At 58.8% G+C, this 225,843-nt stretch carries 212 protein-coding genes, 2 tRNA genes, 1 other RNA gene and 1 riboswitch; of the genes, 115 read left to right on the top strand and 100 right to left on the bottom strand.

What is annotated here, in order from left to right; all coding sequences use genetic code 11:
• Window positions 1-118 precede the first annotated feature (118 nt).
• The 8 genes from DFR37_RS09890 (at window position 119) to DFR37_RS09855 (ending at window position 10,729) form a co-directional block, all read left to right on the top strand.
• The gene (locus DFR37_RS09890) at window positions 119-415 is read left to right on the top strand and encodes a type II toxin-antitoxin system TacA family antitoxin (protein WP_113933081.1); all 297 of its coding nucleotides are present in this window, start codon (window positions 119-121) and stop codon (window positions 413-415) included.
• On the top strand, window positions 416-934 hold the full coding sequence (locus DFR37_RS09885) for a GNAT family N-acetyltransferase (RefSeq protein WP_113933080.1): 519 nt from the start codon (window positions 416-418) through the stop codon (window positions 932-934). It abuts the gene before it with no gap.
• A 148-nt stretch (window positions 935-1,082) separates the two neighbouring features.
• Entirely contained in the window at window positions 1,083-3,860 is a 2,778-nt protein-coding gene (locus DFR37_RS09880) for a class I SAM-dependent DNA methyltransferase (protein ID WP_113933079.1), read from the top strand.
• A complete protein-coding gene (locus DFR37_RS09875) occupies window positions 3,857-4,639 on the top strand; it encodes a hypothetical protein (protein WP_113933078.1) in 783 nt (260 codons plus the stop codon). The genes DFR37_RS09880 and DFR37_RS09875 overlap by 4 nt, the downstream gene beginning before the upstream one ends.
• Complete coding sequence (locus DFR37_RS09870; protein WP_218951447.1) at window positions 4,636-6,696, top strand: DEAD/DEAH box helicase; 2,061 nt, start codon at window positions 4,636-4,638, stop codon at window positions 6,694-6,696. Before DFR37_RS09875 ends, DFR37_RS09870 begins: the two co-directional genes overlap by 4 nt.
• Entirely contained in the window at window positions 6,689-7,894 is a 1,206-nt protein-coding gene (locus DFR37_RS09865; RefSeq protein WP_113933077.1) for a GIY-YIG nuclease family protein, read from the top strand. Before DFR37_RS09870 ends, DFR37_RS09865 begins: the two co-directional genes overlap by 8 nt.
• 149 nt (window positions 7,895-8,043) lie before the next feature.
• A complete protein-coding gene (locus tag DFR37_RS09860; protein WP_113933076.1) occupies window positions 8,044-9,645 on the top strand; it encodes an ATP-dependent nuclease in 1,602 nt (533 codons plus the stop codon).
• Complete coding sequence (locus tag DFR37_RS09855; protein WP_113933206.1) at window positions 9,638-10,729, top strand: UvrD-helicase domain-containing protein; 1,092 nt, start codon at window positions 9,638-9,640, stop codon at window positions 10,727-10,729. The genes DFR37_RS09860 and DFR37_RS09855 overlap by 8 nt, the downstream gene beginning before the upstream one ends.
• Window positions 10,730-11,029: 300 nt before the next feature.
• Here the strand turns inward: DFR37_RS09855 and DFR37_RS09850 are convergent, their stop codons facing one another.
• The 5 genes from DFR37_RS09850 to DFR37_RS09825 all read right to left on the bottom strand — a co-directional run bounded on the left by DFR37_RS09850 (window position 11,030) and on the right by DFR37_RS09825 (window position 15,882).
• On the bottom strand, window positions 11,030-11,512 hold the full coding sequence (locus DFR37_RS09850) for a hypothetical protein (RefSeq protein ID WP_113933075.1): 483 nt from the start codon (window positions 11,510-11,512) through the stop codon (window positions 11,030-11,032).
• 24 nt (window positions 11,513-11,536) lie between these two features.
• Complete coding sequence (locus DFR37_RS09845) at window positions 11,537-12,865, bottom strand: relaxase/mobilization nuclease domain-containing protein (RefSeq protein ID WP_113933074.1); 1,329 nt, start codon at window positions 12,863-12,865, stop codon at window positions 11,537-11,539.
• A 3-nt stretch (window positions 12,866-12,868) separates the two neighbouring features.
• Window positions 12,869-13,300, bottom strand: a complete 432-nt coding sequence (gene mobC / locus DFR37_RS09840) for a plasmid mobilization relaxosome protein MobC (protein ID WP_113933073.1) — start codon at window positions 13,298-13,300, stop codon at window positions 12,869-12,871.
• Window positions 13,301-13,544: 244 nt separating this feature from the next.
• Complete coding sequence (locus tag DFR37_RS09835; RefSeq protein WP_113933072.1) at window positions 13,545-14,567, bottom strand: MBL fold metallo-hydrolase; 1,023 nt, start codon at window positions 14,565-14,567, stop codon at window positions 13,545-13,547.
• A gap of 478 nt (window positions 14,568-15,045) precedes the next feature.
• The gene (locus DFR37_RS09825) at window positions 15,046-15,882 is read right to left on the bottom strand and encodes a bifunctional allantoicase/(S)-ureidoglycine aminohydrolase (protein WP_113933070.1); all 837 of its coding nucleotides are present in this window, start codon (window positions 15,880-15,882) and stop codon (window positions 15,046-15,048) included.
• A gap of 264 nt (window positions 15,883-16,146) precedes the next feature.
• On the opposite strand from DFR37_RS09825, the gene DFR37_RS09820 reads away from it, so the two are divergent.
• Genes DFR37_RS09820 through DFR37_RS09810 form a run of 3 tightly spaced genes read left to right on the top strand, consistent with a single transcriptional unit; the run spans window position 16,147 to window position 18,708 of the window.
• Complete coding sequence (locus DFR37_RS09820; RefSeq protein WP_113933069.1) at window positions 16,147-17,574, top strand: cytochrome ubiquinol oxidase subunit I; 1,428 nt, start codon at window positions 16,147-16,149, stop codon at window positions 17,572-17,574.
• A gap of 1 nt (window position 17,575) precedes the next feature.
• Entirely contained in the window at window positions 17,576-18,583 is a 1,008-nt protein-coding gene (cydB, locus tag DFR37_RS09815) for a cytochrome d ubiquinol oxidase subunit II (RefSeq protein WP_113933068.1), read from the top strand.
• On the top strand, window positions 18,580-18,708 hold the full coding sequence (locus tag DFR37_RS09810) for a DUF2474 domain-containing protein (RefSeq protein WP_113933067.1): 129 nt from the start codon (window positions 18,580-18,582) through the stop codon (window positions 18,706-18,708). Before cydB ends, DFR37_RS09810 begins: the two co-directional genes overlap by 4 nt.
• 51 nt (window positions 18,709-18,759) lie before the next feature.
• On the opposite strand, the gene gshA is transcribed toward DFR37_RS09810, so the two are convergent.
• Entirely contained in the window at window positions 18,760-20,331 is a 1,572-nt protein-coding gene (gene gshA, locus DFR37_RS09805; protein WP_113933066.1) for a glutamate--cysteine ligase, read from the bottom strand.
• Window positions 20,332-20,517: 186 nt separating this feature from the next.
• On the opposite strand from gshA, the gene DFR37_RS22785 reads away from it, so the two are divergent.
• Window positions 20,518-21,018, top strand: coding sequence for a hypothetical protein (locus tag DFR37_RS22785; RefSeq protein ID WP_147251603.1), 501 nt, complete (start codon window positions 20,518-20,520; stop codon window positions 21,016-21,018).
• On the opposite strand, the gene DFR37_RS09800 is transcribed toward DFR37_RS22785, so the two are convergent.
• The gene (locus DFR37_RS09800; protein ID WP_113933065.1) at window positions 20,900-21,217 is read right to left on the bottom strand and encodes a helix-turn-helix domain-containing protein; all 318 of its coding nucleotides are present in this window, start codon (window positions 21,215-21,217) and stop codon (window positions 20,900-20,902) included. The two genes, DFR37_RS22785 and DFR37_RS09800, sit on opposite strands and share 119 nt — an antisense overlap.
• A gap of 150 nt (window positions 21,218-21,367) precedes the next feature.
• Window positions 21,368-21,446, top strand: a riboswitch (SAM riboswitch).
• Between DFR37_RS09800 and metX the strand changes: the two genes are divergently transcribed.
• The 3 genes from metX to DFR37_RS09785 all read left to right on the top strand — a co-directional run bounded on the left by metX (window position 21,436) and on the right by DFR37_RS09785 (window position 24,631).
• Entirely contained in the window at window positions 21,436-22,698 is a 1,263-nt protein-coding gene (metX, locus tag DFR37_RS09795) for a homoserine O-succinyltransferase MetX (protein WP_113933064.1), read from the top strand. Its footprint overlaps the riboswitch before it by 11 nt.
• Window positions 22,695-23,333, top strand: coding sequence for a methionine biosynthesis protein MetW (gene metW / locus DFR37_RS09790; RefSeq protein WP_113933063.1), 639 nt, complete (start codon window positions 22,695-22,697; stop codon window positions 23,331-23,333). Before metX ends, metW begins: the two co-directional genes overlap by 4 nt.
• A gap of 2 nt (window positions 23,334-23,335) precedes the next feature.
• The gene (locus tag DFR37_RS09785) at window positions 23,336-24,631 is read left to right on the top strand and encodes a muropeptide transporter (protein WP_113933205.1); all 1,296 of its coding nucleotides are present in this window, start codon (window positions 23,336-23,338) and stop codon (window positions 24,629-24,631) included.
• Between the two features lie 32 nt (window positions 24,632-24,663).
• Here the strand turns inward: DFR37_RS09785 and DFR37_RS09780 are convergent, their stop codons facing one another.
• Together DFR37_RS09780 and DFR37_RS09775 are read right to left on the bottom strand one after the other, a co-directional pair.
• The gene (locus DFR37_RS09780) at window positions 24,664-24,993 is read right to left on the bottom strand and encodes a DMT family transporter (protein ID WP_113933062.1); all 330 of its coding nucleotides are present in this window, start codon (window positions 24,991-24,993) and stop codon (window positions 24,664-24,666) included.
• A 17-nt stretch (window positions 24,994-25,010) separates the two neighbouring features.
• A complete protein-coding gene (locus DFR37_RS09775; RefSeq protein ID WP_113933061.1) occupies window positions 25,011-25,793 on the bottom strand; it encodes an exodeoxyribonuclease III in 783 nt (260 codons plus the stop codon).
• Window positions 25,794-25,958: 165 nt separating this feature from the next.
• Between DFR37_RS09775 and DFR37_RS09770 the strand changes: the two genes are divergently transcribed.
• From DFR37_RS09770 to DFR37_RS09760, 3 genes are all read left to right on the top strand, one after another.
• Window positions 25,959-26,630, top strand: coding sequence for a PadR family transcriptional regulator (locus tag DFR37_RS09770; protein WP_180148060.1), 672 nt, complete (start codon window positions 25,959-25,961; stop codon window positions 26,628-26,630).
• A gap of 9 nt (window positions 26,631-26,639) precedes the next feature.
• A complete protein-coding gene (locus tag DFR37_RS09765) occupies window positions 26,640-27,467 on the top strand; it encodes a siderophore-interacting protein (RefSeq protein WP_113933059.1) in 828 nt (275 codons plus the stop codon).
• Window positions 27,468-27,767: 300 nt separating this feature from the next.
• The gene (locus DFR37_RS09760) at window positions 27,768-29,852 is read left to right on the top strand and encodes a putative bifunctional diguanylate cyclase/phosphodiesterase (protein WP_113933058.1); all 2,085 of its coding nucleotides are present in this window, start codon (window positions 27,768-27,770) and stop codon (window positions 29,850-29,852) included.
• Here DFR37_RS09760 and DFR37_RS09755 read toward each other — a convergent pair.
• Window positions 29,842-31,485 carry a diguanylate cyclase domain-containing protein gene (locus DFR37_RS09755; protein ID WP_113933057.1) on the bottom strand — a complete coding sequence of 548 codons (1,644 nt, stop codon included), beginning with the start codon at window positions 31,483-31,485 and terminating at the stop codon, window positions 29,842-29,844. The genes DFR37_RS09760 and DFR37_RS09755 overlap by 11 nt on opposite strands.
• Before the next feature lie 210 nt (window positions 31,486-31,695).
• Between DFR37_RS09755 and DFR37_RS09750 the strand changes: the two genes are divergently transcribed.
• On the top strand, window positions 31,696-32,373 hold the full coding sequence (locus tag DFR37_RS09750) for a transglutaminase-like domain-containing protein (protein WP_113933056.1): 678 nt from the start codon (window positions 31,696-31,698) through the stop codon (window positions 32,371-32,373).
• A gap of 19 nt (window positions 32,374-32,392) precedes the next feature.
• Here the strand turns inward: DFR37_RS09750 and DFR37_RS09745 are convergent, their stop codons facing one another.
• Together DFR37_RS09745 and DFR37_RS09740 are read right to left on the bottom strand one after the other, a co-directional pair.
• The gene (locus DFR37_RS09745; RefSeq protein WP_113933055.1) at window positions 32,393-33,190 is read right to left on the bottom strand and encodes a DODA-type extradiol aromatic ring-opening family dioxygenase; all 798 of its coding nucleotides are present in this window, start codon (window positions 33,188-33,190) and stop codon (window positions 32,393-32,395) included.
• Between the two features lie 33 nt (window positions 33,191-33,223).
• Window positions 33,224-33,631, bottom strand: a complete 408-nt coding sequence (locus tag DFR37_RS09740) for a DoxX family protein (protein WP_113933054.1) — start codon at window positions 33,629-33,631, stop codon at window positions 33,224-33,226.
• A gap of 142 nt (window positions 33,632-33,773) precedes the next feature.
• Between DFR37_RS09740 and pyrE the strand changes: the two genes are divergently transcribed.
• Window positions 33,774-34,457, top strand: a complete 684-nt coding sequence (gene pyrE / locus DFR37_RS09735) for an orotate phosphoribosyltransferase (protein ID WP_113933053.1) — start codon at window positions 33,774-33,776, stop codon at window positions 34,455-34,457.
• Between the two features lie 484 nt (window positions 34,458-34,941).
• On the opposite strand, the gene gatB is transcribed toward pyrE, so the two are convergent.
• From gatB to gatC, 3 genes are read right to left on the bottom strand one after another with little or no spacing between them, the layout of a single operon-like run.
• Window positions 34,942-36,411: an Asp-tRNA(Asn)/Glu-tRNA(Gln) amidotransferase subunit GatB gene (gatB, locus tag DFR37_RS09730; protein ID WP_113933052.1), complete on the bottom strand. Its 1,470-nt coding sequence runs from the start codon at window positions 36,409-36,411 to the stop codon at window positions 34,942-34,944.
• Window positions 36,411-37,943 carry an Asp-tRNA(Asn)/Glu-tRNA(Gln) amidotransferase subunit GatA gene (gene gatA / locus DFR37_RS09725; RefSeq protein ID WP_113933051.1) on the bottom strand — a complete coding sequence of 511 codons (1,533 nt, stop codon included), beginning with the start codon at window positions 37,941-37,943 and terminating at the stop codon, window positions 36,411-36,413. Before gatA ends, gatB begins: the two co-directional genes overlap by 1 nt.
• 4 nt (window positions 37,944-37,947) lie before the next feature.
• A complete protein-coding gene (gene gatC / locus DFR37_RS09720; RefSeq protein WP_113933050.1) occupies window positions 37,948-38,259 on the bottom strand; it encodes an Asp-tRNA(Asn)/Glu-tRNA(Gln) amidotransferase subunit GatC in 312 nt (103 codons plus the stop codon).
• Between the two features lie 242 nt (window positions 38,260-38,501).
• Between gatC and DFR37_RS09715 the strand changes: the two genes are divergently transcribed.
• The 5 genes from DFR37_RS09715 (at window position 38,502) to rodA (ending at window position 44,239) form a co-directional block, all read left to right on the top strand.
• The gene (locus DFR37_RS09715; RefSeq protein WP_113933049.1) at window positions 38,502-39,545 is read left to right on the top strand and encodes a rod shape-determining protein; all 1,044 of its coding nucleotides are present in this window, start codon (window positions 38,502-38,504) and stop codon (window positions 39,543-39,545) included.
• Window positions 39,546-39,606: 61 nt separating this feature from the next.
• Window positions 39,607-40,500, top strand: coding sequence for a rod shape-determining protein MreC (mreC, locus tag DFR37_RS09710; protein WP_113933048.1), 894 nt, complete (start codon window positions 39,607-39,609; stop codon window positions 40,498-40,500).
• The gene (gene mreD, locus DFR37_RS09705) at window positions 40,475-41,056 is read left to right on the top strand and encodes a rod shape-determining protein MreD (RefSeq protein ID WP_113933047.1); all 582 of its coding nucleotides are present in this window, start codon (window positions 40,475-40,477) and stop codon (window positions 41,054-41,056) included. The genes mreC and mreD overlap by 26 nt, the downstream gene beginning before the upstream one ends.
• 19 nt (window positions 41,057-41,075) lie before the next feature.
• Window positions 41,076-43,106: a penicillin-binding protein 2 gene (gene mrdA / locus DFR37_RS09700; RefSeq protein WP_113933046.1), complete on the top strand. Its 2,031-nt coding sequence runs from the start codon at window positions 41,076-41,078 to the stop codon at window positions 43,104-43,106.
• A complete protein-coding gene (rodA, locus tag DFR37_RS09695) occupies window positions 43,103-44,239 on the top strand; it encodes a rod shape-determining protein RodA (RefSeq protein ID WP_113933045.1) in 1,137 nt (378 codons plus the stop codon). The genes mrdA and rodA overlap by 4 nt, the downstream gene beginning before the upstream one ends.
• An 87-nt stretch (window positions 44,240-44,326) precedes the next feature.
• On the opposite strand, the gene mutY is transcribed toward rodA, so the two are convergent.
• Genes mutY through DFR37_RS09680 form a run of 3 tightly spaced genes read right to left on the bottom strand, consistent with a single transcriptional unit; the run spans window position 44,327 to window position 46,976 of the window.
• On the bottom strand, window positions 44,327-45,400 hold the full coding sequence (mutY, locus tag DFR37_RS09690; protein ID WP_113933044.1) for an A/G-specific adenine glycosylase: 1,074 nt from the start codon (window positions 45,398-45,400) through the stop codon (window positions 44,327-44,329).
• A complete protein-coding gene (locus tag DFR37_RS09685) occupies window positions 45,400-46,308 on the bottom strand; it encodes a cell division protein FtsX (RefSeq protein WP_113933043.1) in 909 nt (302 codons plus the stop codon). The genes mutY and DFR37_RS09685 overlap by 1 nt, the downstream gene beginning before the upstream one ends.
• Window positions 46,305-46,976, bottom strand: coding sequence for a cell division ATP-binding protein FtsE (locus DFR37_RS09680; protein WP_113933042.1), 672 nt, complete (start codon window positions 46,974-46,976; stop codon window positions 46,305-46,307). Before DFR37_RS09680 ends, DFR37_RS09685 begins: the two co-directional genes overlap by 4 nt.
• 157 nt (window positions 46,977-47,133) lie before the next feature.
• Between DFR37_RS09680 and DFR37_RS09675 the strand changes: the two genes are divergently transcribed.
• The 4 genes from DFR37_RS09675 (at window position 47,134) to DFR37_RS09660 (ending at window position 51,033) form a co-directional block, all read left to right on the top strand.
• A complete protein-coding gene (locus tag DFR37_RS09675; RefSeq protein WP_113933204.1) occupies window positions 47,134-48,324 on the top strand; it encodes an amino acid ABC transporter permease in 1,191 nt (396 codons plus the stop codon).
• Between the two features lies 1 nt (window position 48,325).
• On the top strand, window positions 48,326-49,441 hold the full coding sequence (locus tag DFR37_RS09670) for an amino acid ABC transporter permease (RefSeq protein ID WP_113933041.1): 1,116 nt from the start codon (window positions 48,326-48,328) through the stop codon (window positions 49,439-49,441).
• 63 nt (window positions 49,442-49,504) lie between these two features.
• Window positions 49,505-50,224 (top strand): amino acid ABC transporter ATP-binding protein, encoded by a 720-nt coding sequence (locus DFR37_RS09665; protein ID WP_379881343.1) that lies wholly within the window; start codon window positions 49,505-49,507, stop codon window positions 50,222-50,224.
• Window positions 50,225-50,355: 131 nt separating this feature from the next.
• Window positions 50,356-51,033: a YiaD family glycine zipper/OmpA-like lipoprotein gene (locus DFR37_RS09660; protein WP_113933040.1), complete on the top strand. Its 678-nt coding sequence runs from the start codon at window positions 50,356-50,358 to the stop codon at window positions 51,031-51,033.
• Window positions 51,034-51,119: 86 nt separating this feature from the next.
• Here DFR37_RS09660 and thiC read toward each other — a convergent pair whose 3' ends face one another.
• The 7 genes from thiC to DFR37_RS09625 all read right to left on the bottom strand — a co-directional run bounded on the left by thiC (window position 51,120) and on the right by DFR37_RS09625 (window position 58,477).
• Window positions 51,120-53,033 carry a phosphomethylpyrimidine synthase ThiC gene (gene thiC, locus DFR37_RS09655; RefSeq protein WP_113933039.1) on the bottom strand — a complete coding sequence of 638 codons (1,914 nt, stop codon included), beginning with the start codon at window positions 53,031-53,033 and terminating at the stop codon, window positions 51,120-51,122.
• A 303-nt stretch (window positions 53,034-53,336) separates the two neighbouring features.
• Window positions 53,337-54,545 (bottom strand): glutamate 5-kinase, encoded by a 1,209-nt coding sequence (gene proB, locus DFR37_RS09650; protein WP_113933038.1) that lies wholly within the window; start codon window positions 54,543-54,545, stop codon window positions 53,337-53,339.
• A 135-nt stretch (window positions 54,546-54,680) separates the two neighbouring features.
• Window positions 54,681-55,784: a GTPase ObgE gene (obgE, locus tag DFR37_RS09645; protein ID WP_113933037.1), complete on the bottom strand. Its 1,104-nt coding sequence runs from the start codon at window positions 55,782-55,784 to the stop codon at window positions 54,681-54,683.
• Between the two features lie 124 nt (window positions 55,785-55,908).
• Complete coding sequence (gene rpmA / locus DFR37_RS09640; RefSeq protein WP_113933036.1) at window positions 55,909-56,169, bottom strand: 50S ribosomal protein L27; 261 nt, start codon at window positions 56,167-56,169, stop codon at window positions 55,909-55,911.
• Window positions 56,170-56,204: 35 nt separating this feature from the next.
• Window positions 56,205-56,516 carry a 50S ribosomal protein L21 gene (rplU, locus tag DFR37_RS09635; RefSeq protein WP_113933035.1) on the bottom strand — a complete coding sequence of 104 codons (312 nt, stop codon included), beginning with the start codon at window positions 56,514-56,516 and terminating at the stop codon, window positions 56,205-56,207.
• A gap of 135 nt (window positions 56,517-56,651) precedes the next feature.
• Window positions 56,652-57,878 carry a bifunctional glutamate N-acetyltransferase/amino-acid acetyltransferase ArgJ gene (gene argJ / locus DFR37_RS09630; RefSeq protein WP_113933202.1) on the bottom strand — a complete coding sequence of 409 codons (1,227 nt, stop codon included), beginning with the start codon at window positions 57,876-57,878 and terminating at the stop codon, window positions 56,652-56,654.
• 92 nt (window positions 57,879-57,970) lie between these two features.
• Window positions 57,971-58,477, bottom strand: a complete 507-nt coding sequence (locus DFR37_RS09625) for a MarR family winged helix-turn-helix transcriptional regulator (RefSeq protein WP_113933034.1) — start codon at window positions 58,475-58,477, stop codon at window positions 57,971-57,973.
• 278 nt (window positions 58,478-58,755) lie between these two features.
• On the opposite strand from DFR37_RS09625, the gene DFR37_RS09620 reads away from it, so the two are divergent.
• From DFR37_RS09620 to DFR37_RS09595, 6 genes are all read left to right on the top strand, one after another.
• Complete coding sequence (locus DFR37_RS09620; RefSeq protein WP_113933033.1) at window positions 58,756-61,095, top strand: bifunctional salicylyl-CoA 5-hydroxylase/oxidoreductase; 2,340 nt, start codon at window positions 58,756-58,758, stop codon at window positions 61,093-61,095.
• The gene (locus tag DFR37_RS09615) at window positions 61,092-61,880 is read left to right on the top strand and encodes an SDR family NAD(P)-dependent oxidoreductase (protein ID WP_113933032.1); all 789 of its coding nucleotides are present in this window, start codon (window positions 61,092-61,094) and stop codon (window positions 61,878-61,880) included. Before DFR37_RS09620 ends, DFR37_RS09615 begins: the two co-directional genes overlap by 4 nt.
• 29 nt (window positions 61,881-61,909) lie before the next feature.
• Window positions 61,910-62,761 carry an enoyl-CoA hydratase family protein gene (locus tag DFR37_RS09610; protein ID WP_113933031.1) on the top strand — a complete coding sequence of 284 codons (852 nt, stop codon included), beginning with the start codon at window positions 61,910-61,912 and terminating at the stop codon, window positions 62,759-62,761.
• A complete protein-coding gene (locus DFR37_RS09605) occupies window positions 62,762-63,931 on the top strand; it encodes an acyl-CoA dehydrogenase family protein (protein ID WP_113933030.1) in 1,170 nt (389 codons plus the stop codon).
• A gap of 80 nt (window positions 63,932-64,011) precedes the next feature.
• Complete coding sequence (locus DFR37_RS09600) at window positions 64,012-65,661, top strand: AMP-binding protein (protein ID WP_113933029.1); 1,650 nt, start codon at window positions 64,012-64,014, stop codon at window positions 65,659-65,661.
• 122 nt (window positions 65,662-65,783) lie between these two features.
• Window positions 65,784-66,194 (top strand): RidA family protein, encoded by a 411-nt coding sequence (locus DFR37_RS09595; RefSeq protein ID WP_113933028.1) that lies wholly within the window; start codon window positions 65,784-65,786, stop codon window positions 66,192-66,194.
• A 176-nt stretch (window positions 66,195-66,370) separates the two neighbouring features.
• Here the strand turns inward: DFR37_RS09595 and hemL are convergent, their stop codons facing one another.
• Genes hemL through thiD form a run of 3 tightly spaced genes read right to left on the bottom strand, consistent with a single transcriptional unit; the run spans window position 66,371 to window position 69,158 of the window.
• Window positions 66,371-67,648, bottom strand: a complete 1,278-nt coding sequence (gene hemL, locus DFR37_RS09590; protein ID WP_113933027.1) for a glutamate-1-semialdehyde 2,1-aminomutase — start codon at window positions 67,646-67,648, stop codon at window positions 66,371-66,373.
• A gap of 59 nt (window positions 67,649-67,707) precedes the next feature.
• Window positions 67,708-68,361, bottom strand: a complete 654-nt coding sequence (gene thiE, locus DFR37_RS09585; RefSeq protein ID WP_113933026.1) for a thiamine phosphate synthase — start codon at window positions 68,359-68,361, stop codon at window positions 67,708-67,710.
• Window positions 68,358-69,158: a bifunctional hydroxymethylpyrimidine kinase/phosphomethylpyrimidine kinase gene (gene thiD, locus DFR37_RS09580; protein ID WP_113933025.1), complete on the bottom strand. Its 801-nt coding sequence runs from the start codon at window positions 69,156-69,158 to the stop codon at window positions 68,358-68,360. The genes thiE and thiD overlap by 4 nt, the downstream gene beginning before the upstream one ends.
• A gap of 147 nt (window positions 69,159-69,305) precedes the next feature.
• Here thiD and DFR37_RS09575 point away from each other — a divergent pair, with 147 nt between their 5' ends.
• From DFR37_RS09575 to DFR37_RS09560, 4 genes are all read left to right on the top strand, one after another.
• The gene (locus DFR37_RS09575) at window positions 69,306-69,470 is read left to right on the top strand and encodes a rubredoxin (RefSeq protein WP_113933024.1); all 165 of its coding nucleotides are present in this window, start codon (window positions 69,306-69,308) and stop codon (window positions 69,468-69,470) included.
• 93 nt (window positions 69,471-69,563) lie between these two features.
• The gene (locus DFR37_RS09570) at window positions 69,564-70,154 is read left to right on the top strand and encodes a YqgE/AlgH family protein (protein ID WP_113933023.1); all 591 of its coding nucleotides are present in this window, start codon (window positions 69,564-69,566) and stop codon (window positions 70,152-70,154) included.
• Window positions 70,147-70,545, top strand: a complete 399-nt coding sequence (ruvX, locus tag DFR37_RS09565; RefSeq protein WP_113933022.1) for a Holliday junction resolvase RuvX — start codon at window positions 70,147-70,149, stop codon at window positions 70,543-70,545. Before DFR37_RS09570 ends, ruvX begins: the two co-directional genes overlap by 8 nt.
• A 158-nt stretch (window positions 70,546-70,703) precedes the next feature.
• Window positions 70,704-71,465 carry a lysophospholipid acyltransferase family protein gene (locus DFR37_RS09560; protein WP_113933021.1) on the top strand — a complete coding sequence of 254 codons (762 nt, stop codon included), beginning with the start codon at window positions 70,704-70,706 and terminating at the stop codon, window positions 71,463-71,465.
• Here DFR37_RS09560 and DFR37_RS09555 read toward each other — a convergent pair.
• The 8 genes from DFR37_RS09555 to mpl all read right to left on the bottom strand — a co-directional run bounded on the left by DFR37_RS09555 (window position 71,462) and on the right by mpl (window position 80,005).
• Complete coding sequence (locus tag DFR37_RS09555; protein ID WP_113933020.1) at window positions 71,462-72,304, bottom strand: symmetrical bis(5'-nucleosyl)-tetraphosphatase; 843 nt, start codon at window positions 72,302-72,304, stop codon at window positions 71,462-71,464. The genes DFR37_RS09560 and DFR37_RS09555 overlap by 4 nt on opposite strands.
• On the bottom strand, window positions 72,301-73,479 hold the full coding sequence (gene lptG, locus DFR37_RS09550; protein WP_113933019.1) for an LPS export ABC transporter permease LptG: 1,179 nt from the start codon (window positions 73,477-73,479) through the stop codon (window positions 72,301-72,303). Before lptG ends, DFR37_RS09555 begins: the two co-directional genes overlap by 4 nt.
• A 115-nt stretch (window positions 73,480-73,594) precedes the next feature.
• The gene (mtgA, locus tag DFR37_RS09545) at window positions 73,595-74,323 is read right to left on the bottom strand and encodes a monofunctional biosynthetic peptidoglycan transglycosylase (protein ID WP_113933018.1); all 729 of its coding nucleotides are present in this window, start codon (window positions 74,321-74,323) and stop codon (window positions 73,595-73,597) included.
• A 5-nt stretch (window positions 74,324-74,328) separates the two neighbouring features.
• The gene (gene aroE, locus DFR37_RS09540) at window positions 74,329-75,177 is read right to left on the bottom strand and encodes a shikimate dehydrogenase (RefSeq protein WP_113933017.1); all 849 of its coding nucleotides are present in this window, start codon (window positions 75,175-75,177) and stop codon (window positions 74,329-74,331) included.
• The gene (locus DFR37_RS09535; RefSeq protein WP_242341801.1) at window positions 75,174-76,067 is read right to left on the bottom strand and encodes an energy transducer TonB; all 894 of its coding nucleotides are present in this window, start codon (window positions 76,065-76,067) and stop codon (window positions 75,174-75,176) included. Before DFR37_RS09535 ends, aroE begins: the two co-directional genes overlap by 4 nt.
• A gap of 36 nt (window positions 76,068-76,103) precedes the next feature.
• Window positions 76,104-77,990, bottom strand: coding sequence for a ribonuclease catalytic domain-containing protein (locus DFR37_RS09530; protein WP_113933016.1), 1,887 nt, complete (start codon window positions 77,988-77,990; stop codon window positions 76,104-76,106).
• Between the two features lie 27 nt (window positions 77,991-78,017).
• Window positions 78,018-78,626 carry a YqiA/YcfP family alpha/beta fold hydrolase gene (locus tag DFR37_RS09525; protein WP_113933015.1) on the bottom strand — a complete coding sequence of 203 codons (609 nt, stop codon included), beginning with the start codon at window positions 78,624-78,626 and terminating at the stop codon, window positions 78,018-78,020.
• A 17-nt stretch (window positions 78,627-78,643) separates the two neighbouring features.
• Window positions 78,644-80,005, bottom strand: a complete 1,362-nt coding sequence (gene mpl / locus DFR37_RS09520; RefSeq protein WP_113933014.1) for a UDP-N-acetylmuramate:L-alanyl-gamma-D-glutamyl-meso-diaminopimelate ligase — start codon at window positions 80,003-80,005, stop codon at window positions 78,644-78,646.
• 268 nt (window positions 80,006-80,273) lie between these two features.
• On the opposite strand from mpl, the gene DFR37_RS09515 reads away from it, so the two are divergent.
• The 8 genes from DFR37_RS09515 (at window position 80,274) to DFR37_RS09480 (ending at window position 86,825) form a co-directional block, all read left to right on the top strand.
• Window positions 80,274-80,786: a TlpA family protein disulfide reductase gene (locus DFR37_RS09515; RefSeq protein ID WP_113933013.1), complete on the top strand. Its 513-nt coding sequence runs from the start codon at window positions 80,274-80,276 to the stop codon at window positions 80,784-80,786.
• A 149-nt stretch (window positions 80,787-80,935) separates the two neighbouring features.
• On the top strand, window positions 80,936-81,370 hold the full coding sequence (gene aroQ / locus DFR37_RS09510) for a type II 3-dehydroquinate dehydratase (protein WP_113933012.1): 435 nt from the start codon (window positions 80,936-80,938) through the stop codon (window positions 81,368-81,370).
• 84 nt (window positions 81,371-81,454) lie between these two features.
• Window positions 81,455-81,901 (top strand): acetyl-CoA carboxylase biotin carboxyl carrier protein, encoded by a 447-nt coding sequence (gene accB / locus DFR37_RS09505; protein WP_113933011.1) that lies wholly within the window; start codon window positions 81,455-81,457, stop codon window positions 81,899-81,901.
• Between the two features lie 4 nt (window positions 81,902-81,905).
• Window positions 81,906-83,255 (top strand): acetyl-CoA carboxylase biotin carboxylase subunit, encoded by a 1,350-nt coding sequence (gene accC, locus DFR37_RS09500; protein ID WP_113933010.1) that lies wholly within the window; start codon window positions 81,906-81,908, stop codon window positions 83,253-83,255.
• Window positions 83,256-83,312: 57 nt separating this feature from the next.
• Window positions 83,313-84,236, top strand: a complete 924-nt coding sequence (gene prmA / locus DFR37_RS09495) for a 50S ribosomal protein L11 methyltransferase (RefSeq protein ID WP_113933009.1) — start codon at window positions 83,313-83,315, stop codon at window positions 84,234-84,236.
• Between the two features lie 21 nt (window positions 84,237-84,257).
• Entirely contained in the window at window positions 84,258-85,355 is a 1,098-nt protein-coding gene (locus DFR37_RS09490; RefSeq protein ID WP_113933008.1) for a zinc-ribbon and DUF3426 domain-containing protein, read from the top strand.
• A gap of 2 nt (window positions 85,356-85,357) precedes the next feature.
• Window positions 85,358-86,299, top strand: coding sequence for a carbohydrate kinase family protein (locus tag DFR37_RS09485; protein ID WP_113933007.1), 942 nt, complete (start codon window positions 85,358-85,360; stop codon window positions 86,297-86,299).
• A gap of 25 nt (window positions 86,300-86,324) precedes the next feature.
• Entirely contained in the window at window positions 86,325-86,825 is a 501-nt protein-coding gene (locus DFR37_RS09480; protein ID WP_113933006.1) for an outer membrane lipoprotein, read from the top strand.
• 115 nt (window positions 86,826-86,940) lie between these two features.
• On the opposite strand, the gene DFR37_RS09475 is transcribed toward DFR37_RS09480, so the two are convergent.
• The 5 genes from DFR37_RS09475 to DFR37_RS09455 form a co-directional block, all read right to left on the bottom strand.
• Window positions 86,941-87,504 carry a YggT family protein gene (locus DFR37_RS09475; RefSeq protein ID WP_113933005.1) on the bottom strand — a complete coding sequence of 188 codons (564 nt, stop codon included), beginning with the start codon at window positions 87,502-87,504 and terminating at the stop codon, window positions 86,941-86,943.
• 441 nt (window positions 87,505-87,945) lie between these two features.
• Entirely contained in the window at window positions 87,946-88,593 is a 648-nt protein-coding gene (locus DFR37_RS09470) for a histone H1-like DNA-binding protein (RefSeq protein ID WP_113933004.1), read from the bottom strand.
• Window positions 88,594-88,749: 156 nt separating this feature from the next.
• The gene (locus DFR37_RS09465; protein WP_113933003.1) at window positions 88,750-89,895 is read right to left on the bottom strand and encodes a ribonucleotide-diphosphate reductase subunit beta; all 1,146 of its coding nucleotides are present in this window, start codon (window positions 89,893-89,895) and stop codon (window positions 88,750-88,752) included.
• A 26-nt stretch (window positions 89,896-89,921) separates the two neighbouring features.
• Complete coding sequence (locus tag DFR37_RS09460) at window positions 89,922-92,840, bottom strand: ribonucleoside-diphosphate reductase subunit alpha (RefSeq protein WP_113933002.1); 2,919 nt, start codon at window positions 92,838-92,840, stop codon at window positions 89,922-89,924.
• A 258-nt stretch (window positions 92,841-93,098) separates the two neighbouring features.
• Window positions 93,099-93,536, bottom strand: a complete 438-nt coding sequence (locus DFR37_RS09455) for a CopD family copper resistance protein (RefSeq protein ID WP_113933001.1) — start codon at window positions 93,534-93,536, stop codon at window positions 93,099-93,101.
• A gap of 225 nt (window positions 93,537-93,761) precedes the next feature.
• On the opposite strand from DFR37_RS09455, the gene DFR37_RS09450 reads away from it, so the two are divergent.
• The gene (locus DFR37_RS09450) at window positions 93,762-94,262 is read left to right on the top strand and encodes a hypothetical protein (RefSeq protein WP_113933000.1); all 501 of its coding nucleotides are present in this window, start codon (window positions 93,762-93,764) and stop codon (window positions 94,260-94,262) included.
• A gap of 72 nt (window positions 94,263-94,334) precedes the next feature.
• Here DFR37_RS09450 and gltX read toward each other — a convergent pair whose 3' ends face one another.
• Window positions 94,335-95,744, bottom strand: coding sequence for a glutamate--tRNA ligase (gltX, locus tag DFR37_RS09445; protein ID WP_113932999.1), 1,410 nt, complete (start codon window positions 95,742-95,744; stop codon window positions 94,335-94,337).
• Window positions 95,745-95,851: 107 nt separating this feature from the next.
• On the opposite strand from gltX, the gene DFR37_RS09440 reads away from it, so the two are divergent.
• On the top strand, window positions 95,852-98,326 hold the full coding sequence (locus tag DFR37_RS09440; RefSeq protein WP_113932998.1) for a bifunctional acetate--CoA ligase family protein/GNAT family N-acetyltransferase: 2,475 nt from the start codon (window positions 95,852-95,854) through the stop codon (window positions 98,324-98,326).
• A gap of 18 nt (window positions 98,327-98,344) precedes the next feature.
• Here DFR37_RS09440 and DFR37_RS09435 read toward each other — a convergent pair whose 3' ends face one another.
• On the bottom strand, window positions 98,345-99,016 hold the full coding sequence (locus DFR37_RS09435; RefSeq protein ID WP_113932997.1) for an alpha/beta hydrolase: 672 nt from the start codon (window positions 99,014-99,016) through the stop codon (window positions 98,345-98,347).
• Entirely contained in the window at window positions 99,013-99,561 is a 549-nt protein-coding gene (yjgA, locus tag DFR37_RS09430) for a ribosome biogenesis factor YjgA (protein ID WP_113932996.1), read from the bottom strand. The genes DFR37_RS09435 and yjgA overlap by 4 nt, the downstream gene beginning before the upstream one ends.
• 63 nt (window positions 99,562-99,624) lie before the next feature.
• Here yjgA and pmbA point away from each other — a divergent pair, with 63 nt between their 5' ends.
• The 7 genes from pmbA (at window position 99,625) to erpA (ending at window position 105,814) form a co-directional block, all read left to right on the top strand.
• On the top strand, window positions 99,625-100,992 hold the full coding sequence (gene pmbA, locus DFR37_RS09425; protein ID WP_113932995.1) for a metalloprotease PmbA: 1,368 nt from the start codon (window positions 99,625-99,627) through the stop codon (window positions 100,990-100,992).
• A 103-nt stretch (window positions 100,993-101,095) separates the two neighbouring features.
• The gene (locus tag DFR37_RS09420; protein WP_113932994.1) at window positions 101,096-102,196 is read left to right on the top strand and encodes a TRAP transporter substrate-binding protein; all 1,101 of its coding nucleotides are present in this window, start codon (window positions 101,096-101,098) and stop codon (window positions 102,194-102,196) included.
• A gap of 257 nt (window positions 102,197-102,453) precedes the next feature.
• Window positions 102,454-102,882, top strand: a complete 429-nt coding sequence (gene rplM / locus DFR37_RS09415) for a 50S ribosomal protein L13 (protein WP_113933200.1) — start codon at window positions 102,454-102,456, stop codon at window positions 102,880-102,882.
• A gap of 9 nt (window positions 102,883-102,891) precedes the next feature.
• Window positions 102,892-103,284, top strand: a complete 393-nt coding sequence (gene rpsI, locus DFR37_RS09410) for a 30S ribosomal protein S9 (protein WP_113932993.1) — start codon at window positions 102,892-102,894, stop codon at window positions 103,282-103,284.
• 172 nt (window positions 103,285-103,456) lie between these two features.
• On the top strand, window positions 103,457-104,518 hold the full coding sequence (gene argC, locus DFR37_RS09405) for an N-acetyl-gamma-glutamyl-phosphate reductase (protein ID WP_170139877.1): 1,062 nt from the start codon (window positions 103,457-103,459) through the stop codon (window positions 104,516-104,518).
• Between the two features lie 55 nt (window positions 104,519-104,573).
• On the top strand, window positions 104,574-105,374 hold the full coding sequence (locus DFR37_RS09400; protein ID WP_113932991.1) for a DUF6776 family protein: 801 nt from the start codon (window positions 104,574-104,576) through the stop codon (window positions 105,372-105,374).
• 68 nt (window positions 105,375-105,442) lie between these two features.
• A complete protein-coding gene (gene erpA / locus DFR37_RS09395; RefSeq protein ID WP_113932990.1) occupies window positions 105,443-105,814 on the top strand; it encodes an iron-sulfur cluster insertion protein ErpA in 372 nt (123 codons plus the stop codon).
• A 208-nt stretch (window positions 105,815-106,022) separates the two neighbouring features.
• On the opposite strand, the gene DFR37_RS09390 is transcribed toward erpA, so the two are convergent.
• Together DFR37_RS09390 and DFR37_RS09385 are read right to left on the bottom strand one after the other, a co-directional pair.
• A complete protein-coding gene (locus DFR37_RS09390; RefSeq protein ID WP_113932989.1) occupies window positions 106,023-107,129 on the bottom strand; it encodes an anhydro-N-acetylmuramic acid kinase in 1,107 nt (368 codons plus the stop codon).
• Between the two features lie 18 nt (window positions 107,130-107,147).
• Complete coding sequence (locus tag DFR37_RS09385; RefSeq protein WP_113932988.1) at window positions 107,148-108,524, bottom strand: M23 family metallopeptidase; 1,377 nt, start codon at window positions 108,522-108,524, stop codon at window positions 107,148-107,150.
• A gap of 254 nt (window positions 108,525-108,778) precedes the next feature.
• Here DFR37_RS09385 and tyrS point away from each other — a divergent pair, with 254 nt between their 5' ends.
• The 7 genes from tyrS (at window position 108,779) to DFR37_RS09350 (ending at window position 114,712) form a co-directional block, all read left to right on the top strand.
• Window positions 108,779-110,008 carry a tyrosine--tRNA ligase gene (gene tyrS / locus DFR37_RS09380; protein WP_113932987.1) on the top strand — a complete coding sequence of 410 codons (1,230 nt, stop codon included), beginning with the start codon at window positions 108,779-108,781 and terminating at the stop codon, window positions 110,006-110,008.
• Window positions 110,009-110,021: 13 nt separating this feature from the next.
• Complete coding sequence (locus DFR37_RS09375) at window positions 110,022-110,654, top strand: YbhB/YbcL family Raf kinase inhibitor-like protein (protein WP_113932986.1); 633 nt, start codon at window positions 110,022-110,024, stop codon at window positions 110,652-110,654.
• A gap of 237 nt (window positions 110,655-110,891) precedes the next feature.
• A complete protein-coding gene (gene glyA / locus DFR37_RS09370; protein ID WP_113932985.1) occupies window positions 110,892-112,136 on the top strand; it encodes a serine hydroxymethyltransferase in 1,245 nt (414 codons plus the stop codon).
• A 21-nt stretch (window positions 112,137-112,157) separates the two neighbouring features.
• On the top strand, window positions 112,158-112,634 hold the full coding sequence (gene nrdR, locus DFR37_RS09365) for a transcriptional regulator NrdR (RefSeq protein WP_113932984.1): 477 nt from the start codon (window positions 112,158-112,160) through the stop codon (window positions 112,632-112,634).
• A gap of 3 nt (window positions 112,635-112,637) precedes the next feature.
• Window positions 112,638-113,795, top strand: coding sequence for a bifunctional diaminohydroxyphosphoribosylaminopyrimidine deaminase/5-amino-6-(5-phosphoribosylamino)uracil reductase RibD (gene ribD, locus DFR37_RS09360; RefSeq protein WP_242341789.1), 1,158 nt, complete (start codon window positions 112,638-112,640; stop codon window positions 113,793-113,795).
• Window positions 113,796-113,925: 130 nt separating this feature from the next.
• Window positions 113,926-114,555 carry a riboflavin synthase gene (locus DFR37_RS09355; protein WP_113932983.1) on the top strand — a complete coding sequence of 210 codons (630 nt, stop codon included), beginning with the start codon at window positions 113,926-113,928 and terminating at the stop codon, window positions 114,553-114,555.
• Window positions 114,556-114,621: 66 nt separating this feature from the next.
• Window positions 114,622-114,712: transfer RNA gene (locus tag DFR37_RS09350), tRNA-Ser, on the top strand.
• 70 nt (window positions 114,713-114,782) lie between these two features.
• Here DFR37_RS09350 and DFR37_RS09345 read toward each other — a convergent pair.
• From DFR37_RS09345 to DFR37_RS09315, 7 genes are all read right to left on the bottom strand, one after another.
• On the bottom strand, window positions 114,783-115,064 hold the full coding sequence (locus DFR37_RS09345) for a hypothetical protein (protein WP_211317235.1): 282 nt from the start codon (window positions 115,062-115,064) through the stop codon (window positions 114,783-114,785).
• Window positions 115,061-115,846: a DUF899 domain-containing protein gene (locus DFR37_RS09340; RefSeq protein ID WP_113932982.1), complete on the bottom strand. Its 786-nt coding sequence runs from the start codon at window positions 115,844-115,846 to the stop codon at window positions 115,061-115,063. Before DFR37_RS09340 ends, DFR37_RS09345 begins: the two co-directional genes overlap by 4 nt.
• Window positions 115,847-116,032: 186 nt before the next feature.
• A complete protein-coding gene (locus tag DFR37_RS09335) occupies window positions 116,033-116,518 on the bottom strand; it encodes a VOC family protein (RefSeq protein ID WP_113932981.1) in 486 nt (161 codons plus the stop codon).
• 188 nt (window positions 116,519-116,706) lie between these two features.
• On the bottom strand, window positions 116,707-117,090 hold the full coding sequence (locus DFR37_RS09330) for a pyrimidine dimer DNA glycosylase/endonuclease V (protein WP_113932980.1): 384 nt from the start codon (window positions 117,088-117,090) through the stop codon (window positions 116,707-116,709).
• 194 nt (window positions 117,091-117,284) lie between these two features.
• Entirely contained in the window at window positions 117,285-117,623 is a 339-nt protein-coding gene (locus DFR37_RS09325; protein WP_113932979.1) for a hypothetical protein, read from the bottom strand.
• A 4-nt stretch (window positions 117,624-117,627) separates the two neighbouring features.
• Window positions 117,628-120,156 carry a cbb3-type cytochrome c oxidase subunit I gene (locus DFR37_RS09320; protein WP_113933197.1) on the bottom strand — a complete coding sequence of 843 codons (2,529 nt, stop codon included), beginning with the start codon at window positions 120,154-120,156 and terminating at the stop codon, window positions 117,628-117,630.
• 14 nt (window positions 120,157-120,170) lie between these two features.
• On the bottom strand, window positions 120,171-121,094 hold the full coding sequence (locus tag DFR37_RS09315; protein ID WP_242341790.1) for a cytochrome c oxidase subunit II: 924 nt from the start codon (window positions 121,092-121,094) through the stop codon (window positions 120,171-120,173).
• 381 nt (window positions 121,095-121,475) lie between these two features.
• On the opposite strand from DFR37_RS09315, the gene DFR37_RS09310 reads away from it, so the two are divergent.
• The 7 genes from DFR37_RS09310 to DFR37_RS09280 all read left to right on the top strand — a co-directional run bounded on the left by DFR37_RS09310 (window position 121,476) and on the right by DFR37_RS09280 (window position 128,221).
• Window positions 121,476-121,883, top strand: coding sequence for a c-type cytochrome (locus DFR37_RS09310; RefSeq protein WP_242341791.1), 408 nt, complete (start codon window positions 121,476-121,478; stop codon window positions 121,881-121,883).
• A gap of 55 nt (window positions 121,884-121,938) precedes the next feature.
• The gene (locus DFR37_RS09305) at window positions 121,939-122,754 is read left to right on the top strand and encodes a c-type cytochrome (protein WP_242341792.1); all 816 of its coding nucleotides are present in this window, start codon (window positions 121,939-121,941) and stop codon (window positions 122,752-122,754) included.
• Window positions 122,755-122,904: 150 nt separating this feature from the next.
• Window positions 122,905-123,795, top strand: a complete 891-nt coding sequence (locus DFR37_RS09300) for a YihY/virulence factor BrkB family protein (RefSeq protein ID WP_113932976.1) — start codon at window positions 122,905-122,907, stop codon at window positions 123,793-123,795.
• A 13-nt stretch (window positions 123,796-123,808) separates the two neighbouring features.
• Window positions 123,809-125,092, top strand: coding sequence for a glycosyltransferase (locus DFR37_RS09295; protein ID WP_113932975.1), 1,284 nt, complete (start codon window positions 123,809-123,811; stop codon window positions 125,090-125,092).
• 65 nt (window positions 125,093-125,157) lie between these two features.
• Window positions 125,158-125,892 (top strand): SDR family oxidoreductase, encoded by a 735-nt coding sequence (locus tag DFR37_RS09290; protein ID WP_113932974.1) that lies wholly within the window; start codon window positions 125,158-125,160, stop codon window positions 125,890-125,892.
• Complete coding sequence (locus DFR37_RS09285; protein ID WP_113932973.1) at window positions 125,883-126,467, top strand: D-glycero-alpha-D-manno-heptose-1,7-bisphosphate 7-phosphatase; 585 nt, start codon at window positions 125,883-125,885, stop codon at window positions 126,465-126,467. Before DFR37_RS09290 ends, DFR37_RS09285 begins: the two co-directional genes overlap by 10 nt.
• 23 nt (window positions 126,468-126,490) lie before the next feature.
• Window positions 126,491-128,221, top strand: coding sequence for a carbamoyltransferase family protein (locus tag DFR37_RS09280; protein WP_113932972.1), 1,731 nt, complete (start codon window positions 126,491-126,493; stop codon window positions 128,219-128,221).
• Window positions 128,222-128,241: 20 nt separating this feature from the next.
• Here the strand turns inward: DFR37_RS09280 and DFR37_RS09275 are convergent, their stop codons facing one another.
• The 6 genes from DFR37_RS09275 to DFR37_RS09250 all read right to left on the bottom strand — a co-directional run bounded on the left by DFR37_RS09275 (window position 128,242) and on the right by DFR37_RS09250 (window position 135,148).
• Window positions 128,242-129,663: a UDP-glucose dehydrogenase family protein gene (locus DFR37_RS09275; protein ID WP_113932971.1), complete on the bottom strand. Its 1,422-nt coding sequence runs from the start codon at window positions 129,661-129,663 to the stop codon at window positions 128,242-128,244.
• Between the two features lie 128 nt (window positions 129,664-129,791).
• A complete protein-coding gene (locus DFR37_RS09270) occupies window positions 129,792-130,508 on the bottom strand; it encodes a PIG-L family deacetylase (protein WP_113932970.1) in 717 nt (238 codons plus the stop codon).
• A gap of 6 nt (window positions 130,509-130,514) precedes the next feature.
• On the bottom strand, window positions 130,515-131,090 hold the full coding sequence (locus DFR37_RS09265) for a hypothetical protein (protein ID WP_113932969.1): 576 nt from the start codon (window positions 131,088-131,090) through the stop codon (window positions 130,515-130,517).
• A 33-nt stretch (window positions 131,091-131,123) separates the two neighbouring features.
• Window positions 131,124-133,898 (bottom strand): ATP-binding cassette domain-containing protein, encoded by a 2,775-nt coding sequence (locus tag DFR37_RS09260; RefSeq protein WP_242341793.1) that lies wholly within the window; start codon window positions 133,896-133,898, stop codon window positions 131,124-131,126.
• Between the two features lie 9 nt (window positions 133,899-133,907).
• On the bottom strand, window positions 133,908-134,447 hold the full coding sequence (locus DFR37_RS09255) for a hypothetical protein (protein WP_113932968.1): 540 nt from the start codon (window positions 134,445-134,447) through the stop codon (window positions 133,908-133,910).
• Window positions 134,448-134,638: 191 nt separating this feature from the next.
• Complete coding sequence (locus DFR37_RS09250) at window positions 134,639-135,148, bottom strand: CinA family protein (RefSeq protein ID WP_113932967.1); 510 nt, start codon at window positions 135,146-135,148, stop codon at window positions 134,639-134,641.
• 174 nt (window positions 135,149-135,322) lie between these two features.
• Between DFR37_RS09250 and DFR37_RS09245 the strand changes: the two genes are divergently transcribed.
• Window positions 135,323-135,802 (top strand): hemerythrin domain-containing protein, encoded by a 480-nt coding sequence (locus DFR37_RS09245; RefSeq protein WP_242341794.1) that lies wholly within the window; start codon window positions 135,323-135,325, stop codon window positions 135,800-135,802.
• A 119-nt stretch (window positions 135,803-135,921) separates the two neighbouring features.
• On the opposite strand, the gene DFR37_RS09240 is transcribed toward DFR37_RS09245, so the two are convergent.
• From DFR37_RS09240 to DFR37_RS09230, 3 genes are all read right to left on the bottom strand, one after another.
• A complete protein-coding gene (locus DFR37_RS09240) occupies window positions 135,922-137,145 on the bottom strand; it encodes a c-type cytochrome (RefSeq protein ID WP_429866784.1) in 1,224 nt (407 codons plus the stop codon).
• 67 nt (window positions 137,146-137,212) lie between these two features.
• Window positions 137,213-138,976: a GMC family oxidoreductase gene (locus tag DFR37_RS09235; protein WP_113932965.1), complete on the bottom strand. Its 1,764-nt coding sequence runs from the start codon at window positions 138,974-138,976 to the stop codon at window positions 137,213-137,215.
• 10 nt (window positions 138,977-138,986) lie between these two features.
• A complete protein-coding gene (locus DFR37_RS09230; protein ID WP_242341795.1) occupies window positions 138,987-139,769 on the bottom strand; it encodes a gluconate 2-dehydrogenase subunit 3 family protein in 783 nt (260 codons plus the stop codon).
• Between the two features lie 291 nt (window positions 139,770-140,060).
• On the opposite strand from DFR37_RS09230, the gene DFR37_RS09225 reads away from it, so the two are divergent.
• Both DFR37_RS09225 and DFR37_RS09220 read left to right on the top strand, forming a co-directional pair.
• A complete protein-coding gene (locus DFR37_RS09225) occupies window positions 140,061-140,771 on the top strand; it encodes a class I SAM-dependent methyltransferase (RefSeq protein ID WP_346724939.1) in 711 nt (236 codons plus the stop codon).
• A gap of 165 nt (window positions 140,772-140,936) precedes the next feature.
• Window positions 140,937-142,130: an amino acid aminotransferase gene (locus tag DFR37_RS09220; RefSeq protein ID WP_113932964.1), complete on the top strand. Its 1,194-nt coding sequence runs from the start codon at window positions 140,937-140,939 to the stop codon at window positions 142,128-142,130.
• Between the two features lie 52 nt (window positions 142,131-142,182).
• On the opposite strand, the gene DFR37_RS09215 is transcribed toward DFR37_RS09220, so the two are convergent.
• Together DFR37_RS09215 and DFR37_RS09210 are read right to left on the bottom strand one after the other, a co-directional pair.
• Entirely contained in the window at window positions 142,183-143,694 is a 1,512-nt protein-coding gene (locus DFR37_RS09215) for a CoA-acylating methylmalonate-semialdehyde dehydrogenase (protein WP_113932963.1), read from the bottom strand.
• Window positions 143,695-143,696: 2 nt separating this feature from the next.
• Window positions 143,697-144,713: a D-2-hydroxyacid dehydrogenase family protein gene (locus tag DFR37_RS09210; protein ID WP_113932962.1), complete on the bottom strand. Its 1,017-nt coding sequence runs from the start codon at window positions 144,711-144,713 to the stop codon at window positions 143,697-143,699.
• A 188-nt stretch (window positions 144,714-144,901) separates the two neighbouring features.
• Between DFR37_RS09210 and DFR37_RS22985 the strand changes: the two genes are divergently transcribed.
• The 4 genes from DFR37_RS22985 to DFR37_RS09195 all read left to right on the top strand — a co-directional run bounded on the left by DFR37_RS22985 (window position 144,902) and on the right by DFR37_RS09195 (window position 147,840).
• Window positions 144,902-145,060, top strand: coding sequence for a hypothetical protein (locus DFR37_RS22985; protein ID WP_170139876.1), 159 nt, complete (start codon window positions 144,902-144,904; stop codon window positions 145,058-145,060).
• 134 nt (window positions 145,061-145,194) lie between these two features.
• Complete coding sequence (gene trhO, locus DFR37_RS09205; protein WP_113932961.1) at window positions 145,195-146,178, top strand: oxygen-dependent tRNA uridine(34) hydroxylase TrhO; 984 nt, start codon at window positions 145,195-145,197, stop codon at window positions 146,176-146,178.
• A gap of 37 nt (window positions 146,179-146,215) precedes the next feature.
• Window positions 146,216-147,184, top strand: a complete 969-nt coding sequence (locus DFR37_RS09200; protein WP_113932960.1) for an NAD(P)H-dependent flavin oxidoreductase — start codon at window positions 146,216-146,218, stop codon at window positions 147,182-147,184.
• The gene (locus DFR37_RS09195; RefSeq protein ID WP_113932959.1) at window positions 147,181-147,840 is read left to right on the top strand and encodes a glutathione S-transferase; all 660 of its coding nucleotides are present in this window, start codon (window positions 147,181-147,183) and stop codon (window positions 147,838-147,840) included. Before DFR37_RS09200 ends, DFR37_RS09195 begins: the two co-directional genes overlap by 4 nt.
• A gap of 54 nt (window positions 147,841-147,894) precedes the next feature.
• On the opposite strand, the gene fabI is transcribed toward DFR37_RS09195, so the two are convergent.
• Genes fabI through gloB form a run of 3 tightly spaced genes read right to left on the bottom strand, consistent with a single transcriptional unit; the run spans window position 147,895 to window position 150,936 of the window.
• Window positions 147,895-148,677, bottom strand: coding sequence for an enoyl-ACP reductase FabI (gene fabI, locus DFR37_RS09190; RefSeq protein WP_113932958.1), 783 nt, complete (start codon window positions 148,675-148,677; stop codon window positions 147,895-147,897).
• A 28-nt stretch (window positions 148,678-148,705) separates the two neighbouring features.
• Window positions 148,706-150,118 (bottom strand): transglycosylase SLT domain-containing protein, encoded by a 1,413-nt coding sequence (locus DFR37_RS09185; RefSeq protein WP_113932957.1) that lies wholly within the window; start codon window positions 150,116-150,118, stop codon window positions 148,706-148,708.
• Window positions 150,119-150,132: 14 nt separating this feature from the next.
• On the bottom strand, window positions 150,133-150,936 hold the full coding sequence (gloB, locus tag DFR37_RS09180; RefSeq protein WP_113932956.1) for a hydroxyacylglutathione hydrolase: 804 nt from the start codon (window positions 150,934-150,936) through the stop codon (window positions 150,133-150,135).
• A gap of 32 nt (window positions 150,937-150,968) precedes the next feature.
• Between gloB and DFR37_RS09175 the strand changes: the two genes are divergently transcribed.
• The 9 genes from DFR37_RS09175 to DFR37_RS09135 all read left to right on the top strand — a co-directional run bounded on the left by DFR37_RS09175 (window position 150,969) and on the right by DFR37_RS09135 (window position 159,948).
• Window positions 150,969-151,730 (top strand): class I SAM-dependent methyltransferase, encoded by a 762-nt coding sequence (locus tag DFR37_RS09175; RefSeq protein WP_113932955.1) that lies wholly within the window; start codon window positions 150,969-150,971, stop codon window positions 151,728-151,730.
• A 14-nt stretch (window positions 151,731-151,744) separates the two neighbouring features.
• Entirely contained in the window at window positions 151,745-152,203 is a 459-nt protein-coding gene (gene rnhA, locus DFR37_RS09170) for a ribonuclease HI (RefSeq protein ID WP_113932954.1), read from the top strand.
• 258 nt (window positions 152,204-152,461) lie between these two features.
• Window positions 152,462-153,577, top strand: a complete 1,116-nt coding sequence (locus DFR37_RS09165; RefSeq protein ID WP_113932953.1) for an efflux RND transporter periplasmic adaptor subunit — start codon at window positions 152,462-152,464, stop codon at window positions 153,575-153,577.
• Window positions 153,578-153,591: 14 nt separating this feature from the next.
• Entirely contained in the window at window positions 153,592-156,633 is a 3,042-nt protein-coding gene (locus tag DFR37_RS09160; RefSeq protein WP_113932952.1) for an efflux RND transporter permease subunit, read from the top strand.
• Between the two features lie 139 nt (window positions 156,634-156,772).
• Complete coding sequence (dnaQ, locus tag DFR37_RS09155) at window positions 156,773-157,492, top strand: DNA polymerase III subunit epsilon (RefSeq protein ID WP_113932951.1); 720 nt, start codon at window positions 156,773-156,775, stop codon at window positions 157,490-157,492.
• 84 nt (window positions 157,493-157,576) lie between these two features.
• Window positions 157,577-157,651, top strand: a tRNA-Val gene (locus DFR37_RS09150).
• Between the two features lie 94 nt (window positions 157,652-157,745).
• The gene (locus DFR37_RS09145; RefSeq protein ID WP_113932950.1) at window positions 157,746-158,642 is read left to right on the top strand and encodes a tyrosine-type recombinase/integrase; all 897 of its coding nucleotides are present in this window, start codon (window positions 157,746-157,748) and stop codon (window positions 158,640-158,642) included.
• Window positions 158,643-158,789: 147 nt separating this feature from the next.
• Window positions 158,790-159,050, top strand: coding sequence for a hypothetical protein (locus DFR37_RS09140; protein WP_147251602.1), 261 nt, complete (start codon window positions 158,790-158,792; stop codon window positions 159,048-159,050).
• A gap of 4 nt (window positions 159,051-159,054) precedes the next feature.
• Window positions 159,055-159,948 (top strand): hypothetical protein, encoded by an 894-nt coding sequence (locus DFR37_RS09135; RefSeq protein WP_113932948.1) that lies wholly within the window; start codon window positions 159,055-159,057, stop codon window positions 159,946-159,948.
• Between the two features lie 18 nt (window positions 159,949-159,966).
• Here DFR37_RS09135 and DFR37_RS09130 read toward each other — a convergent pair whose 3' ends face one another.
• The 7 genes from DFR37_RS09130 to DFR37_RS09090 form a co-directional block, all read right to left on the bottom strand.
• Window positions 159,967-160,806, bottom strand: a complete 840-nt coding sequence (locus tag DFR37_RS09130; RefSeq protein WP_113932947.1) for a DUF2971 domain-containing protein — start codon at window positions 160,804-160,806, stop codon at window positions 159,967-159,969.
• 84 nt (window positions 160,807-160,890) lie between these two features.
• Window positions 160,891-162,087 carry a GIY-YIG nuclease family protein gene (locus tag DFR37_RS09125; protein ID WP_113932946.1) on the bottom strand — a complete coding sequence of 399 codons (1,197 nt, stop codon included), beginning with the start codon at window positions 162,085-162,087 and terminating at the stop codon, window positions 160,891-160,893.
• A 7-nt stretch (window positions 162,088-162,094) separates the two neighbouring features.
• On the bottom strand, window positions 162,095-164,200 hold the full coding sequence (locus DFR37_RS09120) for a DEAD/DEAH box helicase (protein ID WP_113932945.1): 2,106 nt from the start codon (window positions 164,198-164,200) through the stop codon (window positions 162,095-162,097).
• Window positions 164,197-166,983, bottom strand: coding sequence for a class I SAM-dependent DNA methyltransferase (locus DFR37_RS09115; RefSeq protein WP_113932944.1), 2,787 nt, complete (start codon window positions 166,981-166,983; stop codon window positions 164,197-164,199). Before DFR37_RS09115 ends, DFR37_RS09120 begins: the two co-directional genes overlap by 4 nt.
• A 67-nt stretch (window positions 166,984-167,050) precedes the next feature.
• Window positions 167,051-167,971, bottom strand: a complete 921-nt coding sequence (locus DFR37_RS09110) for a restriction endonuclease (RefSeq protein WP_113932943.1) — start codon at window positions 167,969-167,971, stop codon at window positions 167,051-167,053.
• A gap of 1,246 nt (window positions 167,972-169,217) precedes the next feature.
• Window positions 169,218-170,117: a hypothetical protein gene (locus tag DFR37_RS09095; protein WP_113932941.1), complete on the bottom strand. Its 900-nt coding sequence runs from the start codon at window positions 170,115-170,117 to the stop codon at window positions 169,218-169,220.
• Window positions 170,110-171,858, bottom strand: coding sequence for an AAA family ATPase (locus DFR37_RS09090; RefSeq protein WP_113932940.1), 1,749 nt, complete (start codon window positions 171,856-171,858; stop codon window positions 170,110-170,112). The genes DFR37_RS09095 and DFR37_RS09090 overlap by 8 nt, the downstream gene beginning before the upstream one ends.
• Window positions 171,859-172,369: 511 nt before the next feature.
• Between DFR37_RS09090 and DFR37_RS09085 the strand changes: the two genes are divergently transcribed.
• Window positions 172,370-172,906 (top strand): JAB domain-containing protein, encoded by a 537-nt coding sequence (locus DFR37_RS09085; protein ID WP_113932939.1) that lies wholly within the window; start codon window positions 172,370-172,372, stop codon window positions 172,904-172,906.
• A 353-nt stretch (window positions 172,907-173,259) separates the two neighbouring features.
• Here the strand turns inward: DFR37_RS09085 and DFR37_RS09075 are convergent, their stop codons facing one another.
• Window positions 173,260-174,516 (bottom strand): type II toxin-antitoxin system HipA family toxin, encoded by a 1,257-nt coding sequence (locus tag DFR37_RS09075; RefSeq protein ID WP_170139875.1) that lies wholly within the window; start codon window positions 174,514-174,516, stop codon window positions 173,260-173,262.
• Window positions 174,517-175,246: 730 nt separating this feature from the next.
• On the opposite strand from DFR37_RS09075, the gene DFR37_RS09070 reads away from it, so the two are divergent.
• From DFR37_RS09070 to murI, 3 genes are all read left to right on the top strand, one after another.
• Complete coding sequence (locus tag DFR37_RS09070; protein ID WP_113932936.1) at window positions 175,247-175,597, top strand: GFA family protein; 351 nt, start codon at window positions 175,247-175,249, stop codon at window positions 175,595-175,597.
• Window positions 175,598-175,640: 43 nt separating this feature from the next.
• Window positions 175,641-175,826, top strand: a complete 186-nt coding sequence (locus tag DFR37_RS09065; RefSeq protein ID WP_113932935.1) for a hypothetical protein — start codon at window positions 175,641-175,643, stop codon at window positions 175,824-175,826.
• A 149-nt stretch (window positions 175,827-175,975) separates the two neighbouring features.
• Window positions 175,976-176,881 (top strand): glutamate racemase, encoded by a 906-nt coding sequence (gene murI, locus DFR37_RS09060; protein ID WP_346724938.1) that lies wholly within the window; start codon window positions 175,976-175,978, stop codon window positions 176,879-176,881.
• A 72-nt stretch (window positions 176,882-176,953) separates the two neighbouring features.
• On the opposite strand, the gene DFR37_RS09055 is transcribed toward murI, so the two are convergent.
• Window positions 176,954-177,220, bottom strand: a complete 267-nt coding sequence (locus DFR37_RS09055; RefSeq protein ID WP_113932934.1) for a DUF2164 domain-containing protein — start codon at window positions 177,218-177,220, stop codon at window positions 176,954-176,956.
• 5 nt (window positions 177,221-177,225) lie between these two features.
• Window positions 177,226-177,843 carry a TetR/AcrR family transcriptional regulator gene (locus tag DFR37_RS09050; RefSeq protein WP_170139874.1) on the bottom strand — a complete coding sequence of 206 codons (618 nt, stop codon included), beginning with the start codon at window positions 177,841-177,843 and terminating at the stop codon, window positions 177,226-177,228.
• Window positions 177,844-178,037: 194 nt separating this feature from the next.
• Between DFR37_RS09050 and DFR37_RS09045 the strand changes: the two genes are divergently transcribed.
• A complete protein-coding gene (locus tag DFR37_RS09045) occupies window positions 178,038-179,204 on the top strand; it encodes a multidrug effflux MFS transporter (RefSeq protein WP_113932932.1) in 1,167 nt (388 codons plus the stop codon).
• Window positions 179,205-179,391: 187 nt separating this feature from the next.
• Window positions 179,392-179,970 (top strand): TetR/AcrR family transcriptional regulator, encoded by a 579-nt coding sequence (locus DFR37_RS09040; RefSeq protein ID WP_113932931.1) that lies wholly within the window; start codon window positions 179,392-179,394, stop codon window positions 179,968-179,970.
• Window positions 179,971-180,020: 50 nt separating this feature from the next.
• On the opposite strand, the gene DFR37_RS09035 is transcribed toward DFR37_RS09040, so the two are convergent.
• On the bottom strand, window positions 180,021-180,851 hold the full coding sequence (locus DFR37_RS09035) for an alpha/beta hydrolase (RefSeq protein ID WP_113932930.1): 831 nt from the start codon (window positions 180,849-180,851) through the stop codon (window positions 180,021-180,023).
• Between the two features lie 2 nt (window positions 180,852-180,853).
• Window positions 180,854-181,933 (bottom strand): 2,5-dihydroxypyridine 5,6-dioxygenase NicX family protein, encoded by a 1,080-nt coding sequence (locus DFR37_RS22980; RefSeq protein ID WP_113932929.1) that lies wholly within the window; start codon window positions 181,931-181,933, stop codon window positions 180,854-180,856.
• Between the two features lie 432 nt (window positions 181,934-182,365).
• Here DFR37_RS22980 and DFR37_RS09020 point away from each other — a divergent pair, with 432 nt between their 5' ends.
• From DFR37_RS09020 to DFR37_RS09005, 4 genes are read left to right on the top strand one after another with little or no spacing between them, the layout of a single operon-like run.
• Window positions 182,366-183,532 carry an efflux RND transporter periplasmic adaptor subunit gene (locus DFR37_RS09020; RefSeq protein WP_113932927.1) on the top strand — a complete coding sequence of 389 codons (1,167 nt, stop codon included), beginning with the start codon at window positions 182,366-182,368 and terminating at the stop codon, window positions 183,530-183,532.
• The gene (locus DFR37_RS09015) at window positions 183,529-186,714 is read left to right on the top strand and encodes an efflux RND transporter permease subunit (RefSeq protein WP_113932926.1); all 3,186 of its coding nucleotides are present in this window, start codon (window positions 183,529-183,531) and stop codon (window positions 186,712-186,714) included. Before DFR37_RS09020 ends, DFR37_RS09015 begins: the two co-directional genes overlap by 4 nt.
• A 22-nt stretch (window positions 186,715-186,736) precedes the next feature.
• The gene (locus DFR37_RS09010) at window positions 186,737-187,423 is read left to right on the top strand and encodes a heavy metal response regulator transcription factor (RefSeq protein WP_113932925.1); all 687 of its coding nucleotides are present in this window, start codon (window positions 186,737-186,739) and stop codon (window positions 187,421-187,423) included.
• Complete coding sequence (locus DFR37_RS09005) at window positions 187,420-188,820, top strand: heavy metal sensor histidine kinase (protein ID WP_113932924.1); 1,401 nt, start codon at window positions 187,420-187,422, stop codon at window positions 188,818-188,820. The genes DFR37_RS09010 and DFR37_RS09005 overlap by 4 nt, the downstream gene beginning before the upstream one ends.
• On the opposite strand, the gene purT is transcribed toward DFR37_RS09005, so the two are convergent.
• Complete coding sequence (gene purT / locus DFR37_RS09000; protein ID WP_113932923.1) at window positions 188,817-190,022, bottom strand: formate-dependent phosphoribosylglycinamide formyltransferase; 1,206 nt, start codon at window positions 190,020-190,022, stop codon at window positions 188,817-188,819. The genes DFR37_RS09005 and purT overlap by 4 nt on opposite strands.
• A 289-nt stretch (window positions 190,023-190,311) precedes the next feature.
• Between purT and DFR37_RS08995 the strand changes: the two genes are divergently transcribed.
• Window positions 190,312-190,968, top strand: coding sequence for an FMN-dependent NADH-azoreductase (locus DFR37_RS08995; protein WP_113932922.1), 657 nt, complete (start codon window positions 190,312-190,314; stop codon window positions 190,966-190,968).
• Between the two features lie 75 nt (window positions 190,969-191,043).
• Here the strand turns inward: DFR37_RS08995 and DFR37_RS08990 are convergent, their stop codons facing one another.
• Complete coding sequence (locus DFR37_RS08990) at window positions 191,044-192,348, bottom strand: MFS family transporter (RefSeq protein WP_113932921.1); 1,305 nt, start codon at window positions 192,346-192,348, stop codon at window positions 191,044-191,046.
• A 396-nt stretch (window positions 192,349-192,744) separates the two neighbouring features.
• Here DFR37_RS08990 and arfB point away from each other — a divergent pair, with 396 nt between their 5' ends.
• Window positions 192,745-193,158 carry an alternative ribosome rescue aminoacyl-tRNA hydrolase ArfB gene (gene arfB, locus DFR37_RS08985; protein WP_113932920.1) on the top strand — a complete coding sequence of 138 codons (414 nt, stop codon included), beginning with the start codon at window positions 192,745-192,747 and terminating at the stop codon, window positions 193,156-193,158.
• A 19-nt stretch (window positions 193,159-193,177) separates the two neighbouring features.
• Here the strand turns inward: arfB and DFR37_RS08980 are convergent, their stop codons facing one another.
• Window positions 193,178-193,537 carry a DUF1428 domain-containing protein gene (locus tag DFR37_RS08980; protein ID WP_113932919.1) on the bottom strand — a complete coding sequence of 120 codons (360 nt, stop codon included), beginning with the start codon at window positions 193,535-193,537 and terminating at the stop codon, window positions 193,178-193,180.
• A 133-nt stretch (window positions 193,538-193,670) separates the two neighbouring features.
• On the opposite strand from DFR37_RS08980, the gene DFR37_RS08975 reads away from it, so the two are divergent.
• The 4 genes from DFR37_RS08975 (at window position 193,671) to DFR37_RS08960 (ending at window position 196,508) form a co-directional block, all read left to right on the top strand.
• Window positions 193,671-194,315 carry a TetR/AcrR family transcriptional regulator gene (locus DFR37_RS08975; RefSeq protein ID WP_113932918.1) on the top strand — a complete coding sequence of 215 codons (645 nt, stop codon included), beginning with the start codon at window positions 193,671-193,673 and terminating at the stop codon, window positions 194,313-194,315.
• Window positions 194,316-194,450: 135 nt separating this feature from the next.
• Entirely contained in the window at window positions 194,451-194,894 is a 444-nt protein-coding gene (locus DFR37_RS08970; RefSeq protein WP_113933190.1) for a carboxymuconolactone decarboxylase family protein, read from the top strand.
• Between the two features lie 4 nt (window positions 194,895-194,898).
• Window positions 194,899-195,543: a class I SAM-dependent methyltransferase gene (locus DFR37_RS08965; RefSeq protein ID WP_113932917.1), complete on the top strand. Its 645-nt coding sequence runs from the start codon at window positions 194,899-194,901 to the stop codon at window positions 195,541-195,543.
• 194 nt (window positions 195,544-195,737) lie between these two features.
• A complete protein-coding gene (locus tag DFR37_RS08960) occupies window positions 195,738-196,508 on the top strand; it encodes a TorF family putative porin (RefSeq protein ID WP_113932916.1) in 771 nt (256 codons plus the stop codon).
• Between the two features lie 59 nt (window positions 196,509-196,567).
• On the opposite strand, the gene epsC is transcribed toward DFR37_RS08960, so the two are convergent.
• A complete protein-coding gene (epsC, locus tag DFR37_RS08955; protein ID WP_113932915.1) occupies window positions 196,568-197,509 on the bottom strand; it encodes a serine O-acetyltransferase EpsC in 942 nt (313 codons plus the stop codon).
• 94 nt (window positions 197,510-197,603) lie between these two features.
• Here epsC and DFR37_RS08950 point away from each other — a divergent pair, with 94 nt between their 5' ends.
• Window positions 197,604-198,554: a 2-hydroxyacid dehydrogenase gene (locus DFR37_RS08950; protein WP_113932914.1), complete on the top strand. Its 951-nt coding sequence runs from the start codon at window positions 197,604-197,606 to the stop codon at window positions 198,552-198,554.
• Between the two features lie 63 nt (window positions 198,555-198,617).
• Here the strand turns inward: DFR37_RS08950 and DFR37_RS08945 are convergent, their stop codons facing one another.
• A complete protein-coding gene (locus DFR37_RS08945; RefSeq protein WP_242341798.1) occupies window positions 198,618-200,402 on the bottom strand; it encodes a methyl-accepting chemotaxis protein in 1,785 nt (594 codons plus the stop codon).
• A gap of 159 nt (window positions 200,403-200,561) precedes the next feature.
• Window positions 200,562-201,134 (bottom strand): DNA-3-methyladenine glycosylase I, encoded by a 573-nt coding sequence (locus DFR37_RS08940; RefSeq protein ID WP_113932912.1) that lies wholly within the window; start codon window positions 201,132-201,134, stop codon window positions 200,562-200,564.
• Between the two features lie 175 nt (window positions 201,135-201,309).
• On the opposite strand from DFR37_RS08940, the gene DFR37_RS08935 reads away from it, so the two are divergent.
• From DFR37_RS08935 to DFR37_RS08915, 5 genes are all read left to right on the top strand, one after another.
• Entirely contained in the window at window positions 201,310-202,848 is a 1,539-nt protein-coding gene (locus DFR37_RS08935) for an ABC transporter ATP-binding protein (RefSeq protein WP_113932911.1), read from the top strand.
• Entirely contained in the window at window positions 202,835-203,896 is a 1,062-nt protein-coding gene (locus tag DFR37_RS08930) for an ABC transporter permease (protein WP_113932910.1), read from the top strand. The genes DFR37_RS08935 and DFR37_RS08930 overlap by 14 nt, the downstream gene beginning before the upstream one ends.
• Entirely contained in the window at window positions 203,896-204,813 is a 918-nt protein-coding gene (locus DFR37_RS08925) for an ABC transporter permease (RefSeq protein ID WP_113932909.1), read from the top strand. The genes DFR37_RS08930 and DFR37_RS08925 overlap by 1 nt, the downstream gene beginning before the upstream one ends.
• 67 nt (window positions 204,814-204,880) lie before the next feature.
• Window positions 204,881-205,969, top strand: coding sequence for a BMP family ABC transporter substrate-binding protein (locus DFR37_RS08920; RefSeq protein WP_180148059.1), 1,089 nt, complete (start codon window positions 204,881-204,883; stop codon window positions 205,967-205,969).
• Window positions 205,970-206,154: 185 nt separating this feature from the next.
• On the top strand, window positions 206,155-206,670 hold the full coding sequence (locus tag DFR37_RS08915) for a copper chaperone PCu(A)C (RefSeq protein WP_113932908.1): 516 nt from the start codon (window positions 206,155-206,157) through the stop codon (window positions 206,668-206,670).
• Window positions 206,671-206,715: 45 nt separating this feature from the next.
• Here the strand turns inward: DFR37_RS08915 and DFR37_RS08910 are convergent, their stop codons facing one another.
• The 11 genes from DFR37_RS08910 to DFR37_RS08860 all read right to left on the bottom strand — a co-directional run bounded on the left by DFR37_RS08910 (window position 206,716) and on the right by DFR37_RS08860 (window position 216,716).
• Entirely contained in the window at window positions 206,716-207,486 is a 771-nt protein-coding gene (locus DFR37_RS08910) for an alpha/beta fold hydrolase (protein WP_245954009.1), read from the bottom strand.
• Window positions 207,487-207,548: 62 nt separating this feature from the next.
• Entirely contained in the window at window positions 207,549-208,346 is a 798-nt protein-coding gene (locus tag DFR37_RS08905) for an ABC transporter ATP-binding protein (protein WP_113932906.1), read from the bottom strand.
• Between the two features lie 3 nt (window positions 208,347-208,349).
• The gene (locus DFR37_RS08900; protein ID WP_113932905.1) at window positions 208,350-209,399 is read right to left on the bottom strand and encodes a FecCD family ABC transporter permease; all 1,050 of its coding nucleotides are present in this window, start codon (window positions 209,397-209,399) and stop codon (window positions 208,350-208,352) included.
• Complete coding sequence (ybgF, locus tag DFR37_RS08895; protein WP_113932904.1) at window positions 209,399-210,088, bottom strand: tol-pal system protein YbgF; 690 nt, start codon at window positions 210,086-210,088, stop codon at window positions 209,399-209,401. Before ybgF ends, DFR37_RS08900 begins: the two co-directional genes overlap by 1 nt.
• Before the next feature lie 75 nt (window positions 210,089-210,163).
• The gene (pal, locus tag DFR37_RS08890) at window positions 210,164-210,655 is read right to left on the bottom strand and encodes a peptidoglycan-associated lipoprotein Pal (RefSeq protein WP_113932903.1); all 492 of its coding nucleotides are present in this window, start codon (window positions 210,653-210,655) and stop codon (window positions 210,164-210,166) included.
• Window positions 210,656-210,689: 34 nt separating this feature from the next.
• The gene (tolB, locus tag DFR37_RS08885) at window positions 210,690-211,931 is read right to left on the bottom strand and encodes a Tol-Pal system beta propeller repeat protein TolB (RefSeq protein WP_113933188.1); all 1,242 of its coding nucleotides are present in this window, start codon (window positions 211,929-211,931) and stop codon (window positions 210,690-210,692) included.
• A 204-nt stretch (window positions 211,932-212,135) separates the two neighbouring features.
• Window positions 212,136-213,296, bottom strand: a complete 1,161-nt coding sequence (gene tolA, locus DFR37_RS08880; RefSeq protein WP_113932902.1) for a cell envelope integrity protein TolA — start codon at window positions 213,294-213,296, stop codon at window positions 212,136-212,138.
• Window positions 213,297-213,334: 38 nt separating this feature from the next.
• Complete coding sequence (gene tolR, locus DFR37_RS08875) at window positions 213,335-213,790, bottom strand: protein TolR (RefSeq protein WP_113932901.1); 456 nt, start codon at window positions 213,788-213,790, stop codon at window positions 213,335-213,337.
• A complete protein-coding gene (gene tolQ / locus DFR37_RS08870; RefSeq protein WP_113932900.1) occupies window positions 213,790-214,464 on the bottom strand; it encodes a protein TolQ in 675 nt (224 codons plus the stop codon). Before tolQ ends, tolR begins: the two co-directional genes overlap by 1 nt.
• Before the next feature lie 2 nt (window positions 214,465-214,466).
• Window positions 214,467-214,892: a tol-pal system-associated acyl-CoA thioesterase gene (gene ybgC, locus DFR37_RS08865; RefSeq protein ID WP_113932899.1), complete on the bottom strand. Its 426-nt coding sequence runs from the start codon at window positions 214,890-214,892 to the stop codon at window positions 214,467-214,469.
• Window positions 214,893-214,979: 87 nt separating this feature from the next.
• Complete coding sequence (locus DFR37_RS08860) at window positions 214,980-216,716, bottom strand: proline--tRNA ligase (RefSeq protein WP_113932898.1); 1,737 nt, start codon at window positions 216,714-216,716, stop codon at window positions 214,980-214,982.
• 66 nt (window positions 216,717-216,782) lie between these two features.
• Between DFR37_RS08860 and DFR37_RS08855 the strand changes: the two genes are divergently transcribed.
• Entirely contained in the window at window positions 216,783-217,334 is a 552-nt protein-coding gene (locus DFR37_RS08855) for an RNA pyrophosphohydrolase (protein WP_113932897.1), read from the top strand.
• Window positions 217,335-217,409: 75 nt separating this feature from the next.
• Here the strand turns inward: DFR37_RS08855 and DFR37_RS08850 are convergent, their stop codons facing one another.
• The 3 genes from DFR37_RS08850 to DFR37_RS08840 all read right to left on the bottom strand — a co-directional run bounded on the left by DFR37_RS08850 (window position 217,410) and on the right by DFR37_RS08840 (window position 220,430).
• Window positions 217,410-218,315 carry an NAD(P)-dependent oxidoreductase gene (locus tag DFR37_RS08850; protein ID WP_113932896.1) on the bottom strand — a complete coding sequence of 302 codons (906 nt, stop codon included), beginning with the start codon at window positions 218,313-218,315 and terminating at the stop codon, window positions 217,410-217,412.
• A 134-nt stretch (window positions 218,316-218,449) separates the two neighbouring features.
• On the bottom strand, window positions 218,450-219,955 hold the full coding sequence (locus tag DFR37_RS08845) for a tripartite tricarboxylate transporter permease (protein ID WP_113932895.1): 1,506 nt from the start codon (window positions 219,953-219,955) through the stop codon (window positions 218,450-218,452).
• A gap of 13 nt (window positions 219,956-219,968) precedes the next feature.
• On the bottom strand, window positions 219,969-220,430 hold the full coding sequence (locus tag DFR37_RS08840; protein WP_113932894.1) for a tripartite tricarboxylate transporter TctB family protein: 462 nt from the start codon (window positions 220,428-220,430) through the stop codon (window positions 219,969-219,971).
• Between the two features lie 204 nt (window positions 220,431-220,634).
• Here DFR37_RS08840 and DFR37_RS08835 point away from each other — a divergent pair, with 204 nt between their 5' ends.
• From DFR37_RS08835 to DFR37_RS08820, 4 genes are all read left to right on the top strand, one after another.
• Window positions 220,635-221,072, top strand: coding sequence for a hypothetical protein (locus tag DFR37_RS08835; protein WP_113932893.1), 438 nt, complete (start codon window positions 220,635-220,637; stop codon window positions 221,070-221,072).
• Between the two features lie 3 nt (window positions 221,073-221,075).
• Window positions 221,076-221,387 carry a cell division protein ZapA gene (locus DFR37_RS08830; RefSeq protein ID WP_113932892.1) on the top strand — a complete coding sequence of 104 codons (312 nt, stop codon included), beginning with the start codon at window positions 221,076-221,078 and terminating at the stop codon, window positions 221,385-221,387.
• 82 nt (window positions 221,388-221,469) lie between these two features.
• Window positions 221,470-221,654, top strand: a non-coding RNA gene (gene ssrS, locus DFR37_RS08825) — 6S RNA.
• Between the two features lie 303 nt (window positions 221,655-221,957).
• Complete coding sequence (locus tag DFR37_RS08820; protein ID WP_113932891.1) at window positions 221,958-222,701, top strand: SIMPL domain-containing protein; 744 nt, start codon at window positions 221,958-221,960, stop codon at window positions 222,699-222,701.
• On the opposite strand, the gene lgt is transcribed toward DFR37_RS08820, so the two are convergent.
• Window positions 222,655-223,449, bottom strand: coding sequence for a prolipoprotein diacylglyceryl transferase (lgt, locus tag DFR37_RS08815; protein WP_113932890.1), 795 nt, complete (start codon window positions 223,447-223,449; stop codon window positions 222,655-222,657). The two genes, DFR37_RS08820 and lgt, sit on opposite strands and share 47 nt — an antisense overlap.
• Before the next feature lie 321 nt (window positions 223,450-223,770).
• Here lgt and DFR37_RS08810 point away from each other — a divergent pair, with 321 nt between their 5' ends.
• Complete coding sequence (locus DFR37_RS08810) at window positions 223,771-224,085, top strand: c-type cytochrome (protein WP_113933187.1); 315 nt, start codon at window positions 223,771-223,773, stop codon at window positions 224,083-224,085.
• Window positions 224,086-224,162: 77 nt separating this feature from the next.
• On the top strand, window positions 224,163-224,705 hold the full coding sequence (gene msrA / locus DFR37_RS08805; RefSeq protein WP_113932889.1) for a peptide-methionine (S)-S-oxide reductase MsrA: 543 nt from the start codon (window positions 224,163-224,165) through the stop codon (window positions 224,703-224,705).
• Window positions 224,706-225,843 lie beyond the last annotated feature (1,138 nt).

Genomic DNA, 225,843 nt, shown 5'->3' with positions numbered 1-225,843 from the left:
GGCCGTGCAGGCGGGCGTCAGGCTGGAGGAGGCGCTGGAGCGACGTTTATCTTGACATGTACGGACGAATGACGTACATTGGAATGTAGAACGTGAACCCATCCCCGCGAGGTCAACCATGCTGCATTCACCTGAAACCCACGACAAGCCGCGCAATGCGCGTCTGGAGGCGCGCGTGTCCAGCGACCAGAAGGACTTGTTTCAGCGCGCAGCGAACCTGACCGGGCGCACCCTGAGCGAGCTTGTCATCGACAGCACGCAGGAAGCCGCCACGAAGATCGTGCAGGAGCACGAGGTCATCCGCCTGAGCCGTGAGGAGCAGGTGGCTTTCGTGACTGCGCTGCTGAATCCGTCCGAGCCGGGGCCGCGCCTTCAAAGAGCAGTACAGAAATACCGTCAACAGGCGGGACTGTGATTGGCACTCGATTTTGCCCCTGAGCATATCGGCCCACTTGAAAAGACGCATGAGCGCAAGTCATTCGATTGCGGCCATGAAGACCTTAATCGTTACCTGCGCGAACAGGCGCGGCAGGACGCTGAAAAGCGGGTGGCCGCGCCTTTTGTGTTCACGCAACCGGGCGATCCCAAGGTGCTCGGGTTCTACACCCTTTCATCCTCCATCATTTCCGCTGACGAACTTCCGGTGGAGCTGATGAAGCGGCTGCCGCGCTACGGCCAGTTGCCCGTCACGCTGCTGGGGCGGCTGGCGGTGGATCGTTCAGCCGGAGGTCAGGGCGTTGGGGAATTCTTGCTGGTCGATGCCCTGCGTCGCAGCCTGGAGACCGCGCAGCAGATCGCGGCCATGGCGGTGATCGTGGATGCGAAAAACGAGCGGGCTGAAAGCTTCTACCGGCATTTTGATTTTCAGCCGTTCCAGCAAACGCCGCTCCGGCTGTTCCTGTCGATGGCGCAAATTGCGAAATTGTTTGAATAGAGCGTCCTTGCCATAACCTTTGCGGGCTTCGTGGGTGTTACCCTCATTTACGATTGACGCCGTAATCAAGGGCCGCGTAGGCTGGCCCATGCGGCGACCGGCAGCGTCCGAGCACGAAGGTCGTCGATATATCCTAAAAGGTACTTAATTGAACGCGGTAGAAATTGAACAGGCAATCACGGATTTGGCAGAACAGCCGTTCGACGGCGCGGCTTTTCCGTATGCGTTTCTTGAGGCTTTCGGTAACAAGGCGACGACGATCCAGCGTCTGCGCAGCGGTGCGACGAACAAGTCCGACCTCGGCGGCGTTCTTCAAACGAACAATATCCATATCGCTGTCTGCGGCAACGGACAGGCCACGACGACGCTCACGGCCCTGAAAGATAGCCCGGCCACGCTCCGGGCAAAGGCGAAATTCGTCCTTGCCACCGATGGCGCGGACTTCGAGGCCGAGGATTTGACGAGCGGCGAGACTGTCGCCTGCGCCTTTACGGACTTCCCGGATCATTTCGGCTTCTTTCTGCCGCTGGCGGGCATCAGTACTGTCCGGCAGATCAGCGAGAACGCCTTCGACATTCGAGCGACCAGTCGCCTTAATCGTCTTTACGTCGAACTGCTGAAAGATAACCCTGAATGGGGCACGGCGGAGCGCCGCCACGACATGAATCACCTCATGGCGCGGCTCATCTTCTGTTTCTTCGCCGAAGACACGGACATTTTCGTCGGCAGGGGTAAATTTACCGAGATCATTGCGCAGATGAGTTCAAAAGACTCATCAAACACCCATGAGGTGATGAGCACGCTGTTCCGTGCGATGAACACTAAGAAAGAAGATCGCGCTGCCGCCAAGATTCCTCGCTGGGCGGACGACTTCCCTTATGTGAACGGTGGCTTGTTTTCCGGTAGCATGGATGTGCCGAAATTCAGCAGAATCGCGCGTTCGTATCTCCTGCACGTGGGTGGACTTGACTGGACGAAAATCAACCCGGACATTTTCGGGTCGATGATTCAGGCCGTCGCCGACGACAAGGAGCGCGGCGAACTGGGCATGCATTACACCAGCGTGCCCAACATCCTGAAAGTCTTGAATCCGCTATTCCTCGACGATTTGCGCGCGCGACTTGAGGAAGCGGGCGACAACCCGCGCACCTTGCTCAACCTGCGCAAGCGCATGGCGAAGATAAGGGTCTTCGATCCCGCCTGCGGCTCTGGCAACTTCCTTGTCATCGCCTACAAGGAGATGCGCGCGATAGAGGCCCAGATCAACGAACGGCGCGGAGAACGGGATCACCACTCGGAAATTCCGCTCACGAATTTTCGCGGGATCGAGCTGCGCGACTTCCCGGCGGAGATCGCACGCCTTGCACTGGTCATTGCGGAGTATCAGTGTGATGTCTTGTACCGGGGGCAGAGGTTGGCATTGGCTGAGTTCCTGCCCCTGCGCAACGAAAATTGGATCACCTGCGGAAATGCGCTGCGGCTGGATTGGTTGAGCATTTGTCCATCGACGGGCACGGGCGTGAAGGTGCAGGCTGATGACCTGTTCGAGATACCACTCGATCAGGCGGAGATCGACTTTGAGAACGAGGGGGGAGAGACATATATCTGTGGGAATCCACCTTATCAAGGTGCGCGAGGGCAGTTCCGGGAGCAGAAGGAAGACTTGAAGCGCGTTTTTGACGGCCATACGAATGCGTGGAAGTCAATCGACTACGTGGCTGGGTGGTTCATGAAAGCCGCTGACTATGGGGCGCGAGCCAATGCTGCCAGTGCCTTTGTCGCTACCAACTCCATTTGTCAGGGGCAGCATGTACCGATCCTCTGGCCCCTGATTCTCGCGTCGGGACACGAGATTAGCTTCGCTCATACAAGCTTCAAATGGACCAACCTGGCAAGTCACAACGCAGGTGTGACTGTTGCGGTCATCGGCATATCGAATCGGCCACCAAAGACTCGCCGATTGTTCTCCATCTCGGAAAGCGGAAATGCAATCTTGCAGGAGTCTGCAAACATTAACCCGTATCTCGTTGCCGCCCCGAACGTAATTGTCTCGAAGCTCTCCAGCCCCATTTCAGACTTGTCAGAGATGAGCTATGGCAACTATCCGGGCGACGGTAACTTTCTGACCCTTACCGCGCTTGAGGCGCAAGAATTGTGCGCCAGGCGGCCCGACTTGAAGACGATTGTCAGACCGCTCTATGGTGCTCAGGAGTTCATCAAAGGTCTAAGTCGGTTCTGCCTTTGGATAGACGACCAGATGCTCGACTTGGCATCAAGTGATCCCATGATCGCCAATCGAATTGAGTCAGTGCGTGCCACCCGGTTGGCAAGCCGGGATGCGTCTTTGAATAAACTGGCCACGCGTTCTCACCAGTACAGGGACCGCAATGTTGCTCAATCTCAGCTCGTCTTGGTACCCACTGTATCCTCAGAGCGACGTCAATACATACCGACGGAGCTGAAGGGCGCAAGCTCCGTTACTACCAATCAGGCGTTCGCGCTCTATGACGCTCCACTGTGGAATATGGCGCTCGTCGCCAGCCGCCTGCATCTCGTCTGGATCGCAACTGTGTGCGGTCAGTTGGAGACGCGATACCGCTACTCCAACACTCTCGGCTGGAACACCTTCCCGGTTCCTACCCTTACCGAAAAGAATAAGGCCGACCTGACTCGCTGCGCAGAGGACATCCTGCTGGCGCGCGAGCATCACTTTCCGGCCACCATCGCTGACCTCTATGACCCTGACGACATGCCCGATGATCTGCGGGCAGCGCACGAGCGCAATGACGAAGTGCTGGAGCGCATTTATATTGGTCGCCGCTTCAAGAACGATACCGAGCGGTTGGAAAAGCTGTTTGACCTCTATACCAAGATGGCTGCGGCGGCTGCACCAGCCAAGAAGCGAAAGGCCGGAGCAAGGGCATGAGTGACCATGTGTTGCTTCAGATGTGGGGACCGTTTCGGGAATCGCTCATAAAGGGGCATTTGTTCTATATCGAGCAGGCGCAGAAGCGTTTGCTCTCGCAGTTCGACGATATTGAAGCCGAAGCCGACCGTGCCGCCGAGGAGTGGCTGGAAAAAAGTGGCCCGCGTTTTGATCCGGATCGACACGATCCCGGCGATTTCTACGAAGCTGCCAATGATGCCGGTATTGAATTCTATGGACTCTTAAGCGAAATGCGCGAGCAAACCCGTTTGAGCGTCGTTGCAGGGATGTTCCACGAATGGGATAAGCAACTGCGCAATTGGCTGGTGCGCGAAATTCAGCACTGGCATCGTGGCGAGAATGTTAGCTTGCAGGTCTGGTCAGTCAATTTCGGGCAGATAACGGATTTGTTGGGAAATCTCGGCTGGGATGTCCGCAGCGAAGAATATTTCCGCGCGCTTGATGCGTGTCGCTTGGTTGTCAATGTTCATAAACACGGCGATGGAAAATCCTTGGATGATCTGAAGAATAGTTATCCGGAATACCTTGATGATCCTTTAGCAGGCTTCGGAGAGGGGCTTTCCGACCTGAAATATCGGGATCACACGCACCTCAAAGTGAGCGATGAACAGTTTCAAGTGTTCTCAAATGCGATTTTGAGTTTTTGGCGGGACGTTCCGGAGAATGTTTTCGAAAGCCAAGTAACTGACATACCTCAGTGGTTTGATAATGCCATGAAAAAAGACCGCGCCAACTCGCAACAGACGAACAAAAAATGATCAATCAAGCCAATAAATCCGTCCCTTCCGTATCCGTCACCTACGCCCGCAACGGTACATCGACCAAGGCCAATGCTCTGGGGATGCGGCCCATGCAGGAGCGCGTGTACGAAAAGCGCGGGGAACAATTCCTGCTCATCAAGTCGCCGCCCGCCTCGGGCAAGAGCCGCGCCTTGATGTTCGTTGCCCTCGACAAGCTCCAGAATCAGGGCTTGAAGCAGGTCATCATCGTCGTGCCGGAGAAGTCCATTGGCGCGAGCTTTAACGACGAGCCATTGTCGAAGTTCGGCTTCTGGGCCGACTGGCACGTTGAGCCCCGGTGGAATCTGTGCAACGCGCCCGGCAACGACAACGGCGGTAAGGTGAAGTCGGTCAGTGCTTTCCTTGAGAGCGATGACAAGGTGCTGGTCTGCACCCATGCCACATTTCGTTTCGCAGTCGATGCGTATGGCGTGGAGGCGTTTGACGACAGACTGATCGCCGTTGATGAATTCCACCATGTGTCAGCCAGTCCGGACAACAAGCTTGGTCTGCATCTAGGGGAGTTCATCGCACGGGGGCGCATTCACATCGTCGCCATGACGGGCTCTTACTTCCGGGGCGATGCCGAAGCTGTTCTTGCGCCGCAGGATGAATCCAAGTTCGACGCCGTGACCTACACCTATTACGAGCAGCTCAATGGGTACGAGTACCTGAAGCAGCTCGACATCGGCTATTTTTTCTACAGCGGGCCTTATGTCGATGACATCCTCAATGTTCTCGATGCTGACGAGAAGACCATCCTCCACATCCCAAATGTCAATTCGCGCGAAAGCACCAAAGACAAGATTCGGGAGGTCGAGCACATCATCGAGGCTTTGGGCGTGTGGCAAGGTATCGAAGCGGCGACGGGTTTTCAGCTTGTCAAGCGACCTGATGGTCGCGTACTCCGGATTGCCGATCTTGTGGACGACGATGGCACGAAGCGCGACCGTGTATCCGCCGCGCTGAAAGACCCGACGCAGAAGAACAACCGGGAGCATGTGGACATCATCATTGCCCTTGGCATGGCGAAAGAGGGCTTCGACTGGATTTGGTGCGAACACGCGCTCACCGTCGGCTACCGGGCCAGTCTGACCGAGATCGTGCAGATCATCGGGCGCGCGACCCGCGACGCGCCCGGCAAGACCCGCGCGCGTTTCACAAACCTGATCGCCGAGCCGGACGCCTCCGAGGAGGCTGTCGCCGAGGCCGTCAACGACACCCTGAAGGCTATTGCTGCGAGCCTGTTGATGGAGCAGGTTCTCGCGCCGCGCTTCGAGTTCAAGCCGAAGAATGCCGATAGCGGGCCTACTCCGGGCTTTGACTACGGCGAGGGCGGCTACGACCCCGACAAGTGCAACATCGGCGTCAATGAGCAGACCGGACAGTACCAGATCGAGATCAAGGGCCTTGTCGAACCCAAGAGCAAAGAAGCCGCACGCATCTGTCAAGAAGATTTGAATGAGGTGATCGCCAGCTTCATTCAGGACAAGACCGCCATTGAGCGCGGCTTGTTCGACGAGGAACTTGTGCCCGAGGAACTGACCCAGGTCCGCATGGGCAAGATCATCAAGGACAAGTACCCCGAACTTGACGCTGAGGACCAGGAGGCCGTGCGCCAGCACGCCATCGCCGCCCTCAATCTGACCCAGCAGGCAAAGCAGCTTGCCACGGGCGGCGACATTGCCGAGCCGTCGGCCAACACCGCGCTGATCGACGGCGTGCGCAAGTTTGCGATGGATGTGCGCGAGCTGGACATCGACCTGATCGACCGCATCAACCCCTTTGGTGAAGCCTACGCCATCCTTGCCAAAACCATGAGCGAGGAAAGTTTGAAGCAGGTCGCGGCGGCTATTTCCGCCAAGCGCACGACTCTGACACCCGATGAGGCCAAGGAGTTGGCGGTGCGCGCCGTGCAGTTCAAGAAGGAGCGGGGCCGCATGCCCGCGCTGGACGCGCAGGATGCGTGGGAACGCCGCATGGCCGAAGGTGCCGCGACATTCATGCGCTTCAAGAAGGAAGGACGCTATGAGTAAGACCGACCTCGACGAACTGGCCTCAGAACTTGCTGAGTTCGCAGCGCCCGAGAAAAAGGGCGGACGCTCGCCACAGGAGGAGCGCGTCATTGCCGGGTTTGAGGAAATTCAACGGTTCTACGAAAAACACAATCGCGCCCCGCAGCACGGCGAAGATCGTGACATTTTCGAGCGGCTCTATGCTGTTCGCCTCGACCGTCTGCGCGCACTTCCCGATTGCCGCGCTGTCCTTGAGCCGTTTGACCATCAGGGTTTGCTTGCGGGTTCGCCGGGTGCTGCGGTGGCGACGGAGTCTATTGACCTGGACGAGTTGGCTGCCGAGTTGGTGGGGGCGGCAGACGCTGACGACATAACTGTCCTGCGTCATGTTCGCCAGAGCGCCGAGAAGCGCGCCGCCGATGAGATCGCACAGCGCAAGCCATGTGAGAATTTTGACACGTTCAAACCGTTGTTCGAGGCCGTGCAGCGTGAACTGAAGGATGGCATCCGTGAAGCGCTTGCCGTCCACAAGCTGGACGAACTCAGGCTTAATGAGATTCAGCAGGGTGAGTTCTTCATCGTTGAGGGTCAGTTGGCCTATATCGCCGATGTCGGGGAGGAAATCAGGACGAAGTACGAACGCCGAGACAGTCGCCTGCGCGTCATTTATAACAACGGCACAGAAAGCGACGTGCTGCAACGTTCGTTCCAGCGCGCGCTCCATCGCGACGAGGCGGCACGACTTGTCACCAATCCATCCGCAGGGCCGCTGTTCGACGATGAAGCGTCAGGCGGTGATCAGGAAAGCGGCACGATCTACGTTCTGCGCAGTAAGTCCGACAATCCCGTTGTCGCGGCCCACCGCGACGTACTGCACAAGATCGGGGTGACGGGGCAAAGCAACATTGCGACCCGCTTTGCCAATGCTAGGAACGATGCCACCTTTTTGCTGGCCGATGTGGAGATTGTCGCCACTTACGACCTCTATAACATTAACCGGGTCAAACTTGAAAACCTGATCCACCGCGTATTTGATCCGGCGCGCCTCGATATTGAGATCAAGGATCGCTTCGGCAAGCCCGTTGTCCCGCGTGAGTGGTTTCTTGTGCCGGTGTTCGTCGTCGATGAAGCCGTAGCGCGCATTAAAGACGGGTCGATCACGCGATACATCTATGATCCGGGCTCGGCGCGCTTGGTTATCTCTGAACGTCACAGCTAGGGTAGGACAATGACCTTCTCTGGAGCACCGCAGGTCGGCATAGGGACGCTTCCTCGCCTGAAGAACGCAGAATGAGCCGGTCTTAATGATCAAGAGACGACATTAAGACGAATGTCTCGACACAGGGTCCCAAATACGGAGGAGAAAAGGTGATTGTTCAGGTGAAGATTGAGGGGTATCGCATCCACAAGAGTCTTGTCGTCGTCCCCAATAGAAGGTTTAACCTTCTCGTCGGGGCGAATGAGTCGGGAAAATCAACGCTCATGGAAGCGGTGGCGCTTGCACTAACAGGACGAATCAATGGTCGCAGCGCATCCGAAGAACTCAACCCTCATTGGTTCAATACCGATCTCGTTGATGACTTCATTCGGAAGCGAAAGGCGGGGACGCCCGCAGCCTTTCCAGAAATACTGATTGAACTATCGTTCGAGGACATTCCTGAACTGCAAAGCCTGTGCGGGGCAGTCAACACGTACGTCCCCACGCGCGCATGTCCCGGCGTCACGATGAAAGTCTCGATTAACTCCGAGTACGCCGACGAATTAGAAGCCTGGGCCAGGGACCCTACGCCCTTGCTCCCGGTGGAATACTACAAATGCGAGTGGCGAACTTTCGCGGACAAGGAAATCACAAGTAGGCCGAAGGCGCTGGCGACGGCCATCATTGACTCACGGACGGTTCGCGCCACTTCCGGAATCGACTACCACTTGCGCCAGATTCTCGGCGATCATCTTCAGCCAGCGGAGCGGGCAGCGATCTCTCTTGAGTACCGGAAGGTGAAGGCATCTATGTCGCAGACCGCGCTGAGTTCGGTGAATACAAGAATGAAGTCGGTGCATGCGACGTTGCATGATCAGCCGATTGAACTCGCAATGGATCAGAGCGCAAGAACATCATGGGAAGGAGTGGTCACGCCACACGTCGAAAGTGTTCCGTTTTCGATGTCCGGCCAGGGCCAGCAATCGGCCATTAAGATTTCGCTTGCCATGAACCGCAACGCGGAGCGTGCGCAGTTCGTGATGGTTGAGGAGCCAGAGAACCATCTGACGCACACTAGCCTTGTGACGTTGCTTGGCCGCATGGAGAGTCTGGCGGGCGAGCAGCAGCAGCTCTTTATCACGACGCACAGTTCGTTTGTGCTCAATCGCCTGGGGCTGGACGCATTGATCCTTATGGGCAAAGACACGGCGGCAAAACTGACGGAACTCGATCCGGAAACTGTCGCGTACTTCAAGAAGCTGCCGGGTTACGACACGCTCCGTATCGTCCTCGCTAAGAAAATAGTGCTGGTTGAAGGTCCTTCGGACGAAATTGTCTTTGAGCGTGTCTTCAGAGATGTCCATGGAAAGCCGCCGATGCAGTGTGGAATCGACGTTCTCAGCATGCGCGGGCTTTCGCTTGCACGAGGGCTGGAACTTTGCGCTGCACTCAACAAGTCGGTCTCAACGCTTCGGGACAATGATGGTATTGAGCCTGCTGATCTTCGGAGTCCGGTCGAAAAATGGCTGAAGGCTGGAGCGCGTGAACTGTTCATCGGCGAGGTGGCCGACGGTAAGACGCTCGAACCGCAGTTGATAAAGCACTGCGGTGAACCGCTACTGCGGGAGATTCTCGGTATCACACCAGCAGCCGACCTTCTCACATGGATGACACGGGAAAAAACGGAAGCGGCGCTCCGTATAAGCGAAACCACCAAGAAAATTGTCCCGCCGCCGTACATCCTCGATGCGGTCAAGTTCGCTCATGGGTAGCAACCGGCTGACGTTGGCTGTCGCTGGATCACGAAAGACGCAGGGCGTTGTCGAGCACTGCGCCTCATCGCACTCGGAACGGCGCATTCTCGTCCTGACCTATACACAGGCAAATCAAGCGGAGCTTTGTGAGCGTCTGAACCACTATGCGGGCGACCGCCATGGCGTCGAAGTGATGGGATGGTTTTCCTTCCTGCTGACGCACTTCGCAAGACCGTTTCTACCGTTTAAGTTTCCGGGCAAACGCGTCCTTGGTTTTAACTTTGAGGGTCGGCCCCATATCAAGGCCAAGGGCGAGAGCCGCTTCCTGGATAAGAAGGGGGCTGTCTACGCAAGCGAACTCGGACGCCTCGCACACGAACTGGTGGCTCAAAGCAAAGGGGCGTTACTGCGGCGGCTGGAATGCATCTACGATGAAATCCTGATCGATGAGGTACAGGACCTCAGCTCCCATGACTGGGAGATTTTTGATGTTCTCCTTCGGTCATCCATCGACATTCGTATGGTCGGCGACATCCGGCAATCGGTTTTGGCGACCAATCCACGAAGCAAGAAGAACTCCAAGTACTCCTACGCCAACTCAATCATGTGGTTTCGTGAACGGGAGACGGAGGGCCTGCTGAAGGTCGAGGAAAGTCGGACCACCTGGCGCTGCCACCCGTCCATTGCGTCCTTTTCCGACACCATATTTGATCCGTCCTGGAGTTTCCCCGCGACGGAGTCGAAGAATGAGACTGTCACCGGGCACGACGGCGTTCATCTCCTGGCGACCAAGCACGTCGAGGCTTACGTTGCCCGGTATCAACCGCAATGTCTGCGGCACAGCGTCGCCTCAGCCAAGGGCTTCGACTACGCGTTCATGAACTTCAAGGTCTCAAAAGGGATGACCTTCGAGAGGGTCTTGATCTTCCCGACGGCTCCGATCACCAAGTTCATAACCGGTGGCACTTTTCTGGAAGCAACCCCTGCATCCAGTTTCTACGTGGCAGTCACAAGGGCCAAGCAAAGCGTCGCCATCGTTCTGGACGATGCAGGTAGATCGACGCTGCCATTCTGGCGGTCCGACGAGTCCGGGGAAGATTGAACGGAGCGCGAGTTCAATGAGCCTCGCACAATCTTCGTGTGAAGCGGTCAAGCCCGACGATACGCTCTGGGTTACGGGCCTGAATACTATGGACAGTTCGGGGACGGTACGGTGGGAGGCGAAGAGTATGTTTTCTTCAAAACCGCTAGTGTTGCCGACTCCGGCTGCTCTAGCCCGGCTTGCGTCGCCAGTGATCTGCTCTTCAACAGCGCTTATGCCGTAATGCAGTATTGCAATGGCGCTGCGTGGATCGGGATCGGAAAATAGCTGATACCGGTTGTCTCCCATCGGATTGCCAGGTCAAAAATAACTGGCAAGGGCCCATCCTGGAGCCTCTACGGCGTCATCGATCAGATCGCTTCGCACCTGCTGAATCTTCACCCGGCACACCCATGCGATGGCCTGCCGCGCGGGCATGCGGCAGGCCAGCACCATAAAGGCGATGGCGTCGTCCGTCGCATAGACACCATCGCCCTTGAACCTCTCAGGATATGCAGCACGCTCTTCGCCGCGGAACGACATGAATTCGGTGTCAGTGATGCCGATCATGTCTTCATAGCGCATGTGCGCATAGACCAGCGCGTTGAGCAGACGCGGGTCGATCCCGAAGACGTCCGCCTCGCAGGCGGTAATCCGGTCCCATGTCGATTCGGCGTCGGTGAGGTCGTAGTCGCGCACGACCGCCACTGGCTCGCGATTGGCCGCTTCCACTAGCTCTCGGTAGCAGGTGAACGCGCATGGCGAGCGTTCCTCGAAAAGAATGTCAGCGCAATTCGGGTTCATGGTTCATTCTCCTTGGTGATTCAGTCAGTGACGATCCCGCGACGGACCGCGATCCGGCTGGCGGGATTTTTCAACCTGCACCGGTTTGGATGCGGGGCTGGCCGCTTCGCGGAAATGCTCCTTCAGGTTCGGACGCTCCGCCGGGTCGCGCTGCTGGTAGGCGGCGATGTCTCGGTGAAGCTGTTCAACGTCCTTGGCATGGGCTTGCTTCTGCTGGCGAGCCAGCATGTGCAGAGTTTCGCGTGCTTGCAGATGGTGCTCGATCAGACCATCTTTCTCGCGGCGGTCGCGGTGAAGGGCGGCCAGCGCCTGCTGCTCGTTCTGCTTTGTCTGCTGGGCGTGGCGACCCGTCAGGCGGTCCCACAGGCCGCGTATTCCTTTGTTCAGGCGGGCGGCACGCTCGGCGCTTTCCTGCGCCCAGCGTTTTTCTTGTGCGGCGGCAAGGTCGGTTCGTTCCTTGCGCTGTTTTTCCACGATTTGTGTCCGCTGCATGGCAAGTGTCGCGGCCAGTTTTTGGCGGGCGGTTTCGGCTTCGGCGACGAAACCGCGCAGGGCTTCCGTCATGCGGGCGGCATTCGCCGCCGTGGCCTGCTCGACGCTGGGCAGGTCCTTGAGCTGGTCCAGCTTGGCCCAGACTTCCTTGGTACGCAGGCCGGTCCATTTGGAAACGGCGTAGACCTGACCCCGGAAATCGATGGCGACGACCGCCCGCCGGTCCCCGGCGGCCAGCGTGTAGCCACGCTCCGCCAACGCCGCCTTGTAAGCTTGGCCGGAATCAGACGCCGCCCAGCATTGCTGGAACATGGCTTTCAGCGCTTTTGGGTCCTGTTTAGAGCTCTTGGCTTGCTCCCATTCGCTGCGCGTGAAATTGCGGGGATCGCGCTCCCGGCTGGCGATCAGGCCACGCGGCATGGTCCAGCCGTGCTCGCGGTACAGCTCCCGCGACACTTCCTGCAAGCGGTGCTTGAAGTGTGGCAGGTTGATGGCCTTCATCTGCTCCACGTTGATCCGCGACCACACCACATGGGCGTGGCGGCGGCCTTCTTTCTCATGAAACACGATGGCGCGGGGCTGGCCGTCGAGGCCGAGCTTGCGTTCGGCGGCGTCAACCGCCCGCTCGAATTGCTCCACCGTCACCCGTTCCCGAGGCGGCGGGTTGAGGCTCAGGGAAAACAGGAACTGTTTCGCCCGCGTCCCCCGGCTGACCGCCTCGGCTTCCCGGAGTGCGGACACCAGATCGTCAGACGCAAAGCCGCGAAGCTCATGGACTTCGACATGCTCGTTGTCACGCTCATTGAGCAAGTGGACGGCCAGTTGGCGCGCGCCGCTGCGTTGGCTTCCTTTGAGGATCATGGCTCACCACCGTAGCCCAAGTGCGACCATCAGGGTTTCGCGCATGCGGCGGATCTCCTGGCAGGCTTCGACAATGGCCTGCTCAGTCTCAGGACCGACGGACAGGGAGCCGAGATTGGCGGCCTTTGCTAACTGGTTCAGGTTGTTCGCAAGCTTGGCCTTGCCAAGTTCGCCCAGGACTCTTGCAAGGGCCTGTTCATCCTTGACGGGCTGTCTATGGGCGCGGCGCGGACTCTCCGCACCGTCCAGCAGGCAGGACCGAATATAGGCTCCGAGGGGGCGGCTTCCGGCCCGGCGCAGGAGTTCGGCCCTCTCCGCCGCGCTCAGTCGCAGGGAGAAGGGAGGTGCAGATTTGCCGGAAGTTGCGGCGCGGGACGGGCTGTGCTCGGCGGCGTTGCGGAACTCTTCGGCGATAGGTGGACGGTCGAGGCTCATGGCTTTGCCTCCTCGATCTTCCGCAGCGCGGGGGAATTTAGGCGAGTAAGCTCGGTATCCCAGTCCGTCAGCTCTTGAAATAAGGCATCATGAGGGTTCGAGATTCCTCCCTCAGGGTGCGCCAGTCACATATAAATATAAGCCTGGGCACTTTTTCCCGTACAAATCCGGCAATTCCAGGCAGCGGGCGAACAAAAGCCTGCGCGGTGGCAGGCTTCTGGGGCGCAATCGCTTGCACCGATGGTTAGTGCAACTTCACCCTGAATCCGTACTGCCCCTTGTCTCCATTGACGACGATGGCGTCGTCCCCAATCGTAAAGCGCATCAGGTCCTCGCCGACCACCACCGGCCCGTCGTAGGTTTTGCCTACTTGCTCGAGGATGACGCCCGCTGCGGGCAAATCCAGTTGTTCGCCGGCAAGGCGCACGACAAGGTGAGTAAATGCGGCAAGCGCGGGTTTTGCTTCGCTGAAGATCCTGCCTGCTTCTTCGGGGCTGGTGTGATGCGCTGCCACCGCTTTGTAGATAGGCTGCTTCTCCATCAACTGGGGCGTGATGTAGGCGACTTCGTGCAATAGCAAGTCGGCCCCTTTGGCGGCCTTGGCTACTCTTTCGTCGTAGGTGGTGTCGCCGCTGATGACCGCCTTTTTACCGTCGTACTCGATGATGTAGCCAAAATTGGGCTTGATAAGGTCGCCATGGAGTGTATCGAAAGCCGTGATCTTGACGCCGTCATGTTCGTAGGTGAATCCGCCCTGGATGTCATGAGCGTCGATCTCGATGCCCGAAAGCGGCTCTTTTTCATCCGCGTGGCGGATGCGCGTGTTTTCCGAAAACGCCATTTCAAGATGCTTGGCCATGTTTTCAGTGCCTTTTGGGCCGTACAGGACCATGGGATTGGTACGGCCGCCATAGCCCGTGCCGATCCATCCCGTCATCCAGAAGTCGGCCAGGCCGTTCAGGTGGTCGGAATGAGAGTGGGTAATGAAGCTGGCCGTGATCTTGCCCATGGGGATTCCCAACTGGGCCAGGCGGATGGTAACGCCGCGCCCCAGGTCGATCAGGTACTTGCCGGATCCCGCCTCGACCAGGATCGACTGGCTGAATCGTGTGGCGTTGGGCGCCGGGCTGCCGGTGCCCAGCAGGGTAATGGTAAGAGGCTTGGCCTGAGCCATAAACGGTGCGGCGGCGAGCGCCAGAACCGCCAGGGCGGCAAAGATCATCTTGCGCGCGGTGACGAGAAACAGGTTTGGATAAGGTGTTGACATTCTTGCTTCCTCCTGGTGTGTTTGCTTCGACTTGAATCTTATTCCGCCATTGGCGTCAAACAGGATTTTTGCCGCCGGGCCGCCCCAAGGCAAAAAGCGCCCCCCTGGGGGGCAGCAAGCCGCGTAGCGGTGCAGCGTGGGGGCATATTTTGCCGCCGGGCCGCCCCAAGGCAAAAAGCGCCCCCTGGGGGGCAGCAAGCCGCGTCAGCGGTGCAGCGTGGGGGCATCTTTTGCCGCCGGGCCGCCCCAAGGCAAAAAGCGCCCCCCTGGGGGGCAGCAAGCCGCGTCAGCGGTGCAGCGTGGGGGCATCTTTTGCCGCCGGGCCGCCCCAAGGCAAAAAGCGCCCCCCTGGGGGGCAGCAAGCCGCGTCAGCGGTGCAGCGTGGGGGCATCTTTTGCCGCCGGGCCGCCCCAAGGCAAAAAGCGCCCCCCTGGGGGGCAGCAAGCCGCGTAGCGGTGCAGCGTGGGGGCATTATTTTCTAGCGCGGACCGTTCAGCAGCAGGTTGGCGTGGCGGTTCACGTCCTTGTACAGCAGGTAGCGGAAACGGCCGGGGCCGCCGGCGTAGCAGGCTTGCGGGCAGAACGCGCGCAGCCACATGAAGTCGCCCGCTTCCACTTCGACCCAGTCCTGGTTCAGGCGATAGACCGCCTTGCCTTCCAGTACGTACAGGCCGTGTTCCATAACGTGGGTTTCAGCGAACGGAATGACGCCGCCCGGTTCGAAGGTAACGATATTGACATGCATATCGTGGCGCATGTCGCTCATGTCGACAAAGCGCGTGGTAGCCCAGCGGCCTTCGGTGTCGGGCATGACGATAGGTGCGATGTCCTGCTCGTTGGCGACGAAAGCTTCCGGGTAGGGGACGCCCTCTACTTTCTGGTAGTGCTTGCGTATCCAATGGAAGCGCGCCGCCTCGCCAGCGCCGTTGCGCACAGTCCAGTCGCATCCGGGCGGTATGAAGGCATAGCCGCCGGGTTTCAATGTGTGCTTGGCGCCCTGCAGTGACAGGTTGATTTCGCCTTCCACGACAAAGATCACGGCTTCGGCGTTAGGGTCTTGCTCGGGCTTGTCGCTGCCGCCGTCAGGGGCGACTTCGACTATATATTGCGAGAAGGTTTCCGCGAAGCCCGACAGCGGGCGCGCCAGCACCCACATGCGGGAATTTTCCCAGAAGGGCAGGTAGCTGGTGACGATGTCGCGCAGCACGCCTTTTGGAATGACCGCATAGGCCTCGGTAAACATGGCGCGGTCTGTCAGCAGCTCGGTTTGAGCCGGGTGTCCTCCGTGAGGAGCATAGTAAGTAGTCTTTCGCATAAGGTCCTGTTATTGATTCCGTTGGCTTCATGTTTTTATAGAGACGCTCTCCGGTGTTCGCGGCTGTGTCAGGCCGATGCTCTGGGCATCGACAGTGCGGAACCCGGAACAATAGTCTAGCAGGATGGCGCTTTAAAGCACGCCTTTGTTGCTCTTTGAGCGTGGCCCAGGGCCGCAGCCCCCGCCAAGGGCCGGTGAACTGGAGTACCATTCAAGGCAGGGCAAATCACCGCTCTGAATATTACTGCCCGCCAGGAGTTCCGCATGGATTTGACAGCACTGTTATTGGCCCGGCTTCAGTTCGCTTTTACGATTTCATTTCATATTATTTTTCCGGCCATCACAATAGGCCTGGCCAGCTACCTGGCCGTGCTTGAGGGCTATTGGCTCAAGACCGGAAATACAGTCTATCGCGACCTTTACCATTTTTGGATCCGGATTTTCGCGGTCAATTTCGGCATGGGCGTTGTCTCGGGCTTGGTCATGGCCTACGAGTTCGGCACCAACTGGAGCGGGTTTTCGGAGTTTGCCGGGGGCATTACCGGGCCGCTTCTGGCTTACGAAGTGCTTACCGCCTTTTTCCTCGAGGCAGGTTTTCTGGGTGTCATGTTGTTCGGCTGGACGCGCGTGGGTCCGGGTCTGCATTTTTTCTCTACCTTGATGGTGGCGGCGGGTACGCTGATATCGGCCACATGGATCTTGGCCTCCAACAGCTGGATGCAAACTCCCGCAGGCTACGAAATTCTTGACGGCCGCGTCGTGCCCGTGGATTGGCTGGCCGTCATTTTCAATCCTTCATTTCCATACCGCCTGGTGCATATGGGCATCGCCGCTTTTCTGGCCACGGCGCTGATGGTGGCCGCGTCGGCCGGCTGGCACTTGCTGCGCGGCAACGATAATCCGGCAATCCGCAAAATGCTGTCCATGGCGATGTGGATGCTGCTTATCGTCGCGCCTATCCAGGCGGTAGTCGGCGACTTCCATGGCTTGAATACTCTTAAGCACCAGCCGGCCAAGATTGCCGCGATTGAAGGGCACTGGGAAAACATCCCGGGCAAGGGAGTGCCGCTGACTCTGTTCGGATGGCCCGATATGGAAGAGGAAACCAACCACTTTGCCGTGGAAGTGCCGCATTTGGGCAGCCTTATCCTGACGCACAGCTGGGACGGCCAATTCCAGGCGCTTAAAGAGTTTCCCAGGCAGGACCGGCCCAATGTCGCGATCGTGTTCTGGTCGTTCCGTATCATGGTCGGGCTGGGGCTGCTGATGATTGCCATGGGTGTGTGGGCCGCCTGGCAGCGCTGGCGCGGCCGCCTGTATGAAACCCGGCCGTTGTTGCGATTTGCCTTGTACATGGGGCCGGCCGGCCTGGTGGCTATCCTGGCAGGGTGGATAACCACCGAGGTAGGGCGCCAGCCGTGGCTGGTGTACGGCGTCATGCGTACGGCCGACGGCGTGACGCCGCACGGCGCGCTGGAAGTGGGCATTACCCTGGCGCTGTTTGTCGTGGTGTACTTTGTGTTGTTCGGCGCCGGCATAGCCTATATTTTAAGGCTGATACGCCAGGGGCCGGTGCCCGACGAGGGCAGTGCCGCCATGGACGGCGGGCCGGGCGAGCACCGAACCCCAAGCCGGCCGATATCGGCCGCGACCGAGAATCCCGGCGCCAACGGCGTTCACACAGGAGCATGAGATGGGAATAGATCTAGCTTTGCTGTGGGCAATCATTATTTTGTTCGGCATCCTGATGTACGTCATCATGGACGGCTTCGACCTGGGCATAGGCATTCTGTATCCGTTCTTTAAAGACGAACATGATCGCGACGTCATGATGAACACGGTCGCGCCGGTCTGGGACGGCAACGAGACCTGGCTGGTGTTGGGGGGCGCCGGGCTGCTTGCCGCCTTTCCCCTGGCATACGCGCTTATTTTGCATGCGTTTATGCTGCCGCTGATCTTCATGCTGCTGGGGCTTATCTTTCGCGGGGTGGCCTTTGAATTCCGCTTCAAGGCCAGGCCTCATGGCAAGCATTTATGGGACAAGGCATTCATCGGCGGGTCATTGTTGGCGACATTTTGCCAGGGCGCGGTGCTGGGCGCGTATATCAATGGCCTGAATGTGGTCGACCGCGTATACATGGGCGGCCCGCTTGACTGGCTGAGCCCGTTTTCGGTCTTTACCGGCCTGGGCTTGATCGTAGCCTATGCCCTGTTGGGTAGCGGCTGGCTGATATACAAGACCGAAGGCGAGCTGCAGCGGCGCATGCGCCGCTTGGCGCGTCCGCTGACCTTTACCCTGTTGGGCGTGATTCTGATCATCAGCATCTGGACGCCGCTGGTTCATGCCGAAATCGCGCAGCGCTGGTTCAGCCTGCCCAATTTGTTCTTGTTTGCACCGGTACCCGTGCTGGTTCTGGTCGTGACATGGCTGCTGTTGCGTTCTTTGCAAAACGATCCGCATGCCGGCCCGTTCGTGCTTGCGCTGGTATTGATCTTCCTGGGTTATAGCGGCCTGGGCATAAGCGTGTGGCCCTATATCGTGCCGCCAAATATTACTATCTGGGATGCATCCGGCCCCCCGCAAAGCCAGGGCTTTACCTTGGTGGGCGCATTGCTGATCATACCCATGATCCTGATGTACACGGCCTGGTCCTATTACGTCTTTCGCGGCAAGACCCGGCACGGGGAGGGCTATCATTGAGCCCGAAGTGGGGGCGACGGTTTGCCTGGCTCGTCGGCATATGGCTGGCCAGCGTCGGCGCGCTGGCCGTGGCCGCCTGGCTTTTGCGCTTGTTCATGCACTGGGCGGGGATGCGGTCGGGGTAGGCCGGGCTATGGCAATGCCCGCGGCCGGCCAAGCCGCCGCGTCCACAAGCGCTAGGCCGCAACCGGCTTCTTGAGGGCCGCGTGGTAACGGGCCACATATTCCGTAAAGCTTTCCGTGTCGCTTTGTTCGATGTCTGTCTGGGCCTGCAAAGAGCTGGCTACCCCGGCCAGAAATTGCTGCTGGATGGCGTTGTCCAGCGGCTGGGCGCGCAGGGCTTCGTGGTGCGCGCGGCTTTGGCGCAGTGTGTAGTCGTGAAAGCTGAGGCGCTCGTCGCGCAGATGCCGCAAGGCCTGGGCCGATGGCGTATTTTCGGGGTCTGCCACCTTGGGGCTTTGCGCGAGCACGGCCTGGACATGGTTTTGCCCGCCATAGGCGGCATCGAGCAGGTCGGCGTAGGGAAGCACGCGTTCCAGGATTTCCCGGCCCCAATCGGCCAGAGCGATCGGCTTGTTGCTGTTGACCAGCGCCAGGCCCGGCTGACGCCCGCTTTTCGAAACCAGGGCAAAGTTGTCCTGGCTGTCGCGGCAAAACCCATTGTTTGGAAAGTATGGGCTGTCTTCCACTGCGCAAAACAGCAGGAACGCGTCCATGAAGTAGCTGGTTTGCGCCGAGATTCCGACCGGCGCCGTGGGGTCGATGTCCAGGCAGCGCACTTCTATATATTGCACGCCGCGCGCGGCCAATGCGGTAGCGGGGCGTTCGCAGCGTTCGACTGTGCGTTTGGGCCGGATGCTGGAATAGTATTCGTTTTCGATTTGAAGCAGGTTGGTGTTCAGCTGTATCCATTCGCCGTCGCGATGGGTGCCCATGGCCTCGTAGGGCGGCCATGGGGTGCTTACGGCATCGTAGACCCGCTTGAGAAAGGTCTCGATATCGTTGTAGCAGAGCTGAAGGTCAGACTGCGCCTTGTTGTTATAGCCCAGGTCGCTCATGCGCAGGCTGGTGGCATGGGGCAGGTACAGCGTGTCGTCGTCTAGCGCCAGCAGGTTGTGGGCCGTTCCTTCCAGGAAGCGGGCCGAGACGGCGGGCGAGCTTCCGAACAGATACATCAGCAGCCACGAATAGCGGGTGAAGTTGCGGATAAGCGCGAGGTAGCCCTTGGACCGCTTTTCTTCGGGCGTGGCGCCTTCGGTACCAAGGATTTCCCAGAAGTTGTCGGGGACGGAAAAATTGTAATGCACGCCGGCAATGCATTGCATGGCTTTGCCATAGCGCACGGCCAGGCCGCGCCGATAGACATGCTTGAGCATGCCGGTATTCGAGGTGCCGTACCACGCAATGGGGATGTCGGCTTCAGGCGGCAAGTGCGCCGGCATGGACTGGTTCCAGATGAGCTCGTTGTTGAGCTTGCCGGCGACGAACCGGTGCACGTTTTCGAGCTCGGCCAGCAGCGCAGGGACCGAAGTGTGCGTGCCAGTAATCAGTTCAAGCAGAGCCTCGGAATAATCGGTCGTGATTTGAGGATTGGTAAGGGCGCTGCCCAGCGCAACCGGGTGCTTTGTTGCAGCCAGCATGCCGTGGCCGTCTACACGTAGCCCTTCTTTTTCGATGCCCCGCATTATGCCGGCCAGCACTGGAAGATGCGAGCGCAAGATAGAGTGGCGTTGGGTACGTTGTGTCATGCTGGTGTCTTTTTAATTAGCTGTCGCTGCGAATTTTACCCGACCACTTAAAATACGCGGACAATTTGTTGGCCATGAGCAATTTATGCTCGGCAAGGCCGCCGTGGCGGCGGTTTCGCGCAAGGTCATTTAGTAAGGGGGCTGTAAGCTGTGTTTACTCATAAGGGGCGGGCAATGCGCGCCGGTATGCTTATTTTAATGCTGGGATTGCTGCTGGGATGTTCGCCCGAATACAACTGGCGCGAGCTTGCGGTGGCCGACGGCATGGTCCGGGCCATTTTCCCGGACAAGCCCGAAACGCAGAAGCGGACATTGAACTTTGCGGGCAGCGATATCGAGTTTTCGCTGACGGCCGCGACGGTGAAAGGCGCGGTATTTGCCGTTGGCTACGCGCCCTTGCCCGAAGCCTTGAAGAACGACGAGGCCGCCCGCTTGAACATGGGCCGAACGGTAGTTGCGTCTTTCTACCAGAACCTGGGCGTGGAGCCGCCTTCCGAGCTGCCGGCTTTCGGCCAACCGTTCGAGATAACGGGGCAGGATACGGGCAAGGGGGCTACGCGCCTGCGCGCTATTGCTTGGGTATTGCCGCACGCGCTGGTTGAAGGCATAGTGACGGCTCGTTCAGACGCGTTTCCCGATTCGCAGGCAACCGAGTTCCTGAAAGGGCTGGCGGTGGGGCAACGTTAGGCACGGGCAGCAGGCCCGCTTGCAGGGCCGCGGTAATAGCCGCCTGCCGGCTATGGACGTGCAGCTTTTTACAGGCATTATGAATGTGGAAGTTGACAGTGCGTTCGGTCAATCCAAGTATGACGCCCATTTCCCAACTGGTTTTTCCAATAGAGGCCCAGCCTAGACATGTCAACTCTCTGGCGGTTAAGGGCTTCATGGCGGCGTCTCCTGTTGATACTTTATATGTTTAAATATAAGTGAATGTATCAATTATTATTGGTTTGGTAAACCCGGCCGGGACAATTCCACCCAAGGCCCCGTGCCGGCGCTTGTCCTATAGCGCGGCGGGAAGGTGATAAAATGCCTTGAATTCCTAAGCGCCGATTTGCTTGATCTGCTTGCGGGCGCCTCATAAATCCAGCTAAAGAGGTCCTTATGGCCCAATTACAATCAGTCAGTCCTTCCGTGTCCTTGCAGGCCGCCTCCACGCCGCCCCTTACCAGCCAGAATATTGAAGTCCCCGCCGGCTCGGTTGGTGTCGTTTCCCCGCAGTTCATTACATTCGACGAGCCCTTGTCCCTGGCCAGCGGCCAAGTTCTGCCCGGCTACGAAATAGCGGTTGAAACCTACGGTACCCTTAACGCCGACTGCAGCAACGCGGTGCTGGTGTGCCACGCCCTGAATGCGTCGCATCATGTGGCCGGCATTTCGGCTTCGAACCCCAAGGATATCGGCTGGTGGGACAACATGGTGGGCCCGGGCAAGGCGGTCGACACCGAGCGTTTCTTTGTGATCGGGGTCAACAATATCGGCTCTTGCTTCGGCTCGACCGGGCCCGCCAGCATCAACCCCGCTACGGGCAAGCCCTGGGGCGCTGCGTTTCCCATGCTTACGGTAAAAGATTGGGTCGAGGCGCAGGTGCGCCTGGCCGATCATTTCGGCATACAAAGGTTTGCGGCCGTGATGGGCGGCTCGTTGGGCGGCATGCAGGCGCTGGGCTGGGCCATTACCTGCCCTGAACGCGTCGCGCATTGCATAGTCATAGCCAGCACCCCGCGCCTGACCGCGCAAAACATTGCGTTCAACGAGGTGGCGCGGCGTTCGATCATTTCCGATCCCGATTTCCATGGCGGCGACTACTACGCATACGACACCGTGCCCAAGCGCGGCTTGTCGGTGGCGCGCATGCTGGGCCATATCACCTATTTGTCCGATGACGATATGGACGAAAAATTCGGCCGCAATTTGCGCGCGCCGGCCGAGAATGGCGGATACCATTACGGCTACGATGTGGAATTCGAAGTCGAATCTTATTTGCGCTATCAGGGCGAAAAATTTTCAAGCTATTTCGACGCCAATACATATTTGCTGATTACGCGCGCGCTCGACTATTTCGACCCCTCGCAGCATTGCAATGGCGACCTGGCCCAGGCGCTAAGCGTGACGCAGGCCGACTTTCTTTTGGTCTCGTTCAGTACCGATTGGCGTTTTCCGCCGGCGCGTTCGCGCGAAATCGTCCGGGCGCTGCTCAAGAATCAACGGCCGGTCACCTATGCCGAAATCGACGCGCGCCACGGCCACGATGCTTTCCTGCAGGACGACGCCAGGTACCACGCCGTGGTGCAGGGCTATTACGATCAAATCGCCGCCAAGCTCGGGCTGGGCGAGCGGCAAACCACCGCTGGAGTCCTGGCATGAGCCAAGCTACCGATACGGGCTCGCGGGACGGCATTCGCCAGGACCTGGTGCGCATAGCAAGCTGGATCGAACCTAATACCCGTGTGCTCGACCTGGGTTGCGGCGACGGCACCTTGCTGGCTTACCTGCGCGACAAAAAAAATGTGGACGGCGCCGGCGTCGAGCTGGACGACCAGCGCGTGATCGCCTCGGTGCGACGCGGCGTGCGTGTCATTCAGCAAAACCTGGAAGAAGGCCTTGCCCTGTTCGACGGCATGCAGTTCGATTCGGTCGTGCTGTCGCAAACGCTGCAGTCCATGCACCATACCGAACACATCCTGCGCGAAATGGCCAGGGTCGCGCGTTTTGGCATTGTGTCGTTTCCCAACTTCGGGTTCTGGCCGCACGGCTGGTCGATCCTGCGCGGCCGCATGCCGGTAACAGGCGCAATGCCGTATCAATGGTATAACACGCCCAATATTCACTTATGCACGCTGAAAGATTTCCAGGACCTGGCCGAATCGCTCGACTTGCGAATTACGCACAGGGCGGCGTTTCATAACGACCGCGAAATCAAAAGCCTGCAGGGTTGGCGCAGCACCCTGGCCGTATACCGGTTCGAGTCGCCCAACTGGGCCCAACACAACAAGGGGTAGTCATCGTTTCGAAGACCAATGTTTATGCCAGCCCGCGTGTTTTTCCCTTGTTGGCCTTGGGTTTCGCCAGCGGCCTCCCGCTGGCCCTTACCACCGGAACCCTACAGGCCTGGGCCACGGTTTCCAATGTTTCGCTGCAAAGCATAGGCTTCCTGACCCTGGTGGGCACGGCGTACACGCTTAAGTTCCTCTGGGCGCCGCTGGTCGACCGTTACGCACCGCCTTTGCTTGGGCGGCGCCGAGGCTGGGTTTTCCTGTGCCAGATATTGCTGGCAATATCGATCAGCGCCATGGGTTTTTTTTCGCCTTCCACCGAGTTGGCGTGGTTGGCCTTGCTGGCGGTGATCGTGGCTTTCCTGTCCGCAACCCAGGACATTGCCTTCGACGCCTACAGCACCGACGTGCTGCATGACAGCGAAAGGGCGGCGGGCGCGGCGCTCAAGGTCATGGGTTATCGGGTTGCCATGATTGTGTCGGGCGGGCTGGCACTGGTCTTGGCCGGAACCTGGCTGGACTGGCGCTATACCTATGTGCTGATGGGCGTGCTGATGCTGCTTTGCACGCTGGCCACCATGCTGGCGCCCGAGCCCGAAGTCGTTGCCAAGGCGCCGCGTACGCTGGCCCTGGCGGTCATCGAGCCTTTGTCGGAGTTCTTTAGTCGGCGCGGTGCGGTGATGATTTTGCTGCTGATCGTGCTGTACAAGCTGGGCGACGCCTTTGCCGGTGCATTATCCACAACATTCTTGCTGCGCGGCGTCGGCTTCAGCCCTGAAGAGGTCGGCACCGTCAACAAGATATTCGGCTTGATCGCCACCATCGTGGGCGCCTTGGCCGGCGGCTCCCTCATGGCGCGTATGGGCTTGTATCGCTCGCTGATGGTGTTCGGTATTTTGCAGGCCGTCTCCAATCTTGGGTATTGGATCCTGGCGGTTACGCCGCAGCATATCTGGTCGATGGGGCTGGTCGTGGCTTTGGAAAACATTTGCGGCGGGCTGGGCACGGCGGCATTTGTGGCCTTGCTGATGGCGCTGTGCAAGCAAGAGTTTTCGGCCACGCAATTTGCCCTGTTGTCGGCCTTGTCGGCCGTGGGCCGCACGTATCTGGCCGGGCCGTTTACGCCGCCCCTGGTTGAAAGCATGGGCTGGCCGTCGTTTTTCGTGATTACCGTTTTTATCGGCATGCCTGGGCTGTTGCTGTTGTGGTGGAAGCGGCATGAAATACGCGCGCTGGATCGGGATGAGCTTGCGCCCGATGCCAATGAGTCGCAGGACGAACCCCAGACAGCGGCATCGAGCTGACCAAGGTTCCTTGCCTTGCCAGCGCGTGGCGGTTAATGTCCGACCGTTTTCGAGAACACCTGAATGACCACCACGCCCAGCACGATAAGCGCCATGCCCAGGATGGCCGCTGTGTCCAGGTGTTGTTTGAAGAACAGGGCGCCGATGACCGAGATAAGCACAATCCCTACGCCGGACCACACCGCATAGGCCACGCCCACCGGAATCGAGCGCAAAGTCAGCGACAGAAAATAAAAGGCGGCCGCATAGCCCACCACGACCACGGCCGAAGGAGCCAGGCGGGTAAAGCCTAAAGACGCCTTAAGGGCCGATGTGGCGACAACCTCGGCACAGATGGCAATTGCCAGATAGATCCAGTTCATCTCAGCACGTCCTGCCTTTACAGTGTCATTTCATAGTCGATCGTCAAGGGCGCGTGGTCGCTGAACCAGGCCTCCTTATAGATGGAGGCCGCCGTGGCCGACGCTGCGATTTCTTTGGTGGCGATCTGGTAGTCGATGCGCCATCCGACGTTGTTTGCGCGAGCCTGGCCGCGGTTGCTCCACCAGGTGTAGGCCTCGCCGGTGGAGTCTGGGTGTAGTTGCCTGTACACATCGGCCCAACCCAGCTCGTCGAAAACTTTGGTGAGCCAGGCGCGTTCTTCGGGCAGGAAGCCGCTGTTTTTCTGGTTGCCTTTCCAGTTCTTCAGGTCTATTTCTTTGTGCGCGATATTCCAGTCGCCGCACAGAATGACTTGCCGGCCGCATTGGACCAGTTGGGCCAGGTGCTTGAAAAAATGCTCCATGAACACGTATTTGGCCGCCTGGCGGTGGTCGCCGCTGGAGCCCGATGGCAGGTAGACCGAGATGATGGACAGCTTGTCGTATACCAATTCCAGGTAGCGGCCTTCGGCATCGATTTCCGGCACGCCCAGTCCTTCGATAACCTGAAGAGGCTGATGGCGGGCATAAATGCCTACGCCGCTATAGCCCTTTTTCTCGGCATAGTGGAAGTAGCCCTGGTAGCCCGCCGGATTGAGCATGGCCTCGGTCATATTGTCGGCCTGTGCCTTGAGCTCTTGCAGGCACACGAAGTCGGCGTTTTGTTTAGGCATCCATTCCAGGAAACCCTTGTTGACGGCGGAGCGGATGCCGTTGAGATTGGCGGAAATTACCTTGAGCATGCTTGTCCTTATTCGAAAAAAGCGGCTCTCGCGGGCGCGAGCCTAAGTTGCCATAGTGTAATGGCTATGCCGGCGGCTTCGGTCATTCTTGATCTCTTTTCATTTCTTTGAAATTATCGTAAGATATATCGTAAGATATATTGGTTAATGCAGGAGGCAGCGATCATGCAAAATCATTTTGGCGGGCGTGGCGTACCGGAATGGAATCCTTTATTGCCGCGGCGGGCAGCGGCGGGGCGTGGCCGCCGGCCCGGCGCAGGCGCTCCGCTGGGCGACTGGGACGGGATGGGCGGCGATGGCGCAAGAATGACGCGCGGCCGCAAATTCGGCGCCGACGAGCTGCAATTAATGCTCCTGGCGTTGTTGCACGAACGTCCCGGCCACGGCTATGAATTTATCAAAGAGCTGGAGGCCCGTTCCAATGGCTTTTACAGTCCCAGCCCCGGCATGGTGTACCCGGCCCTTACCTATCTTGAAGAGCTGGGCTACGCTACGGTCGAGGTACACGGCAATCGCAAGCTCTATCATCTGGCGGAACCGGGCCGTCTTTACCTGGAAGCCAATCGGGACCGCGCGGATCTTCTGTTTGCCAGCCTCAAGCATGCGGCACGCAAGATCGCATGGATGAAGCAGGCCTGGAATAATGATACGGACCCGGGAACCATAGGTGTCGGCGGCTGGCTGCCCGAATTTGTGGAAGCACGGCGCGCAATGAAGACCGCCTTGTTGCGGCGCACCGATGCCACGCCCGACGAACAACGCCGGATCGCCGCAATCCTGAAGCGCGCGACATCCGAAATACTGAACGAGGGCGCCACGCCTTCGACGCAAGCCTAGGAGGGCTGCATGACTATATTGAAAACCGCCCCGGCACTGACCCCCACCAAAGTTCGCCATCCGCTGAAGGCGCGCCTATTGAAGGTATTGCGTACCGCCCGGATCACCCCCAGCCTTGTACGGGTCACCCTGACCGGAGACGATTTGGACGATTTCGTGTCCGACTCTTTCGACGACCACATCAAGATCTATTTGCCGCCCGTACCGGGCGAAAAGCCGTTGATGCCCCAGATCGGGCCCCAGGGCTCGGTGTTTCCGGAAGGACAAGAGCGGCCCATAATGCGTGACTACACGCCGCGCCGCTACGACCCGTCGACGCGCGAGCTGGATATTGAATTTGTCCTGCACGGACATGGCGTGGCCGCGGCATGGGCGGCGCAGGCTACCGCGGGCCAGTACCTGGGCATCGGCGGGCCGCGCGGCTCGTTCGTCATTCCGCAAGACTACGACTGGCATCTGCTGATTGGCGACGAAACCGCCATCCCCGCCATAGGCCGAAGGCTTGCCGAACTGCCCAAGGGCAAGCGTGTTCTGGCTGTCATCGAGACCGAACTGCCCCGCGCCCAGCTCAAGTTTGAAACCCAGGCCGACCTGGACATTCAGTGGGTGCGTTGCTCGGTCGATCAGGCCGACGGCACCAGCGCGCTGGAACGCGTGGTAAGCCGGCTTCAGTTGCCCGATGGCGAGGGCTTTGTATGGGCGGCCGGCGAATACTCGGCGATCCAGGGCATACGCCGATATCTGGTCGACGAGCGCGGCATCGATAAGTCGCATATTCGCGCCGCCAGCTACTGGCGGCGGGGCGCCGCCGCCTCGCACGAGGTGTTCGACGGATAAATGCCTCCTAAGCCGCAAGAGCGGCTTCGATGCTGTCTGTAGCGGGTCCGGCCGGGCGGCCTGCAGTTCTTGCGGGCCGCGCCAATTGCCGGTATTGCCCCATTTGGCGGCAATACAACATATTGCTTGCATAAAAAGGTTCCACAGGGATATTGCCTGTGGAATTGAGCAGGCGAATTGTATATATATGCTATAAATTACATTAATTTTATTTAATATGTAACTTATTGTTCCGATCGTTTGTGATAAGCAGTTGAAAGCATTCAGGACAGCTCGATTTGAGGTTAGGGGGCGTGGGTAATGCTTGTTAGCAGTTATAACAGTCTGCTTGTTCTATTTTCTTTGCTGGTTGCGATTCTGGCATCGTATACCGCATTGGACATGGCCGGGCGTGTCGCCACCGTACAGGGCCGCACATGCTATTGGTGGCTGGCCGGCGGCGCATGCGCCATGGGCGTCGGCATTTGGTCCATGCATTTCATAGGCATGCTGGCTTTCAGCTTGCCGATTCCTCTGGGCTACGATCCTGCACTTACTGTGCTGTCATTGACGGTGGCCATTGTGTCGTCGGCGTATGCCTTGTGGCTGGTAAGCCAGAAGACGCTGCCTTGGCGGCGCTTGGGCGCCGGCGCGCTGCTGCTGGGTACCGGTATTTCCGCTATGCACTATATGGGCATGGCTGCCATGCAGATGGTGCCCGGTATTCAGTACGACCCCATGTTATTCGGGCTGTCCGTCGTCATTGCAATAGCCGCCGGCGGAGCCGCGCTATGGATTGCGTTTCGTTTGCGTCGCCATACTCATTGGGTGCGCCCTTTGCGCGCGGGTGCGGCCGTTGTCATGGGGTGCAGCATCGTCGGCATGCACTATACCGGGATGGCGGCGGCGCAATTTCCCGTGGGCAGCGTTTGCGGCGCGGCCTACGCTGGGATTAGCGCCGGGTGGCTGGCCTTGGTCATTATCATTGTGACGCTGACGATATTGACCATGGCGTTGATTGTTTCTGTGCTCGACTTGCGCATGGAGCAGCGTACATCCTTGCTGACCAGCTCTTTGGCCGAGGCCAATCAAGAGCTTACTTATCTTGCGTTGCACGATAACCTGACCAAATTGCCCAATCGCATTTTGCTGGAAGACAGGCTGGCGCAGGCCATTCAGGCGGCGGACGGCGGCAAGGGCGGCTTTGCCTTGATGTTCATGGACCTGGATGGATTCAAGACGGTGAACGATGCGTTCGGCCATCACATCGGCGACTTGCTGCTGGTCGAGGTGGCGCGGCGCCTGGAGGTGGCCGCTACGCCCAACGCCACATTGGCGCGCGTGGGCGGAGACGAGTTCGTCATGCTTATGAATATTGCCGAGCCGGCCGATGCCGCTACTGTGGCCGAGAGCACGCTTGCCGCTGTACGCGAACCCTTCGATGTCAAAGGGCACGAGCTGCGCCTGTCCACCAGCATCGGTATTGCCACATACCCGGGCGATGGCGCCAATCAGCACGAACTCTTGACCAATGCCGACGCGGCCATGTATCACAGCAAGGCTTTGGGCCGCAATGTGTACTGTTTTTTCGAGATGTCGATGAACTCCAATGTGCACGAGCAACTGCAGCTTGTGCACGACCTGAGCATGGCGCTGGAGCGCAACGAACTGATATTGCAGTACCAGCCCAAGTTCGTCGCGCCCAGCGGACCCGTGGTCGGCGTAGAAGCGCTTTTGCGCTGGCAGCACCCAGTGCGAGGCCTTATTCCGCCCGATGCATTCATTCCTCTTGCGGAAAAAACCGGCCTGATCGTGCCTATTGGCGACTGGGTGCTGGACACGGCCTGCGGGCAACTTAAACAATGGCACGACGCCGGTCGCGAGACCTGGGGCATGGCGGTCAACCTGTCGGCATTGCAGTTTACGCATGAACGCCTGGTGCACACTGTGCAAGAAACTTTGGCCCGCCACGACTTGGCGCCGCAAAAACTAACGCTGGAGATCACCGAGTCGACTGCAATGCGAAACGTGGAGGAAAGCCTGCGTATCTTGCAGCAGCTCAATAACATGGGCGTGCGAATTTCGATCGACGATTTCGGTACGGGTTATTCAAGCCTGCTGTATTTGAAAAGGCTGCCGGCCAACGAGCTGAAGATCGACCGCGGTTTTGTTTGCGAGCTGGCGCAAGACAGCGAAGATGCGGCAATTGTTTCGGCAATCGTGGCATTGGGAAAGACGCTGGACTTGAGCATTGTTGCCGAAGGGGTGGAGACGGCCGCGCAGCAAGAGTTTTTGACGAGCCTGGGTTGCGGTTCGTTGCAGGGCTTTTTATTGGGCCGTCCGGTATTTGCCGAACAGCTGATAGAGGCCCTTGCCGAACGTGACGCATCAAGCCTTATGGTATGACGGGCGTGCGCTGAGCCGCCTCTTCAAAGAACTGAAACTGGTTTTTCCCTTGCCGCTTGGCGGTGTACATGGCTATGTCAGCCTGGGAAAGCAACTGGGAGCTGCTTGTTGCCGCGTCATTGTGCAGCACGATGCCGATCGATACGCTTAGCGTGAAGAGATTGCCGTCGATTTCGAACGGCTGTTGAATGGCTCGCAGATACTCTTGCGCGGCCTGGGCTGCTTCGCGGCGGGCATCGGTCAGTTGGGTCAACAGAATAACGAATTCGTCGCCGCCCAGCCGCGTGACGGTATCGGTGGGCTTGCGCCCCTGCTGAAAGCGCGCCGCCAGCTTGACGAGCACGGCGTCGCCTGTTTTATGGCCATGGGCGTCGTTGATTCTTTTGAATCCATCCAGGTCGCAAAACAGCAGTGCAAAAGGTATGCGTGAGGACTGGGCGCTGTCTACGGCTTGCTGCAGCCGGTGCTCGAGCATGTTGCGGTTGCTCAGCCCGGTAAGCGAGTCATGGTGCGCCAGGAAGGACAGGCGCACTTCGGTGTCTTTAAGCGCCCCTTCTTTTTCGCGCAAGCGCTGCACCAAGTAATTGAATCCCAGCACCAGGCTGCCTATCTCGTCGTTGCGCTGAACTGGTAAAGGCAGCAGCTCTTGCTTGCCGTCGGCGATGGCCCGCATGGCCTGGGCGGTGTTGGTCAAGGGCCGCAGCAGGCGCGGGACCACGAAAAACACCAACACCACAATAGTGGCCAAAGCCAATAATGTGCCTTTGAGGGCAACGTTGATCAGGCCGTAGACGGGTTGAAACGCTTCGGACACAGGCATGCGGGCAACCACGAACCAATCGGTTTTCGGGACGCTGGCAATGGCCGACAGCTCTTCGACGCCGTCTATGTTGACAGTGATGCCGGTGCCGCGATAGCCGCTCATGGCTTTATCGTGCAGTTTGTTCAGGCCAGGCGGGGGCGTGGGTGCAAGGATTTTTGCCGGGTTGCTGGCGCCTACGAAGAGCTCGTCGCTGCTGGAGATCAGCAGCAAGTCGCCGGTTCGGCCGATAGGGTTGTCTTGCATGCCCTGCAACAGGCCGGATGCCCCCAGGGAAAACATTCCAGCCAGGACGGCCATGACGTTTTGGTCTGCGTCATGCACGGCGCTGGCGATAAGCATTACCGGAGAGCCATGGACCGGCTCGCGCTGAGGCCTGCCCAGCACCGGATTGTTTGAGTGGATGGCATCCTGAAACCACGGCTCGGTGGTGATGGGCGGCGCGACGCTTGTTTGCGGTTCGGGGGCGCTGTCCTGGATGATCTTGCCATCCAGGTCGATCACGAGGATTCTACTTGCGAATTGCGGACTTGCATTGCGCCGCTCGGTCATCCATGCGCTGAACCGGTCTTGCTGCAGAACGGAGGGCAATTCCTCGGCCAGGCGCCCGATAAGCGAGCGGCGCAGTTCGATGCGCTGCCCGATATCCCGGGCCACATACGAGGCAAGCACCATTTGCTGGTTGGCGACGAGATCGTGGACCTGCTGCTTTGTATATGGGACTGCAATGCCAAACCGGAACGTAATGCCCATAATCAGTAAAAAGAGGCTTACGGCAATGAAGCGGAATTTCAATGTTTGGCAGTTCATCATCGGCAGCGACGCAGGCTCTTACAGCAATGGTTTTATCTGAATTTTTTGGAATGGCCGGTAAAAGAAAGCGCATTTCTTATGCATGATGAGAATGTGAATAGACTGTATCAGATGTGGCTGCTTTGAGAAACGTTTTGTTGCCTGATGTTGGATAAATATCTATCTAGTATTATGGTTGGACAATAAACAACGGCATTTCAGGAGCTGCGCATGTCCGACCCAACCTTGAGCCCTACGGTGCTGATCGACAGCGATCACCCCGCAGTTATTGCGTTCGCACAAAAGTACGCGGTTGGCGCGACGGACCGCGAGCGTGCGGTGGCGCTTTATTATGCTGTGCGCGATGAGTTCCGCTACGACCCTTATCACATCGATTTTTCCGTTCATGGCATGACAGCCAGTACCGTCATTGCCAAAAAGTACGGCTGGTGCGTGCCTAAAGCCGCGCTGTTGGCGGCCGCCTGCCGGGTGGCCGGCATTCCCGCAAAAGTGGGCTATGCCGATGTGCGCAATCACATGAGTACCGAACGCATGCGCCAAATGATGAATACCGATGTATACATGTGGCATGGCTACACGGATATCCTGCTGGAGGGCGTGTGGCGCAAGGCCACGCCGGCGTTCAATATCGAACTATGCGAGCGTTTTGGCTTGTTGCCGCTTGAGTTCGACGGGCTTGCCGATTCCATCTACCATCCTTACGACAAGGCAGGCAACCGGCACATGGAGTACGTGCGCCAGCGCGGCAGTTTCAACGATGTGCCGCTGGAAGCCATGGTCGCCGATTTCAAAAAATACTATCCGTTCTGGGTGGACCAGTCGTCGGCCATACATGCCGCCGACTTCATGAAGGACGTGGAAACGGAAAATCCCGCGGCAGGCGCATAGCGCCTGTTCCGATAGCCGTTCAGCCGAAGCGGAAGCTCGATGCCGTGATGTTGGCGAATGTGCTGGTGTCGTGGTAGATGCAGGTGGCGGGGTCGTCTTCGGCTGCGCCAGCGGCAACCATCAGTGGAATAAGGTGGTCTTCGCGAGGGTGGGCGCGCCGAGCGGAAGGCGCGGCTTCCCAGTTTTCAAGTTGTTCCAGGCGCTGGTCGACAGGGCCTTGTACGACGGCCTGCTGCAGCCAGGCGTCGAATTGCGCCGAGGGCTCGGCGCCGACGCTGCGGATTTCCCGCAGGTTGTGATAGCTAAGCCCGCTGCCGACAATCAGGATGTCTTCGTTGCGCAAGGGCGACAGGGCGCGCCCCAGTTCTATATGCAGCTTGGGATTGAAATGGGTTTCGATGGAAAGCTGTACAAGCGGGACGTCGGCCTGGGGGTACATAAGGCACATGGGCACAAAAGCGCCGTGGTCGAATCCGCGGGCGGGGTCCATGGCGTGGGGCAGGCCTGCGGTTTCAAGTAGTTGCGCGGTGCGTTGAACCAATGCCGCGGAGCCCGGCGCAGGGTATTGGATTTGGTAGGTGTGCTCGGGAAAGCCGTAGTAGTCGTACAGCATGGGAGGCTTGGGGTTGGACATAAGCAGGAACCCGCCGTCGGCTTCCCAGTGGGCCGAAACCATGAGTATGGCGGCGGGTTTGCGGCCGATCTGGCGCGGAATGTCTTGCAGGGAGCGGGTTAGCGAGGCGTAGCTTTGCTGGGCCTCGGGCATGTAGGGCCAGGGCCCGCCGCCATGGGAAATAAAATAGACGGGCATTTTCATGGCGGCTCCTTGGCGCGAACGAATCTGGCGCGGCTACGCCTGTTTTTTTCGCAAGTTATCCAGGCTGCATACGCCGGGGCCCGCAAAAACAATATAAAACATGACGAAGCAAAGCAGGAACGGGGTTTCGCCGCGATTCAACATGGGCAGGAAGAAGATACCGGTCGCGGCGACGTGGCCTATGAAATAGGCGGCAGCGGCGAAGCCCGAGCCGATGAACGCGGCTGGACGGGTAAATAGGCCGACAATAAGCAGTGCGCCGACGACAAGTTCGATGATGCCGGCGACGCCAAGCAGCGAAAATAGCTGCAGGTTGTCGAACATGGCCACGTGGGGAACATGAAAGAGCTTGGCCAAGCCATGCCAGATAAGTAGATAGCCGGTGGCGATACGAAGTAAGGCAAGTACGCGGGGAGTCCAGGTTGTGCAAGCGTTGTTCATGTCTCGTCCTTGTGTAAGTGGCAAGTGGCACGGCTGGTGGCAAATTGCCTGGTTATTATATGGCTGGTTTGGCCGCCGATGGCGGCCAAGGCCCATTATGTCCGATAATATTGCTTTTCACCCCGATTCACTGAGTATATCTATGGCCGCATCCACTACTACCCGCACCGATTTCGTTCGTTTCGCACTCGAGCAAGGCGTTTTGCGTTTTGGTCAATTCAAGGTGAAGTCGGGGCGCATCAGCCCGTATTTTTTTAATGCGGGTTTGTTCAATAAGGGGGTGTCGGTAGGGCGGTTGGCCAAGTTCTATGCGCAGGCGCTGGTCGATTCGGGTATCGAGTTCGATATGCTGTTCGGGCCGGCGTACAAGGGGATTCCTTTGGCGACGGCAACTGCTGTGGCGCTGGCGGACGAGAAGGCGATGGACGGGCGCGACATTCCGTTTGCGTTCAATCGCAAAGAAGCCAAGGACCATGGCGAAGGCGGGGTGCTGGTTGGCGCGCCGCTGGAAGGACGGGTGGTGATTATCGACGACGTGATTACTGCGGGGACTTCGGTGCGCGAGTCGGTGGAGATTATTCGCCATTCGAAGGCGAAGCCGGCCGCGGTGCTGATAGCGCTGGACCGTATGGAACGGGCGGGCGCGGACGATGCGCTGTCGGTTCATTCGGCGGTGCAGGATGTGGCTGTGACGTACGGGATTCCTGTAGTCAGTATTGCTTCGCTGGGCGATATTATGGCTTTGCTTGAGGACGATGAGCAGTTGGCGGAGCATCGGGATGCGGTGGCGGCTTATCGTGAGAAGTATGGGGTTTCTGAGGATTGATCCTCGTTCTTTAGACGGCAGTTAAGGATTTGTTGCGCTGGCTTCGGGTTCACTTTCGAGTTCTTAAACGGCTGTTTTGTTATGCGGCGGTTGTGGGTGGGTTCTTGAGCGGCCGGTCCGCCCTGCTGATTTTGCTCAGGTCGCTGCGGCCCCGTCTGCGCCGGGGCTGCCCGCGCCGACGCTTGTTTTTGGGCGTTCGCAGAACTCGCGCGAACGGCCAGCCCCCGGCTGCCCGTAAACGCCGCGCTCGAACAGCTGCTCACTTGCACCCCAAAAACAAGCGCCAGCGCGGCTTGCTCCAACTTCGCAAAATCAGCAGGGCGGACCGGCCTGGTGGTTGCGATGGCGATGGCGATGGCGATCGTGATCGTGATCGCGATGGGGCCGGCCTTCGGAAGCTTGCGGCGGGGCTTTTGGCTGCGTGTAAATCACCAAAAACAATGCCCCTCATCCGCACTTGGCGGATGAGGGGCATTGCCGCTTGTTATTGCTGGCCGGGCTCGCCTAGTTTTTCTTTCAGCAAGTCGTTGACTTGTTGGGGGTTGGCTTTGCCTTTGGCGGCTTTCATGACCTGGCCGACCAGGGAGTTGAAGGCTTTTTGTTTGCCGGCGTGGTATTCGGCCACGATGGCGGGGTTGGCGGCCAGGACGGTGTCTATCATGGCGGCGATGGCGCCGGTGTCGCTGATTTGCTTCAGGCCGCGGGCTTCGATGATGGCGTCGGGGTCGCCGCCGTTTTCGTTGGCCCACATGGCGGCGAAGACGTCGCGGGCGATTTTGTTGGAGATGGTGCCGTCGATGATGCGTTTGATCAGCGCTGCCAGGCGCTGGGGGGCGACGGGGCTTTGGGCGATGGGGGTTTCATCGCGGTTCAGGGCGGCGGAGAGTTCGCCCAGGACCCAGTTGGCGGCAAGCTTGGCCTGGTCTTGGGGCAGTTCTTGGGCGGTTTTTTCGAAGTAGGCCGAATAGGCGCGGTCCATGGTCAGTTGGGCGGCATCGTAGCCGGTCAGGCCCAATTCGGTTTCAAAGCGGGCGCGCTTGGTGGCGGGCAGTTCGGGCATGCCGGCTTTGACGCGTTCGATCCAGTCGGGCGCGATGAGCAGGGGGGGCAGGTCCGGGTCGGGAAAGTAGCGGTAGTCGTCGGCGTCTTCTTTGGTGCGCATGCTGCGCGTTTCGTCGCGGTCGGCATCGTACAGCCGCGTTTCTTGCACGACTTTGCCGCCGTCTTCGATCAGTTCGATCTGGCGCCGCACTTCGTACTGGATGGCGCGCTCGAGAAAGCGGAAGGAGTTCAGGTTTTTGACTTCGCAGCGGGTGCCGAATTCGGCCTGCCCCTTGGGGCGCACGGAAACGTTGGCGTCGCAGCGGAACGAGCCTTCTTGCATGTTGCCGTCGCAGATGCCCAGCCAGACGACGAGGCTGTGCAGGGTGCGGGCGTAGGCTACGGCTTCGGCGGCGGAGCGCATCTCTGGTTCGGAGACGATTTCCAGCAGCGGTGTTCCGGCGCGGTTCAGGTCGATGCCTGTGGACGATTCGCCGTGTGGTCCGGTGAAGTTTTCGTGCAGGGATTTGCCTGCGTCTTCTTCCAGGTGGGCACGCGTGAGGTTGACGGTTTTTTCTTGGTCGCCGACGAAGAAGCGAATTGAGCCGCCCTGGACTACGGGGACTTCGAATTGGCTGATCTGGTAGTTTTTAGGCAGGTCGGGATAAAAGTAGTTTTTGCGGGCGAAGATGGAGCGCGGCGAAATATGGCCGCCAACGGCCAGGCCCAGCTGGATGGCGCGCTCGACGGCGCCGCGGTTCAGGACGGGCAGGCTGCCGGGCAAAGCCAGGTCGACTTCGTTGGCCTGGGTGTTGGGCTGCGCGCCGAACTGTGTGCTGCTGTTTGAAAAGATCTTTGATTTGGTCGAGAGCTGGGTGTGCGTTTCCAGCCCGATCACGATTTCCCATTCCATTATTTTTGTTCCGGTGTACGTTGATGCCAATCGGTGGCTTGCTGGAAGCTGTCGGCGACGGCCAGCAATTGGCCTTCGCGAAAGTAGTTGCCGACGATTTGCAGCCCGATCGGCAGGGGGGAGGGGCCGGCGCTGAAGCCGCAGGGAATGGACATGGCGGGCAAGCCGGCCAGGCTGATGCCCAGCGTGTAGATGTCGGCCAGCCAGTCGGCGGTGGGGTCTTCGCGGTTGTCGCCTATGTGCTTGGCGACAGTCGGCGTGACAGGCCCCATGATGACGTCGCACTGCTGCGCGAAGGCCTGCTGGAAGTCGTTGGCTATCATGCGGCGCACGCGCTGGGCTTGCAGATAATAGGCATCGTAATAGCCGTGGCACAGCACGTAGGTGCCGACCAGGATGCGGCGTATGACTTCAGGGCCGAACCCTTCGGCGCGCGAACGGCTGGTCATGTCGGCCAGGTCGGAGTACGACGCGGCCCGGTGCCCATAGCGTACGCCGTCGTAGCGGGACAGGTTGCTGGAAGCTTCGGCCGGGGCAATGACGTAATACGCGGGAATCGACAGCTTGGTGCGCGGCAATGAAATGCCGACGCGCTTGGCGCCCAGGGATTCGTAGGTTTGCAAGGCGCTTTCGATCGCCTGGGCGACATTGTCGGCCAGGCCTTCGTTGAAGAACTCCTGGGGTACGCCGATGCGCAGGCCTTCCAGGGGCCGGGCGCCAGCCGCCTTGTATTGTTCGCGGGCCGCGTTGAATTCGGCGCGGATGCGGCCTGCCTTGTTGGCAGTGCCGTCGCAGGATTCCAGGCTGGTCGAATCGCGTTCATCGAAGCCGCTCATGGTATCGAGCAGTTCGACCAGGTCTTGGGCGTGGCGCGCAATGGGGCCCGCCTGGTCCAGGCTGGAACCAAAGGCCACCATGCCGTAGCGCGAGACGGTGCCGTACGTGGGCTTGATGCCGCTGACGCCGCAAAGGGCGGCGGGCTGGCGCACCGAGCCGCCGGTGTCGGTGCCGGTGGCGGCCATGACAAGGCCCGCGGCCACGGCGGCGGCCGAGCCGCCCGAAGAGCCGCCCGGCACCGCGTCGCGGTTCCAGGGGTTGCGGGCCGGGCCGAAGGCCGAGTTCTCGTTGCCCGAGCCCATGGCGAATTCGTCGCAGTTGAGCTTGCCCAGCGAAACCGCGCCCGCTTGCTGCAGCAGGCCGACTACGGTGGCGTCGAATGGGCTGGTGTAGTTCTGCAGCATTTTGCTGGCCGCGGTGGTGCGCCATCCGCGCGTAACGAAGACGTCTTTATGAGCGATGGGGATGCCGGCCAGTTCAGGGGCCTGGCCGGACGCCAGCAAAAGGTCGGCGGCTTTGGCCTGTTCGCGGCTTAATTGCGGGTCGACATGCAAGAAGGCGTTCAGGCCGGCGTGGGCCTCGATGGCTTGCAGGGCGCTGTCGGCGACCTCCAGGGCGCTGACCTTGCGTGCGCGCAGGGCGCCGCGCAGTGCGTCGATGCTGTTGAATTCGGTATGTATGGGCATGTTGGGCATGGCTTTATTCGATGACTGTCGGAACCAGGAACAAGCCTTGTTCGGTGCCGGCGGGGGAGTTGCCCATTAAAACCTGGCGCTGCTCCAGCGTATGGGTGGCGGCTGCTTCGTCGTCGCGCAGGCGCAGGGCGATTTCCTGGTGGGCCGAGAGCGGATGGGCCATGGGCTCGACACCGGTGGTGTCGACGGCCTGCAGTTGTTCAATAAGGCCCAGGATGCCATTGAGTTCGTCGCGGGCGCGGGCGCTGCCTTCGGGAGTAAGCGCGATGCAGGCAAGCTTCGCCACACGGGCGACATCAGTGTCGGTAATAGCCATGGATAATTAAGCCGTTAAAAAATTCTGGGTGAGGGCGGTCAATGTAGGCCTTGACTGCTTTTGAAATTCTAGGGTATACCCGTTACCAAAGTTAACGTGCCTATAAAAGGCGCGGGTTTGGGTAAATTATAAGTTATCATTTAAGGCTTAACCGTTAATTGCTACTCGTGTTCAAATTGCGCCCGAAAATAGCCATGCTAATTAACGGGCTTTTTATTATTCGATTTTACTGAGCACACTACATGTTCGGATTCCTCCGCAGCTACTTCTCCACCGACATGGCGATCGACCTTGGAACCGCCAACACTCTCATTTACGTTCGTGGCAAAGGCATTGTGCTCGACGAGCCTTCAGTCGTCGCCATCCGCCATGACGGCAGCCATAACGGTAAAAAGATTATTCAGGCGGTGGGGCGCGAGGCCAAGCAGATGCTGGGCCGGGTTCCGGGCAATATCGAAGCCATCCGTCCCATGAAAGACGGCGTCATCGCCGACTTTACAGTTACCGAGCAAATGCTCAAGCAGTTTATCCGCATGGTGCATCCGCGCAGCATGTTTGCCCCCAGCCCGCGTATTATCGTGTGCGTTCCCTGCGGTTCTACCCAGGTCGAGCGGCGCGCCATCCGCGAGTCGGCCCTGGGCGCCGGCGCAAGCCAGGTATTCCTTATTGAAGAACCCATGGCCGCGGCCATCGGGGCCGGCCTGGCGGTTTCCGATGCCAGCGGCTCGATGGTTGTCGATATCGGCGGCGGCACAACCGAAGTGGCCGTCATTTCGCTGGGTGGCATGGTATACAAAGGTTCGGTGCGGGTGGGCGGCGACAAGTTCGACGAAGCCATCATCAATTACATTCGCCGCAATTACGGCATGCTTATTGGCGAACCCACCGCCGAGCTCATCAAGAAAGAAATCGGCTCGGCATTCCCGGGCGCCGAAATCCGCGAAATCGAAGTCAAGGGCCGCAATCTGTCCGAAGGCGTGCCGCGCAGCTTTACGGTCTCGTCCAACGAAATCCTGGAATCGCTTACCGACCCGTTGAACCAGATCGTCTCCGCGGTCAAGACGGCGCTGGAGCAAACTCCTCCCGAATTGGGTGCCGACATTACCGACAAGGGCATTGCCCTGACCGGCGGCGGAGCGTTGTTGCGCGACCTGGATCGCCTGTTGCAGGAAGAAACCGGCCTGCCCGTGCTGGTTGCCGAAGATCCTCTTACTTGCGTAGTACGCGGTTGCGGCGAAGCGCTCGAGCACCTGGAACGGCTGGGCACAGTCTTCATCTATGATTAATTCAATATGCCTGGCGGCGCGTATGGCGCGCGGGCATATTTCAGGCAAGACGTAGTTTGCAATGCAAGGACAAGGCACGATCAGGCTGTTCAAACGGGGACCGACAGCCGAGTTTCGTCTGTTCGTCTTTGTTGTCCTGGCCCTGTTCCTGCTGGTTGTCGATTCCCGCTGGCGGGTCCTGGACCCGGCGCGGCAGGTTGTAGCGGTAGCCCTGTATCCTTTTCAGCGGCTGGTGCTGGCGCCCCGCGATGCCATCGAAAGCGTCAATGGGTGGCTGGACGCGGCCTCTTTGGCCCGCACCGAAAAAGAAGCGCTGCAGCAGCAGCGCATAGAGCTGGCCCAGATTGCCACGCACGCGGCCCAGCTGGCCGCCGAAAACCGCCTGCTGCGCCGCCTTCTCAGTGTCACTGAAACAGTGTCGCAATCTTCGGTGGCGGTCGAGGTTCTTTACGAACCCCCCAACGCTTTTTCCCATCATCTGGTCTTCAATAAAGGCACGAACAACGGCATCCAGCCTGGCATGCCGGTGATCGACGAAGGCGGCGTGGTGGGGCAGGTAATGCGCGTTACGCCCTTTACCTCCGAGGCAGCCTTGCTGACCGACGAGAAAATTTCCATTCCCGCCCAGGTATTGCGCAATGGCTTGCGTGTTATTGTGTTTGGCGGCAGTTCATCGGGCAAGGTCGAGGTGCGCTACCTGACCGGCGAGTCCGACATCGTGCCCGGCGACACACTCATCACCAGCGGTGTGGGCGGCTTGTTCCCGGCCGGGCTGCTTGTCGCCAAAGTCGACCAGATAGTGCGCGACGCGGCCAGCGGCTTTGCCGTGGCGATAGCTTCGCCCCTGTCCCATCCCGAACGTTATCGCCATTTTCTGGTGCTGCGGGTAGATACCGCCAATCCCGAATCGAATCAGGAGGCCCGGCAAGATGGTGCATCGTCCGATAAACAGTAAGCCTCTTGCCGCGGGCCATCGAAAGTCTTCGCTCAGCTCTCTTGAACCCATCGACTCGACGCCGTTTCGTCGGCCTTCCAGCGCCTTGTTCGTCTGGGGCTCGTTGCTGCTGATCTGGCTTTTTTCATTGCTGCCATGGCGGTTATGGCAGCCTACGCCCGACCTGTTGCTGCTGGCCCTGGCGTTCTGGTGCCTGAACGAGCCGCGCCGTGTCACCATGTTGACGGCATTTGTGTTCGGCTTGCTGATGGATGTGCACGATGCCGGGCTGCTGGGCGAGCATGCGCTGGTGTATACCTTGGTGGCCTACGGCGCAATTTCGCTTACACGACGCCTGCAGCACTTCAATGCGGTGGTGCAGGCCTTGCATATGCTGCCTATTGTGGTGCTGGCCGAAGGTCTGGGCAGCCTGGTCCATGCCTGGCTGGTTGGCGAGTGGGGCGGCTGGGGCTGGCTGTGGTCGGCTTTATTCACGGTAGCCTTGTGGCCGCTGGCCGATATCCTTCTGCATTTGCCGCAGCGGCGCCAGGAAGAGATCGACTCGGGCGCAGCCTGAGACCGGCCGGGACCGCCCCATGTTCGAGTTCAAGAAGACCACTCTGCACCAGAAGCGGCAAGTCATGCTGCGAGTCATTGTGGCTGCCGCTTTCGCGCTGGTGTGCTTTGGCCTGCTGATAGGGCGGTTGTGGTATTTGCAGGTGGTGCGCTACGAAGGCCTGGCCGCGCGCGCCGACCAGAACCGCATTGCGGTCGTGCCCATTCCGCCGCGCCGCGGCGAGATCCTGGACCGCAACGGCGTGGTGCTGGCGAGAAATTATCGCGACTATACGCTTGAGGTCGTTCCGGCCAATGTCGAAAATATGGACCAGATGCTGGACGCCCTGGACAAGATCGTGTCCATCAGCCCATACAACCGCAAGCGGTTCCGCCAGAATTTAAGCCAGTCGGGACGCTATGCGCGCGTGCTGTTGCGCAATAACCTGGATGAAACGGAAGCCGCATGGTTTGCCGCCCATGCCTATAAATTTCCGGGGGTGGAGCTGCGGGCGCGCTGGGTGCGCGAATATCCCCAGGGCGCTTCCGCCGGGCATGTGCTGGGCTATGTGGGGCGCATATCCGAGGCGGACCAGAATGCGCTGGAAGAAGAAGGGCGCACAGGCAACTACCGGGGTACCAACAGCATAGGCAAGAAAGGCATAGAAAAGACCTGGGAAGAGGCCTTGCATGGCCGCACGGGGGTCGAGGAAGTAGAAGTGACCGCCACGGGCCGGCCTGTGCGCACATTGAATCGTACCGATCCCGTGCCTGGTTCGGACCTGACGCTGTCCATTGATATCGGCTTGCAGAAACTGGCTGAAGAGCAGTTTGTCGGCAAGCGCGGCGCACTGGTCGCCATCGAACCAAAAACCGGCGAGGTCCTGGCCATGGTGTCGGCGCCGTCTTTCGACCCCAATTTATTTGTGGACGGCATCGACGTGGACAGCTGGCGCGAACTGAACGAGTCGCCGGACCATCCGTTGATCAACCGGCCGATATCGGGCGCCTACCCCATAGGCTCCACCTACAAGCCTTTTGTCGGGCTGGCGGCGCTGGAACTGGGCAAGCGTACGGCCACCCAGCGTATTCCCGACCCGGGCTATTTCGAATTCGGCGGCCAGCGCTTCCGCAACGCGGGCGGCGCGGTATACGGTCCAACCGACATGCACAGGGCCATTGTGGTGTCGTCCGACACCTACTTTTTTTCCCTGGGCCCGGAGATCGGCGTCAATGCTTTGCATGACTTCAGCAAGCAGTTCGGTTTCGGCCAGATAACAGGCATAGACCTGGACGGCGAGAAACGCGGGGTTTTGCCTTCGACCGAATGGAAGCGCAAGGCCTATAAAAAACCCGAACAGCAGCGCTGGTATGCCGGCGAGTCGGTATCGGTCACGGTGGGCCAAGGCTACAACGCCTTTACCCTGTTGCAACTGGCCCAGGCGACCTCTGTGTTGTCGAACGAGGGCGTCTACATGAAGCCGCACCTGGTGGCTCAACTGCGCAATCCGCTGACCGGCGACTTGACTCCGACAGTGACCAAGCCTTCGTACACCATAAAGCTCAAGCCCGAGAACCTGAAGGTGATCCGGGACGCGATGGCCGACGTGATCCGCTCGGGCACGGCGCGGCGCGCTTTTGCCGGCGCGCCGTACCAGGCCGCGGGCAAAACAGGCACCGCCCAGGTCTACAGTTTGCGCGGCGCCAAATACCATGCCGGTTCTGTGGACGAGCGCCTGCGCGACCATGCCTTGTTCATGGCCTACGCACCGGTGGACAACCCCAAGATTGCGCTGGCCTTGATTGTCGAGAACGGCGGCTGGGGCGCTTCCGTGGCCGCGCCTATCGCCCGCAAGGTATTCGACTACTGGCTCTCGCCCGACCGGGCGGCGGCCAGAAAGATCAACACGGCCGCGCCTGCCGAAGCCGCACACGAGGAAGGCGTAGGCGAGTCTCCGGACGCGGTGGTCAAGCCCGAGGACCTGCCGGAAGAGCCCGACGAGGACAGCACGAAACCGGCCATCCCCAATCCGCGCAGCCGCCTTAATGCAACCAGCGGGGAAGAGCCATGAAGCGCCTGTTATTTTTGGTAGTCAAGGCTTTCCAGGCCTTCGACTGGCCTTTGCTTGTCATCCTGATGTTGATGGCCGTGCTGGGCATGACCGTCATGCATTCGGCCGTGGGCGATACCGATTGGCGCTTTGCCGATCAGCTGCGCAATTTCGGCCTGGCTTTTTTTGCCATGTGGGTCGTGGCCCTGATACCGCCTCCGAAGCTGATGCGTCTTGCGCCCCTGGTCTATGCGGTGGGGGTTGCGCTTTTGCTGGGCGTCGAATTTTTTGGCGAAACCAGCAAAGGCGCAACACGCTGGCTGAACCTGGGGATCGGGCGCATACAGCCTTCGGAGATGCTGAAGATCGGGGTGCCGCTGATGCTGGCCTGGTATTTTCACCGCCACCAGGGCAAGATCGGCTTTCTTGATTTCGTCGTAGCCGGCGTGCTGTTGTTGATTCCGTTCGCGCTGATAGTCAAGCAGCCGGACCTTGGTACCGCATTGCTGGTGTTCGGAGCCGGATTCTGCGTGATTTACTTTGGCGGGCTGTCGTTCAAGCTGCTGGCGCCGGCGGTCATTGCGCTGGTGCTGGCGGTAGGTACGCTGGTGTACTACGAAGACCAGATATGCATGCCCGACGTCGATTGGGTGGTGCTGCACGACTACCAGAAACACCGGGTTTGTACTTTGCTCAATCCCAGCTCGGACCCCCTTGGCAAAGGCTTCCATACCATCCAGTCCATGATAGCGATAGGGTCGGGCGGAGTCTACGGCAAGGGCTATATGCAAGGCACGCAGTCGCACCTGGACTTCATTCCCGAGCGCACGACTGATTTCATTTTTGCCGTCTATGCCGAAGAGTTCGGCCTGTACGGGGGAATCCTGATTCTCATTCTGTATGCCTTGCTCATCCTGCGGGGGCTGACCATTGCCGTACGGGCACATACGCAGTTCGGCCGTTTGCTGGCCGGCTCAATGGCCATGATGTTCTTCGTCTACGTGTTCGTGAACATCGGCATGGTGACCGGGATTCTGCCCGTCGTGGGCGTGCCGCTGCCATTCATGAGCTATGGCGGCACGGCCTTGCTGACCCTGGGCGTTGCCTGCGGCATGTTGATGAGCATCAGCCGCTATCGGCCCGGGCGGCGTTGAGCCGGCCTTTATATCGGATCTGCGCCTTTTCTTTTCCGGTGTAGCGGCCCGCAAGCTTTTCGCATCCGGCTTGACACGGACCTGCGGTCAGGCCAGGAAGAGGCCATCCAGAATTTTTTTCACCGGTGCGGGCAGGGCGGTGGCGGGCAGATCGTTCAGGCTAACCCATGCCTGGTTGGGGCGCGGCTCGGTGGTTTCGATTTGGTCCGAGACGATATGCCAGGGTTCGATATGCAGCTTGAAATGCGAAAACACATGCTGCAGCCCTGCCATTTTCCTTTCAGTCGCGACCTCTACGCCCATGTTGCCGCAGGCGATGCGCAGGGATTCGGCGTCGTCGAACTGAGGCAGGCTCCAAAGGCCGCCCCAGATGCCGGGCGAGGGCCGCTGCTCCAGCAAAATAGTGTTTTCTTTTTGAAGAATCAGCATGGCGCATTGGCGCTGTCCGCTTTGTTTTTTCTTCTTCGGCGTAGGCAGTTCCGCTTGCCGGGACTCCAGGCGTGCATAGCAGTGGGTTGCCAGCGGGCACGCGGCGCAATCGGGCCGCCCGCGCGCGCAGTGGCTGGAGCCCAGGTCCATCAGGCCTTGCGTGTAGGCCGTCATGTCCAGGTCGGGCGGGGCGGCGTCGACCACGGCCTGCGCCGTTTCCCAAAGGCATTTTTCAGTTGCGCGTACGGACGGATCGCCGAAAATGCCAAAGTAGCGCGTAAACACGCGCTTAACGTTGCCGTCCATGATGGGGCTGCGCTGGCCGTAGGCAAAGGCGGCAATGGCCGCCGCGGTAGAGCGGCCGATGCCAGGCAACTGCATGATTTCATCCGCGCTGGGCGGGAAGCTGCCGTTCCAGTTCTGGCAGATTTCCTGCGCGCAGCGGTGCAGATTGCGTGCGCGGGCGTAATAGCCCAGGCCCGCCCAATAGGGCATGACTTCGTCCTGGGTGGCCGCGGCCAAGTCCTGCACGGTGGGGAAGCGGGCCAGAAAGCGCTCGTAGTAGCCCATGACAGTGCCGACCTGGGTTTGCTGCAGCATGATTTCTGAAAGCCAGATGCGGTATGGGTCGCGGGTATGCTGCCAGGGCAGGCCGCGCCGGCCGGCGCGAAGCTGCCATTGGACGACGGTGGCCGCGAAAGCGGCTATGGCGGGTTGCGCGTTGCCAAGCATCAGAAGCGGGTATTGCGCGTTACCGACCAGCGTGCCGACAATGCGCCCAGGATGGCAACGACGACGACCGCAAGCGCCAGGCTCAATGCGTCCGGCAATTGCAGGGCCAGGCGTGTGCCGTAACTGCTGGCCAGCCGCGCCAGCGCGGCATTAAGCGGTGTAAGGGCCAATACCGCCAGTGCGATAGAGGCAAGGCCCGAAATCAGTCCGGTCAATGCGCCCAAATATAAAAACGGCAGGCGCACGAAGGATTCAGTGGCGCCCACCAGGCGGGCCACCGCGATTTCCTCGCGCTGGGTCAAGGCTTGCAAGCGCACTGTATTGAAGACCGTGGCCAGCACCACCAGCGCCACGCCCGCGGCCAGCAGCCCCAGGCCGATGCGCACGAAGCTCAGGATGGCTTCCAGCCGCTGGACCCAGGCGCTGTCATGCTGCACCAGGTCGACTTCGTCCCATTTTTTCCATTCTTGAACCAGCGTGGCAGCGTGCTGGGCAATGTTGGCGTGTTCTTTAAGCGTGATGACGATAGCATCGGGCAAGGGATTGCCCGGCAGCGCCGCCAGCGCATCCGCCCAATTGGGATCGCGCTTGAGGTCGCTGTAGGCCTGCGAGCGGGGCACGATGCGGACCGAGTCGATTTCAGTGGCGTATTCGTTCTTGACGCGTTCGGCTACTTGCTGGGTGCTGCCGGCGGCCGCATCGGGCTTGAGGAACAGCGTTACTTCCGGTGAAACCGCAACCTGCCTTGCCACGGGCTGCGCCGAAAGCAATATGGAAGCGGCCAAAATAGGGATGGCCAGCGTCAGTGCGATGACCAGCATATTGGACAAAGAGGAGAACGGTTGGCTTAACAGGCGGCGCAGGGCCACCAGGAAAGCATAACGATGGTGCCTTAGCCAGCGTCTCATGCGGGTACTCCTTTCACGTCGGCAAAGCGGCCTGCTTCGATAAGCAGGGTGCGCGACGCGTAGGAAGCCATAAGGCCGCGGTCGTGGGAAGCTATCAGGGTGGTTACGCCGACCCGGTTGAAGTCGCGGAATACTTCCATGATGCGGCGGGCGGTTTCGTCGTCCAGGTTGGCGGTGGGTTCGTCGACTATCAGGATGGCGGGCCGGTTGACGATGGCCCGCGCTATGGCCAGGCGCTGTTGTTCGCCGCCCGAGAGCTCAATGGGCTTCATGTCTTCTTTGCCGGACAGCCCCACTTTTTCAAGCGCTGCGCGCGAGCGGGTAATGGCCACGCTGTTTTCCAGGCCTATGACCGTAAGCGGCAGCATGACGTTTTGCATGGCGTTGCGGTCGTACAAAAGGTGGGTGTCCTGCAAAATGACGCCGACGGCCCTGCGCAGATAGGGGCGCGCGCGGGGCGGCATTTTGTCGATGCGGTGGCCATTGACGGAAATCGAGCCGCGGCTGGCAGGTTCCAGGCCGCCGATCAGCTTGAGCAAAGTGGATTTACCCGCGCCCGACGGGCCGGACACGAAGACGAATTCGCCGGGCTCTATGCGAAAGTTGATGTCGGCCAGAATATTCCTGCCGCGCCCGTAGGATTTGAATACGTGCTGAAATTCGATCATGTTGGCAAGCGTTAACAGGCCTAATAGAGATAAGCAGTGAGTATAACTGTCCGCTAGTATGATAACGTGCGCCAGAGCCGTTTTGAGCCGGCCCTTTCGCAGATTCGCACTCATGGCGAAACATATCGGGATTCATGACGCAGATGCATCGGCATTTATGACAACGAAAGCACCTTCATCCTCGCCGCGGCGCGCGGGCCAGCGCCTGTCCTGGCGCAACCCCAGTGTGCGCTCCGCGGTTTACCAGGGGTTGCTGCTGGCGCTGGTCGCAGCGGCGGCGTGGTACCTGCTGTCCAATACGCTGGCCAATCTGGCGCAGCGCAATATCTCGTCGGGTTTCGGTTTTCTGGGGCGCGAGGCCGGCTTTGCTATCGGCGAAACGCCCATCGCCTATACGCCGGCCGACACATACGGGCGCGCCATCCTGGTGGGCCTGCTCAATACCTTGCGCGTCTCCGTGGTTTGCATCGTGGTGGCAACGCTATTGGGCACTTTGCTGGGCATGGCCCGTCTTTCCCATAACTGGCTGATAGCACGCCTGGCCGGTGTCTATATTGAATTTGTGCGCAATGTCCCTTTGTTGCTGCAATTGTTTTTTTGGTATGCAATTATTACTGAGAGTACGCCGGGCCCGCGCCAGGCCCTTAACCCATTGCCGGGGGTATTTCTGTCCAATCGCGGCCTGAAGCTGCCCGGCTTGCAAGGCGATGCACTGGACTGGATAGCGGGTGGCTTGGCGCTGGCTGTTTTATTGTCGGTATTGCTTTGGCATGGGGCGCGCAAAATGCGTTTGCGCAGCGGCAAGCCGCTGCCGGTGCTACGCATTGCCGCAACGCTGCTGCTGGCTTTGCCCCTGGCCGGGTGGTGGTTCAGCGGCGCGGCGCTGGCGCTGGACATGCCGCATTTGCGCGGCTTCAACTTCCAGGGCGGCATAAGCCTTAGCCCTGAATTCGCCGCACTGACCATGGGCCTGGTCGTTTATACCTCGGCCTTCATCGCCGAAGTCGTGCGCTCGGGGGTGCAGTCGGTAAGCCGCGGGCAGTGGGAAGCGGCCCAGGCGCTGGGCCTGTCGAGGGGCCGTACATTGCGGCTGGTGATTCTGCCGCAGGCCTTGCGCGTTATCGTGCCGCCCATGACCAGCCAATTTCTCAATGTCACCAAGAACAGTTCTCTGGCTGTTGCCATCGGCTATCCGGATATTGTTTCGGTGGTCAACACCACACTGAACCAGACAGGCCAGGCGGTAGAAGGCATCATGATCATCATGGCGGCATACTTGGCTGTGAGCCTGGCGATCGCCTTGTTGATGAACTGGTATAACCGGCGCATTGCGCTGGTGGAGCGCTAAGATGGACCCGCACAGCGCTGCTGCGTTTTCGCAAGCCCCGTCCGCCCGCACCGGGCCGCTTGCCTGGTGCCAGTCCAGGCTGTTTTCTTCGCCTTTGAACAGCTTGCTGACCGTGCTGGCGGTATGGGCGCTGCTTATGGTGCTGCCGGCCCTGGCCGAGTGGCTGTTCATTGCGCCTGATTTCAGCGCGACGACGCCCGCCCAGTGCCAGGCCTCGGGCGGCGCCTGCCAGGCCTCGGGCGGCGCCTGCTGGGCCTTCATCGCGGCCAAGCATCGCCTTATTCTGTTCGGCATTTATCCCTACGACGAGCAATGGCGGCCTTTGCTGGCCACCGGCATACTCATTGCCGTTATTGCTTGCAGCGGCATACGGCGGTTCTGGCGGATAGAACTGCTGTGGTTCTGGATAGCGGCCCTGGCTTGCGTGGCCGTGCTGATGTGGGGCGGCATCTTCGGCCTTGAATATGTCGACAACAGCCTGTGGGGCGGCCTGCCGCTTACGCTGATTCTGGCGACTTTCGGCATTGCTTTCGCATTCCCCCTGGGGATTTTGCTGGCGCTGGGCCGGCGTTCGCACATGCCGGTCATCAAGGCGCTTTGCGTCGTATATATAGAGCTTATTCGCGGTGTGCCGCTGATCAGCCTGCTGTTCATGTCCTCGGTCATGCTGCCGCTGTTCCTGCCCGAAGGCATGTCCATCGACAAGCTGCTGCGCGCCCAGATTGCCATCATCATGTTTGCCGCGGCCTATATTGCTGAAACGGTGCGCGGCGGCTTGCAGGCCATCCCCAAAGGTCAGTACGAAGGCGCCGATTCTTTGGGCTTGAGCTACTGGCAGCAAACAAGAAAAGTCATTCTGCCCCAGGCTCTGGCGGTAGTGATGGCGCCATTGGCCAGCATTTTCATTTCCCTGTTCAAAGATACGTCTTTGGTGGTCGTGATCGGCATTTTCGACTTGACGCAAGCGGCCAAGGCGGCGGTGGCCGATGCGCAGTGGCATGGCTTCAGCGTTGAAGCCTATTTGTTTATCGCCTGTATATATTTTGTGTTTTGTTATGCAATATCCCGCTATAGCCTAAGGTTGGAGCGGCAGTTGCAGCAAGGCCGGGAGCGCTGAATGGGCATGTCCGCAAAACAATCCGATACGGTTCGCCAAGGAAGCGCGCAGCCTTTGATCCTGATGGAAGGCGTCAGCAAATGGTTCGGGCAGTTCCAGGTGCTGCGCGATATTGACCTGCAGGTGGACCAAGGAGAGCGCATTGTCATCTGCGGGCCGTCCGGCTCGGGCAAGTCCACGCTGATACGCTGCATCAACCGGCTCGAAGAGCACCAGCAGGGACGGGTGGTGGTCGATGGCATTGAGCTGACCAACGACCTCAAGCATATTGAGGCCATACGCCGCGACGTAGGCATGGTGTTTCAGCACTTCAATCTTTTTCCGCATCTTACCGTGCTTGAGAACCTGACCCTTGGGCCGGTGTGGGTGCTGGGCCAGTCCAAGGCCCGTGCGCAAGAAAACGCCATGCACTACCTGGAACGAGTCCAGATCGCCGAGCAGGCGCACAAGTATCCCGGGCAACTGTCCGGCGGGCAGCAACAGCGGGTCGCCATAGCGCGGTCTTTGTGCATGAACCCGAAAATCATGTTGTTCGACGAGCCGACTTCGGCCCTGGACCCCGAAATGGTCACCGAAGTGCTGGACGTCATGGTCGGCCTGGCCAAGGACAGCGGCATGACCATGCTGTGCGTAACCCATGAAATGGGCTTTGCGCGCCAGGTGGCCGACCGCGTTATTTTCATGGATCAGGGGCGGATCGTCGAGCAAAATACCCCTGACAAGTTCTTCGATGCGCCCCAGCATGAGCGCACCAGATTGTTCCTGAGCCGGATATTGCACTGAGGGGAAGGCCGTTCCGGCGGTTTGGGCGCCACGGCGTTCGAATCACAATGTAACAAATACACGGGCCGGCTCTTGCTAGGATAGTGCCACGCGGGCGGCAGCCCGCCAACAAGACACAAGGAGAATTAAAAATGAATCTGTCGACAATGCGTATGAGCAAGCTCGTGGCCTGCCTTAGCGTGGTAGCCATGGTTTCGGGTTGTGCCAGTATCCAGGACAGTATGGGGGGAATGAGCAAGGGCGGCGGCACCGCGGTTGGCGCGGGCGCTGGCGCGGCTCTGGGTGCGGGCCTGGGCGCCATTATCGGCGACAGCAGCTCGGCGGCGTTGATCGGTGCGGGTATCGGTGCAGTCGCGGGCGGTATCGCGGGCTACAACTGGTCCGGTGTCAAGAAAGACGTGCAGCAGTCGGGGGCTTCAAGCCTGGGTATCGACGTCATCGAAATGCCCGATGGCACCCTGAAAGTAAACATCCCCAGCAATGTCTCGTTCGATACGGGCAAGTATGCCCTCAAGCCGGCGCTGCTGCCTGTGCTGGACAGCGTCGCGCGCGCGTTGGCGCAGCATCCTGAATTGCGTGCCAAGGCCATCGGCTATACCGACAGCACGGGTTCTGCCGCCCTTAACCAAACCTTATCCGTCAATCGGGCCAACAGCGTTACCGGCTACCTGGCCCAGCATGGCGTGGCTTCGTCCCGCCTTACGAGCGAAGGCCGTGGCCCCAGCAATCCTATTGCCGACAATGGCACGGCGCAGGGCCGCGCCATGAACCGGCGCGTCGAGCTGTTCTTGTACGCCGTCAAGCAGTAGTCCCGCCTTGGGGCTGAACGCCCCGTCGGCATAAAAAAGCTCCGGTCCGACGACCGGAGCTTTTCCATTTCGGCTACGGCCGGGCCTCAAGTGCGATGGTAGAGCCTCGCGCCTTTCCCGACAAACTCCACCGCTTTTTCCCGCATGCCTTCTTGCAGCGCCTGATGGCCCTCCAGGCCTTGCCGGTGCGCATAGTCGCGCACGTCCTGGGTGATCTTCATGCTGCAAAAATGGGGGCCGCACATCGAGCAGAAATGGGCCACCTTCATGGAGTCCTTGGGCAAGGTTTCGTCGTGGAAGCTGCGGGCAGTGTCCGGGTCCAGTCCCAGGTTGAACTGGTCTTCCCAACGAAACTCGAAGCGGGCCTTGGACAGCACGTTGTCGCGGATGGCGGCCCCCGGATGGCCCTTGGCCAGATCGGCGGCGTGTGCGGCTATCTTGTAGGTGATGATGCCGTCCTTGACGTCTTTTTTGTTGGGCAGGCCAAGGTGTTCTTTTGGCGTCACATAGCACAGCATGGCAGTGCCGTACCAGCCTATCAGCGCCGCTCCGATGCCCGAGGTAATGTGATCGTAGCCGGGGGCGATGTCGGTGGTCAGCGGCCCCAGCGTGTAGAAGGGCGCTTCGTGGCATTGCTCCAGCTGCAGCTCCATGTTTTCGCGGATCAGATGCATGGGAACATGGCCCGGGCCTTCTATCATTACCTGTACGTCGTGCTTCCATGCCACCTGGGTCAGTTCGCCCAGGGTGCGAAGCTCGGCCAACTGGGCCTCGTCGTTGGCGTCGTAGCCCGATCCGGGGCGCAGGCCGTCGCCCAGCGAAAAACTGACATCGTAGGCCTTCATGATTTCGCAGATATCCTCGAAGCGCTCGTACAGGAAGCTTTCCTTGTGGTGGGCCAGGCACCACTTGGCCATGATGGATCCTCCGCGCGAAACAATGCCCGTCATGCGGTCGGCCGTCATGGGGATGAAGGGCAGGCGCACACCGGCGTGGATGGTGAAATAGTCCACGCCCTGTTCGGCCTGCTCTATGAGCGTGTCGCGAAAAATGTCCCAGGTCAGCTCCTCGGCCTTGCCGTCGACTTTTTCCAGGGCCTGGTAGATAGGCACGGTGCCGATGGGAACGGGCGAGTTGCGAACAATCCACTCGCGAGTTTCGTGGATATTCTTGCCGGTGGAAAGGTCCATGACGGTATCGCCGCCCCAGCGTATGGCCCACGTCATTTTTTCGACTTCTTCGCTGATGCTCGAGCCAAGCGCCGAGTTGCCGATATTGGCGTTGATCTTGACCAGGAAATTACGGCCTATGGCCATGGGCTCGATTTCCGGGTGGTTGATGTTGGCGGGGATGATGGCGCGGCCGCGGGCGATTTCGTCCCGTACGAATTCGGGCGTGATCTGCGCGGGTATGGAGGCGCCGAAGGACTGGCCAGGATGCTGGCGCAGCAGGCGCCGGGCGATTTTTTCGCCGTCCGGGCCGCTGCCGCGCAGCGCCACCAGATATTCGTCACGGCGCAGGTTTTCGCGGATGGCAACGAATTCCATCTCGGGCGTGACGATGCCGCGGCGCGCGTAATGCATCTGCGAGACGTTGGCGCCGCTCTTGGCGCGCAGCACCGGGCGTTGCAGTTCGAAGCGCAGTGCTTGCAGCGCGGGGTCGTCCCGGCGCTGCTGCCCATGCCGGCTGCTGGGGCCGGACAATTGCTCGGTGTCGCCGCGCTCTTGTATCCAGCCGGCGCGCAGGGCCGGCAAACCTTTGCGTATATCGATGGCGGCGCCGGGGTCGGTATAGGGGCCGCTGGTGTCGTAGACGGTAAGCGGCGGGTTGGATTCGCCGCCGAACAGGGTGGGTGTGTCGCTTTGGGTGATTTCCCGAAAAGGTACGCGCAAATCGGGGCGGGAACCCTGCTGATAGACTTTGCGTGAATTGGGCAAAGGCGCAACGGCCGCCGCGTCGACCAGGGCGGTCGCGGCAAGGAATTGGGAGGTGGTGGTCAAGGTGTGCTCCAAATAAATATATCAATGGAGCCGAATCGGGAATGCTCGGGGCAAGGACACCCCTTTGGCGAGCTGCTCCCAGCATCGGCATTATCCGTACTGGTACGAAGGGTTTTTCTCAACCCGCCGCATATTGCGGCGAGTACCCCTGCATAGGTTTTTCCGTGCCCGGATCAAGAGTGCATTGTGTCGGCGTAGCAGCCGCGCTAGTAATGTCTGCGCTTCGCTTTCGCGTTCACGCTTGATCTGAACGTGGAATCGATAAGTATACGTGTTTGGAAAAAGGCTGTCTGCCAGGCGCCATTATTTTGCGCTGACATCAAGCTGCGGTTCGCCGCCGCCGGCAGCCGTGGCCGCGTTGACCGAGGTCGGACGCCGGATGAACACCATATTGTCGCGGTGCATGAGTTCTTGGTCCGACATGCTGCCCAGGATTTGCGCGATCTGGCTGCTGGGCTGGCGCATGATGCGCCGGGTGTCGCTGGAAGAGTAATTGATCAGGCCGCGGCAGCACTCGATGCCCGCGTGGTTGACGCAAGCCACCACGTCTCCGCGTTCGAATTCGCCTTCCACGGCGATAACGCCGATGGCCAGCAGGCTTTTGTGGCCCTGCGTCAATGCGCGGATGGCGCCTTCGTCCAGCGTAACGCGGCCGCGCAAGCGCAAATGATTGGCCAGCCAGCGCTTGCGGGCGGACCGCACGGGCAGCAGCGCCCGCAGTTCGGTGCCGATGCGTTCGCCATTGGCCAGGCGCAGCAACACGTTGGGTTCGCGCCCGGAGGCGATTACGGTGTCGCCGCCGCTGTTGGCAGCACGGCGTGCCGCTAGTACTTTGGTCAGCATGCCGCCCGTGCCTATGCCGCTGCCGGCTCCGCCGGCCATGGCCTCTAGTGCCGGGTCGCCGGCCTGGGCCACCGAAATGAATTCGGCTGTGGGATTTTTGCGCGGGTCGGCACTGTATAGCCCGGCCTGGTCGGTAAGAATGATGAGGGCGTCGGCTTCTATCAGGTTGGTGACCAGCGCGCCCAGGGTGTCGTTGTCGCCCAGCCGTATTTCGTCGGTAACGACGGTGTCGTTTTCATTGACGATGGGCACAACGCCCAGCGAGAGCAGGGTATAGAGCGTGGTGCGCGCGTTAAGGTAGCGTTTGCGGTCGGCCAGGTCTTCGTGGGTAAGCAGGATTTGCGCCGTGCGTATGCCATGCCGCGCGAAAGCGACTTCATAGGCCTGGACCAGCCCCATTTGGCCCACTGCCGCGGCGGCCTGCAGTTCGTGCATGGTGTGGGGGCGTGCGGCCCATCCCAGGCGGGCCATGCCTTCGGCAATGGCGCCGCTGGAAACCAGCACGACTTGCCGGCCTTGCGCATGCAGCGCGGCAATCTGCTCGGCCCATTGCTCGACAGCGGCCAAGTCTATGCCCCGGCCTTCGTTGGTGACGAGCGAAGAGCCCACTTTTGCGACCAGGCGTTTGGCGTTGGCAATAACCGATTTTGCTGTGGTATCGGAAGACATCGTTGTAGTCTGCAAGAAATAGGGCGCGTTGGCCAGGGGTTTACCGGTGAGGGATGATTTTACCCGGGCGCGCGAGAGCAAGCTGAAATATCGGCGCCGTGGCGAAGAGGCCACGGCAAACAGGCGCAAAAGCTTCTAGGCGTCGTTCCGGGTGGCATCGAAACGCGGATCGTCGGCGACATAGCTGCCGTCGGCCTGGTCTTGTGCAAGATGGCTTTTGCGGTTTTCGGCGTCGAGCCAATCCTGCAATTGCCAGATCAGTTCTTGCGTGCCTTCGCCGTTCAGGGCGGAGATGCCGAATACAGGGCCGGTCCAGCCCAGGGCTTCGCAAAAGCGCCGTTTCAGGTCTTCCGGATCGGGAACCATGTCGAACTTGTTAAGCACCAGCCAGCGCGGCTTTTCGTAGAGCTCGGTGTCGTACAGGCGCAGTTCTTCGACAATGGCGCGGGCATCGGCCACAGCCTGCTCGACAGGATCGAGATCGGGGTCGGGCGAGGCTACGTCGACCAGATGCAGCAGGACCCGGGTGCGCGAGAGATGGCGCAGGAACAGGTGGCCCAGCCCGGCGCCTTCGGACGCGCCTTCGATCAGGCCGGGGATGTCGGCCACGACAAAACTGCGCGATTCCGACGTGCGCACAACTCCCAGGTTGGGATGCAGCGTGGTGAACGGGTAATCCGCGATCTTGGGGCGGGCGTTCGAGATTTTGCTGATGAGGGTGGATTTGCCGGCATTGGGCATGCCCAGCAGACCGACGTCGGCCAGGACCTTGAGCTCGAGCCGCAGCTTGCGCTGTTCGCCCTCGGTACCGGGTGTCCACTGGCGCGGTGCCCGGTTGGTGCTGGACTTGAAGTGCAGGTTGCCCAGCCCGCCCGAGCCGCCCGCGGCCAGCGTGACTTTTTCCTGGTGCTTGTCCAGGTCGTATAGCTGTTCGCCGGTTTCGGCGTCGAACACGATGGTGCCCACGGGCACGCGCAAGGTGATGTCGGGTGCTGCGGCGCCGTACTGGTCGGAGCCGCGGCCGTTTTCGCCGTTCTTGGCCCGGTGCATGCGCGCATAGCGATAGTCGACCAGGGTATTGATGTTGCGGTCGGCGATGGCATAAATGGTGCCCCCGCGCCCGCCGTCGCCGCCGTCGGGGCCGCCTTTGGGAATGAATTTTTCGCGGCGAAAGCTCGACGCACCGTTACCCCCCTTGCCGGCGATTACTTCGATGGTGGCTTCGTCTACGAATTTCATGGTTTTTTATCAGTAAAAACAAGGTGGTGCGATGGCGTGAGAGACCTTCGCAAGGCTGTATTCATTCTAAAACAAAAAGCCCTGCCAGTTATGGCAGGGCTTTGGCAAGACAACAGGCCGGGAATTACTCGGCTGCGATCACGGAAACGGTGCGTTTGTTAAGTGCGCCCTTGATGGCGAATTTAACCGTGCCGTTGACCAACGAAAACAACGTGTGGTCTTTGCCGATGCCGACATTGGTGCCGGGGTGGAATTGTGTGCCGCGCTGACGAACGATGATGGAACCTGCATTGATGGCCTGGCCACCGTAGATCTTCACACCAAGCCGTTTCGATTCTGAGTCGCGGCCGTTACGCGTAGAGCCGCCGCCTTTTTTCTGTGCCATGTTTAGCTCCTGCTATGCAAACAGTTGATTGACAATTAAGCCGTGACAGCTTCGATGCGAAGCTCGGTGTAGTTCTGGCGATGGCCTTGGCGCTTTTGATAATGCTTGCGACGACGCATCTTGAAGATCTTGACCTTGTCATGCCGGCCTTGTGCAAGAACTGTTGCCTTGACCACGGCGCCAGCGACCAAAGGTGTACCAATTTTTAATTGGTCACCTTCGCCAACCGACAAAACCTGGTCTAGCGTGATTTCTTGCCCAATGTCTGCCGGTATCTGTTCTACCTTAAGTTTTTGTCCTGCAGCAACACGATACTGTTTGCCGCCGGTTTTTATGACCGCGTACATGTGGGTAACCTCTAAATTTTTAACTTGGCAAAGTGCCAAGCCGCACATAATAACTGTTTTTTGTGTGGTAAGTCAAGGGCTTGCGGGCTGGTGCAGCCGGGCAACGGCAGGCCGGACCGCGCAGGCCGCGCCGCTTTACGAGCGGTAGTCGGCGTTGATGCTGACGTACTCGTGCGAAAAGTCGCAGGTATAGACGGTTTCGGCGATGGTGCCGCGCCCCAGGCCGATGCGCACAGTGATTTCGGGTTGCTGCATGACGCGCTGGCCGTCCGCTTCCTGGTAGCCCGGGTGGCGCTGGCCGTTGCTGGCCACCAACACATCGCCCAGCCAAAGATTTACCGCCGAGACATCCAGGTCGATGATGCCGGCATAGCCGATGGCGGCCAGGATGCGGCCCAGATTGGGGTCGGAGGCATAAAACGCGGTTTTGACCAGCGGCGACTGCGCCACCGCATAGGCCACTTTAAGCGCTTCATTGGTGTCTTTGGCCTGCTCGACCTGGATGGTCATGAACTTCGTGGCGCCTTCTGCGTCGCGCACGATTTTCTGGGCCAGTTCGGTGGCGGCTTCCGCCAGCGCATCGAACAGGGCGGCAAAGTGCGGGCTGTTGCTGCTGTCGATATGCAGGCCGCTTTGCCCCGTGGCCATGATCATGAAGGAGTCGTTGGTGGAGGTGTCGCCGTCGACGGTAATGCGGTTGAACGAGCGGTTGGCGATGGCGCCGGCCATTTCCTTGAGCAGGGCGGGGGCGATGCCCGCGTCGGTGCCCAGATAGCCCAGCATGGTGGCCATGTTGGGCCGTATCATGCCCGCGCCTTTGCTGATGCCGGTAATGGTGACGGTCTTGTCGCCCAGGACAACGCGGCGCGATACGATCTTGGGCTGGGTGTCGGTGGTCATGATGCCGTGCGCGGCGTCGAACCAGTTATTCGGCCCCAGGTTGGCGATGGCCTTGGGCAAGCCGGCGACCAGCCGGTCGACGGGCAGCGGTTCCAGGATGACACCGGTGGAAAAGGGCAGTATCTGCTGCGAATTGAGATTCAGCAGCGAAGCCAGGGCCTTGCATGTATCTTGCGAGGCCTGCAGCCCGCTGTCCCCCGTGCCGGCATTGGCGTTGCCCGTGTTGATGACCAGGGCGCGGATTTGCGGTTCGGCGATGAGGTGGCTTTCGCACACTTGCACCGGCGCGGCGCGAAAACGGTTTTGCGTGAATACACCCGCCACCGAGGTCCCGGGCGCCAACAGGAAAACGGTAAGGTCCTTGCGGCCGGCCTTGCGTATGCCTGCTTCGGCAATGCCGATTTCAATGCCAGGCACGGCGTGGATCTCGGACAAGGAAGGAATGTGCAGGTTGACGGCCATGGATGAATTACCAGCAAAAAAAAGATCGCCCATTTTACCCTAAGCAGGGTGTGGGTTGAGCCGCATGGGCCTGAGAGGCGGGGCTTTGATATTCAGTGGCGGGCCGCCAGTTTCGTCTGGGTAATGAGCTTGAGCTCGCCCAAGGATTCGAACAGCGTCCTTTTGCTTTTTTCAGGCATGCTGAACAGCATGTTTTGTATCCATGCTTCGTGCGATTCCGCCATTTTCTTGAACTCGCGTTTGCCTTTTACCGTCAGTTTTATGATGGAACTGCGGCGGTCGGTGGCGACCTTGATGCGTTCGACCATGCCTTCTTTTTCGAGCTGGTCGGTGATGCCGGTGATATTGCCGTTGGTGACCATCATGTGCCGGGACAGCTCGCTCATTTTCATGCCTTGAGGCACGCGCTGCAATTGCGCCATGAGGTCGAAGCGCGGCAATGTGGTCTGGTATTCGGTGCGCAGGCGGCTGCGCAAATCGTTTTCAAGCAGATTGCAGCACGTCAGCAGGCGCAGCCAAAGCCGCAGGTCGGTGTGATCCTCGGGTCCGGTTCTGGACTCCAGGTCTGGGGATGCGGCGTTAACGTGCTGGTCATTCATTGTTTTGCTTCGGTGGATTCGTGTCGTTCCTGAATCTAAACAGCCTAAACTATTACTGTCAAGAAGGTTTAACCTTCAATATATAAAAAAAGACCAGTGCATTGAAAAACCGCTTGCCATGCTTGTTCTTTGGCTATATAGTTTAAGCCTAAAGTATATTTGAATTTCCACTTGCCGCAGGACTCCACCGTTTTTACGCTGTGCGGGCCGCTGGAAGGCGGGGGCAGTTCGGATCTTGAACGTAAATGACCTTGTTGGAACGCACCCGGAGAAGACGCATGAACATAGTATGTATTGGTGGGGGCCCCGCTGGCTTGTATTTCGGCCTGCTGATGAAGCTTAGCGACCCCTCGCACGAAGTAACCATCGTCGAGCGCAATCGCCCGTACGACACGTTTGGCTGGGGCGTGGTGTTTTCGGACGCAACCCTTGAAAACCTGAAAGAAGCCGATCCGGTTTCCGCTGAAAGCATCAGCCAGGCTTTCAACCATTGGGACGACATCGAAATCAACTACAAGGGCCGCAGCATTCGCAGCAGCGGCCACGGCTTTATCGGCATCGGCCGCAAAAAGCTGCTTAACGTTTTGCAGGCCCGCTGCGAAGAGCTGGACGTGAAGCTGGTCTTCGAAACCGACGTTACCGACGACCAGGCCATCGCCGATCAATACAAGGCCGATATCGTCATCGCTTCCGACGGCCTGAACAGCCGTATCCGTACACGCTACGAAGATACCTTCAAGCCGGACATCGATACCCGCAACTGCCGTTTCGTGTGGCTGGGCACCGAGAAAACCTTCGACGCGTTTACCTTTGCCTTTGTGGAAACCGAACACGGCTGGTTCCAGGCCCATGCCTATCAGTTCGAATCGGGCATGTCGACGTTCATTGTCGAAACCCTGGACAGCACCTGGCATGCAGCCGGTCTTGACACCATGAGCCAGGAAGAGGGCATTGCTTATTGCGAAAAACTTTTCGCTCCCTGGCTGGACGGCAAGCCGCTCATTAGCAACGCAACCCATCTGCGCGGCTCGGCAATCTGGATTCGTTTTCCGCGCGTTATCTGCGAAAACTGGGTCAAGCAGCAAAAGCTGCCCAGCGGCCGCAGCGTACCTATCGTGCTTATGGGCGATGCCGCGCACACGGCGCACTTTTCCATTGGTTCGGGCACCAAGCTGGCGTTGGAAGACGCCATCGAACTGCGCCGCTCCATCCTGGCCCAGGGCAACGACCTGACCGCCGGCCTGAAGCATTATCAGGAAGTGCGCAGCGTCGAAGTCCTCAAAATCCAGAATGCCGCGCGCAACTCCACAGAATGGTTTGAGAACATCGAGCGCTATGCCACATTCGAACCCGAACAGTTTGCCTATTCGCTGTTGACACGTTCGCAGCGCATTTCGCACGAAAACCTGCGCGTGCGCGATCCCAAATGGCTGGAAGGCTACGAGCGCTGGCTGTCTGGCATTCACGGCGCACAGGCCGCCAGCGAACGGCCCATCCCCCCCATGCATACGCCTTTCAAGGCCCGCAGCATTGCCTTGAAGAACCGCATTGTGGTTTCGCCTATGGCAATGTATTCCTGCGTAGACGGCGTGCCGGGCGACTTTCACCTGGTGCACCTGGGCGCGCGCGCCATGGGTGGAGCAGGCCTGGTCATGGTCGAAATGACTTGCGTCTCGCCCGAGGCTCGCATTACCCCGGGGTGCCCGGGCTTGTGGAACGACGAACAGGCGGTGGGGTTCAAGCGCATTGTCGACTTCGTGCACGCCAATACCGATGCCAAGATCGGCCTGCAACTGGGCCATGCCGGGCGCAAGGCGTCCACCCGCGTAAGTTGGGAAGGTACCGATCTGCCTTTGCTTGAAGGCAACTGGCCGCTGGTGTCCGCATCGGCCCTGCCGTACATAGAAGGCGTGTCGCAAGTGCCGCAGGCCATGACTCGCCAGCAAATGACCGAAGTCCGCGACGAATTCGTCGCCGCCACGCGGCGCGCCATGGCCGCCGGCTTTGACTGGCTTGAATTGCACTGCGCGCACGGCTACTTGCTGTCGGCGTTCATTTCGCCCCTGACCAACCACCGCAACGACGAGTACGGCGGTTCGCTCGACAATCGCCTGCGCTATCCGCTTGAAGTATTCGACGCCGTGCGCGCCGTATGGCCTGCGCATCTGCCCATGTCGGTGCGGATTTCCGCGCACGACTGGGTCGAAGGCGGCATTACGCCCGACGACGCGGTCGAGATCGCCCGCCGCTTCAAGGCAGCGGGCGTGGATATGGTCGATTGCTCGTCGGGCCAGGTCAGCAAGGCCGAACAACCCGTGTATGGCCGTATGTACCAAACGCCGTTCTCGGACCGGGTGCGCAACGAAGCCGGCGTCTCGACCATTGCGGTGGGCGCCATTTTCGAGGCCGACCACGTCAACAGCATTATCGCTTCGGGCCGTGCCGACCTCTGCGCCCTGGCCCGTCCGCATTTGGCGGATGCCGCCTGGACGCTGCGCGAATCGGCCCACATCGGCTATACCGACATTACCTGGCCCAAGCAGTACTTCCCGGCCAAGCGCCAGCTTGAAACCAACTTCGAACGGGCCGCTGCGTATGCGCAGCCAGTAGGCAAATGAGCGCGGCCGGCACGCAAGTGCAGCGCCATGCACTGGTGACAGGGGCTTCGCGCGGCATAGGCTATGTCATTGCGCAGCGCTTGCTGGAACAGGGCGTGCGCGTGACCATACTGGGGCGCGGCACGCAATCGTTGCAGCAAGCGGTCGAAAAGCTGGCCCAGTTCGGCGAAGTGGGGTTCGTCAGCGCCAATATCACCGAGCAGGCCGACGTGCGCAAGGCGTTTGCCCTGGCGGTCGAGCGCTTCGGCGTCATCGACATCCTGGTCAATAACGCGGGGCAGGCGGTCAGTGAACGCTTCGACCGGCTCGACGAAGCCGCCTGGAACAAAATGATTGCAGTCAATCTGACCGGCACATTCCATTGCATCCAGGCCGCCTTGCCGGGCATGCTGGCCCAGAAGTGGGGGCGTATCGTCAACGTGGCTAGCACCGCCGGCCTGGTCGGCTACGCTTATGTCAGCGCCTATTGCGCCGCCAAGCATGGCGTTATCGGCCTGACCCGTTCTTTGGCGCTGGAAACCGCCAAGAAAGGCGTGACCGTCAACGCGGTGTGCCCGGGCTATACCGAAACCGACCTGGTGCAAGAAGCGCTGGACAACATCATGAAGAAAACCGGCATGACCAACGATCAGGCCAAAAGCAAGCTTGCCGAAGGCAATCCGCAAGGACGCCTGGTGCAACCCGCCGAAGTGGCCGATGCCGTGGTCTGGCTGTGCCAGCCCGGCGCCTCGGCCGTAAACGGTCAATCAATTCCCGTCGACGGGGGCGAGGTCATGGCGGGCTAGGGCCCGGCACGACCCTTAAGGAGAAACACATGACTCAAATCGAACACACCATGGCCCATCACAGGCAGCCTTTGGCGGGCTACCAGCCGCGCAACTTCCTGTGGACTGTGTCCGACGATGCCAAGGTGGCAACCATTACCCTGAATCGTCCCGACCGCAAGAACCCTCTGACCTTCGAATCGTATGCCGAATTGCGCGACCTGTTCCGCAGCCTGGTTTACGCCAGCGACATCAAGACCGTGGTCATTACCGGTGCCGGCGGCAATTTTTGCTCGGGTGGCGACGTGCATGAAATCATCGGGCCGCTGACCAAGATGACCATGCCGCAAATGCTGGAGTTCACGCGCATGACGGGCGACCTGGTCAAGGCCATGCGCGCCTGCCCCCAGCCTATAGTTGCAGCGGTCGACGGCATCTGCGCCGGCGCTGGCGCCATTCTGGCGCTGGCCTCCGACCTGCGCCTGGGCACGGCCAACACGCGCACCGCCTTCCTGTTTACCCGCGTGGGCCTGGCCGGCGCCGACATGGGCGCCTGCACCATGCTGCCGCGCATGATCGGGCAGGGGCGGGCTTCCGAACTCTTGTATACGGGTCGCTCCATGAGCGCCGAAGAAGGCCAGGCCTGGGGCTTTTTCAATGGCCTGCATTCGTCCGAAGACCTGCTGGCAGCGGCGCAGAAACTTGCACGGCAACTGGCCGACGGCCCGACCTTCGCCCACAGCGTCACCAAGAAAATGCTGCATCAAGAATGGAATATGGGCGTCGACGAAGCCATCGAGGCCGAGGCGCAAGCCCAGGCCATCTGCATGCAGACGCAAGATTTCCGCCGCGCATTCGATGCGTTCGTCGCCAAGCAAAAGCCTGTTTTCCAAGGAGATTGAATGAGCAATCCTGACTGGACCGAATGGCCGTTCTTCGACGAGCGGCACCAGGAACTGGCCCTCGAGCTGGACGCATGGTGCTCCAGCACTTTGCACGGCATCGATCATTCCGACACCGACGCGGCTTGCCAGCAATTGGTTCAAGCGCTGGGTTCGGCAGAATGGCTGCGCATTGCCGTGCCGCAGGGGCCGGACGGCTCGTGGGGCGGACGCTGGCCCGAGATCGACTCGCGCGCGGTGTGCATCATGCGTGAAACCCTGGCGCGCTACGACGGCCTGGCCGATTTTGCGTTTGCCATGCAGGGCCTGGGCAGCGGCGCCATTTCCATTGCCGGCAGCGACGCATTGCGCCAACGCTATTTGCCGCGCGTTGCCAAGGGCGAAGCGATCGCGGCGTTTGCACTGTCCGAACCGGATGCCGGTTCCGACGTCGCCGCCATGTCGTGCGAAGCCACGCTCGATGGCGACTCATACGTCATTAATGGCGAAAAAACCTGGATATCCAACGGCGGCATCGCCGACTTCTATTGCGTTTTCGTGCGCACTGGCGAGGCGCCCGGAGCCCGCGGCATCAGCGCGTTTGTGGTCGATGCCGACACCCCGGGGCTGACCATAGCCGAACGCATTGAAGTCATTGCGCCGCATCCGCTTGCGCGCCTGCGTTTCGACAACTGCCGTATTCCTGTATCGCAGCGCCTGGGCGATGCGGGCCAGGGCTTCAAGATTGCCATGATGACGCTGGATATCTTCCGCGCCTCGGTGGCGGCCGCGGCCTTGGGCTTTGCGCGGCGAGCCTTGGCCGAAGGGCTGGCGCGCGCCAAGTCCCGCAAAATGTTCGGTCAGACCCTGGGCGACTTGCAATTGACGCAGGCGGCATTGGGCGAGATGGCGACTGAAATCGACGCCGCCGCTTTGCTGACCTACCGGGCGGCCTGGCTGCGCGACGTCAAGGGCGTGCGCACGACGCGCGAAGCGGCCATGGCCAAGATGGCGGCCACCGAGTCGGCGCAGCGCATTATCGACCGGGCCTTGCAGATGTTCGGCGGCGAAGGCGTGGTTTCAGGCAGGCCCGTCGAAAAACTTTATCGCGAAATTCGCGCCTTGCGCATCTATGAAGGCGCCACCGAAGTGCAAAAGCTGATCATTGCACGGGAATTGATGAAAGAGTAGTCAAGAAGGAAGCCGGCGCCGCCAAGGTCATGTACCGCGGGGCGCCTGGGCTTTCAGCCTCAGGAGCAGGAGAGATAAAAATGGAAAAATCTGGACATATCGACACGTTTGCGCGGGATCATCTGCCGCCTTTATCCGAGTGGCCCGAGTTGCTGCTTGAAGGCAATCCGGACGTCGATTACCCCAAGCGCTTGAATTGCGCCGTCGAGCTGGTCGACGCGCATGTCAAGCAGGGCAACGGCGACCATATCGCCATTCTTTGGCGTGGGGAAGACGGCAAAAAAAATAGCCTGACCTACCGCCAGCTTATGGAGCTGACCAACCGGATCGCGCACGTCCTGACCGAAGACATGCAGCTCAAGCCGGGCAACCGCGTGCTTTTGCGCGGCCCGAACAATGCCATGATGGCCGCTTCGTGGCTGGCTGCGATCAAGGCGGGGCTGGTCACCGTGCCCACCATGCCTTTGCTGCGCGCCAAAGAGCTCAAGCCCGTCATCGAGAAGGCCGAAATTTCCGCCGTCTTGTGCGACAAGCGGCTGGCGGCCGATGTGCAGGCCTGCATGGACCCCAATAATACGGCGGCGTATTGCCCGCAACTGAAGCAGGTGCGTTACTTTCACGATGATGGTCCCGATTCGCTCGATACGCTGGCAAAGTCCAAGCCGGCCGATTACCAGGTTTGCGATACCGCCATCGACGATGTCTGCCTTATTGCGTTTACCAGCGGCACCACGGGCCGCCCCAAGGGCTGCATGCATTTTCATCAAGACGTGCTGGCCATGTGCGATACGTTTTCAAAGCATGTGCTGCGCACAGAACCCTCCGACGTCATATGCGGCACGCCGCCGCTGGCGTTTACGTTCGGGCTGGGCGGCTTGCTGTGCTTTCCCTTGCGTGCCGGCGCCGCCACGGTGCTAGTCGAAAAAAGTACACCCGACGAACTGCTGGCTACGGTTGATGATTTCGGCGTCACCATGGTGTTTACCGCGCCGACCTTCTACCGGCAGATGGCCGCTCTGGTGGGCAAGCACGACTTGTCCAGCCTCAAGAAAACAGTCTCGGCCGGCGAAGCCCTGCCGGACGCTACGCGCCAACTCTGGAAAGAAGCCAGCGGCATCGAGATGATCGACGGCATTGGCGGCACCGAGATGATTCACGTCTATGTCTCCAGTGCTCCCGAACAAGTACGCCGCGGCGCCATCGGCACAGTCGTTCCCGGCTACGTCGCCCAGGTTGTCGACGAAAACCTCCAGCCCGTGCCTTACGGCACTGTTGGCCGCCTGGCGGTCAAAGGCCCCACGGGCTGCCGCTATCTGGACGACGAGCGTCAGCGGGTCTTCGTGCAGCAAGGATGGAATTTTCCGGGCGACACCTTCGCCATGGACGAGGACGGCTACCTGTATTACCAGGCGCGCAACGACGACATGATTATCTCGGCCGGCTACAACATTGCCGGACCTGAAGTCGAAGGCGCGCTGCTTTTGCACAAGGCGGTGGCCGAATGCGGTGTGGTTGGCGAGCCCGATGAAGATCGCGGCAATATCGTCAAGGCCTTTGTCGTCCTGAAACCGGGCTTCAACGGCGACGCCGCCATGGTCAAAGAGCTGCAAGACCACGTCAAGGCTGTCGTTGCGCCTTATAAGTATCCGCGCGCGGTCGAATTCGTGGACGCCTTGCCGCGTACCGAGACCGGCAAGCTGCAGCGTTTTGTGCTGCGTACAAAACATTGATGCATACAGCGGCCGCGCCGTGGCCGCTGCCCTACGTTTAGCGCCCTGAAAGGCCCGCCTTTCAGGTTTGATGATTGCGACAGGCCCCAAAGGGCGCATCGCTCGATTTATACGAGGTACAAATGAAAATTCTACAACCACCAAACTGGTCCGAGCCGCGCGGTTACGCCAACGGTACTATGGCCGAGCTGACCGTCGGCAGCCGTATTGTGTTTGTTGGCGGCCAGGTTGGCTGGAATGCCCAGCAGCAGTTCGAGACCGACGATCTGGCCGAACAGGTCGGCCAGACGCTGCGCAATATCGTGGCTGTCCTGAAAGAAGGCGGCGCCGGCCCCGAGCACATGGCCCGCATGACCTGGTATGTGCGCGACAAGCAAGAGTATGTCGGCGCGCTGCGCGAGATCGGCAAGCATTACCGCGAGATCCTCGGCAAGAATTTTCCTGCCATGACCGCGGTTGAAGTGGCCGACCTCATCGAAGACCGAGCCAAGGTGGAAATCGAAGTTACCGCGGTTGTGCCGGCTGCAGCCTAATCGGCTGTTGCTGATTGGCGGGGCAGTATTAAGCAAAAGGCCGGATTCGCTGTGTGGCGAGTCCGGCCCTTTTTATATCCATTTTCAGATCATGTGCGTACTTGGTTGGCGCAGTGGCCGCAAACCAGTACTGTCCCAGCTTCAATTTCGCGGTCGCGCTTGAACCGGCAAGCGAGTTACAGCTTGGCGAAAACCTGCTCCGCGATATCCAGCGTAGCTTGAATCACTTGGTCGTCGTGGGCTGCCGAAACGAAGCCCGCTTCAAAAGCCGACGGCGCAAAGTACACGCCCTTGATCAGCATGGCATGGAAAAACCTCTTGAATAGCTCGGTGTCGCTGGTGGATACCTCGGCGAAAGAGGTGGGTACTTTTTCGTTGAAGTAAATGCCGAACATGCCGCCCACGTGGTCGGCGCTGAAGGCAACGCCCGCTGCCGCGGCCCTTTCGGACAGGCCGGTAGCCAGTTTCTTGGCTTGTGCCGCCAGGTTCTCGTAGAAGCCCGGCTCGGACAGCAATTTAAGGGTGACCAGGCCGGCAGCTACGGCCACGGGGTTGCCCGACAGCGTGCCCGCCTGGTAAACAGGCCCCAGCGGCGCGATATGTTCCATGATGTCGGCCCGCCCGCCAAAGGCCCCCACAGGCATGCCCCCGCCTATGACCTTGGCCAGGGTGGTGATGTCCGGCGTAACGCCGGCCAGGCCTTGCACCCCCTGCGGCCCAACGCGAAAGCCCGTCATGACTTCGTCGAATATGAGTAGCGCGCCATGCTGGGTGCAGAGCTCGCGCAGGCCTTCCAGGAAGCCTGGCGCGGGCTTGATGAGGTTCATGTTGCCGGCTATGGGCTCGACGATGATGCAGGCGATCTCATCGCCGAACTGCTTGAACGCTGCCTTGACGTCGTCCAGCTTGTTGTAGTCCAGCACAATGGTGTGCTGGATGAATTCCTGCGGTACGCCGGCCGAGGTCGGGTTGCCGAAAGTCAGCATGCCCGAGCCGGCCTTGACCAGCAGGCTGTCCGCGTGGCCGTGGTAGCAGCCTTCGAACTTGATGATCTTCGAACGGCCGGTGTAGCCTCGGGCCAGGCGGATGGCCGTCATCGTGGCTTCTGTGCCCGAGCTGACCAGGCGCACTTTTTCGATGGATGGAATGCGCGCGGCGATGGCTTCGGCGATTTCGATTTCGCCTTCGGTGGGTGCACCGAACGAAAGTCCATTGACGGCGGCTTCTTGTACCGTGCGGATGACTTCGGGATGGGCGTGGCCCAGAATGGCCGGCCCCCAGGAACCTACGTAGTCAATATACCGGGTGCCGTCCGCGTCCCACATATAAGGGCCTTGGGCCCGCGTAATGAAGCGCGGCGAGCCGCCGACGGAGCGAAATGCCCGCACGGGTGAGTTGACCCCGCCAGGGATGGTCTGGCAGGCGCGTTCAAACAGGGCGGTATTACGGGACATGGCGAAACTCTATAGACAATGAAAATAAATGGCCTCGCGCGCATGCGCGGGGCGCGGGGTCAGGCGCGGAACAAGTCCCGGCAGCGGGCGGCGCTGGCCTGGATGTCCGGCGCTTCGAAAAGGCCGCTGATAAGGGCGATGCTGTCGGCGCCGGCTTGTATGAGCGGCGCCGCATTGTCGGCCGTAATGCCGCCAATGGCAACGACGGCTGCCCGAGGTGTGTGCCCCTGGCCTTCTGCCAGCCTGCGGCCTTCGCGCAGATTATCCAGCGTTGCCATGGTGGTGTCGGGCTTGACGCGGGAAGGGTACATGGCGCCAAAGGCAATGTAGTCGACGTCCTGGCTTAGCGCCAGGCTGGCAAGTTCGGGCTCGTTATAGCATGAACAGCCAACGATCTTGGACGGGCCCAGAGCCCGGCGAGCCTCGGCCAGGCTGCCGTCGTCCCGGCCCAGGTGGACGCCATCGGCGTCAATGGCCAGCGCAAGCTGCAGGTTGTCGTTGACGATGAACAGGATGCCATGCTGCTTGCAGCACTCGGCCAAAGCCAGCGCCTGGGCCATTTGCTCGCTGCGCAAGCCAGTTTTTCTGCGCCATTGCAAGGCGACCATGCCGCCTTGCGCGGCTTCGGCAACGGCGATGATCAGTTGTTCTGTATTGCTCCATTCGGGCGTAATGCCGTACAGGCCCCGCGGGAATCTTAATGAGGTGCTCATGATATGGCCCGGTTGATTAAACGGTAGCCCATGCCAGGCTGGAAAGTATTTGCGGCCAGCGGCCCGGCCAGAGCCAAGGCGACTTCGACGGCCTTGGGGACGTCGGCGCCTTTGCCCATTTCAATGGCCAGCGCACAGCCCAGCGGACCGTTGGTGTTGTTCAGGCGTGCCGGCGGCGTTTGCCCTTTCCAGTTGAATGTGGCTTGTTCGGGGCCATGCAATAGATAGGCGTATTGGCCGGGCCGCATGGGCGAACCGGCAGCCAGCACCCACTGTGCGCCGAAATTTTGCAAGGCCTTGACCGGAGTTTCGGTCTCGGCGCCAGGCAGCAGCCCGTCTGTTTTCCAGTGCGCGATCAGGTTGTGTTCGACCAGGACCAGATTGGTTTGCGGCAGCAGCAATTCGAGGATGGCCGACAGGATGTCTTCAGGGTCTTCGTCGTCGAGAAAACTGTGGTCCGGCAGGGTGTCCAGATGCAAAACCAAGGGTAGATGCGAATAGTCGGCCGCTATCTGCGCCAGGACCTGGACCGACTCGACGCTGTAGAGAGCGCCGACTTTTATGGCCTGTATATGCATGTCTTCCAGCACGCAGCGTGCCTGATCGTCCAGGAATTCGGGCGTCATGACCTGGATGTCTTCGGTCGAGACTGTATCTTGCACATGAATGGCGCTAAGAGCGCTTGCCGCATGGCCACCCAGGCCGGCGCAAGTGATGGCGTCGGCCGGTAAATTGCCCGAGCCGCTTGGGTCGAAGGGGCCGACAACGAGGATCAGGGTGGGATTGGAATTTGACACGGAAACGGGCTATCGTAAAGGTATTTGCAATATCTTTGGCCATTGTCAAAGATATAGTCATTGAGTTTAGTAATATTGACCCCATTCTAATGGAAGCGCCCGGAATTGGCTGGGATTAGCATTTGAAATTTTCAGAGAGTAACAAACATGCGTACCTGGATGTGCCTGATCTGCGGTTGGATCTACGATGAAGAGACGGGCGTGCCCGAAGAAGGCATACCAGCCGGAACGCGTTGGGAAGATGTGCCTCCTAACTGGGTGTGTCCCGAATGCGGCGCCCGCAAAGAAGACTTCGAACTGATCGAAGTCTAGGCCGGGCGGGCTTGCCGCCGTATTCAAAAATCAACTCAGGCAGGCAAGTCCCGGATACAATAGGCTTGTAGTAGCGACCAAGGAGGGCAAGTCATGGATCGGATCAATAAATCGCGTGCTGGCTCAAGCGCCGACTTGTCCAAGCAGTTTTTACTTGCCATGCCCGGCATGGTGGCCGGCAATCTGGCCAACACAGTCATTTATCTGTGCGAACACAACGAACACGGTGCGCTGGGGCTGGTCATCAACCGTCCTACCGACCTGACTGTTGGCAACCTTCTCGAACGAATCGACGTGGACCTGTCGCTCGAAATCGGCCCGGTGCAAGAGACCCCAGTATTTTTCGGCGGGCCGGTGCAGACCGACCGCGGCTTTGTCCTGCACGCTCCCGTGGGCGACTACAGTTCAAGCATCCGCCTGGGCGAACTGGCTCTTACGACCTCGCGCGATGTCTTGCAAGAACTTGCGCAAGGGCGTGGCCCGGCGCAAATCCTGATCACCCTTGGCTATGCCGGCTGGGGCGCAGGCCAGCTAGAAAGCGAAATGGCCCAGAATGCCTGGCTCAATCTGTCGGCCTCCAACGAAATACTATTCAACATACCGCCCGAGCAGCGCTACGAAGCCACTTTGGCGCAGTTGGGCATCAATTCTGCGATGCTGGCGGGCGAAGCGGGCCATGCCTGAAGAGACCCTGCTGGCTCTGGACTACGGCACAAAGAAAATCGGCGTTGCCATCGGCAATACGCTTACGCGCCAGGCCCGCCCGCTTACCATTCTTGTTTCGGACACGCGCGACCAGCGCTTTGCCGCCCTTGCCGATTTGCTGGGGCAATGGCAGCCCGACCGCATCGTGGTGGGCCTGCCCTTGACTCTCGACGGCGGCGAACAATACGCCTCCACGCGCTGCCGGCGCTTTGCCAATCAGCTCAAGGGGCGTTTCGGCGCTGTGGTCGAGCTGGTCGACGAGCGCGGCTCCAGCCTGGAAGCGCAAGAACTGCTCGGCACCAACGAGGCCGACGATGCGGCCGCCGCAGCGGTAATCCTGCAGCGTTATTTCGATACCCTACCTCTTTGAAATTCCAGCACAGCATTGGCGTTTGCGCCACCGGCCAGCAGCCGGTCATGGCTATGGCCTTGGTGTGCCGGCGTTTCGACGCCGGGCGCTTTTCCCGTTTTGATCGCAAAGGGTAATATTACGGGCAACGCAATTGTCGAGAACTCCTGGAGAAATGTTTGGGTCCACTGCTATTTTTGTTTCGTGCGCCGTTGGTCATTATCTGGATAGCATCCAGCCTGCTTTCGGTAGCGGTCGTGTACCCTTTTCTGCCTTTGTCGGGGCGCAATGCAATGAACAAAAGCTGGTCGCTGGCACTGATGAAGATTTGCGGCGTCCAGGTGCGAGTGCACGGACAGCCCATGATGAGCGGCGCCGCCCTGTGGGTCTCCAACCACATATCGTGGATCGATATCTTCATATTAAGCAGCATACGCTGCGTGGCTTTTGTAGCCAAAAGCGAAATCCGGCAGTGGCCGATCATCGGCTGGCTGGTGGCCAAGGCCGGCACCGTGTTCTTGAACCGGCGCGAGCGCCAGGCAATTAAAACCGTCAGCCAGCAGATGGAGCATCGCTTCACGCGCGGCGAGGTGCTGGGCCTGTTTGCCGAAGGCACGACATCCACCGGCTTCGATGTGCTGCCTTTCCGCTCCAGCTTATTTGAGCCCGCCATTCATGGCGGGGTCAGCGTCCAGCCGATTGCCTTGCGTTTTTACCACCGTGGCGTGCGCAGCGATTACGCGGCGTTTGTGGGCGAGCAGAACCTGGTGCAGAACCTTTGCGTTCTGATAAGCACAACGGGGATTATGGTCGAGGTCGACTTTTTACCCGTGATGTCGGCCGAGCAGTGCCAGGAGATGGGGCGCACGAAGGTGTCGGCACACGCGCATGAGCTCATCAGCAAGGCCGTGCGCATGAAGCAGCCCCCCGGTCCCGGTTAAAGCTCGAAGGGCTTTTGCTGCTGCTCGCAATTCACCTGCACCAGTTTGTGGTCGCGCAGGCGCATGGCGGTCAATTGCCCGCCCCAGATACAGCCGGTATCCAGGCAGACGGCATCGGGCCTTACAAGCAGGCCCAGCGTGGACCAATGGCCAAAAATTATGGTGACGTCGTCGTTCAGGATGACGCGGCCCGGAACATCGAACCACGGCATGAGGCGTTCGTCGGCAACCGGGGCATGCTTGTAGGTAAAGTCCATATGGCCATGAACATTGCACATGCGCATGCGCGTCAAGGCGTTGATGATGACCCGAAAACGTTTGTTCCGGCTGAAATCGTCGCTCCAATGGGCGGGATCGTTGCCGTACATTTTTTTCAGGTTGGCTTTCCAATTGGGCGAGCGCAGGGCTGTTTCGATTTCGGCCGCCAGGGACAACGTCTTGTCGACATCCCATTTGGGCAGCACGCCGGCATGCACCATAAGATGGCCTTGCGCATAGTGGGCCAGCGGGCGGTACCGCAGCCAGTCGATCAGTTCGTCGGCATTGGGGGCGTTCAGGATATCGGTGAATGTGTCGGACTTGCCGGGTTTTTTGATGCCTGCTGCAACTCCCAGCAGATGCAAGTCATGGTTGCCCAGTATGGCCGTGCAGCGTTCGCCCAGCGCGATGACGCGGTTCAGGGTTGCCAGCGAATCGGGTCCGCGGTTGACCAGGTCGCCGGCAAACCAGAAGTGGGCTTGCGGGTCGCCGGCAATCTCGGGCTGCGCCAGCAGGTCATTCAAGGATTGGCAGCAGCCCTGGACGTCGCCTATGGCCCAGATGTTTGCGGTGCTGCTCATATTGCCGGTTTGCGTCCGAAGCTATGGGCGCGGGTAATGCGCCGCACATTATGCTGGTTCTCCATAAGCAGCATGGCCGCCAGGGCCAGCCCAAGGGCGCCAAGATTCGGTACCAGCGCTGTAACCCAGGGCGACCACTTGGTAAGCATACCGACGTTCAGCGCCAATTGGTTGATCATGAAAAAGCCGACCCCCAGCAAAATGCCGATAAACACCTTGCCGCCGACTCCCCCACGCCGTGTCTGCATAAAGCCTATGGGCGCGGCAATGGTCATCATGACCAGCAAGGTAAAGGGGTAGGCCGCCTTGCGCCACAACGCCACGACCTGGCGTTCGGTTTGCAGGTGGTTGCTTTCCAGGTAGCCGATATAGTCCAGCAGCACAAAGATGGACATGCGTTCGGGCTCCAGAATACGGGCGATCAGCCTTTCGGGAGTCAGTGTGGTCGACAAGGTGCGCGAGGGCAGGTGGACGATGGCGGTAGTGGGGGTGTCGGGCACCTTGGCATTGGCCAGCGCGGCCACCGCATTGGCGTCGATCCGTGTTTCGGTGACGTCGTCGAGCACCAGTGTGCCGTTGCCGAAATAGCCCGATTTGGCCTGCGACAACGTAGACAGCTCTTGTCCCTTGCTGAATTCATAGAGCGTTATATGGGAGACGCCGCCGTTGGCCTGCAATTCGCCGATATTGATAATGCGCATGCTGTTGTTGGCGCTCTCTTCCTTGAACCAATAACCGCTGTTCAGGCGTCCTCCGCCGGCCCGGCCCAGCAGTGTCAGGGTAGCTTCGCTGGATTTGATTTCCGCCGCCGGCGTGATGACTTCGGACAACAGAAACGCACCCACCACCCAGGGAATGGTAATAACCCAGAGCATGGTCAAAAGCTTCATGCCGCTGACGCCCGAAACTCGCAGAATGACGAGCTCATTGCGTTGCGCCAGGCTGGCCAGTGCAAGAATGGCGCCTATCAGCAGCCCGATGGGAAGCAAGTCGTACAGGCGGGTGGGCAATTGCAGGGCCTGCAAGTAAAACAGATTCAGCAAGGTAAAGTTGGGGCCCACGTTGTCCAGGTCTTCGATAAGGGCGAAAAACGTGAACAGGCCAACCAGCGCCATGAGTACGACGGCGGCGGAGCGGTAGATTTCTGAAGCTAGGTAACGGCGGGCGGTGCGCATTGCTGTGTGTGAAAAATAATTCGATTCCCGTATGTTACTCGCTACTTGTCCCGAGCGAGATCAGGCCGGGTCCGGGGCTATCTTGAAGCCGGTTTCGGCGGGTGCTGCCCGCCTGTCACGGAGCGTCGACCTGGCGCATGCGTTTTACGATGGTTGCAGTGCGCGAACGCAAATACGTGGTGTTGCGGTGGCGGTCGTAATAGTCCGGGTTGGGCAGCATGGCGGCCAACTGCGCCGCCTGGTAGCTGTTCAGCCGCGCGGCGTCGGTCTTGTAATAGTGCCGGGCGGCCGCCTGGGCGCCGAATGTGTTCGTGCCCCACTGGGCCAGGTTCAGATACAGCTCCAGAATGCGCTGCTTGCTCATGACGGCCTCGATCATGTAGGCAAGTATCAACTCCTGGCCTTTGCGCAAATAGGTGCGCGCACCCGAAAGAAACAGGTTCTTGGCCAATTGCTGGGTAATGGTCGACCCCCCTCGCATCTTGCTTTTGCCCCGCTCGGCCTGGCGCAGATTGTATTTCCAGGCCTTGCGGATGGCGTCCCACTCTACGCCTTCATGGTCGGTGAAGTTGGCGTCCTCCGAGGCAATGACGGCGCGTTTCAGGTTGGTGCTGATTTGCCCATAGTCCACCCATTTATATTCAAGCCGGGCGCTTGGGTCGGTGGCTTGCAATTCGGACAGAGTGGCTTTCATGAAAGCGCTGCTGCTGGGGTTGTTGATGGAAAGCCAGATCACCATGACGAACAGGCCGAATTGGTAGAGCAGCACGGCAAACACGCCCAGCAGGCATGTGGCGCCGAGAATTTTTAGAGGAGACGTTTTGCGTGTCGCGGACGAGGCCATTGGCTTCAGGCGGCGTCAAGCTGGCGTCGCAACATGGCCAGTACAGGGTTGATGTCGGGAGCGCGGCCATGCCAGATAAAAAAGCTTGCGGCAGCCTGGGCGACCAGCATACCCAGGCCGTCTGCGGCATATTGCGCGCCGGCGGCTTTGGCCTGCTGCATGAAGGCGGTCGGCTGCGCGGCATAAACCATGTCGTAGGCCAATGCGCCCGAAGCATACGCCACGCCCGGCAAGCTGGGAGCCTGGCTGCTCAAGCTGCTGGAAGTAGCGTTAATTACGATGTCCCATTGGCCTTGGCCTTCGTCCAGGCCACCGGCCGAAAGCCGCTGTGCGAACTGCGGCAGCAGGCCCGCGGCATGCGCATGCAATTCATGGGCGCGCGCGGCGTTGCGGTTGACGATGCGCAGCGCCGCGCATTGCGCTTGCAGCAATGGGTAGACCACTCCTTTGGCGGCGCCGCCCGCGCCGACCAGCAGTACGCGCTTGCCGGCAATCGAGACGCCAAGGCGCTGTATGTCGTCAAGCAGGCCTACGCCGTCGGTATTGCAGCCGTGCAGGCGCCCCTCCTGCATCCACAAAGTATTGACCGCGCCGGCCAGGCGCGCCCGGTCGCTAAGGTCTGCGCTGGCCAGCGAGCAGGCTTCTTCCTTGAACGGGAGGGTTATGTTCAGGCCCGATCCGCCCTCGCCAAAGAAGGCGGCGACCGTCGCCGCAAATCCCTCAACGGGGGCCAGCAAGGTTTCGTAGCTTAGGGCAATGCCCAGCTGCCGGCCGAATTCTTGATGGATGGCCGGAGAGCGGCTGTGCGCTATGGGGTTGCCGACGACGGCAAAACGGGGAAGTGAGGGGGTCACGGCGTTTCAGTATTAAGTTGATTGTTGATGAAGTGCCAACTGCGGGTAATGGCAAGGACGTCGGTGGTCTTGGCGACCTCGGGCGGCAGCGGCGCGAACGGCGCCGCCAGTTGGACTATGCGTTGCGCGGCCAGGTTCAACACAGCATGCTCGGAAGGCTTGTTGATTTCCATGCGGATCAAGTCTCCGTTCTTGGCTATATATACCGTCAATTGCAATGTGCCATAGACTTTGCCGCGGGCTTCGTCGGGGTAGTGCTCGGTGCCGAGAAATTCTATTTTTTTGCGCCACGCCTCGACATATTGGGCATAGCCGACAGCCTTGGTCGAAGGGCCGACAAATTGCTGGCGGGGCCGGGCGTTGTAGAGTTCTATGCGTTCCTTTATGGCGCTGATCTGGGCGTTCAGCACCAGGCTTTCCTGGTTAAGGTTGTCCTCGCCGGCATCGGGCGACTGCTGCAGCATATCGGGCGACTTGCGGGCCGGCGGTGTTTTTTGCAGCGACTGCAACTGGGTATAAAGCCGTTGCTGTTGATTCTCGAGCTCTTGCTGGCGCTTGCGCAAGGCGGCCAACACGATCTGATCGGGTGAAGACTCGGCTGTGCGCGGTAGCGGCGAAGCCGTCGTACCCGTGGCGGCGTTGCCGCCGGCATTGATCTGGTTCTGCGCCAGCAGCGCCGGTGCGACGGGCGCGGTTTCTGTGCGGGCATTGACCAGGGCCACCTCCAGAATGTCGTCTTTGACGGCTGCGGGAGGCTGCGGGGCGATGAACCGAATGGCCAGCACTGCCGCATGCACGCATAGCGACAAGGCTATGGCTATATACAAGCGGCGGCGCTGGGCCTGTTGCGGCCCGGTCGGCGGCCATGCGTTGATGTCGGCGGAGTTCACCAACCTGGGGCTCCTGTTGTCTGGCAGTGTCCGATGCTATGTTGCGATAGTATCCAGGTAGCGGCATTCCAGCTCGATAGCCAGTTCATCGTAGCCCAGAATTTGCAGTCTAACCATCTGGCCGCGTTCCAGTTCCGGCATGCCGGCAACGCGGGCCACCAGGGGTACGCCCGACAGCCGCACGAGATCGTCGCGCAAGACGCTGGCTTCAATAGTGCTTACCTGGTGCTGCTGCAGCCAGCGCAGGCACCAGTAGCGCTCCATGGCCGTCTGGAATTCGTTCCATGCCGCGTATTGCGAATCGAAGGCGCCGATGATCGCGAACAGGTCCGCGTCCTTGGGCTTGAAGGGCGCCACCAGCCGGGCCGATACGCCATGTTCGATGGCGGCCAGGATCTGCCATTGGTTGATCAGGTCGACATAACGGCGCAGCGGCGAAGTGGACCAGGCGTACTGGGGTACGCCTATAGCTTCATGCGGCAGCGCCTGGGTAGACATGCGCACGCGTCCGGCCTGTTGCGAGCGGTAAATGCCGGGCACGCCATGCTGGGCCATCAGCCCGCCCCACAGGTTATTTGCCAGGATCATGTACTCGGCCACGAGCTTGTCCAGCGGCGCATTGCGCTGGCGCGGGACGAGCCGCACCGGGCTGTCGGGATCGTCGGCCGGGCCGTCGAGGTAAAAAGAGTACTCCACGCGGTTGTTGTTTTCGGTTTTGCCGCGCACCAGGTCGCGCTGGGCGCCCAGATGCTTGGCAAATTGCCACAAGGGCCGCAGCCAATGGCCGTAAGGCAACTCAGCCGCGGGGTCGTCCAGGGCTTCCGCTGTAACGGCGGCGTCCAGAATGTTATGGCGCAGATTTTCGCGTACGTTAAGCCGTTCGACCCGGGTTTCGGTGCCCAGAATCTCGCCGCTGCTCAGGTCGGTGTCGACATACAGCGACAGCACGGGTTTCAACTGGCCGGCATCCAGCGAAAAGGCCTGGATCAGTTCATCGGGCAACATCGGTATTTTTTCGCCGGGCATGTATACCGTAGACATGCGGGCACGCGCCAGATCGTCGAAGCCGCTGCCGCGCGTGACCAACAGGCCCGGTGCCGCTATATGTATGCCGATACGGGTTTTGCCGTAGGGCAGGGATGTTACGGAAAGCGCATCGTCCACTTCGGTGGTGGTCGTGTCGTCGACCGAGTAGGCTTCGACCTCGGCAACCGGCAACTCTTCGCCGACAGCCTGTACGGCTTGCTGCGGATGCGCAACACCCTTGGGAAAGTTAAGCGCCAGAAAGCGGTGCCGATGCAAGGCCAGAGGATGGGGCCAGGCGCCGAGCTTGAGCAGCAGCTTTTCGGGGGTGGTTCCCAATTGCACCACGGCGGCCTCGAAGGCCTTCCACTGCTGCGAATTCTTGTCCGGCCGGGTCAGCAGCGTGCCGGCCACCTGGGCAATTGCCTCGGGCAGTTGGCCCGCCACCATTTGATCTACCCATTCTTGCTGCTGGGCCGCTTGTTGCTGCTTTTTCTGGATGGCGGCCAGGGCGGCTTGCAGTATATCGGGAGGGGCCGGGCGGTAGCGGCCCTTGCCGCGGCGATGAAAGTAGGCCGGCGCCGCGTTCAGCGCAAAAATGGCGGCGGCCTTTTCGACAGCGCTGGGCGGATGGCCGAAGTAGTCTTCAGCGAAGGCGGCCGCCTCGAACTCTTCTTGCGGAGCGCATTCCCAAAGAAAGTCGATTTCCAGAGTATCCGCCAGGGCGCGCGCCTGCGCCAGCAGGGTCGCCGGGTCAGGTTGTTCGAAGCTGAAAAGCACCGTGGCGCTTTTGATCTTGCTGCGTTTGCCTGATTCGGACTCTACCTGCATGGTCGAGTCGCTTTGCGAAAAAATCTTTTCCGCTTTGAAGTTGCCGCTGTCTTCGTAAAGAACGTACATAAATTTGAGTAGTCAGGCTCGCGTCCGTTATGGCGCATTGAGGTTGGAAAATGGATGGTGCAAGGCAAAGGCCATGACTTCGGGCAGCCATTGCTCGAAGTCCGAAATACCATGGTCGCTGCCGTTGATTATCCTGCTTGGGCAGCCTGCATACCACTGCGCCATTTCACGCCAGTCCAGTACTTCATCGCCGCTTGCCGCCAGCAGGAAATGGTTTTCCGGGCGGCTGGGGCGGTCGAAGGCCAATTCGGCCAGCTCGTCGATATATTCAGGCAAAAATACAAAGGGCTCGGGTGAGTGGAACTGCGTATGCGTGCCAACCTGGGTAGCCAGGTCGCGGACCGCATGGATTACGGGGTTGAGCAGGACGGCGCGGCAATTCCAGAGGCTGGCCAGGTAAGCGGCATAGTAGCCGCCCAGGGAAGAGCCGATCACTGTCACGCTGCGCTGGATCTGCAGGCCATTGCAGCGGTTTTCTATTAGACCACGGGCAAGCGCGATGGCCCGGGCCGGACTGGCCGGCAACTGCGGGCACAGCCAGTCATGTTCAAGGCCGCGCTCGCGCATGGCCCGGGCCAACTGCCGTGCCTTGGCCGATTGCGGCGAAGAGCGAAAGCCGTGCAGGTAAAGAATCATGGGCAGTGCCGGGCCGTTTAAAGACGGTCCAGGAGTTTCTGGTGGATGCCGCCGAATCCGCCGTTGCTCATGACAAGTATGGTGTCGCCGGCGCGGGCGGCGCGGCGGATGGCCTCTATCATCTCGTCCAGATCGTCGTGCGACGAGGCACGCTCGCCCAGAGGGGCGAACACTTCGGCGGGGTTCCAGCCAAGGGCGTGCTTGCCGCTATGGGCGCCGAAACAGAACACGCGGTCTGCCTGCTTTAGCGCTGCCGGCAGCCTGGCCGCCATCGTGCCCAGCTTCATGGTATTCGAGCGCGGTTCGATGACCGCCAGGATGCGTCCGCTGCCCACTTGGCGCCGCAGCCCTTCAAGGGTGGTGGCGATGGCGGTGGGGTGGTGCGCGAAGTCGTCATACACCTGGATTTGCCGGACTGTGCCGCGCAACTCCAGCCTGCGCTTGACGCCCTGGAAGCGGGACAGGGCCTCGATGGCCTGCTCGGGCGCGACGCCGGCATGCCGGGCGGCGGCCAAGGCGGCCAACGCGTTCATCCGGTTGTGTTCGCCGCTAAGCTGCCAGTCCACCGTTCCGGCGCGCACGCCGTCAAGCACGACATCGAAGCGGCAAGCGTCGTTGTCCTGCGCTGTGTGCTGCCAGTGTCCGCCGCTTCCGATGGACTCCACCTGCGACCAGCATCCGCGTGCCAATACGCGATCAAGAGCGGGGTCGGGCTGGGGCCGGACAATAAGGCCGCTGGAGGGAATAGTGCGCACTAAATGGTGGAACTGGGTTTCGATCGCAGTCAGGTCCGGGAAGATGTCGGCGTGGTCGTATTCGAGATTGTTCAGTATGGCGGTACGGGGGCGATAATGAACGAACTTGGAACGCTTGTCGAAGAACGCGGTGTCGTATTCGTCGGCTTCGATTACAAACAGGGATTGGCCGGGCTGATAGCGGGCCGAGACCTTCAGGTCGGCCGCAATGCCGCCAATCAGAAAGTTCGGTTGGCGCCCCGCGTATTCCAGTATCCAGGCCAGCATTGAACTGGTGGTGGTTTTACCATGGGTGCCGGCCACGGCCAGCACATGCTGCTGGCGCAACACTTGTTCGCCCAGCCATTGCGGGCCCGACGTATATGGCAGGCCCTGGTCGAGAATGGCTTCCATCAGCGGATTGCCGCGAGTCACCACATTGCCGATGACGAACAGGTCGGGCTTGAGTTCAAGCTGTTCGGCGCCGAAGCCTTCGACCAGCCGGATGCCTTGTTCTTCGAGCTGCGTGCTCATGGGTGGATAGACGCCGGCGTCGCAGCCGGTCACGGTGTGTCCGGACGCCCGCGCAATCAGCGCCAGGCCGCCCATGAACGTGCCGCAAATCCCCAGAATGTGTAGATGCATAAAATCCTCCAGCGGCTATTGTAGTGAAGAACTCCAGCGCGACACCGCTGCGGCTTGTATAGCGCATTGCCTGGGACATATCGCCGGTTTCCGGTTACAGGCGCTGACTGGCGCCGATGTTAAACTTCAAGCTGGCGGCCAAAGTGCGGTCTCGCAGCGCCGGCCGGGTCGGCCAAGGGCGGGCAGGTTTCGCAGGTTGTCGGTTAGGACGGGGCGGCCGCGTGGATAGCGGCCGGGCTTGAGTTTGGTTACGACGAGTTGATATCGAATGAAACGACGTGATTTTTTGCTGGGGACTGGGGCGCTTGCCGCTGCGGGCATCGCCGCAGCTGGCGTTTCGCATCTGGTGCTTGCGGCCAAGCCTGCGCCCGATCCTTTGTTCGAACAAAGCTTTCCAGACCTGGATGGCAAGGCCAGCCCCATGAGCCAGTGGCTGGGCAAGCCGGTTGTCGCCAACTTCTGGGCCACGTGGTGCCCGCCGTGCGTGAAAGAAATGCCCGACCTTGAAGCCATGCACGCCAAATACAAGCAGGTCCAGTTTTTGGGCCTTGCCGTGGATGTGCCCGCCAACGTGCGCGCTTTCTCTGAGAAAGTGCATGTTTCTTATCCCCTGCTCATGCTCGGGCATGGAGGCATTTCCTTGATGCGTCCGTTGGGCAATACCGCGGGCGGCCTGCCGTTTACCGTCGTGTTCGATGCCCAGGGCAAGGTGGCTCACAAGGTTCTGGGCCAGATCAAGCCCAAAGAGCTGGAGCAAGTGCTCGACGCGATGTTGGCCTGACGGCTGTATGGGCTGCCGCAGTATTTTTGGTATTACTTTGTTTCAAAAAGGGCTTCTGCAGCCGCGGCGCTCTGTAATTTATATGTTTTTGTTCGACAAACACCGCTTTTTAGCGTAAAAAGACGGTCTATCAGTAAATAAATTACCCAATGGCGCAACACATACTCGTTTTGCACGGCCCCAATCTTAATTTGCTCGGCACCCGCGAGCCGGAAATCTACGGTCGGCAGACTTTGGCCGATATTAATGCGCGCTTGCAGCAGTTGGCTGCAGAACGCGCTGCTTCATGTGCGGCATTTCAAAGCAATAGCGAAGGCGCCCTCGTCGACCGTATTCATGCGGCCCGCGAGCAGGCCGTCGACTACATCATCATCAACGCGGGCGCTTATACCCATACCAGTGTTGCCATCCGAGACGCGCTGGCCGGCGTTGCCATTCCATTCATTGAAGTGCATTTATCCAACGTACACAAGCGCGAGTCCTTTCGCCACCATTCCTATTTGTCCGATCTGGCTCAAGGAGTGGTCGTGGGGCTGGGCGCCTTGGGGTACGAAGCGGCTTTGCATTACGCCCTTGCCAATTAGCGCGGGGCGACTGGTCTTTTTTATTTTTATCACTATTTTTATTCACCGAGCGCATCAGGCGTCGTGAATTAACGGGAAGTTTGTATGGATCTGAGAAAACTGAAAACCTTGATTGACCTGGTCGCCGAATCCGGCATCGCCGAACTGGAGATCACCGAAGGCGAAGGCAAGGTACGCATCGTCAAATTCTCCCAGCAGCAGCCCGTCATGGCTTATGCCCCCGAGCCCGTTGCCGCGGCAGCGGCTTCAGCCCCTGCGGCGGCTCCGGCGGCGCCCGCTGCGCCAGCGGCACCGCAGGGTCACGCTGTAAAAGCGCCCATGGTCGGAACGTTCTATCGCGCGCCCAATCCCGGTGCATCGCCTTTCGTCGAGGTCGGCCAGTCGGTCAAAGAAGGCGAGCCGGTGTGCATCATCGAAGCGATGAAGCTGCTTAATGAAATCGAAGCCGACAAAACGGGCGTGATCAAGGAAATTCTGGTTGAAAACGGCGAACCCGTGGAATACGGTCAACCCCTATTTGTAATTGGTTAACGCGATGTTTGAAAAAATACTGATCGCCAATCGCGGCGAAATTGCGCTGCGTATCCAGCGCGCCTGCCGCGAACTGGGCATCAAGACTGTAGTCGTGCACTCGGAAGTCGACCGCAATGCAAAGTATGTACGCCTGGCCGACGAGTCGGTGTGTATCGGGCCCGCTCCGGCGCGCGACAGTTATCTGAATATGCCCGCCATTATTTCGGCCGCCGAGGTAACCGACGCTGAAGCCATACACCCGGGTTACGGGTTTTTGGCCGAAAACGCCGACTTTGCCGACCGGGTCGAGAAAAGCGGCTTCGTGTTCATCGGCCCGCGCCCTGAAACCATCCGTCTCATGGGCGACAAGGTTTGCGCCAAGAAAGCCATGATCGAAGCGGGCGTTCCGGTGGTTCCCGGTTCGCCCAGCTCTTTGCCTGATGACGACCCCGCCGAAATCATTCGCATGGCTCAGGAAGTGGGCTACCCCGTCATGATCAAGGCGGCGGGCGGCGGCGGTGGCCGCGGCATGCGGGTGGTCTATACCGAGGCGGCGCTGTTGACGGCCGTAGCGACGACCCGCACCGAGGCGGGACAGGCATTCAATAATCCTGATGTCTACATGGAGAAGTACCTCGAGAATCCGCGCCACATCGAGATTCAGGTCATGGCCGACGGCGGACGCAACGCGGTCTGGCTGGGCGAGCGCGACTGCTCTATGCAGCGTCGCAACCAGAAAGTCATCGAAGAAGCTCCTGCGCCGCACATTCCGCGCCGTCTCATAGAGCGCATCGGCGAACGTTGCGCCGAGGCCTGCCGTAAAATGGGCTATCGTGGTGCCGGTACGTTCGAGTTCCTGTACGAAAACGGCGAGTTCTTCTTTATTGAAATGAATACGCGTATTCAGGTCGAGCACACGATTACCGAGATGGTGACGGGTCTGGACCTTGTCGTGCAGCAGATACGCATCGCCGCGGGCGAGAAATTCACCCTGCGCCAGCGCGACGTCCAGTTTCGAGGCCACGCCATCGAATGCCGCATCAATGCCGAGGACCCATTCAAGTTTGTGCCCAGTCCCGGCCTGATCACCAACTGGCATGCGCCGGGCGGCCCAGGCGTGCGCATGGATTCGCACGTGTTCAGCGGCTACGTTGTGCCGCCCAACTACGACTCCATGATAGCCAAAGTCATTACATACGGCGACAACCGCGAGCAAGCCATTGCGCGCATGGAAATCGCCTTGTCGGAAATGGCGGTGGAAGGAATCAAGACCAATATTCCTTTGCACCGGGAATTGATGCAGGATGCGCGCTTCGTCGAAGGCGGTACCAGCATTCATTATCTTGAACAAAAGTTGGCGCAGCGTCCATAGCTGCACGATTGTTTGGGCGCCAGGGGCCTGACCCTTGCGCGCCCGATTGGAAAAATTATGCGTGAACTTGTGCTCCATTGCCTGGAGGCGCAGGCCGAGGCGCTCTCGGATGCTTTGCTTGAAGCGGGGGTGCTTTCGGTTTCCGTGGAAGATGCCGACAGCGACACCGAGGCCGAACAACCGCTGTTCGGTGAACCGGGCACCGAGCCCGAAGTTCAGGCATGGCATCGCAATCGTGTTGTGGCCCTGCTGCCCGACGGCGCCGACCCCGAGCAAATACTCGAACAGGTCCGTGTCGTGGGCGGTGCCGACTATCTGACCACAGGCTGGTTTACCCGGGACGTTCCGGATGCCGACTGGGTGCGTTTGACGCAGGCGCAGTTCAGGCCTATTCAGGTCGGCAAGCGGGTCTGGATAGTTCCAAGCTGGCATCGCGACGATCCCGAGGTTCCCGACCTGGCCGCGCAGGCCGAACCGGGCGGACCCATTCATTTGCAACTGGATCCGGGACTTGCGTTCGGCACTGGCAGCCATCCTACGACGCACTTGTGCCTGGAATGGCTGGAAGCCAATCTGCAGCCTGGCGAAAGCCTGCTCGACTACGGCTGCGGCTCGGGCATTCTGGCGATCGCCGCCAAGATGCTGGGCGCAGGCCCTACATTGGCCGTCGATATCGACGAGCAAGCGGTGGTGTCCACGAGGTATAACGCCCAGATCAACCATGTCGAGCTGCAAGCTTTGTTGCCCGATGCCTTGCCAGCGGGGCAGTTGCAGCTTGTGGTGGCCAACATCTTGTCCAACCCTTTGAAAGTCCTGGCACCCATGCTGGCTGGGCGGGTGCAGCCCGGAGGGCGCCTGGTGCTGTCCGGCGTGCTGGAGCGGCAGGCCGATGAGGTCGCACAGGCCTATGCGCCCTGGCTGTCCATGAGTGTGTGGCGTGCTCGTGAAGGCTGGGTTTGCCTGCATGGGCAGCGCAGTTAATCGCTGCCGGTGGTGACGGCCATGGACTTGATGACGAAGTGTCCGCAATGCGGGACCGTTTTTTCGGCCAGCACAGACCAGTTGCAGTTGCGCAAAGGGTATATCCGTTGCGTCAATTGCGCGCATATCTTCGATGGTTACGAAGCTGTGGTGCCCCAGGGTCCGAACGCGACGCCAGCCGCGGCGCCGGCAAGTGCGCAAGTGCCGGAGCCACCCACGGCGCAGAAGGCCTTGCCCCAGGTCGTGCGCCAGCGGGCGCCCGTTGTGCCGGTGGACGCGCCTATTGCGCCGACCCGAAGCGCAGCCGAACCTTGGATAGGATCCAGGCATAGCGCCCAGGGACCAATAGCCGCCGAACCCACTATAGATTTCGGCGCCGATCACATCGAAGATACCGAGCCCACGCTGGGGCGCGCCATGAACTTTGCCGCGAACCGTCCCGAGCCGGGCCTGTATTCGCATGCCGAGGCGCTCGAGGATACCGTGCGACCCGCTTCCGGCGTTTATGCCGAGCCGCAAGAGAGGGACGAATTTCATATCGAAGGCGGCGACCGAAGGGTGCATGCGGCCGATGCGCTGCCGGAGTTTTTGCATAATCGGCGCCGGCCTCGCAGCGCCTTTGCGCGTTTGCTCTGGAGCGTGCTTATCTTGGTGGGCCTGGTGCTCCTTGCCCTGCAGTTGGCCTATGTGTACCGCATGCAGATCGCCAGCAATGTACCCTTGCTGCGCCCTGTGCTTGAACGGGCGTGCGAGCCGCTGCAATGCAAAGTAGGGTATCCGCGCCGCATCGAACGTATTGCCATTATGGACTCGTCCTTGCAGGCGGCTGCGCCCGCCGGCGCAGCCAAGCCTGACGAAAGTACCTTGCTATTGCGCGTGGTATTGCGCAATAACTACGACAAGCCGCAGACTTGGCCGGCGCTGACACTGGACCTGGTCGACTTTTCCGGGTCGATCGTAGCCCGGCGCAAGCTTGAGCCAAGTGCCTACCTGCCCGTGCAGGCCCAGGGCGGACCGTTTCCCGCTGTAAGCGAAATACATATTGCCGTACCGGTAACGGTCTCCGGCGTGAAGATCAATGGTTATCAATTGGGTAAGTTTTACCCCCCTGAAGGATAGAGATGTCTGAAAAAGTACTCGTTTGCGGTTCCGTGGCGTTCGACACGATCGCGGTTTTTGAAGGCCATTTCAAAGACCACATACTGGCCGACAGCATACAGTCGCTGAGTGTCTCCTTTTTTGTGCCGACGATGCGCAAAGAGTACGGCGGCTGCGCCGGCAATATTGCGTACAACCTGAATTTGCTGGGCGGCAATCCGGTACCCGTGGGTACTGTCGGAGCCGACGCGTCCGACTATCTGGCCTATTTCAAGGGCCGGGGTATCGACACCAGCATGATCCGCGTCATCGCCGATATGTTTACCCCGCAGTGCTTTATTACGACCGACCTGGACAGTAACCAGATAGCTTCGTTTCACCCGGGCGCCATGCTGCGGTCCGCGGAAAACGACCTGAGCGGAGTGGCCGCCGCCTGGGCCATTGTGGCTCCGGATGCCAAGGACGGCATGTTCGCGCATGCCCGCCGCCTGAAGCAGCAAGGCATTCCTTTTATTTTCGACCTGGGCCAGGCCATGCCGCTATTCACTGGCGAAGACCTTAATGAGATGCTGGCCCTGGCCGACATCTTTACCGCCAATGATTACGAAGCCACTGTGGTCGAACAGCGTACGGGACGCAGCATGCACCAGATCGCCGACTCGATGAAAGCGGTGGTGGTTACGCGCGGCGCCGAAGGCGCAACGCTGTACGAGCCAGGCACGCATACGCTTATTGCCCCGGTAAAGGCGTCGTCGGTGGTCGACCCCACAGGCTGCGGCGATGCGCACCGTGCCGGGCTTTTATACGGCCTTACCCAGAATATGGGGTTGGAACACGCTTGCCAGTTGGCGAATGTGATGGGTGCCTTTAAAATTGCTTCAAAGGGCCCGCAGAATCATCAGCCTACGCGCGCCGAGATTGGCGCAACACTTAAACAGCATTATGGTATCGACCTGCCGGCCTGAACCTGCTTATCGTCAAGGAGTCTTTATGAATATTATTATTGCGGCGCGAACAGGCGTACGCCTTGGCCGAGTATTAGCCGTGGCCGCCGCCGCGGGCACGTTGGCCGTTGTGGCTGGTTGCGCAAACCCATCGGCGTCCAGTTCTGTCTATTCATACGGGCAGGCGCAACAAGAACAAATCGTCCGCACGGGCACGGTCGTGTCGGTGCGTCCGGTCGTCATCCAGAACGACCGTTCAAGCGGTGCCGGCATGCTGGCCGGCGGTGCCTTGGGTGGCGTGGCGGGCAACGCCATTGGCGGCGGTTCGGGCAAGGTTATAACGACAGTGGGCGGTGCAATCCTGGGCGGTCTGCTGGGCAATACCGTCGAGAACCAGGTCGGTAAAACCCAAGGCCTTGAAGTTACCGTACGGCTCGACAACGGCGAAACCCGCGTCGTGGCGCAAGCCGCCGACGTCTCGTTCCAGTCCGGTCAGCGCGTTCGCCTGATCAGCGGGGGCGGGCCTACTCGTGTAGTGCCCATGTAAAACGGGCGGCCGCCGAAATGGCGGCCTATAAAAAAACCTGCGATGATATTTCGCAGGTTTTTTTTTGGCCCAAGCCGGGGGCGTTGTCGGGGTTATTCTATTTTCGGAAGTGGAGCTAGGCGCCGAAGACCGAATAGCTTAGGCTGCCGAAAATGCCAACCAGAATCTGAGCGACTATAAGCAGCACCAGCGGCGAAAAGTCCAGGCCGCCCAGATTGGGCAGCACTTTGCGGATAGGATCCAGCAAAGGGGCGGTAAGCGTGTGAAGCACGGGCATGATCGGCGCCAGGGGATTGACCCACGACAGCACGGCCTGGATCAGCGTTACCCAAAGAATAAGGTTGAACAGCCATTTCAGCATGGTAAGAAGGCTGGCGGCCACTGCGGGAAGCAGGCTGGCCAGCGGCAACAATACGCCGGTGCTGGTTACCCAGATGAGCAGCAGGTAGATGAAGGCAATAAGCCAGCAGGCCAGCAGGCTGGGGTAGTCGATGCGGTTGCCTGTCGGGACCAGTCTTTTAAGAGGCTGCACCAGCCAGTCCGTGCTGCGTATTACGGCTTGCGAATACGGGTTGAATGGGTGCAGGCGGATGGCGTAGGCCCAGGCACGCAGTATCAGCATGATGCCGAACAGGGAAAAGACAATATCGATAATAAGGCGCAAGGTATCGCTAAGCATATTCGTTCATGGTGGATAAGCAGGCTTCATTGTCGCATGGCTGAAAATTCCGTGCGAAGAAAGATACGTCCCACGCTTCACCGCTGTGCGGTTCGCTGCCCCCCGAGGGGGCCGTTTTTATCTTGGGGCGGCCCGGCGATAAAGGATGCCCCCACGCTTCACCGCGTTGCGGTTCGCTGCCCCCGAGGGGGGCGCTTTTTATCTTGGGGCGGCCCGGCGATAGAAGATGCCCCCACGCTTCACCGCTTTGCGGTTCGCTGCCCCCCGAGGGGGGCGCTTTTTATCTTGGGGCGGCCCGGCGATAAAAGATACCCCCACGCTTCACCGCTGTGCGGTTCGCTGCCCCCCGAGGGGGCCGTTTTTATCTTGGGGCGGCCCGGCGATAAAAAAACTGCCCGGCGTGGCCGGGCAGTTGGATGGTGTTGCGCAGCTCGCAGGCTGTTATGGACGGCCGCCCGTGGGGAAGGGCCACGAGGCTGCAGGGTTGACCGCGGTTTTTGCTGCTGGAGCAGGAGCGCTGGCCTTGCTTGCTTTGGCGGCTTTCTTGGCGCTGGGCTTTTTAGGCGCGGCAGTCTTGGCTACGGCCTTTTTGGCAGGCGCCTTTTTAGCGACGGCTTTCGTTGCTGCGGCCTTTTTGGCGGGTGCTTTCTTGGCAACGGCTTTCTTAGCCACTGCCTTCTTTGCAGGCGCTTTTTTGGCTACGGCTTTCTTTGCCGCTGCTTTTTTGGCAGGCGCTTTTTTAGCTACGGCCTTCTTTGCCACGGCCTTTTTGGCGGGCGCTTTCTTGGCGACGGTTTTTTTAGCGACGGCTTTCTTGGCTACGACTTTCTTTGCCGCGGTTTTCTTGGCGGGCGCTTTTTTGGCGACAGCTTTTTTAGCGACGGCTTTCTTGGCTACGACTTTCTTTGCTGCTGCTTTTTTGGCAGGCGCTTTCTTTACTGCTGCTTTCTTGGCGGGTGCTTTTTTAGCGACTGCTTTCTTGGCCGGTGCAGCTTTTTTGGCAACTACTTTTTTAGCGGGTGCTGCTTTCTTTACTGCGGTCGCTTTTTTAGCGGCCGCTTTCTTTGCGGTTTTCTTGGCTGTGGCCATCGTAATGCTCCTTGAGAATGAATCGTAGAGAACGTCCATCCATTTGATATGGCCCCCACGAAAAGGGTGCGACCCATCTCAAATGGCAAAAGCGTGCAAGATGTATTACACCTTGCACGCCTAGAGTCTAACTTAAGGAGTTACAACAGCAAAGCATTATTCCCAGCTTAATGCTCCGCCGGTCTGATATTCGATAACGCGAGTCTCGAAAAAGTTGCGTTCTTTTTTCAAGTCGATCATCTCGGCCATCCATGGAAATGGATTTTCTTCTTGCGCAAATTGTGGTTCTATGCCGATTTGTTGGCAGCGGCGATTGGCAATGAAGCGCAAATATGACTTGAACATCGATGCGTTCAAACCGAGTACGCCGCGCGGCATAGTGTCCTCAGCGTAAGCATATTCAAGGTCTACAGCCTTTTTGAAGAGTTCTTGAATTTCTTCGCGGAAGCTTGGAGTCCAAAGATGCGGGTTCTCGAGTTTGATCGTGTTGATGAGATCGATGCCGAAATTGCAGTGCATGGATTCGTCGCGAAGAATGTACATGTACTGCTCGGCAGCACCCGTCATTTTGTTCTGACGACCTAAAGCAAGAATTTGCGTAAAACCAACATAAAAGAATAAACCTTCCATCAGGCACGCAAAAACGATGAGCGATTTAAGCAGGGTTTGATCGTCTTCGGGTGTGCCGGTTTTGAAATTAGGATCGGCGATTGCGTTGATGAATGGAATGAGGAATTCGTCTTTGGCGCGGATCGAGGGCACCTCGTTGTACGCGTTGAAAATTTCCGATTCGTCCAGATCGAGGCTTTCGACGATGTACTGATAGGCATGCGTGTGGATGGCTTCTTCAAATGCCTGGCGCAATAAAAACTGGCGGCACTCGGGCGCCGTGATGTGGCGGTAAGTGCCCAGCACGATGTTGTTGGCGGCCAGCGAATCGGCCGTCACGAAGAAACCCAGGTTGCGCTTGATGATGCGGCGCTCGTCGTCGGTCAGCCCGTTGGGGTTTTTCCAGAGGGCAATGTCGCGCGACATATTGATTTCTTGCGGCATCCAGTGGTTGGCGCAACCGGCCAGGTATTTTTCCCAGGCCCATTTGTACTTGAACGGCACCAACTGGTTGACGTCGGTCTGGCCGTTGATGATGCGCTTGTCGGCGGCGCGGACGCGCGAATTCGAGGGCGCAACGGCGGGCGATTGCGCCTGCGATGGCGCAAGGGCGGTATCGTCCTGTAGGTTGCCCGAGTGGCGGGGTGCCGCCGTACCGGTGGCAGGTTGAAGGGAGTCTTCCCAATTAAGCATGATGTAGACCTTTTAATAGTTATGGATTACTGGCAGGCTTCGCATTCTTCGAAGCCTTCGTCGCCGGGGCGCATGGTGCACACTGCGCCGACCACTTCCGCTTCGGGCAGGGCGGCCGCCTGGACTGCCGAGACTTCCGGGCCTGCGGATGACACGGCGACGGAGTTCAGTTCGCCGCCGCGGCCGGTGGATTTCTCGGCGTTGGTGGCACCGCTGGAGCGCAGGTAGTAGGTGGTTTTAAGGCCGCGCTGCCAGGCAAGCTTGTAGGTGTCGTCGAGCTTCTTGCCGGAAACGCCGGCCATGAAGATATTGAGCGACTGAGCCTGGTCTATCCATTTCTGGCGGCGCGCCGCACATTCGACGACCCAGCTTGGGTCGACTTCGAAGGCGGTGGCGTAAAGCTCGCGCAGGTCGGCCGGGATGCGGTCGATGCGGGCCAGGCTGCCGTCGAAGTACTTCAAGTCGGCGACCATGACTTCATCCCATAGCCCGCGTTCTTTGAGGTCGCGGACCAGATGGTCGTTGACCACGGTGAACTCGCCCGACAGGTTGGACTTGACGTACAGGTTGCGGTAAGTGGGTTCGATGCAGGGCGAGACGCCAATAATGTTGGAGATGGTTGCGGTAGGCGCAATGGCAACGCAGTTGGAGTTGCGCATGCCGTGCTCGCGGATATGGGTGCGCAGGGCGTCCCAGTCCATGGTGCTGCTTTCATCGATGTCGACGTAGCCGCCGCGCTCTTCGCGCAGCATGGCCAGGGTGTCTTGCGGCAGGATGCCGCGGTCCCACAGCGAGCCCTTGAAGCTTTCGTACGAGCCGCGTTCGGCTGCCAGCTTGCTGGATGCCAGGTAGGCGTAGTAGCAGACAGCTTCCATGGAGGTGTCGGAGAACGTGATGGCGTCTTGCGAAGCAAACGGTACGCGCATCATGTGCAGGCAGTCCTGGAATCCCATGACACCCATGCCGACCGGACGGTGGCGGACGTTGGAGTTGCGTGCCTTGGGAACAGCGTAATAGTTGATGTCGATGACGTTGTCCAGCATGCGCATGGCGATCGAAACCGTGCGCTGCAGTTTGTCGTGGTCGAGCACGTACTGGCCGTTGCTGTCTTGCTTGAGGTGGGCGGCCATGTTGACCGAACCTAGGTTGCAGACGGCAATTTCGGTGTCGCTGGTGTTAAGCGTGATTTCAGTGCACAGGTTGGAGCTGTGGACCACGCCGACGTGCTGCTGGGGCGAACGGATATTGCAAGGATCCTTGAAGGTCAGCCAAGGGTGGCCGGTTTCAAATAGCATGGACAGCATCTTGCGCCACAGCGAGTTTGCCGGAATGGTCTTGAACAGGGGCAGTTCGCCGGTAAGCGTCTTGGCTTCGTAGGCGATATAGGCTTTTTCGAATTCCTTGCCGTACTTGTCGTGCAGGTCGGGCGTGTCGGACGGGGAGAACAGAGTCCAGTCGCCGTTTTCCATGACGCGCTTCATGAAGAGGTCGGGAATCCAGTTGGCGGTATTCATGTCGTGCGTGCGGCGGCGCTCGTCGCCGGTGTTCTTGCGCAGCTCGAGGAACTCTTCGATGTCCAGGTGCCAGGTTTCCAGGTAGGCGCATACCGCGCCCTTGCGCTTGCCGCCCTGGTTGACCGCTACGGCGGTGTCGTTGACGACCTTGAGGAAAGGCACGACGCCCTGGCTTTCGCCGTTCGTACCCTTGATGTGGCTGCGCAGGGCGCGCACGGGCGTCCAGTCGTTGCCCAGGCCGCCGGCGTACTTGGCCAGCAGTGCGTTTTCTTTGATGGCGTCGTAGATGCCGACCAAATCGTCGGAGACGGTGGTGAGGTAGCAGGACGACAACTGCGAATGCAAGGTGCCGGCATTGAATAGCGTTGGGGTGGAGCTCATGAAGTCGAACGACGACAGGATTTCGTAGAACTCGATGGCGCGTTCTTCACGATTGATTTCGTTCAGGGCCAGGCCCATGGCGACACGCATGAAGAAAACCTGAGGCAGTTCGATGCGGCGGCCGCGTACGTGCAGGAAGTAGCGGTCGTATAGCGTTTGCAGGCCCAGGTAATTGAATTGCTGGTCGCGGCTGGCTTTAAGGGCATGGCCCAGCTTTTCCAGGTCGAACTGGCCCAGCTTGCTGTCGAGCAGGCTGCTTTCGATGCCCAGCTTGATGAAGCGCGGGAAGTACTCTGCGTAGCCGGCGTCCATGGCCGACTGGGCCACTTCTTCGCCCAGGACTTCTTTACGGATGGTGTGCAGCAACAGGCCTGCCGTAACCTGGCTATAGGCCGGGTCGGTTTCAACCAGGGCGCGCGCCGAAAGAATGGCCGATTTGTAGACTTCGTCGACCGGAATGCCGTCGTACAGGTTCTTGACGGTTGCCTTGAGAATGGCATCGACGTCAATGGTGATGGGCAGATTCAGGCCGGCTTCTGTGATGGTAGTGCGCAGGCGGGCCAGGTCGAGCGGGCGCTGGACGCCGTTGTCGGTGACATTGATGCTGCTTTTCTCAACGGGAGCTTGTTCTTTCGTGCTGCGCGCGCGCTCTTGCGAACGCTTTTCGCGGTAAAGCACATAGGCGCGTGCAACGTCGTGTTCGCCCGAGCGCATAAGAGCCAGTTCGACTTGGTCCTGGATGTCTTCGATATGGAAGGTGCCGCCGCCGGGCCGGTTGCGCACCAGCGCGTTGACGACCTGGGAGGTCAGGCCTTCGACCAGTTCGCGCACGCGAGCCGATGCCGCGCCCTGGCCGCCGTTGACGGCCAGAAAGGCCTTGGTCATGGCGATGGCGATTTTGCCGGGCTCGAAGCCGACCACTGCGCCGTTGCGGCGTATGGTGCTGAAGTTCTGCCATTGGCTGCTGGCGGGTGCATTGGCCTTGGAGGCCGAAGCTGGATTGGCTTGGGCGGCTTGGGGCCGGGACTCAGCGGTTTGTGTGGTCTGCATGAATGCTCCTGAATGAGAATGGCATGCTTCTTGTGTAATCGGCATGCCGTCTGGCGTATGAGGATGGTGGCAATAAAAAGGCGGCCCGGAGGGCGGTTTTATTTAGTGGCGCTCTTTTTGTAAAACCACTATATGTTGTGGTTATTTCTTGTTTGAGCACTAATTGTAGTGATTCGCCGCCGCCTAGGCAAGCCGAAAATGGGCTTGATTTTTTTTGTTTTTGTGCTTTGTTTTAGGCACTCCAGACCTTTTGCGGCCTTAGTGCAGGTAAAACATGGCTTTAGCTAAAAATACGATGACCAGCATGTGCAGGAAAACACTTAAATGAATATATTTGAAGTGTTTGGCCGTCAGGCGATGGGTGGCGCTTAGCCGAATCGCCGTAACAAAATGTACTAGAACGCTAAGTGCCAATACAATTTTCAGCCACAGCATGATAGTGAACGTGCTGCTGAAGGGGCTGGCCAGCACCGCGCGGTATTGCCATGCCATGGTTATGCCCGCGCCATACAGCACGATGATAACAAAAGGCATAAACTTGCGAGCCCTCTGGCCGATGGCGACTTCGACCGACCGCATGGATTCGCGCGGAACACGCTGGCGTATGCCTTCAAGCATCAGGACTTCAAAGAAAACCGTGCCCACGAAAATGAATGCGGCAAACAAATGAAGCAAAAGCAGGGTCAGATGGTTCATTGTGATGCAGGCTCCTGATAGACGCTGCGCCGCTTAGGCGGCTGGCGCAGGGCGCGGGGCCATTCAAGTAAAATGCTTGCGATGGGCGCGCAAAAGGCAGAACAGGCTTGCCTTGGCGCAAAGCGGGTTCAAGCTTATTGTAGGTCGCATGGGCGCGGGCGCCTGGCGTAGCCTCATTTGGAATGTGGTTTTGGCATACCGGCCTCAAGGCCGAGGATCATACATATGAATCAGGTTTTATTTCGTACCAGCCGGGCCGTGGTCTATTTGGCGTTGGGCGTGGCCGCGGCGGGATGCGCCGTCAAAAGCAATAAGCCGGCGCCCGGTGCGGCCGGCGCGCCGGCCCAGGTGCAATGCCAGGCAGCCAAGGCTGGCGACACCGCGGTAGGCAATTGGTATGGCGTGCGTACCCAGCGTGGGGTCGCCGGCCAACTGCATGTGCTTATCCGCCTGAAGGCCGACGGCACCATGAGCTACGAAGAACAGCTCAAGCGCGGCAAGAAGCCAAGCCAGAACTTAAGCGAAACCGGCTGCTGGCAGCACGAACAGCAAACCCTGGTGCTGCGCACGCTGAAGTCCAACGGCGAAAAGGTCGAATCCGACGACCCTATATATAGCAACCGCTATACGATCGGCTCGCAAACCCAGACGGCCATGGTGCTGGACGGCCCTCAGGGCCAGTTGCGCGCCCGGCGCATGCCGGATGGCTATAGATTGCCTTTTTGATTCCCACAAGTTGAATGTGAAAAGGGCCACGTAACCGCTGCTGCGATTTTGTGGCCCTGTCGTCGCGTGGGGTTAAAGCGCTGCCAGGCGCTCCAGCACCAATTCGCGGCCCAGTATGGTCAGGACGGCGTCGATGGCGGGGGTTTGCTTTTGGCCGGTTACGGCCAGCCGCAGCGGGATGCCCAGCTTGGCCATTTTCAGGTTGTGCCTGGCCAGCGTGTCCTTGATCAGTGCGGACAGCGCTTCGGTGGTCCATTCCGGCAGGGCCTGGGCGTGCGCTGCGAAATCGGCCAGGACGGCTTTGGTTTCCGGCGTCAGGTGTTCGGCGGCCAGTTCGTCGCTGGCGCGAGCATAGGCGCCGCAAAACAGCATGGCGCCTTCGGCCAGTTGATTCAGGGTTTCGGCGCGGTCCTTGAGTAGACCCATGACGTCGTCCAACTGGATGGCTGCGGGGTTGCCGCCCAGCTTTTCGATGCGCGGGGCCACCAGCGCGCTTAACACGCTGTTGGCGCTTTGCTTGATGTAGTGGGCGTTTACCCAGTTTAATTTCTTGGGGTCCCACTGCGCGGCCGATTTGGTCAGGTTGCGCGTGTCGAACCATTCGACGAGTTGCTCGCGCGAGAAGATTTCGTCGTTGCCGTGGCTCCAGCCCAGGCGGGCCAGGTAGTTGATCATGGCTTCGGGCAGGTAGCCCTCTTTGTCGTAGTCCATGACGCTGACCGCGCCATGGCGCTTCGAGAGCTTTTCGCCGTCTGGTCCCAGAATCATGGGCAGGTGGCCGTATTGCGGCAGGGTAGCGCCCAGGGCGCGCAATATATTGATTTGCCGCGGTGTGTTGTTGACGTGATCGTCGCCGCGCAGGACATGGGTGATGTTCATATCCCAGTCGTCCACCACCACACAGAAATTATAGGTGGGGGTGCCGTCGGGCCGGGCGATAATCAAGTCGTCCAGCTCGGTGTTGTCGATACTGATCGGGCCTTTGATCAGGTCGTCCCAGCCAGTGGCGCCATCTTGCGGGTTTTTAAAGCGCACGACGGGTTTGCGCCCTTCCGGAATGGGCGGCAGCGTTTTGCCGGGCGCGGGGCGCCATGTGCCGTCGTAGCGCGGCTTCAGGCCCTGGCTGCGGGCCTTTTCGCGCATGGCTTCGACTTCTTGGGGCGAGCTATAGCAATAATAGGCCGTGCCCTTGGCCAGCATGCCGGCCAGGACCTCGCGGTAACGGTCCATGCGCTGCATTTGGTAAAAGGGGCCTTCGTCGGGCTGCATATCAAGCCACGCCATGCCGTCCAGAATGGCTTGCACGGCTTCGGGCGTGGAGCGTTCAAGGTCGGTGTCTTCGATACGCAGGACGAAGACGCCTTTATGATGGCGTGCAAAGGCCCACGAGAAAAGGGCGGTGCGTGCGCCGCCCAGGTGCAGATAACCGGTGGGCGAGGGGGCAAAACGTGTACGAACTACAGCAGAGGTGGAAGATGTCATGTTTCTTGTTCAGGCGGTGCATGGGCGGGCATGCCCGCATTGCACGAAGTTGTGGCAATTGATGTATTTTAGAGCACTGACTTAAACTTGTTGAAATTGGGCTGTGTATGTTGCGTCATCGTCTTGCTGCGTTGTTTGAACCTAGGTCGTTGCTGGTGCTGGCCAGCCGGCCGGTGCCGGTCGTCTTGCATCCGCCGCGCATATTGCAAAATGCCATTACCGTGGTGGATGTCCAGGCCGGTACGCCTATGGCCCTGCCGGAGCGGCTCAACGGCCTTGAAGCGGACGAGCGGCCCGACCTGGCATTGCTGTGCCTGCCCTCTGCGCGTTTGCCCGAAGCCCTCAAGGCCATGCAGGCGTACCGGCCCAGGGCATTGCTTTTGCTGACGTCGGACGTTCCGCCGGCCGATCCCGCCGCCGATCTCGTGCTGTGCCAGAATTGGGCGCGCCAGAACGGTTGCCTGCTGGTGGGGCCGCGGGCTTTCGGCGTACAGCGGCCGGGCATGGGCCTGAACCTGACGCATATGCCCGAACTTGCCCAGGCGGGGCGCGTGGCCCTGGTGTCGCAATCGGGGTCGATCGCGGCGGCGGTTCTGGACTGGGCCGCCGATATAGGGCTGGGCTTTTCCGCCGTGATCTCGCCCGGCGACGATGCGGACGCGCGCCTGGCCGATATTCTGGACTATCTGGCAACCGACCCGGCTACCGACAGCATTGTCCTGCACCTGGAAAACGCAGCCTCGCCGCGCGAACTGACCAGTGCCTTGCGCGCCGCCGCCGGCGTCAAGCCCGTGGTGGTGCTCAAGTCGGGGCGGGCGCAGCAGGGGCCCGACTCCTCCCAGGACGCCATATTCAACGCGCTTATGCGCCGTGTCGGCGCGGTGCGGGTACCGTATTTCGTGCAGCTTTTTTCCGCCATCAAGGTGCTGGGCTATCCGCATCGCCCGCGCGGGCGGCGGATTGCGCTGGTTTCCAATGGCGCGGGCACTTCGCAATTGGCATTGGACGTCATGGGCGCCAATAGCGCGGTCTTTCGCGCTGATCTCTCCCGGATGTCGATACTTGAACTGACCAAGCTGCTTGAGCCGGGCGCTGAAGTGAACAATCCGGTAATCACGCGCGCTCCGCTAAGCGCAGAGACCCTGCGCAAGCTGATCAATATCGTGGCTGTCGATCGGGGGGTGGACGGCGTGCTGGTGTTGCTGACCCCCGATCCGCTTACCGATATGCCCGCCTTGGTGCAACAGCTTGCGCAGGCTGCGTCCAGCACGCGCAAGCCGGTCATCAGTTGTTTCATGGGCGACGCCACCATGCGCCCCTTGCGTCATCTGCTGGACAACGTGGGCACGCCGGCGTTCCGCACGCCCGAGTCGGCCGCAAACGCCTTTGGCGTGCTGGCCTCGTATCATTACAACCAGACACTATCGCAGCAAATGCTGCCGCCCGAACCCCTGGGCAAGCCGCCCCGGCTTAAAGAGGCGCGGCTGCTGCTGCGGTCCGCCCGAATGCAGGGGCGCCAGTCGCTGCTGCCCGAAGAAATTGCGCGTCTGTTTTCCTGCTTCCATATTCCAATCGACGCCTTCTCCAAGGTCAAGCTGGACGGGCAGGGAACGGAAGCCATCGCCATGGCAATCCGCGTTCACCGCGACCCGGAACTGGGCTCGTATATTAATTTCGGCTCGGGCGGGCGCCAGGCTATCTCGGCCAATGATCGCGCGGTAGAGCTGCCGCCGCTCAATGGCTTTCTGGCGCGTCAGTTGGTCGAGCGCAGCGCGGTCTGGCGAAAAATCCTGTCGCGCCAGATGAGCGTGGTGGTCAGCGACAGCTTGCAGGAAGCGCTTGAAAGAGTCTCGGACCTGGTTTGCGAATTGCCCGAGGTCGAAAGCCTGGTGATCGATCCCCTGCATGCCACCGACACGCAGCTTCTGGCGCGCTCGGTCCAGGTCGTCCTTTCGTCCTCCGAGTCGTCGGAATTGCCCGAAGCGTCCGGCTACCGGCATTTGGCCATTCATCCTTATCCGCATAATCTGGTGCAGACCAAGACCTTCCAGGACGGCACCTCATGGATGATGCGGCCCATACGTCCGGAAGACGCCGAGGCCCTGCAGGACTTTGTGCGCGATCTATCCGACGAAACGCGCTACATGCGTTTTGTCTCGATGCTGCGCGAACTGACTCCGCGGATGTTGGCCCGCTATACACGCATCGACTACGACCGCGAGCTGGCTTTGGTGGCGACGGTGCAAGTTCCCAATCCCGCACATCGCGGATATATGCACGAGCAGATCATCGGCTTTGCGCATTACCTGCGCAACGCCGATGGGCGCGGAGCGGAGTACGCGCTGGTCATCAGCGACCAATGGCAGCGCCGCAAGCTGGGCCAGCAATTGATGAAAGGCTTGATCGAAGCGGCGCAATCGCAGGGGCTAAGCTATATCGACGGCGTGGTGCTGTCGACCAACCGCGCCATGCTGGCACTGATGGCGCACCTGGGGTTTCAAAACGACGCCGACCAGGACGACCCTGCTTTGCGGCGTGTTTGGCTGGACTTGGGCGAACCGCCCGCCGCGGGCAAACGCTGATGCCGGGCGCGCGAAATACTACAGCAGCACTTTACGCAAGAAATCCGCAATATCGCTGATTTCCGGCAGGCACACCGAATGCGGCATGGTGTAGGTTTTGAACGTTACCTGATAGCCCAGCTTTTGCAGCAGTTCGCAAGAAGCTTGGGCGCGATCCAGGGTGACGACCGGGTCCTGGGTGCCGTGCGCCATGAAAATCGGAGTGTCCTGGTTGGCGCTGTGCCGCTGCGCGGCGAATAGATCAGCCAGCGGCAAGTAGCCGGACAGTCCGACCAGGCCGGCCAGCTTTTGCCCCAAGCGCGTGCCCGTGTGCAAGGTCATGGCGCAGCCTTGCGAAAACCCCGCCAGCACTATTTTTTCGGTAGGAATGCCGCGGTCGTTTTCGCGCTTGATCAAGGCCTGGATCAGGCGCTCGGAGTCGAGTATCCCTTGTTCGTCTTCGCGCCTGACCAGATCGGCGTTCAGGATGTCGTACCAGGCCCGCATAGGCATGCCGCCATTGATGGTCACCGGCTGGACAGGGGCATTGGGGAATACAAACCGAATCGGGGGGTGATTTTTAAGGCCCAGTTCCGGCACGAGCGGCACGAAGTCGTTGGCATCGGCGCCCAGCCCGTGCAACCAAATGACGGCATGGCCGGGATTGGGTGAGGTTTCTATTTCGATAGCGTCGAACTGCGGCTGATTCATTCGTGTTCCGTTGAGTCGTTAAGAGCTTTGAGCGCCTGGAACAGGGCTCGAAAATGCTTGCGCTGGGGGTCCTGGCCCGGCTGCAGCCCCAGGTTGTGCTGGATTTCCTTGCGGCCGGCGCGTATCAAGGTGCGCAGGTGCTGGCTGTCGGCGTTGGGGTATTCGGCCAGCAGCTTGGTCAGGGCCTCGTCGTCGGCCAGCAGGCGGTCGCGCTGGATTTCCAGGCGATGCAGTGCCTGGGTTTCTTCGCGCGAACCATTAAGCCAGATATCCATCTGCGACCGGATTGCGTCCGCGTCGGCGTGGCGCATGAGTTTGCCGACGTAATGCACCTGGCGGCGCAGGCCTTCGCGGCTGGTAGTGCGCTGGGCCAGCCGGATGGCCTCATACAGATTTTCGGACAACGGCAGTTGCTTGAGCTTTTCGTTGGGTAATTCGACCAATTGCTTGCCTAAGTCCAGCAAAGCATGCATTTCGCGCTTGACCTGCGATTTGCTGGGGCCATCGTATTCGTCGTCGCTGGTTTCGGTGGTGTCGGTATTCATATGAAAGACAGAAAAAAATTCTCGATTAGCGATATGATAACCGTCTAACCAATACGAGTAGCAATGAGTCAACAATCCTCCCTTCGCCTGCCTATCGCCCAGAACCAAATCCAGTTTCGCGAACTGGTTCAAGACGCCCTGAAATACGCCAAATCGCTGGGCGCCAGCGATGCCGCCGCCGAGGTCTCCGAAAGCGCCGGGTTGTCGGTTTCGGTGCGCAACCAGGACATTGAAACGGTCGAGCAAACGCACGACCGTTCGCTGGACGTTACCGTTTTTGCGGGGCAAAAGCGCGGCTCGGCCTCCACGTCCGATTTTTCCGCACAGGCCCTGCGCGAAACCGTCGATGCCGCATGGCATATCGCGCGCTATACCGCGGCCGATCCAGCCGCCGGTTTGCCCGAACCAGAACTGCTGGCTCGCGAATTTCCCGACCTGCAACTGCATTCCCCCTGGGATATCGACGCCGAGGCGGCCGCCGCCATCGCCCTAGAGGCAGAACGCGCCGCCCGCGCCGTCAGCCCGCTCATCACCAATACCGACGGCGCGTCTGTCGGTACCTTCGAAGGCCATTTCGTGCTGGGCAACAGCCGGGGCTTCCTGGCCGGCTACCCCTATTCGCGCCACTCCTTGTCGGTGGCGCCAATTGCCGGCCGCGGCGCCGCCATGCAGCGCGACTACTGGTACAGCGCCGACCGCCAGGCCTCCCGCCTGGCTGACGCAGCCGCGGTGGGGCGCTATGCGGCCGAGCGCACTTTGTCCCGAATGTCCGCGCGCCGGATCAAGACCGGACGCTTTCCCGTTCTATTCGAAGCCCCCCTGGCCCTGGGCTTGTTGGGTGCTCTTGTACAGGCCACCAGCGGCGGCGCGCTGTACCGCAAAGCAAGCTTCCTTGTCGATTCTCTGGGCAAGCCTGTGTTGGCCGACCATCTTCAGGTTGCCGAAGACCCATTTATCCCCGGCGCCATGGGAAGTTCGGCGTTCGACGACGAAGGCGTGCGCACCAGCGCGCGCGACGTAGTCGTGGACGGCGTTCTGCAAGGCTATTTTCTGTCCAGCTACACCGCCAGGAAGCTCAATATGCAAACCACCGGCAATGCCGGCGGCTCGCACAACTTAAGCCTGGTCTCGCGCCTTACGAATCCCGACGACGATTTTCGCGCCATGCTGCGCAAAATGGGCACCGGCTTTCTTGTCACCGAACTGATCGGGCAGGGCGTCAATTACGTAACCGGCGACTATTCGCGCGGCGCGTTCGGCTATTGGGTGGAAAACGGCGAAATCCGCCACGCCGTCCAGGAAGTCACCATTGCCGGCAACCTGGCCGACATGTTCAGGCAAATCGTCGCGGTCGGCGCCGACACCATTACCCGCGGCTCCAAGTCGTCTGGTTCTATATTGATCGAGCAAATGGCTATTGCGGGGCAGTGACGCTACTGTCTGTTTCGTCCGGGTGTAAGATGCTGTCGTATCGTGCCTGCGGCAGCAATCAGCCCGCTGCACTTGTTGTGTAACTTTCGCAAGGAGACGCTTGATGCAGCGCCGTTCATTCCTGAAAAAAGCCGGCCTTGGCGCCGTGGCGGGCACGGCTGCCGTTGCCGCGCCTGTGTTCGCCCAGGCCAATCCCAAGATCAGTTGGAAAATGACGTCGACCTACGGGCCGTCGTTGCCGCCGTTGTTCGGGGCCGCCCAGACATTCTGCAAAATGATCGAAGAGGCCTCCGATGGCCAGTTTTCCATCCGCCTGTATCCGGCCGGCGAAATTGTGCCCGGTTACGGCGTGATGGACGCGGTCAGCAACAATACGGTGGAGTGCGGGCAGACCGCCTCTTATTATTACTACGGTAAAGATCCCACCTTTTGTTTCGATACCGCCGTGCCCTTTGGCCTGAATACACGCCAGATGACCGCCTGGATGGAGCAGGGCGACGGCCTGAAGCTCATGCGTGAATTGTTTGCGCCGCGCCATATCGTCAATTTCCCGATGGGCAATACCGGTACCCAAATGGGCGGGTGGTATCGCAAGCCCATCAATACCTTGGCTGACTTGAAGGGCCTGACAATGCGCACCGCGGGGTTTGCCGGCGAAGTGCTGTCGCGCATGGGCGTCGTGCCGCAGCAGATTCCGCCGGGCGATATCTACCCCTCGCTGGAAAAAGGCACGCTGGACGCCGTCGAATTCGTCGGTCCGGTCGACGACGAGAAGCTGGGCTTGTTCAAGGTAGCCAAGTACTACTATTACCCGGGCTGGTGGGAGGGCTCTGCGCAGGTGTCGTTGTATGTCAACGATGGCGTCTACGAAAAGCTGCCCAAGCATTACCAGTCGCTGATCTCCCTGGCCAGCAGCTATGCCGGCATGCAAATGACGGCCAATTACGATGCGCACAACTCCGAAGCGCTGCGCCGCCTGATCGCCAACGGCACCACGCTCAAGGCGTTTCCGCGCGATGTCATGGACGCGGCGTTTGCGGCGTCCAATGTGCTTTACAAAGAGTTTTGCGACAAAGACGCGGGCTTCAAGAAGGTCTTCGAGAACTACATGGCATTTCGCGATGGCACCGTGCCCTGGTTCCGCATTGCCGAAGGCTCTTACGACAACTACCTGGGCATTGCGCTGGCCAACGCCAAAAAATAATTGGCGGCAAGGGTTTTGCACTATGGCAAAAAAGCTGCAATTGGCAGCTTTTTTGCATTGCGGGGCGGCCGGCACTGCCTGTTTGCATAGACAACCCTTGGAAAAACAACAAGATATGCTACTATAACGGGCTTACCTATTTATTCTTGTCAAAGGCACGGGCGAAGTTACAACGCTTAGGCCAGGCAGGGTTTTGGGTTAAGCGTGCCTAGAAACGTTTTTTTGGGCGCGAAACTAATTTTAGGATGAACACCATCATGAAGACCTTTGTGGCCAAGCCGCATGAAGTCAAACGTGACTGGTTCGTGATTGACGCCAAGGGCAAAGTCCTCGGTCGTGTGGCCAGCGAAGTCGCACGCCGTTTGCGTGGCAAGCACAAGCCAGAATTCACGCCTCACGTTGACACCGGCGATTACATCGTCATTATTAACGCCGCTGAAATTGTCGTTACCGGCAACAAGGCGCAAGACAAGCGTTACTACCGTCACTCGGGTTATCCCGGCGGCATTACCGAAACCACATTCGAGAAAATGCAACAGCGTTTTCCCGGCCGTGCTCTGCAGAAAGCCGTCAAGGGCATGCTGCCCAAGGGTCCGCTGGGTTATGCCATGGCCAAGAAACTTAAGGTTTATGCTGGCGCCGAGCATCCTCATTCAGCTCAACAGCCTAAACCGCTGGAATTCTAAGGACAGGTCATGATCGGTAATTGGAACTATGGAACAGGCCGCCGCAAAACCTCGGTGGCTCGCGTGTTCTTGAAAAAAGGTTCGGGCAAAATCGTGGTCAACGGCAAGCCTGTCGATGAATACTTTGCTCGTGAAACCGGACGCATGGTCGTTCGTCAGCCCCTAGAGCTGACTGGCCACCTCGAGTCCTTCGACTTTCATATCAATGTGCATGGCGGCGGCGAAAGCGGCCAGGCCGGCGCAGTGCGTCACGGCATTACCCGCGCGCTCATCGACTACGATGAAACGCTCAAGCCTTCGCTCAAGCAGGCTGGCCTGGTAACTCGCGATGCCCGTGAAGTCGAACGTAAAAAAGTCGGTTTCCACAAAGCACGTCGTCGCAAGCAGTTCAGCAAGCGTTAATTCTGCTGTACCGGGGCTTTGCGCCCTGTGCGACTCAAAAGCCCCCTTTCGGGGGCTTTTTTTATCGCCGGGCCATTCAAGGATTTACCTTACTGGTAAACTTGGCCTATTGCATAATTAATTCCATGGCCCGGAAATTTCACCCGGCCATTCAGTCTTTCAGGACATCATCATGGCGGCATCAGGATCTCGGGTAAAAGTAGGCATTGTCGGTGGCACAGGTTATACCGGTGTCGAGTTATTGCGCCTGCTGGCCTTGCATCCCAATGTCGACCTTACGGCAATTACTTCGCGCAAAGAAGACGGCATGCCGGTGGCCGATATGTTCCCGAACTTGCGCGGCTATGTGGACCTATGCTTTTCCACCCCTGAAAAAGCGGCGCTGGACCAATGCGACGTCGTGTTTTTTGCTACACCCCATGGCGTTGCCATGAACCAGGCCAAAGAGCTGCTGGACAAGGGCGTGCGTATTATCGACCTGGCGGCCGATTTCCGCCTGCAGGACACCCAGGTGTTCGAAAGCTGGTACAAAATGCCGCATGCCTGCCCGGAAGTCCTGGCGCAGTCCGTGTACGGCCTGGTTGAACTCAATCGCGCCAAAATCGCCAAGGCCCGGGTCGTCGGCAACCCCGGCTGCTATCCGACTACGGTAATTCTGGGCTTGCTGCCTTTGCTCGAGGGCGGGCGCAAGCTCGTCGATACCGCACATATCATTGCCGACTCCAAGTCCGGAGTTTCGGGCGCGGGGCGCAAGGCCGAGGTCGCCACGCTGTTTTCCGAGGCCAGCGATAACTTCAAGGCCTATGGGGTTGCGGGGCATCGCCATCGCCCCGAGGTGTGCGAACAGCTTGAGACCATTGCGGGCGGGCCCGTGGGTCTTACTTTTGTGCCGCACCTGGTTCCCATGATCCGCGGCATGTTTTCAACAATCTATGCCCGTATCCTGCCCGAGGCGATGGATACCGATTTTCAGGCATTGTTCGAACAGCGCTACGCCAACGAGGCTTTCGTTGACGTCATGCCGGCGGGCAGCCAGCCTGAAACCCGTTCTGTCCGGGGCTCCAACCAATTGCGTATTGCTGTGCACCGTCCGGGCGGCGGCGACCAACTCATTCTTCTGGTTGTGCAGGACAATCTGGTCAAGGGCGCAGCCGGCCAAGCCGTGCAAAACATGAACCTAATGTTCGGCCTGCCCGAAGACGCCGGTTTGCGGCATATTGCGGTCCTGCCATAACATTCATTTACACAGTTCTTTCGAACTTCCCGTGCACTGAAGGGGTCTGTCAGTAATGGGTAAAGAAGACGATGCGGTAGAGCAAATGCCACCGGGCCCAAGCCCGGCGCCGGCACGATCGCCGGGCGCATTGTCCCGCGGCCGCTGGTATATAGGCTTGGCGGTGGCGCTGCTGCTTGGCTTGGCGCTGGGGTATGGCGGTTCGCGCTACATGCTTGACAGCGGCCAGCGGCAGTACGAAGACCTTAAAAAGCAGCTCGACGTAACGGCCGCTCAGCATTTATACGATCTTAACGCGGCAATGATGCGTGCCGACGCCTTTGAAGGCCGGCTGGCCGTGGAAGAAAGCACGCGTAAAAGCCTTGAGGCCACATTGCAGGCCACTCAGCAGGATCTTGGCCGGGCGCGCGACCAATTGGCTTTTTTCAACCAGTTGCTGCCTCCCGGTCCAAACGGCTCAATCAGTATCCGGGCCCTTGATATCCAGCGTCAAGGCTCCATCTTAAGCTATAAGACATTGCTGATGCGCAATGCGCCCGGCGAGACCGCCTTCAATGGCCTTATGGAATTTGTGGCTAACGGAACTGAAAAGGGGAAAGCGGTTAAAATAACGCTAGAACCTGCTCAAGCTGCGGATATGCGTGCAAGCACCAATGCGGCCGCGCAGGTGGATGCTGCTTCGGCGGGTAGCAAGGCCGAACCCCAAAAGCTGGAATTAAGCTTCGACCAGTTTCAGCGCAGCGAAGGGCTACTGAGCATTCCCGCGGGTTTTGTACCTAAAACGGTTACGCTCAATATCCTGGAAGGTAAAACAGTACGTGTATCTCGCACGGTATCGTTGCCTTCCGCGCCCTGACTGACAGCGCGGCATTGGCCCGCCATTGATTTTTTATTGTGCAATTCATTTATTGCCAGGAGTACCAAATGACTACCTTGACTGAATCCGTCAACCTGCAAGCCCCGCCGCCTCCCGCCCTGGTGTTTACCGATGCCGCCGCGGCCAAGGTCAAGGACCTGTTGGCTGAAGAAGGCAACCCCGAACTCAAACTGCGTGTTTTTGTACAGGGCGGCGGTTGCTCGGGCTTTCAGTACGGTTTTACGTTCGATGAAGTCATCAACGACGACGACACCACCATCGACAAAGAAGGCGTCCAGCTTCTGGTCGACCCCATGAGCTTCCAGTATCTGTTCGGCGCCGAAATCGACTACAAAGACGACATCGAAGGTTCGCAGTTCGTTATCCGCAATCCCAACGCTACGTCCACCTGCGGTTGCGGCTCATCGTTCACGGCCTGAACCCTGAACAAGCGATCCGGGATTCGCGCATATAGCGCGCATCCCGCGGCGGTTCGATTGCCGCCGGACATCCGTACCGGCTGCTCTGCCTCGATACCCGCCTGTTTTTGACTGCACCCCAAAAGTTGAACACTGATTCAAGCTTTGGGGTGTTTTTTATGGCGAAGTACGATCGGAATCTGAAACCGTTCGTAGCGCGACGATAAAATCAGGCGGGGTATTTGCATCCCAGCACGTTGGCGTGGCGCGCCCCTGTTACGGCGGGAAGGCCTGCCGGGCGGCCATGCTCGTAAGCCCAGGCCAGCCAGGCAAAGGCAAGCGCCTCTACCATTTGCGGCGGGACGCCCAGCTCCGAGGTAGGCCGCACGGCGCGTTGCGTAACGTGCTCCAGTTCGTGCATAAGGCCCGCGTTTTGCGCTCCGCCTCCGCACACCAGGATCTCTTGCGTTGCAGGGGCGCAGGCCTTGATGGCATTGGCAACCGTATGGACGGTAAGGCTTTGCAGGCTTGCCTGCACATCATTGGGGGCCAGGCTTTGATGCTGGATAGAGGCCAGCCGTTGATCCAGCCATCTTGCATTGAACAGGTCCCGGCCTGTTGATTTGGGCGGTGGCAGGGCAAACCAGGGTTCGTCCCGGATAAGGGTTTCAAGCAATTCCGGAATGGCCGTGCCGCTGGCCGCCCAAAGGCCCTGGTCGTCATAGGCCGCGCCCGTATGCCGCTGGCACCACAGATCCAGCAGAACATTGGCTGGGCCGGTATCGAAGCCGCGCACGGCCTGGCCCGGCTGCAGCACGGTGATATTGCCGATGCCGCCCAGGTTCAGTACCACTCTGGGATGTTCGCAATTGAAAATGGCTTCATGAAAGCCAGGCACCAGCGGGGCGCCCTGGCCGCCAGCCGCAACATCACGTGCGCGAAAATCGGCAATGACGGCAATGCCGGTCAGTTCGGCCAGCAGGGCGGGGCTGTTGATTTGCAGCGTGTAGCCGCTTTCGGGAGCGTGGCGCACCGTTTGGCCGTGAGCGCCAATAGCCGCAACGTCATGGGCCGATAGGCCGGCCTGCGCCAGCACCTGCTTGCTGACGCCTGCATACAGCTTGGCCAGTTCATTGCCGGCTAGGGCGGCTCGTGCCAGTTCATTGTGGCCGGGCAAGTTCAAGGCCAGAAATTCAGTGCGCAAGGTTTGCGGCATGGGCAGCGAGGCTTGGGCTGCAATGCGCGGCGTTTTGCCGGAGAAATCGGCAAGTACGGCATCGACCCCGTCGGTGCTGGTGCCCGACATCAGGCCGATAAAAAACTCTGGGCTGGCCATAAGCGTGCTGGCCCGGCCCTAGCGGCTGGCCAATTGGATGTTTTCGCTTTGCAGGCTGGCCAGCATTTCAATATTCTGTTTATAACTTGCGACAACCTGGGTAAACGCCTTGCGGTCGGCGCCTTCCAGTGCCTGGGCTACCGGCAGGTCGACAGAGAGCGGATTGACCGGTTTGTTGTCGATGCGGAATTCGTAATGCAGGTGCGGACCGGTGGCCCAGCCTGTAGACCCCACATAGCCGACCAGCTGGCCTTGTTCGACTGAGTCGCCTTTTTTCAGATTGGGGGCAAAGCGGCTTTGATGCGCGTACAGCGTGGTGATCTTGTTGTAGTGCTTTAGAACAATGACGTTGCCGTAGCCGTTTTGCTGGCCAATGAATTCCACTGTGCCGTTTGCCGTGGCGTGAATGGGGGTGCCGGTGGTGGCGGCGTAGTCGACGCCCTGGTGGCCTATCCATTTGCCGCGTATGGGATGCTTGCGCATGCCGAAAGTAGAACTGATGCGCGAAAATTCAAGCGCGGTGCGCAGGAAGGCGCCTTTAAGATTGCTGCCGTTGAAGTCGTAATAGCCGCCGGGCCCTTGGGAAGGGGTAAACCAGGCGGCATCGTAGGTTTTGTCCTGGTTGATGAATTCCAGGGCCAGGACGCGTCCCGAGCCTACGCCTTTGCCGTCGTGCGAGTGCGCTTCGTAGACGACGCGGAAGCGGTCGCCCTTGCGCAAGTCCTGCATGAAGTCGATCTTGCTGCCCAGGATATCGGCCATTTGCAGCGTTATGGCGTCGGGGATGCCGGCCGCGTCGGTTGCGCCGAACAGCGAACTGTTGATCTCGCCTTCCGCCATGCGGACCTGGGTGTCTGTGCCCTGGCTTTGTTCAGTAGCCGTATAGCCACCGTTGTCCGCGGGTTTGATCTCTAGCCATTTAGAGACGAAACCGCTTTTGTCGTTGGTGCCCGGGGTGTGGTAGTAGCGCAGCCAGACCAGGTCGCCTTCGGCGTTCAGTGCGGCCTGGACACTGCGGCCCGGGTACAGCTTATAGATGGATCTGGCGCTTTTGTCCTGAACCAGGAACGGCAGCAGCTTGTCGTCGTCTACATTCAGGCGCTGCAACACCGCGGCCAGCGTGTCGCCGGGACGGATTTGCGTTTCGTCGATGAACGGTGCCGAGAAGCTGGGACTAGCCCCGGGAAGCACCGCAGGCAAGGCCAAGGCTTGGTGCGCTTGGTATACTGGCGGAGGCTTGATGGGGGTATTGGGTTGCACTACGGCCAAGGCGGCGGCGGTGGCAAAAAGACCGGTGGCGGCAAATACTACGCCATTCGTAAAATAGTGGTGCTTGGGTGGGCGGGCTTGCAGGCCTGCCAGGGAAGTTGCCGTTGATATCCCTTTTTTGAACATAAATCTAAAGCCTGTGGGTCGTCTTTCTGTTAAAGGACTCGGCCCGAGCACAGCGCGGGACGACAGAAGGTTGCCCGACCCAGACACTCTGATAATATTGTGTTGCGCCAAGCATGAAGCGTTGATGTTATTTACAGGTTTGTAACAAATTTCGCGGCTTTAACGCAACATCTTAGTGGAAAAATCACTCGATTTCGAGTCTTTTTTCTTTTTTTTACTAATTGATTAACTAATCGTTGAGCGGTTCTCATATTATGTCGTCCCCCGAAGCTCCTATTACGCCCGAAGTCGAAGCCGATCTGCGTGTTGCCAAACGGGGGTGCGACGAACTGCTGGTAGAGTCCGAGTTCGCCCGCAAACTGGCGCGCAGCCGGGCTACCGGCCAGCCCTTGCGTATCAAGCTGGGCCTGGATCCCACTGCACCCGACATTCATTTGGGTCACACGGTGGTTCTCAATAAAATGCGGCAATTGCAGGATCTCGGGCATACCGTCATTTTCCTTATCGGCGACTTCACCTCCATGATCGGCGACCCCAGCGGGCGCAATGCAACCCGCCCGCCGCTTACCGCCGAACAAATCCAGGAAAACGCCAAGACGTATTACGCGCAGGCCAGCCTGGTGCTGGACCCCGACAAGACGGAAATCCGCTATAACTCCGAATGGTGCGACCCTCTGGGCGCGCGCGGGCTTATTCAATTGGCGTCGCGCTATACCGTCGCGCGCATGATGGAACGCGAAGACTTCACTCGCCGCTTCAAGGGCGGCATCCCCATCTCGGTGCACGAGTTTCTATATCCGCTGATGCAGGGCTATGATTCGGTCGCCCTGAAGGCCGACCTGGAACTTGGCGGTACCGACCAGAAGTTCAATCTTCTTGTGGGCCGCGAACTGCAGAAGGAATACGGCCAGGAACCCCAGTGCATCTTGACCATGCCCTTGCTCGAGGGAACCGACGGCGTCGACAAGATGTCCAAGTCCAAAGGCAATTACATCGGTATCACCGAGGCTCCCGACTCCATGTTCGGCAAGCTGATGTCGATTTCCGATACCCTGATGTGGAAATACTACGAGCTGCTTTCGTTCCGTTCCATGGACGAGATCGAGCTACTGAAAAAACAGGTCGCCGACGGCGCCAATCCGCGCGACACAAAGGTGCTGCTCGGGCAGGAAATCGTGGCGCGCTTTCACTCGCAGCAAGCGGCGCACGATGCGCTGGCGCGCTTCGAGGCGCGCTTTCGCGATGGGGTCATTCCCGACGACATGCCCGAGATCCAGATTGGCGGCGCGCCGCTGGGCATACTCAAGGTCTTGCGCGAAGCGGGCTTGGTCGCATCGGCCTCTGAAGCGCAACGCAATATCGAACAGCGCGGCGTGCGTATTGACGGCGACCGCATCGACGACAAAGGGCTGCAACTGGTTGCCGGCACTTATGTGGTCCAGGTGGGCAAACGCAAGTTCGCCCGCGTAACGCTTAACGGCTAGCTTAGGAGGTCCCATGAAACTTTCCAGCACTTCATTTCACGATCAGGATCGCATTCCCGAAAGAAATGCGTTCGGGAAAGTCGATCCCGCCCTGCATATCGCCTTGGCGGGCAATGCCAATCCCCAACTGGCCTGGGTCGGCGCTCCGCGCGGCACGCAGTCGTTTGTTCTGATCTGCCACGATCCCGACGTCCCCAGCCGTCCGGACGACGTCAATGTCGAGGGCCGCGAAGTTCCCGCCGATTTGCCACGCGTGGATTTCTACCATTGGGTGCTGGTCGACATCGCGCCCGACACCACGGTAATCGCCGAGGGCAGCTACTCGAACGACATAACGCCGCGCGGCAAGCCCGGCCCCATGGCCATCAACGGCACGCGCCAGGGGCTTAACAGCTTTACCGGCTGGTTTTCGGGCGACCACGACATGAAGGGCGACTATTTCGGCTACGACGGCCCTTGCCCGCCCTGGAACGATGCCATTCAGCATCGCTATATTTTTACGCTGTATGCGCTTGATGTCGCGCAGCTTGCAGTTGAAGGTTCGTTCAATGGCGACGACGTGCTCAAAGCCATGCAGGGCCATGTGCTGGACCAGGCTTCCATCATGGGCTGGTACACCCTGAATCCGCGTTTGCTGCAGGCGTAAACCCAGGCTGAAAATCAAGCCCCGCTCTTCGAGGCGCGGGCCGGCACCCAGGCTGGGGCGCTCTGCGGCTCAACATGAGTTTCATGCATACTAACTTGAGGCAGCTTCGCGAACACGCCTTTTTGGCGTGAAATCGGGCGGATTAGCCGGCAATGTTGGCCTGATGGCCGAGGCTGCGCGTCATTCGCGGTAAAATGCCTTCCATCTTATCCGCCGTACCAATCTCTAGGAAGCCTCATGTTTGACCGTTCACTCACACTTGACCAAGCCGATCCCGAAGTATGGGCCGCGATCCAGAAGGAAGACGTCCGTCAGGAACAGCATATCGAGCTAATCGCCTCGGAAAACTACGCCAGCCCCGCTGTCATGCAGGCCCAGGGCACCCAGCTCACCAACAAGTACGCTGAAGGCTATCCCGGCAAGCGCTATTACGGCGGCTGCGAGTACGTCGATGTCGTCGAGCAACTGGCCATCGATCGCCTGAAAGAGATATTCGGCGCCGAGGCGGCCAATGTCCAGCCCAATTCGGGTTCGCAGGCCAATCAGGGCGTGTACATGGCGGTGCTCAAGCCGGGCGATTCAGTGCTCGGCATGAGCCTGGCCGAAGGCGGCCACCTTACTCATGGTTCGCCGGTCAATGCGTCCGGCAAACTGTACAACTTCCATTCGTACGGCCTGAATGCCCAAGAAGAAATCGACTACGACCAACTAGAGCGCCTGACCAAAGAACACAAGCCCAAGCTGGTCGTGGGCGGTGCCTCGGCCTATGCCCTGCGCATCGACTTCGAACGCATGGCCCGCATTGCGCACGACAACGGCGCCTTGTTCATGGTGGATATCGCCCACTATGCCGGCCTGGTCGCCGGCGGCGCGTACCCCAACCCATTTCCTCATGCCGACTTCGTTACCTCCACCACGCACAAGTCGCTGCGCGGTCCGCGCGGCGGCGTCATCATGATGAAGGCGGAATTCGAAAAGGCCGTCAACTCGGCCATTTTCCCGGGTATACAGGGCGGGCCGCTTATGCATGTCATTGCGGCCAAGGCCGTGGCCTTCAAAGAGGCGCTTAGCCCCGAGTTCAAGCAGTACGCGGCCCAGGTCGTCAAGAATGCCGATGTGCTGGCCCGCACTCTGGTCGAGCGCGGTCTGCGCATTGTTTCGGGCCGCACCGAAAGCCATGTCATGCTGGTCGATTTGCGCCCCAAGGGTCTGACCGGCAAAGTGGCTGAGGCCGCGCTGGGCCAGGCCCATATCACGGTCAATAAAAACGCCATCCCCAACGACCCCGAAAAACCGTTCGTAACCAGCGGCATTCGTTTGGGCACTCCAGCCATGACAACGCGCGGCTTTACTGAAGACGATGCCCGGCTTACCGGTCATCTTATTGCCGATGTGCTGGACAACCACAGCAGCGAAACCGCTATTGCCGACGTGCGCGCTCGTGTCAACGAGCTTACCGCGCGTTTGCCGGTTTATCGCTGAAACAGGCAGCCCGCAGCCCACATGAAATGCCCGTTCTGCAACAACGTCGACACGCAAGTCATCGACTCGCGAGTTTCTGAAGAGGGCGACGCCATTCGCCGGCGCAGGCGCTGTACTGCCTGCGACCGGCGTTTTACCACGTACGAACGGGCAGAGCTGTCCATGCCGGCAGTGGTCAAGCGCAACGGGACGCGCGCCGAATTCGACGAAGCCAAGCTGCGCGGCAGCCTGAACCTGGCGCTGCGCAAACGCCCGGTGGGCACCGAACATGTCGACGCCGCCGTGGCGCGCATTGAAGAAAAGCTGCTTATCAGCGGTTTGCGGGAAGTGCCCTCGGGCTATCTTGGCGAATTGGTCATGGGCGAGCTGCGCAAGCTGGACCAAGTGGCTTACGTGCGTTTTGCTTCGGTCTACAAAAGCTTTGAGGATATCGGCGAATTCGTCAAGGCCATCGACGAAATCAATGTGCCGGCGGCCTCCAAGCCCAAGCGCGGCTGAACCATGAACGAGGCGGGCTCCTCCATTTCCGTTGCGGCAGCCGACGATGAACGCTGGATGATGCAGGCCATAGAGCTAAGCCACCAGTCGCTTTACATTACCGCGCCCAATCCGCGCGTTGCTTGCCTCATCGTCAAAGAGGGCCAGTTGCTGGCCTCGGGGGTAACGCAGCAGGCCGGCGGGCCTCACGCCGAAGTCATGGCGCTGCGCCAGGCGCAAGAGCGCGGGCTCGATGTCAAAGGCGCAACTTTTTATGTCACGCTGGAACCATGCAGCCATCATGGCCGCACGCCGCCTTGTGCGGACGCCCTGGTCAAAGCCGCGCCGGCACGTGTGGTCGTCGCCATGGCTGACCCCAACCCGTTGGTGGCAGGACAGGGCATCGCGCGGCTGCGGGCGGCCGGTATTCAGGTGGCAACTTCGGTGTGCACCGAGCAGGCGCTTGCGGTAAATCCCGGCTTTGTTGCGCGCATGACGCGCGGTACGCCGTGGCTTTGGCTGAAATCCGCCGCGTCGCTCGATGGCCAAACGGCTTTGCGCAATGGCGTCTCGCAATGGATTACCGGCCCGCAGGCGCGGGCCGACGGCCATCATTGGCGTGCGCGCAGTTGCGTAGTGTTAAGTGGCCTGGGTACCGTGCGTGCCGACAACCCCCAATTAAGCGTGCGGGATGTTGCCACTACGCGCCAGCCCATCAAAGCAATTATCGATACCCGGCTGGAAATCGATGAAAAAGCGCGCTTGCTCGACGGCTCCAAGACCTGGATATTCACCTGCAACGACAACCCGGAAAAATCCGCGCGCTTGGCCCAGCTCAATGCACAGGTGGTCGTGATGCCCGGACGCAATGGCGGCGTCGATTTGCCGGCCGTCATGCGCTGGCTGGGCCAGCACGAGGTCAATGAAGTCCATGTCGAAGGCGGGGCACGGCTTAACGGCGCTTTGCTTCAGTCCGGTTGCGTCGACGAGTTGCTGGTGTATCTTGCACCTATTGTGCTGGGTCAGGGGCTGGGCATGTACCAGTTGCAAGCCATGGAAACGCTAGACCAAGCCTTGCGCTTCGAGTTCTTCGAAACCTTGGCCATGGGAGCTGATGTGCGTTTGCGGGCGCGGCTTGGCTCGCGCTGGCAGGAGTTGCTGAAGGCAGTTGGCGGCCCTTGATCACAGGCCGCACACACGCCGGCCATCAGCGCTTCAGGTTCTACACTGCTGTCAGGCTTTGCCTGAAATGCGTAACTTATTGATGGCAGGCGATGTTTGTTGTCTGCCATAGTTAAAAGGAAAGTGAATAATGTTTACTGGGATTGTTGCCGCCGTTGGAAAGGTCGTTGATGTTTCGCCATTGCAGGGCGGCAGCGATGAGGCCGGCGTGCGCCTTACCATCCAGGCGCCGGGCTTTTCATTGGCCGCCACCCGGCTGGGCGACTCAATCGCCATCCAGGGCGCTTGTATGACTGTGGTCGAATTCTCGGGCAACACCTTCAAGGTCGACGTCTCGCGCGAAAGCCTGAACCTCACCACCGGCCTGGATACCGCTGGCGAAGTCAATCTCGAGCACGCCCTGAAACTGGGCGACTCGCTGGATGGCCACCTGGTGTCCGGCCACGTCGACGGCCTGGGCAAGGTCACGCACTTCGAACCCGTTGGCGAATCATGGGACCTGCGTATCCATGTGCCGGCCAAACTGGCCAAGTACCTGGCCTACAAAGGTTCCATTACCGTCAATGGCGTAAGCCTTACCGTCAATCAGGTCGACGACCAGGCTGACGGCTGCGAGATCCGCATCAACCTGATTCCGCATACCGTACAGGTAACCACCTTGAAAAACCTGCGTGCCGGCACACCGGTCAACCTGGAAATAGACATGATCGCCCGCTATGTCGAGCGCATGATGGGCGCACAGCTTCTGCGCGGAAAGTAGCCGCCAAAAACCAAAGCCAGCCAATTCTGTTAGAATGGCGGACTTCGCTTTGCACAAAAGCGAAAAGGACAGGTGGCCGAGCGGTTGAAGGCGCACGCCTGGAAAGCGTGTATACGTGAATAGCGTATCGGGGGTTCGAATCCCCCTCTGTCCGCCAAGAATACATCCAGGAAACCAAAAAACCCGCACAGCTAAATGCTCTGCGGGTTTTTGTTGTCTTGCGGGCCTCAGCGGCCAGTCAGCAGCTTGAACCACGCGGGCGAATGAAACACGCTCATCAGCAGGTACATCGCCAGCATTCCGTTTGGCAGCGGACCGGAGCCGCCGGAGCAGATCTGGCTTAAGGGGTCGTTGCTCAGGCCCGTGAGTACCGCCATCAGCGCGAAGGTCGGTGTGGCGGCCAAATATAGTGCACTGGCGAGGCGGGGGGCGACTGCGCGGGCGCCCCGGCTATCGCCGGGCTGTTGGCGCGGTGCGCTGTCGCAGGTCTGGCTCACGATGCCGGTCATGATGCGGCGTCCGCTTTCTTGTTGCGGAAAGCAGCTTCGCCGGCTTCAGACACCGCGTCCCATTTTGGGTCGACCGGAGCACCCGGTACGTAGCTGTCATTCCAGTTCCACCATTTGTACAGCGGGCTTTGCGGATAGCCCTCCGGCGAATCCTCCCATAGCTCCTGGCGCCCAAGCGCGGTCATGTCGAGATAGCTCCAGACGGTGCCCATTGCCTCGTCACCGCGGCCATTAATAAAGTATGTACGGAATACTTGCTTGCCGTCGCGGATGAAGGCGTTGTGGCCATGCCACTCGTCGATGCCGAAGTCTTTGTCGAAGCTGTCCGTGATCGTATACCAGGGAATATGCTGCCATCCCATTCGCGCCTTCAGGCGAGCGATGTCGGCCTGTGGGGCACGGGAGGCATACACCAGCGTTGTGTCGCGCGCATGCAGGTGGGCAAGGTTCGAGACTTGGTCGGCGCCCAGCGAGCAGCCGATGCACGCATGCTCGGGCCAGCCGTGCACGCCGGGCTCGAAGAAGGCGCGATACACGACCAACTGTCGTCGGCCTTCGAACAGGTCGAGCAAGCTGACCTTGCCCTCGGGCCCTATGAATTCATATGCCTTGTCGGCAGCCATCCACGGCATCCGTCGCCGTTCGGCGACCAGGGCGTCGCGGGCGCGCGTCATGGCCTTTTCCTTCACCAGCATCTGGCTGTGCGCCGCCCGCCACCCCTCGGGCGATACCACGGGCGGCGTGTTCATCGTGAGTTGCTTGTCTGTATTGAGATCGTTCATGGTTGCGCTCCTTCAGTTGGCATGTCCGGTGTATTCCGCCGCTAAACCTTCTTTCGCTGGTTGTGCCTTGCGAAATTCCCTTGCTTCATCGTCGTACACATGTTTTAGCGCCAAATCCCCAAACCCTGGGAGTGACAATTGTGTCGCGATTGAACGTTGCGCCGCTTGTGGAAGGCTTTATGGCCCTTAGCCGCGCTGCGCTGCCTCGATCGCAGCGACGTCGATTTTCTTCATCTGCATCATGGCGTCGAACGCGCGTTTGGCCGCGGCGCGATCTGCGCCAGTGAAGGCCTCGGTCAAAACCCTTGGCGTGATCTGCCACGAAAGTCCCCATTTGTCCTTGCACCAGCCGCAGTCGCTCTCCTGGCCGCCGTTGCCGACTATCGCATTCCAATAGCGATCGGTTTCCTCCTGGTCCTCCGTGCAGACCTGGAACGAGAAGGCTTCGCTGTGCTTGAAGGCGGGGCCGCCGTTGAGTCCCAGGCATGGGATTCCCAGCACCGTGAATTCAACCGTCAGGACGTCGCCTTGCTTGCCTGACGGATAGTCTCCCGGCGCGCGGTGTACCGCGTCGATGGACGAATCGGGAAATGTCTTGGCATAAAAGCGGGCGGCGTCTTCGGCGGTCCCGTCATACCAAAGGCAAATCGTGTTTTTTGCTGGCTTCATCATTTCATTCCTCCATGGCCCCTGCGGGTGAAATCGAGCGCAAATACCGCTGTGCTGCGGTGTGCGTGTGTGAAATTATGGAAGGCTGAGTGTACGGTGTACACATAAAATTTGTTTCAATCTGTCAATGAGAACTGGCTAACGTAAGTCGCGGTAATGGCGGGGATTGCGGCCACATGGATTTGCAGGTTCTACGGCTCGATGGGTTGTTTGCCGCTGCGTTCTTCGATTCTTGCGCGATTCATTTGCAGCGCTTGTGCGGTCGGGCGCCACTCATTCCAATACTCATCGGGAATGCAAGGGAAATCCGTGCGCTGAACGCCCTGGTAGGTTGGTTTGTATCCGCGCCGCTTCATTTCGTGCACCAATTCAACATGCCGGCGGGCAAGATAGCCCAGCCGCGTATAGAAGAACAAAAGATGGCCTTTCCCAAGGGTATACGCGGGCGGCTGCCGGATGTTTCCCCTTTGCGCAGCCTTCTGCGCCAGCGCGAAAACGCGGGGCAGTTCGCGGTACTCGGCGATAAGATGCGGTCCGCTAAGTTCCTGGACCGGTACACAATTTATGCGTGTCATGCTGTGATTCCAAGTAAGCCGCCTTTATACCAGGATGTCCTTGCGTCGGTTCAGGCATGGGCTGGAGAAAGCCGGGCGAATGTTTTGCTGCGATCATTGCGCCGTTGGCGAAGGCGTGACCGAATTGCGTGATCGTGTTCAGTAGGTGGTGACCAGGACGGTAGAGTTAATTGCCACCGCGGCCAGTGCAGCGGCTATCCGCAGGCGGGCACCAGCAGCACAGCCAGGGACTCCCAGACGATGGCGACGGCAGAGAGCAGATTGAGCGCGCCGGCAAGCCACGGAATGAAGCGTGCAGTCGCGACGCGCGGCATATGCTTGTGCAGGCGCAGATAGACGGCCGCCATCGTTGCCAGTGCCAGCAGGCCGGCAACAAGAATAACCAACGGCGCCGGTATTCCGGCCCAGGCGCCATGCCAAGCCGGCCGGGCGCAGACTGTTCCGTGTACCGAGTAGATGAACAAGAGGTGCGCCGCCCAAATAAGCGGGCCGGCCAGCATAAACAAGAAAGTGCGCGAGAAGCCGGTTCGCATGCGATCACCCGGCTAGACGGGCAAAACCGTGCAATAGTCCAAGCGCGACCAGGCCTTGGGCTACCGTGTAGTGCCAGAGTATCGCCGTGCTGTCGTAGCAGGCGCGCCGCACGGCGCTCAGCCTTCCGCACAGCGAGCGCGCAATCGTAAACATCCCCATATAGACAAGGACGGCGGTCAATACGCACTGCAGCCCCACCACGGCATAGACGCCTGCCGCGTATGCACTGTCTTGCGGCCGCAGGCCGGTCTGCCACTGGCCATAGGCTTCCAGGCCAATGCCGGCCGCCAGCATCAGCATGGAAATTGCCAGGCCCACACGCAGGAGGCTTTGGCCCGGCCGACGTAAACGACTCCCGATCCACGCCAATATGGCACTACTGCAGGCAAACAGGAACGCCGAGATAATCGGCAATGCAGCAGTGGGGAGCCGGGCGGCTTCGGGCCATACTTGCGGCGAGGTGATCCACAGAAACAAGTATGCGAATGTCATTGCGCCGAAGATGCTGGCGCACACCATGACAAGAATGATCATGGCCCACCACGAGTGAGACGCGCTGCCTCTGCAAGATACCGGTACATATATGCCGCCGCCGATATTGACATGCGGGCGCTCCGGCCTGGCATCGGCATCCCACAGCCAGCGCCATATCATCGCCAGCGCCAGCAGGCCGCAGGCGGCTGCCAAGGCATGCATCTTGAAGGTCAACAGCAGGAAGAAACCAGCTGTGCCTAGCGCTGCAACAAAAGGCGGCCACCCTGGCCCGGGAAGCTCCAGCAGATATTCCGGCCGAGCTTCGATGGCGCTGGTAATAAGCGAAGAGCGTTGGCCGGTAGGTGCGTTGGGCAGGTAATAGCGCCCCGCTTTTACGTCCTCGGCCAAATTGGCTTGATCCCAAAGAGGTTCGCGACTGGTCACGAGCGGCACGCTGCGAGGGCCGAAGTTACAGCTTGGCAGCCATTCAAGAGTGCCGGCTTGCCAGACATTACCGGCATTTTTATTATTGTCCGGACGCAGGTTGCGCGCCAGATCGAACAGAAATACCAGCACACCGGCGGCGATCATGTATGCGCCTACCGTAGAGATCATGTTGAACGCTCCCCATCCACTGCTGTCCGCATAGGTATATACCCGCCTGGGCATTCCGGCCAATCCGGTGAAATGCATGGGAAAGAAGCTGATATTAAAGCCAAGAAACATCAACCAGAACGTCCAGCGCCCAAGGCGGTCGGACAACACGCGCGAGCTTACGAACGGTGCCCAGTAATAAAAGGCCGCGAACAGCGGAAACACCATGCCGCCGAACAGCACATAGTGCAAATGGGCCACGATGAAATAGGTGTCATGGGCCTGAAGGTCGAACGGAATCACCGCCACCATAACGCCGGTGAGCCCGCCCAGGACAAAGATGAAGAAAAACCCCAGAATAAACAGCATAGGGGTTTTCAGGGGCCGAAGCCGCCTGGCCGACGCGATGGTTGCAAGCCAGGCAAAGACCTGTATTCCTGTCGGAACGGACACCGCCATGCTTGCCGCCGACGCAAAGCTGAGCGACAGCCGCGGAATGCCGGTGGCGAACATATGGTGCACCCAAAGGCCAAAGCTCAGGAATCCGGTTGCAACGACTGCCAGCACAATCAGGCGATAGCCCACCAGTCGTTGGCCGGTCATGGCGGGAATGATCATCGACACCATGCCGGCACCCGGCAAGAAAATAATATAGACCTCGGGATGGCCGAAAAACCAGAATAGGTGCTGCCATAGCAATGGGTCGCCGCCTTTTTCCGCAATAAAGAACGGCATGCCGAAGGCACGCTCCAGTTCCAACAGCGCGGTGGCGACGATGACGGCCGGGAAGGCAACAATCACCATGCCCGAGAACACCAGCATTACCCACGCAAATATCGGCATTCTGTCCAGCGTCATGCCGGGCGCACGGGTGCGCAGGATGCCTGTCGCCAGCTCGATGGCGCCCGCTATCGCGGATATTTCTATGAAGCCAATACCCAGAAGCCAGAGGTCCGCATTGAGCGCCGGCGAATAGGCGGAGCTGGTCAGCGGTGGGTACATGAACCAGCCCCCATCGGGCGCCAGCCCGGCGAAGATGCTGCAAAAGAAAACGATGCCGCCCACCGCGTAGGCCCAGTAGGAATAGGCGGAGAGGCGGGGAAAGGGCAAGTCCCGCGCACCCAGCATGTTGGGCAGGATAAGCATTGCTACTGCTTCAACGGCCGGCACAGCAAAAAGAAACATCATTACTGTGCCATGCATGGTGAACAGCTGGTTGTAAAGCTCATGGCCGATCAGGCCGTTGTCCGGGACGGCCAGTTGAGTCCGCATCAGCAGCGCCAGCACACCGGCAAGCAAAAAGAACAGCATTGCGGTTCCAACGTACAGCAGGCCAACGTGGGTGTTGTTGACTACCGTGACGGCGCGCCAGCCGCGTGGGCGGCGCCAGACGCGCCGCAGTTGTTCTTCTTCGCCTTCGGGCCGGGGCAGCGGATTGGGCAGCGCCTGTCCGTGCGCGGCCATGGCGTTGTTTGGCTTCACTTTAGGCTTTCCAGGTAGTGCGCGGCCAGCCGCAGGTCGGGCCCTGACCACTGATCAAAAGAGGGCATAAGGTTGCCCGGTTTGATATGCTGGTTGTCGGCGAGCCAGCCGGCCAGGGTGCCGACGTTGTTCGGCAGTAGGCCCGCGCCCAGTGAAGAGCGCCCGCCTACATGCGTCAGGTCAGGCCCCAGCGTGCCGGATGCCGCGGTGCCCCGCACGGTATGGCATTGCGCGCAGGCCTGCATGACGATTTTCTTGCCTGCTTCAAGCCTGGCGTCGGCCGGCTCATTTGCCGGCTGGCGTTGCGCCGTCGTCCAAGCCAGGAAATCGTCGACAGGCAATGCATGCACGTCGAACAGCATCTTGGCGTGCTGGGCTCCGCAGAATTCCGCGCACTGGCCGCGGAACAGGCCAGGTTCATTCGCCTGCACGCGCAAACGGTTCACGTGCTTGGGCACCATGTCGAGCTTGCCCGCCAGGTTGGGTACCCAGAAGCTATGGATGACATTGTCGGATTTAAGAACAAACTCTACGGGGACTCCAGCCGGGATGCGGATGTCGTTTGCCGTTTCGAATAAAGTCCGTCCCTGCTGGTCCAGGTACTTGACGCGCCACCACCACATTTCGCCTGTGATCTCGATACGGGCGGCCGGCTCCGTGTCGCGCCAAAGACCGGATGAACCCGCTCTTAAGGTATAGAAGAGCAGTGCGCTCAGCAGCAAGACAGGAAAAATAGCGCCCGCTCCGACAATCAGGCCGCGCCGGCTCAGCCTTGCACGCAGCCGTGGCGGCCCATGCAAGGCCAGAGCCAGTACCGCAAGCACCAAGGCAAAGATCAGCGCGGCGCTTATGGTCATTACGCGGCCGATTTCGGCTATCTGCTCCGCCTCCACGCTGCGGGGAGCAAGAACCGATTGCACATCCGCGTTTGCGGCTAGAGGCAGCGAGGCGAGAAATGCAGCATGGATCGATAGAGGCATATGGGGCCGTACGGGAGAGGATAGGAGGCATTATTGCGCTGCCGCAGCGTTGCGGTGGATGCGAAGCACATTGCATACCGCGGTACTGCTTCCCAGGGGGGAAGCAGTCAAAACTTCTGGCTGGTGGGCGTTGCTGGCCGATATGTGTGTCCGATTCTGCACAATTTACACGGAGCGCCCTGGGGCTCCGCCCGCCGAACGACGCCTTCGTTCAAGGCTTGGGCAAAGAATTTGCTGGAAGCATCCAATTACAGGGAAAGCCAATTGCGAAAATATGCATGCCGGATAAGGTGGCCGTTACATTCGCGCGGGGGCGGCGCCATGCGCGATGCCGCCGCGTCCAGGCGCGTCCGGGCGTTGCTTGGAATAGGCATGTGCTTTTTGCTGGCCGCCTGCGGCCCGGAAGCGCCTTCGCTGGCGCCGCTTGGCAGCCCTGCGGACCTTGCCGGCGCCGACCCTGGGCGCGGCCGCAGGCTGATCGGCGACTACGGCTGCGTTGCGTGCCACACTGTGCCGGGGGTAAGCGGGCCCGGCTCCGCGGTGGGCCCGCCGCTGAAGAACATGGCGTTGCGAGCCTATATAGGCGGTGTCCTGCCCAACACGCCGGCCAACCTGGTGCGCTGGCTGCTCGATCCCGCGGCAGTTGATCCGCTTACCGCTATGCCCGACATGGGAATGAGTGATGAAGAGGCAAAGAACATTGCGGCGTATCTCCTTACTTTGCGATGAAAGCCGAGGCCGCTGGCGGTGGAAACGCATAGCGGGCGCGACTGTGGCGGCGTGCGTGGCGGTCGCGGCCGCGGGAGGGGCGCTGGTAGTCTACACCGGGGTGTATGACGTTGGCGCGACGACCCAGCACACAGCTTTTGTGTTTCAACTGCTGGAAACCTCGTTGCGGCGCTCGGTCAAGTTACGCACCGCCGACGTCCCGGAGCCTGGCTTGGATGACGCCAATCGCGTCGAAAGCGGATTCAGGATTTTTCGCGAGCACTGCGTGCAGTGCCACGGCGCGCCGGGTATTGCTCCGCAGCCGTTTGCGCTTGGCCTGACGCCGACACCGGCATCGCTGGTTGCCTCGGCGCAGGAATGGAGCCCGGCGGAGATCCATTGGATTATCCGGAACGGGATCAAGATGAGCGGTATGCCGGCCTGGCAATATCGCATGGACGACAAGGAAATATGGGACGTTGTGGCATTCATGAAGGTACTGCCCACGCTCACGCCCGCCGATTACAAGCAATGGGATCGTCAACATGTACCTGCGCCGGCACAGCCCGCAGGCGAATCGGGGCCCGCGTCCGACAGCGGCATTCGCCTTGGCGATGCCGGAGCCGGCCGCAAGGCCTTGCAGCAGTATCTCTGCGTGACATGCCATGTAATCCCGGGCGTAGTTGGCGCCAATTACCATGTGGGGCCATCGCTGGCCGGTATCGCAGACCGGAAGTACATTGCCGGAGTATTGCCGAATTCTCCCCAGAACATGCTGCGCTGGCTGCGCCAGCCAGCGGAAGTCGATCCGTTGACCGCCATGCCGGACCTTGGCATCAGCGACCAGGACGCGCGCGACATTGCCGCGTTCCTGTATACGCTGCACAACTGAAATGGCGGGGAGCGCGCAAATCGGGCAGGGGCGGTTCAGCGCGACGCCTTGCGCAGCCCGGCGTGGGAATGGGGAAGGCGGCATAAGACTTGCTGTCCAAAGGTTCTCGACCTGACCGTGCCGCTTGATTGCAAGCAACGGGTGAAGATCATGTCTTTGACTTCCAGACAGTTCTTTCAACTGGCCAAGTGTTCGTTCCTGGCCTGGAGCGAGGACGATGCTTCAAGCATGGGCGCGGCAATTGCGTTCTACACCCTGTTTTCCATCGCGCCTTTGCTCATCATTATTATTGCCGCGGTGGGTTTCATCTGGGGCGAGGACGCTGTGCGCGGCGAGGTCATTCGCCAGTTGGGCGGGCTTGTGGGCTCGCAAGGGGCGGAAAGCGTGCAACAACTTATCCGTAGTGCCGACAGGCCGATGCAGGGTGTGACGGCAACCATCGTAAGCGCGTTCATTCTGCTTGTTGGCGCAACACGCGTTTTTGCGGAATTGCAAAGCGCGCTGGATCGCATCTGGAAGGTGCCGGCCCTTGAACACACAGCCGGATGGTGGCGCATGCTGCGCGCGCGGCTGCTGTCGCTTGGTCTGGTACTGGGCATGAGCTTCCTGCTTTTGGTGTCGCTGGCGATAGGAGCCGCCCTTGCCGCGTTCGGCGCATGGATCTCCGGGCTGTTTCCGGGTTGGGAGGTGCTTTTGCAGGCCTTGAATACATTGGCTTCGCTCGCGATATCGACAACGCTGTTCGCCGTGATTTTCAAGTACATGCCCCAGGCTTCGATTGCGTGGCGCGACGTGTGGGTTGGCGCCATTGTCACCGGCGTCTTGTTCGAGATCGGGAAATTGCTTATTGGTTTGTACGTCGGCAAAAGCTCTACGGTCTCTTCATTGACGGCCGCCGGATCGCTCGTCATCGTGCTTATCTGGGTGTACTACGCGGCCCAGGTGTTCTTGCTGGGGGCGGAATTCACCTGGTTTTATGCAAATCACCATGGAACGCGGGCGGGCATGAAACCTGCTGTGGGTTCTCCATCGAAGCAATAACCGGAGACCAAAAATGCAAAAAATAGCAATTGTCAGCGAGCACGCATCCCCGCTGGCCCAATTGGGCGGCGTGGACAGCGGAGGGCAAAACGTCTATGTGGCCAATGTCGCGCGCGAGCTGGCGCGCCAGGGCCATTGCGTCGACGTTTTTACGCGGTTGGACAACCCTTACATGCCCGGCCAGATCGATTGGGAAAATAACGTCCGCATTGTCCATGTGCCTGCCGGTCCTGCCACCCACTTGCCCAAGGAGAGCCTACTGCCCTATATGGATGAGTTCGGCGACTACATGCGTTCCTATGTATGCGAACATGCGCTGCAATACGATGTGATTCACGCCAATTTTTTCATGTCGGCCATGGCGGCGTTGCCTTTGGCCAAACAGACGGGCACGCCGCTGGCGATAACCTTTCACGCGCTGGGTAAAGTTCGACGCCTTCATCAAGCGCAGAACGACCATTTTTCTGATCGCCGCTTTTCCATTGAAGAAAGCATCGTGCGCGATGCCGATTGTATTGTCGCCGAGTGTCCGCAAGACAAGCTGGACTTGATAGAGTTGTACGACGCGGACCCCGGCCGCATCAGCATGGTTCCTTGCGGCTACGATCCAGACGAACTCGTCCCGCTGGAAACGAAGGAGGCGCGGGAAATGCTCGGCTGGAATCCTGATACTTTCTATCTTCTTCAACTAGGCCGCATGGTGCCTCGCAAAGGCATAGACAATGTCATACGCGCCTTGGCACGCCTGCGTCGCAACTACGGTACGGACGCCCGGCTGTGCGTCGTGGGCGGCAATTTTTCAGACCTCAACTCGGACGACGCGGCCGAATTCGAGCGCCTGCGACAAATTGCGAAAGAAGAAAAGGTCGCGGACTTTGTCGAGTTTACCGGGAGCCGCGGCCGCAATGTATTAAGCCGCTATTACAGCGCCGCGGACGTGTTCGTGACAACGCCGTGGTATGAGCCTTTCGGCATTACACCGGTCGAGGCCATGGCTTGCCGCCGGCCGGTTATCGGCGCCGACACGGGCGGCATCAAGTACACGGTCGTGGACGGCAAGACCGGGTATCTGGTCCCGCCGAAAGATCCCCATGCGTTGGCGGCGAAGCTCGCCATCCTTGCCAAGGACCGTCTGCTGGCAGCGCAAATGGGGCGTGCCGGCGCCCTGCGCGCTCGAGGCCTGTTCACCTGGAAACGAGTGGCCTCGGAGCTTGCCGACATATTCGGCGGTCTGGAATGCCATAGCCCGGCAGCATGGCGAATGCATGCGGCCGAGCCTTTGCCCATTGTCACATAGCACAGTGGCCGACCACTAAATCTCCCTGCATAGGGGCTGCGATATACCACTGAGATGGAGCGAGAATGGATGCGTACGATTACGAGAGCCTTGCCGACCGTGTGATTTTGGTGACTGGCGGAGGCAGGGGATTGGGTGCCGCGATTTGCAAACTGTTGGCCCAGGAGGGAGCGCAAGTGGCGGTCGTCGACGTCAACCGGATTTCATCAAGCAAAGTTGCCGATGAAATCAACCAGACAGGCGGTGCTGCGCATGCTTTCACAATGGACGTCACGGACGAGCAGGCCATTATCGAGGTCCTGCAACGCACGGTGGATCAATGTGGCCGGCTCGATGCTATTGTGAATAACGCGGGCGTGGATGTGACGATAGGCATACGCGAAATGGAAACATCGGATTGGCACCGCGTACTGGCCACCAATCTTACTGGCCCATTCTTGCTTGCCAAGCATGGGCTGGCGCACATGTCGTCCGGCGGGCATATCGTCAATATTGCCTCAACAGCTGCGCGCCGCGCCTGGCCGAATGCCAGCGCCTACCACGCCAGCAAATGGGGATTGATGGGACTTACCCATGCCTTGCACGCCGAGCTGCGCGTGATGGGCATCAAGGTGTCGGCGGTGATAGCCGGCGGCATGCGCACGCCATTCCTGCTCGACCGGTTTCCCGATATCGACGTTGATCTCCTGCAGGACCCGGACAATGTCGCACGAGCGGTCAAGTTCGTGCTGACGCAGCCCGCGCAGACGGTGATACCCGAAGTGATGGTGCTGCCCATGAAGGAAACATCATGGCCCTGACGCCGGCCATTTTTCTGGACAAGGATGGAACGGTGCTGCGGGACGTTCCATACAATGTGGACCCAGAGAAAATGATATTCGCGCCCGGCGCCGAACAGGGTCTTGCACGGCTGGCGCAATTGCGGCTGCCGCTTATCGTCATAACGAATCAGCCCGGCATCGCGCTTGGAAAATTCGGCTTCGATGAACTCTATGGAATGCGGACGCGGCTAAGCCGTATGTTCGAAACAGTGGGCGCCACCTTAAGCGGCTTCTACTTTTGTCCGCACCACCCGGATGGGACTCTGCTGGCCTACGCGCATTCCTGCGCGTGTCGAAAGCCTGCGCCAGGCCTATTGATTACTGCCGCTGAAAGGCACCAACTTGATCTGCATCGCTCCTGGCTTATCGGTGACATTGTCAATGATATCGAGGCGGGGCGCCGCGCGGGATGCCGCACCGTACTGGTCGACAACGGCAATGAAACAGAGTGGCTTATGAATGAATGGCGTGTGTCTGATTATTGTGTGCCGGACCTGAACGCCGCAAGCAAGCTTGTGGCGCGCCAGTTCATGCCCGAAACAGTCCTGCCATGAACCGATCATAGGATGGAACTTACATGCTGACCCTGGGTATCAATGCGACATTTCACGACTGCTCCGCATCCATTGTGCGTGACGGCGTAGTGCTGGCGGCTGTAGAAGAGGAGCGCTACACGCGGGTAAAGCATGGCAAGCGCCCAGTCCCTTTTTCCACTTGGCAATTGCCTTACTACGCCGTGGACTATTGCCTTGCGGAAGCGGGATGCGATCTGGCGGATGTGGACCATATCGTCTATGCCTTCGATCCGGCGCTGCTTAAGGACGATATAGCGCCAGAAGGCCGCATTGAATTGCCGTTGGAGCCGTCGGCGCAGTGGCAGGGCCGCGGGTCCCCGTGGGACGGGCTGTTTCTTTCCAGCATTGTGAATGCGCCGCGCCAGCTTATCGACGGAGTGCCGCTGCATCTGCAAAAGCGATTCCGGTCCGATACGCTGGCGCACGTCATGGAGCGCTGGAAGTTTCTTGAACATCATCTATGCCACGAAGCCAGCGCCTTTTTGGCCGCGCCCTACAAAGAGTCGGCAGTTCTGACGATGGACGGTCGCGGCGAACACACGACCACGAGCTATGGGCACTATGCGGACGGGCGCTATGACCGCCTCCGGCAGGTCTGCCTGCCGCATTCGCTGGGACTGCTGTATGAAGACGTGACGCGCTATCTTGGCTTCTTGCATTCGTCCGATGAATATAAAGTCATGGCGCTGGCCTCCTACGGCAAGCCGGCGTACTTGAATGAATTTCGGCAGATACTGCAATACGACGGCGACGGAGGCTACACGCTGCATCCCTGCCGATGGGAAGAAACATTCGGACCTGCCCGGGTACGCGGCACGGAGTTCTTGCCGCGGCATAGCGATATTGCCCATTCCTTGCAAAAAGTCCTCGAGGAGACTGTGCTGGAAATGGCCAACTGGCTGTACCGGCAAACGCGGTCGCGGAACCTGTGCATGGCGGGCGGTGTAGCGCTGAACTGTGTACTCAATTCCCATCTCGCCAAGCACGGTCCTTTCGAGAGTATCTGGGTGCAGCCCGCGGCGGGCGACGCAGGCACGTCGCTGGGTGCCGCGCTATGGCTGGACCGGCTGCAGCGCGAAGACGGCAGTTCCCGATGGGCCATGGACAACGCTTATCTGGGGCCGCGCTATGACGACGGTGAGATCGGCGCATTCTTGGCGCGCTCGGGCGTAAAGCACCGCAAGCTGACCAATGTGGCCGAAACCGCCGCCGAGTTGCTGGCAGAAGAGAAGGTCATCGCCTGGTTTCAAGGGCGTATGGAATTCGGCCCCAGGGCATTGGGCGCGCGCTCCATCCTGGCTTCTCCCCGAGACAGCGCCATGCAGGCGCGCCTTAACGAACTCAAGGACCGGGAAGACTTCAGGCCGGTGGCGCCGGTCGTGCTCGAAGAACGTGCGCATCAATGGTTCGACAGCCGCGGTAAGCCCAGGATCGACGCACCCTTCATGCTGTTTGTGTTTGATGTACTGCCTGAAAAGGCCGATCTCATTCCGGCCGTGCGCCATACGGATGGCACAGCCCGTGTGCAAACTGTCAACGCACAGCAAAATCCTTTGCTGCATGATTTGCTGACGGAATTTGAAGCAAGGACCGGCGTGCCGGTGCTGGTGAATACTTCCTTCAATACACGGGGCGAGCCGGTTGTATGCAGCCCGCGGGATGCTCTGGAATCGTTCTGGACTTCGCCGCTCGACGCCTTGCTGATAGGAAGCTATCTGGTCGAGAAAACATAGATGTGTTTCCAGGAATTGAGCTAGGAATAGGGCTTTTCACCGCCATGGGCCTGTGCTTGTGCCGTTTCCGGGCGCACTGGCGAGGTTCTTCCGCTTAAGCCGGCGTTGTCGCCTTTCGGTCGCGCACACCGGGCAAGCGCAAAATGCTGCAGACCGTATTGGCGCAACATCGAGCCCTGGTAAAGATTGCGTGCATCGAAGACCATGGAACCCTGCATACACATGGCCAGGGCCTTGAAGTCGGGAGCTTTGAATTCGTCCCATTCCGTCATCAATACCAATGCGTCGGCACCCTCGCACACGCTCATGGCCGAGGCTCCGAAAACGACCGGCGTTGCGCCCAATGCAAGGCTGGCGGCCTTCATGGCAACGGGATCGTAGGCCGACACCAAGGCGCCCTCGTTCAGCAGTCCGCGGATAAGCGCCAGGCTCGGTGCGGCGCGCACGTCATCGGTGGCGGGCTTGAAAGAAAGGCCCCATATGGCAATTCGCTTCCCGCGAAGCTCGCCCCGGAAATATTCGCGTATGAACTCCAGCAGGCGGCGGCCCTGACGATTATTGACGCGCTGCGTGCTGCAGAGCATATCGGCGGGCTCGCCTATGGTTTTGGCGCAAGTGATAAGAGCGCTAAGGTCCTTGGGCAGACAGGACCCTCCATAGCCCACGCCCGGATGCAGGTAGCTGCCGCCAATGCGGGGATCGCCTTTAAGGACGCCGCAGACAGCCTCTATGTCGGCGCCAAAGCCGCTGGCCAATCCGGCCAGCTCATTGATCATTGAAATGCGCGCTGCCAGCATGGCGTTGCAGGCGTATTTGGCAAATTCGGCACTGCGGCGGTCCATGAACATCAGGCGCATTCCGTCCACGTCGAAAGGCGCGTACAGCTGTGCCAGCGCCGCGGCCGAGCCGGCATCGTTGGCCCCGATAACGATCCGGTCGGGATGCCGGAAGTCCTGCACGGCCCGGCCTTCGGCGAGAAACTCCGGATTGGAGACAACCCGTATCCGGGGATGGCCGGAATGCTGGTCCCGATTTTCGTTCAAAAGCGCCTCCAGACGGTCGCCAGTGCCGACGGGTACAGTGGACTTTACAACGACCATGCAATCACTGAAAGCCGTGGCGGCCAGTTCATTGGCGCAACGCAGAAGATTCTCGAGATTGGCGCTGCCGTCGGTTTGCGAAGGCGTGCCAACTGCAAGAAACACGAGATCCGCGTTTGGCATGGCGCGCGCGACGCTGTCTTCGAATAGCAGCCGGCCGCTGGCCAGCTGCTCGCCAAGTATCGTTACCAGTTCCGGCTCATGGAAGGGCAGGCGCCCGGATCTCAGCCCGGCCAATTTCTCGGCGTCGTGGTCGACGCACACCACCCGGTGTCCGGCCTCTGCCAGACAGCAGCCGGTTACCAGACCGACGTAGCCCGCCCCAATGATAACGACATTCATGATGGTGTCTCTCGCTAAAGGAAGTACACGGCAAGGTGGGTAGCGCGTTTTACCGCGATCGCGCTGTCCAGCTTTTCGAAGCAAACCGCATGCCCGCGCCGTCCCGTCATGCCGATCACTTCGCTGGACTACAGGAGATCCATGCTGCAATGCAGCCGCCAGTATTGTTCAGCTTGGCGCAGTACTGGCCGGCCGTCGTCGTAGCCCAAGCCGCGAAACTGGCTTTGATAAGCTTCGACCGCCTTCGCCTTGTACTCGGGCATGCCTTTGACATGGATAGGGGTGGGGCCGACGCCCGATTCGACCAGCTTCGAGAGCCGCTGCACGACTCTTTGCGATTGCTGGCGGTAGGGAATGTCTTCATAGACGAACCAATGGATGATGGGGAAGCGATGGCAGATGGTTATCAATACGTCTGATACATTGATGTGGTCTTCATGGAACAGCCCCAACGGGAAAAACACCGCTGCGGGTTGTATTTGTGTAATGGTGGAGGCCAGTGTGTCGCTCAGCAGGTCCGCGCCGTTCTCGCGGCGCCGCGCATACTGGCTGTCCAGGAACTCAAGATCGATACCCGCGGCATGTAAAAGGCCAAGGGCCTTGCGGTTTTCCAGCGCACGGGCCTGCATTGCATCGCGCGCGCTCGAGAACCCGCAGCGCCGGTCCCAGTCGGTAAGAATGTCGGCCTTTTCCGGGAGGCCTGTGTAGACGGTCACCACCGTACTGCCCGGCGCAAGCGCCAGCAAGTTGCCGCAACTGAATACGGCGTCGTCATAGTGGGGCGACACCACAACTAGCGGGTCCATCGTGGATGCGAGGTCCCGCGTTATGCTGTGACTGGGCATGGTCCGCTACCCGCCTCTTCCCGCGCTATTGCGCTTGCCTTCTTCGACCGCCTGTTGCAAGGCCTCATCCGTCAGCAAGCGGGTGTCCGGATCGGCGGCCGCGCCTTGAGCTGGCATAAAGTGCAGTTTTTCCATGTATGGCGTAGGCTGCTTGCGGCGGGCATTCAAGAACTCCAGGGCATAGTATTCGCGCGCCTGCTGTATGTTCTTGGCGTTTGTCGCGATATCGTGCATAAGGTTCAATGCCAGAAAATTGGCCTGTTCGTCATGGCAACGGGCGGAGACCTCTCCTTCGGTACGGTTGATCACCACGCTTCCGTCGAATAAGAAAACGTCCCTGGCCTTATCGTCGGGGAAGCGATAGTCGATCACCGATTCCACGGAATCCAGATGGGGAGCCGGAAAATTGTGTTCATGTACCTGCCTGGACGCGACGATGCGTTTCCAGGGGCCCGGTTTGTGCCAGACAACGAAGCTGGCGGTTACTTCGTCGGGCTCGCCATATTGGTCGACCACCAGTTGTGCTGCTTCTCTGGCGTCTTCGGGCCACTGGGCGATTGCGGATGAGGATTCCTTTTCCATATTTACCTCCATAAAGTTTGTGCCGACTTGGGTTCAAGTCTGCGTGGGCGGTTCTGACGGGCTGGGTGAGGAGACGGCCGCTGTGCCTCGTGTCAATGCAAGAATCGTCGCCACCAGTTCGCGCGGGTCCACCGGTTTGGCCATATAAACCTGGAAGCCGGCCAGCAGCGCGTAAAGCCTGTCCTCCGCAGCGGAGTGTCCAGACAGGGCAATGGCGGGCAGTCGACGTCCCAGCGACACATTGCGCTGCGCCTCCATCTGGCGTATCTTGGCCAGCACTTGGTATCCGTCGGTATCGCCCAACGAGATGTCGGACACAAGCACGTCCGGCCATTGGTCTTGCGGGCGCTCGGTCAAGGCTGCGAGCACTGTATCTCCGGATGGGAACAGGTGGGTATGGGCGCCATAGTCCTGCAGCGATTCTCCGAGCAGTTCGCGGGCTTCGTGCTGGTCGTCGACGATATATATTTCCAGGTTCTTCAGCGGATCGGGCGTTGCAGCTTGAAGCGCGGGCTGCGCCGGCGCCGCCATTTCGGCGACGGCGCGCATCGGCATGCGCATGACAAAAGACAGCCCCGACTCGTCCTCGGCGATATGCATCTCGAAACGCCCGCCCATTTGTTCCATCAATGCGTTGGCCTGGGGCGGATCCAGCAGCGGGACATCGGCCAAAGCCGCCTCAATGGCGTCAGGCTCATCGTCCGCGTCATTCGCCGCGGCTGGTATGCGGTTCGTCAAACGGCTGTCGGTGACCGTGACTGCGACTTCAGTGTCGACCCGCTCCAGGCTTATCTCGATACGCCCGTCAGGGGGCGTGAAGTGGATGGCGCTCTTGAGCATGTCTCCCAAGAGCTTTTGCAGTGCTGCGGGATCGCCTGTTACGCGGGCAACGTCGGCCCTGATCAGGGTATATAGCGCGATGCCCCGCGCATCGATGGGGGCTCGTAGCGCATCCAGTACGCCGGCCACCAGCGCTACCAGGTTCACCGGCTGAGTGGTCAGCCGCGTTTCCTGCTCGTTCAGCGCTTGTTGCTGAAGCTGCAGCTTCCACATCTGGGCATATTGGCCTTGAAGGCCGAGCAACTCTTGGTGCGTGCCGCGCTCGACGATACGCCCATGGTCCATGACGAGGATAAGATCGGCATCGACTATCGTCGATAGCCGATGCGCGATGCTGAGCGTGGTGCGCCCGCGCGAGAGACTCTTCAACCCGTTCTGGATCGCCCGTTCGGTGCGGGTGTCAAGGGCAGAGGTGGCTTCATCCAGAACCAGTATGGGAGGATTCTTGAGAAACGCGCGCGCTATGGCGATACGCTGGCGTTCTCCGCCAGACAGCTTGATGCCGCGTTCGCCCACGGGTGTGTCGTACTGGTCGGGCAGGCTTTCTATCAGCTCGTGAATATAGGCGGCCTTGGCCGCCTCGATGACTTGTGCCATGGTCGCATGTGGCTTGCCGTAGGCGATGTTATACAGGATCGTATTGTTGAACAGCAGCGATTCCTGTGGCACGACGCCAATATTGGCTCGCAGGCTTGCCTGGGTGACCGACCGCACATCCTGGCCGTCGATCGTCACGCTGCCCGCGTCGACGTCGTACAGGCGCAATAGCAGGCGCGCCAGCGTGGACTTGCCCGATCCGCTTCCGCCTACCACCGCCACATGCTGGGCGGGCCCGATGCGAAAGCTGATGTCATGCAGTATTGGCCTTGCGGGGTCATAGGAAAAATCGACTTTGTCGAAGCTGACGGCTCCGCCCTGAACCTTCAAGGCGGGCAAGTCCTTCTTGTGGTCGACCTCGGTGGGCAGGCGCAGCAATGCCGACATGCGCTCTGCATTGATCAGGGCTTCGCGTGTCTGGCGAAAGATCAGCCCCAGGGTGTTCAGCGGCAGGCACACCTGTATGACATATGCATTGATCAGTACCAGATCGCCCACGGTAAGTCTTGCGTTGACCACATCCTGCCCGGCCATCAGCATAACCATGGCCACGCCAAACGCGATAATCGCACTTTGCCCGACGTGAAGGATGGACAAGGCCTTCTGGTTGTCCAGGCCCACCCCTATCCACCGGTTCATTATTCCACCGAGCCGTTGGGATTCGGCGCGCTCGCTGGTGTAGAGCTTGACGGTTTCGTAGTTCATCAAGCTGTCTACCAAGTGACCGCTGGCGGCAGAGTCCAGCTCGTTCAGCGCACGCTGGTAAAAAATGCGTTTCTCGGTGAAAACTATGGTGTAGACGGCGTAGGCGATGAACGTGACTGCAAGCACTCCGGCAAATCCGGCTCGATACGCAGTCAGCAGGATGACGATGACAGAAACAATCTCGATCACCGTGGGCAGCACGGTAAACAGGGCTGTGCCTAATAAAAAGCCTATGCCCGCCGTACCGCGCGAAACGTCGCGTGCAAATACGCCCGTCTGCTGCCCGCCATGAAAGCGCGCGCCAAGCCGGTGAAGATGGTCGAAAACCCGCACGGTAAAGTCCGCCACTGCTGTGGCGGTCACTTTGGCAAATGCCATATCGCGCAATTCGGTGAACAGCCCCGATAGAAACCGCAACAGTGCATAGCCCAGCAGCAGGAATACGGGCAAGGCCAGCGCCGCCTGGCCGCTTTCCAGCGTATCGACGATCTGCTTTAACGCCACTGGAACCAGCAGGGAGAAAACCTTGGCTCCAATCAACAAAGCCAGTGCCGCCGCCGTACGGCGCCGGAATCGCCAGACGGCCTGCCATATGGTCGTCAGGATTTCCTGCTGACCGGTCCAGCCGAACTTTGGAGGACGAATGGCTTGAGCAAATTTATTCACGTTCAAGGCTCAAGTCGATGCAAGCGGTTTCGCGCCGCCCTGATCATGCCTGCCAAGCTCCAGGCTTTCTTGCAGCGCCAAGGCCCGCTGCTTGGCGATGGCCCGCAACAGTCCCGCAACGCTTGTTCCTATGGCCTCGTCGAACCATGGGTCCGCCCCGCTGACACCTACGGCGATCCCGTCGTGCCAGACTCCTCCCCAGACCCCGGTGTCGGTGGCGCGAAGCAAATGTGGCGCAATATAGCGAAGCTCGTGTCCGCTGCGCCGCCCGCGCCAGCATACGCGCGCCTTCTCGCGCGCATAGAGTGCATAGTCGGCATCCCAGGCACTGCGGTCGCCGACAGAGTGTTCATACAGTATGGCGCTTTCAAAGCTGCAGGCCTCCGGCCCAAGCGCGGGATCCATAATGACGATATACAGAAAGCCGCTTTCGCCGATGCTGCGGGAAGCCATTCCGCTTTCAATCATCGGCAAGGCCAGCTCTACCGCGTGCCGGGCCGCGGACTGGTCGGCCAATGCGCTGCCCAACGCTGTCGACGCGTTACTCATCCTTTGACCTCTCTAGATAGACGGGTGGAAAGCCGCTCATTGCAGATGAGCCGCATGGTTCTTGAAAACCAGCAATCGGTATGCCCGCTGGCATGGGGTACAGCGAAGGCGCAAGCGGGCCTAGGCTTGCCGAACACGGTCTCCGGCATGCGGGGCGGCGTTGCGTTGGGCTGGGAAGAGCGTTGTACCGCCTATCGGACGGGACCGCTGGCTGCGGCGATGAGGCGGGCATGCAACCGTACCAGCCGTGCCAGCGCATAGTCCGCGCTGGCGGCGCGGACTTCGTTTCGCTCTCCGTCGAACTTGCGTGTCTCCGAAAACACCTGCGCCGTGGCGTGCGGCAAGCTGAAAACCCAGGCAAAACACTGGGTGCCTTCGGGAGGACCCTTTGGCATGGGTTCGGTTACGCCGGTATTGGCAATGGCGACGTTGGCCTTGCTTCTGGCAAGCGCCCCGTGCGCCATTTCAATCGATACTTGTTCGCTCGTCAGTCCGTAAGCCTTGATGGTGGCCTCGTTCACGTCCAGACAACGCTGCTTTGCGGCGGGCGAATACGTTACGAAGGCGCAGTCCAGTATTTCGCCGGCTCCACGGCTGTCCACCAGCCTTGCGGCAATCAGCCCTGCTGTGCAGGATTCCGCGGTCACAAGAAGAAGGCGATGCTCCTGCATATAGTCTGACACAGCGTCAATGTTGTTCACGTCGATGACCCAAAATCATTTGTCGGATGCGGTCACTATGACGGCCGCCGCAACGGCGCAGCAAACGCCATACCCGTTGGTTTTTGGTAAGGGCGCTCCATCCCTGCGTGCGGGTATGGCGTTTGCTTGGAGTCGCCATGGCGGCCTTTCGCTATAACCCACAGGAGAAGACTCATGTCTATGAATAAAAGCCACATTCCTTCGGCTCAGAAAAAAGTAATTACGATGCTGATCGACGATCATCGCGAAGCGCAGAAACTCTTCAAGGAATTCAAGTCGGCGAAAGACAACAACAGGAAGGCCGAGATCGTGCGGCAAGCCTGTGCCGCGCTTACCGCGCATACAGGGGTGGAAGAAAAGCACTTTTATCCGTTTCTGCGCGGCGCGGACCCCAAGACATTCGGCAGCTTGCTGGACGAAGCCAAGGTCGAACACGCCAGCGCCAAGGAACTGATTGCGCAGCTTGAGGAAATGCAGCCTAATGAGAACCTGTACGATGCGTATTTCACCGTGCTGGGCGAGTACACCAACCATCACATCACGGAAGAGGAAGACGAACTCTTTCCCAAAGTGATCGAGAAAGATTTGGACCTGCGCGAACTGGAGAAGCCCATGCAGGAAACCAAGGAAGAACTGATGGCTCAAAAGGCCTGACCGGCTTGCTTTGTGGGCCTCGGCACTATGATTCCATATGCGCGCGGCCATGCCCCCCGAGCGAACTTCAGGACATGGCCACGGCTTCGGTGGCGCTTCTTTTGGCGCCCGCCGGGCCGTTAATGCATGGTGTGTGAAATCAGGCGCTTGTAGCGGGGGCCGTATTTGTGCAGATCCTTGCGGGTTTCGGCGACCTGGTCGGCGCTGACCGCGGGCGCCTGGTTGCCCCAGGCATTGCGTACATAGGTCAGGACATCGGCAATTTGCTGGTCGTTCAGTTTCCAGTCGAAAGCAGGCATGGCCAGGCCGGTAGGAAGCGAAGGCGGGTCCGCCATATAGTCTCCGGCCAGCACCACCTGGATCAGCGTCTGCGGCTGCGCGGCTTGAATCGGGGGGCTGTTGGCCAGGGGAGGGAAGGCGTTTTTCTGGCCTTTGCCATCGGCCATATGGCAGCCCAGGCACTGGTCCATGTAGATGCCCTTGCCCTGCGCCATGGTGCTGTCGGCGATGGCGGTGTCCGTCTTGGCCGCCTCGTGCGCGGGGATGTCTTTCAAGTAGGTGGCGATGGCTTCAAGGTCTTCATCGCTTAGGTGCTGGGTGGAGTTCATGACCACCTCGGTCATGGGGCCGGTACTGGCCGTGTCTTTATTGGCGCCGGTCTTCAGGTAATCCATAATGTCCCGGACGGACCAGCTTCCCAGGCCGTCGCGCTTGTGGCCGGTAAGACTGGGGGCGTACCAGCCTTCGCCGGCGTCGCCGCCCTGCATGGCTTTATCGCTTATCGAAGCGCCCAGCATGTTCTTGGGGGTATGGCAGGCGGCGCAGTGCCCCAGGCCTTTGGTCAGGTAGGCACCCCGATTCCAAAGGTCCGACTTGTCGTCGTTCTTGACATACTCGCCTTCATCGAAGAACAGCAGGTTCCATCCCGCAACCAGTTGCCGCCAGCCCAGGGGCCAGATCAGTTCATTGTCCGGCGGGAGGGCGCGCACCGGTTCCAGGGTGTTCAGATAATCCTTGAGGGCGTCGACATCTTCGCGTGTCATTTTGGTAAACCAGGGGTAAGGACAGGCGGGATAAAGATACTGGCCGTCCTTGCGCCTGCCCTCGTGCATGGCCCGGTAAAAGTCCTTTTCGGTCCAGTTTCCTATGCCGGTTTCCAGGTCCGGCGTGATATTGCTGGAATAGATGGTGCCGAAGGGAGTTTGCATGGGATAGCCGCCGGCAAAGGGCTTGCCGCCTTTTACGGTGTGGCAGGAAATGCAGTCCCCGGCTTGCGCCAGGTACCGGCCGCGCTGGATATTGGTGAAGTCTGTGCCCTGGGCACAGGCGCCCTCGGCCAGCATGCCGGCGCAAATTGCCAGCACCAGACCCATCGATTTGTGTTTGAACGCGTGCATGGCGCCTCCTGCGTCAGGCCTGGACCAGCGGCCCAGGATTCTTCAGATACATCGAACGTATGGCGTCGGCGGCCCAATAGGCCAGGGCCCCCACCGTGCCGGTGGGGTTATAGCCGGCGTTCTGGGGGAAGTTGCATGCGCCTACGACGAAAACATTGTGCACGTCCCAGCTTTGCAGGTAGCGGTTGACCACGCTGGTGCGCGGATCGTCGCCCATGACCGCACCGCCGGTATTGTGTGTGGTCTGGTACGGAATAATGGAATAGGGGCCTTTGCGTTTCTTCACATCGATGGAGCGCGGTTTCATCGCCTTGGCGATGCCTTCGGCCTTGTCCGTCAGGAATGCCGACATCTTGTAGTCGTTGGCATGGAAATCGAAGGTCAGGCGCAGCATGGGGTTGCCGTAGATATCTTTGTAGTTGGGGTCGAGGTCCAGGTAGGCGCCGCGCTGGCTGACCACGCTGCCGTGGGTGGAGATGGCCACGCTCTTCAAGTAGTTTTCCGCCATGGCCTTCTTCCAGCCGGCGCCCCATTTGGGCGCGTCCTTGGGCAGATGGTGCTGAAGAATAGGGCGGCCGCCGGTCGTCCACAGGGCGATATAGCCGCCGCCGATGAAGCCTTCAGGGCCGTGGTCGAAATTGTCGCCGTTGAATTCGTCTATGGCCTGGCCCAGCGCGCCGGCGCCCATGTACGGATTGATCAGTTCATCAACGAAAGCCTCTACCGACGAGGTGATCTGGTAGGCATAATTGCGGCCCGTGACGCCGGTGTTCGTGAAGGGGTTGTACGGTTCGCCTATTCCAGAGAGCAGCAGTAAATGCACATTATGCTGGGCAAAGGCGCACAGGATGACCAGTTGCGCGGGCTGCTCGTATTCGCGGCCCTCCAGGTCGCGGTAGATAACGCTTTTGGCCTTTTTACCCGTATTGTCCAGCAGCACTTTGGTAACATCGCAGCCGGTCCGGTACGAGAAATTGTCCTTCTTCAGCAGCACGGGCAGTATGGTCGATTGCGGCGAGGCCTTGGAATAATTGCCGCAACCGAACCACTCGCAGAAGCCGCAGTATGTACATTGGCCCATCTGGACTCCCAGGGGGTTCAGGTAGGGCCGGGAAGTATTGGCCGCCGGAGCGGCGAAAGGCTGGTAGCCCATCTCCTTGGCCGCCTTGTCGAACATCAGCGAACCCACGCTGCGCTCCAGCGGCGGCAGTGGGTATTCACGCTTGCGCGCGCCCTCGAATGGATTGCCTTCCGACTGCTTGCTGCCTTGCAGATTGCCGGCCTTGCCGGAAACACCGCACAAATACTCGAAGCGGTCGTAATAAGGCTCCAGATCGTCATAGGTGACGCCCCAGTCCTGAATGGTCAGATCCGCCGGTATGAAGCCCGCGCCATAGCGCTCTTCAGTGTGCGAACGCCATATGAAGTCGTCGGGCAGAAAGCGCCATGTCTGGCCGTTCCAGTGCACGCCCGCGCCGCCCACACCGGCGCCTGGCCGGAAAGAGCCCAGATGGCGCATGGGCAAGGCCACCTGGTCGCGCGTATTGCGAAAGGTCAGGGTCTCGCGCATGGGCGCCTGGAACAGGCCGTTGCGTACCGCGTATTTCAGTTCGTCCTGTATGTGGGTAGTGGCGAAGTCCGGGACGGTGGCGCGATCCACCCCGCGCTCCAGCGCCAGCACCTGCACTCCTTCCTCGGTCAGTTCCTGGGCGATGATGGACGCGGTCCAGCCGAACCCCACCAGCACGACATCGACAGGTTTCAGTCTCGTTGCCATTCTTGCTCCTTCATAGATTCAGGACCGAACCATCCCGGCCCATCAGGCCGACGGGCGGCAAGGCATAAGGCTTGCCGTACTTTGTGATCTCGTCGACGTAGTTGTAGCGGGGGCCGGGGAACCCGATCAGTTTCCAGCCCGCGAAATTGCGATTGCCGCCGTACATCGGGTCGGAAAGAAAGCCTTCCTGGGTGTTCTGCCAAAGAATCGCGAAGAAGGCCTGGGCCGGGAAGTCTTTGAGCTTGATCTTGTTGTCGTCCATGTCGTGCAGCACCTGGTCTTGTTGCTGCTCGCTCAGGTCGGCGTATACCTTGCCGTATTGGCTGCGGCAGTGATCGTTGATTGCGGCAATGGCCTTGCGATATAGCTGCGCGGGAGTTTCCTTTAATTGATAGCCCTGCTGCTCTGTGCCGTCGGCCCATGGACCTTCCATATACCAGCGATCGGCCCGCCCATAAGGACCGGCAAGCTGCATATCGATAAAAAACGGCACATCGGCTTGCAAGGCCCCCGGATCGTCGGCCGTGCCGGGTATCAAGCGCGCTGTGGCGGCCTTGACGAATTTGTATTCGTCGGCTGAAAAAAATATGCGCCCCACCTGGACCGGCTTGGTCTTTTCACTGCAAGCCGCAAGCGCGCTGACGACCGGCAGGGCCAAGGCCGCCTGCACGAAGCGCCTTCGACTCAATCCGCTGGCGCCATGAGGTTCGTTGCGTGAGCGCTGATTGGAAACTTCGCTTCCCGCCATCGAAAGGCACGCAAATACATGTTCATACTTTGCTCGTGTATTCATATTTGTCTCACGGAATCGTCGTTTCCGCTGGTTTAGCAAAGTACATGCCCGCAGCAAGCCCTTGCATCGCCTTTTGCAGGCTTGGCGCCCTTTACAAATACATGCAAAATTTACGTATTAAGCGTAATGTCAGTTTACGGCTCCATCGTTCCGTGGAGTATGTACGCGCGGTCGGGCCGCGAGGCGGTCCGAGCCTGCCGCCGGTTGCTGGGGCCATGTTTGGTCTTTTGACATAAGTGGGCCATACTCTGAAGGTCTTTATCCTCTGGAGCGTGTTCTCATGTTGCGTTCATGACGATGCCCGGCTATCGAACCAAGCTGGAAAGTATCGCCATAGCGGGCGTTGGTAATCTTTTTATTCGCTCTTTGCTGGACCGCCAGCAATACTACGACCCTGACGGCGCAGCCGAGCGTCTTGGCATCGGCCCCGCCGTCTGGCCGCTGTTCGGCCTGTTATGGCCGTCGGCTCTTCATCTGGCGGCGCAATTGGCCTTGCGGCCGGTTTGCGCCGACGAAAAAATACTCGAAATAGGCTGCGGCCTTGGCCTGGCCAGCTTGGTGGGCCATCGCCGCGGCGCGCGCATTACCGCCAGCGACTGCCATCCCCTGGCGGGGGACTTCTTGCGGGAAAACCTGCTGCTGAATGACTTGTGCGCTTCATTGAGATACAAACATGGCCAATGGGGCGAGGCGCGTCCCGCGTCCATATTGGATGCCGGGCGCATACAGCTGTCGAGCCGGTACGATCTTATAATCGGCAGCGACTTGCTATACGACAGAGACATGCCGGCCGAACTCGCGGCATTCATCGACCAGCATGCAGTGGACGATGCCGAGGTCTGGATCGTCGATCCCAACCGCGGGCACCGCCCGGCATTCAACCGCAATATGGCCGCGCTTGGCTTTGCGCTGCAACAGGACATGCAATTAAGCAGTCTGCCGCCGCAAGCCGACAGTCCGGCTGCCCCCTACAAGGGCCGGATGCTGGTATACCGGCGTTGATGCGGAACTTGGCCGACTATTCAGTTGCCGAGCGGCGGCTTTTACGCTGGCATCACGGTCGCCAGGCCGCAACGGCGGCAAGCTGACGCCGCATGGCCTGTCGCCAGTATAAAATGGCTAACACTATTAACCGCTTGCCGGGGTTCCCGGCGTACAGGAAGAATCTTGTTCAGCACGTTATCGGCCTACGCAGGCGACCCCATACTGACTTTGCAGCTGGCTTATCGCGACGACCCTCGCCCTGAAAAAATCAACCTCAGCATTGGCTTGTACTACGACAACGAGGGCAACATCCCTCGGCTTGAATCGGTGCAGCGGGCGCAAAAAGTAGTCAACGCATCGACCGCGCCGTGCACCTACTTGCCCATGAGCGGCAGCCCGGCCTATTGCAAGGCGGTGCAGGGCATTGTGTTCGGAGAGCACTCCGAGGCGGTCGGGTCGGGGCGTGTGGCTACCATCCAGACAGTGGGCGGGTCGGGGGCGCTTAAGGTTGGCAGCGACCTATTGCGCAAGTTCTTTCCGAATTCGTCCGCGCGCATCAGCAGTCCCACATGGGACAACCATCGCGCCATTTTTGAAGGCGCGGGGTTTTCCGTCGAGACTTATCCGTACTTCGACCCGGTTACGCAAAGGCTGGATTTTGCCGCCATGTCGGCCTATTTCCGTACCCTTGCCGCAGAAACAATCGTGCTTTTGCACCCTTGCTGCCATAACCCGACCGGGGCTGATCTAAGCCATGCCCAGTGGGACGAGATTGTGCAAATCGTGGCAGAGCGCAAGCTGCTGCCGTTCCTGGATATGGCCTACCAGGGCCTGGGGGAAGGGTTCGATCAGGACGCTTATCTTGTGCGGGCCTTGGTGCGGGCGGGCCAGTCGTTTTTGGTGGCCAATTCGTTTTCCAAGATTTTCTCGCTGTACGGCGAGCGCTGCGGCGGCTTGAGCATGGTGTGCGCCGACGCCGACGAGGCCTCGCGTGCGCTGGGGCAGATGCAGCAGGCCGTGCGCCGCAATTATTCCAGTCCCCCGGCATACGGCGGCCATGTGGTGGAAACGGTTCTGCTCGACCCGCAACTGCGCCCTATGTGGGAAGCCGAAGTCAACGCCATGCGCGAGCGCATCCAGGCCATGCGAACTCAGTTGCACCGGGGCTTGGTGCAGCACCATCCGGCCTACGATTGGGATTTCCTGATGGCGCAAAGCGGCATGTTCAGCTATGCCCCGGCATTGGCGCCGCATATGCACGAGCTGATCGAGCGCTTCGGCGTCTACATTATCGAATCCGGCCGCATTTGCGTGGCGGGGCTCAACACCAGCAATGTCGACCGCGTGGCCCAGGCTTTTGCAGCGGTGCTTAAATAAGCCGCCGCAAAGTAAGGCTGTCTTAGTATTCGGACGGCCCTGTTGAGTTTCGTCATTTATGCGTGGGCATGGCAAATTCCGCGCCCTTGGCGGTGCTTTCGGGCCACCGCTGCATAATGCTTTTTTGCTTGGTGTAGAAGCGTACGCCTTCTTCGCCATAGGCATGGGTGTCGCCGAATAGCGACTTGTTCCAGCCGCCGAAGCCATGCCAGGCCATCGGGACCGGAATGGGCACATTGATGCCAACCATGCCGACCTGGATACGCCGGCCGAATTCGCGGGCGATGTGGCCGTCGCGTGTATAGCACGAGACGCCATTGCCGAATTCATGCGAATTGATGAGATCGACGGCTGTGGCGAAATCGTTCACCCGTATGCAGGCCAGCACCGGGCCGAAAATTTCTTCTTTGTAGATGCGCATCTGCGGGGTGACATGGTCGAATAGAGTGCCGCCGGTGAAAAAGCCGTTTTCGTGGCCCGGCACCTTGATGCCGCGTCCGTCCACAACCAGCTCGGCGCCTTCTTGTACGCCCAGCGCGATATAGCCTTCGATGCGCTCCAGAGCCTGGCGGCTGATCACCGGGCCCATTTCCGCATCGGCTTCCATGCCATTTTTAATGATCAGGTCTTTGGCGCGTTGCGCCAGCCGGGGCATGATCTTGTCGGCAACGTCGCCCACCAGCACCGCGACCGAGATGGCCATGCAACGCTCGCCGGCCGAACCGTAGGCCGCTCCCGTCAAGGCATCGACGACTTGATCCAGGTCGGCATCGGGCATGACGACCAGATGGTTTTTGGCGCCTCCCAGTGCCTGTACCCGTTTGCCGAAATGCGCGCCTTGCTGGTATATGTAATGCGCGATTGGGGTGGATCCTACAAAACTGACGGCCTTGACGCCGGGGTGGGCAAGCAGGGCGTCGACGGCGACTTTGTCGCCCTGTACGACATTGAAGACCCCGTCGGGCAGGCCGGCTTGCTTGAGCAACTGGGCCATGTACAGCGCGGCCGAGGGGTCGCGCTCGCTGGGTTTAAGCACAAAGCAGTTGCCCGCCGCGATGGCTACCGGGAACATCCAGCAGGGAACCATGCAAGGAAAGTTGAAAGGCGTTACGCCGGCCACGACGCCCAGCGGCTGGCGCAGGCTCCAGTTGTCGATGCCGTGGGAGACCTGCTCGGTAAAGTCGCCCTTGAGCAATTGCGGAATGCCGCAAGCAAATTCGATGACGTCGATGCCGCGCGAGACTTCGCCCTGGGCATCGCTAAAGACCTTGCCATGTTCGGCGGTGATGATGGCGGCCAGGGCGTCGCGGTGCTGGTTCATCAGCTCAAGAAACTTGAATAGAATTCGTGCACGGCGCAGCGGCGGCGTGTCGGCCCACGCCGGGAAAGCCTGTTCGGCGCTGGCGACGGCCGCGTCGACATCGGCCGTTTCGGCCAGCACGACTTGGCGCGCAACGCTGCCCAGGGCGGGGTTGTAGACGTCCTGGCGCCGTGTGCCGGCTCCTTTGCTTGCCTGCCCATTGATGAAGTGGCTGACATCGGCGCTGTCGGTAAAGGGTGTCATGGTTATGTTCTCGTTTCAGAATAGACGGGCAATGATTTTTGCCGCTCGTGCTGCTGGACTTCGGGATTGAGCAGGCTTACGGGCTCGCCGGCGGCGTAGCGCGCGATATTGTCAAAAGCGGCGCCGTAAGCGGATTCGTAATTGTCTTGTTCAACAAAGCCGATATGCGGAGTACACAGGGCGTTGGGCAGCTGTAGAAGAGGGTGGCGGGCTCCGAGCACGGGCTCTTCTTCGTAGACATCGACGGCGGCGAACCCGGGCCGGCCCTGGCGCAGCGCGCGTTCCAGCGCGTGGGGCGCAAGCAGCTCGGCGCGGCTGGTGTTTACAAGCAGCCCCGTAGGCTTCATTAGCGAAAGGTCGGCCAGTGTAATAATGCCGCGCGTTTCAGGAACAAGGCGCAAATGCAGGCTTACAACGTCGCTGTCGATAAAAAAGGCCTCGCGCGAGGGCGCCACGGCGTATCCGTCGGCGCGCGCGCTGGCTGTAGAGCCTGGGCCGCCCCATACCCAGACCTCCATGCCGAACGCTTTGCCGTAGGCGGCGACCTGCCGGCCTATGCGGCCATAGCTCCAGATGCCCAGGCGCCGGCCTTTTAGTTGGCGGCCCAGATGGCCTTGCCAGAGGCCGTCGCGCAGGCGGTTGGCTTCGGCAAGCAGGTGGCGCCGGCTGGCCAGTACCAAGGCCCAGGCCAGTTCGGCGGTAGAGCTGCTTACCCCGCTTCCGCGCCCATCGGCCACGGCTATGCCCCTGGCGGTGCAGGCGTCCAGGTCGACATGAGGGCCGATGCTTCCTGTCTGGCTGATAAAGCGCAGCCTGGGCAGGCGGTCGAGCAGGGCGGCTGAAACCGCAGTGCGTTCGCGGGTAAGCACGATGGCGTCTGCCGTGACCAGGCGTGCCGCCAGGTCGGCCAAGTTTTTGGTGCTGTCGTTGAATACCTGCACACCGTGGCGCGCAAGCTTCTCGAAGCAATGCAGATAACGGACGCAATCCTGATAGTCATCGGGAATAGTGACGTTCATAAGCGGCGCCATAATAGTCGAGGTGGCACGGATATAGCGGCATCACGCATTGGTAATTTCCCCAACTGTCATCAATTTGTCGGCAAACTGGTGTTATCTTACGGCCTGAGCTACAGTGTTACAACAACTTGAACATCGGCCGCAAGGCTGCTTCATGATTACTTTACTCTATATAGTGAGGTTTTTTGATGTTGGTTAAACCGCGTACCCCTACTCAGTTCCGCCCCTTGCGCAGCACCGTCCAGCAAGACATCAATAATGCAAGGGCCAAGCAGGTATCGGCCAAGCGCATCATCAGCATGGGCGGTGTAGGTAACGAACGCTACGACCGTCGGCGCGACAAATAATTCCATTGTTGCTTGCGGCCTATCAAGGCCGGCTTTGCGCGTACGGGTAAAATAGCCGTTTTACCCATTTGTCGAAGGTTCCGCATGCGCCTGGGCTGCGCCAGGCAGGCGGGTCTTTGCCTCATCAATACGCCATGGCTCATTTTCTGGTTGCTGCACTTTACAAATTCGTCCATTTGCCCGACTATCGCGCGCTGCGCGAGCCGTTGTTCGATTTTTGCGAGCGCCACGAGGTTAAAGGCACGTTGCTGCTGGCCGAAGAAGGCATAAACGGCACGATCGCCGGGCCGTCCGAAGGGGTTCAGGCGGTATTGGCCTATTTGCGCGCCGATCCGCGCATGGCCGCGCTAAGCCACAAAGAATCCTGGGCGCAGGAAATGCCGTTTTACCGGCTCAAGGTCAAGCTCAAGCGTGAAATCGTCACGATGGGCATCCCTAATGTGCAGGCTCAGTCCATGGCCGGAACCTACGTCAAGCCAGACGAATGGAACGCCCTGATCGACGATCCGGATGTCGTCGTGGTCGACGTGCGCAACGACTACGAAGTATCCATCGGCTCGTTTGCCGGCGCCGTCAATCCGCACACCGAAAGCTTTACCGAGTTCCCGCAGTGGGTGCAAGAGCAATCGGGCGAGGGCGGGCTTCTGAACAAGAAAACCCGGGTCGCCATGTTCTGCACAGGCGGCATACGCTGCGAAAAATCCACCGCGTACTTGCGCTCGCAGGGTTTCGAACAGGTTTATCATCTGGAGGGCGGTATCCTGAAGTACCTGGAAACCGTACCGTCCGAGCAAAGCCGCTGGGATGGCGAGTGCTTCGTATTCGATGAACGCGTGTCGGTGGTTCACGGGCTGGATCAGGGCCACTATGAGTTGTGCCGCGCCTGCCGTCAGCCGCTTGGGGCGGCCGACAGGGCTTCAGACTTGTTTGTCGAAGGCATTAGTTGCCCGCATTGCTACGGCAAGCACTCGGAAGAGCAGATGCAGCGGTTTCGCGAACGCCAGAAGCAGGTCGAACTGGCCCGCAGCCGCCGCCAGCGCCATATAGGCGTACGAATGGACAAACAGCCTGCCGGTTCGGTCGAACAGCCAGGCAAACATAGCGATACCGCCGAATAAACAAGCAACTTGCGGCGGCTCGATCAGGAGAGGCGTCATGATAGTTACGGCTTTGACCGAAATGTTCGGTCTGGATCACCCCATTGTGCTTGGACCCATGGGAGGCGTTGCGGGCGGCCGTTTGGCGGCCGCGGTGTCCAACGCCGGAGGACTGGGCATGGTCGGGGGCGGCTATGGCGACCCTGCCTGGCTGAAGACCGAATTGGCGCTGGCCCAGGCTCAGGCCAGCCGACCCTGGGGTGCCGGGTTGATCACGTGGGCGATAGGCGACGGCATACTGGAGCTGGTGCTGCAATTTCAGCCGCATGCCGTCATGTTGTCTTTCGGCGACCCCGCCCCTTATGCCGCCCGCATCAAAGCGGCGGGGTGCAAGCTGATCTGCCAGGTACAGGATGTTGCCGGTGCCGTGCAGGCCCGCGAGGCCGGCGCCGACCTGATCGTGGCGCAGGGTACTGAAGGCGGCGGACATGGCGGCGCGCGCGCGACCCTGCCTTTGGTTCCGGCAGTGGTCGACGCTGTCGGCTCCGTCCCGGTCGTGGCCGCGGGCGGGATAGCCGACGGCCGCGGCATTGCCGCAGCCTTGATGCTGGGCGCGCAGGGCGCTTTGCTGGGGACGCGGTTTTATGCAACCAGCGAAGCCCTGGGACATGACCAGGCCAAGCAGCGCATTGTGGGCGCCCAAGGAAACCAAACGCAGCGTACGCGTGTCTTCGACATCGTCAGGGGCTACGACTGGCCAAACGGCTATACCGGCCGCGCTTTGCATAATGAGTTCATGGCGCGCTGGAGCGGCCGCGAAGAAAGCCTGGCGCAGGCTGCCGACGTGGAAACCCCCGCTTTCTGGGCCGCCGCCGGCGACGGTGACTACGACACAGCCATGGTCTGGGCCGGCGAAGTGGTCGACCTGATACATGAAGTGGAAGACGCCGGCAGCCTGGTCAAGCGCATGGGCGCACAGGCGGAAGCGCAATTGGCGATTGGCTCGGGCTTGTTGCGCAAGCCATGACAGTAGCGCAGCGCCCCATACTGTATTCCTTTCGCCGCTGTCCCTACGCGATGCGGGCACGGCTGGCGCTGGCCAGCAGCGGTGTGTCTTGCGAACTGCGCGAAGTAGTATTGCGCGACAAGCCGCAGGCTTTGCGCGATGCTTCTCCCAAGGCCACGGTGCCGGTTCTGGTTTTGCCTGATGGCCGGGTGCTGGAGCAAAGCCTGGACATCATGTTGTGGGCGCTGGGCCGCCACGACCCGCAGTATTGGCTTTCGCCGCCGCAGGGCGGCCTGGACGCCATGTTGGCGTTGATCGCTGAATGCGACGGCGTTTTCAAGAACCATCTGGACCGATACAAGTACCCGCAGCGCTATGGCGACACCGACGGTTCGGCGCACAGGCAGCAGGGCGCCCAATGGCTGGACTCTCTAGAGCAGAGGCTTGGCGATGGCGAGTTTTTATTCGGACGGCGGCCGGCATTGGCCGATATGGCTATTGCACCTTTCGTGCGCCAGTTCGCTCATGTCGACATGGACTGGTTTATGGCGCAGCCGTGGCCGCATACCCAGGCCTGGCTTTCGACGTGGATGACGTCTGCGTTGTTCGAGCGTGTGATGCACAAGTACGCCGCCTGGCATGCGGAAGACCAGGGCGCCAGTTTCCCCCCGGAATGAAATACGGCCCGCAGTGCGCAAGCATGCGGGCCGTTTCTATTGCGGCGCTATTTGTCAGGACATGCCGGGCACAACAGTAGAGAAGCCGGCGTCTACATGAGTGATTTCGCCGGTTACGCCTGCGGCAAGGTCGGACAGCATGAAAGCGGCGACATTGCCCACGTCTTCGATGGTGACATTGCGGCGCAGCGGGGCATGGGCTTCGACAAACTTCAGAATGGAACCGAAGTCCTTGATGCCGCTGGCGGCCAGCGTCTTGATCGGGCCGGCCGAAATGGCATTGGCGCGTATGCCCATGGGGCCCAGCGCGTTGGCCAGATACCGAACGCTGGCTTCCAGCGAGGCCTTGGCCAGGCCCATGGTGTTGTAATTGGGTACGACTTTTTCCGCGCCCAGGTAGGTCAGCGTCAGCACGGAGCTTTTGCGGTCTTTCAGCAAAGGCAGGGCGGCCTTGGCAAGCGCCGGGAAGCTGTAGGCCGAAATGTCGTGCGCAATCCGGAACCCTTCGCGCGACAAGCCGTCGAGGAAGTCGCCCGCAATGGCTTCGCGCGGTGCAAACCCAATGGAATGCACCAGCCCGTCCAGGCCGTCCCAGTGCGTTTTGAGCTCTTCCATGGCCGCGTCGATCTGCGCGTCTTCGGAGACGTCGCAGGGCAGGACGATATTGCTGCCCAGTTCGGCGGCGAATTCAGTGACGCGTTCTTTGAAGCGTTCGCCCACGTAGGTCAGTGCCAGCTCGGCTCCTTGCCGGTGGCAGGCCTGTGCAATGCCAAAGGCAATAGAACGGTTGGAAAGGACGCCGGTAATTAAAATGCGCTTACCGCTTAAAAAACCCATTTTGTGTTCCTGTTTGATTGACGTGGCCTTAGCCGCGAATATTGGTGCCCGGCACCCGCAATTGCTTGCCTTTTGCCAGACTATTGTTTTTAAGATTATTCAGCTTGCGCAATTCGTCCACCGAGGTGTTGTAGCGCTTGGCCAGCGAGAACAAGGTCTCGCCCGACTTGACGGTGTGCGTGCGCGCATTGACGCGGCGCTTTACGACGATATCCTTGCCGCGCTGTTGTACCGTGGCCTTTTTGAGCGAAGGCCGGGCCTTGGATTCGGAGTCCGGGGCCGAAGCGTCGTTGGAAGGATAGTTCAGCGACGCCAGTTGAATGCCGCCGGTGCCGCCCATTTCGGCCGGCACCAGCAAGGTCTGGGCCACGGCCTTGCTGGACTTGCCGGGCAGGCCATTGATAGCGCGCAACTGGCCCAGGCTGATTCCATATTTTTTTGCAATAGAGGCATACGATTCGCCGCGCTGAGACTGGTAGGTTTGCCAAGAGCTTAGTTTGCCCTGGTAGGCCTCCAGGTTGGCCTTGAATATATCGGCGCGGTCGGTGGGCAAGAGCAGGGTAGGCTGGTGTTCGGCCAGCATGACCGGCGTATTGAACGAAGCATTGAGCGCTTTGAAGTCTTCGACCGACATTTCGGCCAAGCGCGCGGCAACGGCTACGTCGATGGTTGGCGTTTTCTGGATGGTGGTGAAATACGGTGTGTTGCTGACTTCGGGCAAGTTGATGCCGTATTTCTTGGGATTGGCGACGATGTTTTTTATGGCCTGCAATTTGGGCACGTAGTTGCGGGTTTCATCGGGCATGTTGATGGATGCATAGTCGGCAGGCTGGCCGGCATTGGCGTTTTTGTCCAGGGCGCGCTTGACGGAGCCCTCGCCCCAATTATAGGAAGCCAGCGCCAGATACCAGTCGCCCTGGAAATCGTATAGGTAGCTTAGATAGTCCAGGGCGGCATGGGTAGAAGCGATGGGGTCGCGGCGCTGGTCGCGCCACGAGTCCTGCTTCAGGTTGTAATGCAAGCCTGTGCTGGGAATGAACTGCCACAGGCCCGAGGCTTTGGCCCTGGAGTAGGCGGTGGGGTTATAGGCGCTTTCGACGAACGGCAGCAGTGCAAGCTCGGTGGGCAGGCCGCGGCGCTCTAGTTCGTCGACGATGAAGTACAGGTATTTACCGGCGCGCTGGCTCATGAGGTAGACCGATTCGGGGTGCGAAGCGTAGTAGTTGGTCCACTGCTCGGTCAGGTCGTCGTTGAGATTGGGAATGGCGAAACCGCGCCGGATGCGGTCCCACATGTCGCGGGGGGGATGGGTCAGGTCTATAGTGCGGGAAGTTTCGGCTGCGCTATAGGTTTTATGGCCCGCGGGCTGGTTGCTATGGTTGCTGGCACAACCCGCCAGAACTGCTACGATGAGCAGAATAAATAGTCGTAGGCAGTTCATTGGTTAGTTATTGGTCAAAAGTTGTTCTTCCATTCACGCAAACTGGCAAAAACGGCTACAGCCGAGGTTAGCGGCACGCCTGCATACGCGGCGGCGGCATCCGAGACACTTTCTTGCAGCGGACGACAAAACGGATTGGTTTCAAGCTCGAGCCCGATCGTTGAAGGCAGCGTTGGCCGGCCTTCAGAGCGCAATTGCTGGGCGCTTTTCCATCGTTGTTGCAATGCTGGGTTGCCGGGTTCCACCTGCAAGGCCCAACGTAAATTGGCCAAAGTGTACTCATGGGCGCAGCACACAAGGGTATCCAACGGTAAAACTTTAAGTTTACCCAAAGAATTGAGCATTTGCGCAGGAGTTCCTTCAAATAACCGGCCGCATCCCGCGGCAAACAGTGTATCACCACAGAAAACCACGGGCTTGCCGCTGTCCAGGTAGCCGAAATAGGCAATATGCCCGGCAGTGTGCCCTGGAATGTCCAGGATGGACAATTCCAGGTTGAAGTTGTCGAGTGTGATATTGTCGTCTTCTTTAAGGCGGATATCGCACGCGGGCAAGGTTTCACCAAGTGGCCCGTACACTGTGGCGTTGGTTGCGGCCTTCAGGGCTTTTACTCCGCCGACGTGGTCGGGATGGTGGTGAGTCAGTAAAATGGCATCCAGGGTTAGCTTATGCTGGGCCAGCAGCTTTTCAATTGGTGCGGCTTCGCCGGGGTCGACCACGACAGCGTGCCCATCTTTGCAAAGCAGCCAGATATAGTTGTCGGAAAACGCCGGCACGGGAATAAGCTGGGTGCCGCTGCCACTGTCTCGATTAATCATGTTTATGAACCATTAAAAAGCAAGGAACTGATGTGTCTGCATTGTTGGGCCAGCCGCTGATAGTTGATCTTGCCCAGTGGCTGAGCACGCCCGCTGGTCAGTATGTACAGCAATGGGAACAGGAAAAAATCAGCAGCATGGTGGCCAATGTGTTTGGCTTTCATGCTGTGCAAATAGGGCTTCCAGCCTGGGACTTGCTGGAGGCCAACCGCATTCCGTACAAAGGCCGTTCTCATTCATATAGTGAGGCAGGTGTCTTGCACCCCGCGGCCGCGCTTTACGCCGACCCCGAAAACCTTCCTTTCGACAGCCAAAGCATCGATCTTTTGATATTACCCCATGTTCTGGAGTGTTCCAATAGTCCGCATCAGGTTTTGCGCGAGGCCGAGCGCGTGCTGGTGCCCGAAGGCAAGGTGGTCATTTCGGGCTTTAATCCCTGGAGCCTATGGGGGCTGCATGAACGTATTCCGGGGCTGGATCCCATCATGCCCGTCCCGGCGCACATGCAGGTGTCGCTGGCGCGCCTGAAGGATTGGTTTAAATTACTGTCGTTCGAGCTGGACCGGGGCAATTTCGGCTGTTATGCGCCGCCTTGCGAAACGGAGCGCTGGCTGCGCCGGTGGTCCTTCATGGAAGCGGCGGGCGATCGCTGGTGGCCGATTTGCGGGTCGCTGTATGTTGTGTCCGCGGTCAAGCGCGTGGCTTGCCTGCGCCTGGTCGGTCCGGAATGGAAACGCAAGACTAAACACGTCCATGGCCATACGGTGGTTACCGGCAGGCATTCGGGCGTTTGATCATTAAGGAAAACATGAGCGGTACACAGGTGGACATTTGGACGGACGGAGCTTGCAAGGGCAATCCGGGGTGGGGCGGATGGGGCGCATTGCTGCGCCAGGGAGCGCACGAAAAAGCGCTATATGGGGGCGAGCCCGATACGACGAACAACCGCATGGAACTCATGGCGGTGATCCAGGCGCTCAAGACCTTGAAGCGCCCTTGTAAGGTGATTATTCACACTGACTCCCAGTACGTGCAAAAAGGCATGACGGAATGGATAGCTAACTGGAAACGGCGCGATTGGCGCACTGCCGATAAAAAGCCCGTAAAAAATGCCGATCTGTGGCGCATGCTGGACGAGCAGGTCGCGCTGCACGACTTAAGCTGGAAGTGGGTAAGAGGCCATGCGGGCGACCCGGGCAACGAGCGTGCCGACGAATTGGCCAATCTTGGGGCGGAGCAAGCGCGCAGCCTGGGGCGCAGCGCCTGACTGGCGTCGACAGCCGGTGTTCTCCAACTGGGGGGCGGATTTGCTTGGGGACTGCTGGCGTTGCGGCCTGGCGAAAAATGCTGCTGGCGCGTGCCGGGGCGCGGCAATTGTTTCAGAACAGGATAAACCTTTTGTTAAAGGCCTGCCGCAGATGGGTCCGGTGCGCTACTATTTGCCATTTGCGGAAACAGTTGGTTTCGACAGGCTGGGGTCGAAGCATGCGCAGACTTGTATACAACCATATAAATAATTGATTCCATGAAAGTAAATGCAGCGGGTTTGGCAGCAATCTTGGTGATTGGGGCAGCATTGGGTGTGGTTGGCACGCGTTGGGTTGGGGGCGGCAGCAAAACTGCGCCCGCGGCCAAGTCCGCCGCGCCGGCGCCGGCAGGCGCCCCGGCGGCGGTCAACGTTGAAGTCGCTCCAGTCGAATCCGTGCTGTTGCCGCGCGGGGTGTCGGCCGTGGGCACGCTTCGTTCCGAAAATTCGGTGGTTCTACGCCCTGAAATAACCGGCCGCATCAGCGAAATCAATGTCAAGGAAGGCGGCAAGGTTGCCAAGGGTCAGATGCTGGTGCGCCTGGACGACAGCGTGGTCAAGGCGCAACTGCAACAGGCCCAGGCCAATCTAAGCCTGGCCCAAAGCCAGAACCGGCGCGCACAAGAGTTAAGCAGTCAGGGCTTTATCAGCAAGCAGGCGCGCGACGAGGCCGCCAGCCAGCTTAGGGTGCAGCAGGCGGCTGTGGCCCTGGCCAGCGCGCAGTTGGGTAAAACCGTTATTTTGGCGCCCTTCGACGGGCTGATCGGCCTGCGCCAGGTGTCGGTAGGCGACTACGTCAGCCCCGGCGCCGACTTGGTGCCGATCGAATCCATTGACCCGCTGCAGGTGGACTTTCGCGTACCGGAGCACTATTTGGCGCAAATCCGGGTAGGTCAGCCATTGGCATTGCGCCTGGACGCCATGCCCGGCCTGGTGCGCGAAGGCCGGGTTGGAGCCATCAACCCGCTGGTCGATGTGGGTGGACGTTCCATCTTGCTGCGCGCCGACGTGCCAAATCCCGACGGCTTGCTGCGGCCCGGCATGTTCTCGCGGGTGCAACTGCAGTTTGCCGACGACAAGGCGTTGATGGTGCCCGAAGCGGCGCTGGTGCCTTCCGAAGAGGCCCGCTATGTCTTCCGTATTGCGGGGGACCGGGTCGAGCGCCGACAGGTGCATATTGGCCTGCGCCGCAGCGGCAAGGTCGAGGTTCTGGACGGATTGGCCGACGGCGACCAGGTTGTGGTGGCCGGGCTGCAGAAAATCAGCGACGGCGCGCTGGTGCGCATTGTGCCCAGCGCCGCGGCCAAAGCGGCTGCGGCGGCTAATGGTTCCTGAGTCCGAGGCCGTCCATGAAAATTTCCGAAGTCTGCATTAAACGCCCGGTTTTTGCCTCGGTATTGGCCCTGCTGATCGTGCTGGTCGGCCTTATTTCGTACCAAAGGCTTACAGTGCGCGAGTATCCGGCTATCGACGAGCCGGTGGTTTCAGTAGTAACCACTTATAAGGGCGCCTCGCCCGAAGTGGTCGAGTCCCAGGTAACCAAGCCGCTGGAAGACCAACTGGCCGGAATCGAGGGAGTCGACGTAATGACTTCCGCCAGCCGTTCCGAGCGCAGCTCCATTTCAATCAAGTTCAATCTGTCGCGGAACCCGGATTCGGCAGCGGCTGATGTGCGCGACAAGGTATCGCGGGCCCGGCGGTATTTGCCCGACGAAATCGACGAACCCATTATCAGCAAGGTCGAAGCCGACTCCACACCTGTCATTTTCATGGCGGTCGACGCCGGCAGCTATTCAACGCTGGAGCTTTCCGACTATATCAATCGCTATGTGAAGACGCGGTTGTCGGTGCTGCCGGGGGCGGCCGAGGTGCGCATATACGGCGAGCGCCAGCCTTCGATGCGCATATACATCGACCGCAGCAAGTTGGCCGCGTATGGGCTTACGGTGCAAGAGGTCGAAACCGCGCTGAGCCAGCAAAACGTGCTGATACCGGCGGGCCGCATTGAATCTTCGGACCGCGAGTTTTCGGTGGTGTCGTCCACCGACCTGCAAACCGTCGACCAGTTCCGCAATGTCATCGTGGCCAATGTAAAGGGCTATTCGGTGCGCCTGAGCGACGTCGCCGACGTTCAAATAGGGCCGGCCGAAGAGCGCATGCTGTCGCGTTTCAATGGCAGGGAAGGTCTGAACATCGGCATTACCAAGCAGTCCACGGCCAACCCGCTGGACTTGTCCAAGGCGGCCTACGCCGAAGTGGCGCTCATCAATGAAACCCTGCCCACCGGCATGAAGCTGAGCATCGCCTACGATAGCTCCGTGTTCATTCTGGAATCGATCAAATCGGTGTACCACACCATAGGCGAAGCCATAATCCTGGTGGTCCTGGTCATTTTCTTTTTCTTGCGCAATATGCGCGCCAGCCTGATTCCCATCGTAACGATACCCGTCTCGCTGATCGGCGCTTGCGGCATCATGTATTTTTTCGGGTTCTCGGTCAACACGCTGACGCTGCTGGCCATGGTGCTGGCCATCGGCCTGGTGGTGGACGACGCCATCGTCGTGCTTGAGAATATTTTCCGGCATATTGAAGAAGGCAAGACGCGGCTGGAGGCTGCTTTCCTGGGCGCCAAGGAAATCGGTTTCGCCGTCGTTGCCATGACGCTGACCCTCGTGGCCGTATATGCGCCGCTGGCGTTTGCAACCGGCCGCACAGGGCGCTTGTTCATCGAGTTCGCCCTGACCCTGGCTTCGACGGTTCTGGTGTCGGGTTTCATTGCGCTGACGCTTACCCCCATGATGTGCGCCACGCTGCTGCGGCACCAAGTCGGCCACGGCCGGGTCTATCTTGCCATCGAGCGCCTGCTTGAAGGCCTGACGAACGCCTATCGCGCCAGCCTGCTTTGGGCTTTGGGCAAGCGCACCCTGGTATTGGGCCTGGGTCTGATTGTGGCCCTGGGCAGTGCCGTGTTGTTCAAGACAGTCAAAAGCGAATTGGCCCCGCTGGAGGACCGCGGCGTGGTGTTCGGGGTGGTCAGTGCCCCCGATGGCGCAACGCTGGACTATACCGCGCGCAGCATCAAGGCCATCGAATCCTACTACAACGCCATTCCCGAAGCCTCCGGCAGCCAGTCCATTATTGGGTTTCCTACCGTGACCGAAGGTTTTGCCATTTTGCGCCTCAAGCCCTGGGACGAGCGTGATCGTTCGCAGCAAAGCATAGCGCGCGAACTGCAGCCCAAGTTTTCCGCACTGCCGGGAGTCCGGGCGTTTCCGACGAACCCTCCGTCGCTGGGCCAGCGGGCTACTTCCAAGCCGATAGAGTTCGTCATCATGAGCCAGGCCTCATATCCCGAGATCGCCAAATTGGTCGACGGCTTCCTGGACAAGCTCAAGGACTATCCCGGCTTGCAGAACGTGGACACCGACTTGCGGCTGAATACACCTGAGCTGACTGTCGAGGTCAACCGCGACAAGCTGGCCGATGTCGGGGTGGACGTCGGCACGGTGGGCCGTACGCTGGAGTCCATGCTGGGCGGGCGCCAGGTAACGCGTTTTCGCGATAGCGGCGAGCAGTACGACGTTATCGTGCAGGTGAAAAAGAGCGACCGATCCGACCCGACCGACATCAGCGATATTTACATACGTACCAAAACCGGCGGGATGGTGCAGCTTTCCAATTTCCTGCAGGTAAAAGAAAGCGTGTCGCCCCAGTCGCTGAACCACTTCAACCGCCTGCGGGCGGTCAAGGTCCGGGCCGCGATTGCACCAGGCTACGCATTGGGCGAGGTGCTGCAGCACATGGATACCGTGGCCCGCGAAACGCTGCCGCACACCGTGCAAACCGACCTGGACGGCCAGTCGCGCGAATTCCGTGATTCGTCGGGCAGCATTTACCTGGTCTTTGTAATGGCGCTGGCCTTTATTTACCTGGTGCTGGCCGCGCAGTTCGAAAGCTGGCGCAACCCGTTGATTATTATGCTGTCCGTGCCCTTGTCCATGACCGGCGCCTTGCTTGCCTTGTGGCTGTCCGGCGGAACGCTTTCTATTTATAGCCAGATCGGGCTGATCACGCTGGTAGGGCTGATTACCAAGCACGGCATTTTGATCGTCGAATTCGCCACCCAGTTGCGCTCCGAAGGCGAAGAACTGCACAAGGCGGTGGTGCAGGCCTGCGTCATGCGTTTGCGGCCGATTCTAATGACTACCGGCGCCATGGTGCTGGGTACATTGCCTTTGGCGTTTGCCGTTGGCGCCGGCGCCGAATCGCGCCAGCAAATTGGCTGGGTCTTGGTGGGCGGGCTAAGCTTTGGTACGCTGTTGACCCTCTTCGTGGTGCCGGTGGCTTATACTTTGATTGCAGGAAAGGCCCGGCCCAAGTCACTGGAGTAGCCCGCGGCAAACCCTGCACTTAATATAGGCGTTGCGTAGGCCTTGCACATATCCCGCGTTGCATCTTGCTGCCGCGCGGGACGCGGCTTCTCATGGCCTTGCGGGTTGCAGCCTTGCGCCATTGTTCAACAGGAAATACATGCGTCAAATTATTCTCGATACAGAAACCACCGGCCTGGATCCCTCGCAGGGGCATCGCATGGTTGAAGTGGCCTGCGTTGAAATGCTCAACCGGGGTCTGACCGGGCGGCATCTGCATATGTACTTGAACCCCGATCGCGACAGCGACCCCGAAGCCTTGGCGATTCACGGCCTGACGACCAAGTTTCTTTCGGAGCATCCGCGCTTTGAAGATGTGGCCGACGAGTTCATCGACTACGTCAAGGGCGCCGAAGTCATCATCCATAACGCGGCATTTGATAAAAAATTCCTGAACGCCGAGCTTAAGCGCGCCGGTAAACCGTCATTCGACAGCCTGTGCGGCAAGATTACCGACTCGCTGCTTTTCGCGCGCGAATTGCATCCCGGCAAGCGCAATTCGCTGGACGCCCTATGCGAGCGCTACGGCATCTCGAACGCGCACCGCACGTTGCACGGCGCCTTGCTCGACTCGGAATTATTGGCCGAGGTGTGGCTTGCCATGACGCGCGGGCAAGACGCCTTGATCATGGACTTCGAAGAAGGCGGCGCATCTTCGGGCCTTAACGGACTGGGAAGCCAGGCTTTCGACGCCACGCGCTTGCGCGTACTGCTTGCCACAGCCGAAGAGCTTCAGGCCCACGAGGAATATCTCGACGGCCTGGACAAGGCAGCGGGCCAGCCGTGTTTGTGGCGGGCCCAGGCCGCGGCTGATGCTTAAATAAAGTGGTAGAATAACGATCTTTCAAAATCCGATGCGCCCATAACGCGCATCCGGCACCAAGCCCGCCTTTGCGCAGCGCTTGGGCGGTTAGCTCAGTGGTAGAGCACTGCCTTCACACGGCAGGGGTCACTGGTTCGAACCCAGTACCGCCCACCAGAATTGCAGTAACGTATTGATTTTTGAAGGAAATTACGCGCCTCGCAGCGGGTTTTAACAACATTCCACGGCAGTGGACTGACTGGAAAACCAAATGCGTAAATCCTTCAATATGTCCTCGGCGATGGCACAAATCGTCGATCAGCCGGCACAAGAACTGACTTTTGCCGAGCTCATTCAAGCCTATTGTGCCGTCCGGTGCGATGACACCGATGTGCGTACAAAAAAATGGGTTGAAGCCTTTGGCCCTCGTTCCGCTTGGGAAATTTCTTCAGAAGAATTGACTCGTGCTCATCAAGCTATGGTTGAGCATGGTTACTCAACAGCGGCGGCAAACCGTGATGTTTCGGCAATTGGCAGCGTATATCGCTGGGCGATTGAGCGGAGGATTTCACCAGTAGGATTCAAATCACCTACGGTAGGGGTTCGCCGTGCGCCGGAACCGATCAGGGTGGTTTTCGTTAAAGACGAGAAAATTACGGCGTTGCGTGCACGAGCTTTGGCATTCCCTGACCGGCGCTTCGGTTTGTTCGTTTCACTCTTGGTTGACACCGGTGCGCGTAAGTCGGAGCTTCTTGATCGGACGTGGTCTGACGTGGATCTCGACAGGGAACAGATCGTTCTGCCGACAAGCAAGAACGGCAGGCCGAGAACGCTTTTCTTCACGAGTCAAACAGCGGCTCTTATCAAGCGCGTCGCGCTTACCAGGCCACCGGAATCCTTGGTTTTTGAAGGTCGTGTGCTTGGTCGACCCATCGACTTCCGAAAGTCATGGGCTCAATTGATTGAAGACGTAGACCTACCGGATTTTCATATGCATGACGTCAGGCATTACAAAGCAGCACAGCTGTTACGTTCAGGGGTTACTATCGCTGTCGCTGCCCAGATTATGGGGCACTCTGCGGCGGTGCTGGAGAGACGCTATGGACATCTAGAGACAGAGAGCCTACAGAAAGCGCAGGAAAAAGCCTGGGCACTGCGCTGGGTATGAATATTGTTAAGAGGAGGCGCTGAGGATTATGAGGTTAATTACCATTGCAGAGCTATTGGCCAACGATGCCGCGGATATTCCGACCCTAACTACGGTTATCGAACTCGCAGTAGCGGAAGGGGCCACCTCATTCCCGGTATCCGACACTTGAACAAAATCCGCAATAGATTGGCTCACAATCTCGAAGCAACAGTGAACGAAGAAGACGCTACTGTGCTCTTGCAGGGAATGTTCAAGGCCTTTCGTGAGGCAGGAGCTAGTGGAACGGAGAAACAGATCAGCACCAACCCGATTGATGTTCTTGAGGAGTTCGCAGAGTTTGCTAGCTCGATGTTGCACGCCCCGTCAGGGCAGCACAGCAAGGCCTTTAGTCTGGCTTTGAATGAGCTGAGCGGTAGGGCTGATTGACGCCGTGAGAAAAACTACTGATTTTTACGCCGGCTTCACCAACCTGAAGCTCCTAACAGAGTGGGAAGAGTTCGAACTAGGTGAGGGCTTGGTCTTTCGGCCTACGTTCGCCCACCTGATGAGTTCTCACACAATGGCTTTCAAACCGCCAGAGGCGCCGGGGAAGCACCATCCTGCGCCGTGGAAAGCCACATCTCAGTTTGAGTCGTTTGACGTCCACACCGAGTTGCTCATCCCAGCGAGCTACAATCCGCCGAAAGACCTGTCGCATTACGACGTGGCACGTACCATAACAATCATGATGCGTCTCTTCTGTGACCCAAAGATCCGCTTCTTAGTAAAGTCCACACATTCTCTGTCAGTTATTTCAACAGTGCCCGACAAGGAAATGACGATTGTCCCTATTGAGGTGTCTCGACAGTTTATTGAGTTAGAGTTAGCTAAGCAGGACACCGTGTCAAGCGCTGATCGGCTGTACTGGGTACGCAACAAATGGCAAAATGCGGTTGACTTGATGGCCTCTCATGCCGATTTTAGGCTGGCGATGGAGGCGTTTGAAATGTCAACGTTCATCCCACATCACACTCTCACGCTAGTGTCCTTATGGGGAGCGCTTGAGGCGCTATTCTCGCCATCCACATCTGAGCTGCGGTTCCGCGTATCCATTCTCATAGCGTCATATATATATCCACCTGGGCAGCAGCGTGCCGATATGCAGAAGGAGATATTCGGACTGTATGACAAGCGGTCGGCGGCAGCACATGGCAAGCCAAAACACAACACCGATCACCTGATGCAGACTTTTAACATCCTTCAGCACGTGCTTATGCGGATGATTGATGAGAAAGAAGTACCTAGCAAGATGGCGCTCAACAACATGCTGCTTGGGATTGACTAGGCTCTCTAAGCGTATTTCCTAAATACGCTTAACGGCACGACGCTTGGCATGCAGCTGGTAGTGGCGGTCATCCAGGCGCATGTCTTCGATCCTGACGTGGGGACAATGGCGTTGCAGCAGCGCGACAACCGTTTCGGTATCTTCAAACCGGATGCGCGCCCCGAGGCAAACAACTCGAATCGCCTTAGGATCGAACTCATACTGCCCGCTGCCGCCCTGGGACGCCAGCAGTTGCGCGACGGAGTCTGAGTGGCCCGGATCTTCGGCAATCAGCGACTTGTAGAACTGCTTCTCGTCATCAGAGACCGGGCGCTTGATCACGCGCCACTCATTTTCATGGCTCCAGTGCGACGATTTCGTCAGCAGTGCGGCCTGTAAGAGGTCGCCAGAATCGTACCTGCTATCCGGAGAAAGTGAGGGGCGACGTTCCGAATATTGAACTGGCTTTGCATCCCTGAATGGTTCGTAGTCGGAATCGAAGCCAATACAAATACCCGAATGGTTGTTTGCGTAGTGTGCCCACATCAGCAGATCGTGTTTCTCTGTCGTCAAGCATAGAACGCCCAGTGAGTCGATCCACTCTCTGATAAGTGCCGGCAAAGCGGTGGCCTGGAAGGTTTCTAAATAACGCCGACGGACTGTTCCCCGTTGCGATAGGGAGCCCGGCAGGCAGCCCGATGCGGCCAACCTAGCTTCGAACTCCGGGTTCTCCATTGGGGCTGCGAGGGCGCTCATTTCGAAAGGGTCGTTGAAGTAGGCAGGAGATGAAAAATAAATCTGCCCCGTTAGAATTCGTTGGAGTCGGCTAACGTGGTCGTCTGTATTGAGCGGTAGAAATTTGTAGAGACTTTGCTTCATCGGGTTGAGTCGGAAACGGGGCCTATGAGAAACGTCAACCTTAGCGCGTAGACTAACCCTGCGGATGCGTATTGCCGATCTAATTCACAGTTGTTGAGCGATTGGGACCAGATGAGCCATTTTTGGATCATAGACGACCTCGGTAATAGTTCCATCCTGGATCCGTTGGACTGCGTCGTCGATTGCCTCCAGCGGCACGAGAAACCATTCGCGTGGTCGTACAGGGTGTCCAAAGCGATCATGAATAGTGAGTTCTAACTGTGCTGGCCCAAATATACGGTGAAACAGGCGCTCTAGCTTTGTACGGTTGATCTCAGCCAGCTTATAGGTTGCGATGACTTCAACATCGGCTAACAGGTAAGTCGCATCATGCGCTGCATTGGCAATACGCGTTTCCACTTTTCCCCCGGTCACTCCGATTTTATGAATGAGTTCACGGTGCTCTGCTACGAAAGGATGGTCGGATAAGCTGCGCAGAACATAAATTGTGCCACTTTCAATGTCATCTTCTTCCCAGCTATCGCTGAATAAGGGGCCAGCATTTGGATCGGTCAAGCGGCGTCCAGCGTCGTCTTTATATAGCGCTCGCTGAAGTGATCTGCGTAGCAGGTTGCTTTCTGTACCGTTTGAGTAAATGACCCTAAGCCGCGCATCACTTTCACCATTTGGTGCTTTGATGGTTTCACCCGTCTCGGCCACATAAACGAGCTGCCCGCCAAGAATAAAAAAGCCACCATCCACAATACTGGTATCCCGGCCAAATCGACGTGTTTGGCGGCGCCCAGCATCAAGCTCGGCCTGGGCTGCTTCAAGTAAAGGTTTAAATTGCTCAAAATCTTGGCATGGAGTGCGATTTGCGACTTCCTCGGCAGCTTGCCGCTCCTCGTGCGAACTGACGTGCTTGAGCACGGTAATATCGTCTTCGGCAACCGCCTTGACCCCAAGCTCTTCCAACAGGCTTTCATCATCAAGCGTGTCGATCGCGGATAGTTCAGTTCCGGTTGAGTTCGTAAGCAGGCCGTCAGCATCTATTGCTGCCAGGAGGTCTCGTGCCTCAGGCAGGGCCCGCAAGCGGTCCAGGCGCACGGCATAAAGGCGCTCAAAGATGTCGCGGTCATCCCCATGGCGTGGGGCGTGCCCATTAGCCGTAAAGAACCGCTGTATATCTTCAAAGCCCGCAATGATCCGTTCTTCACGCGGCGTGTGCATGGCTGTTTTTTGAGGTGTGGTATCGACGCCCAGAGCGTCTAATAACTCATCATCTGACAGTGTTGTAGGCATTGCTATCCTATTGTTCCTTTGCCGTTTGCTGGGCACGGTAACGTGCGAAGGCTGCTATCCCTTCCGCCATGCGCTTCTCCCATGCGTCGGGGGAATTGATGTCTGGCAAACGGCCTCGCTCTTGCTTGAACTGCAAGGCACGCTGTGCCAGCTCACGCGCCTCGTCATAAGGGATGCTGACACGCTTAGCGGCAACGCTGGCTTGTACCTGGCGCAGCGTCTTTTCATCCATCGCCTTAGCTAGAATGGCGTAGGCGGCCTCGAAAGGGTTAATACGGTCGATAAGGTCAATGTCCAGGTCGCGTACGTTTACAAACTTGCGTACGCCTTGAATCAGCGCCAGGCCGCCTTTACTATCTTCTGGGGCGGTTTGATTGCCATCAATCATCTGCTGCTTGGCTTGTTGAGTAATCGTTAACGCGGCAATGGCGTGTTGCCGAATCGCTTCCTGATCCGTATTGCTGAGTTCGGGATAGCGGTCACGCACAATTTTACCCATACGCAACTGTGTCAGCTCTTCGGGGAGGGTGTTTTCACGATCGAACAGACCACGCTCTAAAGCGGACTTATCTTGTACAAACGCGGTAATGACCTCGTTTAAGTCTTCCTGGCAGACCCGGCTTGCTTCGGCGCTTTGCGGCATAGCAAGCCCACTGATCTCAACGTGATATTGGCCTGTCGTCTCATTAACGCCGACATTGGTGCCGCCATCAACATAGCCGTCTGGGCCATAGTCAAACCCGTTTTGAACCCCCGCATTCTTTGGCGTGAATTCGAACCGTGGGGCCAGTACTTGCTCCATAAGTAGGCTGGCTGCAATGGCCTTTAAGGTGTCGTTCACCGCGTCCGCAACGGCGGCCTCCGTTGCATCAGGTTCTGCAATCAGATTAGTGAAGCGTGCTTTTTCTTTACCTGGCGCATCCCGTGTCGCACGTCCTATGATCTGGACGATTTCAGTCAGGCTGCTGCGATAGCCAATGGTTAAGGCGTGTTCACACCAAATCCAGTCAAACCCTTCCTTCGCCATACCAAGGGCAATGATGATGTCGATATAATCACGATTTTGGCGCTGCGTCGGCTCTTTTAGAGCGTTCAGCACATTGGAGCGCTTGGCCGCGTCACCGTCATCGACCAGGTCGGCTACTTTTATGACACGTCCGCCCTTGTCGGCTGGCAGCTTGATCAGATGAAACCCTGTGGCCGGATCGACGCCTTGCCATTGGCCCAGCGAGTCCATGATCTCTTCAACTTCCTTGTGCTTGTCCTTCAGGCTTTCGCGGGAGTTTACGTTCGGAATATGCACGATGGTTTTGAGTGCGGGGTCCAGCACCTTCATGATCGCATCCAGATAGCGGCCTGTGTAGAAGAAATAGCCTATATCCAGTGATTTCAGGTACTCATAGCCGTTGAGCTGTTCGTAGTAGGTGTAGGTCACGGTTTCAAAACGGGCTTCATCCTGAGGCCCAAGTACTGCTTCGGCATCCCCACGAAAATAAGAACCCGTCATAGCGACAATGTGTGCCTTGTCATTCTCGACGAACTGCCCGAGCTGGCTGCCTAAGCGGTTGTCTGGGTTGCTGCTGACATGGTGGAACTCATCAATCGCAATCAAGCGGTTATCAAAAGCTGCTACGCCTAGGTCGTCCACAGCGAAACGAAAAGTCGCATGCGTGCAGATGAGTATTTGATCGTCACTGGCAAGAAACTCGCCTACGGCTTTCACTTTAGACTTGGCGACCCGTGGCTCGTCTGCACCGGGTGCATTGCACAAATTCCATTGCGGTTTAACGATCCAGTCAGCCCAGAAACCAAATTTCTTTAATGGTTCATCGGCGAAGCTGCCGCCAATCGAGCGTTCCGGAACAACAATAATGGCTTGTTTAAGGCCCTGGTTGTGTAGCTTGTCAAGCGCGATGAACATGAGTGCACGTGATTTGCCTGAAGCGGGTGGTGATTTAATCAGCAGGTATTGTTCGCCACGCTTGGCGTACGCACGCTCCTGCATAGGGCGCATACCCAGGGCATTAGCGTTGCTTGATGCTCCAGTATGGGCTGTCGTAATGGAGACGGCGGGAATGGTTCTTTTGTTTGTCGGGTTCTCGGCCGTGGTCATTGCGCTGTTTTCCTTGCGTTGCGGGTCGGTGACGGTGCAGCCGTCATCTTGGTATAAAGGTCAAATAATTTTTCCAGCCGTTCGGTATCGTTGCGGAAACGACGACCAATGTAAATGCGTTCCAGCACTTCGTCGTTTTGTTCATGGGCGCGGCGTAGGTTCTCAGGCATGCTGTCGGCGACATATAAGTCAGCAATGGTCGCCGGGAAATGGGCTTCCCGTGCAAGCAGTATGTTTTCTGCACACTGCGTCAGGTCGATCTTGTTTTGTTCGGTTAGCAACGGAACGGGGAAGGTGTTCCAGCCGAGCGTATTTGAGTAACGAAAATCAGTTTTCATCTTCCCACACACTGTGGCGATCCAGACCAGATGGATACGCGAGGCAATGATAGCCATGTTCCAGAGCGGGGCATCAAAAAGTGCGAAGGCTTCGCTTGTCACTGTAGATCGGCTGTCAATTAAACCACTCGGTAGGAACGGACGGCTTTCAGACGAGGTTCTGGGGACAGTAACTGTCCATTTTTGAGCAATATTCATTTCTCGCATTTGGTGGGCCCGCGCCGCCATTTCATTGGCACTTTTGTCGCGGCTGGCCAAGCGCATAGTGCGAACGCCTTCAATCCGCTGACGAATTGGCCCAATGCTTAGGGCTTCGTCAAGATTCGCATCTTCGATCCACAAACAATACCGTTCTAAACCCCGTATAAATTCGGCGGACCCGTAAATGCGGCGAAGAAAACGTATCCGTTGTTGAGGCGAAAGCATAAGTTTGTTCGCATCGTCTTTTGACAGCAAAAGGTGGCCGCCGTCTACTGGCTTATTCCCAAAGCTCATCTCTGATAATTCACTAATCGGCCTGGAGGCTCTTTCAATAATGACATTTGGCCCCGACACCAGGTACGCATTTACGTTATCCGCCTCCTTGATCTGTAACCTTCCGTCATCTTGATCGTTGGGCTCTGAATATAGCCGACGTGTTGTTCCGGGGTTTCTTGACATGCCAACAATCGCAACCGTCACTCCCGCGTTATGACTGGCTAGATTCGCCCATCTGAACGAGGTATGTGCAAAAGTAATCTCATGGCCAGTATCAAATATCAAGGGCCACAGGATTGGTACCTGCTGGCCCTGGCAGATGGAGTTGGTCGATACAAAGGCAGAGGCTGCATCAGTTTTGGTACCGTAGTCAGCCGCCTTCATAAACCAACCTGCTACGTAGTCCAGCGATTTCCAGCTTTTAGTGTGTCCAGCAAAAACCGATTCCAGATCTGCCTTTTGTTCGGCGCTTTGCCACGTCGAGCCAAGATAGGGTGGATTGCCGCAAATGTAGGTTTCGCCACCTTCGTTTTCAAAGTCAATTTCAGGCTGATCTAGCAGTGTGTGGAATAAGTCATTAGCAACCATCTTTACCTGGTTGCCCGTTGGAGGGCACAGGCTTAACCAGTCCAGACGTAAAGCATTGCCGCAAGTAATCCAATTCATGGCATTCAATGGCAAGAACTCTGCCAAAGCCTGCCGCTGACCACGATACTGCACATCACATTGGTATTCGGCAATAATCAATGCAAGCCGGGCAATCTCGGCAGGGAAACTGAGTAATTCGATGCCGCGAAAATTAGTTAGTGGGATTTCGGTTTTTTGCCCTGGCTCGCCGCGTCGTTGATTGATTGTGGCCTCAATCTCACGCATCTGTTTATAGGCAATTACCAGGAAATTGCCCGACCCGCAGGCTGGATCAAAAACGCGAATTTTGGCCATGCGTCTACGCAGGTTAAGGAGCATGCGGGAATTATTACCTGCTGTATTTAGCTGTTCGCGTAACTCATCCAGAAACAGGGGGTTTAGTACCTTTAGAATATTCGGCACACTGGTGTAGTGCATGCCCAAAGCGCCGCGCTCGCCTTCGTCAGCCACGGCCTGAATCATAGACCCAAAAATATCGGGATTAATCTGACGCCAGTTCAGTTGACCCGAGTGCAGAAAGAAGGTGCGTGCCATGCGGGAAAAATGAGGCACGTCGGTACTACCGGAAAACAGGCCGCCATTAACATAGGGGAAAGCATCTGCCCAGGCGGGTGGCTTGTCCGCGTTACGCTGGGCGGTACTAAGATTCATTGCATGAAATATCTTCCCAATGACCTCGTGCGTGTTTGAAGCATCACGCTCGCTCATTTGGTCAACGGTACGGGTAAACAATCCCGTCTCTTTGAAGATTCCAGTATCTTCGGCAAAGAAACAAAAAATCAACCGTGCCATGAAGTGGTTCATGTCATGGCGGCGCTCTTCGGACGCCCAGTCAGGATTGTCTTTTAGCAGTTCAACGTAAAGCTTGTTAAGACGACCCGTGGCCCTCACGTCTATCGGGTTGTCTTTGATTTCTTTGATTGTGGAGATGCCCGCCAAAGGCAGAAAGAAGCCAAAATGGTCTGCGAAATCAGGATAATCGGGTGCAATTGTCTCACCAGATACCAGATCTTCGGCTTCCAATGTTTGCCCATCGGTTGCAAGAATGAACTTTGCTTTTGCTAATACGGTTTTTGGGCTGGCGCGTAGGGCTTTCAGTGTTTCGCTGACAGTACCGGGTAGGCATGTAGCAATGTGGATGTTGTTGCGTTGAAGTACGCCATTAAGCACATCGGATGAGTTGGTATTACCTTTGCGTAGGCGATCTATTGTTGTTTTTTTATTGCCAAAGGCCGCCAGAAAGGCGAAAGGGAACTCTTCACCATCAAAGGCTTGGGACGCCAGATCCGATACGGCTGCCTCAATCTCTACTGCATTCATGTCTTATTTGTACCTGATGGATATGTGCATCCATATTCTAGGGGTTGTGTCTTGGCCAGTGGATTAGCTAGTCTTCGTCAAAATAATCAGTATCAATTTTTGGAATCATCAAAGAGCGAGACGTTACACCGACCTCATAATCCATCATCAAATTGACCAAACGTAAGCCGTCCACTAAAACGATACCCTCAACGGACCTGCCGAAGTCGATGGCTTGAGCCGAGAAGCCTGATGTAGTAATAAATACGCCGCGTTTCGCTTTTTGGCCAGCTAATGCGCCATAAAAGGCTTGGAGATCAGGACGTCCGACAGTGCCTTGCCAGCGTTTGGCTTGTACATAGACTTTCTCTAAGCCGAGTTTGTCTAATGAAATTACCCCGTCGATCCCGCCGTCACCAGAACCGCCTACCTGCTGTAAATCGTTGCGATTTGCGCCATAGCCAAGTCGATGGAGTACATCAAGCACAATAACTTCAAAACGTGTTGGTGATACCTGTGAAAGACTCTCTAAAAGATCGGCGGCTGTGGCTTCGCGTAATTCCTTCCATGCTTGATCAAGGAGATCGTCTGGACTGATTGTGCTTGTTTGAACAGTGATAGCTGTTTGTGCTTCCGTTGCTAGTGGGGTGCCATCGTCAATCGCTCGTAGCCTGACATCTTTGAAGCCAAGGGCAAGGTGCTCAACTTGTTCGGCTGACAGTGGAGCCGGATGTGCCTGGACATACTGGATGCCGTTGTCATTTAATTTCCAGTGGCCGCGTTTCACGTCATCAGAAAACCCTGCTCGCTTTAATCGATCATAGGCCCAGCCAGCTCGATTCTTGTAAACAGCTTGCCCGCTATTCAGGGCAATTTGTCGTTGTTCTGAGGTTAAGCCGAGCGTATCTGCGGCAGCTTCATGTACCACCCGTGCGGGCGCACCGGCAGTGTTGACTGCCAGGTATCGAAAAATTGGCTCTATGAACTGATCGTAGGTCGGTACAGGCATTGATTTTCACTGTTTTTTTATGTTGGTTGGCCTATATGCATCCGTAACAATAATGATGCGTACTTCTATAGTGGCTTATACGCTCATAGTAAGGCCGTTCAGAGCATATGGTCGTTGCCGGTTAGATTGTATCCCGATGGCCATCTGCAGCCAGGGTTGGATCCGAGAACCTTCGGGCTGCAGTTTTGTGGTCGCTGACAAGCAAACTTCTCAAGTACAGACCGCCCATCGGGCGGTAGGAGCGCTGGCCCGCGCGGGCTAGTATTCGCCATCAGTGCATATCGGGCCGTCGTTTCCGTTGCCATGAGTGCGTCGCCCAAAACGGCCGACTGTACCGCTATCCGTTGCCGCTGCCCTGGCTTTCGCGGCATAAACGGCTTCCTCCCCGTAAGGCGGGTCCCCTTCATATATTCCACGGTCCTGTTCATCAGCCCCGGCTAGCAGTTCAGCAAGGCAACGGCGGCAACACCGCAGAAGCCGTATTGCTGCGAACGCCGAAAACCTACGACTAGGCTCGGAATCTTCGGCCCCTATTCAACGACTATTAACTTGTCCGGCCAAGGTAGTTGACGTTGAATAGGCCCCGGTCAGCAGGAAAACCAACCGGCTTTTGAAGGATAGGACAATGGAAAACGTTAACCACAATGCAGCTTTGGGTTACGACAACATGAATGCGGGCCAGACGCTATACTCGGTTCGATCGCCTTGAGATTGCCTGTGAGGTAATTTCACATTTTAGGGGAACGGCAGTCGTTAGCAGCGTCTGCGCGCAACGGCTTACCGTTACGGCACTATTGACGAGAGACCCAATGGGACGAGTACCTGTTCGATTAGGTAGTACATCCAATCATGAGTACTGGATGTTGATTGTTCGAAGCGACGTAATATATTATTTAATCGTTGACCCTATCAATGACCAAATTAGCTTGACCATTGATTCATTTAGCGCTTCCAGGTTTCATCCGTCGAAAGATGTTGGCGGTAGCTTAGCGAGAAAGCGGGTCGAGTTTCGTGCAAAGCAGCAAGGGGTACTGCTTGAAGACGAAAAGCTGTTAATGAAATCGGTAAGCATTGGGTAGCCTTGTAATCTACACAGGCAGTCTGATGGAGGAGGTAGTGCCGCTTATCTGAAAAAGTTGTTTGCGGCATTGGTGTGACTTGTGCTGCTGGTTTGACGGGGCTTTGGAAACTAACCGAAGTCCCCAGTCATTTTGTTCCCCATCAGGCAGCACCGTCCGTCCCTGAGTCAGACGCTTATAGGCTCGCCAATAGTCCTTTGGAACGGCTGACCCGTAATATAGCTTGACCACAATTCATCTAGTCTGTTTTTGCTAATCGGGGCTACATCTACACGGCGACGAGGCAGCTTCTGGAACCCCTGATCTAGCTGTAGCCCTCCACGCCGCGTCAATAAGTAGCGTCCGTGCATTTTGAAATCTTCTCGTTCATCACGTGCCAGGCAAAATTGTGTGGTCTTGCCTTGAATTTTTGCTCCCCGGTTTAACTTTAGGAGCTTTTCTCGTATAGCCTCGCGGGTTACATCAGCAGGTTCATTTCCTATCACGTTGGACTCTCGTGCGATAAAGCAAATTTTGCTGCATCTTCTATTTTCCGCAATAAGGGTCAGATAGGCCAGCATCGTTTCGTAATAGCTATCCTTCAACGGATTGATATACGGATCGATAAAGTAGATTTCAGGGCTGGTCAGTAGTAGCGTTCGAGAGACTCGGACATACTCCTCTTTTGTGCCCAATATTCTCTCTTCCGCAGGACCCCATTCTGCAACGTCACCGACGTGATATATGGAGGCCGTTTCGTCCGTCTCCAAATTGAAGGTTACAAGGCCGTTGGTAGCCTTGTTGCGAACGGTCTGGATGGCATTGTCATACCATGTCGCCGAGTCCTTCCAACTCAGATTTTTCAAAAGTTGGAAAACGTTAGCTTCGTCAGCTGATCGCAGGATGCTGCTCATACGTTTGAGCTGCAGCTCACTCAGTCCATCCATGCTCTTTTTAATATGCTCCCGGATTGCATGAGGATAGCGAGCTAGATAACGGCCACTATAGGACCCAAAACGGCCGAGCACCATCTTCAGCTCAAGCTCAGTGCTAAATCCTTTTGGCTCCAGCACGAAAGTCTCATTCATCAAAAAGCTCCTGATCTCGTTCAGGGAAAAAGCCGTGTGGCCAGCGATCTAGAAAATCACCTTCGGCACTAACCCGGATCTGATGAATGCTTGTTTCGCCATTGAGGTGGGGATTGAAATAAAGGATGCACAGATCGTTTGGAGTGAGTTTCTGCTCGCCTTCCATGGGTAGCCCAGAGGATGTTTGACGTATTCTTTTAAGTAGCCGCAGCAATAGATGTTCGCTGTGTGTTTCGATGATGAGTTGAGTCGGAGAAATCATGCTGAAGGACTGAAATTCCAGTTCGACTGAGGGCGTAACGGCGTGAAAGTCGGCATAATTACTATAAGAATCCATCCGGTGTAGGCTTTGGATGATCGCATCGGCCAGATTCGCTTGAAGGGCGGGGTGTAGATGGAGCTCCGGCTGCTGGATAAAGGCATTTCCATCTCTGGCCAAGGCATAGGCAACAGGTATTACATAGCTAATACCACTGCCAACCTGATCGAATCGAAGTTTTCTGTTGTCGGCATCCGCAAGAAATATCTTGATGAAGACTGGCTGATCATCGCTCAAGCCTACGTAAATCTGATTACCTGATAGTTCGTCATCAATGTGATTCTGGCTCAAAAGAACAGCATACTCGTAAGCTAGGCGATAGCCCTTTTCGATGAACAGATGGTTGCTGAGTATGGCGTTCATATCATCCAGCAGATTGTCATCGTTGCGTTTTGCTTCGCCCGTTATCTTGTACCTGGCCGAGTAGGCGATCGATTCATAAGGAAAGTTGCTATTTTTACTGATGATGTTAGAAAATATATTTTCTGTGAAATTTCCCTCTGTGTATATAGTGAGCTCGTCCTCTGTAGGTACTGTTCTAGAGGCTGATATTTTCTGAAAATCCAGATTGATCAACAGAATTAATGTTCGGAATATGAACGAAATTTGATTAAAAAAAGACTCGATAGATCGAACCGGAACATGTGGAAGAACATTGTAATTTTCATCCAAAAGATCATTGCCACGGATAAAAGAATCGGCATCAATGTTGAAGTTTGGCTTGAGAAAAAACCATCCTTTCATGTTTACATATAGAAATCCATCATTTAATTCGCCTAGCTTTCCATCTGAAGTAGTGATGAAACTGTTGAAAGCATCATCTGACTTTATTCTAATTCTCGGATGGTTTAGATTGATTCTCACATATCTGGTGTCTTTAATATCCAGCAGGAGTATCTGATCGATCGTGACTGTGAATTGAGACTTTACGCAGTTGTGAGAAGCGTCATCGGTCGCGGGCTCGACCAGATAACCACTTGATCGTGGCCAAGCATAAGATGCCTCATTCTCTCGATCCCACAGATCGAAGTTGCCAGTTATTTCGATGTCCAGCAACTTGTCTGGCTCAATTATGATTTCTGATGCCAGAAAATTATCATCAGCGGTAGCAACCCAATTGAGCAAATAATGAACCCCTAATTTCATCTGCTGGCTTTCATTGTTCGTGCTGCCGTTGGGTCGATGCCAAGCATCTTGCAGTACATCAAAACTGGATTTATATAGGAGGCTGTCCTTCCCGGCTTCTTTGCAAGCCTCATTGAATATTTGTTTTAAACATTCAATTGCTTCTTCCAGCGAGCTTTTACCCGCAGAGTTTGGGCCAAAAAGTAAAGTCAATTTGCTAATCGGCAGGGTGTGCGTTTGCCTGATAGCTTTGAAGCCACCTAGGGTGATGCTTTGAAGTTGAGTACGAGGAGTCATAACGCTTAATGTTTGATTAGTTCGGGTATTTCGACAGACTCAAGCTTGGGCTCGGTAGGCTGGGTTTTTTGTTACGTTATACCCCATCCTATCGATCGGACGTTTGTTCAGAGCTAAATTCTTATCTAAACCAATTCCAGTCAGACCGCCTATAGGCGGTAGGGGCGCTCGCCACGCGGGCCAGCATTCGCAATCAGTGCATATCGGGCCGTCGTTCCCGTTGTCATGAGTGCGCCGCCCAAAACGCCGACTGTACCGCCATCCGTGTCCGCTGCCCTGGCTTTCGCGGCATAAACGGCTTCCTCCCCGCCAGGCGGGTCCCCTCCATATATTCCACGGTCCTGTTCATCAGCCTCGGCCAGCAGTTCAGCACGGCAAGGCGACGAACTCACGGCAACGGCGGCAACACCGCAGGAGCCGTATTACTGCGAACGCCGAAAACCTACGATCAGGCTCGGAATCTTCGGCCCCGGTCAGCAGGAAAACAAACTGGCTTTTGAAGGATAGGACAATGGAACAACAACTTAACCACAATGCAGCTTTGGGCTATGACAACATGAACGAAGGGCAGGCGCTTTATGTGCGCAGCCCATCGGGTCGGTATCGTGCCGCGACGGATTCGCACGTGCTGGCCGCCGCGCGGATCGCCGCCGAAAGCCTAATTAGTGATCGGGCCGCAATGGGAAACCCGGACACCGTCAAACGGTATTTTCAGTCGAAACTGTCAGGTATGGGGCACGAGGTCGCTGCCGTGCTGTACCTGAACAGCCAGTTTAAGGTCATCCGTTACATGGAAATGAGCCATGGAACGCTGACACAGGCCAGCGTATACCCGCGCGAAATCGTTAAAACCGCGCTACGCCTGGATGCGGCTGCAATCATCATGTCACATAACCATCCTAGCGGCGTACCCGAAGCTAGCGAAGCCGATCTTGCTTTGACGCGACATCTAAAACATGCCTTGGCGCTGATCGATGTTCGCTTGCTGGATCACATCATTGTGACGGGGCAGGGTGCCAATTCGTTAGCCGAAAGAGGCCAACTGTAAGATTGATCCGGGCGGGTTGCAGCCCACCTGGTCTTCTATGCGCTGCCCCGTGCGGCCACAGATTGGATTTGTGCTATCGCACAAGTGGTCATTCGCTTTCTTCCTTTCCAACATAAGCCCCGCCCTGGTGTGCCAGGACGGGCAAATGGCGGCTTGCCTGAGCAAGCCGATGACAAGGTCATATCCCACATTTACGTTGAATCACCATTGGGTACCCATGCTAGCGGTTAGTTTTGGCATCGTTTTAAATGACGAACCCTTTCAAATGAATATCGTGATCGGCACGGCGTTGGTGATCGTAGGGCTGGGGCTTTATTTTTTCCGAACACGAGCCTGACCTTCATTGCGTTTTCTCAATTTTCACATTGTCTACTCATGCGCATTAGTCCCTTTTTGAGTCGATCACTCATCAAGGCATCCAGCCTATCGCCCAGCAGAGGTCGAATTGATTCATAGTGGTGTTCGACTCGGGCAAGCAGCACGTCAAGCACTTCGACCGCTTCATCTTGGCTCTCGAATCCAAATGCGGCCGAATCGGCCAGTGCATTTTGTCGGCTGATCTTCCGATCGCCCTGGGAAAGGGCCATCGCCAGATAGTCAGGCGTGAAGTCGGGATTGGGCACGACATCGAAGGCCGGCGCCAAGCGCCACCTGCGCTCCCCGTGCTGATAGACAACTGCATGATTACGCGGGTGATCATCATCATTACCAACCACCGCATTGAATACCATTCGGCAGAACAGCTCGGTGGCATCTTCGCGTGGCGCCCCAATAAGCGTCAGCACCCGCGCTAGGAGCGGATAGCTCCATAATGCAGTGTCCGCGCCCCCCGGGTATTGGGTCTGGAGCAACGAGGCTGCGCTCAACGTCATTGCCCGTCTACCATTTGGCCTGTCAAATCTCAGTGATCGCATCACACTCAGCGGTGAATCGCCTCCGGCTTGCTGGTACGCCGTTTGTGCGAATCTCATGCCGCACGCCTGACCCCATTCCCGGATAGCATGCTCCAGTCGAGGAATGTCTTCCGTATCCGAGGGCAATACAGGCTTAACTAGCCAATAATCCTGCCCGTCGTGTACGGTCGCCTTGGGGCGGGCCCCGCCCATGCTGGGAGTCGCCATCAAACGCTTGCGCAGCGCCTTATTTACCGGCGCCCTACGCTCTTGCATCGCAAGCAGCTCTAGCGACAACTCATCCAAACTCGAGACTGGGGGCACGGAGAGCTCAGGGACAGACGGTTTTCGGACAGTGCCCACCGCTAAGGCACCCCAGCGATCTGCATTGCCCGCGCGCAAAAGGTACGCATGGTGGGGCGACAAATCCGTAAAGCCATGCTCACGTTGAATAAGCATGCGGCCCCATGAATCGGGGCAAGCATCGCGCAATGCGTCATGCAATCCCCCATACCTTTCGCTCACGAATGGGCCGGGTGCAGAAATCGGCAAGTTGATGGGGTCAATGCTCCAGGGATGGCCAGCATCGATATAGCTGGGCGCATAGGAGAATCGACCTATGGCAGCCGAAGGGTCGTGGCTGTACTTTCCGACAGTTAGCCACTGGCCCGTATCGGGGCGCTGCAGGTAAACGTATAACGGCTTAAAAGTACTCATCGTCCTTATCCGGCCGCGCTCTGGCATTAGGGTTAAGCTGCGTCGAATGCTCGGGCAGAGGAATGATGCGATCAAGCGATCCAACCGCGACTAACGCCGTCAGGTAGGTTCCCGCAGCTACCGCTGGATCTCCGCGTTCAACCCGACGCAGCGTGCTTTCTGAAATCCTCAGTCGCTCGCACAAGTTCCTGGCGGTAATTTTTTGCATTACACGGCCAGAGCGAATATTCCGGCCCCAAGCCAAGGTGCGGGCTTGGACCGTAGGCAAATAATACGGAGCAACGTCTAGTTTCTTTGGCATAACGAGCGACTTTTTTCGTTTATAGATAATCGTTTATACACTATAAACGGTTGTCTATGAACGTATCTTTGGCAAGCGTACCCGCTTCATTGGCGCTCTACTTCATAGTTAGGCGGACTGGGCCACTTTATGCTTTATTTCCGGCCAAGTAACGCTTTACGGCACACCGGGGATGGGTGCGGAATACATCTTTTACTCCTCCAAGAGTCATTTTCTCTTCTAGAGGCATAGACATATAGAAGATCTATTTTCATGCGTAAAAATAAAAAATATACATGAAATAACGACGAAGCACATTCAGTATTAATCCTTCAGTAGAGCCACAAGAATAAACGTAAAATAAGCAGCTCCTGTTTTTGCAAAAACGCATGCCGAGTGAGCCGAGTCGGTGTTTATCGGGTCATTCGCGTGCCTGAATAAGGAACTGCCATGCCATTTGAAGGAAGCTGCCATTGCGGTACGGTCCGCTTTGAAGTCGATGCTCAACCTCCCACAAAGGCGGTCAGTTGCAATTGTTCGCACTGCCGGCGCAAAGGCTTTTTGCTGTCCTTCTTTCCGGCAGAACAATTTACCCTGTTGCAGGGCCAGGAATCGCTTGGCTCTTACAAGTTCAACACGCATAAAATCGACCACCGCTTTTGTCGGGAATGCGGTACCGAACCTTTCGCCCAAGGGGCGAACCCGGACGGCACCGCCGTTTGCGCGATAAACTTGCGCTGCGTGCCGTCGATCGATTTGGATACGTTAGAACTTCAGCGTTTTGATGGGGCTAAAGCGTAGGGCTCTGGCGCAACGGCGCGCCATAAGATAAAAGGAAATGAAAATGTCTAAAAATAAATTAAGCGTTGTCACTTTTGTTGCTGCAGGACTTCTTGCTTTGTCCCTGTCCGCATGCCAAAAACAGGAAGGTCCGGCAGAGAAAGCCGGCAAGGAAATCGACAAGGCGGTAAGCCAAGCCGGTCAGCAAATTCAAAAAGCGGGCGACAGCATCAAAGAGACTGCAAAATAGGGCCATGATTGCACCCATGGCCGCCGTTGCCTGCGCATCACGCGCTGCCTGAACCCGTGTAAAATTCCCGCTACGCTTGGTTGGCCGCCAGGCTGGGCGAACTCCGTCAAGGAAATCGCACAAGACGTATTGTTTTGGCTCGCGGAGGCGTGGTGATAGGGGTTTTTGATTCTGGCAGCGGTGGGCTCACGGTCCTTAAGGAGTTTTGCGCGACTTTGCCGGAGCAGCGCTTCGTTTATTACGGCGACCACAGCAACGCCCCTTACGGCAATCGCGATGCGGACTCCATCTATGAACTTACCCTGTTGTCGCTAACACGGCTTTTCGATTTGGGTTGTTCCTTGGTCGTGGTTGCGTGCAATACGGCGGCGGCGACAGGGCTGCGCCGGCTGCAGCAAACCTGGCTGCCGATTCATTTTCCCGACAAGCGCGTGATTGGCGTCATCGTTCCAATGGTGGAGGCTATCACCGGCGTTCCATGGATCGCGGAGCGCGCCGAAGGTCAGCGCAGTTGCGCACCGAAGACCGTCGCGGTCTTTGCCACCCGATACACGGTGGACAGCCAGATATTTGTAGAAGAAACGCAAAGGCGTGCTCCTGAAATCCAGGTCGTCCAACAAGCCTGTCCGGGTTTGGTCAAGCTTATCGAAGAGGCCGCTCCATTGCCGGATTTGCGGCGCGCCGTTCAGCGCTATGTCGCTCTTTTGCTGAGGCGGCTGGACGGCCAGCACCTTGGCGCGGCTTTGTTGGGTTGCACGCATTATCCATTGATCGAGGACCTTTTCATCGAGGCCTTGCCAAGCGACGTCGAGGTGTTCTCGCAGCCCAAAATAGCCGCTGCCAGCCTTGTCGCCTACCTAGCTCGTCATCCGGAGTTCATGGACGAACGAGATCCAGGAGTTTCTTTTTATACCTCGGCACCGTCGGAAAATATAACGAAGCTCGCAAAACGCTATTTCGGCGATGAGCAGATTCGGTTTCAGACGCTGGCCACGAACGCCATGGATTCGAACCGACCCGGGTCCGGCGGCGAACAGGCCGCCCTAGGGTTGTAATCGGTCCATCTGGGGCGCAAACATATTGCCGGCGGTAGTTGGCACCATTCGGCGCAGAGCGCAAGGCCGCTGCTAGCTGCGCGTTCGTTTCTGTTTGGCCCAGTAGCCGTGTTCCTCGGCATAGCAGGAAATCTCCATTTCCGATGTTTTTTCCTGCATATAGTCCTGGGCATCCTGTATTGCCTTGTTATAAATGCCGGGGCCGATTTCTTCGATAATGAACTTCAGAAACATCCGAGCGCGAAGCTCGCCAAGGTCTTCGCCTTCTTCTTGCTTCCAGTAGCGGCGCAAAGGGCCGATCAATTGTTCTTCTACTTCAGGTTTGAGTTTAATAGCCATTTTCTTCAGTTCTTTGATAAGTCGCCCGCAAACAGCGTTGCGACGACATGGTCGATACCTGCATAAATATGCCGCATGACAGGGCGCTTGCCGGTAAGTAAAGCGTCAATGAAAACTTTGCCGATGGTTGCGCCGAACAGCATGTCGGCCCAGATGTCGCTGTTCAGATTCGAAATACGCCTGGACGGTTCGACCTGGTCCACCGCCGCTATCAGCGACTGGCGGCTGGCCTGGATTCCCATGCGGTAGAAGGTGTCGGCCAGGCCTGCGATGCCAATGCCTTCGCCGATGGCCAGGCGGCACAACTTTAGATGACGCTCGGAAAGCACATGGTCGGCAATTGTTTTAAGCCGGGTCTTCAGCCCGTCGACGGGCTCGGCCAATTGGCTGTCAAGGGGATTTGAGGGCCAGCTATAAGAAGACGCGACAAGAGACTTCAACAGCGCTTCTTTGTCGGCAAAGTGCACATACAAAGTCTTCTTCGACATGCCGGCTTGCGCAGCTATTTCGGCCATGGTCACTTTTTCATAGCCGCGATCGCCAAACAACTGCTCGGCGGCGTTATGGATTTCGTTTTTTCTGTCTTCGGTCGACATGGCCAAAGGACGTCCGGTGCGTGTCATTTTATTCTCTTGACTTAGGAAACCAATTGGTTTCATAATACACGACCTTCTCCATATTTTCAATTTAAACAAGCTATTTTATGACTACGAATCAAAGCGTCGGACTTACCGCGGAACCTGGCATTCGCCCGACTATCGGGGACAAGGCTGGGGCGATGGAGCCCGGCTCAATCGCGTCCAGAAAGCAAGGTTCAATGGCGCTTGTGTTGGCTGCGCTTTGCGCCATTGGGCCGCTGGGCATCGACATGTACTTGCCCAGCATTCCCGATATGGCGGTTTCCTTCGGGGCAGCCGAAGGGGCCGTGCAGTTCAGCCTGATGACTTTTTTTGTGGGGCTGATGCTGGGCCAGTTGGCGTATGGCCCGCTTTCCGACAAGTTCGGCCGCAAGCCGATGATCTATCTGGGAATCGCCGTCTTCATGGCCGGTTCAATCGGTTGCGCGCTGGCTCAAAGCGTCCAACAGCTGCAAGCGCTGCGCTTCGTGCAAGGCTTGGGAGGGTCTATTGGCATGGTAATAGCCTTTGCCGTGGTTAAAGACGTCTTTTCGGGGGCGGCCATGGGCAGGATGATGTCCTTGATTCTTGCCGTGCTGGGCTTGTCTCCGGTGGTCGCGCCAATGGTAGGCAACGTTCTGCAGGGTCTGGGTTCATGGCGCGCCATTTTCTGGGCGTTGACGGTGTACGGGGCGTTGACGGCGCTGGCCATCGCACTTTTACTGCCGGAAACCAGAAGTGCGGCAGACCGCAAGGGCTTCGCGTTAAGCCGAACTTTGCATAATTACCGCAAAATTCTGTGCGACGGAAAATTCATTCCTTTTGCGCTGGCGCTATGCATTGGCCAGGCCGGTTTCTTTGCCTATATTGCCGGGTCGGCCAGCGTGTTCATCTCGCAGTACGCGCTGACGCCCACTCAATTCAGCTTGCTTTTTGGGGTGAACGCCCTGGGCTTGATGGCAGCCGCTATTCTCAACCCCAGGCTGCACCGGCGGGTTGGCGCGCTTAAGGCCTTTCGCCTGGTCAATTCGGCCTACTTGGTAGTGCTGCTATTGCTGATGGTCTATTTGCTCGGCGGCTATTCAAATCTCTTCGTTCTCAGTGCCGGATTCTTTGCGACAGTTTCCTTGCTGGGGTTCATCATGCCCACAGGCAGCCAGTTGGCGCTGATGCAGCAGCGCGAGCATGCCGGTACAGCTTCCGCGCTGCTGGGATCGATGCAATTCGGTGCCGGCGCGATTGTCACGGGCATTTCCGGGGCCATGGCATTCTTGGGCGGGATCGGCCTGGTCCTTGTGATGCTCGCCTGTGCGGCCATTGCGGCCGTGATGTGCTGGACGGTCGTTCCCCGCAAGATGGATTTATAGACGCATGGGGGCGGATGTTGGCTACAAACTCCCTTGGTTGATTCGAGCTCCAAGGTTTGAAGGGGTCGCGACCTTTGGCTCTTTAAGTTGAGGTATTGGCACGAATATCGTGGTTTACCCTGGAAGCCGCTTTGCCGGGCTTGGAGCTTCAAGCGGGATAGAATGGGACCCAAAGTAAGGAGCGATTGTGGTTCAAGTCAAAAAGGTAGAGGTCGAGCAGGCCATAACGGTGGCGGCGTACGAACTGTTCATGGAACATGGCTATTCCGGTACAAAAATTCCTCAAATTGCTAAAAGGGCGGGGGTTTCGTCAGCCAATATCTATGTCTATTTCGGGTCGAAGCTGGATATCCTGACTTCCATCTACGAGAAGTGGTTTGCGGAACACCTTGAAGGGTTGAAGTCGTCGCTCAAGACCTGCCCTACGCCGCAAGAAAAATTGAAGAAAATATTCACAAGCATGTGGTTGGATTTTCCGGCGGCCGACAATGGGTTCTGCAATAACCTTATCGAAGCGTTGTCGGCCAAGGGTACAAAAGAAAAATACAGCTCGAACCTGCGCGTCTCGGTAGAGCAAAGCCTGGACAAAATGCTGGCAAGCTGTTTGCCCGGCTTGAAGGCAAGCCAGCACAAGGCGATAGCAACCTTCTTGCTGATGGCGTTCGATGGCTATGCGCTGAACCATCATTTGCATGATGGGAAGCAAGCTTCGCCGGAAGAGATTGATTTCCTGTGCAATATGATTTTTGCCTACGAAGGCGCCTAGTATTCTGTAGTTGTGCCATGGAGTTGGTAGATGAGGTTAATCCATAGGAATTAATCAACAACCGATTGCATCCAGTCGTTAAGGGTGTTTGGCCAGATGCCGTCCACTTCTCCGGCGGCATAGCTTGCCGTGAAGTGATTGCAGCCGGGCAATACCAAGGTTTGCACGCGTAGCCCTTTTTGTTCGAGCTTCGCGACCATGTCCTGCGCCTGGCGGACAAGGTGGGGAAAATCGCTTTCGCCATAGCTGATCAGGAATGGGCAGGCACGGTCGCCCAGTTGAAGAATCGGCGAGGCGACTACGTCGTTGCCCAGTGCCGGGTCCCCCAGAAACCGGGGGCGCACCGCCATGCCCGAGTCGTCGCCAAAGTAATAGACGCCTGAAACGGGGGCGCAGCCGCGAATCAGGGCCGGCTGACCCGGGCCGGCGTCCTTGCCTTCGTTGACGCTAAGCAGCGATGCATAGTGGCCGCCGGCGGAATGGCCGCCGACAAAAATCTGGCCCGGGTCGCCGCCGAACTGCGCAACATTGCCTGCCAGCCAGGCCAGCGCCGCCGCGCAGTCGTTCAGGCCCGCGGGAAACGGGTGCTGCGGCGCCAGCCGGTAGCCCGCGCTGGCAAAGGTGATGCCTAGCTTATTCAGTGCGGGCGCCATGAACGCCATCCACTCTTTGTAGCCGTTGGTCCAGCCGCCGCCATGAAAATACAGCAAGACCTTCCCACTGGGCTTTTCGGCTGGGAAAACGACGATGCTTTGATACGGGTCTTCGCCATACTGCGCCTCGTGGCCTTGGAGATTCTTGGCCAGTTCCATCAAATGCCGGTGGTAGCCAACCATTCCTTCGGACTTTGGTTCCTGTTCGGGATAAGCTTCGATCTTCATGTTCAGCGGGCCTCGCGCGGGACGATCATTTTCGGATCGACCAGGCGACCTTCGTCGACGACCCGGTTGCCGTCCAGGTCGATGGAGCAGTTGCGCATCGGTAGGTCGTAGTGTCCGCGGGTTGTGCGCTTGCCGCCGCCCTGGGTGTTGGGGCCGGTGGAGAACAGGAAATTGCCGGGGAAGCAGCGGGAAGCGGCGCGGCTGCGCTCGGGCGAGTCGCCATACAGGGCAATCGAGTCCCAGCGGCATTGAGGATTCAAGCCCCAGCCTAAATGAGACAGGGCATAAGGGTCTTTATCGTTCTTGTGTTCCTTGCCGTCGGCCAGCCACTCGCGCATCAGCATGGCGTCCAGGCCGCCTTCGATGGACTGGATATGGCCGTCGGCAATCTCAAGAACGATTTCGTCCTGGATGTAGCGGCAATAGGGCAGGATGACGACGTCGCCGGGACTGACCACGACCCGGCCGCTGGCGCTGCCTTCGTTGGGAAAGGTGTGGATCAGGCCCACGCCCCAATGGTCGAAGTGCCCAGGCTCGTCGGCAAAACCATACTGGCTCATTACCGGGTATTCGCCGCAAGAGTAGGTCAGGTCGGTGCCGGCCTTGCTGGTTACGTGGACTTGCTTGGTCTTTTCGTACATGCGGTGGGCATACATGACGGCGTCTTTCAGTCCGGTTGGGGCTTGCAAGGCGAAAAGGTCGTCGGGGGCATCAATGATCATCTGAACGCGTACGCCGACATTCATGACTTCTTTAAGCCAGCTGGCAAAAAGCGGCACATGGAAAATCAAGATCATGTCGCAGGCTTTGAGAGCTTCCAAAGTCCCTTTGCACTGGCCGATGGTGGGCACGCCCACGCTGGTCCAGCCAGGAATGGTGTTGACGCGCATTTCATAAATATCGGCGCCAAGCATATCGGCGGCGGCAAAGGCTGCTTCGATGTATTCGGTGCGTGTGCCCAGGTCGCTGACAATGGCAATGGTTTGCCCAGGTTTGATTTGGCACAGTTCAAATTGTTTTTTGAACAGGCCTGGCAGCAGTCCGGGGTTGGTCATGCGGACTTTGAGGTCGGCTGGAGTCATGGTGGGTAGCTCTCTAGAAGAGGGATTAAGGCAGGAGCGCGCATGGAAATATACAATAACGAACATAATTCGTTTTTATTGTGCATAATTGTCAAAGTAGCGAATATCGTGGTTTACCCTGAAGTTTGCAGTGCCGCCCCCAGGGATGTTGCAATGAGCCTATTCCTGAATCAGAAGTACTTGGCCTGGGTAGTGATCTGCGGCGCACTTGCGGCCGCTGGGCCAAGGCGCTGATATCGCCTCGGGCTGCGTGCCGGCGATACATGGTTGCATGGCCGTAGCTGACAAAATTGTCATGTTCCGGACAGCGTGATGTACGCGCCGTGGCGCTAGAGTGACGGAAACTGCCTTCAGCGGGGCGCATGCTAGGCGCGGCTGATGGCTTCCGGAACACTACAACCGATGCGCGCACGAAGGCTACGAAAACAAGCCATGGCAACTTATTCTCTTAAATGGCGTTGGGTTGCGGGTTTGCTGCTGGTGTTGGCAGCCGGTATCTGGCTGGTCCTTCGTTATGGCGACAAGGCGCCGGCAGCCGCCCGTTCAGCGCCTGTGGTGGTTACCACTACGCTGGTGCGGCAGCACGATATACCAATTTATCTGATGGGGGTCGGTACGGTCGTTGCGACTCAAAGCGTGACGGTCAAGGCTCGCATCGACGGCCAACTGGACAAGGTTGGGTTTACAGAGGGGCAGGATGTTTCGGGCGGCCAACTGCTGGCCCAGTTGGATCCGCGCGTGCAGCAGGCGCAGCTGGATCAGGCGCTGGCCCAAAAAGCCAAGGATAAATCGCAACTGGCCAACGCCCGGCTGGACCTGCATCGTTACACCGAGCTGATGAAGCAGAATGCGACAACCCGCCAGATACTCGATACGCAGCGCGCCTTGGTGGCCCAGTTGGAGGCTGCGCTGCAGTTCGACGACGCGCAGATCAGCGCGGCGCAAACTCAGCTTAGCTTTACAAGGATTACCGCGCCGATCAGGGGACGGGTGGGTGCCAGGTTGGTCGATCCCGGCAATATCGTTCACGCGGGCGATGCAAATGGCCTGGTGGTCATCAACCAGATCGACCCCATCTCTGTGGTGTTCACGTTGCCCGAGGAATCGTTCCAGGATATTAACCACGCTTTGCGCTCCAGCGCCGAGCCTTTGGCGGTAGAGGCATACCCGCGCAAAGGCACCGAAGTACTGGGCCGGGGCCGCTTGGTGCTGCTGGACAACCGGATCGACACCGACAGCGGCACAGTACAGCTTAAAGGCAGTTTCGCCAACGAGGAACATAAGCTGTGGCCTGGCCAGTATGTGCGCATCCACCTGATACTGGGCCAGCGCAAGCAGGCGCTGACCGTGCCTGCCGCCGTGGTGCAGCGAGGGCCGGATGGCATATACGCTTATGCGGTTGCCGCGGACGACACTGTTCATATACAACCGATAGAGCTTATTGGAATTCAAGACGGCCTGGCCGTGGTCGGCAAAGGATTACGCGCTGGCCAGCGCGTGGTGATTGACGGGCAGTACAAGCTTAAGCCCGGCCTGAAGGTGGTGGAGTCGCAAGCTGTGCCGGACGCTGCGGCCGCTGAAAAAGGCAAAGCCAAGTGAGTGTCTCCGCCACCTTCATCAAGCGCCCCATCGGAACTTCGCTGCTGGCCATAGCGTTGTTTTTGGTTGGCGCGGCGGTATGGCCGTTGCTGCCGGTTGCGCCTTTGCCACAGGTCGACTTTCCGACCATACAGGTGACGGCCAAATTGCCGGGCGCCAATCCGGAGATCATGGCGTCCAGCGTCGCCCAGCCCCTGGAGCGCCAGTTTCAGCTGATTTCGGGCATGACGCAGATGACCTCGGTTAGCGCGCTGGGGTCCACGCAGATTACATTGCAGTTCGACCTGAGCCGCGCCATCGATGCGGCGGCGCTTGACGTGCAGTCGGCTATCAACGCGGCAACAGGGCAACTGCCCGCCAATTTGCCCAGTCCGCCGACCTTTCGCAAAATAAATCCCGCCGACGCGTCTATTTTGCTGTTGTCCGTGCAGTCGGATGCGCTGCCTTTGATCGAGGTCAACGACTACACCGACAATTTCCTGGCTCAACAAATTTCGCAGATCGAAGGCGTGGGCCTGGTAAACATTTTTGGGCAGCAAAAGCCGGCGGTCCGTATACAGGTGGATCCGGACAAGCTGGCGTCGATGGGCCTGAGTCTGGAAGACATACGCGGTGTTATCGCAAGCACTACGGTAAACCAGCCCAAGGGCACGATAGACGGCGGCAGGCAAAGCTTTGCCGTGTATACCAACGACCAGGTGCTTGGCGCCGATGCCTGGAACGACATGGTACTGGCCTACCGGAACGGGTCGCCGATAAGAGTGCGCGACGTAGGCGTTGCCGTGCCGGGACCCGAAGACATGAAGAAGGCGGCATGGGCTTTCGCCGGCAAGGCGGCAAAGGCGGACGACGCGGTGATCAATGGCCGCTCTTTGATCGTGGGCATTACCAAGCAGCCCGGCGCCAACGTGATCGACACGGTCGAGCGGATCAAGGCGGCGCTGCCGCAGTTGTTGACGTCTATTCCGCCTTCGGTGCATGTCAGCACGCTAAGCGACCGGACCCAGAACATCCGCGCCTCGGTCCAGGAGGTCGAGATGACGCTGTTGCTGTCCATTTGCCTGGTGGTGGGGATGATTTTCGTCTTCTTGCGCAATGTTCCAGCCACCCTGATTCCAAGCGCCACAATCCCGCTGTCTTTGCTGGGCACCGCCGCCGTCATGTATTTGGTGGGGTTCAGCCTGGACAACCTGTCGCTGATGGCGCTGACCATTGCCGTGGGCTTTGTCGTGGACGATGCCATCGTCATGCTCGAGAATATTTATCGCCACGTCGAGGACGGCATGGCGCCGATGGAGGCGGCCTATAAAGGGGCAGCTGAAATCGGACCGACCATTGTATCGATCTCGGTTTCGCTGATTGCCGTGTTTATTCCGTTGTTGCTTATGGGCGGCATAGTGGGGCGACTGTTTCGCGAGTTTGCCATTACGGTCACCTTGACCATTGTGGTTTCGGTCCTGGTATCGCTGACCCTTACCCCGATGTTGTGTTCCCGCTTTCTGAAGCCGGTCGATGCGCAGTCCCATGGCCGTGTATACCGGTTTTTCGAGCGCGGCTTCGATGCGATGCTGGGCGGCTACCGGACAGGCTTGCATTGGGTGCTGCGCCACCAGTTCATAACGTTGTGTAGTTTCTTGGCGACCTTGCTGGCGACTGTGGTGCTGTTCCTGGTTATTCCCAAGGGCTTTTTCCCGCAGCAGGATACGGGTTTCATCTTTGGCTTTGCCGAGACCGCCCAGGACTCTTCGTTTGCCGCTATGAACCAGCGCATGCGGAAGCTGGCTGATATTGTGGGCCAGGATCCCGATATTACCCAGTACGGCATGAGCAGCGGCCAGACTACCTTCAATACCGGTACGTTCTTTATCAGCCTCAAGCCCAAGGACGAAGGCCGCGTCGCCAGCGCCGACGAAATCATTGCACGCTTGCGCCCGAAGCTGGCCAAGGTGGAAGGCATCAATCTATTCCTGCAGGCGGGGCAGGACATCAACGTGGGCGGCCGGCTGGCGCGAACGCAGTATCAATACACCGTTACCGACGCGAACCTGGCCGAACTCAATACCTGGGCTCCCAGACTGCTGGAACGGTTTCGCCAACTGCCGGAACTGACCGATCTGGCTTCGGACCAGCAAAATGCGGCGGCGACGGTGCGTATAACCATCGACCGTGCCCGCGCATCCAGCTTTGGCATATCGCCGGCCTTGGTCGATGCCACGATCTACGACGCCATAGGGCAGCGCCAGGTGGCGCAGTACTTCACGCAAATCAACAGCTATAACGTTGTCCTGGAGGTTACACCGCGCCTGCAGGCTGACCCGGATCTGTTCAAGAAGCTCTACATCACTTCGCCGCTCAGCGGCAAGCAAATACCCTTGTCGACGTTTGCGTCCATCGACACCGACAAGACAGGCTATTTGTCCATAAGCCACCAAGGGCAATTTCCGGCCGTGACGATTTCATTCAACCTGGCGCCAGGAGTGGCGCTGGGCCAGGCGGTTACGGCAATCCAGCAAGCGCAAAACAGTATGGGAGTGCCGCAAGCCTTGATCGGATCGTTTCAAGGCACGGCAAAGGCGTTCGGCGAGTCGCTGGCTACGCAGCCTTATCTGATCGCCGCAGCCCTGGTTGCGGTGTATATCGTGCTGGGCCTGCTTTATGAAAGCTATATCCACCCATTGACGATACTGTCCACCTTGCCGTCGGCGGGGGTGGGGGCGCTGCTGATCCTGATGGTCAACGGCTATGACCTGAGCGTCATCGCCCTGATCGGCATTATCTTGTTGATAGGCATAGTCAAGAAGAACGGCATCATGATGATCGACTTCGCCCTGACGGCCGAGCGCCGGCAGGGGCTATCGCCGCAAGAGGCAATCTACCAGGCATGCCTGTTGCGCTTTCGGCCCATCATGATGACGACCATGTGCGCCTTGCTCAGCGGCCTGCCGCTGATGCTCAGCCATGGCGCGGGTTCCGAGCTGCGCCGGCCGTTGGGGTTTGCCATGGTGGGCGGCTTGCTTCTGTCGCAGGCGCTGACCCTGTTCACGACGCCCGTCATCTACCTGTATCTGGATCGCGCGCACTACTGGTACATGCGCCGCAAGAACATCCGCGCACGGCGCAAGGCGGGTAGGGCCGGCCGCGCCGGGCGGTCCGGCAACGGCCCCGAATCAATTAAACTATGAGGGAGACGCAACGGTGTTCCCCATGAAGATTCTGATCGTCGAAGATGAGCTTAAAACCGCGGAATACCTGCGCAAGGGGTTGACGGAACAGGGCTGTACGGTCGACCTGGCGAACGACGGCATCAATGGCCAGCACCTGGCCCTGCAGCACGACTACGACGTCATCGTGCTGGACGTCATGCTGCCGGGGCAGGATGGTTTTGCAGTGCTGCGTGCGCTGCGTACCGTGCGCCAGACGCCGGTCATCATGCTGACCGCGCGCGACTCCATCGAAGACCGGGTAAGGGGCCTGCACGAGGGTGCCGACGACTATCTGGTCAAGCCGTTTTCGTTTCTTGAGCTGCTGGCGCGCCTGCAGGCGCTGAACCGCCGTGGCCGAGTGCAGGAGTCCTTGCACTTGCGCATCGGCGACCTGCACCTAGATCTTGTCAGCCGCAAAGCTTATCGCGGCCAGGTGCGCCTGGACCTTACCGCCAAAGAATTTGCGTTGCTGGCTGTGCTAGCCCGGCGCCAGGGTGAAATCCTGACCAAGACCGCCATTGCCGAACTGGTCTGGGACATGAATTTCGACAGCAATACCAATGTGGTCGAGGTTGCCATCAAGCGTTTGCGGGCAAAGCTTGACGCCCCGTTCAGCCAACGGTTGCTGCATACCATACGGGGCATGGGCTATGTGCTGGAGTTGCGCAACGAAGATACGGGACCATGAAGCGCTCCATTACCTTGCGGCTGGTGGCGATGTTTGCGCTGGCGACGGCGATCATGTTCGGCTTGATAGGCGCGGCGCTCTACCATGTTCTAAGCGGCGAGCTGGCGCGGCATCAGCAAGAAGAATTGCAAACCATATACCAGGACATGGAATACATGATCAAGCGGGCCGGTACGGTCGAACGCTGGTCGCATGTGCAGATAAAGATGGATACGCTGCACGAAGCCAGCGACAACGTGTATTTCTGGGCGGATAGCGCTGTGCCGCAATATCGATACGGCAATGGCCTTGCCGATGTCGAAGGCCGGCTTGTACGCAATGACGGGACAGGCGTACTGGATATGCCCGGCCATGAGTATCCTTTGTTCACGCTGACCGGGACTATTCCGGCGTTTCAGGATCGGCCGGCGGTTCGGGTGACGATAGGCGTCGACTCCATGCCTTATGTGCGCACGTTGCAGACCTTCCTCACCGCTCTTATCGTGCTGTCGCTTATTGCCGTCTTGTTGGTGGTTGTGCTGGGCTATTGCATTGCCAGGCTGGGGCTGCGGCCCCTGAAAAAAATGTCCTTCGAAGCGCAAGCCCTGAACGCCAAAACGCTTTCGCAACGCTTGCACGGCCAGCTCCTGCCCGAAGAGTTGGACGATCTAGCCGTGGCATTCAATGGCGCGCTAAGCCGGCTGGAAACGGCGTACAAGCAACTGGAGGCGTTCAACGCCGATGTCGCCCACGAATTACGCACACCCTTGACCAATCTGATCGGAGAAACGCAGGTGGCATTGTCGCGCCCACGCACGGTGACGGAATTGCAGGAGGTATTGCAATCCAACCTCGAAGATCTCGAACGGCTGCGGTCCATTGTCAACGACATGCTGTTCCTTGCGCGGGCCGACCAGGGCGAGGCCGCCACAGGTCGCGTGCAAAGCTCGGTGGCCGACGAGGTCGGCAAGACAATTGAGTTCCTGGAATTCATTCTGGACGAAACCCATGAAACCATCCGCGTCGACGGCGATACGGCAGCCCAGGCCATGATAGAAACATCGCTGTTTCGCCGGGCGCTGGCCAATTTGCTGCAAAACGCAATCGAGCATTCCCGTTCGGGGGCCCAGATCAAGGTCGTCATCGAGCGCCAGCCCGAGCGGATCCGTATCGGGGTTTCCAACCCGGGCGACCCCATCGCGTCCGCGCATTTGCCGCGCCTGTTCGACCGTTTTTACCGTGTCGACGGCGCCCGCTATAACGGTCGGCGCCAGGGCCACGGCTTGGGGCTGGCCATCGTCAAGGCGGTTGCCACGATGCACGGCGGCGAGGTGTTTGCGTACAGCCAGGACGGCATGACGACAATAGGCTTCAGCGTGTTGTCGACATCCGCGGCGGACGCCGCGGCACCGGGTTAACGGTCCAGCCTGGGCTTGATGTGCCGTGCTGCCTCGTTGGCCCGTTGCAAGGCAACGTCGACATCCTTGTCGTAGGCCAGCGCCACCCCCATGCGGCGGTTGCTGAAGCTTTCGGGTTTGCCGAACAGGCGTAGTTCGGTTTGCGGCACGCGCAGCGCTTCTTCAACGCCGTCGAAAACAATGCCGCGGCCGTCGACCTGGCCGTAGATGACGGCACTTGCGCCCGGCGTGCGCAGCGCGGTGTCCACCGGCAAGCCCAGAATGGCGCGCGCATGCAGTTCGAACTCGTTCTGCCACTGGCTGATCATGGTGACCATGCCGGTGTCGTGGGGGCGCGGGCTGACTTCGCTGAACCAGACCTCATCGCCCTTGATAAACAGTTCAACCCCGAAAACGCCTTGCCCGCCCAGATTGTCGGTAATGGCCTTGGCCACTTCCTGCGCCCTTTGCAAAGCCAGGGGCGCCATGGCCTGCGGCTGCCAGCTTTCAATGTAGTCGCCGGCGCGTTGCGTATGCCCGATGGGGGCGCAAAAATGCGTTTCCACTTGGCCGTCGGTGCCCAGGGCGCGCACGGTAAGCAAGGTGATCTCGTAGTCGAAGTCGATAAAGCCTTCGACGATGATGCGATTGTGGCTGACGCGCCCACCCGCCATCGCATAGTCCCAGGCCGCCTGCACTTGGGCGGGGTCGTCGATTTTGCTTTGGCCCTTGCCCGAGCTGCTCATCACCGGCTTGATGACGCAGGGATAGCCGATGCCGCCATCAATGGCGGCCTGCAGTTCTTCCAGCGAATCGCAAAACTTGTAGGGGCTGGTGGGCTGATGCAGGGTTTCGGCCGCAAGGCGGCGAATTCCTTCTCTGTCCATGGTCAGGCGCGTTGCGCGCGCCGTAGGAATCACGCGGGTAATGCCGGCGGCTTCCAGTTCTTCCAGGGCCTGCGTGGCAATGGCCTCGATTTCCGGTACCACCAGATCGGGCTTTTCTGCGCGAATCAGCGCTTTAAGCTGCGCGGGGTCGCTCATGACAACGGTGTGCGCGTGGTGCGCGACTTGCTGTCCCGGTGCATCGGCATAACGGTCGACGGCAATGGTTTCAACGCCCAGGCGTTGCAGCGCAATGAGAACCTCCTTGCCCAGCTCGCCCGAGCCAAGCAGCATGACTCGCGTTGCGGAAGAAGAAAGAGGGGTGCCGATGGTGGTCATACGAATTTGATGCGCCGAATAAAAGCAATGGGTAATGTGTGGCGGAACCTAAGCCTTAGGCGCCGCTTCGTGGAATCGCGCTATTTTACGCTTTTGGGCTGACGGCCCGGCTGTCTGATTCTTGATGCGATCCGGACTGGCTATTTTTTATATTTTTATATATTATTCTTTGTACTAAATTTAATTCTAATGCCGATAGAGACTCAGGCTGAGGGATTATTGCTTGGTCCATGCTGCCGCCGCGTTGCCGCAATGGCCGGACCATCGCTAGACAAAGGAGACAACAAACATGAAATTGCTGCACATCGACTCCAGCATCCGGGAAGAGAATTCTGTGACTCGCAGTCTTTCCGCCGAACTGGTGGAGCAGTGGTGCAAAATTTATCCCGGTGTGGCGGTCGACCGTCTGGATCTTGCCATTGAAGCGCCCAATCATTTCAATAACGATTCGCTTGGCGTCAAATACGGTCTGCAAGATAAACCGACAGAGCGCCAGCGCGTTGAAAACGCCATTTCCGAGAAACTGTTGACCCAGTTTCTTGAGACCGACGTGATAGTCATGGGTGTCCCGCTATATAACTTTACGATTCCCACGCAGCTTAAGGCATGGATCGACCGTCTGGCCCAGCCGGGCCGTACTTTCAAATATGTCGACGGTGCCGCTGTCGGGCTGGCAGGCGGCAAGACCATCATCGCCGCGATGGCGCGCGGCAGCATTTACTCCACCACAGAAATTGGCCAAGCCAAAGAACACCAGGAAACCTATCTTAAGGTCATGTTCGGCTTTTTTGGCATCACCGACCTGCGTTTTGTTCGTGCCGAAGGCATTTCGGTAAGCCCCGATGCCATGCGGGCCGGAGTAAAAAACGGGCATGCCGAAGTGGCCGCCCTGATTGCGGAAGAAGCCAAAGTCCTCAGTTGGAAAGAGAGGGCTTTGGCTTCTTGATATCCCCGGCGCCGGCTCAAATGCGGGCCTGCTGCGGTGCGCGTCACGCCGCTGTAAACAGTGGCGTTTCTTTATTTACTCGTGATCTTCGTTCAAATAGGCGGCGCGCTTGGGCAGGCGCAGGCTTACCACGAAGGCCAGAACCATCATGCCCGTAACATACCAGTAGAACGAGTTTTCGTGTCCCAGCGACTTCAGGCCCAAAGCCACGTATTCAGCCGACCCGCCGAAAATTGCATTGGCAATGGCATAGGCCAGGCCCACACCCAGGGCCCGGACTTCAGGCGGGAACATTTCGGATTTCACGATGCCGCTGATCGAAGTGTAGAAGCTCACAATGGCCAGTGCGGCGATAATCAGCAGGAAGGCGATTATGGGGTTGGTGGTGTTATGCAGGCCCGACATGATAGGTACCGTAAAGATGGCGCCCAGACCGCCGAACAGCAGCATGCTGTTGCGGCGGCTGATGCGGTCGGACAGGGCGCCGAACAGCGGTTGCATGCACATGTATGCAAATAGGGCTACGGTCATGATGGCGCTGGCAGTCTTGATGGACATGCCGGCCGAGTTGACCAGGTATTTCTGCATATAGGTCGTGAACGTATAAAAAATCAGCGACCCGCCTGCCGTATAGCCCAAAACGGTAAAGAATGCAGCTTTGTGGTGGCGGAACAAGCCGCGGAGTGTGCCGGCTTCTTTGTTGGCGCGGGTGCTTGCGGTTGAGGTTTCTTCCAGCGTGCGGCGCAGATACAGCGCGACAATGGCGGCCAGCGCGCCGATAACGAACGGAATGCGCCAGCCCCACGACCTAAGCTCGGCATCCGAGAGCACTTGCTGCAGAATCACTACGACGAGCACGGCCAGCAGTTGCCCGCCAATAAGGGTCACATACTGGAACGAGGCAAAGAAACCGCGTTGGCCTTTCAGTGCGATTTCGCTCATGTAGGTGGCGGTGGTGCCGTATTCGCCGCCAACCGAAAGCCCTTGGAATAAACGTGCCACCAGCAGCAGGGCGGGAGCCCACGCGCCGATGCTGGCATAAGTGGGCAGGCAGGCGATGGCCAGGGAGCCCAGGCACATCATCACTACCGAGATCAGCAGCGAGTTTTTGCGTCCGTGCTTGTCGGCGATGCGGCCGAACAGCCAGCCGCCGATAGGCCGCATGAGAAAGCCCGCGGCAAAGACGCCCGCGGTATTGAGCAGTTGAGCGGTGGGGTCGGCAGAAGGAAAGAACAGGGGCGCAAAGTAAATGGCGCAAAAGGCATAGACGTAAAAGTCGAACCATTCCACCAGATTGCCCGACGAGGCCGCGACAATGGCGAAAATGCGTTTGCGCTTTTCGTGCGGGGTATAGCTTTGTGCAGTAATAGTAGTAGACATAGTCGTAATTGTTAGAATCGCGAAAGCGAGGTGGTGAACCTGGCGCTGTGGATAGCTGCGTGGGAATCCGGAAAAGGAACTGGCCAACTGACAGGGGTGCTGCGGCACAACCAGAAAGCCCTGTGGACTATGCTGCTACATAGAGCACGAATCCGGCGCAGGGCGTGCACCCCGGAATCGCTTTGAACCATGCGCGATATAAGGGAATGAGACGCGCAATTCTACTCTTTTTTATGGCGAGGCAGGAATAATCCACGCTCCCCGTATTCTTTTTAAATGTTTTGCAACAGGCGTTTACGCCGGTTTTGCGCAAAGGTTTATTCCTTTTTTAATAGAAGCCTATTCTTTGCAATACCGGCGTGCTTTGCCGCGTTTTTTAGCCAATTTGTGAGAGCCATGTCCGAGCGGTCAGCTTCGCTTTACCCGGTTGTGGAAGACGAAATAGAGTTTTCCGCCATCCGATCCCAGGGAACCGGCGGCCAGAACGTCAATAAGGTTTCCAGCGCAATCCATTTGCGCTATTCGATTCCCGCATCGTCGCTGCCCGACGAGGTTAAAGAGCGGCTGCTTGCTTTGCGCGATCAACGCATTTCCACCGACGGGGTGGTTATCATCAAGGCCCAGGGCAGCCGCAGCCAGCCTCAAAATAAAATCGAAGCCATTGAACGCCTGCAAGCCCTGATCGACATCGTTTCCCGGCCGGCCAAGCGCCGCAAGCCTACCCGCCCCACACTGGGTTCGCAACGCCGCCGCCTTGAAGGCAAGACGGTGCGTGGGGAGGTAAAGCGTTTGCGCGGCAAAGTGGTGTAGTTGTTGGGCGGATTGGTGTTTAAAGATCGCTCAGCGTCTCGAAGCCGCCGTAAATCATGCGCTTGCCGTCGAACGGCATGGTTGCCATGTCCATGAACTGTGCCATGCGCGGATCTTTCATGGCTTTGTCGTTGACTTCATCGCGATGTGCGCGCGACTTGAATAGTATCCACGAAAATATGACGGTTTCACCGTCTTCAAGATTGACGCTTTGTGGAAACGACGTAAGCTTGCCAGGCTTGACGTCGTCGGCGATGCACTCGCGAAACTCCAGGGCGCCGTGTTCACGCCAGATTTCGCTGCATTGGCGGGCCATCTTTGTATAAGCCTCTATGTTGTCCTTGGGCACGGGAATAACGAATCCGTCTACATAAGCCATGTTGGTTCTCCTTCGGGCGGTCGTAAAAAGCGGGTGGGCGCCGTACCGGTACGGGGGATGTCGTGCGGACTAGTGTGTACAGCGTCCACACCAATTTAGCACATACAATGTACGCTGTACACATGGAGAAGTAATGCGAAGTGCAACCCACAATAAGACTGTCCGTACCAGCTATCATCACGGGAATTTGCGCCAGGTTTTGCTGGATGCGGGAGTGGAGTTGGCGCGTAGGGGTGGCCCGCAGGCAGTGGTGCTGCGCGAGGTTACCCGCCAGGCGGGCGTGGTGCCCAATGCGGCGTACCGGCACTTTGCCAATCGACAGGCTTTGCTGGCGGCGGTGCGGGCGGCGGCTTTGGCCGCGCTGGCGCGCGGCATGGAAGCCGAGCTGAGCCAAGTCCATAAAGGCATGCCGATTGCCGAGTTTGCGCGGGCCAACCTCAGAGCCATCGGCAGGGGCTATATGCGTTTTGCCCAGGCCGAACCGGGCCTGTTCCATACCGCGTTTTCGTCGCAGGACAAGGTGGAAGGCGATGCCGACCCGGCCAAGGCCGGCAATAGCGGCATGAACCCATTTCAATTGCTGGGAGCCGCGCTGGACTTGCTGGTCGATTCGGGCGCATTGCCGCCGCAGCGCCGTCCCGGCGCCGAATACCTGGCATGGTCGGCGGTTCATGGGCTGGCGCTGCTGGTGGCCGAGGGGCCTTTGCATGGCGCACCGGCCGAACAGCGCGAAGCCCTTGCGCAAAGGCTGCTCGACATGGTTGAAAAGGGCCTGTAGGTGCAAGACGCAAAAAAGCGGTACAACAAAGCATGGTTCCGTTGATACCCGGACAAAGCCGCGCGCACAGATGCATGCGGTATTCAAGACGGCCTGGAGCCTTGTTTGATCTGATAATGGGAGATAAGTATGAAGCTGGAACCTCGTTTGGACGCTTTCAAAGCCGCACCGGCTCTGATGCAGGCCATGGTCGATATGGAAAAGGCTGTCGCCGGCAGTGGCCTGGAACATAGTCTTTACGAACTGGTCAAGACGCGGGCGTCGCAAATCAATGGCTGCGCGTATTGCTTGCATATGCATACGCGCGATGCTCGCGCCGCCGGAGAAACCGAAGCACGCCTGTATTTGCTTGACGCCTGGCGCGAATCGCCGCTGTACACCGAGCGTGAAAGGGCTGCATTGGCCTGGACCGAAGCATTGACGCTGGTTTCGCAAACCCATGCGCCCGACGCCGACTACGAGCTGCTGAAGTCGCAGTTCACCGACGCCGAGCAAGTGAAGCTGACTTTGCTGATCACAACCATCAACGCCTGGAACCGCATTGCGATTGGATTCCGTTCCTTGCATCCAATGGATTGAGCCTATGCATCCTGATCCAACGCAACTGTCCTCGGCAACGTCGACCACAACGCTAAGTTATTACAACCAGAATGCGGAAGCCTTCCGCCGTGGAACAGCCGACCACGATGTCAGCCAGAATATGCAGGCCTTATTGCGCCATATCCGCGGCGAGCCGCCATTCCAGATACTGGATTTCGGCTGCGGCCCGGGCCGCGACCTGAAGACATTTTCGCAGTTGGGGCATGTGGCTGTCGGGCTGGATGGATCCGAGTCGCTGGCCGCCATGGCCCGGGCTGATTCTGGTTGCGAAGTCTGGCAGCAGGATTTCCTGGCGCTGGACTTGCCGCCAGCCCGGTTTGACGGCGTCTTCGCCAATGCGTCTTTGTTCCATGTCCCTAGCGCGCAGCTGCCGCGGGTGCTTGGCCAGCTGCACGGCACCCTCAAAGAGCAGGGCGTGCTGTTCTGCTCCAATCCGCGCGGACATAATCAAGAAGGCTGGAATGGCGGGCGCTATGGCGTCTACCACGACCTGGAGTCCTGGCGCCGAATCGTGGCCGAGGCCGGGTTCACTGAATTGGAGCACTATTACCGGCCTGCCGGTTTGCCGCGCGAGCAGCAGCCCTGGCTGGCCACCGTGTGGCGCAAGTCCGGCACCGAAGCGGCGTAGGCCTGCGGGGCGGGGCGCCTTATTTCAGGGCATAGCGCCCGCCGCGCCCCGAATTGGGGCGCCCGCTACCTATTGCTTCCTGTGCGCTGGCTCCTTGAATCAACGTTTTCCAGCTTGCAAAAACTTGGCATGAGTATTGCTTTATTGAAAACGAAACAATTGATTTCCCGTTTCGTTAACTCAAGGAGCTTTTCATGTTGCGACCCGCCTATTTGAAACTCGCGTTTGCCGCGTGTCTGGCGCCCATGGCCTTCAATGCCCAGGCGCAAAGCGCCAACCCGGATGCCGCGGCATCCAGCTTCACATTCAGTGCGAACATGTCGCTGGCCAGTCAGTATCGCTATCGCGGCCTGATGCAGACGAATAACAAGCCGGCGATACAGGGCGGTTTCGATCTGGCGCATAGCAGCGGCTTCTATATTGGAAACTGGAACTCAAGCATCAGCTGGCTGAACGACTCCAGCTCCGAGGTATCTGCCCCGGTGGAAATGGATTTCTATGCGGGCTATACGAACAAGATATGGGGCGACCTAAGCGTGGATGCGGGCGTGCTGCAGTATTACTATCCAGGCAATTATCCCGACGGTTATACGCGTCCCAATACCACCGAGGGCTACCTGGGCTTTGGATATGGGCCGGTAAAGTTCAAGTATTCGCAGGCATTTACCAATTTGTTCGGCGTGCCGGACAGCAAGAACAGCCAGTACTACGACTTGTCGGGGAGCTTCCCCACCGGGGTCTGGAACTTGAATCTGGACGCCCACGTGGGTTACCAGAAAGTCCGCAATCTGGACGACGGTTCGTATACCGACTGGTCGCTGGGCCTGAGCCGGGTGTTCAATGAGAAAGTCACCGTGAAGCTGGCCTATGTGGCAACTAACGCCAAGAGAGAGGTCTACACGAATTCTCATGGCCGTTACATGGGCGGGCCGGCCGCCGTGTTGTCGGTGGCGGCCAGCTTTTAAGCCGCCCGGCCCAGGCGTCCAAACGGGGCGCTGGGGCCGCCGGGCCGGGCGGGGGCTTGCTACGCGTTGGCCTGGTTCTGTCCGGGGGCGGGGGCGCCGTTGTCGGGTGCGTCTTGCGAGTCGGCCTGCGTGATATAGCCGCCGGGAGGCACGTCGGTCGTCAGCCAGACATTGCCGCCTATGACGCAGCCGCGGCCCAGAGTTACACGGCCCAGTATGGTTGCACCGGCGTAAATGACCACATCGTCTTCGACGATAGGGTGGCGCGGCAGGCCTTTTTGCAGGCCGCCGCGGGCATCGGTTGGAAAGCGTTTGGCGCCGAGGGTAACCGCCTGGTATATGCGCACGCGCTCGCCAATGATGGCGGTTTCGCCGATGACGACGCCGGTACCGTGGTCGATGAAAAAGCTGGCGCCTATCTGCGCGCCCGGGTGGATGTCGATGCCCGTCTGGCTGTGGGCCAGTTCGGCCGCCACGCGTGCCAGCAATGGCAGTTCATGGACATACAATTCGTGCGCGATGCGGTGGTAGATCATGGCCAGCACGCCGGGATAGCACAGCAATACTTCGTCCACCGAGCTTGCGGCCGGGTCGCCGCGATAGGCCGCCACCACGTCGCTGTCGAGCAGCGCACGCAACCGGGGCAGCTTGGCCGCCAGCGCGGTAATGGCCGCCACGGCGCGCTGTTCGATTTCGGCTTCTATGCAGGGCTTATGGCGGTTCTGGTAGCGCAGCTCAAGCCGGGCCTGATCCAGCAGCCGGTGCAACGCGGACTCCAGGGTGTAGCCGACATAGAAGTCCTCGCCTTCGTGGCGCAGGTCCGTGGGGCCCAGGCGCATGGGAAACAGGGCGCTTTTCAGGTCGTCCATAATTTGCGAGACGGCATTGCGCGATGGAAATTCGCGCTCCCCGGGTTCGCGGGAACGGTTTTGCGCGTCGCGCCACTGTTGGCGAACTGCGCTAAGCGCTTGAACGACCGGGGCAATATCAAAAACGGGCATGGGCACTCTGGATCAGTATGGAGGATCCTGAAATGTTAGCACCCTATTCTGGTATCTTTACAGCTTCCGACACAAGGGGATGGAAGATTCGTCCATGAAGCCGTTGATTTTGATTTTCAGCCCGCTTACTGAGGCCCATCGGGCCCAGATTGCGGAGCAATACCAGGTCCTGTATGCGCCCAATGCCAGCAGCGTCGAGGCGCAGCTGGCGGCGGCACAGCCCGAGGTCAGGGCGGTGTTGACCAATGGCCCCATTGGTGTGCAGCCCCAAGCCATCGACGCCATGCCCAAGCTTGAACTGATCTGCACCTTGGGCGTGGGCTACGAGAAAGTGGCTATAGAATATGCGCGCTCCCGCGGTATTGCATTGGCCAACGGCGCAGGCACGAATTCGGACTGCGTGGCCGACCATGCCATGGCTATATTGTTGGCGGCTGTGCGCAATGTGGTGCAGTACGACGCGGCCGTGCGCAATGGCGTATGGCGCGATCGCATTCCCTGGTCGCCCAATGTCTCGGGGCGCCGGCTGGGGCTTCTGGGCTTGGGCGATATCGGCATGAAGATCGCGCGGCGCGCGCAGGCGTTCGATATCGAGGTGGGCTACCACAGCCGAAGCCCGCGCACCGACGTAGCTTATGGTTATTACAGCAGCGCCCAGGCGCTGGCCCACTGGTGCGATTTTCTGGTGGTGGCCACGCCGGGCGGGGCGCAAACCCGGCATATGGTCGATGCCGCCGTGCTTGATGCGCTTGGCCCGCAAGGCTTTGTCGTCAATATTTCGCGCGGCAGCGTGGTGGACACCGCGGCGCTGGGTCAGGCCCTGCTCGAAAACCGCATTGCAGGCGCCGCGCTGGATGTCTATGAAAGCGAGCCGAATCCGCCGGCCGAACTGGTGGGCCTGCCCAATGTCGTGCTGACCCCGCATATTGCTGGCTGGTCGCCCGAGGCGGTGCAGAATTCGGTCAATCAATTTTTACGCAATGCCGAAGGGCATTTTGCGGGCCGCGGCCCCGTCAGTCCTATCGTAGGCAGCGCGGCCGGCTAGGGTGCCGCCTTGCCAAACGCGTCGGCTATAGGGCGCCGAGCCCGCGCTTGGCGCCTTGTGGGATTAGAACTCTTCCCATTCTTCTTCTTTGACGACATGCAGGCGGGCCGCTTGCGAGCCGGCGGCGCTTGCGGGGCGCAGTTGCATGGAGGCGGCTGAGCTGGCATGTGCGGGCATGGATAAAGCGGGGCTGGCTTGCACGTGTTCCAATTTTTGGGCCGGGCTTGCCAGCGCTTGTCTGGTGTGCGTGTCTTCGTCTTTGGCTTGATTGATGGCGCGCCCGGCCTGTACGCCGGCATGTTCTTGCCCAAGCTTGAAGGTTCCAACGACCTTGACCAACTGTTGCGCCTGGTCGCTAAGGCTGTCGGCGGCGGCGGACGACTCTTCCACCAACGAGGCGTTTTGTTGCGTAACGTCGCTAAGCTGCGAAATGGCTTCGTTGATTTGCGCCAGTCCGGACGTTTGCTCGGTGGTTGCCGCGCTGATCTCATTGATGAGGTCGGTGACGCGCTTGACGTGCTGGACGATGCCTTGCATGGCGGTGCCGGCGGCGTCCGCCATCTTGGTGCCGGTGTCGACTTTTTGCACGCTGTCGTCGATCAAGCCCTTGATGTCCTTGGCGGCCGACGCGCTTTTTTGCGCCAGGCTGCGCACTTCGCTGGCCACCACGGCAAATCCGCGGCCTTGTTCGCCGGCGCGCGCAGCTTCGACGGCGGCGTTAAGGGCCAGGATGTTGGTCTGGAACGCAATGCTGTCGATAACGCCTATGATGTCGACGATTTTTCGGGACGAGGTATTGATGTCGCTCATGGTGGCGACCACATCGTTGACGACGGCGCCTCCCTTGACAGCGGCGTCGCTGGCCGATGTGGCCACTTGCACAGCCTGCTTGGCGACATCGGCATTATTCTTGACCGTGCTGGAAAGCTGCTCCATGGCGGCCGCGGTCTGGGTCAGGTTGGCGGCCTGCTCTTCGGTGCGTTGCGACAAGTCGGAGTTGCCCGCGGCGATCTGGTTCGAGCCGGAAGCTATGTTTTCGCTGCCGTTGCGCACGGTGGCGACAATATTGCGCAGCGATTCCTGCATGCCGCTCATGGCATGGATGACGCTGCCGTTGACGGCTTTGCCGGTGTTTACGCGCGAAGTCAGGTCGCCCTTGGCAATGGCGCTGGCGACCACGGCAACCTGGCTGGGCTCACCGCCCAGTTGCCGGGTCAGGCCACGGGTAAGCAACGAGCCCAGGATAATGGCAAGCAGCGCGCCGCCCAGGGTCAGGCCTACCATGATATTGAACGTATTGTTGTAGATGGTCTGGATTTTGTCGGCAAACAGCATGGCGTTGCCTTCGCGGCCCATGACTATCTGTTCGAGCAATTGCTCGGCGGTGTCGCCCAGCGGACGTACCTCGTTGAACAGGCGATCGATGGTGTCCATGCTTCCCAGGGTTTCGGCAGGCTGCTCTTTGATGATGCTTTTGACCGCCTTGTCGTAGGCGGCAACAGCATCAAGGGCCTGTTGGGTTTCGGCCTTGTCCTGGTCCGACGCGGCCAGCTTGAGCAGGCTTTCCAGTTCCAGCCTGACCATGTTGAAGTACTTGTCGATATTGAAGTATTCCTTGCGATAGGCGTCTTCGGTGGACGTAAGCAAGGTACTGCGCACCGCGCGGCCCGTCGCGATCAGATTCTGGTCGGCGCTGGCGGCATGGCGTATGCCCTTCAGCTCGATGTCGTACATATGGGCCGCCATAGCGTTGATTTGCTGCATCGAACGTATGCCCAGCACTCCGATGATCGCGGCAATGGCGGCAACGATCAAGAAGCCGCCGATCATTTTGGTTTTTACTTTCATGGTAGTGAGCCTGCCCATTATTTCTCCGAGATCTTGGATGCTGTTCTATCGAGGGCGGTTTGTACGAGCGCGCGCAGATAGCCCCTTGATCGTAACGGCCGGGGCGGCTTGATCTTTATGGTTTCTAGGGGTTATTACTAGGGTTATGTCGGCGGCACGCTAAGGCTTTTGATATAGAAAGCAATCGCGTGCGTGGTCGTTGACGATGCCGGTGGCTTGCATCCAGGCGTATACGATGACAGGACCAACGAACTTGAATCCCCGCTTTTTAAGCGCGCCCGAAATTTCCTGGGACAGCGGCGATTGCGTAAGCCGCGAGTCGCCGCCATTCAGGATCGGCGCATTTCCGGCCAATGCCCAAATGAACGGCGCGAATTCTTCGCCGGCCTCTTGCATCGCAAGGTAGGCCCTGGCCCCGCCGATCGTGGCCAGGATTTTTGCGCGCGAGCGCACTATGCCTGCGTTGGCAAGAAGGCGTTCGACATCGGCTTCCGTGTATTGGGCGATGATCTCGGGCTGGAAATTATCGAACGCAAGCTTGAACGCTTCGCGTTTTTGCAATATGGTGTTCCAGGACAGCCCGGCCTGAAAGCCGTCGAGCATCAGTTTTTCCCATAACGCGCGGCTGTCATGAACGGGACGTCCCCACTCGTTGTCGTGATAGTCGCGCATCAGAGCATTGCTGTCGGCCCAGCCGCAGCGGCATCGGTCTTGAGGCGGGATTGAAGGCATGGAGACGTTCCTTGGTAAATAATCTCTAGGTATTATCGCTAGATTGGCAAGAGCAGTTGCGATCTCTATAGTAAGTTTAATGTACCGTTCCCTGTCTACTCAATTATGGGAAAATGCCCTTTTGCAGTCGGGCAGGCTGTGGCTGTAAATTTTGAATCGAACACATATAAAAAATATGACTCTACGTCTCGAGCTGCAAAAGATCACCAAGAAGTATCCTTCGGTTGTTGCCAACGACGGCGTAGATCTCTCGGTTCAACCTGGCGAAATCCATGCGGTGCTGGGCGAAAATGGCGCTGGCAAATCCACCCTCATGAAGATAATCTTCGGCGCGGTCGAACCCGACGCCGGCACTGTCCTCTGGAATGGCAAGCCCGTGCGCATCGCCAATCCGGCTGCGGCGCGCCAGTTGGGCATAGCCATGGTGTTCCAGCATTTTTCGTTGTTCGACACCTTGACCGTGGCCGAAAACATAGCGCTTGGCCTGCCGTCGGATACCAAGCTTGCCGAACTTGAATTGCGTATTGCCGAAACAGCGCATCAGTATGGCCTCGAGCTCGAGCCCCAGCGCCATGTGCATACCTTGTCGGTGGGCGAATGCCAGCGTGTTGAAATTGTGCGGGCCTTGCTGGCCAAGCCGCAATTGTTGATTCTTGACGAACCCACTTCGGTGCTGACCCCCCAGGCGGTAAGCAAGTTGTTCGAGACTTTGCGCAAGTTGGCCGATGAAGGCTGCAGCATTCTGTACATCAGCCATAAGCTGGACGAAATTCGCGCCTTGTGCCATACCTGTACGGTCATGCGCGGGGGCAAGGTCACCGGGGTGTGCGACCCGCGCGAAGAAACCGACGCCAGCCTGTCGCGCCTCATGATCGGCGCCGAGCCGCCGCACTTTTCACATCGGCCTCATACCCCCGGGGCCAGCATTCTGTCGGCACATGATCTTTCGTTAAGCAAAGCCCACCCGTTTGCGGTCGAGCTCTGCGACATAAACTTTGAAGTATGCGCGGGCGAAATCCTTGGCGTGGCGGGAGTATCGGGCAATGGCCAGCAAGAGCTGCTGGCTGCGTTGTCCGGCGAAGATCCGCGCGCCCAAGCCAACGCCATCCTTCTTGAAGGCAAGCCCGTCGGAAACCGTCCCGCGGCATGGCGCCACGCGCACGGCCTGGGCTTTGTTCCCGAAGAACGGCTGGGGCGCGGCGCGGTCCCGGAAATGGGGCTGGCCGACAACATACTTTTGTCGCACCAGACCGCCTCCACCATAGAATACGGCATGATTCGCTCGGGCGGCATTGCCAATACGGCCAAGAGCATCATAGAACGGTTTCATGTCAAGGCGGGCGGCCCCAAGGCGCTGGCCACCAGCCTCTCGGGCGGCAACCTGCAAAAGTATATTGTCGGTCGCGAAGTTATCCGCAAACCCAAGGTGCTGTTGGTGGCACAGCCCACCTGGGGCGTCGATGTTGGCGCCGCGGCACAGATTCGCGGCGAACTGCTCGCCTTGCGCGACGAGGGTTGCGCGTTATTGGTCATTTCCGAAGAACTGGACGAGCTCTTCGAGATATCCGACCGCCTCATAGTCATGTCCAAGGGCCGAATGTCGCCGTCCGTCAAAACGTCGCAGGCCAGCCTCGATCTGATCGGGCGCTGGATGAGCGGCCTGTGGGACCAGCCGGCTACGATTTCCGAAGGAGAGCGCCATGATCAGGCTTGAACCGCGCGCCACGCCTTCGGTATTGATGTCCTGGTGTTCGCCGATACTGGCCGTACTGCTGACCGCCGCGTGCGGCGTGGTCTTGTTCATGGCGGTGGGTAAAGACCCGCTCACCAGCCTGGGGGTGTTTTTCTTCGAGCCCATCAAAGACCTGCGCGGCTGGACAGAGGTCGGTGTCAAAGTGGCGCCGTTGCTGCTTATATCGGTCGGCCTGGCTATTTGTTTTCGCGCCAATTTTTTCAATATCGGCGCCGAGGGGCAATTGGTCATCGGGGCTATCGCGGCGGGCAGTGTCGTCCTTTATTTCGACGATGGCGAAGGGGGCGGCTTTTGGTTGATCACCCTGGCTTTGCTTGCCGGCGCGGTAGGCGGCGCTCTGTGGGGCGGCATTACCGCCTGGCTGCGCGACCGCTTCAATGCCAACGAAATTCTCGTCTCGCTCATGCTGGTTTATGTCGCGCAGTTGCTGCTAAGTTATCTGGTCCACGGCATTTTGATCGATCCGGACGGCTTCGGCTTTCCGCAGTCGCGCCTGTTTTCCGACGGCTTCCTGCTGCCTATGGTCATTCCAGGCACACGCTTGCATCTGGGCATAGTGCTGGCCTTGGCGGCCGCACTGCTGGGCTGGCTATTCATGTCGCGCAGCTTCTCGGGCTTCAAGCTGCAGGTGGGCGGGATGGCGCCCAGGGCCGCACGTTATGCCGGTTTTTCGGCACGCAAGGCGCTATGGGTTTCCATGCTGGTTTCGGGCGGCCTGGCCGGGGTGGCGGGCGCCTGCGAAGTCATGGGGCCCATCGGCCAGCTTACGCCGTCGGTATCGCCGGGCTATGGGTTCGCGGCGATTATCGTGGCTTTCGTGGGGCGGCTGCACCCCATTGGCGTTATTTTTTCCAGCTTCATCATGGCGCTGTTGTATATCGGGGGCGAATTGTCCCAATCGCGGCTGGGCATGCCCAGCGCCATTACCGGCGTGTTTCAGGGCATTTTGCTGTTTTCGCTGCTGGCCTGCGACGTCCTTATCCACAATAAACTGCGCTGGAGAAAATAATGGATACCTTGGCACCGCTGATCGCCGCGTCGATCAATTCGGGAACGCCGCTTATGCTGGCCGCCCTGGGCCTGCTTATCAATGAAAAATCCGGCGTCATCAACCTGGGCTCCGAAGGCATGATGCTGATGGCCGCCGTGGTCGGGTTTGCGGTTACCGTCAATACGGACAGTTCCCCCCTGGGTTTTTTGGCTGGGGCTTGCGCCGGCATGGTGCTGGCCGGGTTCTTTGCCTGGCTTACCGTGTGGCTGGGCGCGAATCAGGTCGCAACGGGCTTGGCCCTTTCTTTGTTCGGTGCCGGCGCCTCGGCCTACCTGGGCATCGATTATGTCGGCAAAACCCTGAACAACCCGGCCTGGGGCATTCCATTTCTTGAAGACATTCCATTCGTCGGCACGGCTTTGTTTCGCCAGCACCCGGTGGTGTATTTGTCGCTGCTCTTGTGCTGCGCCATTATCTGGTTCTTGTATCGCACGCGTTCCGGCCTTATTTTGCGCGCGGTCGGCGAATCGCCTGTTTCAGCCCACGCCCTCGGTTATAACGTGCGCCATATCCGGCTGTATGCCTTGTTGTTCGGCGGCGCATGCTGCGGTGTGGCAGGGGCTTTCATGTCCGTGGTCTATACGCCCATGTGGGTCGAGAACATGGTCGCGGGGCGCGGCTGGATCGCACTGGCCCTGACGACCTTCGCCACATGGCGGCCGGCGCGCGTGGTGGTTGGCGCCTACCTGTTCGGCGGCATCACCATTCTTACCTATCATATGCAGGCCAGGGGCGTGCCCATTGCATCGCAGTTGCTGTCCATGCTGCCGTATCTTGCGACCGTCCTGGTTTTGGTCTTAATATCGCGCAATGCGGGATGGATCCGGCTTAATATGCCCGCATCGCTAGGAAAAAACTTTAATCCCAATACCTAGTCAACCAAACAGGACACTAGTAAAGCCTGAACGAGTTCCCGATTTTCATTCACCAGAGAGAAAAGCCATGTCGAAGAAATTCATGCGCCGTACCTTGTTGGCCTTTGCTGCGGTGCCGGTCTTGGCGCTGTCCAGCCAGGCCAATGCCGCCGATGCCCCATTGAAGGTCGGCTTCGTTTATGTCAGCCCTATCGGCGAAGCGGGCTGGACCTGGCAGCAAGACCTGGGCCGCCGCGAAATGGAAAAAAACCTTGGCGACAAGGTCAAGACGCAGTACGTCGAAGATGTGCCCGAAGGTGCTGATGCCGAGCGGGTCATTCGCGACCTGGCGCAGCAAGGCAACAAGCTTATATTTACGACTTCGTTCGGCTACATGAATCCGACCATCAAGGTTGCCAAGCAGTTCCCCGACGTCAAGTTCGTTCACTCCACCGGTTATAAAACAGCCCCCAACGTGGCCACCACCAATGCGCGCTTCTACGAGGCACGCTATCTGGCCGGCATTATTGCCGGCAAAATGACCAAGACCAATGTTGCCGGTTATGTTGGCGCTTTCCCAATTCCTGAAGTGCTTCAGGGCATGAACGCCTTTACGCGCGGCATGCGCAGCGTCAACCCCAAGGCCGAGGTGCGGGTGATCTGGGTGAATAGCTGGTTCGATCCGGGCAAAGAGCGCGACGCCGCGTTGGCGCTCATCGGCCAGGGCGCCGACGTCGTCACGCACCACACCGACTCCACCGCCACCGTGCAGGTGGCCGAAGAAAAAGGCAAGTACGCTGTTGCCTACCACTCCGACATGAGCAAATTCGGGCCGCATGCGCAGTTGGCTGCTGTAACCCACCATTGGGGCAAGTACTTCACCAAAGAAGCACAAGACGTCCTGAACGGCACCTGGAAGGCCGACAGCACCTGGGGCGGCCTGAAAGAAGGCATGGCCGCGCTCGACGCCGTCAATCCCGCCGTGCCCGACGATGTGAAAAAACTGGTCGAAGAAAAGAAGGCTGAAATCATCGCCGGCAAGCTGACACCGTTCGATGGACCTGTCGTTACCAACGAAGGCAAGACCATCCTGGCGTCGGGTTCGATGGACGATAAAGGCCTGAATCAGATGAACTACTATGTAGAAGGTATTGCAGGCAAATTGCCCTCCAAGTAATTGCAGGGCTCCAGCGGGCACACAAGCCGACAGTTTGCACTGTCGGCTTTTTTCTCCGCTGCGTAGCGGCGCAGCGTGGGGTATTTTTTGCCGCCGGGCCGCCCCAAGGCAAGAAGGCGCCCTTGCGGGGTAGCTATCCCGCCAATCGGGGTAAACTTCACTGAGTTTATTCATAAGGAGCTGAAATGAAATTGGCATTTGTTCTTGCCTCACTTGCCTTGGCAAGCAATGCGGCGCTGGCCGCTTCGCCCAGCCACGAAATGCCGGGCTCCATGCCTATGGACCACGCAAACCACCAGAATCCTGCGGCCGGAGCTGCGTTATCCAGCACGCTGTCGGTTTCCGATTGCTGGATCCGTTCATTGCCGGCGCCTGCGCCTTCCGCCGGCTATTTTGTGGTGCATAACTCGGGTAATACCGGCGCTAAGTTGAAGTCCGCATCATCCGCGGCCTACGGCTCCGTCATGCTCCACCAAACTACACATGACAATGGCATGAGCAAAATGTCCATGACGCACGAGATCGCCATTCCCGCCAACGGCAAGCTGGCGTTCAAGCCGGGCAGCTATCACGCCATGCTTGAAAAGGCCAGCAAACCTGTGGTCGTCGGCACGTCCGTACCCATGACATTTATGTTCGACTCTGGGGAAATGGCCCAGGCCATGTGCGAAGTAAAACCCGCGAATACCCTGGCGCAGTAATTCCACGCGCATGTCACCGGCATGCAGTGGCGGCGCAGCTGCCGTCTAGTATTGTGCAGCCGCCGCGGCGGTGAACCTTAGAACTCGTTCATTGAACGCCTTGGGATTGGCCAGGTTCATGCCGTGGGCAGCCAGTGGTATGGTGTCGCGTTCGGCTTGGGGAATATGCTGCATCAGGGCGTCAATAACCTGCCCATAGCGCGGCGGGCTGTTTTCGCCGCCCAGCAGCAGCACCGGGCACTTCAGGCGCGCAGCCTGGGACGGATCGAACACCAGGTCGATTTCGCGGGCTTGCGAGACCAGTGTGTAAGCATTGTCGCGCACCATGTTTTTGAACCAGCTCACCATATGGCGCCATGTGCCGGCACCATTGACCGTGTCGATGAAGCAAGCCAGCGCGGCATCCACTTCGCCGGTTTCCAGCTGGCGGGCGACTTCAGGCAAAAAGTTGTGCGTCGCGCTGTTTGGTTCAATGCGGAAGCCGGGGTCGGCCAACACCAAAGAGCGAATCAGATCCGGCGCCTTCAGGCTTGCCTCAAGCGCGACATGCGCGCCGCGCGAATGGCCCAACAAATGTAAGCGCTGCCCGCCCAACTGGCGGCGTATGAAGCCGATCAGGTCGTCGGTATGTTGCGCTACATTGAAGCTTGGCTCCCGGGTTTGCAGCGCTGCGGGCCAGTAGCCGCGCAAGCTTGGCGCAATGACGCGGTGGCGTTGGCCCAGCGCGGCAAACTGCCAGCGCCAATAGCGGTAATCGCAAAGCGAACCATGCACCAGCAACAGGATGTCGCCGGCGCCGGTTTCGGTATACGCCATTGCGTTTGCGGGGTCATCACTGAAAAACTGCGGAAAGTGTAGCTGGGATTGCATGAGTATTTTTATATGGGCAGCAGGCCATCGACCAGCACATAAGGGCGGCCCAGGCTGCAGGTTTCGATACGGGCGCGCACGCCGAACATGGCGGCCAGCGATTCGGCGGTAATGACCTTGGCCGGAGCGCCGCTGGCAAGCAGCGCGCCATCGCGCATCAGCAGGGCCTGGCCGCAATACTGCAACACACTGTTCAAGTCATGCAGCACGATCAGCGTCAGCAGTCTGCGTTCTTGGGTCAGGCGTCCCAGCAGTTGCATGACATGGTGCTGATGGTTCAGGTCCAGCGAAGCCAAGGGTTCGTCCAGAAGAAGGACTTGCGGTTCATGGCTTAGCGCTTGCGCCAGCCCCACCAATTGCTTTTGCCCTCCGGACAGCTCGTCCAGATAGCGGTTTGCCAGGTCGCTTATACCCAGCTCCGCCAAGGCGGTCTTGACGATGGGAAAAGCGTGTTGGGTGTTCAGAGCGCGGCCCGCACGCAGGGCAACCAGCAGGGACTCGGTCACGGTCAGGTGTATATCGCCGGGCAGCGACTGCGGCAAATAGCGGATATGTCCGGCGCGCGCGCTGGCACGCAACGGAGCAAGATCGCTGGCGCCAAGGCTCAGGGCGCCGAAGGATGCCGGCACTAGCCCCGCCAGGCTTTTAAGCAATGTCGATTTCCCGCTGCCGTTGGGGCCGAGGAGCGCGACCATCTGGCCGGCTCCAAGCGGCGGCAGGTTCAACGCATCCAGGATCAGCCGGCCGTTGAGCCGAACCGTAATTTCAAGGGCGCGCAGTTCGCCGTTGGCTATGTGTGGCGTCATGATTTATTGCACGGCTTGCCGGCGCATGACGGCAAACAGGAAAAAAGGTATGCCAACCAGCGTCGTCACAATGCCCACGGGAATGACCGCGTCTGAGCTGAGCAGCTTGGAAGCGACGGATGAAGCAATAAGTATGACGCTACCCACCAGCGCGCTGGCAGGCAGATACCAGCGATGGTCCTCGCCCCAAATGCCCCTGGCTATGTGGGGCGAGACCAGGCCGATAAAGCCGATGACGCCGACCAGCGAAACCGCCAGCGAAGTCAGGATGCTGATACGCAGCAGGGCGGTGCGGCGCACATGGCGCGTGTCTACCCCGAAGCTGACGGCCCGTTCTTCGCCAAAGCGCAGCGCTGTCAATTGCCAGGCGCTGCGCATCGAGAATGGCGTGACAATCAGCAGCGCTGCGAGCATGGCGGCCACGCTGGGCCAGTCCGAACGGGCCAGGCTGCCCATCATCCAGAAAACCAGGTCTTGCAGTGAAGCGGCGCTGGCGACGAATTGAATCAGCGAGAGCAGGGCGTTGAAGGTAAAAACCAGGGCGATGCCGAACAGCACGATTCCCGCGGTGCCAAGCCGCGCCTTGCGCGCGACGATATCAAGCAGCCAGGCGCAGGCCAGTGCAAAGACAAAGGCATTGGCGGCCAGCGCGTAGGCATCCGGCGCCCATGGCAGATGTACGCCCAGTACCAGGGCCAGGGCGGCTCCGAGGGCAGCGGCCGAGGAAATTCCCAAGGTGAAAGGACTGGCCAAAGGATTGTCCAGCACGGTTTGCATTTCTGCGCCGGCAAGGCCCAGCGCGGCGCCTACTGCCAGGGCCATAATGGCTTGGGGCAGGCGGATCTCCCATAAGATCAGCCCCAGCGCCGCGTCGCCCGCGCCAGTGGCGCCAAGAGCCCGGCGCAAGGCCTGCGGCCCCACGCCGGCCGGCCCGGTAAATGTGTCCAGAAGCAGCAGAGCCAGCGCAATGCCGCACAGGATAAGCAGCCCGGCGTTTTTGCGCCGCAAGAGGCGCCGATAGCCGTGGCTGGCGTCTGTTGCGGCGTCGGACATTATTGCAGCAATTTCAAGCGGCTCTTGGCGGTTTCAGCGGCCGAAGTGCTGGGGTAGTCTTTGACGATTTTCTGCAAGCTGGCCTTGGCGCCGGCCATGTTGTTCAGCTCTATCTGGCTGGCGGCCACGATCAGCAGGGCGTCGGGCGCGCGCGCATCGGTAGGGCTGGCTTGAATCATGGCTTGCAGGTTCTGGATGGCGCCTTTGTAGTCTTTGCTGGCGTACTGGCTGCTGCCCTGGTAGAACTTGGCTTCGGTGGCCAATTGGCTGCTGGGGTAGTTGCTTAGGAATGTGGCAAAGCCGGCCGCGGCTTCTTTGTATTTGCCGCTGCGGAACAGGCCCATGGGGTTATTGAACGATGCCTGCTCTTGCGGGTTGCCGACCTGGGGAGTATTGCCGCCGGACTGGTCTTCGCTGGACCGCTTGTTGACATCCAGTTCCCAGCGGATGCGTTCAAGCTGGCCGCGCATGTCGGTCAGTTCGTGCTGCATGGTTTCCATCTGGTCGGCCAGTTGCAGGCGTGCGCTTTGGTTCTGATCGGTAATTTGCTTGATCTGCTGGCGCAGCTCTAGGATCGCCCGGCGGGCATCGTCGTCGGCAAAGGCGTGCGCCGGGGCGCAGGCGATGGCCGCGATGGAAAAAGAAGTAGCCAGCAGGACAGTGCGCAAAGATAGTGAAGAGACGCTCATTTTGGTTTCCGTTCAGATAAAAAAACGCCGCGACGGGAAAGCCGCCACGGCGTTGCTGCGACTAACTGTTAGATATTAACGTTGATAAACGATATCTGCACGACGGTTTTCAGCGTAGTCGGCTTCTGTGTTGCCAAGCGCCTTCGGACGCTCTTTACCGAAACTGACGGCTTCGATCTGGTCGGCGTGTACGCCAAGCAAGGTCATCATGCGCGAAACGGCGTCGGAGCGGCGCTGGCCTAGGGCAAGGTTGTATTCCGAACTACCACGGGCGTCAGCATTGCCTTCGATGCGAATTTTTTGCTGAGCATGGCCGGTAAGGTAGGAGGAGTGCATTTCAACTAGGCTGCGGTATTGGTCCGGAACAACGTAGCTATTGAACTCGAAGTAGACCGAACGCTGTTGGGCAAGCGGGCTTTGAGGGTTGAAAGGGTCCATGATTTGCCCAGAGTTGGCGCCTTCGGAACCGGAGCCGCTAGCGGTCTGGTCGAGGGGCACAGAGCTACATGCTGCCAACGTGGCAGCCAATGCAGCAATACTTAGGCTTTTTGCAATGCGCGAGCTCATTTAAGTTCCTTTGAGAAAAGAGTCACACTAAAAATTAATTGGAAAATGGTCCCCAGGTGGGTTCGCGTACTTTTCCGTCGAGGGCCGAAAGGGTTTGGCGCACCCTTCCGTCGACCGAGACTACTGCTAAAACACTGCGACCACCTTGTACAGAACTATAAAGGATTTGCATGCCGTTTGGCGCAAAACTTGGCGACTGATCGTCGGGGCCGGCAGTCAATAATTGCTCTCCGCCAGTGCTCATGTTTTGCAGTGCGACACGGTATGCGCCATCCCTACGTGTAACGTACGCCAGGTTCTTGGCATCTGGCGAGATGGCTGGTGAAACATTGTAACTGCCGTTGAAGGTCACACGCTGCGCATCGCCGCTGCCCAAGGCAACCCGGTAGATCTGCGGCGCACCGCCGCGGTCGCTGGTAAAAACAAGCGATCCGCCGTCGGGTGTGTAGTGCGGTTCGGTATCGATAAGCGGCGAACGCATGACGCGGCGCAGGCCGGATCCGTCGGCATTGATGGTGTAGATCTGGGAGATGCTATCGCGCGAAAGCACAATGGCAAGCTGCTGTCCGTTTGGCGACCAGGCCGGGGCGCTATTGTTGCCCTTGAAGTTGGCGATAGGAAAGCGCTGGCCCGATGCGAGGGTTTGCAGATAGACCACCGGCTTGTTGGCCTCGAAGCTGACATAAGCCAATTTTTTACCGTCGGGCGACCAGGAGGGCGAAATTATCGAGTGCTTCGACCGCAGCATGACTTGTGGATTTTGCCCGTCCGCGTCTGCAATTTGTAACTCATATGTGTTGCCCTTCTGCAACACGTAGGCGATGCGGGTCGAGAACACGCCGCGGACGCCGGTGATTTTTTCGTAAATGCGATCGGCGATCTGGTGAGCAATGCGGCGCAGTTCTTTTTCGGCACCATTGAAAGCTACGCCGTCCAGTTGAACCTTGCGTACGGAGTCGCCCAGGCGGTAACTGATGGTGTATTGGCCATTGGCCTGGCTGATCGAGCCATAGGCCAGATAGTCGGCGCCGCGAGTACGCCAATCGTCGTAAGAAACCGGGGTTTCGGCGGTGAGGCTGGCGCCGGTGGCATTGACCAGGCGAAACTGCCCCGAGCGGGTCAGGTCGGCGCGGATGATTTCAGCCACGTACTGGCCTTGGGGGTCACCGGAAAAACCGGCAATGGCTATCGGATATTGGGTGGCGCCTACGCCCGACATGTCGACGCGCAACTGGGCCTGGGCTTGCGAGACAACGAAAAACGTTGCCAGCAGCATAAACAACCCGAATAGCCTGGTTCGCCACGAGCCGGCCGAGGCGGTTTTCGCGAAAGTGCCAGCGGTGAAGAGCTCCGGCCTGGGGGCTGGAATCTCTCCGTCACGATTCGGAGACGCCTTTGGCGTCGTATTGATATTGCCTCGCTTGGCTTCGCCGTAAACAGCGAAGCTTGCGCTTTGACGCGTGGTCATATCGGTAATCTCCTATTGTGCATACATTTGGTAGTTACCTTCGATGGACGAAGGATACTTGCCGTTAGGCGGTTTCGGGAATGGGTTGCACGCCTTGATGCCGGCTTCTACTGCCCGGTCGAACCCGGCAATTCCGGAAGAACGCTGGATCTCGACTTTCGTGACGTAGTGCTGGACGGGATCCAGTGTAGCTCTGTATTGTACTGTGGGGTTAGGGCCGTTACGGGGCGGAATTGGGTAAACGACCTTGGGTTCGACGCACGCGCGTACCTGTGCGGCATAGCCGCCATCGCCGCCTCCGCCGCCTTTCTGGTTGCGGTCGGCCGTGCCGCCGGCAATGCCCGCGGCGCCCAGGGCGTCGCCGCGCATGGCGGCGCGAATTGCGTCGCGCTTGGCATTCGCGGCTTTTTCCGCAGCCGCCTTGGCTGCGGCTTCTTTGGCCTTTTTATCGGCGGCCGCTTTGGCCGCGGCTTCCTTGGCGGCTTCCTCTTTGGCTTTTTGCTCGGCAGCCTTCTTGGCCGCCTCTTCTTTGGCCTTCTGGTCGGCGGCTTTCTTGGCTGCTTCTTCTTTCGCTTTCTGCTCCGCGGCTTTTTCAGCGGCCTTCTTGGCGGCTTCGTCCTTGGCTTTCTTTTCAGCCTTGGCCTCGGCTTCGGCCTTGGCTGCGGCTTCTTTAGCCTGCTTTTCAGCCAGGGCTTTTTCCGCGGCCTTTTTCTCGGCTTGGGCTTTCTCGGCCGCGAGACGCTCGGCCTGTTCCTGTTTCTCGCGCTCTTTGCGTGCTTTCTCCAGGACGATCTCGGGATCGACCTGGGGCTCAGGTTCGGGCTGGGGCGGAGCGACGGCGGGCGGCGCGGCCTTGGGCGGAGGTGTGGGCTCCGGTTCCGGTTTGGGTTCGGGCTCTGGCTCCGGTTCAGGCTTGGGTGGCGTCACCTGCGGTTTGACGGGCGTCTCGGGCTGTTCTTCCGGTTCGGCCGCTGAAGTAAGCGTGCCTTCGGCCCATAGCTCTATTTGAACGGGTTCGGGGCTTTTGGGCGGGCTGGCGAGAAAGCCGAACAACATAAGCAATAGAACCAGCGCGTGGGCGCTGGCGGCAAAGATCAGCCCGCGGCGCTCATCCTGCTGCTCGGGCGTTCTGGCGAGGGGGGCGGCTTTTTGCCTGGTCTGGGAATGCTTCATGAGTAGCTGGCGGGTATCCTGTGGCGAGCTCGGATGGATTATTTTTTCTTGCTTGTCTCGGGAGCGCTGGACTTTTGGTCGACAAGCAGGCCCAGGCGCGTAATGCCGCTGCTGCGCAATTGGTCCATCACCTTGAGCACTTCTTCGTAGGGAACCCGGCCGTCCGCGGCAATGACTACCGGCGTGTCCGCCGTCAGGCGCGATTGGATTTCACTGACCAGGTTCCGGCTGTCTATCTTCTGGAACTCGGACCCGGCCGAGCGCATGCGTACAGAAATCGATTTGTCTTCTTCGATCTGGACTTCGATGGGCGTTGCCGGTACTTCGGCCGCCTGGCCCACCGACGGCAGTTGAATCAACCCGGGGGTGATCATCGGTGCCGTGACCATGAAGATAACCAGCAGAACCAGCATGACGTCGATATAGGGAACGACGTTGATGTCGTTCATGGGGCGGCGGCTTCGGCGCCCGTTTGAGCCGCGATTCGAAGGCATTAGCGTACCTGACGTTGCAAGATATTAAGGAACTCGTCGATGAAGCTGTCGAAGCGGATGGACAGCCGTTCTATCTGGCCTGTGTAGCGGTTATAGGCAATGACCGCGGGGATGGCGGCGAACAGGCCGATAGCCGTGGCGATAAGCGCTTCGGCAATGCCGGGGGCAACCGCCGCCAGCGTGGCTTGCTGCATGGTCGAAAGGCCCAGGAAGGCGTGCATGATGCCCCAGACGGTGCCAAGCAGGCCGATGTAGGGGCTGACCGAACCGGCCGAAGCCAGAAAGTTCAAGTGGGATTCCAGGCCGTCCAGTTCGCGCTGGTATGTGGCGCGCATGGCGCGGCGGGGGCCGTCAAGCACGGTGTCGCCGGAACCATTGGCGCGGCGTGCCTTGATGAATTCGGTCATGCCCGAGTCGAATATCCGGGCCAGGGCGCCGTGTTCGTCGCGCCGGGTGGCCACCGATTGCTGCAGCATTGAAAGGTCGCCGCCGGCCCAGAAGTCGTCCTCGAAGCGGCGTGTTTGTTCGTTGGCGCGTCTAAGGGCGGCGCGCTTGCTGAAGATATAAGTCCACGATAGAACGGAGATGCCCAGCAAAATAAGCATCACGAGTTGTACCGGGATACTGGCATGTACCAATAAGGAGAGCAACGAAATGTCGCTGGAAGCTTGCATGATTAGTTTTGAACCTTTTCCAGGAGAGTTCTAAGTTCTTGGGGCAATGCGGCGGGTCGGAAGGTTTCCGTATCGACGCAACATATTTGGATAGTGCTTTCGCATAGCAGTTCCCCGCCAAGCTGGGCCGACTGCTGGAAATCGATGGAGGCGCGGCCCAGGCGCGTAATGCTGCTGCGCACCGTGACCAAATCGTCGAGCCGTGCCGGCTTGCGATAACGGATATCGGCTTCTTTGACCACGAACATGCGGTGCTCGCGCCGGGCCAGCTCGGACTGGTTGACGCCAAGCCGGCGCAGCCATTCGGTGCGGCCTCGTTCAAAGAACTTCAGGTAGTTAGCGTAAAAGACGACCCCAGCGGTATCGGTGTCTTCGTAATATACGCGAATATCCAGCGTGGAAAGCGACTCGGGTGTTTCAGGTGACATGGCATTCGTTAGTCGGTGTGACGAACCCGGCAACATCGAAGCCGGGCGTCGGGCACATGATAAACCTTTCGGGCGTCATTGGGTGCGTCAGCGCAACGATTGTAGTTGCTCCAGCGCATGCGACAGGGCTTGTTCAACCGGGATGTTGGCCGATTCCCCGGCGCGGCGCTGCTGGAATTCGATCATGCCTTCTTTCAGGCCGCGGTCGCCCACGGTGATGCGCAGCGGTACCCCGATAAGTTCCCAGTCGGCGAACATGACGCCCGGACGCGTGTCGCGGTCGTCCAGCATGACGTCCACGCCTTGCTCCTGCAGCTGGCGGTACAGGCTTTCGGCCGCGTTGCGAACTGTTTCACTTTTATAAAAGCCCATTGGGCATATGACCGCCTGGAAGGGAGCGATGGCTTTGGGCCAGATAATGCCTTTGTCGTCGTGGTTTTGTTCGATGGCGGCGGCGGCAATGCGGCTGATGCCGATGCCGTAGCAGCCCATCTGCATCAGGGCCGGCTTGCCGTCGGTTTCCAGAAATGTGGCTTGCAGGGCTTTTGAATATTTGTCGCCCAGGAAAAAGACATGGCCCACCTCGATGCCGCGCTGGATGGCCAACTGGCCGCCCTGGGGGTCGGGGTCGCCCGCAACCACGTTGCGCAAGTCGGCTACCTGGGGCTCGGGCAGATCGCGGCCCCAGTTCACCCCCGTGTAGTGAAAGCCTTCGGTGTTGGCGCCGCAGATAAAGTCGCTCATGTTGGCGACGGTGGTGTCGGCGATGATGACAATAGGCTCCAGCGGGGCTATGGGGCCCAGGTAACCGGGCACGCAGCCGAAGCCGCGCATAATTTCGTCGTCGGTAGCAAAGCGATACCCCTGGTCCAGCCCGCGCAGCTTGCCGACCTTGACTTCGTTGAGTTCGTGGTCGCCGCGCAACAGCAGCAGCCACAGAGCCGCCTGGCCGCCTTCTTCGGCTGGTTCGGTGGCCAGCACAATGGACTTGACGGTGTCGGCAAGAGGGCGCTGCAAGAGTTCAGCCACGGCTTCGCATTTTTGCGCGTCGGGCGTGGGGGTTTTGACCAGCGGCTCGGCAGGGGCGCCGCGCTGAGCGATAAGGCAGGGCGCTTGCGCCAGTTCGATGTTGGCGGCGTACTGTGAGTCGGGGTTATAGACGATAAGGTCTTCGCCGGTGTCGGCAATGACCTGGAATTCGTGGCTGCGCGACCCGCCGATCGAGCCGGTGTCGGCCGCGACGGCGCGGAACTCCAGGCCCAGGCGCTGGAAAATATTCATATAGGCCGCGAACATGGCGTCGTAGCTGGCCTGTGCGGCTTCCTCGTTGCGGTCGAACGAGTAGGCGTCCTTCATGGTGAATTCGCGCCCGCGCATCAGGCCGAAGCGCGGCCGGCGTTCGTCGCGGAACTTGGTCTGGATGTGATAGAAATTCACAGGAAGCTGGCGCCAGCTATGGATTTCGTTGCGTGCGATATCGGTGATGACCTCTTCTGAGGTGGGCTGCAGGACGAAGTCGCGCTGGTGGCGGTCCTTGATGCGCAGCAGCTCGGCGCCGTATTGTTCCCAGCGACCCGATTCCACCCAGAGCTCGGCCGGCTGGACGACCGGCATCAGCAGTTCGATGGCGCCGGCGCTATTCATTTCCTGGCGTACGATGTTTTCGATCTTGCGCAGTACTTTCAAGCCCAGGGGCATGTACGTGTAGATTCCGCCGGCCGCCTTGCGGATCATTCCTGCCCGCGTCATGAGCTGGTGGCTGGCAACTTCGGCTTCGGCGGGAGCTTCTTTGAGGGTATTAATGTGATACTTGGATGCACGCATGGTAGGGTTCTCGACAGATACGTATAATTGGCTGTAATTGTATTAAATTCGTTATAGAGGTGGCCCATGTTAGATCGCGAAGGCTACCGTCCTAATGTAGGCATTATCCTTGTAAACCAGAAAAACGAGGTTTTTTGGGGTAAGCGCATTCGAGAACATGCCTGGCAGTTCCCGCAAGGTGGCATTAAATACGGCGAAAGCCCGACTCAAGCCATGTATCGCGAGCTGCACGAAGAGGTCGGCCTGCTGCCCGAGCATGTTCGCATATTGGGACGTACGCGCGAATGGTTGCGTTACAACGTGCCGAACGATTTCATTCGGCGCGATTCGCGTGGTCTGTACAAAGGACAAAAACAAATCTGGTTCCTGTTGCGCATGGTCGGCCGCGACTCCGACGTATGCTTGCGGGCAACCCGCCATCCCGAATTCGACGCCTGGCGTTGGAATCATTATTGGGTCCCGCTGGACGCGGTCATCGAGTTCAAGCGCGAAGTCTACACCCTGGCCTTGAATGAGTTGGCCAGCGTGCTGTTCAAGCGCAGCCAGGACAGCCGTTATTTGCGCCAGCGTTCGCAGGGCCGCAACAGCCTGCCCGACAACACGGTTCAGCGGGATTAGCCGCCGCAGCACCGGTGTGCTGGCTGCCGCTGCGTCGCCGGGACCATTGGCGTGGTCCCGGCCGGCACGTGCCCGTCAGTCGATCAGGCGGGTGATCAGGCTGGAGGTATCCCACCGGTTGCCGCCCTTGTCCTGAACGTCGCCGTAAAACTGATCGACCAGCGCCGTTACCGGCAGACGCGCGCCATTGCGCCTGGCCTCTTCCAGGACCAGGCCCAGGTCCTTGCGCATCCAGTCCACGGCAAAGCCGAAGTCGAACTTGCCCTGCGCCATGGTGACGCCCCGGTTGTCCATTTGCCAGCTTTGCGCGGCCCCCTTGCCAATCACCTTGAGTACTTGCTCCATATCCAGGCCGGCGTTGCGGCCAAAGGCGATGGCTTCGGCCAGCCCTTGCAGCATTCCCGCGATGCAGGTCTGGTTGACCATTTTGCACAACTGGCCGGCGCCCGGCTCGCCAAGCAGAGTGACGGCCTGCGCATAGGCGCCCGCGACGGGTTCCATGGCGGCAAAAGCGGCCTGCTGGCCGCCGCACATGACGGTCAGGTTGCCGTTGATGGCGCCGTTCGAGCCGCCCGAGACCGGGGCGTCGACGAAATCTACTTTCAGCTCTTTGGCGGCCGCATAGAGTTCGCGCGCCACCTGAGCGGAAGCGGTGGTGTGGTCGACGAATAATGTGCCGGGCTTCATGCCGGCCAACGCGCCATGTTCGCCCAGGACGACGCTGCGCAAATCGTTGTCATTGCCCACGCAACTGAATACGATGTCTGCGTCTTGCGCGGCCTCGCGCGGGGTGGCGGCCGACTTTCCGTCAAACTCCTTGACCCAGGCTTCGGCCTTGGCGGCAGTGCGGTTGTAAACGGCGACGCGGTGGCCCGCCTTGCCAAGATGTCCGGCCATTGGGTAGCCCATGACGCCCAAGCCCAGAAAAGCAACATTCAATGGGGCAGTGGGCAAGTAGTTTTTTTGGGCGATGGACGACATGAAGCTTCTCCGGCGGGCAAGGGTAAATGTTGAAGATATAAGATTACCCGATTTGGCCTGCCGGAATGGGCGCTGCTGGATGCTGCCGGAAAACCCCGCCAGAAGCCAGGCGGCCGCGGCGGGGTTGGCTGGCTTCAGCTTTCTTCGATGAAGGTCTCTTCGCGCCGTTTCTTGATGGACGGCAGCGCGACAAGCACGATAAGGCCTACCGCAACCAGTAAAAGGGCCAAGGACAGGGGGCGAGTGACAAACGTGGTGTAGTCGCCCCGCGCCAGCAATAGGGCGCGCCGGAAATTTTCTTCCATCATCGGGCCCAGAACCAGGCCCAGCAGCAGTGGTGCCCCTTCGCATTTAAGCTTGGCCCAGACATAGCCGACCAGGCCGAACGCGGCCGTAACCCAGATGTCGAAAACGTTGTAGTTCAGCGAATAGACGCCGATAGAGCAAAACACCAGGATGGCCGGAAAGAGAATGTGATAGGGCACTTTAAGGAGCTTGATCCATAGCCCCACCAGCGGCAGGTTCAATACCACCAGCATCAGGTTGCCTATCCACATGGATGCGATCAGGCCCCAGAACAGTTCCGGGTGGCTGGTCATGACTTGCGGGCCGGGCTGGATATTGTGGATGGTCAAGGCGCCGATCATGAGGGCCGTTACCGCATTGCCGGGAATGCCCAGCGTAAGCAGCGGGATGAAAGACGTTTGCGCGGCGGCGTTATTGGCTGATTCAGGGCCGGCCAGGCCCGCCGGATGTCCTTTGCCGAAACGCTCGGGAGTGCGCGATAGTTTCTTTTCCAGGGTATACGAGGCAAATGACGAAAGCACCGCGCCGCCGCCGGGCAAAATTCCCAAGGCCGACCCCAGCGCCGTTCCGCGCACGCAGGCGGGCCAGGCCTCGGAGAACTCCTGCTTGTTGGGATACAAAGAGCCTACTTTGTCGTTGACCTCGACGCGCTGCTCTTTGAGTTCCAGGTTGGTCATGATCTCGGCAAAGCCGAAGACGCCCATGGCGACGACGGCAAAGTCGATGCCGTCCTGCAGTTCGGGAATGCCGAAATCAAAGCGGGCAACCCCGGAGTTCACGTCGGTTCCGACCATGCCCAGCAGCAAGCCCAGGAGGATCATGCCGATGGCCTTGGGCAGCGAACCCGAGGCCAGCACCACCGCACCAATAAGCCCCAGCACCATTAGCGAAAAATACTCCGCCGAGCCGAACTTGAAGGCCACTTCGGCCAGCGGCGGCGCAAAGCCGGCCAGCAGGACGGTAGCAACACAACCGGCAAAGAAGGAACCCAGTGCGGCAATCGCCAGCGCCGAGCCGGCGCGCCCGTTGCGCGCCATCTGGTGGCCGTCGAGCACCGTGACGACTGCCGAAGTCTCGCCCGGTAACGCCACCAGGATTGCGGTGGTCGACCCGCCGTATTGGGCTCCGTAGTAAATTCCCGCCAGCATGATAAGGCCGGCGACGGGCGGCAGGACATAGGTAATGGGCAACAGCATGGCGATGGTCGGCACGGGGCCTATGCCGGGCAGTACGCCGATGAGCGTGCCCAGCAGGCAGCCCAGCAGGCAGTAGATCAGGTTTTGAAACGTGAAGGCGACGGAGAAGCCCAATGCCAGGTGGTCGAGTAGTTCCATGGTCGGGTTCTTTTTAGTTGCTAAGGAAGCTGGGCCACAAAGGGAAGATCAGGCCCAGCCCTTTGATAAAGGCAAGCCAGACGAAGACGCTTAAGCAGACGCCGGTGGCGACGGCGGTTTTCAGGCTGAAAACATGGCTGGCGACGCTGCTTAAAACAACTAAAATAAACACACTGATGTAAATGCCCAGGATATTCAGCAAAGCCCCGGCCAGTGCAACCGAGCCAATCACGATGGTGACGATTTTCCAGTCGAATTTTTCAAGCGCGGTTTTTTCGGCCTTGACGGAAAATGCCGATATCGCAATGCCAGCGCCCAGCAGGCTCATGCATATGCCCAGCCAGAAAGGAAAATACCCCGGCCCCATGCGTTCTGCTGTGCCCATCGAATACTGGGTGGCGCCAACGGCTGCGCCGACCCCTATACACATGAACATGACTCCAGACCAGAAATCCTGTTTGTTTTTTAATTGCATGATCTCGACGTCTCCATACAGGGTTGGGCAGTTGGTGAGAAATGGTACTGGAGCCGCGGTGGCCCGAGTACCCATACTTTCCCGAGGTAATCCAGGGATTACTCCTTAGTGCCGCGAATTTCAGTTATGCTTGCACTCCTCTGATTCAAATTGAAGCGCCTCTTCTCTTCCCATGTGGACGAGGGATGGTTTACGATAACGCCCATGTTGCAAGATCTCGATACCCTCGCCGCCCGCATCGGGCAATTGGTGCAGTTGGTTCGCCAGCTTCAGGCGGAACGCACTGCCATGCAGTCGCAGCTTGTCCGTATGGAACAAGAGCGCAATGCCTTGCGCGACCTGCAGGCGCGCCAGCAAGCCGAGCACGCGGCCGCCACTCAGCGCCTTGCCGAACACAGCAGCGAAGTCGACACTGTGCGCGCGCAAGCCGACGCGTCGCTTGAAGCTTTGCGCGCCCAGGCCGAGTCGGCACAACTGGAATTGCGCCTTGAAGTCTCGCGCTACCGGGCCGATTACGAAAAGGCCGAGCAAAGCCTGCAAACCAGCGCGACCGAGTCTGCCCGTCTGCGCGCCGTTGCGGTTGCCGCCAAAGAGCGTCTCGATGCCTTGCTAGAGCGCCTGCCCGGCGCGCCACAGGAGTAACGCATGGAACGCGTCGATGTATCTATATTGGGGCGGGACTATTCGCTTGCCTGCTCCCCATCCGAGAAAGAAGCCCTGCTTGCCGCGGTGCGGCTTGTCGACCAGCGCATGCTGGGCGTGAAGGGCTCTGGTAAAATTGCCAGCAACGAACGCATTGCAGTAATGGCCGCCATACAAATCGCCGCCGAACTGCTTACCATGCGTGCGCCCGACGGGCCATTAAGCAACAACGCGGTGGGCGATTTCAAGCGACGCATCGACGACATGAATGGTATGATCAATGAAGTAGTTGCAGCGTCCGGCGTTGCTAAATAAGGACCTCGGATCTTTTGTAAATAAACATGTAGTAGTCTCAATTTCGGTTGCGTCGATTTTAAGGTCGGCGTAGCCTAACAGTTAGTCCCTGCCGTGTTCGTGACACGACCATACATTCCTTGAACCAATGCTTATGGCATGCAGGTTGCCGGATTGACAAACAGGCGTGAACACCTTTATTTGGTGATCCCAGCGTTTGACTGAAGGCGACCAACCTTGAACCCTCGGTTCCAGGATGCCGGTCTAGACGGCACAGGTGGGGCATTTTCTGAAAAGCTCGCTCTTTATGGCGGGCTTTTCTTTTTTGCCGCCGGGCCGCCCCAAGGCAAAAAGCGGCCCCCTCGGGGGGCAGCAAGCCGCGGTAGCGGCGCAGCGTGGGGGTATTGATTTGGCCGCCGGGCCGCCCCAAGGCAAAAGCGGCCCCCTCGGGGGGCAGCAAGCCGCGGTAGCGGCGCAGCGTGGGGGTATTGATTTGGCCGCCGGGCCGCCCCAAGGCAAAAAGCGGCCCCCTCGGGGGGCAGCAAGCCGCGGTAGCGGCGCAGCGTGGGGGCACTTTTTTAGGAGAAGCGAATGTATCTTTTTCAAGCGAATCGTAAATGGCTGTCTAGTATTGCCGCATTGGCGTTGGCAGCAGCGTTCAGCGTGCCGGTGCAGGCCGCAACTGATGCCGAAGCGCCTATCGTCAAAGAATCCAAGTGGCCGCAAGCTACGCTCAACGCAGAAGCTTCGGCCACCGTGGCGCAAGACACGGTCAAGATTACGCTTGCGACTGAATTGACCGATGCATCGCAGACCAAGGTCACGGCAGCCTTGGGCAAAACCTTAAGCAGCGTTATGGAACAAGCGAAGGCCGACCCCAAGGTCAAGGCGCGCAACGGCAGCTATAACTTATATCCATTCACCGACAAGAGCGGCAAGATTACGTCGTGGCGCGGGCGTGGTGAAATCATTCTCGAGTCCACCGACTTCGACGCGGCATCTCAGCTGGCCAACAAGTTAAGCGACCGCATGCCGATCGCGGGCTTGGCATTTTCAGTGTCCGCCGATGCCCGGGCCAAGGCCGAGCAGGCGCTGTTGTCCGAAGCGGTCAAGGCTTTCCAGGTGCGGGCGCAAGCTTTGACGGACGCCTTTGACTTTGCTTCGTATGCCGTGCGTAGTGTCGAACTGGGCGGTTCGGGCGCCCAGCCTTATCAGCCCGCGCCGCGCATGATGGCCATGGCTGCCGATAAAGCCGCGGCAGTGCCGCTTGAAGGCGGCACTGAGCGAATTACGCTATCGGTGCATGGTTCGATTTTCTTGCACGGAAAAAAATAATCGCGCCAATAATGATCATGGGCAGCGAAAGCAGCTGTCCCATCGAAAGCCCCCCCGTAAGCAGTCCAAGAAAGGCGTCGGGGGCGCGCGTAAATTCAACCAGAAACCTGAATATTCCATAGCCCATCAGGAATACGGCACTTACTTGCCCTAATGGCCGCGGCTTGCGGGCGAACCACCACAAGATCGCAAACAGCGCCAGGCCTTCAAGGCCCATTTCGTATAGCTGCGAAGGATGGCGCGCAATGCCGTCGCCGGTTTGCGGGAAAACCATGCCCCAAGGCAAGGTAGTGGGACGGCCCCACAATTCGCCATTGATGAAATTGCCCAGCCGCCCGGCTGCCAGGCCCAACGGAATCAGCGGAGCGATGAAGTCTCCGATCTCCAGCAGATGACGTTTTTTCTTGCGGGCAAACAGCAACAGCACCAATACGACCCCGATAAGGCCGCCATGGAAGGACATGCCGCCTTGCCATAGATAAAACACTTCTATCGGGTGGGCCAGGTATTGCGAAGGCTGGTAGAAAATCACGTAGCCCAGCCGCCCGCCGATGACCACGCCAAGCACACAATAAAAAATAAGATCCTCAAGATCTTGAAAGCTCAGGTCGGACAGACCCTGCTTGATGCGCCATCGACCCAATACCCAGACCAGGGCAAAGCCGATCAGGTACATCAAGCCGTACCAATGAACGGCGACAGGGCCGATTTGTATGGCTATGGGATCAAATTGAGGGTATTGAAGCATGAGAGAGTCTGTTGTGGTTTGTTGATGTGTACGCGGGCTATCTTAATGGTTTCTTGCCAAGTGATGAAGCTTAATGCAAACCGGCCGGCTTCCGTAGCCTAATAAACAAGTGGCGGTGGGGCCATCGGCAAGGCAGCCATATTCAAGGGCAGTTGGACGATAATACCGGTATGGTATTAAATATGTGCCGATGGTCGATGGGCCTTGCCGGCATGGCTTTAAACATCTTATATGAGTGAAATTATTTTGTTATCCGTATTCAATTCCGTGCCGGGGCGCTTCGGCCGATGGCTTCTTGTGCCGTCGGCGTTCATTTTGTCGATGGCCATGTTTGGCGCGTCGCCCGCAAATGCTCAGGCTATAGGCCTGGGTCTTGCGCAGGCCAATAGTTGTGTGGCCTGTCATACGATAGAGAAAAAGCGTGTGGGTCCCGCCTTCAAGGCCATTGCCGACCGTTTTGCCGGCAAGCCGGGAGCGCAGGACTATCTTGCACAAAGCATCCGCAGCGGCGGCGGCAATCGCTGGGGCGCTGTGCCCATGCCCGCCCAGCCGCAGGTCACCGAAGAAGAGGCTCAGGCACTGGCTGCCTGGATTTTGTCTTTGGCGGATAATGAGTCCAAGCCGTCCAGCCCTTAGCCGCGCCAGAAGTACAGAAGTACAGCAGGATAAAGGGCGCAGCGCCGCGGCGGGCGCAAAATATTTGGGAGTCAGGTATGGATACGAATGCAAAAACCGACAGCATAATTTTGGGCGGCGGCTGTTTCTGGTGCACGGAATCGGTTTTCCTTGCGGTGCCGGGCGTATTGGACGTAATGCCGGGCTACTGCGGCGGTCATGTCGATAACCCAAGCTATGAACAGGTTTGCAGCGAAAACACCGGCCACGTAGAGGTAGTGCGCGTCACTTACGACCCCGGCATTATCGGCCTGGAGGCCTTGCTGCAAATATTCTTCGCAACGCACGATCCAACCACGCTGAATCGGCAGGGCGGCGATGCGGGACCGCAGTACGCTTCGGTCGTCTTTTATGAAAACGAACAGCAAAAGGCAGTGGCGCGCCAGGTCACGGCTGAAGTCCAAGAGCTGCTGGGTCGCGCGGTGGTGACGCGCATAGAGGAGGCCGGGCATTTCTGGCCGGCGGAAGACTACCATCGCAATTATTACGCCAAGCATCCCTCGCAAGGCTACTGCCAAATGGTGATCTCGCCAAAAATGGCCAAGTTCCGCCACCAGTTTGCTTCGTTGCTGCAGGGTTAGCTGTTGGGTCTTGTTAATGGCGGCTTGAGTTCGACTAGTTTTGATCGAGTCGCAGGGGCCTTCGGGATGCCGAGGTTGGTCATGCCCTCCACCATTGTCCGGGCGTTCACAAAACACATGCGAACGAAAGCCAGCAATACCTACGGGGCCGCCGCTTGTATCTTGGTGGGCTTTTGGATTTTTGAGCGATGGGGCGCCGCGCCGGCCCTTAAGGGGACGGGAAGTCTGTGTCGATGGATCCAAGCTGCCTTACGCTGTTCTACATAAGGGTAAGGTTCAAGGGTTTTATGCCAAAGGCTCGCATCGAGACTATCTCTATATAAGAGACCATTTATTGAGGTCGTTATAAGAGGTCTCTATATAAGTGGTCTCCATAAAGGGCGGCCAGACCGCTTTGGCGAAGGGCTTTTGCATCTTCAAGAACGATATCTGCTTCGGTCCGCTAAAAATGCTACGTTTTATGCTCGGTTTAATGGGGGCGATGTAGGTCGTTTTTTAGCCAATTCATCCCGATTTTCCCGTTGTCACACTGATTTCATGGAAGCGTCGAATTATTTTCATATTTCGGTCAAAATAATTTCCTGATTTGGGTCAAGGGCTTAGGCTAAAAGTGGTCAAATGCTAGCCAACTTCGCGGGGTTTTTGGGCTGCGTTGAGTTGCACGGGTGAAAAAGGCTTGCTATAGTTACGTTCTTTCGCAGCACACACATCAGGGTTTTCCCGGATGGCGGCGAAAGACGCAGAAACCGGTTGCCGGGATTGCGAATAGGGCCTGAAGCAGTTTTTGCTCGGTCCGGTTCACAAGCACAGCAGCCAGGATCGTGCGGCGGTTCGGGTCAAGTTACCCGGGCGGGATTGGAAGTAGTTTTAGGCTGAGAGGCCAAACGAAAGAACCCCACCCTGACTTGACAAACGAAAAGAACTGCTTCATAATCTCGTTTCTCTGCTGGTGACACAGCAAGCTTCCAAGAGAAGCGGTTGGGTCAGCAGGCAAGAATTTAGTAAGGCTGTACGCAGCCGGTAGTATCGATGTAAAGCGTTATTGTTTTATGTCATTGCTCTTTAACAACGAAACAACCGATAAGTGTGGGCGCTTGGAATGCGTGAAGCCACCCTTCTCACGAAGGGGTGCTAAATA

The organism is Eoetvoesiella caeni (assembly GCF_003315175.1).
GTDB lineage: Bacteria > Pseudomonadota > Gammaproteobacteria > Burkholderiales > Burkholderiaceae_B > Eoetvoesia > Eoetvoesia caeni.
This window is presented reverse-complemented; position numbering and strand designations above follow the sequence as displayed.

Coding starts and splice junctions, on each gene's coding strand:
- DFR37_RS09890 (WP_113933081.1), top strand. CDS start 119: ATGCTGCATTCACCTGAAACCCACGACAAGCCGCGCAATGCGCGTCTG.
- DFR37_RS09875 (WP_113933078.1), top strand. CDS start 3,857: ATGAGTGACCATGTGTTGCTTCAGATGTGGGGACCGTTTCGGGAATCG.
- DFR37_RS09870 (WP_218951447.1), top strand. CDS start 4,636: ATGATCAATCAAGCCAATAAATCCGTCCCTTCCGTATCCGTCACCTAC.
- DFR37_RS09865 (WP_113933077.1), top strand. CDS start 6,689: ATGAGTAAGACCGACCTCGACGAACTGGCCTCAGAACTTGCTGAGTTC.
- DFR37_RS09855 (WP_113933206.1), top strand. CDS start 9,638: ATGGGTAGCAACCGGCTGACGTTGGCTGTCGCTGGATCACGAAAGACG.
- DFR37_RS09850 (WP_113933075.1), bottom strand. CDS start 11,512: ATGAACCCGAATTGCGCTGACATTCTTTTCGAGGAACGCTCGCCATGC.
- DFR37_RS09845 (WP_113933074.1), bottom strand. CDS start 12,865: ATGATCCTCAAAGGAAGCCAACGCAGCGGCGCGCGCCAACTGGCCGTC.
- mobC (WP_113933073.1), bottom strand. CDS start 13,300: ATGAGCCTCGACCGTCCACCTATCGCCGAAGAGTTCCGCAACGCCGCC.
- DFR37_RS09835 (WP_113933072.1), bottom strand. CDS start 14,567: ATGTCAACACCTTATCCAAACCTGTTTCTCGTCACCGCGCGCAAGATG.
- DFR37_RS09825 (WP_113933070.1), bottom strand. CDS start 15,882: ATGCGAAAGACTACTTACTATGCTCCTCACGGAGGACACCCGGCTCAA.
- DFR37_RS09820 (WP_113933069.1), top strand. CDS start 16,147: ATGGATTTGACAGCACTGTTATTGGCCCGGCTTCAGTTCGCTTTTACG.
- cydB (WP_113933068.1), top strand. CDS start 17,576: ATGGGAATAGATCTAGCTTTGCTGTGGGCAATCATTATTTTGTTCGGC.
- gshA (WP_113933066.1), bottom strand. CDS start 20,331: ATGACACAACGTACCCAACGCCACTCTATCTTGCGCTCGCATCTTCCA.
- DFR37_RS22785 (WP_147251603.1), top strand. CDS start 20,518: ATGCTTATTTTAATGCTGGGATTGCTGCTGGGATGTTCGCCCGAATAC.
- DFR37_RS09800 (WP_113933065.1), bottom strand. CDS start 21,217: ATGAAGCCCTTAACCGCCAGAGAGTTGACATGTCTAGGCTGGGCCTCT.
- metX (WP_113933064.1), top strand. CDS start 21,436: ATGGCCCAATTACAATCAGTCAGTCCTTCCGTGTCCTTGCAGGCCGCC.
- metW (WP_113933063.1), top strand. CDS start 22,695: ATGAGCCAAGCTACCGATACGGGCTCGCGGGACGGCATTCGCCAGGAC.
- DFR37_RS09780 (WP_113933062.1), bottom strand. CDS start 24,993: ATGAACTGGATCTATCTGGCAATTGCCATCTGTGCCGAGGTTGTCGCC.
- DFR37_RS09775 (WP_113933061.1), bottom strand. CDS start 25,793: ATGCTCAAGGTAATTTCCGCCAATCTCAACGGCATCCGCTCCGCCGTC.
- DFR37_RS09770 (WP_180148060.1), top strand. CDS start 25,959: ATGCAAAATCATTTTGGCGGGCGTGGCGTACCGGAATGGAATCCTTTA.
- DFR37_RS09765 (WP_113933059.1), top strand. CDS start 26,640: ATGACTATATTGAAAACCGCCCCGGCACTGACCCCCACCAAAGTTCGC.
- DFR37_RS09760 (WP_113933058.1), top strand. CDS start 27,768: ATGCTTGTTAGCAGTTATAACAGTCTGCTTGTTCTATTTTCTTTGCTG.
- DFR37_RS09755 (WP_113933057.1), bottom strand. CDS start 31,485: ATGATGAACTGCCAAACATTGAAATTCCGCTTCATTGCCGTAAGCCTC.
- DFR37_RS09750 (WP_113933056.1), top strand. CDS start 31,696: ATGTCCGACCCAACCTTGAGCCCTACGGTGCTGATCGACAGCGATCAC.
- DFR37_RS09745 (WP_113933055.1), bottom strand. CDS start 33,190: ATGAAAATGCCCGTCTATTTTATTTCCCATGGCGGCGGGCCCTGGCCC.
- DFR37_RS09740 (WP_113933054.1), bottom strand. CDS start 33,631: ATGAACAACGCTTGCACAACCTGGACTCCCCGCGTACTTGCCTTACTT.
- pyrE (WP_113933053.1), top strand. CDS start 33,774: ATGGCCGCATCCACTACTACCCGCACCGATTTCGTTCGTTTCGCACTC.
- gatB (WP_113933052.1), bottom strand. CDS start 36,411: ATGGAATGGGAAATCGTGATCGGGCTGGAAACGCACACCCAGCTCTCG.
- gatA (WP_113933051.1), bottom strand. CDS start 37,943: ATGCCCAACATGCCCATACATACCGAATTCAACAGCATCGACGCACTG.
- gatC (WP_113933050.1), bottom strand. CDS start 38,259: ATGGCTATTACCGACACTGATGTCGCCCGTGTGGCGAAGCTTGCCTGC.
- DFR37_RS09715 (WP_113933049.1), top strand. CDS start 38,502: ATGTTCGGATTCCTCCGCAGCTACTTCTCCACCGACATGGCGATCGAC.
- mreC (WP_113933048.1), top strand. CDS start 39,607: ATGCAAGGACAAGGCACGATCAGGCTGTTCAAACGGGGACCGACAGCC.
- mreD (WP_113933047.1), top strand. CDS start 40,475: ATGGTGCATCGTCCGATAAACAGTAAGCCTCTTGCCGCGGGCCATCGA.
- mrdA (WP_113933046.1), top strand. CDS start 41,076: ATGTTCGAGTTCAAGAAGACCACTCTGCACCAGAAGCGGCAAGTCATG.
- rodA (WP_113933045.1), top strand. CDS start 43,103: ATGAAGCGCCTGTTATTTTTGGTAGTCAAGGCTTTCCAGGCCTTCGAC.
- mutY (WP_113933044.1), bottom strand. CDS start 45,400: ATGCTTGGCAACGCGCAACCCGCCATAGCCGCTTTCGCGGCCACCGTC.
- DFR37_RS09685 (WP_113933043.1), bottom strand. CDS start 46,308: ATGAGACGCTGGCTAAGGCACCATCGTTATGCTTTCCTGGTGGCCCTG.
- DFR37_RS09680 (WP_113933042.1), bottom strand. CDS start 46,976: ATGATCGAATTTCAGCACGTATTCAAATCCTACGGGCGCGGCAGGAAT.
- DFR37_RS09675 (WP_113933204.1), top strand. CDS start 47,134: ATGACAACGAAAGCACCTTCATCCTCGCCGCGGCGCGCGGGCCAGCGC.
- DFR37_RS09670 (WP_113933041.1), top strand. CDS start 48,326: ATGGACCCGCACAGCGCTGCTGCGTTTTCGCAAGCCCCGTCCGCCCGC.
- DFR37_RS09665 (WP_379881343.1), top strand. CDS start 49,505: ATGGAAGGCGTCAGCAAATGGTTCGGGCAGTTCCAGGTGCTGCGCGAT.
- DFR37_RS09660 (WP_113933040.1), top strand. CDS start 50,356: ATGAATCTGTCGACAATGCGTATGAGCAAGCTCGTGGCCTGCCTTAGC.
- proB (WP_113933038.1), bottom strand. CDS start 54,545: ATGTCTTCCGATACCACAGCAAAATCGGTTATTGCCAACGCCAAACGC.
- obgE (WP_113933037.1), bottom strand. CDS start 55,784: ATGAAATTCGTAGACGAAGCCACCATCGAAGTAATCGCCGGCAAGGGG.
- rpmA (WP_113933036.1), bottom strand. CDS start 56,169: ATGGCACAGAAAAAAGGCGGCGGCTCTACGCGTAACGGCCGCGACTCA.
- rplU (WP_113933035.1), bottom strand. CDS start 56,516: ATGTACGCGGTCATAAAAACCGGCGGCAAACAGTATCGTGTTGCTGCA.
- argJ (WP_113933202.1), bottom strand. CDS start 57,878: ATGGCCGTCAACCTGCACATTCCTTCCTTGTCCGAGATCCACGCCGTG.
- DFR37_RS09625 (WP_113933034.1), bottom strand. CDS start 58,477: ATGAATGACCAGCACGTTAACGCCGCATCCCCAGACCTGGAGTCCAGA.
- DFR37_RS09620 (WP_113933033.1), top strand. CDS start 58,756: ATGAACATAGTATGTATTGGTGGGGGCCCCGCTGGCTTGTATTTCGGC.
- DFR37_RS09615 (WP_113933032.1), top strand. CDS start 61,092: ATGAGCGCGGCCGGCACGCAAGTGCAGCGCCATGCACTGGTGACAGGG.
- DFR37_RS09610 (WP_113933031.1), top strand. CDS start 61,910: ATGACTCAAATCGAACACACCATGGCCCATCACAGGCAGCCTTTGGCG.
- DFR37_RS09605 (WP_113933030.1), top strand. CDS start 62,762: ATGAGCAATCCTGACTGGACCGAATGGCCGTTCTTCGACGAGCGGCAC.
- DFR37_RS09600 (WP_113933029.1), top strand. CDS start 64,012: ATGGAAAAATCTGGACATATCGACACGTTTGCGCGGGATCATCTGCCG.
- DFR37_RS09595 (WP_113933028.1), top strand. CDS start 65,784: ATGAAAATTCTACAACCACCAAACTGGTCCGAGCCGCGCGGTTACGCC.
- hemL (WP_113933027.1), bottom strand. CDS start 67,648: ATGTCCCGTAATACCGCCCTGTTTGAACGCGCCTGCCAGACCATCCCT.
- thiE (WP_113933026.1), bottom strand. CDS start 68,361: ATGAGCACCTCATTAAGATTCCCGCGGGGCCTGTACGGCATTACGCCC.
- DFR37_RS09575 (WP_113933024.1), top strand. CDS start 69,306: ATGCGTACCTGGATGTGCCTGATCTGCGGTTGGATCTACGATGAAGAG.
- DFR37_RS09570 (WP_113933023.1), top strand. CDS start 69,564: ATGGATCGGATCAATAAATCGCGTGCTGGCTCAAGCGCCGACTTGTCC.
- ruvX (WP_113933022.1), top strand. CDS start 70,147: ATGCCTGAAGAGACCCTGCTGGCTCTGGACTACGGCACAAAGAAAATC.
- DFR37_RS09555 (WP_113933020.1), bottom strand. CDS start 72,304: ATGAGCAGCACCGCAAACATCTGGGCCATAGGCGACGTCCAGGGCTGC.
- lptG (WP_113933019.1), bottom strand. CDS start 73,479: ATGCGCACCGCCCGCCGTTACCTAGCTTCAGAAATCTACCGCTCCGCC.
- mtgA (WP_113933018.1), bottom strand. CDS start 74,323: ATGGCCTCGTCCGCGACACGCAAAACGTCTCCTCTAAAAATTCTCGGC.
- DFR37_RS09530 (WP_113933016.1), bottom strand. CDS start 77,990: ATGTACGTTCTTTACGAAGACAGCGGCAACTTCAAAGCGGAAAAGATT.
- DFR37_RS09525 (WP_113933015.1), bottom strand. CDS start 78,626: ATGATTCTTTACCTGCACGGCTTTCGCTCTTCGCCGCAATCGGCCAAG.
- mpl (WP_113933014.1), bottom strand. CDS start 80,005: ATGCATCTACACATTCTGGGGATTTGCGGCACGTTCATGGGCGGCCTG.
- DFR37_RS09515 (WP_113933013.1), top strand. CDS start 80,274: ATGAAACGACGTGATTTTTTGCTGGGGACTGGGGCGCTTGCCGCTGCG.
- aroQ (WP_113933012.1), top strand. CDS start 80,936: ATGGCGCAACACATACTCGTTTTGCACGGCCCCAATCTTAATTTGCTC.
- accB (WP_113933011.1), top strand. CDS start 81,455: ATGGATCTGAGAAAACTGAAAACCTTGATTGACCTGGTCGCCGAATCC.
- accC (WP_113933010.1), top strand. CDS start 81,906: ATGTTTGAAAAAATACTGATCGCCAATCGCGGCGAAATTGCGCTGCGT.
- prmA (WP_113933009.1), top strand. CDS start 83,313: ATGCGTGAACTTGTGCTCCATTGCCTGGAGGCGCAGGCCGAGGCGCTC.
- DFR37_RS09490 (WP_113933008.1), top strand. CDS start 84,258: ATGGACTTGATGACGAAGTGTCCGCAATGCGGGACCGTTTTTTCGGCC.
- DFR37_RS09485 (WP_113933007.1), top strand. CDS start 85,358: ATGTCTGAAAAAGTACTCGTTTGCGGTTCCGTGGCGTTCGACACGATC.
- DFR37_RS09480 (WP_113933006.1), top strand. CDS start 86,325: ATGAATATTATTATTGCGGCGCGAACAGGCGTACGCCTTGGCCGAGTA.
- DFR37_RS09475 (WP_113933005.1), bottom strand. CDS start 87,504: ATGCTTAGCGATACCTTGCGCCTTATTATCGATATTGTCTTTTCCCTG.
- DFR37_RS09470 (WP_113933004.1), bottom strand. CDS start 88,593: ATGGCCACAGCCAAGAAAACCGCAAAGAAAGCGGCCGCTAAAAAAGCG.
- DFR37_RS09465 (WP_113933003.1), bottom strand. CDS start 89,895: ATGCTTAATTGGGAAGACTCCCTTCAACCTGCCACCGGTACGGCGGCA.
- DFR37_RS09460 (WP_113933002.1), bottom strand. CDS start 92,840: ATGCAGACCACACAAACCGCTGAGTCCCGGCCCCAAGCCGCCCAAGCC.
- DFR37_RS09455 (WP_113933001.1), bottom strand. CDS start 93,536: ATGAACCATCTGACCCTGCTTTTGCTTCATTTGTTTGCCGCATTCATT.
- DFR37_RS09450 (WP_113933000.1), top strand. CDS start 93,762: ATGAATCAGGTTTTATTTCGTACCAGCCGGGCCGTGGTCTATTTGGCG.
- gltX (WP_113932999.1), bottom strand. CDS start 95,744: ATGACATCTTCCACCTCTGCTGTAGTTCGTACACGTTTTGCCCCCTCG.
- DFR37_RS09440 (WP_113932998.1), top strand. CDS start 95,852: ATGTTGCGTCATCGTCTTGCTGCGTTGTTTGAACCTAGGTCGTTGCTG.
- DFR37_RS09435 (WP_113932997.1), bottom strand. CDS start 99,016: ATGAATCAGCCGCAGTTCGACGCTATCGAAATAGAAACCTCACCCAAT.
- yjgA (WP_113932996.1), bottom strand. CDS start 99,561: ATGAATACCGACACCACCGAAACCAGCGACGACGAATACGATGGCCCC.
- pmbA (WP_113932995.1), top strand. CDS start 99,625: ATGAGTCAACAATCCTCCCTTCGCCTGCCTATCGCCCAGAACCAAATC.
- DFR37_RS09420 (WP_113932994.1), top strand. CDS start 101,096: ATGCAGCGCCGTTCATTCCTGAAAAAAGCCGGCCTTGGCGCCGTGGCG.
- rplM (WP_113933200.1), top strand. CDS start 102,454: ATGAAGACCTTTGTGGCCAAGCCGCATGAAGTCAAACGTGACTGGTTC.
- rpsI (WP_113932993.1), top strand. CDS start 102,892: ATGATCGGTAATTGGAACTATGGAACAGGCCGCCGCAAAACCTCGGTG.
- argC (WP_170139877.1), top strand. CDS start 103,457: ATGGCGGCATCAGGATCTCGGGTAAAAGTAGGCATTGTCGGTGGCACA.
- DFR37_RS09400 (WP_113932991.1), top strand. CDS start 104,574: ATGGGTAAAGAAGACGATGCGGTAGAGCAAATGCCACCGGGCCCAAGC.
- erpA (WP_113932990.1), top strand. CDS start 105,443: ATGACTACCTTGACTGAATCCGTCAACCTGCAAGCCCCGCCGCCTCCC.
- DFR37_RS09390 (WP_113932989.1), bottom strand. CDS start 107,129: ATGGCCAGCCCAGAGTTTTTTATCGGCCTGATGTCGGGCACCAGCACC.
- DFR37_RS09385 (WP_113932988.1), bottom strand. CDS start 108,524: ATGTTCAAAAAAGGGATATCAACGGCAACTTCCCTGGCAGGCCTGCAA.
- tyrS (WP_113932987.1), top strand. CDS start 108,779: ATGTCGTCCCCCGAAGCTCCTATTACGCCCGAAGTCGAAGCCGATCTG.
- DFR37_RS09375 (WP_113932986.1), top strand. CDS start 110,022: ATGAAACTTTCCAGCACTTCATTTCACGATCAGGATCGCATTCCCGAA.
- glyA (WP_113932985.1), top strand. CDS start 110,892: ATGTTTGACCGTTCACTCACACTTGACCAAGCCGATCCCGAAGTATGG.
- nrdR (WP_113932984.1), top strand. CDS start 112,158: ATGAAATGCCCGTTCTGCAACAACGTCGACACGCAAGTCATCGACTCG.
- ribD (WP_242341789.1), top strand. CDS start 112,638: ATGAACGAGGCGGGCTCCTCCATTTCCGTTGCGGCAGCCGACGATGAA.
- DFR37_RS09355 (WP_113932983.1), top strand. CDS start 113,926: ATGTTTACTGGGATTGTTGCCGCCGTTGGAAAGGTCGTTGATGTTTCG.
- DFR37_RS09345 (WP_211317235.1), bottom strand. CDS start 115,064: ATGACCGGCATCGTGAGCCAGACCTGCGACAGCGCACCGCGCCAACAG.
- DFR37_RS09340 (WP_113932982.1), bottom strand. CDS start 115,846: ATGAACGATCTCAATACAGACAAGCAACTCACGATGAACACGCCGCCC.
- DFR37_RS09335 (WP_113932981.1), bottom strand. CDS start 116,518: ATGATGAAGCCAGCAAAAAACACGATTTGCCTTTGGTATGACGGGACC.
- DFR37_RS09330 (WP_113932980.1), bottom strand. CDS start 117,090: ATGACACGCATAAATTGTGTACCGGTCCAGGAACTTAGCGGACCGCAT.
- DFR37_RS09325 (WP_113932979.1), bottom strand. CDS start 117,623: ATGCGAACCGGCTTCTCGCGCACTTTCTTGTTTATGCTGGCCGGCCCG.
- DFR37_RS09320 (WP_113933197.1), bottom strand. CDS start 120,156: ATGGCCGCGCACGGACAGGCGCTGCCCAATCCGCTGCCCCGGCCCGAA.
- DFR37_RS09310 (WP_242341791.1), top strand. CDS start 121,476: ATGCGCGATGCCGCCGCGTCCAGGCGCGTCCGGGCGTTGCTTGGAATA.
- DFR37_RS09300 (WP_113932976.1), top strand. CDS start 122,905: ATGTCTTTGACTTCCAGACAGTTCTTTCAACTGGCCAAGTGTTCGTTC.
- DFR37_RS09295 (WP_113932975.1), top strand. CDS start 123,809: ATGCAAAAAATAGCAATTGTCAGCGAGCACGCATCCCCGCTGGCCCAA.
- DFR37_RS09290 (WP_113932974.1), top strand. CDS start 125,158: ATGGATGCGTACGATTACGAGAGCCTTGCCGACCGTGTGATTTTGGTG.
- DFR37_RS09285 (WP_113932973.1), top strand. CDS start 125,883: ATGGCCCTGACGCCGGCCATTTTTCTGGACAAGGATGGAACGGTGCTG.
- DFR37_RS09280 (WP_113932972.1), top strand. CDS start 126,491: ATGCTGACCCTGGGTATCAATGCGACATTTCACGACTGCTCCGCATCC.
- DFR37_RS09275 (WP_113932971.1), bottom strand. CDS start 129,663: ATGAATGTCGTTATCATTGGGGCGGGCTACGTCGGTCTGGTAACCGGC.
- DFR37_RS09270 (WP_113932970.1), bottom strand. CDS start 130,508: ATGCCCAGTCACAGCATAACGCGGGACCTCGCATCCACGATGGACCCG.
- DFR37_RS09265 (WP_113932969.1), bottom strand. CDS start 131,090: ATGGAAAAGGAATCCTCATCCGCAATCGCCCAGTGGCCCGAAGACGCC.
- DFR37_RS09255 (WP_113932968.1), bottom strand. CDS start 134,447: ATGAGTAACGCGTCGACAGCGTTGGGCAGCGCATTGGCCGACCAGTCC.
- DFR37_RS09245 (WP_242341794.1), top strand. CDS start 135,323: ATGTCTATGAATAAAAGCCACATTCCTTCGGCTCAGAAAAAAGTAATT.
- DFR37_RS09240 (WP_429866784.1), bottom strand. CDS start 137,145: ATGCTGGCCGAGGGCGCCTGTGCCCAGGGCACAGACTTCACCAATATC.
- DFR37_RS09235 (WP_113932965.1), bottom strand. CDS start 138,976: ATGGCAACGAGACTGAAACCTGTCGATGTCGTGCTGGTGGGGTTCGGC.
- DFR37_RS09230 (WP_242341795.1), bottom strand. CDS start 139,769: ATGAATACACGAGCAAAGTATGAACATGTATTTGCGTGCCTTTCGATG.
- DFR37_RS09225 (WP_346724939.1), top strand. CDS start 140,061: ATGACGATGCCCGGCTATCGAACCAAGCTGGAAAGTATCGCCATAGCG.
- DFR37_RS09215 (WP_113932963.1), bottom strand. CDS start 143,694: ATGACACCCTTTACCGACAGCGCCGATGTCAGCCACTTCATCAATGGG.
- DFR37_RS09210 (WP_113932962.1), bottom strand. CDS start 144,713: ATGAACGTCACTATTCCCGATGACTATCAGGATTGCGTCCGTTATCTG.
- DFR37_RS22985 (WP_170139876.1), top strand. CDS start 144,902: ATGTTGGTTAAACCGCGTACCCCTACTCAGTTCCGCCCCTTGCGCAGC.
- trhO (WP_113932961.1), top strand. CDS start 145,195: ATGGCTCATTTTCTGGTTGCTGCACTTTACAAATTCGTCCATTTGCCC.
- DFR37_RS09200 (WP_113932960.1), top strand. CDS start 146,216: ATGATAGTTACGGCTTTGACCGAAATGTTCGGTCTGGATCACCCCATT.
- DFR37_RS09195 (WP_113932959.1), top strand. CDS start 147,181: ATGACAGTAGCGCAGCGCCCCATACTGTATTCCTTTCGCCGCTGTCCC.
- fabI (WP_113932958.1), bottom strand. CDS start 148,677: ATGGGTTTTTTAAGCGGTAAGCGCATTTTAATTACCGGCGTCCTTTCC.
- DFR37_RS09185 (WP_113932957.1), bottom strand. CDS start 150,118: ATGAACTGCCTACGACTATTTATTCTGCTCATCGTAGCAGTTCTGGCG.
- gloB (WP_113932956.1), bottom strand. CDS start 150,936: ATGATTAATCGAGACAGTGGCAGCGGCACCCAGCTTATTCCCGTGCCG.
- rnhA (WP_113932954.1), top strand. CDS start 151,745: ATGAGCGGTACACAGGTGGACATTTGGACGGACGGAGCTTGCAAGGGC.
- DFR37_RS09165 (WP_113932953.1), top strand. CDS start 152,462: ATGAAAGTAAATGCAGCGGGTTTGGCAGCAATCTTGGTGATTGGGGCA.
- DFR37_RS09160 (WP_113932952.1), top strand. CDS start 153,592: ATGAAAATTTCCGAAGTCTGCATTAAACGCCCGGTTTTTGCCTCGGTA.
- dnaQ (WP_113932951.1), top strand. CDS start 156,773: ATGCGTCAAATTATTCTCGATACAGAAACCACCGGCCTGGATCCCTCG.
- DFR37_RS09145 (WP_113932950.1), top strand. CDS start 157,746: ATGCGTAAATCCTTCAATATGTCCTCGGCGATGGCACAAATCGTCGAT.
- DFR37_RS09130 (WP_113932947.1), bottom strand. CDS start 160,806: ATGAAGCAAAGTCTCTACAAATTTCTACCGCTCAATACAGACGACCAC.
- DFR37_RS09125 (WP_113932946.1), bottom strand. CDS start 162,087: ATGCCTACAACACTGTCAGATGATGAGTTATTAGACGCTCTGGGCGTC.
- DFR37_RS09120 (WP_113932945.1), bottom strand. CDS start 164,200: ATGACCACGGCCGAGAACCCGACAAACAAAAGAACCATTCCCGCCGTC.
- DFR37_RS09115 (WP_113932944.1), bottom strand. CDS start 166,983: ATGAATGCAGTAGAGATTGAGGCAGCCGTATCGGATCTGGCGTCCCAA.
- DFR37_RS09110 (WP_113932943.1), bottom strand. CDS start 167,971: ATGCCTGTACCGACCTACGATCAGTTCATAGAGCCAATTTTTCGATAC.
- DFR37_RS09095 (WP_113932941.1), bottom strand. CDS start 170,117: ATGAATGAGACTTTCGTGCTGGAGCCAAAAGGATTTAGCACTGAGCTT.
- DFR37_RS09090 (WP_113932940.1), bottom strand. CDS start 171,858: ATGACTCCTCGTACTCAACTTCAAAGCATCACCCTAGGTGGCTTCAAA.
- DFR37_RS09085 (WP_113932939.1), top strand. CDS start 172,370: ATGGAACAACAACTTAACCACAATGCAGCTTTGGGCTATGACAACATG.
- DFR37_RS09075 (WP_170139875.1), bottom strand. CDS start 174,516: ATGAGTACTTTTAAGCCGTTATACGTTTACCTGCAGCGCCCCGATACG.
- DFR37_RS09070 (WP_113932936.1), top strand. CDS start 175,247: ATGCCATTTGAAGGAAGCTGCCATTGCGGTACGGTCCGCTTTGAAGTC.
- DFR37_RS09065 (WP_113932935.1), top strand. CDS start 175,641: ATGTCTAAAAATAAATTAAGCGTTGTCACTTTTGTTGCTGCAGGACTT.
- DFR37_RS09055 (WP_113932934.1), bottom strand. CDS start 177,220: ATGGCTATTAAACTCAAACCTGAAGTAGAAGAACAATTGATCGGCCCT.
- DFR37_RS09050 (WP_170139874.1), bottom strand. CDS start 177,843: ATGACACGCACCGGACGTCCTTTGGCCATGTCGACCGAAGACAGAAAA.
- DFR37_RS09045 (WP_113932932.1), top strand. CDS start 178,038: ATGGCGCTTGTGTTGGCTGCGCTTTGCGCCATTGGGCCGCTGGGCATC.
- DFR37_RS09035 (WP_113932930.1), bottom strand. CDS start 180,851: ATGAAGATCGAAGCTTATCCCGAACAGGAACCAAAGTCCGAAGGAATG.
- DFR37_RS22980 (WP_113932929.1), bottom strand. CDS start 181,933: ATGACTCCAGCCGACCTCAAAGTCCGCATGACCAACCCCGGACTGCTG.
- DFR37_RS09020 (WP_113932927.1), top strand. CDS start 182,366: ATGGCAACTTATTCTCTTAAATGGCGTTGGGTTGCGGGTTTGCTGCTG.
- DFR37_RS09010 (WP_113932925.1), top strand. CDS start 186,737: ATGAAGATTCTGATCGTCGAAGATGAGCTTAAAACCGCGGAATACCTG.
- DFR37_RS09005 (WP_113932924.1), top strand. CDS start 187,420: ATGAAGCGCTCCATTACCTTGCGGCTGGTGGCGATGTTTGCGCTGGCG.
- purT (WP_113932923.1), bottom strand. CDS start 190,022: ATGACCACCATCGGCACCCCTCTTTCTTCTTCCGCAACGCGAGTCATG.
- DFR37_RS08995 (WP_113932922.1), top strand. CDS start 190,312: ATGAAATTGCTGCACATCGACTCCAGCATCCGGGAAGAGAATTCTGTG.
- DFR37_RS08990 (WP_113932921.1), bottom strand. CDS start 192,348: ATGTCTACTACTATTACTGCACAAAGCTATACCCCGCACGAAAAGCGC.
- arfB (WP_113932920.1), top strand. CDS start 192,745: ATGTCCGAGCGGTCAGCTTCGCTTTACCCGGTTGTGGAAGACGAAATA.
- DFR37_RS08980 (WP_113932919.1), bottom strand. CDS start 193,537: ATGGCTTATGTAGACGGATTCGTTATTCCCGTGCCCAAGGACAACATA.
- DFR37_RS08975 (WP_113932918.1), top strand. CDS start 193,671: ATGCGAAGTGCAACCCACAATAAGACTGTCCGTACCAGCTATCATCAC.
- DFR37_RS08965 (WP_113932917.1), top strand. CDS start 194,899: ATGCATCCTGATCCAACGCAACTGTCCTCGGCAACGTCGACCACAACG.
- DFR37_RS08960 (WP_113932916.1), top strand. CDS start 195,738: ATGTTGCGACCCGCCTATTTGAAACTCGCGTTTGCCGCGTGTCTGGCG.
- epsC (WP_113932915.1), bottom strand. CDS start 197,509: ATGCCCGTTTTTGATATTGCCCCGGTCGTTCAAGCGCTTAGCGCAGTT.
- DFR37_RS08950 (WP_113932914.1), top strand. CDS start 197,604: ATGAAGCCGTTGATTTTGATTTTCAGCCCGCTTACTGAGGCCCATCGG.
- DFR37_RS08945 (WP_242341798.1), bottom strand. CDS start 200,402: ATGAAAGTAAAAACCAAAATGATCGGCGGCTTCTTGATCGTTGCCGCC.
- DFR37_RS08940 (WP_113932912.1), bottom strand. CDS start 201,134: ATGCCTTCAATCCCGCCTCAAGACCGATGCCGCTGCGGCTGGGCCGAC.
- DFR37_RS08935 (WP_113932911.1), top strand. CDS start 201,310: ATGACTCTACGTCTCGAGCTGCAAAAGATCACCAAGAAGTATCCTTCG.
- DFR37_RS08930 (WP_113932910.1), top strand. CDS start 202,835: ATGATCAGGCTTGAACCGCGCGCCACGCCTTCGGTATTGATGTCCTGG.
- DFR37_RS08925 (WP_113932909.1), top strand. CDS start 203,896: ATGGATACCTTGGCACCGCTGATCGCCGCGTCGATCAATTCGGGAACG.
- DFR37_RS08920 (WP_180148059.1), top strand. CDS start 204,881: ATGTCGAAGAAATTCATGCGCCGTACCTTGTTGGCCTTTGCTGCGGTG.
- DFR37_RS08915 (WP_113932908.1), top strand. CDS start 206,155: ATGAAATTGGCATTTGTTCTTGCCTCACTTGCCTTGGCAAGCAATGCG.
- DFR37_RS08910 (WP_245954009.1), bottom strand. CDS start 207,486: ATGGCGTATACCGAAACCGGCGCCGGCGACATCCTGTTGCTGGTGCAT.
- DFR37_RS08905 (WP_113932906.1), bottom strand. CDS start 208,346: ATGACGCCACACATAGCCAACGGCGAACTGCGCGCCCTTGAAATTACG.
- DFR37_RS08900 (WP_113932905.1), bottom strand. CDS start 209,399: ATGTCCGACGCCGCAACAGACGCCAGCCACGGCTATCGGCGCCTCTTG.
- ybgF (WP_113932904.1), bottom strand. CDS start 210,088: ATGAGCGTCTCTTCACTATCTTTGCGCACTGTCCTGCTGGCTACTTCT.
- pal (WP_113932903.1), bottom strand. CDS start 210,655: ATGAGCTCGCGCATTGCAAAAAGCCTAAGTATTGCTGCATTGGCTGCC.
- tolB (WP_113933188.1), bottom strand. CDS start 211,931: ATGCTGCTGGCAACGTTTTTCGTTGTCTCGCAAGCCCAGGCCCAGTTG.
- tolA (WP_113932902.1), bottom strand. CDS start 213,296: ATGAAGCATTCCCAGACCAGGCAAAAAGCCGCCCCCCTCGCCAGAACG.
- tolR (WP_113932901.1), bottom strand. CDS start 213,790: ATGCCTTCGAATCGCGGCTCAAACGGGCGCCGAAGCCGCCGCCCCATG.
- tolQ (WP_113932900.1), bottom strand. CDS start 214,464: ATGCAAGCTTCCAGCGACATTTCGTTGCTCTCCTTATTGGTACATGCC.
- ybgC (WP_113932899.1), bottom strand. CDS start 214,892: ATGTCACCTGAAACACCCGAGTCGCTTTCCACGCTGGATATTCGCGTA.
- DFR37_RS08860 (WP_113932898.1), bottom strand. CDS start 216,716: ATGCGTGCATCCAAGTATCACATTAATACCCTCAAAGAAGCTCCCGCC.
- DFR37_RS08855 (WP_113932897.1), top strand. CDS start 216,783: ATGTTAGATCGCGAAGGCTACCGTCCTAATGTAGGCATTATCCTTGTA.
- DFR37_RS08850 (WP_113932896.1), bottom strand. CDS start 218,315: ATGTCGTCCATCGCCCAAAAAAACTACTTGCCCACTGCCCCATTGAAT.
- DFR37_RS08845 (WP_113932895.1), bottom strand. CDS start 219,955: ATGGAACTACTCGACCACCTGGCATTGGGCTTCTCCGTCGCCTTCACG.
- DFR37_RS08840 (WP_113932894.1), bottom strand. CDS start 220,430: ATGCAATTAAAAAACAAACAGGATTTCTGGTCTGGAGTCATGTTCATG.
- DFR37_RS08835 (WP_113932893.1), top strand. CDS start 220,635: ATGTTGCAAGATCTCGATACCCTCGCCGCCCGCATCGGGCAATTGGTG.
- DFR37_RS08830 (WP_113932892.1), top strand. CDS start 221,076: ATGGAACGCGTCGATGTATCTATATTGGGGCGGGACTATTCGCTTGCC.
- DFR37_RS08820 (WP_113932891.1), top strand. CDS start 221,958: ATGTATCTTTTTCAAGCGAATCGTAAATGGCTGTCTAGTATTGCCGCA.
- lgt (WP_113932890.1), bottom strand. CDS start 223,449: ATGCTTCAATACCCTCAATTTGATCCCATAGCCATACAAATCGGCCCT.
- DFR37_RS08810 (WP_113933187.1), top strand. CDS start 223,771: ATGGCCATGTTTGGCGCGTCGCCCGCAAATGCTCAGGCTATAGGCCTG.
- msrA (WP_113932889.1), top strand. CDS start 224,163: ATGGATACGAATGCAAAAACCGACAGCATAATTTTGGGCGGCGGCTGT.